The organism is Shinella curvata (genome assembly GCF_022899935.1).
Taxonomy (GTDB): domain Bacteria; phylum Pseudomonadota; class Alphaproteobacteria; order Rhizobiales; family Rhizobiaceae; genus Shinella; species Shinella curvata.
In genome coordinates, this window is the sequence record NZ_JALJCJ010000002.1 from 56929 (window position 1) to 279641 (window position 222713).

A 222713-nucleotide genomic window follows, 5' to 3' on the forward strand; every position below is an offset into this window, starting at 1 on the left:
TTGGGACTGGGACGCCATCCGCGCCCGCTCGATTGGCGAATTCGAGCGCGAAATCCGCAAGGGAGCCTGAGACATGCAGCGCATCGGCATGGTCATCGGCGTCAAGCCGGAAAAGATCGGCGAATACAAGCGCCTGCACGCCGCCGTCTGGCCGGAGGTGCTGGCGCGGATTTCGGCCTGCAATATCCGGAACTATTCGATTTTCCTGAAGGAGCCGGAGAACCTGCTGTTCTCCTTCTTCGAATATCACGGCACCGACTATGCCGCCGACATGGCGAAAATGGCCGCAGACCCGAAGACGCAGGAATGGTGGGCCGTCTGCATGCCTTGCCAGGCGCCGCTGGACACCCGCAAGGAAGGCGAATGGTGGGCGAACATGGAAGAGGTGTTTTTCCATGGCTGATTTCGATCCGACATCACTGGCCCAATCCTGGCCCCTCCCGTCAAATCCCCGACCGATCGTCACCTTCGGCGCCGGTTCGATCGTCGGTGACGCGCATTATCCGGCCTATCGCAAGGGCGGTTTTCCAATTGCCGGGGTCTATGATCCCGATCACGACAAGGCGAAGGCACTGGCCGAAAAATGGGGTGTTGCGGCTTATCGCACGGTCGAGGAAGCGGTGTCCGTCGAAGGTGCTATCTTCGATCTCGCCACGCCGCCGGCAGCCCATGCGAAGGTGCTGGCCGCCCTGCCGGACGGTGCGGCGGCGCTGATCCAGAAGCCGATGGGCTCCGATCTTGCGGCGGCGACCGAGATCCTGCACATCTGCCGTGAAAAGAAACTCAAGGCTGCCGTCAATTTCCAGCTTCGCTTCGCGCCGATGCTGCTGGCGTTGAAGGATGTGATCGCCAAGGGCCTGCTCGGCGAGGTCGTCGATTTCGACGTCTATCTGGCGCTCGATACGCCGTGGGAACTGTGGTCCTTCCTAGAAGGCCTGCCGCGCATCGAGATCGCCATGCACTCGATCCACTATCTCGACGCCATTCGCCAGGTTCTGGGTGATCCGCAGGGCGTGCATGCCAAGTCGATCGGCCATCCGAACCACAAGATGGCGCAGACGCGCACCACCGCGATCCTCGACTACGGCGACCGGGTCCGTTGTGCGCTGTCGATCAACCACGATCACAAGTTCGGCCGCCGGCATCAGGCCTGCGAGTTCCGCGTTTCCGGCACCGAGGGCGCGGCCTATCTCCAGCTCGGCGTCAATCTCGACTATCCGCGGGGCGAGCCGGATATTCTGGAAATCTACCCGAAGGGCGGCAATGGCTGGGTGGCGGTGCCGCTTCAGGGCACATGGTTCCCCGATGCCTTTGTCGGCCGCATGGCCAATCTCCAGCGTTTCGTTTCAGGCGAAGACGCCGAACTCGTCTCCTCGGTTGAGGATGCCTGGATGACCATGGCGCTCGTCGAGGCCGCCTATGCCTCCAGCGCTGCGCCCGCCACACCGCTCGCCGCGCGACCCTGAACAGGAACAGCAGATGGAACAGGTCAAATATTTCGAGGACTACGAGATCGGCGAGGGGCGCAGGACGAGCGGGCGCACGATCACCGAGACGGATTTCGTCGTGCATGCCGGCCATACCGGCGACTTCTTCCCGCATCACATGGATGCCGAGTTCATGAAGACGCAGCCGTTCGGCCAGCGCATCGCCCACGGCACCATGGTCTTCTCAATCGGCGTCGGCCTGACGGCGAGCGTCATCAATCCGGTCGCCTTTTCCTACGGCTATGACAGGATGCGTTTTGTCAGACCCGTCTTCATCGGCGATACGATTCACACCCGCGTGACGATATCGGCCAAGGAAGACGATCCGAAACGCGCCGGCTCCGGCCGCGTCATCGAACGCACCGAGGTCATCAACCAGAAGGGCGAGGTCGTCCTCGTCGCCGACCATATCTATGTCGTCGAGCGCCGCCCGAGCGCCTGACGCCCTACGCAAGGAGCAACCATGAGCCTTTCTCTCGAAAACAAGCGTGTCCTCCTCACCGCAGCCGGCCAGGGGATCGGCCGGGCCAGCGCGCTCGCCTTCGCGCGTGCCGGCGCCAAGGTGATTGCGACGGATATTAACGCCGAAGCGCTGAAGAGCCTTGCGACCGAGGCCAATATCGAGACCTACGTGCTCGACGTGCTCGATGCGGACGCCGTCAATCGCGTCGTCGCCGCGACCGGCCCGTTCGACGTACTCTTCAATTGCGCCGGCTTCGTGCATGCCGGCTCGATCCTCGACATGCCGGACAAGGATCTCGACTTCGCCTTCGATCTCAACGTTCGCGCCATGGTGCGCATGATCCGCGCCGTGCTGCCGGCGATGCTGGAGAAGAAGGACGGCGCGATCATCAACATGGCCTCCGTCGCCTCCAGCATGAGGGGTGTGCCGAACCGCGCCGCCTACACCATCACCAAGGCCGCTGTCGTCGGCCTCACCAAGTCGGTCGCCGCCGACTATGTCGCCCAGGGCATCCGCTGCAACGCGATCTGCCCCGGCACGGTGGAAAGCCCCTCGCTGCAGGATCGCCTGCGCGCACAGGGCGATTTCGAGGCGGCCCGCGCCGCCTTCATCGCCCGCCAGCCGATCGGCCGTATCGGCACGCCGGAAGAAATCGCCGATCTCGCCGTCTACCTTGCCGGCGCCACCTATACGACGGGCCAGGCCTACGCCATCGACGGCGGCTGGACCATCTGACCGATCAACGGCCGTCGGCAGAACGCCGACGGCCAATCCGACCATTTCCAAGGGCCGTATCCATGACCAAGATCACCAGCCTCCGCTCCATCGACCTGCGCTTCCCCACCTCGCAGAGCCTCGACGGCTCGGATGCCATGAACCCCGATCCGGATTATTCGGCCGCCTATGTCGTGCTCGGCACGGATGAAGCGGGGCTGGAAGGCCATGGCCTGACCTTCACCATCGGCCGCGGCAACGAAATCTGCTGCGCGGCGATCGATGCAATGAAACATCTCGTCGTCGGCCTCGATCTCGACTGGGTGCGCGAAAATCCCGGTCGCTTCTGGCGCCATGTCACGAGCGACAGCCAGCTGCGCTGGATCGGCCCGGACAAGGGCGCGATGCACCTGGCGACGGGCGCGGTTGTCAACGCGGTCTGGGACCTGCTCGCCAAGCAGGCCGGCAAGCCGGTCTGGCGCCTCGTCGCCGAGATGAGCGCGGAGGAAATCCTTGATATCATCGACTTCCGCTACCTCACGGACGCGCTGACGCCCGAGGAGGCGCTGGCCATCCTCAAGAAGGCGGAAGCGGGCAAGGCGGCGCGCATCGCGACACTCGAGAAGGAAGGCTACGCCTGCTACACGACCTCGGCCGGCTGGCTTGGCTATGACGACGAGAAGCTGCGCCGTCTCTGCCAGGAGGCTGTCGACCAAGGCTTTACCCATATCAAGATGAAGGTCGGCCGCGATCTCGAGGATGACAAGCGGCGCCTGCGCATCGCCCGCGAGGTGATCGGCGACGACCGCACCATGATGATCGACGCCAACCAGATCTGGGAGGTCGGCCAGGCGATCGACTGGGTGAAGGAATTGCAGCCCTACAAGCCGTTCTTCATCGAGGAGCCGACGAGCCCGGACGATATTGCCGGCCACAAGGCGATCCGCGACGCGATCCATCCCGTGAAGGTGGCGACCGGCGAAATGTGCCAGAACCGCATCGTCTTCAAGCAGATGATCGCCGGCGGCGCGATCGACATCGTGCAGATCGATTCCTGCCGCATGGGCGGGCTGAACGAGGTGCTGGCGGTGCTGCTGATGGCGGCGAAATACGGTCTGCCGGTCTGGCCGCATGCCGGCGGCGTCGGTCTCTGCGAATATGTTCAGCATCTCTCGATGATCGACTACATCGCCGTGTCGGGCACCAAGGACGGGCGCGTGATCGAATATGTCGACCACCTGCACGAGCATTTCCTCGATCCCTGCCGCATCGAGAACGCCGCCTACATGCCGCCGTCGCTGCCGGGCTTTTCCATCGAGATGAAGCCGGAATCGATCGAGACCTATACGTTCCGGGCCTGAAAAGCCGGCGCTGCGCTCAACTCGCGGCGCCGTCCGAACGGCCATCGTCAGTCTTTGGCGCGTACCGCGGTGGGAACGATGCCGAAGCGGCGACGGAAGGCGGTGGCGAAATTGGCGGCGCTCGTATAGCCGGCGATGACGCTCGCCTCCTGCACGCTGGCGTCGCCATGGCTGAGTGCGGCGAAGGCCCGTTCGAGCCTGATATCGCGCACGTAGTGGAAAACGCTGCGGTTCTCCGAAACGCGGAAAAGGCGCTGCAACCCGCTGGCGCTGATGCCTGCAGCACGGGCGATGGTTTCGACGCTGAGCGGCTCGGCGGTGTGGGCCTCGATGAAATCCCTGGCGCGTTGCAGGCAGGTCGCGTCCTGCCGGGTCAGCAGGGTGCCGCCGGCATCGCTGCGATCGGCCTGAAGCACCGCGGCCATGGTTTCGGCCACGAGCTCGACGGCGCGGCCTTCGAGATAGAGATCGCGCAGCTCCGGAATGAGCGGCGAGGGCGTGAAGATCTGGCGGACGAGTTCCACCATGCGCGGCGTCAGCGTCCAGCGGTGTTCCGCAAGATGGTCGCGCAGCAGGCGGGCGCCGCCCTTCGTATCGGCGACGGCCTCCAAAGCGTCCCGGTGCAGCCATTCCGGCGTGGCGGAGACGACGAGATGGCGCAGGTGCTGGCGCCCGCGCGAAGCGCGCGCAAAATGCTCGGGGCAGGCGTTCATGATCGCCACCCCGCGCGCCGCGCCGCGATCGGCCTGGAAGGCGAACCGGCGGTCGCCGATCGACAGGTCCACGCTGCCTTCGAGGAAGAAGATGCAGGAGAGCTCCTCCGGCAGAAGCGATGTGGCGGTGAAGGCGCGTTCCTCTATGGCGTCGCTGATATGAACCACCAGCCCGCGGCGCAGCTCCCGATGCAGAAACGCGCCTTTCATCAGCGTGTCGTCTAGGGAAAGCCGGTCGTCGGGGCTGTCGAGCGCGATGCCGTCATGTCGCAGGAAGTCCCGCACACGCACGCGCCCGTCGTTTCCCTGCCGTCCGGCTTCGCCTGGTGCGACTGCCATTCTCAATCCTTCAATCGTATCGTGCCTGAACCGCGCATCTTGACCCGCGGGTGTTACCGGACCTTCACGCCCGCGTGAGATTTGCTGGATCGCAAAGGCATCTGCGTGTCCCGCAAAGGAACCGTCATTGCGGGTCGTGTACCTGTTGTCCTAAGGAATAACTTAACTTGATTTACAAGGTCAAGTTTAAGTGAAGCGACTGGACGTTGGGGCCGGAATGATGAACTTGCTAGAGACGATGGATATGGGCGCGGTGACGAACAGGGGACGTGGACTTTGGCGCAATCGCCTGTGGCTCGTCTCGTCCGTGGCGCTCGTCGCCGTGGGGGTCGCCGGCCCTGTGCGTGCGCAGGAGGCCGGCGCCACGGCGCTGGAGACCATCACTATCGAGGGTGGCGTGGATACCGGTCGCGGACCGGACCAGGGCATCGTCGCAAAGCGCAGCCGCAGCGCATCCAAGACGAACACCTCTCTGCGCGAGACGCCACAGGCCGTCAGCGTCGTCACGCGTGACCAGATGGAGGCGCAGGGTGCCAACACGGTTGCCGAGGCGCTGCGGTATACGCCAGGCGTTCATCCAGATCCGAACGGCTACGACATCCGCTACGACTGGCTCTATATTCGCGGTTTCAACACCTATGGCACGATGTGGCTGGATGGCCTCGTCCTGCCGGGCGACAGCAGCAACTACGCAACGCCGAGCATCAATCCCTTCGCGCTGGAGCGTGTCGACGTCATCAAGGGACCGGCTTCCGTGCTATACGGCCGCGCCGTGCCGGGCGGTCTGGTCAACCAGGTCAGCAAGCGTCCGCAGGACACGGCGATGAACGAGGTCGGCGTCCAGACCTCCTCGCATGGCGGCATCCAGGGCACGCTCGACATGACCGGTCCGCTGACCGCGGACGGCGAATGGCTCTACCGGATCGTCGCTCTGGGCAAGAACATGGGAAGCCAGGTCGATCGGGAGCGCGAGAAGCAGCTGATGCTTGCCCCGAGCCTCACCTGGGCGCCGACCGACCAGACGTCGCTCACGCTCTACGGCTATTACCAGAAGGACCGTCCGATTTTCTCGCCGCGCTTCTATCCGGCGGTCGGCACGCTGATCGACAATCCGGCCGGCCAGATTCCGCGTGATCTCTATCTCGGCGATCCCAACGCTGAAATCTTCGAGCGGGATTTCTTTACGCTCGGCTACGAATTCGAGCATGAATTCAACGAGACATGGACGGTGCGCCAGAACCTGCGCTACGCCAAGTCCGACCAGTACATGTTCCTGGCGCTCGTCAATCCCGCCTTCAACGCGCTTCAGCCGGATGGACATACGTTGAATCGCGTTTCGGCGGTCTCGGACGAGTGGGTATCGAGCTTCAACGTGGATACGCAGGTCGAGGCGCGCTTCGATACCGGGGCGCTCGACCATACGCTGCTGCTCGGCCTCGACTATCTCCGCGCGAGTTCCTCCACCAATTTCGGCAACGGCTTCGACGTGCCGCCGCTCGATTTCCTCGATCCGCACTATGGCACGGCGCCGATTGCCGTTCCCGCTGTGACGCGCTCGGGCCTGCAGGAACAACAGCAGGTCGGCCTCTATGCGCAGGACCAGATCCGCTACGGCAACTGGGTCGGCACATTCGGCATGCGCTATGATTTTTCCGACATCGACACGACGGACCGAATGAAGGCGCCCGCCGTCGTCACCTCCACCGAAGATCAGAAACTTACCTGGCGCGCCGGTCTCACCTACCTCTTCGACAACGGGCTTGCGCCCTATGCGAGCTATTCCACCGCATTTCTGCCGACCCTCGGCCGCGACAGGCTCGGCAATGCCTTCGAGGCGCAGACGGCCGCACAATATGAAATCGGCATCAAATACGAGCCGGTGGAAGGGCGCGGCATGATCGCCGCCTCGCTCTTCGACATGACGCTCGAAAATGCGCTGACACCGGATGCGGAAAATCCGCTCTTCAACATCCAGACGGGCGAGCAGCGCGTGCGCGGCCTGGAAATCGAGGGCAAATACGAGCTGACGCCGGAATTCAGCCTGCTTGCCGCCTACGCCTATTCCGACTCGGAGATTGTAAAAAGCAACAAGGCGGCGGAACTCGGCCGCGAGATGCTGCGCCTGCCGAAGCATCAGGGCGGCGTCTGGCTAAGCTACCAGCCTTCCGTCATCGAGGGGCTGACGCTGACTGCCGGGGTGCGGGCGATGTCGTCCTACCAGACCGACACTACCTATCTGCCGGAACTGCGCATACCCGCGCGGGCCCTTGTGGATATCGGCGCGGAATATGATTTCTCCGCGATCGACAAGGATTTCGCGGGCACCAAGCTCAGGATCAATGTGACCAATCTGTTCGACAAGGAGTACGTTTCCCATTGCCTCAACACGACGGGCGGAAGTTGCAACTACGGCGCGGGCCGCGCCATCACCGCAAGTCTGAAATATTCGTGGTGACGTGCATGGATGAAACCAAGACGAGGAGAGGGGGCGCCGGTTTGCCGGCGACCCTTTTCCGGCTGCTGGCATCACTCTTCACGCTGGCGGCCGTGTTCGCTACGCCGGTACGAGCGGAAATCGTGCTCTCGGACGCAGCGGGACGCGAAGTCCGACTTGCCGGACCGGCGCAGCGCATTGCGACGAACGAGAGCCTGATCCTGATGTCGCTGGCGCTGGTCGATCCGGACCCGGTCGCGCGCATTGCGGGCTGGGCGGCGCCGCAGCGCATCGACCGCGGCTTCTACGACGCCTATCGGCGGCGGTTTCCCGCTATTGACGCGATTCCGGCCGTCGGCGGCGTCCTGCCGGCAAAAACCTCGGTTGAGGCGATCCTGTCGGTGAAGCCGGATCTTTTTGTCGTCTCGATCTGGGAACCTGGATGGGCGGAGGCGACCGCGACATTGGAGGCGGCGGGTGTGCCCGTGCTGTTCCTCGATGGACCGGTGAACGACGGCAAGGGTCCCGCCGAGACGGCGGCCTTCTCCGTCGAGACGCTGGCGCAAGCCGTCGGGCAGGAGGCGAAGGGCAAGGCCTTTGGCGATTTCCTGCGCGGCCGCTTCAAGCGCATCACGGACCGCACGGCGGCACTTGCGCCGGTTTCGGTCCTTGTCGATGCCCATGCCGGGGCAACCTGCTGTTCGACGCCGGGCAAGGACAACCGCATGACGGACTATCTGCGGCTCGCCGGAGGACGAAGCATCGGCGCCGACGTGCCGGGCTATGACGGCAAGCTCAGTCCGGAGGCCGTGCTCGGCGCGGATCCCGCGGTCTATATTGCGACCGGCGGGCCGCATCTCGCTGCCCAGGGCGGCCTGGTGCTCGGCGGCGGCATCGACGCGCAGGCGGCGAAAAAGTCCCTCGCCGACATTCTCGGCAAGGATATACGCGGCGCGCTGGCCGCGGTGCGCGAGGGACGAGCCCATGCCGTTTCGCACCAGTTGTCGATTTCCGTGCTCAACATCCTCGTTTTCGAGTGCTTTGCAAAATGGATGCATCCCGCAGTTTTCGCGGATGTGGATCCTGCCGAGACGCTTGCCGAGATCAACCGGACTTTCCTGACGGTGCCGCTCGAGGGCACGTTCTGGATCGATTGAGGACATATCATGCAGACCAGGGAATACACGGCAAAGGCCCGGATCGCGCTCCGCAATCCCGGACCGGTCATCGCGGAATTTTGCGACCATATGCTGGAACACAATGCCGAGGTGAACGAAGGGCCTGATGGTCCCGTGCTGCGGCTCGGGCACATCCGCGCCGCTTTCTCCCGCGATGGCGCGGAAACGCTGGTCGCGGTTGCCGCGCCGGATCTGGAAGGCCTCTATCTCGCGCGCATGTCGGTGGCGTCGCATATCCTGGAGTTTGCCGGCGACGATCCGCCGGTCATCGAATGGACGGGCGATGGCGGGGAAATCGCCCGCCCGCCGAACTTCCAGATCCTCGACGTCGTCGGCTGTCGGATGCTGACCCCGCACATGCGCCGCCTGACACTGTCTGGTGAGGATGTCGCGCGCTTCGCCGGCCTCGAGGCATTGCACCTCAATCTCATGATACAGCGCCCCGAGGCCGGCGAGCCGCAATGGCCGCATGTCGGCGCCAACGGCGTCATCGCCTGGGACGACCCTGGCCTCCGGCCTCTCATGCGCAAATATACGGTGCGCTCCGTCGACCTCGCCGCCGGCACGCTCGATATCGATTTCGTGCTTCATGCCGATGCCGGTCCGGGCTCGGGCTTTGCGCAAGCGGCCGCGGTGGGCGACCGTGTCGGCGTCGTCGGTCCCGGTGGCGGCGGTCTGGTCGAAGCCGAGTGGTATCTTTTTGCCGGTGACGAAACGGCGCTTCCCGCCATCGCCCGCATGCTGGAGCACCTGCCGACCGGCGCGCGGGGCAAGGTTTTTCTCGAAGTGGCCGATGCCGCCGAGGTGCAGCCGCTGACGACGACGGCATCGCTCGAAATCGAATGGCTCCTGCGGAACGGCCGTCCCGCCGGTGGGACGACGCTCCTGATGGATGCAATCCGCAACACCGATTTTCCGACGAGCGATCAACGGCGATACCTCTGGGCCGGCTGCGAGTTCGAGGCTTTTCGCGCCATCCGGACTTTCGCCCGCCAGGAAAAACGCCTGGCCAATACCGAGCACCTCGTCGTCTCCTACTGGCGTCGCGGTGCGGCAGAGGCAGAGTAAGGCTACGGACCTCAGTCGCATGAAGAAGCGGCCGTGCGCAGTGAAAGGCGCACGGTTTAGATTTATATATATGAAAATAAATGATTTTTTTGGCGTCTTTCTCGGTTTGGCGTATTGCCTCGCGCTGTCCAGAATTGCCACTTGACAAAACTTCAGACTTCAAACAATTCTTAACTCATAAGTAAAGAAATCGCTGAGGGGCGATCCAAAAATCGGGAGGGTTCAATGCTGCAGGAGCGCATTGAAGGGAAGTGGCTTGCCTGCTTCCGACGGGTTTTCGTGCTCAATGGAATAGGTCCGGGAACGCGGGTGGCGATCGTGGCGGAAACGCAGTCGCGGCCGGTGCTGGTGCAGCTCGCCGATCTCGCTTGTCACGATCTCGGCGCCGACTATTGCATGATCACCATGCCGACCCCGCGCCAGACGGCGCCCGTTCCGGTGAAGTCGACCGGTACCTCGCTTGCCATCCAGGGTAACCGTGCGGCGATCGAAGCCATGAAGCAGTGTGAGATCATCGTCGACTGCACGGTGGAGGGCATGATCCATGCCGCCGAATGGCCTGAGATCGAAGAGGCGGGCGCGCGTATCCTCGTCGTCTGCAACGAGCATCCGGAAATCCTCGAACGCTGCGAGCCGACGGCCGAGCTTGGCCCCAAGGTGGCGCTCGGCATCCAGATGCTGCGCGAGGCGAAGGAGATGCGCGTGACCTCGGCCGCGGGCACCGATCTCGTCATCGATCTCAGGGATGCGCCCTGCGGCGGCACGCCGGGCTTCGGCACGACGCCGGGGGCCGTGGCGCACTGGCCGGGCGGCCTGTGCCTGGCCTTCCCCGGCCCGAACACCGTCAACGGCCGTATCGTCATGGATGTCGGCGATATGAACCTGACCTTCAAGAGCTACCTGACGAGCCGCATCGATTTCACCGTCGAGAACGATTTCGTCAAGGAAATCAAAGGTGACGGTTTGGATGCCGAGCTTTTCCGCGAGTACATGGAAGCCTGGGAAGATCCGTTGGCCTACGGCTTCTCGCATGTCGGCTGGGGCATGAACCCCGCCGCCCGCTGGGTCTCTGGCGCGCTCTATGACAAGCGCGACATGCAGGCCGTCGAGTTCCGCGCCTGGGCTGGCAATTTCCTCTGGTCCACCGGCGCCAACCAATATGCCGGCCGCTTCACCGAGGGGCATTTCGACCTGCCGATGCGCAAATGCACGATCACGCTCGATGGCCGCGTGGTGGTGAAGGAAGGCCGTCTCCAGGGTGACCTCGCCCTCTGACCGGATTTGAGAAGGACTGATCATGAGCGAACCTGCAGACTACTATGACCTCTCCCGCATCCGGCCCGAAGTGCTCGATGTCCTGACCCGCATCAACGAACTCGGCCGCGAGCGTTTTGCCCCACGCGCCAAAAGCGTCGATGACGAGGCGTCCTTCCCGGTCGAGAACTACAAGGATCTCGCCGCCGAGGGTTTTCTGACATTGACGGTGCCAAAGGAATTCGGCGGCCACGGCTTCAGCCTCGGCGAATATGCCATGGTCGGCGCGGAGATCGGCAAATATTGCGGCGCCACCGCGCTCACCTTCAACATGCACAATTCCTCCATGATGTGGTCGCGCTTCATGTACGAGTTGCCGAACCTCACGGATGAGGACCGCGCCGCCTTCGCGCCGCTGCGCGAGCGCCAGTTCCGCCGTGCGGTGAAGGAGCAGGGCATCTATTCGCAGCCGATCTCCGAGGCCGGGCAGAACTGGACCTCGAAGCCGGCGCAGACCTCTTGCTGCAAGGTCGAGGGCGGCTGGAAGATCAACGGCTTCAAGAAGTTCGCCTCGCTCGCCGGCTATTGTGACTATTACTCCATCGTCTGCACCGAGCATTTCGAGGGCATCGAGCCGCGCCACGAGGACACGATGATCTTCGTCGTGCACAAGGATGCGCCGGGGCTTTCCGTGACGGGCAGCTGGGATCCGCTCGGCATGCGCGGCACCAACAGCCGCGACCTGATCCTCAAGGACGTCTTCGTCACCGAGGAAGACCTGATGATGCCACGCGGCATCTTCATCAAGACCCTGCCGCACTGGCCGCATATGATGGCGACACTGTCGCCGACCTATATGGGCGTGGCGCAGGGCGCCTTCGATTTCACGGTCGCCTATCTGCGCGGCGAGGTGCCCGGCCAGCCGGCGGCCGACCGGCGCATGTTCGGCACCAAGCGCATCACCGTGGGCAAGATGTACACCCAGCTCGCCGCCATGCGCGCGCTGTGGTGGCAGGCCTTCATGGAAGCGCAGGGCTTTCCGACCAAGGCGCAGGTCATGCGCATGTATGCCGCGCAGTACAATGTCATGGAGGGTGTGCAGGAGATCGCAGCACTCGCCATCCGCACCTGCGGCGGGCAGTCCATGCTGAAGACCATGCCGCTGGAGCGCATGTATCGCGACAGCCGATGCGGCGCGCTGATGCTGCCCTACACGACTGAGATCATGGAGGATTACCTCTCAGTCCTGACCCTTTACGACATGGACGAACTCGACAAAGCGCCGGGCGATGAGGGCGGTGCGCGCTCTTCGCTGTGGCGTGGTACGGGCGGCACGCTCAAGGGGCTGCGCTGAGCCATGGTGGAGGAGCGGGTTCAGGTCATCGGATATTCCGCGGCAGAACCTGCTGCGGTCTGGGCGATCGTCGGCAATTTCTGCGGCGCCTGGCATCCCGTGATCGCGGAAATCAGGGCCGAACGCGATGAGCACGGCGCGCTGATCCGCGCCTTCACTACGAAGGGCGAGGAGACGCTCTATCGCGAACAGCTGACCTACCGTTCCGACACTGATCGTGTGCTCGCCTATACCCATCTCGAAGGCATTGTCGGTGTCGAGCGCTACGACGCCCGGCTTCAGGTCTTTGCCGGAGAGACCGGCGGCAGCCGGATCGAATGGTCGGCACGGCTTTCCGCCCCCGCCGAACGGGCATCGGCGATTGCCGCCGGCACCCGGGCGATTTTCGAAATGGGTCTTGCGGCACTTGATGGTTTCGTCGGGGATGTGCAGCCGAGCAAATCTGCTGCCTCCGAAGAGGAAGCACCTGTTCTCCGGACACTTTTCATTGACGGCGGTGCGCAACTCGCGCTGACCATCTCGCCGCAAAAGCCGGGGCCGCTGGTGCTGTTCCTGCACGGTATTGGCGGGGGCCGCAGCAATTGGTTGGCGCAGCTTCGCGCGGTTGCCCCAGCCCTGCGGGCTACCGCGCTCGACCTGCGGGGCTATGGCGAAAGCACTCTCGGCGCATCGCAAAGCACGGTCGAAGACTATTGCGATGACATTCTTCGGATTGCCGACGCGTTGGGGGCTCAAAAACTTGTGCTCTGCGGTCTCTCCTACGGATCGTGGATCGCCACCTCTTTCGCCATGCGCCATCCAGAAAGACTGGCCGGCCTCGTTCTCTCCGGAGGTTGCACCGGCATGTCCGAGGCCGGTGTCGCGGAACGCGAGGCCTTTCGCACCGCGCGGGAAGTGCCGCTCGATGCCGGCAAGACCCCGGCCGATTTCGCGCCCGCCGTCGTCGATGTGCTGGCCGGTCCGAATGCGGGGGAGGCCGTGCGACAGGCGCTTTTCGCCTCGATGGCGGCCATTCCGACCGCAACGTATCGCGATGCGCTCACCTGCTTCACCAACCCGCCGGAGCGCTTCGATTTTGCCAGGCTCACCATGCCGGTGCTGATGATGACCGGCGAACACGACCGCCTCGCATCCCCGGCCGAAATCCGCGGCGTGGCGAACCGCATAGTCGAGGCGGCCCCACGCGCCTGCGTCCGCTTCGAAGTCATCGCGGATGCCGGCCATGTCTGCAATGTCGAGCAGCCCGAGACCTACAATCGGGTGCTCACGGAATTCCTCTCGGAGGTCGCATCATGACGGCTCTTCCCAAGCGCCAGCAGAACCGCATCCTGCGCGAGCGCCGCATTCTTGATGCCGCTCTCGTCGTCTTCTCGCAGAAGGGTTTCGTCAGCGCCTCGATGGATGACATTGCCGCCGAGGCGGGCCTGACCAAGCCGACCCTCTATCAGTATTTCCCCTCCAAGGACGAGCTTTTCACGGCCATGATGACCGAGGAGCGGGATCACATGCTCGAATCCTTCGAGTATCCTTCGGCATCCGGCATGGTCGCCGAACTCTACGCCTTCTCCTGGCACTATGCCGATGTCGTGCTGCGCCCTGACATGCTGAACCTCGCCCGGCTGATCATCGGGGAGGCGCAGCGACTGCCGGATGTCGGCCGGGCCTATCAGGCCTCCGGTCCCGACCGGGTGCTTGCCGGTATGATCGCCTATCTCGAGCGCCAGCGCGCAGCCGGCCGGCTCGTCTTCGACGATGCGGAACTGGCGGCGGAAGACCTCTGGGGTCTTATCCTTTCCGCGCCGCGCAACAGGGCACTGCACATTCCCGATGCCGTGCCCGATCGTGGAACCATCGAACGCTACATCCGCAACGGTCTTCGTGTCTTCCTGCGCGCCTATTCCACGGCGCCGGAAAAGGACCTTGCCGCCCTTTCATCCCTGACGCCGCCGCCGGCCACCGCAACGGAGTGACCATGACCCTCGATGCCTATCTCGACGATCCCGCCAGCCGTTTCGCCACCGTCGCCATGACCGATACGAACGGCCTGCTGCGCGGCCAGATGGTGTCCGTGCGCTCGCTCGCCGGCATCGCGCGTGCGGGCATGGGCATGTCGCCGGTCACCTTCGCGCTCGATCCGACCGACGTCGTGCTCACCATTCCCGGCGTCTCGGATGAAACCTCGGATTTCCACGACGACCCGCTGCTGCTGGATCCCTCGACGGTCCGCCGCCTGCCGTGGTCGAAGCCGGGGCACGACCTGCTGGTGCTCTCCAACTATGGCGGCGCGACGTCCGCACTTTGCCCGCGCTCGCTTCTGACGCGGGTGCTTGCGCGGGCCGGGGAGGCGGGTTATGCGCCGCGCTACGGCATGGAGCTGGAATATACGCTGTTCGACGAGACGCCGGAAAGCGCGCGCGAAAAGGGCTATCGCAACCTCAAGACCGCGACCATGCACAAGAGCCACGACCTCGTGCTCTATCAGGTGCAGCAGACGGAATGGTACGAGGCGCTCGCCGAAATCTGCGGGCCGCTGAAGATCGACCTCGCCAAGATGCATGAGGAGATCGGCGGCGGCTTCCTCGAAGCCTGCATCGCCGCCGGCACGGGGCTGGAGCCGGCCGACCAGCTCGTGCTTCTCAAGAATTTCGTGCGCGCGCTGGCGCAGCGGCAGGGCAAATGCGTCACCTTCATGCCGCGCTGGACGGAGGAGGCGGATAGCCAGTCGATCCATCTCCATGTCAGCCTCATGGGCAAGGACGGCGAAAAGGTCTTCCACGACCCCGCGGGTAAAAACGGCATGTCGCAGACCTTCCGCCACTTCATCGGCGGCCTGCAGAAATATATCGGCGACATGACGCTGATCTTCCAGCCGACCGTCAATTCCTACCGCCGCTTCGCGCCGGGCACCTTCGCGCCACCCGGCCTGACCTGGGGCTTCGAGAACCGCACGACCTGCTTCCGCGTCGTCGGCCATGATGCGGGCTCGCTGCGCGTCGAAAACCGTCTGCCGGGCGCCGATACCAATCCCTATCTGACGGTCGCCGCGACGGTTGCGGCCGGTGTCGCCGGCATCGTCGAGGGCATCGAGCCGGAGCCTGAGGTCATCGGCAATGGCTATGTGCAGGCGGGTGCCGGACCGGATTTCGCCCGCTCCATGCCCGAGGCGATCCAGCGCCTGCGCAATTCTGCCTTCACCAAGGACTGGCTCGGCGAGCGCTTCGTCGAGGCTTTCGCCGCGAGCCGCCAGAGCCAGCATGACGAATTCTGCAAGAAAGTACCCGATGTAGAACTGCAACGCTTCTTTGACCTGGGGTAGTGCCATGAAACCGGAACTTCGCCTGCAATTCCTCGAAGGCATGAGCCGCGCCGCAACCTTCGTTGCCGTGGTGACGACGGATGGCGAGGCGGGACGCTTCGGCGTCACGATCAGTTCCCTCACATCGGTCTCGGCCGATGGCGACCATCCTTCGCTTCTCGCCTGCCTCCACCATATGAGCCCGGTTGCCGCGGCGATTCTGAAAAACCGCTCCTTCTGCGCGAACCTCCTCCACGAGGACCAGCATCAGGTCTCCGACCTTTTCGCGGGGCGGCTTTCGGCCGGCGAACATGCCGAGCGTTTCGAGCGCACGCCCTGGTCGGCGGGCGAACTCGCCCAGCCGGCGCTCGACGGGGCGACGGCGAGCTTCCAGTGCCAGGTCGCGAGCTCGGTGCTCTGGGAAACGCATCACATCATCATCGGACGCGTCATGAACGTCCGCTTGTCGGAAAATCCGGCCTCTCTGCTCTACGGCCACCGGGCCTATCACCGGGCGGTTCAACTGTCGTAGCGCACATAAAAACGAAAAGAGGCTGCGGATGCCGGTGGGGTGAGCCGGCGAATGGGGAACAAAACTGGAGAGACCAATGACTGACGTGACGACGGCGGGGGTAAACCAACTCCGCAGAAATTCGCTGGGGCTGATCGCCGTGACCTTCATGGTCATCTCGGCCGCCGCCCCGCTCACGGGCGTGGCCGGCGCGGTGCCCATCGCCTTCCTGCTCGGCAACGGCACGGGCATTCCCGCGACCTTCCTTCTGATGACGCTGATCATGCTGGCCTTCTCGGCCGGCTATGTGGCGATGTCGCGCCATGTCACCAATGCCGGTGCCTTCTATGCCTATGCCGCGCGCGGGCTCGGTGGGCGCATGGCCGGCGCGGTCGCGATCATCGCGGTCGTTGCCTATAACGCCATGCAGTTCGGCCTGATCGGCCTGCTCGGCGGCGTGGCAGCGGGCGTCTTCGCCGGCTTCGGCATCGAATTGCCCTGGTATCTCTGGAGCCTGATTGCCGTCGCCCTCGTCGGCGTCCTCGGCTACCGGCAGGTCGATCTCTCCGCGAAGGTGATGATCGTGCTGGTGCTGCTCGAATATCTCATCGTGCTCATCGTCGATTTCGCCATCCTCGCCAAGGGCGGCGCGGGCACGCTGTCGTTCAATTTCTTCGACACGACGGCCATGTTCTCCGGCTCGCTGACGGCGGCGATCCTGTTCTGCCTCGGCTCCTTCATCGGCTTCGAGGCGACGACGATCTATGCCGAGGAGGCACGCGATCCGGAAAAGACCATTCCACGCGCGACTTATTTGTCCGTGTTGATGATCGGCCTGTTCTTCGTCTTCACCACCTGGCTGATGATCGCCGGCGTTGGCGCCGACAAGCTCCTGCCGACGATCGGCGCGCTTCCGGATCCGACCGCCTTCTTCTTCGATCTCGCCGGCGCCTATGTCGGCGGCCCGGTACCGGCCATTGCCGGCCTGCTTCTGGTGTCGAGCCTGTTTGCGGCGATCAGCGCCTTCCATAACTACATCGCCCGCTACAGCTATGTCGCCGGTCGTGAAGGCCTGCTGCCGGCCGCCTTCGGCCGCACGCATGATGCGCACCAGAGCCCGCATGTCGGCTCGGTGGTGCAGACGGTGATGGCACTGGTGGTGCTTGCGGTCTTTGCCGGTCTCGGGCTCGATCCGGTGCTCAACATGTTCACCTGGATCAGCCAGGTCGGCACGCTCGGCGTGCTCGGCATGATGACGATCACCTCGCTCTCGGTCATCGTCTTCTTCCGCAAGAAAGGCGGCGACGCTCCGGTGCTGACGACGCTCGTCCTGCCGGCCGTCTCGGGCCTCGTGATGGCGGCGCTCTTCGTCTACATCTTCATCAACTTCGGCGATCTCACCCAGACCGCCGGCGGTTCGCTCGGCATCATCCTGCCGGCGCTGATCCCCGTCGCGGGCATTGCCGGTTTCCTGATGGCGAGCCGCCTCAAGGCATCCGACCCGGCGGCCTATGCCCGCATGGGCCAGAATCGCGGTTAAACAATCTGGGCGGCGCCGGCCTGTGCCGGCGCCGCTGATCTCGTCAGATGGACAGAAGCTGGCGCGTCAGCGGATGCTGCGCATCGGCAAGGCCGTCGATGACGTTGAAATGGTGCCTGTCCGGCTCGACGACTTCAGCCGTGGTCGCGCCGAGACCGGTCCAGATATTGGCGAGCAGCGCATTCTGCCGCAGGAATTCCGACCGCTCGTTGCCGCCCACCCAGCAGGTGATGCGGGCATTTTCCATGGGCCGCAGCAAGGCGGGGCTTTCCGCGAGCGCTTCCGCCTCATCGATGGCAAGCCTCGCATTCATGGCGGTCGAGAGCATCGGGCGCAGGTCGTGCACGCCTGAAATCGAGACGACGTTGCGGATGCGCCCCTGGACCTCCGGCGCGAGTGGCGCCGTCGCCGTCACCATGCGGCTGGCGAGATGCCCGCCGGCCGAATGCCCGGTCAGCAGCAGCGGTCCCTCGACATGGCGTGCCGCCTCCGTCACCGCCGCGGCGATCTCCTTGACGATCACGGCGATGCGCACCTCGGGGCAAAGCGTATAGGACGGCATGGCGACGGCATAACCGCTCTCGATGCTGCCGGCGGCCAGATGCGACCAGAAACTCTTGTCGAGTTGCAGCCAGAAGCCGCCATGCACGAAGACGACAAGGCCTTTTGGCGTGCCCTCCGGCAGGAAAAGGTCGAGGCGGTTGCGCGGCCGCTCGCCATAAGCGAGGTCGAGTTTCGCGCGACCTGCGGCGGAAAGCGTGGTGCGGAAGGTTTCGGCGGGCTCCACCCAGGCGGCCGGCCAGCGATCGCCGCGCGCGATATTCGCGCCGTTGGAATAGGCGTCGTCCCAGTCCGATATACGGTGTTCCAGCATTGCCGCACTCCTCCCTCGTGTTGCCAGCGGGGTAGAAATCGCGCGGATGCGCCACAAACGCAATGCCATTACGCGAGAAACTTTAGGCTTGAAATAATTTTTGACAGGTGCCATGCTGCCTCATGTTCAGCGCGGAAGTGGAGGTCTTCGCTGTGCCCATCACACCAGATGATTTTTTCCGCGCGACGACACGGTCCGGCGAGGCTTCGCCCGACTATGCGGCTCCGCGCGGCGCGTTGACCGGCCGGCTTTGACCATGCGGGCCGGCACGAACAGGGGGAATAGCCGTCACATGCTTGGACCGACCGCTCACGTCGATACGTTCACCCGCGACAACCTGCCGCCGCCGGAGGAATGGCCGGATTTCCTGCTCGACGGGTTCGATTATCCCGATCGCATCAACGCTGCCGTCGAGCTGACGGATGCCTTGGTCGCCAAGGGTTTCGGCGATCGCACCGCGCTCATCGGCAACGGCCGCCGCCGCACCTACAAGGAGCTGTCCGATTGGACGAACCGGCTGGCCCATGCGCTGGTCGAGAATTACGGCGTGAAGCCCGGCAACCGCATCCTCATCCGTTCGGCCAACAATCCCGCCATGGTCGCTTGCTGGCTCGCCGCCACCAAGGCGGGCGCGGTCGTCGTCAACACGATGCCGATGCTGCGCGCCGGCGAACTCACCAAGATCGTCGACAAGGCGGAGATCAGCCTCGCGCTCTGCGACACGCGCCTGATGGACGAGATGATCGCCTGCGCCAAGGACAGCCGCTTCCTCAAGCAGGTCATCGGCTTCGACGGCACCGCCAATCACGATGCCGAACTCGACCGGGCCGCGCTCGATAAGTCCGTGATCTTCGAGGCCGTGCACACCGGCCGCGACGACGTGGCGCTGCTCGGCTTCACCTCGGGCACGACGGGCGTGCCCAAGGCGACCATGCATTTCCACCGCGACCTGCTGATGATCGCCGACGGCTATGCCAAGGACGTGCTCGGCGTGACGCCGGAGGACGTGTTCGTCGGCTCGCCGCCGCTTGCCTTCACCTTCGGCCTCGGCGGCCTCGCCATCTTCCCGCTGCGTTTCGGCGCGGCCGCGACCCTGCTCGAACAGGCGACGCCGCCGCAGATGGTCGAGATCATCGAGACCTACAAGGCAACGATCTCGTTCACAGCACCCACTGCCTATCGCGCCATGCTGAAGGCGATGGATGCCGGCGCCGACCTCTCATCGCTGCGCGTCGCCATTTCCGCCGGCGAAACCTTGCCCGGTCCGGTCTTCGAGGAATGGACGCAAAAGACCGGCAAACCGATCCTCGACGGCATCGGTGCGACCGAGATGCTGCATATCTTCATTTCCAACCGCTTCGAGGACCGCAAGCCGGCCTCCACCGGCAAGCCGGTCGGCGGTTACGAGGCGCGCATCGTCGACGAGGACATGCAGGAAGTGCCGCGCGGCACGGTCGGCCGTCTTGCCGTGCGCGGCCCGACCGGCTGCCGCTACATGGCCGATGACCGTCAGCGCGACTATGTCCGCGACGGCTGGAACCTCACCGGCGACGCCTTTCTGCAGGACGAGGACGGCTTCTTCCATTTCGCCGCCCGATCGGACGACATGATCGTCAGCGCCGGCTACAACATTGCAGGCCCGGAAGTGGAGGCGGCCCTGATCGCGCATGCCGATGTGGCCGAATGCGCCGTGGTCGGTGCGCCGGATGGCGACCGCGGCCAGATTGTCGAGGCTCACGTCGTGCTGGTGGCCGGCGTCTCGGCAGACGAGGCGACGATCAAGCGGCTGCAAGATCATGTGAAGGCGCTGATCGCCCCTTACAAATATCCACGCTCGGTGAAGTTCCTGGATACCCTGCCGAAGACGGCGACCGGAAAGATCCAGCGTTTTCGCCTGCGGGAGCATTGAATGAGCAAGCCTTACGACCCCTCGAAGGAAGGCGCGCAGATGTCGTTCGAAGGGCGCATGTCCTACAGCGATTATCTCATGCTGGAAAAGGTGCTGACCGCGCAGGAGCCGCTTTCGACGGCGCATGACGAGATGCTGTTCATCATCCAGCATCAGACCTCCGAGCTCTGGATGAAGCTGGCGCTGCACGAGATCAGCTCAGCCATCCGTGCCGTGCGCGAGGACCGGCTGGAACCGGCCTTCAAGATGCTGACGCGGGTCGCACGTATCTTCGAGCAGCTGAACAGCGCCTGGGACGTGCTGCGCACGATGACGCCGAGCGAATATACCGAATTCCGCGAGAGCCTCGGCCAGTCCTCCGGCTTCCAGTCCTGGCAGTACCGGGCCATCGAATTCCTCGCCGGCAACCGCAACCTCGCCATGCTGCGCCCGCATGCCCATCGCCCCGACCTGATGGAAAAGCTCGAGGCGATCCTGGCGGCGCCTTCGCTCTACGACGAGGCGATCCGGCTTCTCGCCCGCAACGGTTTCGACGTCGGGGAAGAAGCCGAGCGCCGGGACTGGCGTGAGACGCGCGCCGAAAACGACAAGGTTTTTGCCGCCTGGCAGACCGTCTATCGCAATCCGCAGCGCTACTGGATGCTCTACGAACTGGCCGAAAAGCTCGTCGATTTCGAGGACTATTTCCGCCGCTGGCGCTTCAACCATGTCACGACCGTCGAGCGCATCATCGGCTTCAAGCGCGGCACCGGCGGCACGTCCGGGGCATCCTACCTGAAGAAGATGCTGGAAGTGGAACTCTTCCCCGAGCTATGGCATGTTCGCACAGAGCTTTGATAGAAAACGATAAAAACCTGGTTATATGAGGAGAACAGCATGAAGCGCATTCTGGCAGCCAGCCTTTTCGGCCTTTCGCTCGCGACATCCGGCCTTGCCTATGCCGAGCCGGTCAAGATCGGCGTCATCACCACGCTTTCCGGCGGTGGCGCGGGGCTGGGGATCGACGCACGCGACGCCTTCCAGCTTGCCATCAAGCAGTCGGGCAACAAGGATATCGAGCTCGTCGTGGAGGACGACGCGCAGAAGCCGGAACTGGCCGTCCAGATCGCCGAAAAGATGATCCAGGGTGACAAGGTCGACCTGATGACCGGCATCATCTGGTCGAACCTCGCCATGGCCGTCGTGCCGAACACGGTGGCGCAGGACGTCATTTACCTCTCGGTGAATGCCGGCCCTTCGGCGCTGGCCGGCGCAAACTGCAATGCGAACTATTTCAACGTCGCCTACCAGAACGACAATTTCCATGAAGGCATGGGCGAATACGCCAACAAGGACTACAAGAACACCTTCATCCTGGCGCCCAACTATCCCGCCGGCAAAGACGCGCTGACCGGCTTCAAGCGCTACTACAAGGGCGCGCTGTCGGGCGAGGTCTATACCCAGGTCGGTCAGACGGACTACGCCGCCGAAATCGCGCAGATCCGCGCGTCGGGTGCCGATTCCGTCTATTTCTTCCTGCCCGGCGGCATGGGCATCGCCTTCATGAAGCAATATGCGCAGTCAGGCGTCGGCATCCCGGTCATGGGACCGGCCTTCTCCTTCGACCAGGACGTTCTGCCGGCCGTGGGCGACGCAGCCCTTGGCGTGAAGAACTCCGCCAGCTGGTCGCCGGACCTCGACAATGAGGCGAGCAAGGCCTTCGTCCAGGCCTTCAAGGCCGAATACAACCGCCTCCCGTCGGTCTATGCCGCGCAGAGCTGGGATACGGCAAACCTCATCCTCTCGGCTCTGTCAAAGGCGAGCGTCAAGGACAAGGACGCCTTCCGCGCGGCCCTGAAGGCGGCGGATTTCAAGTCCGTGCGTGGTGACTTCACCTTCAACACCAACCAGCACCCGATCCAGAACATCTATGTGCGCGAGGTGGTGAAGGACGGCGACGTGTTGACCAACAAGATCGTCGCGACCGCCTTCGAAAAACACAAGGACGCCTACGCCGAACAGTGCGGCCTCTAAGGTTTTCGCTGCTTGATCTCCGGGCGCTGGCTTCTGTCGGCGTCCGGACCATGCCCCACGCGCTCCCGACCCTGGACCCGACGCTGTGTTCACCGCACTCCTGATCGAACAATTGCTCAACGGGCTTCAGCTCGGCGTGATGCTGTTTCTGATGGCCGCCGGCCTGACGCTGATCTTCGGCGTCATGGGGCTGATCAATCTCGCCCACGGCTCGCTCTACATGATCGGTGCCTTCGCCTGCGCCGTCGTCGCCTCCGCCACCGGTTCCTTCTGGCTCGGCCTCATCGCCAGCCTTGTCGCTGCGGCCGGTGTCGGCGCGCTGATCGAGGTTGCGGTCATCCGGCGGCTCTATGACCGCGACCATCTCGACCAGGTGCTCGCCACCTTCGCGCTGATCCTGATCCTGTCGGAAGGCGCGCGCTGGCTGTTCGGCTCGTTCCCGCTCTATCTCGATATTCCGAAGCTGCTGCAGGGCGCGGTGCCGCTGCCGGGTGGCGGGCAATACCAGCTCTATCGCCTCGCCATCATCGCCGTCGGCATCGTCGTCGCCGTTGGCCTCTATCTGCTGATCGCGAGGACCCGGCTCGGCATGCGCATCCGCGCCGGCGAATCCGACCGAGAGATGATCGCCGCCCTCGGCGTCGATATCAGCACGCTCTATACGGTCGTCTTCGCGCTCGGCGCAGCGCTTGCCGGTCTCGCCGGTGCGCTGGTCGGCGCGCTGCAATCCGTGCAGGTCGGCATGGGCGAACCGGTTCTCATCCTCGCCTTCGTCGTCATCGTCATCGGCGGCATCGGCTCCATCAAGGGCGCATTGGTCGGCGCCGTTATCGTCGGCGTGGTCGATACGATGGGGCGTTTCCTGCTGCCCTCGCTTTTGGCACTCACCATGCCCGCCGCGCAGGCGACCACCATCGGTGCGGCGCTCGCCTCCATGCTGATCTATGTTGTCATGGCCCTCATCCTTGCCTTCAGGCCGAGCGGCCTGTTCGCCGCACAGTCGTGAGGGGCCGATGACCCGCGAAACCGCCATCAACCTGCTGCTCGCAGCCCTGCTTCTCGCCCTGCCGCTGATTGCCGCCGGCATAGGGGAGCCCTTCTATGTAACGCTCGCGACCCGTGTCGTCGTGCTGGCGCTTGCCGCCGTCGGCCTCAATCTGGCGCTCGGCCTCGGTGGGCTCCTGTCCTTCGGCCACGCCGCCTTCTTCGGCCTCGGCGGCTATGCCGCCGGCATCCTGGCAACCCATGCCTTCAATGCCGAGCCTCTGTTCGCCGGCATTCCCGGAACGACATCGATGCCGTTGATCTGGCTCGTTGCCATCGCGGTCGCCGGCCTCGTCGCCTTGCCGATCGGCGCGATCAGCCTGCGCACCACGGGCGTCTACTTCATCATGATCACGCTCGCCTTCGCGCAGATGATCTACTATTTCGCCATCTCCTGGCCGGCCTATGGCGGCGAGGACGGCCTGTCGATCTATGTGCGAAACAGCTTCCCCGGCCTCAACACCGCGCAGCCGTTGCCCTATTTCCTGATTTGCTTTGCCGTGCTCATAGCGGCCCTTCTCCTCTTCCGCCTCATCGAGGGTTCGCGCTTCGGCAGCGCCGTGCAGGCGGCGCGGCAGAATGGTGTTCGCCTCGCCGCGGTCGGCATTCCACCGTTCAGGATCCGGCTCGTCGCCTTCGTGCTGTCGGCCATGATCACCGGGCTTGCCGGCGCGCTTTACGCCGATCTCAACCGCTTCGTCGGCCCGTCCATGCTGTCCTGGCACATGTCGGGCGAACTGATGGTGCTGATCATCCTCGGCGGCAAGGGGCGGCTGTTCGGGCCGGTCGCCGGCGCCATGATTTTCGTCTGCCTCGAATATGTGCTCGGCGGCATAACCGAGCGCTGGCAGTTCTTCCTCGGCCTCATCCTGCTCGGCATCGTGCTGTTCGCGCGCGGCGGGTTTTTGGGCCTCCTTTCGGGAAAGCCGCGCCATGTCTGAGCCGATCCTCGAAATCCGCGACTTGAAAAAATCCTTCAACGCACTGAAGGCGACGGATGGTGTTAGCCTCGATCTCCAACCCGGCCAGATCCATGCGCTGATCGGCCCAAATGGTGCCGGCAAGAGCACGCTGATCCACCAGATCGCCGGTTCGTTGAAGGCCGACAGCGGCACGATCCGCTTCCTCGGCCAGGATATCGGCAGCCTCGACATGGCGGCGCGCGCACGGCTCGGCCTTGCCCGCAGCTTCCAGATCTCCTCGCTCGCCCAGGAGTTTTCCGCGCTGCGCAACGTCATGCTGGCGGTGCAGGCGAAGGCGGGCAGCAGCTTCCGTTTCTTCCGGCAGGTGACGAGCGACAGGAGGCTGATCGATCCTGCGATGGCCATGCTGGAGCGCGTCGGTCTCGCCCACCGCGCCCATGTGCCGGCGGCCGAGCTGTCCCACGGCGAACGCCGCCAGCTCGAAATCGCCATCGCTCTGGCGCTTCAGCCAAAAGCCTTCCTGTTCGACGAGCCGATGGCCGGCATGGGTCCGGAAGGCTCCAAACAGCTGACCACCTTCCTGGACGGCTTGCGCCACGAAGCGCCGATGCTCTTGGTCGAGCACGACATGGACGCCGTCTTCGCGCTGGCGGACCGTATCTCGGTGCTCGTCTATGGCCGCATCATCGCCACCGGCACGGTCGATGAAATCCGCCGCGACCCCGAAGTGCGCCGCGCCTATCTGGGAGAAGCCGCGTGACCCTTCTTTCCCTCAAGGGCCTGGAAACCTTCTACGGCGCCTCGCAGGCGCTGTTCGGCGTCGATCTCGATATCCGCCAGGGCGAGGTCGTCGCGCTGATGGGCCGCAACGGCATGGGCAAGACGACGACGATCAACTCGATCATCGGCCTCGTGCGCCCGCGCGCCGGTGCAATCAGCTTCGGCGGCAAGGCGATCTTCGGCATGCGGCCGCACCGTATCGCGAGGCTCGGCCTTGGCCTCGTGCCCGAAGGACGGCGCTGCTTTCCCAATCTGACGGTGATGGAAAACCTCGTCGCGACCGCCCGCGGCAGCGAATGGACCTTCGGGAAGGTTGTCGATCTCTTCCCCCGCCTTGGCGAGCGGCGTGATCAATATGCCCGCACGCTCTCCGGCGGCGAGCAGCAGATGCTGGCCATCGGCCGCGCGCTGATGACCAATCCGCGCCTCATCATCCTCGACGAGGCCACCGAAGGCCTCGCCCCCGTCATCCGGCAGGATATCTGGGCAGCAATCCGCAAGCTCAAGGCCGCCGGGCAGTCCATCCTCGTCGTCGACAAGACGCTCTCGGAACTGCTGCCGGTGGCCGATCGCTGCTTCGTGCTGGAAAAAGGCAGGACGGTTTTCGAGGGAGCCCCGGCGGCGCTGACGCCGGAGCTTCAGGACCGCTATCTCGGCGTCTGATTTTCAGGCGGCCGGGATGCCGCCCGCGAGCACCGTGGAATAGGCTTCCGCATCGATATTGCCGCCGGAGATGACGCAGACCACGTTGCCGGTGAGATCGGGCCGCGCGATGGCGGCGGCCAGCGAGGCGGCGCCCGCACCCTCGGCGACGATCTTGGCCTTGCGGAACAGCAGGCGCATCGCCTCTGTAACCTCCGCGGGGCTGACGGCGATGGCGCCGTCGATCAGGTCTTTCGCGATGGGCCAGAGCTGCGGCACAAGCGACGGGCCGCCGATGCTCTTGATGAAGGAGGGGCGGGTCTCGATCGTCACGATCTCTTCGGCCGCGAGCGCCGCGGTGACAGGGGTGGCGCTGTCGTCCTCGACGGCAAAGACGCGTGCTCGGGCGGACATGGCCTTGACGGCGCTGGCGACGCCGGTGGTCATGCTGCCGCCGCCGTAGGGCGTCAGCATCACGTCGACCTCGGGCAGGTCCTCGACGATCTCCATGCCGATGGAGCCGTTGCCATCGAGCACCGCCTGATCGGTCACCGGGTTGATCAGCAGTTCCGGCGCATCCGGCCGGTCCGCGCCGATGATGTAGCCCCACCAGGTCTCCGCGCTGATGAAGCGCACTTCGCCGCCGAGTGCGCGCACCCCGTCGATCTTGGTCTGCGGCGCGCCGCGATACATGTAGGCGACCATCGGCACGCCGATCAGCCGCGCCGCCCAGGCCATGCCATAGGCCATGTTGCCGGAACTGGTGACCGCGACGCCGTTGCGAAGGCTTTCCGGATCGCGCGATAAAACCGCGTTGAGGGCAGGACGCAGCTTGAAGGCGCCGATCGGCGAGAGGGTTTCGAGCTTGAGGAAAATCTGCCGGTCCGGCAGGCCGAGATCGAGTTTGACGAGCGGCGTGCGGGCGAGGTGGGGAGCGATGCGTGCCCGCGCCTGCGCGATTTCGTCGAGGCTGGGGCGGTGTGGTGCGGTCATGGCAAAATCCCCGGATGAAAAACCACGGGCGGTGGTGCCGCCCGCAGCCGAAAATTCAGGTCACGGCCGCGCGGACTGCGAAACGCGCATCCTTCCACGCGCCGGTCGTCAGGATATCCTCGAGGATTTCGACGGACTTCCACACATCTTCATAGCTGACATAGAGCGGCGTGAAGCCGAAGCGCATGGTGGATGGCGCGCGGAAATCGCCGATGACGCCGCGGGCGATCAGCGCCTGCATGATCTCATAGGCGTGCGGATGGCTGAACGAGACCTGGCTGCCGCGCTTGGCGCGGTCGCGCGGGCTTTCGAGCTCCAGGCCATGCGCCGCGCATTTTGCCTCGACCAACGCGATGAACAGATCGGTCAGGCCGAGGCTTTTTTCACGCAGCGCCGCCATGTCGACCTCTTCCCAGATGTCGAGCGCACCTTTCAGCGCGCGCATCGAGAGGATCGGCTGGGTGCCGCAGAGGAAGCGCAGCATGCCCTTGCCGGCGGCATAGCTTTTCTCGAAGGCAAAAGGCCGGGCGTGGCCCCACCAGCCGCTGAGCGGTTGGCTGACATCGCCGTGGTGGCGTGTCGCGGCATAGATGAAGGCCGGGGCGCCCGGGCCGCCGTTGAGATATTTGTAGGTGCAGCCAACGGCGAAATCGACATCGGCGCCATCGAGATCGACGGGCAGGGCGCCGGCCGTATGGCAGAGGTCCCAGATGACGAGCACGCCGTGTTCATGCGCCTTCTTCGTCAGCGCCGCCATGTCGCGCAGTTCACCGGACTTGTAGTTGACGTGATTGACGAGCACCACAGCGACGCTGTCATCGATCAGCTCCTCAATGGTGTCGGCATCGACGCCTTCGAGGCGCAACGTTCCGCCCGGCCGGGTCGAGAGGACGCCTTCGGCCATGTAGAGGTCCGTCGGGAAGCTGCCACCCTCGCTGACGATGACCGAGCGGTCGGGCCGAAGCGCCATCGCGGCATGCAGCGCCTTGTAGATGTTGATCGAGGTCGTGTCGCAGACGGCGGTCTGGCCGGCGGCGGCCCCGATGAGCCGGCCGACGCGGTCGCCTAGCGTCAGCGGCATGTCGAACCAGCCGGCCGTGTTCCAGCTGCGGATGAGATCCTGGCCCCATTCCTGGGTGGCGGCCTGCTGCAGTTCGGCAAAGGCGGCCTTGGAGGCGACGCCGAGCGAATTGCCGTCGAGATAGATCAGGCCATCCGGCAGGATGAAGCGGTCGCGGAAGGCGCGTAGTGCATCGGCCGCATCCATGGCCTCGACGGCGGAGAAATCGGGAATGGCAGTCATCGGAAATTCCTATTCACGAACGGTTTCGCGGGCAGGGGCGGGCCCACGGCTGCGCTTGAGGCTCGGCAGGGCCAGCATGGCGAGCACGAAGAGGCCCGTCGCCAGCTTCAGGTCCGGCGGCGGCATGCCGGCAGCAAGGCAGAAGGAGACGAGCTGGTAATAGACGATGGCGCCGACGAAGGGTGCGGCGAGCTGGCGCAGCACGCTCTGCTTGCCGACGATCGCCTCGCCGATCATCAGGGCCGCCAGTCCGTTGATGAGGATGCCGAGACCCATATTGACGTCGGCAAAACCCTGCGACTGCACCATCAGCGCACCGCCGGCGGCGGAGAACGCGCCGGCAAGGCCGACACCGCCGATGGTGGCGAGCCAGACATTGATGCCCTGCGCCTCGGCCATATCAGGGTTGGCACCAACGGCGCGCACAGCCGTGCCCTTTTCCGTGCGGAAGAAATGCAGGAGCAGCGCGAAGACGATGAGGCCGAAGGCGCCAGCCATCACGATCTTGCTGGCCGGGAAGCCCGGTTGCAGGCCCGGCACCCAGTCGAACACCGTCGCGGAGCCGAAGACCGAGAGGTTCGAACGGCCCATGATGCGCAGGTTGATCGAATAGAGCATCGTCATCATCAGAATGCCCGCGAGTAGAGTATGGATGCGGAAGCGCAGGTGGATGAAGGCGGTGCAGCAGCCGGCGACGAAGCCGGCGACAAGCGCGATCAGGATCGCCGGCAGGGGCGACATGCCCGCCGCCATCAGCACGCCGCAGACGCAGCCGCCGAGCGGGAAGGCGCCCTCGCTCGTCAGGTCCGGAAAGCTCAGCATGCGGAAGGGGATCATGATGCCGAGCACGACGAAGGCGAGGATGAGGCTCTGCGCCAGCGTGACGGGAACGAGCGAGATAAAGCTCGCAATTGTGTTTTGCAGGAAATCCATGGGTCTCAGCTCGCCAGAAACATGCGGTCGGTTTTGACGGAGAAATGGCCGATCAGGTCGGGGACCGTGATCGACGTCTTCTCGGCGCCGGCGATTTCGAGACGCACGCGGCCGGCATCGAGCATGATGACCCGGTGGCCGAAATCCACGGCGTGCTGCATGTTGTGCGTTACCATCAGTGTGGTGAGTTTCAGCGCCTCCACGGCGCGGATCGTTGCCTGCATGACGATGTCGGCGGTGCGCGGATCGAGCGCCGCGGTGTGTTCGTCGAGCAGAAGCAGTTCCGGCGACCCACCGACCGCCATGATCAGCGACAGCGATTGCCGCTGGCCGCCGGAGAGCAGTTCCACGCGGGTGTCGAGCCGGTTTTCCAGCCCGAGGCCGAGCAGCGACAGCCGCTCCTTGTAGGCAGCGAGCCGTGCCGGATTGAGGCCCCGGCGCAGCGTGCGCTTGTTGGCGCGTAGCTCCGCGAGCAGCATGTTTTCGGCCACCGTCATCGAGGCGGCGGTGCCCTTCATCGGGTCCTGGAAGACGCGGGCGAGCCGCATGGCGCGCTTGTGCACGGGCATGGCCGTCACATCGTCGCCGTTGATGACGATCTTGCCGCTGTCGAGCACCAGCGCGCCCGAGATGGCATTGAGCATGCTGCTCTTGCCCGCGCCGTTCGAGCCGATGACGACACCGAACTCGCCCGTTTCGAGCCGCAGGTTGAGATCGTTGAGAGCGGTCTTTTCGTCCGCCTGTCCCTTGTAGAACACTTTTCGCGCCGACTGGATTTCCAGCATGAGCTTCCCCTTTTTATAGGGTGACGGCGTGCAAACGCCGTCACCGGATAGAAGCGCGATCGGATCAGTCGACGATGCAGCCGCAATCGGCGAGCGAGGCGGGCACTTCGACGCCGAAGGCGGCGAGCGTCTTCTTGGAGATCAGCGCGCGGTGGTCCTCATAGGCCGGACGCCAGGGGGCGATGGTCTTCGGGTCCTTGCCCTTCAGGATTTCCGCGGCGATCTTGCCGGCGGCCAGGCCGACCTGCTCGTAGTTCACGGCGAAGCTTGCCGGAACGACGCCGTCGCGCACGGCACCGTCGTCGGAATTGACGATCGGGATCTGTGCCTGGCGGGCAGCGGCCGAAACGGCGGCGATGGCCGGCTGGAGCAGGTTGGAGGCGGGCGTGTAGATCACGTCCGCCTTGCCGGCGAAGGAGGCGATGCGCTGCTGGATGTCGTTGACATTGTCGACGCCGACGGCCTCGACCTCGAAGCCGGCCGCGGGTGCCGCTTCCTTGATCTTGTCGAGCACGGCCACGTCATTGGCTTCACCCGGATTGTACGGCACGCCGAAACGCTTGGCGTTCGGCAGCAGCTTGTGGGCGAACTCCATCACGGCGGCGACGTCCTGAAGGTCGGTCGCACCGGTCATGCCGTCGTCGCCGGCTTCCCAGGAGGGCACCAGCTTGGCGGCGACCGGATCCGTAACGGCCGAGAAGACGACCGGAATGCCGGAGCCGGCGAGTGCCTTCTTGGCGATCTGCGAGACGGGCGTGGTGATCGTGTAGATCAGCTTCGGCTGTTCGGCTTGCAGCTTGGCGATCATCTGCGGCACCAGCGAGGCGTCGAAATTGGTGTGGCTCTCGGAATAGACGACGTCCTTGCCTTCGACGAAGCCGTTTTCGGCCATCGCCTTCTTGAAGCCGGCAATCGAGGCGGCAAGCTGCGGATGTTCGCCGAAATTGGCGATGCCGATGCGGATCGGCTCGGCGAGCGCGTTTGCGGCGCCGAGCGCCAGTGCGCCGGCCAGAACCAGTCCCGAAACGAATGACTTTGTAAGCCTGCTCATGAAATCCTCCCAGAGATGACAAGCGGCCGCCGTTCCTCAGCGGCTTGGCGCGGATCATGGCGGCGGTGGAGCGGCTTGTCAAATAATATATATATTTTGATCAACGGGCTAAAAGTATATATATTTGATGCAGAGAGTTGCCGGGTGCCAGGGGACCGCGATGCAAGAGCACGAGCAAGCGACCAAGACCGAATCCGCCTATCGCCTGCTGCGCCGCGATATCCTCGCGACGCGGCTGAAGCCCGGCGCGCCGATGAAGCTGAGTGCGCTGCGCGATCGCTACGACCTCGGCTGGACGCCGTTGCGCGAGGCGCTGTCGCGGCTGGAGGCCGAAGGGCTGGTGACGGCGATCAGCAATCGCGGCTTTGCGGTCGCACCCGTCTCCCTCGATGCGCTGGAGGATCTGACCCGCGCCCGCATGGTGGTGGAAATCCCGCTCCTGCTGGAATCGATCGCCAACGGCGACAGCGCTTGGGAATCGGAGGTGGTCACGGCGCACTACCGGCTGTCACGGTGCAAGCTCGTCGTCGAAACGGCGACGGAGGCCGAGATCGACGAGTGGGATGAACGGCACGCCGCCTTCCACACCGCACTGCTCAGCGCGGCCCGCTCAAACTGGCTCATGCGCTTCCAGGCGACGGTGTCCGACCAGCTGCGCCGCCATCACCGCTTCCTTAGCCTTGCTCCGGCGCTCCGGGCGGCCGAAGGCCGGACGGAAGGTTATGAGGCGGCGGTCGCGGCGCTTCATGATGCCATGTCGATCGAGCATCATACCGAGTTGATGGAAGCCGCGCTCGACCGGGATGCCGCGCGCGCGCAGGCCCTGATGGCGCAGCATATCGGCCTGACGGTGAACGTCTTTGCCCAATCGGAGGACGGCGACCGCGCCGAGCCGCAACCTTCCGCGCTGCACGCCGCCAAATGACGGCGCTGTCCAAGCGCGGCAAACATCTCTAAAAGGCAAGGCGACGGGACAGGAAACGGACCTTTGTTATGACGGGTGACGACGAATTCGCCATCGCGCCGGATTGGGTGGATGGCGAGACCAAGGCTCTGGAAGCGCCGCACGATCACCGTGCCGAGCTTCGCCTCTGGCTGCGCCTGCTCACCTGCTCGACGCTGGTGGAAAGCGAAGTGCGCCGCCGCCTGCGCGAGGAATTCGATTCGACCCTGCCGCGCTTCGACCTGATGGCCCAGCTGGAGCGCGCGCCCGACGGCATGGTGCTCGGCGAAGTCTCCAAGCGCATGATGGTGTCGCCCGGAAACATCACCGTGCTCGTCGAGCGCCTGACGGAGAGCGGCCATCTCAGCCGCACGACGCTTCCGACCGACCGCCGCGTGCAGATCATCGCGCTCACCCCCTTCGGCCGTGCCGAATTCGAGAAGATGGCGGCCCGCCACGCCGACTGGATTTCCGACCTCTTCGCCGGCCTCGAACCGGTGGATGGCGGTGTGCTGATGGATGAGCTTGCCAAGCTCAAGCGCTCGGTCATCGCCTCGCTCGCCAAGGGCGGTTGAGAAACCTTTTCGCCTTTCCAACAGTGTTTTGACCCGTGCGCCGTGCTCGGCGGACTGCGCTTGCGCGTATCGTTACGCCAAAACAATTTTAAGCTTGAAATTTCTCTGAAACGGGTCCAACCTGCTGCCACAGTCCGGATGCCCGTGCGGCGTCTGCGGCGCACGCGGCCGGAGCTCGGGAGGAGAACGACATGCGGATCGTCTGTATCGGTGGTGGGCCTGCCGGTCTCTATTTCGCGCTTCTGATGAAGCGCCAGCATCCCGAACACCAGATCACCGTCGTCGAGCGCAACCGGGCTTTCGATACCTTCGGCTGGGGTGTTGTCTTTTCCGATGCCACCATGCAGTCGATGCGCCAGTGGGATCCGGAAACAGCGGAAGCGATCGAGGTTTCTTTCAACCATTGGGATGATATCGAGCTGGTCTTCAAGGGCCGCAAGATCCGTACCACCGGCCATGGCTTCGTCGGCATCGGCCGCAAGAAGATGCTCAACATCCTGCAGGAGCGCTGCCTGGAACTCGGCGTCGAGCTGCTGTTCGAGCGCGACGTGCAGGGCGACGAGGAATTCCCGGACGCCGACCTCATCATCGCGGCCGATGGCGTGAATTCCCGCATCCGCAACAAATATGCCGACGTCTTCCAGCCCGACATGGTGGTGCGGCCGAACCGCTATATCTGGCTCGGCACCAACAAGCCGTTCGATGCCTTCACCTTCGATTTCCAGCGCACCGAACACGGCTGGTTCCAGGCGCATGTCTACCGCTTCGACGACACGACCTCGACCTTCATCGTCGAGACGACCGACGAGGTCTTCAAGGCGCATGGGCTCGATAAGATGGACCAGGACCAGTCCATCGCCTTCTGCGAAAAGCTCTTTGCCGAAACGCTCGACGGCCACAGTCTAATGACCAATGCGCGCCACATGCGCGGCTCCGCTTGGCTGAATTTCGGCCGGCTGATCTGTGAGAAATGGAGCCATTTCAACGGCAACAGCCATGTTGTGCTGATGGGTGACAGCGCCCACACCGCCCACTTCGCCATCGGCTCCGGCACCAAGCTTGCCATCGACGACGCGATCGAGCTGACCCGCCAGTTCGACATCCTCGGCCACGACAAGGCCAATATCCCGGCCGTGCTCGCGGCTTACGAAGAGGTGCGCCGGGTCGATGTCGCGCGCATCCAGAATGCCGCGCGCAACGCCATGGAATGGTTCGAGGTGGTCGGCACGCGCTATGCCGATACGCTGGAGCCGGAACAGTTCATGTATTCCATGCTGACGCGCTCGCAGCGCATCAGCCACGAGAATCTACGCCTGCGCGACCGGGAGTGGCTGGAAGGTTTCGAGCGCTGGTTCGCCGAACGCGCGGGCGCGGAAAAGGCCGCCAACGGCGCCGTGCCGCCGCCGATGTTCACGCCCTTCAAGCTGCGCGGCCTGACGCTTCGCAACCGCATCGTCGTCTCGCCGATGGCGATGTATTCGGCGACGGATGGAATGCCGGGCGACTTCCATCTCGTGCATCTCGGCGCGCGCGCCATGGGCGGTGCCGCGCTCGTTTTTCCCGAAATGACCTGCGTCTCGCCGGATGCGCGCATCACGCCCGGTTGCCTTGGTCTGTGGAAAGACGAGCAGCAGCAAGCCTTCCAGCGCATCGTCGATTTCGTGCATCACGAAACGCCCGCCAAGATCGGCATCCAGCTCGGTCATGCCGGGCGCAAGGGGGCGACGAAGCTTGCGTGGGAGGGCATCGACCAGCCGCTGTCGGAAGGCGGCTGGCCGCTGATCTCGGCTTCGGCCTTGCCCTATCTCAAGCATTCTGAGACGCCGCGCGAAATGACCCGCGAGGACATGGACCGTGTCATCGCGGATTTCGTGACGGCGACCGAACGGGCGCGTGATATCGGCTTCGACATTCTCGAACTGCATGCCGCGCACGGCTATCTCCTGTCGAGCTTCCTCTCGCCGCTCACCAACCAGCGCACCGACGACTACGGTGGCGACCACGCGGCGCGCGCGCGCTTCCCGCTCGAAGTGTTCCACGCAATCCGCAAGGTCTGGCCTGAGGACAGGCCGATCTCGGTGCGCCTCTCGACCAACGACTGGCACGAAGGCGGCAACACGCCGGAGGATGCGGCGATCTTCGCGAAGATGTTCAAGGAGGCCGGGGCCGACATGATCGACTGCTCGTCCGGTCAGGTGGTGAAGGAGGAGAAGCCGGTCTATGGCCGCCTGTTCCAGACGCCGTTCTCCGACAAGATCCGCAACGAGATCCAGGTGCCGACCATCGCCGTCGGTGCGATTTCCGAGGCCGACCACGCCAATTCGATCATTGCCGCCGGCCGCGCCGATCTCTGCGCCGTCGCCCGCCCGCATCTCGCCGACCCGTCCTTCGTCATGCATGAGGCCGCGAAGATCGGCTATGACGCCCAGCCCTGGCCGAAACAATATCATTCCGCCCGCGCGCAATATGTGAACAATCTCGCCCGCGCGACGACGGCAGGTAAATCATGAGCAAACGGCACGCTTTCGTCACGGGTGCCGGCAGCGGCATCGGCAAGGCCATCGCGCTGGCGCTTGCGGCCGAGGGCCATATCGTCAGCCTCGCCGGCCGGCGGGCCGGGCCTCTCGAGGCCGTGCGTGACGAAATCCGCGCGGCCGGCGGCGAGGCCTTCGTCCACGAGGGTTTCGACGTAACGGATGCTGCTGCGGTCGAACGTGGCATCGCGGCTGCCATCTCCTCGGCCGGCGAGATCGCTGTGCTCGTCAATTGTGCCGGTGAGGCCCCTTCGGCACCCTTCGAAAAGACCGATTTCGCCCTCTGGCAGCGTGTGCTCTCCATCAACCTCACGGGCGTCTATATCGTTATGCAGGCGGCACTTCCCTCCGTGCGCCGCGCCGGCAAGGGCCGCATCATTAATGTCGCGAGCACGGCAGGCCTGACCGGCTATGCCTATGTCTCGGCTTACTGCGCTTCCAAACATGGCGTCATCGGCCTGACGCGGGCGCTGGCGCTGGAACTGGCACGCACCGACGTCACCGTCAACGCCGTCTGCCCCGGCTTCACCGATACGCCGCTGATAGACAACGCGCTCGATACGATCACGGAAAAAACCGGCCGCTCGCGCGAGGAGGCGCGCGCCAGCCTCGCCCGCTCTAATCCGCAGGGCCGGCTGGTGAGCCCGGCCGAGGTGGCGCACACCGTTTCCTGGCTCGCCTCGGAAGGGGCAAGCGCGATCACCGGACAGGCCATTGCGGTCGCCGGCGGCGAAATTCTCTGAGGGATGACGACATGACGAACCCCATGCAGGCCAAGCAGCGTCCCTTCAGGGATCACAAGGCAAAACACTTCCTGTTCGAGACGGATACCGATGGCCGCGTCGCAACGATCACGCTCAACCGCCCGGACAAGAAGAACCCGCTGACCTTCGAAAGCTATGAGGAACTGGGTGACCTCTTCCGGTCGCTGACGCGGGCCAGCGATGTGCGTGTCGTGGTGCTGACGGGTGCCGCCGGCAATTTCTCCTCCGGTGGCGACGTGTTCGATATCATCAAGCCGCTCACCGAAATGGCGATGCCCGATCTTCTCGCCTTCACCCGCATGACGGGCGAACTCGTGCGCCAGATGCGCGCCTGCCCGCAGCCGATCATCGCCGCCGTCGACGGCATCTGCGCCGGTGCCGGCGCGATCCTCGCCATGGCCTCGGATTACCGCGTGGCGACACCGGAAACGAAGACCGCCTTCCTCTTCACCCGTGTGGGGCTTGCCGGAGCGGACATGGGCGCCTGCGGGATCCTTCCCCGCATCATCGGCCAGGGCCGCGCCGCCGAATTGCTGTTCACCGGCCGCGTGATGAGCGCCCCAGAAGGGCACAATTGGGGTTTCTACAACGCCCTGCATGAGCGCGACATCGTGCTCGCCGAAGCCCAAAAGTTTGCCCGCAATCTCGCCGATGGCCCGTGGTTCGCCCATGCCATGACGAAGAAGATGCTCGATCAGGAATGGGCGATGGGCATCGACCAGATGATCGAGGCGGAAGCGCAGGCGCAGGCGATCTGCATGGCGACCGGCGATTTCCGTCGCGCCTTCGAGGCCTTCGCCGCCAAGGCCAAGCCTGCATTCGAGGGGAACTGATATGCAGCCTGCTGCCATGGCGCCGACCCGCGATCATCTCGACTGGCCATTCTTTGACGACAGCCACCGCGCCCTTGCGGCCGATCTCGATGGCTTTGTCGCCCGTGGCGGTCTCGACAACGTCGATCATGGCAATGTCGATGCGGCCTGCCGGCAGCTGGTCGCGGCCCTCGGTGCCGCCGGTATCCTGCGCCATTGCGTCCCAAAAGCCTTCAGCGGGGTGAGCGAGGAGATCGACAGCCGGGCACTCTGCCTGGTGCGCGAGACGCTGGCCTATGTCGACGGCCTCGCCGATTTCGCGTTTGCCATGCAGGGGCTCGGCACCGGTGCGATCAGCTTGGCGGGTTCGCCCGCGCTGAAGGAGCAGGTGCTGCCGAAAGTGGCGCGCGGCGAATGGCTCTCCGCCTTCGCACTCTCCGAGCCCGACGCCGGCTCCGACGTCGCCGCCATGGCCTGCGCCGCCCGGCGCGAGGGCGATCACTTCATTCTCGACGGCGAAAAAACCTGGATTTCCAACGGCGGCATCGCCGATGTCTATACGCTCTTTGCTCGCACCGGTGAGGCGCCCGGCACGCGCGGCATCTCCGCCTTCGTCGTCTTCGCGGATACGCCCGGCTTCACCATCGCCGAGCGCATTGAGACCATCGCGCCGCATCCGCTCGCCCGCATCCGCTTCGATAATTGCCGCATTCCCGCGACGCAGCTCCTCGGCAACCCCGGCGAAGGCTTCAAGATCGCCATGCGCACGCTCGACATTTTCCGCCCGTCCGTGGCGGCGGCCGCCACCGGCTTTGCCCGCCGCGCACTCGATGAAGCGGTAGCCCATGCGAAAAGCCGAAAAATGTTCGGCGCCACCCTCTCCGACCTGCCGACGGCGCAGAGCACGCTCGGCGAAATGGCGACCGCCATCGATGCCGCCGCGCTGCTGACCACTCGCACCGCGTGGAAGCGCGATGTGCAGAAGCAGCCGACGACGCGCGAGGCGGCGATGGCCAAGATGACCGCGACGGAAAACGCGCAATGGGTCATCGATCAGGCGCTGCAGCTGTTCGGGGGCAGGGGCGTGCGCTCGGGTGAGATCACCGAGCGGCTCTACCGAGAGATTCGGGCGCTGCGCATCTATGAGGGCGCGACGGAAGTCCAGAAACTCATCATCGGCCGCGAGCTGATGAAGGCGCCGGTGCGCTAGGGAGGCTTCGTGTTCACCATCACCAAGCCGCTCAGGTTCGGAGACTGCGATCCCTCGGGCATCGCCTATTTCCCGTCCTATCTCAACATCCTCGTCGGCGTACTGGAGGATTTTTTCGCCTCGCTCGGTTTCCCCTGGCGGGCGATGAACGAGGTTCGGCGGATGAGCGTGCCGACGGTGCGCCTTGACCTCACGTTTCAAAACCCCGGCTTCCAGGGCGATGCGCTGGATTTCGCGCTCTCGGTGCGCGCCATCGGCCGGTCGTCGCTCGATCTGGAGCATACGGTCTCGCGTGGCGACACCGTGCTCTGGAGTGCAAGACACCGCATCGTCGCCACCTCGCTCGATACGAACCGTTCGCTTGCCTGGCCGGAGGATATCCGCGCCGCACTGACCCATCATCTGGAGACGCCCCATGCACACGATCCTGCAACCTGAAGGCTGGGCAAAGCCCATCGGCTATGCCAACGGCGTGGCGGCGTCGGGCCGCACGCTCTTCGTCGGCGGCCAGATCGGCTGGAATGCGCAGGCGCAGTTCGAGACCGACGATTTCGTCGAGCAGGTGCGCCAGACGCTGAAGAACGTCGTGGCCGTGCTCGCAGCCGGCGGCGCGGAGCCGCACCACATCACCACCATGACCTGGTATTTCACCGACAAGCAGGAATATCTCGGCAATCTGCGCGGCATCGGCCAGGCCTATCGCGAAACCATCGGCCGGCATTATCCCGCCATGGCGGCCATGCAGGTGGTGGCGCTGGTGGAAGACCGCGCCAAGATCGAAATCCAGGCCACGGCCGTCATTCCCGAATAGGCGTGAAGATGCGGTTTTCCGAGAGCGTTTCGGCTTCCAGCCATGACGGCGTGCTCGTCGTCACCATCGACAATCCGCCGGTCAACGCGCTCTCGGCGCATGTCCGGGCCGGGCTGGTTGCGGCGTTGGACCATGTCGCGGGGACACCCGCCATTCTGGGTGTCGTGATCGCCGGCGCGGGCCGCACCTTCATCGGCGGGGCCGATATCCGCGAATTCGGCAAGCCGCCGGTCGCGCCTATGCTGCCCGAGGTGATCGAGCGGATCGAAGGCTTGGAGAAGCCGGTGGTTTCGGCCGTGAACGGTGCCGCCCTCGGCGGCGGCTGCGAGGTGGCGCTGGCCTGCCATGGACGTATCGCCGGGGAAGGCGCGAGCTTCGGCCTGCCGGAAGTGAAGCTCGGCCTCGTGCCCGGTGCCGGCGGAACGCAGCGCCTGCCGCGTCTAGTCGGTACGGTTGCGGCCATCGACCTCATTGGAACGGGACGAGCGGTGAAGAGCGCGGAGGCTGTCGCACTGGGCCTTGCCGATGCCGTTGCCGCCGATGCTGTCGCTGTCGCCATCGCCACCGTGCGGGAAAAGGCCGGGCAGTCGTTGCGCCGCACGGGCGCGCTTGCCGTACCAGCTGCGGACGAGGTTGCCGTAAACGCGGCGGAGGCGAAGGTCATCGGCAAGAGCCGGGGCCAGACGGCCCCCGTCGAGGCCATCCGCCTCGTCAGGGCCGCCGGCCGGCTCGACCTTGAACAGGGTCTGGCGGAAGAGCGGGCCACCTTCCTGCGCCTGCGCGATTCCAAGGAATCCGCCGCCTTGCGGCATGTCTTCTTCGCCGAGCGCGCCGCCGGCAAGGTTGACGCGCTTGAGGGCATTCAGCCGCGGCGCATCGAAACCATTGGTGTGGTCGGCACGGGGTTGATGGGCTCCGGCATCGCCGTCTCGGCGCTCACCGGCGGCTACCGCGTCGTTGCGCTGGAGCAGAGTGTGGAGGCGGCCGAGAGCGGCCGCGCGCGCATAGCCGGCCTGCTCGACAAGGCCGTCCAGTCAAAGCGCCTCACGCCGGAGACGCGCGATGCCTGCCTCGCCCGGCTGGAAACGACCGCCGAGCCCAAAGACCTTGCGACGGCCAATCTGGTCATCGAAGCGGTTTTCGACGACCTCGCGGTCAAGACCGAGCTGTTCCGCAGGCTCGACGGCATCGTCGCGCCGCAGGCCATCCTGGCCACCAATACGAGTTATCTCGATCCCGACGCGATCGCCGCCACGACCGCTGATCCGTCCCGCGTGGTCGGCCTGCACTTCTTCTCGCCGGCCAATATCATGCGGCTGGTGGAAGTGGTCGACTGCACGAGAACCGCGCCCGATGTGCTGGCAAGCGCGCTCGCCTTTGTCAAACGTCTCGGCAAGCTCCCCATCGTCTGCGGCGTCACCGAAGGTTTTGTCGGCAACCGCATCTTCTCCGCCTATCGCCGCGAGGCGGAATTCATGGTGGAGGATGGCGCGCTGCCGCAGGAGATCGATGCCGCGATGGAGGCCTATGGTTTCCCCATGGGCTTTTTCGCCGTCAGCGACATGGCCGGTCTCGAAATCGCCTGGGCGCGCCGCAAGCGCCAGGCCGCGACGCGCGATCCCGCCGAACGTTATGTCGAGATCGCCGACAGGCTGTGCGAGGCGGGCCGTATCGGCCGCAAGACCGGACTCGGCTGGTATGCCTATCCGGGGGGCGAGAAAACCGTCGATCCCGCCGTTACCGCTGTCATCGACGCGGCGCGGGCCGCGAAGGGCATCGTGCCGCGCGCCTTCACGGCAGAGGAGATCATGGACCGGCTTCTGACCGTGATGGCCGACGAGGGCAGGGCGCTGCTTTCCGAGGGCATTGCCGCGCGCGCCAGCGATATCGATCTGGTGATGATCAACGGTTACGGCTTTCCCGCACACAAGGGCGGGCCGATGTTCGCCGCCGGCCTCATCTCCTAGGTGGATGGCGGCGACGGGCGGAACGCGGCACACAGGAGCGACAACAGCGTTCTGAAAAGGGTGCCGCCCATGACTGCCTATCCGATCGACCTCATCCGCGCTTCCTTCCCGGCCTTGGAGGATTCGCGCACCGCCTATCTCGACAATCCCGCCGGAACGCTGGTTCCCCAAACGGTGATCGATGCCGTGGCCGGGGCGATGGCGACGGCCTCGTCCAATCTCGGCGGGCGCTTTGCTGCGTCCCAGCGCGCGGATGCCACCTGGCGTGCGGCGCATGATGCGGCGGCGGAGTTCGTCAACGCGTCCTCCTGGCAGGAGATGATCATCGGCCCGAACATGACGACGCTCGCCTTCCAGATGGCGCGCGTCATCGGCAGCACGCTGTCGCCTGGCGACGAGATCATCGTCACGCGCATGGATCATGAAGGCAATGTCTCACCCTGGCTTTCCATGGCCGAGACCTATGGGCTGAAGGTGAAGTGGCTGCCCTTCAACAAGGAGACCTGGCGCATCGAGCCGGAAGACCTTGCCGCCCTTCTGACGCCGCGCACGAAATTCCTGGCGCTCAATTACGCCTCGAACATGACCGGCAGCATCAACGACGTCGCTGCGTTGACGGCGCTGGCCAAGGCGGCGGGCGCGCTGGTCTGGATCGATGCGGTGCAGCTTGCGCCGCACCACCTGCCGGATGTACAGGCGATCGGCTGCGATTTCCTCGTCTGCTCGTCCTACAAGTTCTTCGGCCCGCATCTCGGCGTGCTCTGGGGCCGCGGCGATCTCCTGCGCGCGCTGCCGCCGCATCGCGTGCGCTGCCAGAGCGACGACATTCCGGACCGTTTCTGCACCGGCACGCCGCAGACCGAGCTTCTTGCCGGTCTCACTGCGACGATCGATTATCTGGCATCGACAGGCGAAGCCGCCGGCAGCACGGGCACGCGGCGCGAAAAGATGGCCGGTGCCTATCAGGCGTTCGATGCCTATGAGGCGGGCCTGACGCGCCGGCTGATCGGCGGCCTGATCGCGCTGCCGGGTGTCCGGCTGGTCGGCATCGCCAATCCCAACCTCTTCGCCCATCGCGTGCCGACGATCTCGTTTACGCATGCTCGCGTCTCGACGCATCGTTTCGCCGAAGCGCTGGCAGGCGAGGACATCAATATCTGGTCGGGCCACAACTACGCGCTGGAGCCCGCCCGCCATCTCGGCCTTTCCGAGGATGAGGGCGTGGTGCGCATCGGTATCGCGCATTATAATTCCGCCGAGGAGATCGAGCGGACGCTCACCGCGATCGGCAAGCTTGTCGCGTGAGGACGGCTGTCGTAAAGGGGTATAAATAGCCGTTTTTCTTCGGGAATCTTGCAGATGGAACCATGACCGATAGTGCCAGCTGGATAGAGCCTTTCGCCCATGCGCTCGACCGCTACGACCAGCCCGACAGTGTGTCGGCGCTGCTGGCGGCCATCGGCTCGGTGGCGCGGTTCCATCTGGCGCTGTCTGTGGTGCATCGCAAGAACGGCGGGCCGAGTTATGTGTTCGACACGTTTTCCGGGCCCAAGGCCAAGCGGGCGGTGCAGCTGTTCATCGCCGGCACCTATCTGCTCAATCCGTTCTACAACGCCTATCTCGCCGGCCTGCCGGCGGGAATCTACCTGATGCGGGATCTGGCGCCGGACGAGTATCTCGGCTCCGATCTCTATCGCGGCCTCGACATCCGCCGCCATGAGGACGAGGAGCTGGGTTATCGCACCCATGGCTGGCCGGAGGGCATGGAGGAGCTGCTGATTGCCATCGAATTGCCGGGTGGCGAAATGGCGGAGATCAGCCTGTCCCGCATCCGGAGCGAAGGCGGTTTCGACGCGGCGTCCGTCGCACGGCTGCGCGAGGCGCATCCCTTGATCGCGGCGATCTTCCGAAGGCTCTGGGCGCATCTGTCGCGCAACGAGAGTGCGCCGCAGGCGCGCCCCATCGATCATCTCTTCAGCGATTTCGGTCGCGATGTGCTGAGCCCGCGCGAGCGGGAGGTGGCGCTTCTGATCCTGAAGGGGCATTCCAGCGAATCGATCAGCTTCCACCTGGGCATCTCGATCGCCACCGTGAAGACGCACCGGCAGAAGCTCTATGCCAAGCTCAATCTCTCCACGCAGCAGGAGCTGTTCTCGACGTTCCTGCGCAGTCTCAATCTGTGAGGCGAGGGGCGCGCGCTCGTCTCAAGCCGTACCCACAACCCGTGCTCCACCCACCAACGTCATCCTCGGCCTTGAGCCGAGGATCCATGCCACAAATTCAACGCGTGCCGTGATATGTGGATCCTCGGCTCAAGGCCGAGGATGAGGGAGGAGAGGGGTGGAGACTGTGTCGGCGGCTAGGGGCGAACCTGGTTCGCCCCACGCTCATTCTTCAAGCCTTCAGGTTTTCACGGATCGCGGCCGAGATCGCCGCAAGCCCCTTGCGCAACTCGTCCTCGGTCGGCCAGGCATAGCCGATGCGGAAGTGCCGGTCGTCCTGTTCGAACCAGCTGCCGCGGCCGACATAGGCCTGGTGGCGGCTGTAGAGGCTTTCGTGGAAGCCGGCGAGATCGACATTGGCCGAGGGCACGATGCGCGGGAAACAGACGCAGCCGCCTGACGGCTCGATCCACTCGACGAGCGGCTCGGAAGTGATCCAGTCCTTGACGATGGCAAAGGCGCTGGCGATGCGGGTATTGTTGAAGGCGAGCCACGCATCGCGCTGGCTGAGCGCGACATAGGCGATGTATTCATCCACCGTGCTGCCGGAAATGCCGATCTGCTCGCGCGCGGCCAGGAAGGTTTCCATCAGGACCGCATCGCGCGTGATCAGCCAGCCGATGCGGATGCCGGGAATGCCGTAGGTCTTGGAGAGCGAGGACACGCTGATCACCCGGTCCGACAGGCTGGCGGCGACCGGCAGCATCGTGCCCGCGGTCATCTCGCGATAGGTCTCGTCGAAGAGCAGGCGGGTGCCCTTGCGCTCGATGAGGGCGACCAGCGCCTTCAGCTCGCTTTCGGAAATCATCACGCCGGTCGGGTTGTGCGGATAGGTGACCGAGACATATTTCGTCTCCGGCCGGATTGCCGCCTCGATGGCGGCGAGGTCAATCCGGTAGCCGGTCTCGAAGGTGAGATCGACAATGCTCATGTCGGCGCCGATGGTGCGCGGCGTCTCAAGGTTCGTCGCGTAGTTCGGCCGCACGACGACGATGTGGTCGCCGGCCTCCAGCATCGAGGTCGCGATGATGAAGAGCGCGCCCGCCGCACCCGCCGTGACGAGCACGTCGTCGGCCTTCAGGCCGTCACCCGCGCCGGCAATCAGGCCGCGCAGATCCGGCGCGCCGCGGTGGTCGCCGTAGCAGAGCAGGATGTCGTCCAGCCTGAGGTTCAGCTCACCGAGGCGGCGGTCGGCGACTGAGCTTTCCGAGAGATTGTAGCGGATCGTGTCGTATCCGAGCTGCTCGGGGGATTCCAGCTCGATGGGCATGCGGACATATTTCATGGGGCTCTCCTCTGGCCTGCATACCAAAGGGCTAGATCAACCTGATGTCACATTCCATCCACCCCGAGGGTGATGGCGGTCGTCATTTTCGGGCTCATCGGCATCATCCCCTAGGTGGATTTCCTCCCCCCCTCCTGGCGGCGCATCGTTGCCCATCGGCGGAGTGAGGACCGTCGTCAGAGCCAACAAAGAAGGGGAATGCCATGAAACTCATGACCGGTCTGTTGTCCGCCACAGTTGTCAGCCTGATGGCGGTTGCCATGCCCGCCCAAGCCGAAACGCTGCGCGTCGGCATGGAATGCACCTACGCGCCCTTCAATTACCGCACGCCCGAAGGCGAGATGGCCGGCTACGATGTCGACGTCGCCAAGGGCATTGCCGAGCGCATCGGCGTCGAGCTTGATTACGTCTGCCAGGAATGGGACGGCATGATCCCGGCGCTGCTCGCCAGCAAATTCGACCTGATCGTCGCCTCCATGTCGATCACCGAGGAGCGCAAGCAGAAGATCGATTTCTCGGTTCCCTATCGTGTGTCGCTCGGCCGCATCCTCGGCTCAAAGGACGCAGCGCTGAAACTGTTCGACGCGGACGGCAAGCCGATCCCGGACGCCTTCAATGGCCTGCGCTTCGGCGTGGAGCGTGCTTCGACCTATGCGAAATGGGTGGAAGCCAAGCTGCCGGGCGCGGAAATCGCGCTTTACGACGGCGCCCAGCCCATGCTGCTCACCTGCAGAACGGCCGCATCGATATCGCCATCACCAATCCGATGAAGGCCTATCTCGACTTCCTCAGCAAGGAGAACGGTGCCGGCTTCGAATTCGTCTCGCCGCCGATTGACGAGGTCGAATATTTCGGCCCGGGCGTCGGCGTGGGCCTGCGCAAGGGCAATGACGAACTGCTCGCCAAGATCGACAAGGCGCTCGAGGAGATGATCAAGGACGGCTCGCTGGAAAAGTTCAGCCTGAAATATTTCCCCTTCTCCATCCAGCCGGCAAACTGGAAGGGCGTCGGCCAATAACAAGACCTCCGGGCGTCGCGTCAGACGCGGCGCCCGATCCGCATAGAGATTCTGGAGGTACGGCATGTCGATACTCGACGGCTGGTGGGACGACTTCTTCTTCGGCCTGATGACGGTGCTTCAGGTCTTTTCGGTGTCGCTGGTGATCGCGGTCGTGTGCGGTCTCCTCGGCGCCTCGGCGAAACTGTCCAAAAGCCGCATCCTGCGCGGCATCGCCCAAGGCTACACCATCGTGTTTCGCGGTGCGCCGGAACTTCTGGTCCTGCTGCTCTTCTATTTCGGCATGGCGATCGCGCTCACCAAGCTGGTGCAGTTCGTCAATCCATCGGTGAAATTCATCGACCTGCCGCCGTTCTGGGCGGGCTCCATCGCCATCGGCCTGATCGTCGGCGCCTATATGACCGAGACCTTCCGGGGCGCCTTCCTCGGCGTCGATCGCGGGCAGGTCGAGGCGGCGCGGGCGCTCAGCCTCAAGCGTCATCAGATCTTCCGCTATGTGCGCCTGCCGCAGATGTGGCGGCTGGCGCTGCCGAATTTCGGCAATCACATGCTGTCCATCATGAAGGACACCGCACTCGTCTCGATCATCGGGCTGGAGGAAATCCTCTTCGTCGCCAAGATGGCGAACTCGCTCATCCACCGCCCCTTCCTGCTCTACATGACCGTCGCCCTGATCTACCTGGCCATGACCACTGTCATCACGCTCGCCGTCGGCTGGCTGGAGCAGCGCGCCAACCGTCATCTGAGAGGTGCCCGATGAGCTTCGATCTCTCGCTGATCGCCACCAGCCTGCCGAAGATCCTTCAGGGCCTGGGGCTGACCCTCAACCTTCTCGCCGTCTCCACCCTGTTCGGCCTGATCCTAGCCGTCGGCATCCTGCTGATGCGGCTGTCGCACCGGTCCTGGCTCGTCTGGCCGGCCAAGGCCTATATCTACTTCTTCCGCGGCACCCCGCTGCTCGTCCAGCTCTTCGTCATCTATCACGGGCTGCCGCAGTTCGGCTTCATCCGGCAGAGCGTGCTCTGGCCGATCCTGCGCGAACCCTACTGGTGCTCGGTCATTGCGTTGTCGCTCAACACGGCGGCTTACGTCTCGGAAATCCTGCGCGGCGGCGTGCTCGGCGTCGACAAGGGTTTTGTCGAGGCCGGCAAGGCGCTCGGCCTTTCCAAGTTCCAGCGCACCACCCGCATCACCGCCCCGCTCGCCGTCCGGCTGGCGCTGCCCGCCTACAGCAACGAGATCGTCTCCATGCTGAAGTCGACCGCGCTCGCCTCCACCGTCACGCTGATGGAAATGACGGGTGTCGCCCGCACCATCGTGGCCGATACCTTCGCCCCTTATGAGATCTTCATCGCCGCGACGATCATCTATCTCGTGCTCGTCTGGATCATCCAGACCGGCTTCACGCTGATCGAGACCTATGCGAACCGCCATGTGAGAAAGACCTGATGGCCGATATCATTGTCCTGGAAAAGATGAACAAGTTCTACGGCACCTATCACGCGCTGAAGGACGTCAATCTCACGATCGCCAAGGGCGAGAAGGTCGTGGTCTGCGGCCCCTCGGGCTCGGGGAAATCGACCATGATCCGCTGCATCAACCGGCTCGAGGAGCATGACGGCGGCCGCATCGTCGTCGGCGGCCAGGAGCTGACCGATGACGAGAAGAAGATCGATCTGGTGCGCCGCGAAGTCGGCATGGTGTTCCAGAGCTTCAACCTCTTCCCGCATATGACCGTGCTGGAGAACCTGACGCTCGCGCCGCGCCTGGTGCGCAAGATGGCGACGGCGGAGGCGGAAGCCATCGCCATGAAATATCTCAGCCGCGTGCGCATTCCCGACCAGGCGCACAAATATCCATCACAGCTTTCGGGCGGTCAGCAGCAGCGCGTCGCGATCGCCCGTGCGCTCTGCATGAACCCGGAGGTGATGCTGTTCGACGAGCCGACCTCGGCGCTAGACCCGGAAATGATCTCCGAAGTGCTCGACGTGATGACCGACCTGGCCCGCGAAGGCATGACGATGGTCTGCGTGACGCACGAGATGGGCTTTGCCCGCTCCGTCGCCGACCGCATCGTCTTCATGGACCAGGGCGAGATCGTCGAAGTCTCCACCCCCGCCGAATTCTTCGCAGCCCCCAAGTCCGAGCGTGCCCGCACCTTCCTCGGACAGATCCTTGCCCATTGAGTAGAGCAGCCATGACCGACAGCACCGAAACCTTCCTCGCCTTCGCCCAAGAGATCGCCGACAGCTCCCGCGCCCTGCTGCTGGCCGCCGCCGAAGAGGCGCCCCGCGTCGATCTGAAACAGGATGCGAGCTTCGTCACCGCCACCGACCGCGCCGTGGAAGCCCGGCTGCGCGAGCTGATCCGCGCCGCTTTTCCCGAGCACGGCATCATGGGCGAGGAATATGGCAGCGAGCGGCTGGATGCCGAATTCGTCTGGGTTCTCGACCCGATCGACGGCACCGCCGCCTGGGTCGCCGGCATCCCCGTCTATGGCACGCTGATCTCGCTGGCGCATGGCGGCAAGCCGCTGCTCGGCGTCATCGATCTGCCCGCAACGGCCGAGCGCCTGACCGGCATTTCCGGCCGCGGCGCCTGGCACAATGGTAAGCCGATCCGCTGCCGTAAGGGCACGGCGCTGGCCGATGCCTATATGACCTCCTCCAACCCGCGCTTCGTGCCGGAAGCCGACCGCGCGCCCTTCGCGCGTCTCGACAATGCCGTGCAGTTCACGCAATACGGCGGCAGCTGCTACAGCTATGCCTGCCTTGCGCGTGGCCGCACCGACCTCGCCGTCGATGCCGGCTTCGACGCCTACGACCTCTTTGCCCCGACCGCCATCATCGAAGGTGCTGGCGGTGTCGTCACCGACTGGCAGGGCGGTCCGCTCGATCTCGGCTGGAAGGGCTGCGTCGTCGCGGCCGGCGATGCGGCGCTTCATAGGCGTGCACTCGAGGTGCTTTCCTCTGGCTGACACACAACGCGACTGTTCGGCCCGGCTTCGGCTGCCGGGTCGTCTTCGCGTCAGTGCACGGTGATTGCGATATTCGCGTCGTAGGCCGCCGCGAGAAAAGCGTCGCGCACGTCTTCGTCCTCGACGTCCCCGTCCAGCGCGTCGGCACAGATTCGGATGGCGTTGTAGAAGGCGGCGCCATGCTGTTTCGGCCAGAATTCAAGCAGATAGGCCGCCGCTTCGAGGGAGCTGCGTACGATCACGAAGGTTCGCGCTTCGTCGTTGGTGACCACGACGGGCATCGGCCAGTTGTGCGTGCTTTCCATGACGAGCCTCCTTTCGCTGCCCCTCTCCCCTACAATCAGGGATGGCGGAAAAAGTTCCACGCGAAGGGAATGAGGCTGCTGGCTGGAGGCGCTTTGTCGTCTAGCTGCGGATCTGATGGCGCTTGAAGTCCGTCCGTGACACCACACCGGAAAGTCGGCTCTGGCGGTCGAGCACGGCGAGACGGCGCAGATGCAGCGATTGCATGTTGGCGAGCACGTTTTCCGGCGCCTCGTCGTCATAACAATAGGTGATGTTGGTCGTCATTATGTCGGCGACCTTGGTTGTCTCGGCGTCGAGACCGGGAGCGACCGCGCGCAGGATGATGTCGCGATCCGTCAATGTGCCGACGAGTCCGCTAGCATCGGCCACCGGCAGGAAGGCGATGTCCCATTCCGCCATGAGGTTTGCGGCATATTGCAAGGTTTCCTCCGGGCGGACGAGGTGAACGTTGCGGGTCATGATGTCGCCGATGTGCATGGGGGCCTCTCGAAAATGACTTCTGTAGGAACCACCGAGCGCATTTTTGGTTCCAGGACCCGTCGTGTTCGATCGAGAGCGACGCATATCCAGGGGCCGCTGCTCTCGCGGGGCGAAAGCGAGAAGATCGTGTCGCCCGGAACGGAAGGCTGCACGCCGCCTCCCGCCGTCAGGTGCGCGCGAAGCTGGAGCGTTCCTGCGGATGAGCGCCAGTCGATTGCGACAATGCCGTCTCCGGCCGGCGGGATGTGCGGCTCCACCCGGCCGTTTTTCAGCAGCGGTACGATATGTTGCTGCCGCAGGCGGATCAGGTCGCGGATGAAATCCATATGCCGCCGGCCCTCCGGAGAGGCGGCGCGGGTCCAGTCGAGTTTCGAGCGCAGGAAGGTTTCGTCGGCCAGTGGATCGGGCAGGTCGTCTATAGTCTTGCCTTCCGGCAGGCCGCCGAATTTTTCCGCCTCGACCTCGCGTCCTGCCTTCGTCGCCTGGGCGAGCTCGCCTTCGAAATCCACGAAGAACTGGAAGGGCTGTTCTTCGCCGTATTCGTCACCCATGAAGATGAGCGGCACCGGCGGGGACAGCATCAAGAGCGCCGTCATGACCCTGAGCATGTGGGGGTCGGCCAGCGTCGTCAGCCGGTCGCCGAAGGCGCGGTTGCCGATCTGGTCGTGGTTCTGCAGGAAATTGATATTGACGTCGGGCGGCAGCGGATCCTGCGGGGCCGGGCCGATGCGATCCTTCGCGCGGTCGGCGCGGGCAAAGCCTTTGGCGGCGGCGGCCTGGAGCGTGCCGAGCGTATCGTCGAGGAAATCCTTGTAGTAGCCGCCCGTCTCACCGGTTGCGAGGACATGCAGCGCGTGGTGGAACTCGTCGTTCCAGCCGGCGGTATAGTGGCGGGTGACGCCGTCGTCGCGGTTCAGCAGGCTCCTGCGGCTCAGTTGATCCTCCACGACAAGGTGAGTGTGCCGACCGGGCGTTGCCGCCCGCACGGTTTCGGCCAGCTCGATGAGCAGGTGCGGCTCGCTGTCGTCGATGATCTCTTCGGTGGCATCGAACCGAAGGCCGTCGAACCGATAGTCGACGAGCCAGTGCAGCGCGTTCTCGATGAAGTAGCGCCGTACCGCCGCTTCGTCGAAAGCGATGGACGAACCCCACGGTGTGTGGCGTTCGGGATGGAAGAAACGCGGCGCAAGGCGGGGCAGGACATTCCCGACCGGACCGAAGTGATTGTAGACGACGTCGAGCAGCACCATGATGCCATGACCGTGCGCGGCGTCGATCAGCGCCTTCAGATCGTCGGGGGTGCCATAGGCGGTATGCGGCGCATAGGGCAATACACCGTCGTAGCCCCAGCCGCGTGTGCCCGCGAAGTGGGAAACCGGCATGATCTCCATGGCGGTGATGCCGATGTTTCGCAGGTGCGGCAAGCGGTCGATTGCGGCGCGGAACGTGCCTTCGGGCGTGAAGGTGCCGATGTGCAGTTCGTAGAGGATCGCTTCTTCCCAGGGGCGCCCCGTCCAGCCGGTATGTTTCCAGGGGTAGCCACCATGATCGACGACGCGGGAGGGGCCATGGACATCATGCGCCTGCGCATGGGCGGCGGGGTCGGGGAGCGTCATGCCGTCGAAGAGGCGGAAGGCATAGTCGTCGCCGGGCTTCGCGTTTGTGCGCAGGCTATGCCATCCGTCGCCTGTTTGCCGCATGGCACTTTCGCGGCCGGCAACGACGAGCGTGACGGTTTCTTCCTCCGGCGCCCAGAGACGGAACGTGACGCCGCCCTCCTTTTCCAGGATAGGGCCCCAGCTGCGCCGCGTCATCGATGGCTCTGTCATCCGTTTCCTCTTCTGTTTGCCGGATTGGGAACCGTGCGAGCGGCGAAATGTTCCGGAACAATCCTCGTCTTTTCGCGTTGCACCATCGCGTTTTCACACCCTGCCGAAGGTTGCGCAGAGACCTTTCGGGTGTGAATCCGCATTGGCCGCTTCAGCCAGCCGCAGCTGCATCCGGGAGGCCATCCGTTCGCTCGAAGGGGACATATTGCATGAGCTTTACATTTTCCGAACTCGACTTCATGAAGCCCGAGCTCGGTGCTGAGTTCACCGGGGAGGGCACGCATTTCGCGGTCTTTTCCGCCCATGCGGAGCAGATGGAGCTTTGTCTCTTTTCCCCTGACGGCAAGGAGGAGACCGCCCGCCTGGCACTGCCCAAGCGCGAGGGCGACATCTGGTCGGGTTATATCGCGGGATTGAAGCCGGGTACGGTCTACGGCTATCGCGCGCATGGACCCTACGACCCGAAAGCCGGGCATCGTTTCAATCCGAACAAGCTTCTGCTCGACCCCTATGCCAAGCAGGTGCTGGGTGAACTGCAATGGGACGATGCGCTCTACGGTTATCGCATCGGCGACGCGGCGGCGGACCTTTCCTTCGACGCGCGCGACAGCGCGCCTTTCATGGTCAAGGGCATTGTGCAGGATCCGGATTTCGACTGGGCCGGCGATGCCGCCATCCGCCGTCCCTGGACGGAGACGATTATCTACGAAGCGCATGTGCGCGGCATGACGATGATGCATCCCGGCGTACCGGAGGAACTGCGCGGCACCTTCATGGGCATGGCAAGCGATGCGATCATCGAGCATCTCGTAGACATGGGCATTTCGGCCATCGAGCTGCTGCCGATCCAGTATTTCCCCGATGATCGCTACCTGCTCGAGAAGGGCCTCCGCAACTATTGGGGCTACCAGACGCTCGGCTTCTTCGCGCCGCAGTCGCGCTTCCTCTCCGGCAAGGCCATCACCGAATTCAAGACCATGGTGAAGCGCTTCCATGCCGCCGGCATCGAAGTGATCATGGACGTGGTCTATAACCACACGGCGGAAGGTTCGGAGCGCGGCCCGACGCTCAGCTTCCGCGGCCTCGACAATCTGAGCTACTATCGCCTGTCGCCGGAAGATCCGCGCCATTCCTATGACACGACCGGCACCGGCAACACTGTCAACATCGCCCATCCCATGGTGCTGCGCATGGTGCTGGACAGCCTGCGCTACTGGGTCGGCGCGATGCATGTCGACGGTTTCCGCTTCGATCTGGCGAGCACGCTCGGCCGCACGCGGCATATCGAATTCGACCGCGACGGCGCCTTCTTCGATGCCATCCGACAGGATCCGATTCTTTCGGGCGTTAAGCTGATAGCCGAGCCATGGGATGTCGGCGACGGCGGCTATCAGGTCGGCGGTTTCCCCCACCCGTTCCGCGAATGGAACGACAAATACCGCGACGACGTGCGCCGGTTCTGGAAGGGCGATGGCGGGCTGGTTGCCGGCCTTGCGTCGCGTCTCACCGGTTCGGCGCCGCAGTTCAACCATTCCGATCGCGGCGCGACATCCTCGGTCAACCTGATCAGCGCCCATGACGGCTTCACCCTCATGGATACCGTTTCCTACGACGGCAAGCACAACGAAGCCAATGGCGAAGAGAACCGCGACGGTCACTCCGACAACCATTCGCACAATATGGGCGCGGAAGGCGTGACCGACAACATCGACATTATTGCCGCCCGTGACCGCCGCCGTCGCAACATGATCGCGACGCTGATGCTGAGCCAGGGCGTGCCCATGCTGCTCGGCGGCGACGAACTCGGCAACAGCCAGAGCGGCAACAACAACGCGTATTGCCAGGACAACGAGATCGGCTGGACGGACTGGAGCGGGCTCGACGACCCGTTCCTGAATTTCTGCAAGGGCGCCATCGCCTTCCGCAAGGCGCATCCGGCGTTGCGTCAGGAACGCTTTCTCACCGGGGATGCGGCGGAGGACGGTTCGATCGAGATCGCCTGGTACAAGCCGGACGGCAGCTTCATGAGCGATGCCGCCTGGACGGACGGCAATCTGCGCGCCCTTGGCCTCTTCCTTTGGAAGTCGGCGAACGGCGAGGGGCAGGACCAATTGTTTCTCGTCTGCAATGCGGGTGGCGATTGCACTGTCAAGCTGCCGTCCGCAAACGGTATTGCGGCCTGGAAGCGTGTCCTGGATACGGGTGCGCCGGGAGACGATGCCTTCGCCGAACATCCAGTGGAAAATTCTGCCACGGTCTATGGCGCGAGCATCGCCGTCTTCGAACCTGTGGGCTGATCGTCTGCCATGGCGCCGGACACTCTTTCGCAAACCGGTCTCGTCTATGTCTCCGACAGCGAGCCGGGAATCCGGCGCCAGCGCGCCGGCCGCAGTTTCTGCTACCGTTTGCCGGACGGCGCGCTCGTGCGGGATGCGGCGCTGAAGGCGCGCATATCCGCGCTCGGCCTGCCGCCGGCCTATGAGAACGTCTGGATATGTGTTCAGGACAACGGCCATCTGCAGGCGACCGGCTATGATGCGCGCGGTCGAAAACAGTATCGTTATCATGCCGACTGGCAGGCGCTGAAAAGCGGCGACAAGTTCGGCCAGCTCATCGCTTTCGGCCGAGCGCTGCCGAAACTGAGGCGGGTGGTGCGGCGCGATCTCGACGGCACGGCCGGCACCGTCGATACGATGCTGGCGGCCATCACGGTCCTGCTCGATGAGGCGCAGCTGCGTGTCGGGAACCGCACTTATGCGCAGGAGAACAAGACCTATGGCGCGACAACGCTGTTGAAGCGCCATGTCTCGCTGGCCGATGGCCATGTCGAGCTGCGTTTCACGGCAAAGGGCGGCAAACGTGTTCGCCGCACGTTGAAACACCCGCGCCTGCAGCGGATTCTGGAAGAATGCGCCGACTTGCCCGGCCGGCAACTCTTTGTCTGGAGGGACGAGGCCAATCTGGTGCGACCGGTCGATTCCGGCCGGCTCAACGCCTATCTTGCCGACATCTCAGGCATCAGCGTCTCGGCGAAGACGTTCCGTACCTGGGCAGGCAGCCTCGCGGCGTTCTCCCTGGCACGCCATGCCATCGAGGCCGGGGGGCGCGCGACGATCAAGGCTATGGCGATGGCCGCCTCCGAGGTTCTGCACAATACGCCGGCCATTGCACGGTCGAGCTATATTCACCCCGATATCATCGCCCTTGCCGAGACGCCGGAGATGCTTCGCATCGCCATGCGCCGCCCGCCATTGGCACTTGCAGGCCTGCGGGCGGAGGAGGAGCGGCTTCTGCGTTTTCTCGAAAGCCGCCGCAATGCACGTCGCCGCGCAGGCAGGAAAGCGCCGGTGCTATCGTCGCCCAAGGCGTGAGCATCGACACAGCGTGACGCGGCCCTTCGAGAACATTCCAAGCCGGAGCAAGGTCGCTTCGGCATCGGAAAATACTCTAGGGCCGGAGTGGTGTCTCCTTGGGGGTGGCTTTGCGCCGGGGCTGCCGGGTCGAATCAATGGCCCTTCGGGTGGCGGCATCGGCTTCGACCGCGTTGCGTTTTGTTCGCAGATGTTCGGGAAGGGCAATTCTTTCGAGCTCTGCGCGTTCGCGCGCTGCCTGTTCCCAATGCTCTTGGTCCTTGCCGTGCGGTCGGCCTGCCGTCTCCCAGAGACTGTAGGCGCGTTTGCTGATCCATTCCTGGCGTTCGTCTTGCACGATGATGTCCCTTTGAAAGTGTCGGCGGTTATGCCACCGTCCACGCGTTCACGCTGAAGCCGGCCTCTCTGGCGGCTTCGATAAAGGCCCGGCGGGCAAATGCAGGGTCGTCGTCGCTGGTCAGCCCCTGCTCGCCGACGCTTATCGCCGTCCGCATGGCAGGGCCGTTCTCGGTTGGCCAATGGTTCTTGAGGCAGAGCAGGGCGTCGCGCGTGCTCTGCACGCGCAGCACGCGTCCCTTCGCTTCGAGAACCACCGCTTCGTCCCACAGCCTGTCCGTCGCGTAGATGGTCACTTCACGCCCTCCATCGCCGGTTCGGCCGGAATATCGACGAGGCTGACGATGCCGACGACGCGCCTGTCGTCGTTGACGACCACCAGCCGCCGCACCGCGAGGTCGCGCATGCGGGTCGCCACTGCGGCCGTCTCGTCATTCTCGTTACACACTTCAGGTGACACCGTCATGAATTCGGCAACGCCGGTCGAGGTTGAAAGACCCTTCGCCAGCACGGAAACGACAATGTCGCGGTCGGTGATGATGCCGACGATGGCACCGATGCCGGGCACCTCCACGGGTAGCGCACCCACTTCCGTTTCCAGCATCAGCCGGGCGGCCGACTGGGCGGTGTCGTTGGGGGAGGCGGTTACGATCTGGGCGGACATGACGTCCTTTACGCGCATCTTCGCTCGCCTCCTTCAGAGCCGTCCATTGGCAAGGCTGCGGCCGTTCGGCGCCGCGGGAACGACCACCTCGTCGCGATGCCCCGGCCCGAGCGGCAGATCGACCTGATGCGGCACGATGATTTGCGGATCCCAGGCGTTGCGGCGTTTGTTTCTTGGCGGGGTATCGACATCCGTATGCGCGGCGGGTTTGCGGGCGATCGGCTTTTTTTTCTGGCGCACGTAAAACTCCTGCGAATGGTCTTCGTCTTCGAAACAAACGTCGCTGTCCGGCCATGGTTCCGAAAAAACCTCGGAACAGGACTGCTTCGGAGGCATTTCTGTCAGGCTCTTGGAATGGAGGAGACGCGATGCTGTTTGCAGGAAAGGTTGTCCTCGTGACGGGAGCCGGATCCGGGATCGGTCAGTCGACCGCCGAAGCGTTCGCCCGCCATGGCGCCAGTGTCGGCGTGCTGAGCCGGACCGAAGAGGAAGTCGTGGCCGTTGTGCGCGATATCCGGGCGCTGGGCGGAGATGCTATGGCGCTGGTCGCCGATATCGCGGATGAGACGTCGATGCGGGCGGCGGTCGACCGGCTTGTCGAGGGCTTCGGGGCTCTCGATATCGTCATCGCCAATGCGGGCATCAACGGCGTCTGGGCGCCGATCGACGACCTCAAACCCGCCGAGTGGGATGAGACGATCGCGGTCAACCTGCGCGGAACCTACCTGACCCTGCACCTTACCGTGCCGCATCTGAAGGCGGGAAGGGAGGCGAGCATCGTCGTGGTATCCTCCATTAATGGCAACCGCACCTTTACCACGCCGGGCGCGACCGCCTACGCCGCGACCAAGGCCGCGCAGCTCGCGATGGTGCAGCAGCTGGCGCTGGAACTCGGCAAGTCGCAGATCCGCGTCAATGCCATATGCCCCGGGGCAATCGACACGAGCATAGGCGACAACACCCGTCAGCGCGGCGCAGCCGAGGCGGGCATCCCCGTCGTGTGGCCGGAAGGTGAGGTCCCTATCTCATCGGGCGAGCCGGGTACGGCGGCGGATGTCGCGGATGCGATCCTCTTTCTCGCGTCCTCCAAGGCACGCCACATCACGGGTGTTCCACTCTGGATCGATGGCGGTCAGGGATTGCTGCGGTGAAACCAGGGAACCAAATGCGCCCCCGTGAACTTCGGGTCGCGTGCCGCCGTGCATGACAGTGCGTTTGCAAGTCGTGCCTCTGACCATCTGCCCCGACCTCGATATCGGTGACGATTTGGAGAAGACAGGGCGGATTGGGAACTTCTTGGCGAGGATCGAGTTTCCTTCTGTCGTGTGGAGGAGAATGAGATGAACGAACAGTCCCATATCCAGTTGCATTTCGACGTATTGAGTTGCCGGGCAATGCTGTCCTGCGAGGGCAAGGACTATGTGCTGCCGGATACCTATCCCACCAAGGAAGCGGCGGCGGCGGCCGCGAAGACCTTCGCCTGGGAGCGGTTGGGGGTGAGAGGCGGCCGTGTTGCCAAGCCTTCGGACCTTCCCGTGTTCCAGCGCTAGGTAAAACCGGCAGCGGTTCCACGGCGTCATTTGACGTCGCGTATTCCCGCCCTATTTCCGTGGCTGCCGTCAGGCGCTTTCGGCGAGGGCGGGACAAATTCGAATAACGGTATCGATCACGATCTTCCGGTGGGAAAGCAGTCCGGGAAGACCGGCGGGCACAGGGGGCGATGAATGCGGGTGGAAGACGGGCTGGAGGGGGCGGTCAACAGCCGTTACCCGTTTCTCAGCGGTGGTGGCGATGTCGCCCGCCTGATTACCGCCTTCGACTGGAGCCACAGTTCCATAGGCGACCTCGACAAGTGGCCGTCGAGCCTCAAGAACACCGTCAGCCTCATGCTGCGCTCTCCGGTGCCGATCGTCCTCCTCTGGGGGGAAGACGGCATCATGATCTACAACGATGCCTATTCCGTCTTCGCGGGTGGCCGCCATCCGGCGCTGCTCGGAAGCAAGGTTCGTGAAGGCTGGCCCGAGGTCGCCGATTTCAACGACAATGTCATGAAGGTCGGTCTGGCTGGCGGCACGCTTGCCTACAAGGATCAGGAACTGACGCTCCTGCGCCATCGTGGCGAGCCGGAGCAGGTCTGGATGAATCTGGATTATTCGCCCGTGCTCGGAGAGGATGGTCACCCCGCGGGTGTCATTGCCATCGTGGTCGAGACGACCGGCAAGGTGAAGGCCGAGGAGCGATTGAAATCGGAAGGCGAGCGGCTGCGCGAGATGTTCGAGCAGGCGCCCGGATTCGTGGCTACCCTTGTCGGTCCGGATCATGTCTTCAGCGGTGCCAACAATGCCTATCGCCAACTGGTGAATCACCGGGACATCATCGGCAAACCGCTCCGCGCGGCGCTGCCCGAAGTGGTCGAGCAGGGCTTCGTCGATCTGCTGGATCGTGTTCTCGCCACCCGGCGCCCCTATGTCGGCAAGGGTGTGCGCGTGCTCCTTGAACGGCGCCATGACACCGCGCCGGACGAGCGTTTTCTCGATTTCATCTATCAGCCGGTCTTCGGCGAGGACGGCAGGCCGACGGGCATTTTCGTGCAGGGCCACGACGTGACCGAGCAGAAGGCGGCGGAGGATGCGTTGCGCGAAAGCGAGGCGCGGTTTCGTCTTGCGGCCGACAACGCCCCGGTCATGCTCTGGATGGGAGACGAAACCGGCAAGTGCCTCTATCTGAACGCGGCAAAACGCGCTTTCTGGGGTGTCGAGCCGGACGAGGTCGCCAGCTTCGATTGGAATACGACGGTGCATCCCGACGACCGCCAGATGCTGGCCGAGGTCTTCGGGGATGCGATGCGCCGGCGAGCGCCGTTCGTCGTCGAGGCGCGCTATCGCCGCAAGCTGGGTTGCTACCGCCTCCTACGGACCGATGCGCATCCGCGTTTCGATGCCTCGGGCGAATTCCTCGGCATGATCGGCGTGAATGTCGATGTCACCGAAATGCGCGCCGAAGAGATCAGGCGCGATGCGCTGATCGCATTGACAGACCGCCTCGGACAGCTCACGGATCCCGCCGACATCGCCTTCGCGGCGGCAGAAATGCTCGCCAAGGTGCACCATGTTAGCCGCGCCGGTTATGGCACGATCGACCTCGTCGCCGAGACGATCACGATCGAGCGCGACTGGAACGCGCCGGGCGTGAAGACGATTGCCGGCGTGCTGAATTTTCGCGAATACGGCAACTACATCGACGATCTCAAACACGGCGAAACCGTCGTCGTGGCGGACGCGGAAAAGGACCCGCGCACGAAGGCGACGGCCGAAGCGCTGAAGGCGATCAAGGCGCGGGCCTTCATCAACATGCCGGTGACGGAAGCGTCGGGCCTCGTCGCGCTGCTTTATCTCAATCACGAGGACGTGCGCGAATGGTCGGCGAGTGAGCTGGATTTCGTGCGTGATGTCGCCGCGCGCACCCGCATCGCGGTGGAGCGCCGCCGGGCGGAGCAGAAGCTGGAGCAGCTCGCCAACTCGCTGGAGCGGCAGGTCGCCGAGCGTACGGCGGAGGTGAACCGCCTCTGGCGCAACGCGCGCGACCTCCTCGTCGTCACCGGTGAGGATGGCACGATCCGGTCCGTCAATCCCGCCTGGTCGGATGTGCTCGGCTTTGCGGCGCGCGAAAGCATTGGGCGGCGCCTTGGCACGTTCGTCCTGCCGGAGGATTCCGCGCGCTTCCTTACCGGCGACCGGCGGTTCGGTTCAGCTGAACTGGAGGTGCGCTTCCGTCATTTCGACGGCTCTGCGCGATGGATTTCCTGGCGAATTTTCGTGGAGGAAGGACTGAATTTCGCCTATGGCCGGGATGTTACGGCCGAGCGCGAGCAGGCGCGCGCGCTGGCTGAGGCGGAGGAGTTGCTGCGCCAGGCGCAGAAGATGGAAGCCATCGGCCAGCTGACAGGTGGCGTCGCGCATGACTTCAACAACCTGCTTCAGGTGATTTCCGGAAATCTCCAGCTCCTAGGCAAGGACATCGCCGGTAATGCGCGTGCCGAGCAGCGCGTCGTCAATGCCATTGCGGGCGTCAGCCGCGGTTCCAAGCTCGCAAGCCAGTTGCTGGCCTTCGGGCGCCGACAGGCTCTGGAGCCGAAGGTCATCAATATCGGCCGCTTCGTCGCCGGCCTCGAGGACCTCCTGCGCCGTACAATCGGTGAGGCAATCGAGATCGAGACGATCCGCTCCGGCGGCCTCTGGAACACCTTTGTCGATCCGCTGCAGATCGAAAATGCCGTGCTCAATCTCGCGATCAATGCGCGCGATGCCATGAAGGGCGTCGGCAAGCTGACGGTCGAGGTCGGAAATGCCTTCATCGATGACGCCTATGCCCGGCAGCATGGCGATATCAAACCCGGCCAATACGTTCTCGTTGCCGTGACGGATACCGGCGAGGGCATGGCGGTGGATGTGATGGAACGGGCTTTCGAGCCGTTCTTCTCGACAAAGCCCGCCGGAAAGGGCAGCGGCCTCGGTCTGTCCATGGTCTACGGCTTCGTCAAGCAGTCGGGCGGGCATATCAAGATCTACAGCGAGCCGCGCGAAGGCACGACCGTGCGCATCTATCTGCCGCGGTCCCTCGAGGAGGAGGATCGTCTCGCGGAAGCCGATTTCGGGCCCATCATCGGCGGGACGGAAACCATTCTCGTCGCGGAGGACGACGACGAGGTGCGCGCGACCGTCGTCGAGATGCTGGGCGACCTCGGATATTCCGTGCTGAAGGCGCGCGATGCCGCTGGTGCTCTGACGGTCATCGAAAGCGGCGTGCCGATCGACCTCCTGTTCACCGATGTCGTCATGCCGGGGCCGTTGCGCAGCCCGGACCTCGCCCGCAAGGCGCGCGAACGCCTGCCCGGTCTCGTGGTGCTCTTCACCTCCGGCTATACGGAAAACTCCATCGTCCACGAGGGGCGGCTCGATGCCGGGGTCGATCTTCTGCCGAAGCCCTATACGCGCGAGGCGCTGGCGCGAAAGCTGCGTGCCACGCTTGCCGGCCGCAAGCCGACGCCGCCCAAGGCCGACGCCGCGTCTCTGCCGCAGGAAACGCCCGAAAAGCCGCGCCGTCTCAGCATCCTGCTGGTTGAGGACGACTTCCTGATCCGCCTCAACGCCGTCGATCTCGTGCAGGAGCTCGGTCACGAGGTGGTCGAAGCTGCGACGGCGGAGGAGGCGTTGCCGCTTCTCAAAAGCCGTACTTTCGATGTGCTTCTGGCCGATGTCGGCCTGCCCGGCATGTCGGGCGTGGAACTGGCGATCCATGCCCGCGAGGAAAGGCCTGCCATCGGCGTCGTTTTCGCCACGGGGCATAGCGAGCTGCCGGCCGTTCCGGGCGAAGGTCCCGCCATTCTCCTGCAGAAACCGTACGGCCCCCTGGAGATCGCCGAGGCGCTTGCAGCCACGGGCGTGTGACCGCATGGAACCTTGCACGGCTTCGCCTGTTTGACGGTCATATCGTCAAAAGGAGATCGTCCCATGCCTGCAAAATCCAAATCGCAGCAGAAAGCCGCCGGTGCCGCGCTTGCGGCAAAACGTGGCGACATCAAAAAGAGCGCGCTGAAAGGCGCTTCGAAGGACATGGAGAAATCCATGTCCGAAAAAGAGCTCAAGGAGATGGCCTCGACCAGGCGCAAGGGCAAGCCCGAACATGTCTCCAGATCGGCCTGAAGCGGGAGAACGTCATGCGCGTCATGATCGTCGAGGATGAATTCCTTATCGCCAGCCTCCTGGAGGCCGTTGTGCATGACAGCGGCCATGAAACTCTCGGGCCGGTTTCGACCGTCGAGCAGGCGCTCGCCTATGCGCCGCGTGCCGATATCGCCCTGGTGGATCTCGGCCTCTCCGATGGCAACAGCGGTCATCTGCTGGCGCGGCGCCTGATCGACCGCTTCGGCATCGACGTCATTTTCGTCACCGGCGATCCCGGATCTTTACCCTACGGGTTCGACGGGGCGCTGGCGGTCATCGCCAAGCCGTTCCGCGACGAGGACATCACCGACGCGCTGCAAAGGGCGATCGACAAGCGCAGCCGCTCTGTTGCCAGGCAGGGGTGACCGAAAGGTCAGCGTGCCGTCGTGTCCAGGCCCAGCGGGTCGGCGATGCGTGGCCACAGGTCGGAACGCGCCTTGCGATAGGGCGTCGTTGCCGGGTCGGTCGGGTAGGAGGTCGGGGCGGCGATATAGACGATTTCGGATGAAACCGGCTGGAAGCCGGCATGGAAATGGTTGGTGGACTTCACCAGCAGAAAGTCCTTCTTCGCGAAATCCACGCCCTGGTTGGAGAAAATGTCGGGCTCATAGGTTTGCGTGCGGCTGGTGATCAGCACGATATCGATCGTCGTGCCGACCGGGCGCACCACGGCCGTGCTGCCGAGCGTCACGCGGCTGTTGCGGAAACTCTGCCAGCCGGCATCGAAGACACGCTGCACGGTCACGCGCAGGTCCAGCGGCTCGCCGCCCTGCGGGCCGGACTTGCCGCCGAAGCGCAGCGCCAGCTCCGCGCCTTCACCCGCTGCATGGCAGAAGGAGACGGCGATGGGGTCCCAGATGGTTGCGACGGCGACGTTTTCGAAGCCGCGCTCGATCATGCGGCGCAGGATGAAGGTCGCGTCGCCTGCAACGCCACCGCCCGGATTGTCCCAGACGTCGGCGATGACGACAGGTTTTTCCGGCCGGGCTGTCTGGATCGCCCGGGCTTCGTCGAGGCCGGCTTCGGTATCGAGCATCGGCATGGCCGTCCGCTTGCGCAAGCCGTAGAGTTCATGGCCGAGCGACTTTGCCAGCGCGTCGCCCTTCGCCTTGTCGCCATCGGTGACGACGACGATGCGCGTTCCCATCTCCGGCACGTCGCCGGCCATGAAGCCGTGGATGACGGAAATCGAGAGAATGCCGTCCTTGCCCTCCATCGCCTTCAGCCGGTCGACGAAGGAGCGCATCGGCTCGCGGCTCGTCGGATAGATTGTGATCATCCGGCAGTCGAAGGTGGAGACAACGGGGCGGATCTCGCCCTTCAGCGTGCGCAGCGCCAGGTCCACGACATGCTCGCCCCGTTCCTCGAAATCGGTATGCGGAAACTCGAGGAAGGCCGCCATCAGGTCGAGATTGGCGACGCGCTTGGCGGTAAGGTGACTGTGCGGATCGAATTCCACCGCGATCAACACGTCCGCACCGACGAGGTCGCGGATACGGGCAAGGAAATCGCCTTCCGGATCGTCATAGCCCTGCGCGACCATCGCGCCATGCAGGCCGAGCACGACGGCGTCGACGGGCAGTGCTGCGGTGAGTTCGCCGAGGATCTGGTCGCGCAGCGTCTCATAGGTCCCACGCTGGATGAGCCCGGCGGGCTCGGCCCAGCAGGACGTGCCCTCGATGACGGTAAAGCCCTCCGCGCGGCCACGCCGGCGCAGGATCGGCACGACCGAGGAGCAGAGCGTCGGCGTATCCGGATGCTCGCCCGGCCCGGCATAGAACGCGGCCTTGAAGGCGTTCATATCCGTCGGCACGGGAGAAAACGTGTTGGTTTCCGTTGCAAGCGAAGCCGTGAAAATGCGCATCTCTGTACGTTCCCGATGGTCTTTTGGCGCGCCGGACCATCCGCCAAACTGGCGCCGTGCAGGCCCACTTTGCCACGTCTCCGGCATTGCGCAGCTGAAATTAATTTTCTTAACAGAGCAGAATTCTATGAAAAGTCAATGCGTTAGCTGCTGTTGCGATGGCTTGGGCCTTCGCGTTCATGGCGGTCTGGAACGTGAGCGATTTTTCAACGCCGAGAATTGGGCGCGGAGCAGAAAGATGATGGGTTGTCTATAAAATCTCGTTTTATGCCAGTGTATTAGGGCGATCCTTCGATGCCGCAGCCTGTCAAGAGGGGAAGGCGATCGTGAAATTATCGGGCGAAAGTCCCTTGCGAGTTTCACCGGCCGTCATCTCGCGTGCGAACGGATCGCAATTTTTCTTGAAGATTTTTTGAAATGCGGCCGGTGGCCCCGGAATACCAGGCATCCGGAGATGCTCCGCTAAGCTGCGACGGCTTGATGTGCTCTGGTGCTATGGTACGACGGCTTTGTCTGAGAAATTCGTTTTCACGATCTGGCGATCGCGGGATGGGAGAACCGATGGATCTTTTTCACGCATTGGGGGATGAGGGCGGCAAGCTGTCGGCCCTCGACAGGAAGCTGGCGCAGATCGCGCTCGATGATGTCGATTTCGTCGTCAATGCCTCGATCGGCGTCATGGCCGCGCGGGCCGGCGTGTCGCCACCCACCGTCACGCGCTTCTGTCGTCGAGTCGGCTGCAGGGGCTATCCGGATTTCAAGGTTCAGCTCGCCAGGCTGTCCGCCGTGGGGCTGCGCTACGTCAAGCCCGACATGCCGGCCGAAACACCCGCAGAGGTGGCCGGCGACATTGTCGCAAAGGCCCAGAACGCCTTGTTCCAGCTGCATCGCCAGCTCGATTTGGCCGCGCTGGAAACGGCCGCCCGCCTGTTGAGCGGCGCGCAGTTCATCCAGGCCTTCGGTGCTAGCGGCAATTCGGCGATGATCGTCAACGAGTTGCACAACCGGCTTTTCCGTCTCGGCTGCCGCATCAGCGCCTCGAACGACCACAACATGAACGCCATGCTGTCGGCGGCGGCGCAGCCGGGCACCGTGGTGTTCGGCTCCTCCTTCACCGGGCGTGATCCGGCGCTCGTTCACTGCCTGGAGCTTCTGCGCGAGCGACACGTGCCGACCATCGTCGTCACGCAAAGCGGTTCGCCCGTGTCGGCCGCGGCCGATGTCGTCATCTCCATCGACCTGCCGGAAGGTCGCAACATCTTTCGCCCCACTGCGACGCGCTACGCCTATCTCGCCGTCATCGACATGCTCGCCAATCTCGTCGCCCATGCCGATCGCACCAGGGCGCTGAGAACGCTGCGCGGCATCAAGCAGGAACTCGTCAGCCGCCGCGACGGCGATGACAGCCAGCTGCTCGGGGATTGACGCCGCGCTGATTTCGGCTTTTGCCCGCTACGGCAACGGAATCCTGGGCTCGGAAAGGTTCGTGCTGCCGGACGTGCAGGCGCTCTACACGAAAATCTGGACCGCGTGCTGAAATGAGCCGATGATGCGCGTCGCCGCCACGGTCACGCTTGGCCGCGACGGAGATGGGTCTTCTTGCTACAGTCTGCGCCCCAGCCATGAGATACGGAATTTGCCATGAACCTTTCAGACTATTGCAGCCACGATGCTACCGGTCTTGCCGATCTGGTCCGGCGCGGGGAGGTGTCTGCGCGCGAACTGGCCGAGGCTGCCCGCGCGGCGCATGAGAAGGTCGATCCCGAAATCAACGCGGTCGTCGAATTCTATGCCGATGCGGAAACCGTGAAAGGCTCCGGAGAGGGGACCTTCGTCGGCGTGCCTTTCCTGCGCAAGGATATCGGTTCCACTGAGGCCGGCCGCCTGCAGGAATGCGGCAGCCGCCTGATGAAAGGCAATGTCGCGACCGAGGACAGCTATTATACGACACGCGCCAAGGGTGCTGGCCTGCGCTATATCGGCCGCAGCGCCGTGCCGGAATTCGCCTTTGCCGGTTTCACCGAAACCCTGCTCGAAGGGATCACGCGCAATCCCTGGAGCCTCGACCGTTCGGCTGGCGGTTCCTCCGGCGGCGCGGCTGCGGCGGTGGCGGCGGGCGTCGTGCCAATGGCGCATGCCTCCGATGGCGGCGGCTCGATCCGCATCCCTGCCGGTTGGTGCGGCCTCGTCGGGCTTAATCCCTCGCGCGGCCGGGTATCGGGCGGCCCGGACAGTCAGGATTCGCTCTTCGGTCTGGCGCGCGAATTCGTCGTCTGCCGCACGGTGCGCGACATGGCCGCCGCGCTTGACGTGTTTTCCGGTCCCGAGCCGGGCGATCCCTTCATCATCGCCCAGCCGGAACGGCCCTATCTCGAAGAGTTGCAGCGCCCCACCGGCAAGCTGCGCGTCGGCCTGGCACGTACACCCTGGGGCCGGGTGCCGATCGCGGCGGATGTGCTCGCGGTTCTCGACGAGACGGCAGCACTCCTGGCTGCCATGGGCCACGAGATCGAAGAGATTTCTGCGCCGACCGATCCTGAGGACATCATGATCGGGGTCATGGGCGGCTTCAATCTCGGCCTTGCCGATATGCCGGCCCTTGCCCGTTCCCTGAACAAGCCGCTCGACAGCACCACGATGGAGCCGGTGCTGCTGAAACTGACGGAGCAGACGCTCGCCATGTCGCCGGCCGAGATCGTCAACATTTTCGAAGTCATGCGCAAGATCCGCCACGACGTCGCCATGGCCACGCAGCGCTTCGACATCCTGCTGACGCCGACAACACCGGTGACGGCACCCGAACACGGCCGGTTCGCGACGACGCGCGAGGATCTGACGGCCGCGGCGTTTTCCGAGGGCGATACGACGCTCTTTACCTTCCTCGGCACCTTCAACGCCACCGGCCAGCCTTCCGTCAGCCTGCCGCTCGGCCTCGACGCCAACGCCATGCCGATCGGCATTCAGGTCGTCGGCCGCTTTGCCGAAGAGGCGACGCTGGTGCGTGTTGCCCGTGACCTCGAAGTAGCACGCCCCTGGAACGCGTTGCGCGCGCCGGTGCATGCTGCCCAGTGAGACGCATGGACCCCGCTTTCTCGGCGGGGTTCTCTTCCTTTCTAGCTGAACGCCGCCGAAGCGGAGAGGACGTAGCACGCGCTATCGGCCCAATGCCGATGAGGACTTGCACAGAACGGGACCTGCGCCGCATCGTTCTCCTTTGGCGCCGAAGACCTCAATCGATGGGCAGTCGCCCGGAAATCGTCCAGCACCCCGCATCTGGGCGTCTTCGCGCCGCAGCTTGCGGCTTTTGCGGCTGAACGGGCGCTGGTATAGCCGTGCAGGTCATTGGCCGACGTCTATGGCTCCTTGCTGCATGAGCGCGTCGTCGCCGATGGCCGGCTGGTGATGGGGCTGAACGGTTGTGCCATCCCGGCGAGAGCGTTTCGCCCTAGCGAGGCAAGGCGCAGGAACCTGTTGATCGTCCACGGAAAATGCCGCACCATCCCCGTCGTCTCGGAGGATTTGCCATGGACACGACACCGGCCGTTTTCGGCGCCGAACCCGCGCCCTCGCTCGATGATTGCGCCGACCGCGCCTGGGCGCGCCACGCCATCGGCATTCTGGAGGGCGATGCGCGCCGGTCGGCGGATACGCATCTCGTCAACCCGGTGTTCAAGGGGCTGAAAGGCATCTCGATCTACCTCAAGGACGAGAGCACGCATCCGACGGGCAGCCTGAAGCATCGCCTGGCCCGCTCGCTTTTCCTCTATGGCATCTGCAACGGGCGGATCTGCAAGGGAACGACGCTGGTGGAAGCCTCGTCGGGCTCGACGGCCGTCTCGGAGGCCTACTTCGCCAATCTGCTCGAACTGCCCTTCATCGCCGTTATGCCGCGCAGCACCAGCCAGGCGAAGATCGACGTCATCGAGCGTTTTGGCGGGCGCTGTGCGTTCGTGGACAGCCCGCGGGAGGTCTACGACACCGCAGCGCGCATCGCGACGGACACCGGTGGCCATTATCTCGACCAGTTCACCAATGCCGAACGCGCCACCGACTGGCGCGGCAACAACAACATCGCCGAGAGCATTTTCGGTCAGATGGAGCGGGAAGCGCACCCGGTGCCAAGCTGGGTGATCATGGGCGCCGGTACCGGCGGCACCTCGGCCACCATCGGCCGCTACATCCGCTACCGCAACCTCGCGACGCGGCTCTGCGTCACGGATGTCGAGAATTCCGTTTTCTACGATGCCTGGAAGAACCACGACCTGGAGGCGACCTGTACGCAACCGTCGCGCATCGAAGGCGTCGGTCGTCCCCGCGTCGAGCCTTCCTTCATCCCCACCGTCATCGACCACATGATCAAGGTGCCGGACGCGGCGTCCATCGCCGCCGCCCACGTCCTGTCCGACCGCCTCTTCCGCCGCGTCGGCGCATCGACCGGCACAAACTTCTTCGGCCTGCTATCGATTGCCGACGGCATGATGAAGCAAGGGCGAGAAGGCTCGCTCGTCACGCTGATCTGCGACAGCGGCGACCGCTATGCCGGCACCTATTTCAATACCGAGTGGCTCGCCCAGCGCAACATCGATATTGCCCCCTGGCGCCAGGCCATCGAGACTTTTCTTGATACGGGAATGTTTCCAGCGCCGTGAAATCGGTGGGATTTTGTGGTCATGGACAGGCCCGATGAAGCTTCATGGTTTCCGCCCTGCTTTAGGATCCGCATGGCTGATGCGGCGGAGCGACCCGCCAGCAAATGACGTTACGGCTTTCGGCCGACGCGCGGATAACTTGAAGAAAAGATCGTCTCGAGCGGCGGATGGCCGTAGGTGCGGTCCGGGTAGCGAGCAAGCAGGCCGTCGAACTGCCGCTGGGCGCGGTCCTGCTCGGCGGCGGCATCGAAGCCGGAAATCTTGCCATCGACCATGACGAAGCGGCCATCGATTATGACGGTGCGGACGTCGCGGCCGGAGGAATTCATCATCAGGCTCTGGATGGGGTCGATGACATGGCCGATACGGTCATGGCCCATGTCGATCACGATCATGTCGGCCTTTGCACCCGGCTGGAGGCGGCCGAGATCAGGCCGGCGCAGCGCATCCGCGCCGTGGATCGTGGCAGCGTCGAAATAGTGCTCGGAGCGCACGCTTTCGATGGAGGCGTCCATGACGCGCGAGATCATGATGCCGACCTGCATGTTCTGGATGAAATCCGGCGGCCAGGTGTCGGTGCCAAGCCCGATGCGCACGCCCATCGCGCGGAATTTGCTGAAGCTGTCCATGAAGCCGCCATGGCGGGCGGAAACGATGGGGCAATGCACGAGTGTGGCGCCGGCATTGGCGAGGATATCGAGGTCTCGTCCGGCGCGGGCCACGTTGCGCGTGCCGGCGACGAGCTCACCATGCGGCAGCAGCATGCGCTCGGAGAGCGCGCCGAGGCTGTCGAGCCATTCCAGCGGCGTTGCATCATGCATCCGGGTGATGCGGTCGAATTCCAGCTCGGACTGGCAGCAATGCAGACGCACCGGCACGTCGAGGTCGTGGCCGGCCGCGGCTGTGCGGCGCAGGAGTTCGGCCGTGCCGGTCTCTATGCGGTCGGGCGCCAGCATCGCGCGCACCAGCGGCGAGGCCATCGCTTCGATCCGCTCGGCGAAGGAAATGGCACCGGCAAGGTTTGCGAGGCCGCGCTCTTCGTCGAAATAGAAGTCGATCTTGCCGTTGTCGTCGACGAAGCTGTTGCCAGCGCGGTAGGCCGGACCGAGATAGACGCGCAGGCCGAGGTCATGGGCGGCATGGGCGGCCGCAGAAAACTCGCCGTCCGTTTCGCCCCATTCCCGATAGAACAGCGAGGCGATCGGAAGCGCCGTCGTCACCCCGTTGCGGATGAGTTGGGCGAAGGCGTAGCGCTTCTGGAAGGCAAGCTCCTCGGGCGTGTACATCTCGTAGGGGCCGCGGTCCATATAGGTCTTCGGCCAGACGCGACCCGTGCGCCAGGACGGCTGGTTGTCGAAGGCGAGCACCGTCGTGTCGAGGTCGGACAGCGCGTCGAGATCGATGAAGCCGGGCGAGAGAATGGCATTGCCATAGTCGATGCGATGCGCGACCTCGCCGGCATAGTCCTGGCCGACGAAGACGATCGTATCGCCCTCGAAGACGACGACACCGTCGTCATAGAGCACATGGTGGCCGTCCTGGTGGCCGACGACCCAGCGGGCCGTCACGAGCACCGGACCGGCGAGGCGTCCGGATTGAGGAAATGTCGTCATGGTTTCCGCCCAGAATTGTATAATATTTCATTCATTTATTGCATACAATAAGGCAATGTCAATCTAATGGGCCGTCACCGGCAGAGCGGGCGTTAGGCGCGCGGCGACAGGCCGCGCAGGCGCTGGAACTGACGGCCAGCGAAGCATAGCAGATGTCGGCTGCAACATCCTGGATGGGCTGGTTTCTACTCGAAAGTCACGAACAGGCTTCGCCGATGCGGCGGGCCATGAGGTAGCCCACGATTGCCGTGGCCCGGCTCTTCGTATTGGGGTGAAAGCGGCAGTCGAAGTTCACGCTTGCTGTATGGGCAAAGGGCCGCGGCGGCGGATGAGAGCGGTTTTATCCCTGGTGGCGGAGGGGGCACCGGCAAGGCTGGCATGGCGGTTCGCCTTTCGGTCCGCTGGATACCGATGTCGCAGGAAGATTCCGCCAATGCGAAGGTAAAGCCGCCACGTACCGGTGTCTGATCGGTCTAGCCCGCATTTCTCGGGGCGGCCGGGATGACCTCGATCCGCTGTTGCCCGACGCTGCCGTCGGTCTCCACGATCGCCTGCCAGCGCCGGTTGCCGCAGCGCACCGAAAGCCGCCAGCGGCCGGCATCCTCTCCCTCACCGCGCTCGACGCGGGAGGAGACGAGGCCGCGGCGCATCATGCCGCGCAGGGTTTCGGTCGGCCAGCCGAAACGCTCGGCCAGCATCTCCGCCGGCAACAGGAATTCGCCGCTTTCGTCCCGGGCAAGGGTGAGGGGGGCGGCCGTCATGTCAGGGCCTCCCGCGAGATCGGCAGGACCTTCATGGAATCCTCGCCGCGATGGAAGGCGATGGCGAGGCGGAAGGAATGGGCGATACGCAGCGCCCGATCGAGGAAAAGATCGGCCACCTCGGGCGGGCAGAGCCGTTCGACGGTGGCGCGAAACAGCGAAAGCCAACGCTGGAAATGCGCCTCGCCAAGGTCGGGGACGGAGAGATGCGGCGGCAGTGGGCGGCCCTCGTAGCGGCCGGTGCGCAGCAGCGTCGCGGACCAGAAATCGCACATCTTCGCCAGATGCGCCGGCCAGTCCTCCGCCGCGATGATGCCGTTGAAGACGGGACCGAGAAGATCGTCCTTGCGAATCCCGTCATAGAAACCGTGTACGACGGCATGGATCATCGCCTCGTCAAGCACCTCGGGTAGAAGCCTGCCGTCGATGACGATGGTGCGTTCGGGCGCGGGGCGGCCTTTCATGCGGTTGCCTTCCATAGTGTCCGGTTCATCGATCCATCCTTTCTGTCAGGCCGCGACCGTATCCAGACCGAGGAGTGGGCCGAGCGTGGCGCGATTGCGAACGATGTCGGCGAGCGTGTATTTGTCGAGCACGGCCAGAAAGGCGGCGAGCGCCTCGTGCAGCATGCCTTTCAACCGGCAGGCCGGCGAGATGGCGCAGCAGGTGTCGCCTTGCGCCTGCATGCATTCGGCCAGCGAAAACTCCGCCTCCGTCGCCCGCACCAGCGCGCCGACGCCGATCGTCTCGGGCGCTTTGGCCAGCCGGATGCCGCCCGCCCGCCCACGTGTCGTTTCGACGACGCCGATGTCTCGCAAGGTCTGCGCCACCTTGAGGAGATGGTTGCGCGACAGTCCATAGGCTTCCGCCACGTCATTGACGGTACAGACGGGGTTGGATCGCGCCGCCATGTAGATCAGCATGCGGAGCGCATAGTCGGTATGCAACGTCATACGCATGGGGATCTCTCGGGTACGTGCGTCTGCTGATGGCGTGTTGGTAAACAGGTATTTCAGATGCCACTTTTATCGCAGTTCTTATCCGTCCGGAAGTGCCAAGGCGTCGCAGGCGTTGCCACTGGGAAAGCACGGGGATCGGATGCGGCAGCCAACGCACTGGCTCCCTCCCTCAAAGGACACCGATCGTGAGCGCATCCCACGGTTGTTGTTTCTTCGCTAAGACAATTCGTTCCGTCAAATGCTTAATATAATGTTTACCATCCGTTTATATCTCTCTTGCTGAACTCGCTCTGAATGATCCGCTCAGACATCGTTCAGGGTGCATGTCCGAATATGCAACGCAAGAAGCCGCTGTTGGCTTGCGAGAGGAAGAATCATGAAGATTATTGGTGCTATGATCGGCGTTCTCGGCTTTGCTGCCGTTGCCCATGCAGACGATATCGCGCTCGGCGTGCCGGGTTACGGCGGCAGCGGCTGCCCGTCCGACAGCGTCTCGGCGACGCTGAGCCCGGACTCCAAGTCGCTCAGCCTGCTGTTCGATGAATATATCGTCCAGGCCGGCGGTGAGACCGGCAAGTCGCTGGACCGCAAGACCTGCAACGTCGCGATCCCGGTGCACGTACCGCAGGGCCGCAGCGTTTCGGTCCTCGCCATCGACTACCGCGGCTTCAACCAGCTGCCGCGCGGCGCCCGTTCGCAGTTCAGCGTGGAATATTTCTTCGCCGGCTCGCGCGGCCCATCCTTTGCCAAGACCTTTGTCGGCCCGAAGGAAGACGATTACCTGATCACCAACAAGCTCGTTGCCGATGCGCTCGTCTGGTCGCCCTGCGGCCAGGACGTCAACCTGCGCACCAATTCCTCGATCCGCGTCTCGACGACGCGCAACAAGGAAGCCATGGCGACCGTCGATACGCAGGACGTCAAGGCGGCCATCGTGTACCAGCTGCAGTGGCGCAAGTGCAATTAAGCCGTTAAGAACGGTAGTCGCAAATCGGAGCGGCCCAGCGGGCCGCTCCTTTGTAATCACTAAGACCGGGTGAAGTTTTGACGGTTCTGAAAAAAGCAAATCGTGCCCTGATCCTGACGGGTCTCGTGCTCGCGGCGGGTTCCGCCCAAGCTGCCAACGGCTGTGCGCCGGGCACCTTCTCCACGACCCTGTCGCCGGACAGGAATTCCACCAGCTTCCTCTTCGATTCCCTCTTCGCCATCAGCGACCGCACGCAGGGGCCTGGCCGGACGACCTGTTCGCTCTCCGCGCCGGTCACGCAGGCCAAGGGCTATTCGGTGTTCTCCGTCGATTATCGCGGCTTTGCCACCAAGACCGGCGAGCAGACGGTGACGCTCGACGGCGGCAAGAAGGGCGATCGCGTTCGCCTTTACGATCCCGAAGGCGAGGTTTCCGAGGATTATGAAATCAACCGCCGCATGGGCACGGTCGATTCCGAAACGCTCGACCTCTCCATCCTCTTGACGGCCGAGGGGCAGGACGGCGATCTCGACGCTGCGCAAATCTTCCTCGACACGCTCGACGTATCCCGTATCGGCTTCACGACCCGCGAATCCGTCAAGGGCTCGCTCGATGGCCTTGCCGAGCAGCGCCGCTCGCTTCTGGCCGGTGTCGATACCGTGGCCGGCCGTATTCTCGGCCTGACCGATCCCTTTGCCGGCGACGACTACATTTCCGCCTTTGCCGGCACCGAGGGCATGGTGGGCTTCAATGCGCGCTGGAACGCGACGGACGAGATCACCCTGATGGGCGGCCTGGCCGGCTATGATGCGCGCCAGACCGGCACCGATGCCGACAATATGCTGATCGCTGCGGCCTCCGCGCGCTATGCCGTCCCGATCGACGATGGCTGGAAGGCCTTTGGCGAGGTCGGCATTTGGGGCTCGCCGTATGTCGAAGCAAAATACACGCGCGACTACATCAATGCCGGCAGGCTCGTTTCCCGCACGAACGAGGCTTCGGGCTCGCTGATCGGTGGCCATGTGCGTGTCGGCGTCGCCTATGCGCCGGATACGCAGAACGAGTTCACCGCAGCCCTCCGGCTGTCCCGCTCGGCACTTGATGTCGCCTCCTATGCGGAAACGCCCGACGCCGACAATCTGTTTGCCGCGACCCTTTCCGGCAAGAGCACGGTGGCAGACACCGCAGACGTCACCGTCATGTGGACGCATGCGCTCAACCCGACGGTCGATTATTCGCTCTTCGCCACCGCCGGCCAGACATTCGGCAATGGCGATGCCGTCAAGGCGGATGTCGACTGGGTCGGCCAGGCGACGGGCGGCTGGGAAGCGCGCCGCTTCGGCTCGGTCGGCGCCCGCGTCGGCTGGAAGTTCCACGAGAACTGGGCGGTCGATACCCGCGCCAGCCTGACGGTCGCCGAAGAGAGCAAGCCGCGCTGGAATGCCGGCCTGCAGCTTAAGGCGAGCTTCTGATCTGAAACAGGAGGGCGGCCGAAGGGTCGCCCTTTTCGTTTCGAGTAATTCATAAAATCAGTAGAAATTATTTTCTCGTTCTCCGGCCATTCCGGAGAGCGAAAGTTCCCGTTCGCGCTGCCCAATAAATCGCCATTCGTTGTTCACGAAAGCGGCATTTGCGATTTTGCTCACAGAAACCGGGTCGGTTTCGAGCGTCGATCCTCCCAATCGCGAAAGCAGGCTATTATGTTGAACATCACTAAAAATATTCTCTCCCGCCGCGTGGCGCTCGCAGCGATTGCCGTTGCCGCCGTGTCCGTCTCGGTCCTCTCCGTTTCCGGTCCCGCCGTTGCGGAAGACAAGAAGGACCTGAAGGTCGGCATCATTTCCGGTGAGGATGAGGATGTCTGGCGCGTGGTCACCGCCGAGGCTGCCAAGAAGGGCCTGACCATCGAGACCGTCGTCTTCAACGACTACACCCAGCCGAACGAAGCGCTGGAGCGCGGCGAAATCGACGCCAACGCCTTCCAGCACCTGCCGTATCTGGAAAACCAGATCAAGACGAACGGCTACAAGATCGTGCCCGTCGGCTATACCGGCGTCTGGCCGATCGGCCTCTATTCCAACAAGCACAAGACGCTTGCCGATCTGCCGGAAGGCGCCGTCGTCGGCGTGCCGAACGATCCGTCCAACGAAGGCCGCGCGCTGCGCGTCCTGCAGAATGAGGGCCTGATCAAGCTCAAGGACGGCACGGGCATTCTGGCGACGATCGCCGATATCGCCGAAAACCCGAAGAAGCTCGAGATCAAGGAACTCGATGCCGGCATCGTCGGCCGCTCGGTGGAAGATCTCGACGCCGCCGTGGTCAACACCGACTGGGCGCTGAAGAGCGGTCTTACCCCGGAAAACCGCATCGCGCAGGAGCCGGTCGCTGACAATCCATACCGCAACTTCATCGCCGTGCGCGAGGAATCCAAGGATGAGCCCTGGGTCAAGCCGCTGGTCGAGGCCTACCAGAACGACGCCGTGAAGGCCGAATTCGACCGCGTCTACAAAGGCACGGGCATCAGCGCCTACTAAGGTATAGGACGGCCGATCCGGCAGCCCGCGACGCGCTGAAACGCCGTCGCGGGCTGCCTTGGTATTTGCGGAAGGACGCGCAATGAACTCACATGTGACCTGGAAAGCGGCCTCCGCCGCAGCCGAGGAGACGGATGTCATCCGCCTTGCGGACGTGCGCCGGCGCTTCGGCGAGACGGCGGCGCTGGATGGCGTGACGCTTACTGTCCGCCGCGGCGAGATCCTCGGCATCATCGGCCGCAGCGGTGCGGGCAAATCGACGCTGATCCGCTGCCTCAACGGGCTGGAACGGCCGGACAGCGGGACGATCGAGATCGAGGGCCGCGAGATCACCGGGCTTGGCGAGGCCGATCTCCAACCGCTGCGCCGCCGCATCGGCATGATCTTCCAGCACTTCAACCTGCTTTCCGCGAAAACCGTCGAAGAGAATGTCGCGCTGCCGCTGAAGATCGAGGGCTGGCCGAAGGCCAAGCGTCTGGCGCGCGCCGCCGAGCTGCTCGAGCTCGTCGGCCTCTCGGGTAAGGCGAAGGCTTACCCGTCCGAGCTCTCCGGTGGCCAGAAGCAGCGTGTCGGCATTGCCCGGGCGCTCGCCGCCAAGCCTGCGCTGCTGCTCTCCGACGAGGCGACCTCCGCGCTCGACCCGGAAACCACGCGCTCGATCCTGACACTCCTGAAGGACATCAACCGCAAGCTCGGCCTCACCATCCTGCTCATCACCCATGAGATGGAAGTGGTGCGCGGCATCGCCGACCGTGTGACCGTGCTCGATGCCGGCCGCGTCGTGGAGGAGGGGCCGGTCTGGCAGGTCTTCTCCCGCCCGCAGGCTGAGACGACACGCAGCCTGCTCAGCAGCATCCGCCCCCAGCTTCCCGCCCATATCGCCGACAAGTTGACGGCGGATGTCGGCGGCGAGGCGATCCTTGGCATCGACATTGCAGGACCGGCCGCCACCGGCCCGCTGTTTGAGGGGCTGTCGCAGGAATTTCCCGGCGGCTACCGCCTCAACCATGGCGGCGTCGATCATATCCAGGAGCAGGCCGTTGGCCGCTTTTTCCTCGCGGTGCCGGCCGATAAGGCCGCGTCGCTTGCGTCCTATGTAGAGCGCCTCGGCGCCCAGGTGGAGGTCCTCGGCCATGTCGCCGATCATGCTTGAACTTCTCGTCCGCTCGCTCTGGGAAACCGTCGTGATGACGGCCGCCTCCGGCATCATCTCGCTGGTCTTCGGCCTGCCGCTCGGATTGGCGCTGGTGGCGACGGCCCGCGGCGGCATTGCGGAAAACCTCTGGATCAACCGCGTGCTCGGCGCCGTCATCAACGGCTTCCGCTCCGTGCCCTTCATCATCCTGCTCGTCGCGCTCATTCCGGTCACCCGCCTCATCGTCGGCACGTCGATCGGCACCTGGGCGGCCATCGTGCCGCTGTCGATTGCCGCCACACCCTATTATGCGCGTATCGCCGAAGTGTCGCTGCGCGAGGTGGATCGTGGCCTGATCGAGGCCGTGCGCGCCATGGGCGGCAATCGCTGGACGATCGTGCGCGAAGTGCTGATCCCCGAGGCGCTGCCCGGCATCGTGGCAGGCTTCACGGTGACGCTGGTCACACTGATCGGCGCTTCCGCCATGGCCGGCGCCATCGGGGCCGGCGGTCTCGGCGACCTCGCCATCCGCTACGGCTACCAGCGTTTCGAGACCTCCGTGATGGTGGCCGTCGTCGCCGTGCTGATCGTCATGGTCTGCGGTATCCAGTGGATCGGCGACCGCTGGGTGGCCAAGCTCGATCATCGCAGTTGAGTGAAGATACGGCGGCTTGATCAGCCGCCGTATTCGATGATCTCCAGGCCGGCATTGTAGTCGGTCGCATAGATCAGGCCGCGCGCATCGACGAAGACATCGGCCGACTGGATGACCTGCGGCCGGCCGGGCCGCCGGTCAGTCATCGTCCTCGGCGAGGCCGGCACCAGCGCGCCGGTCTCGACCGGCCGGTAGGGATCCGAAATATCGAAGGCGCGGATGCCGGCATTCTGCCAGGTGGCGAAGATCAGCGTATCCGAGACGAAGGATCCCGGCCGGTTCTCATGCAGGTTATGCGGCCCGAAATGGCCGCCTTTCTTCGCATAGTCGATCTCGTCGGGGATCGGGAAGGTCGCAATGCTGATCGGGTTCGACGGTTCGCGGATATCGAAGACCCAGGTGTGTTTGCGGCCGTCTTCTTCATGGTCCGCCACCGCCTCGTCGGCGACGATCAGCAAACCGCGCTCCACCAGCGGCAGCGGCGAATGCGTGCCGCCGCCATAGGGCGGGCACCAGTTGTGGTGTTTGATGAGTTTCGGCGCGGCGTGATCCCGGATATCGAGCAACGTCAGCCCGCCGTCGCGCCAGCAGGCATAGGCGGTGTCGCCGTGCACCAGCGCGTGGTGCAGCGCATGGCGCCGGCCCTCCGGGGCAAGCGAAACCTCGCCTGCCGCCGTGTTCATGCCCGGCAGCCACCAGCGGCCGACGAGCTGCGGCTTCATCGGATCGGCCATGTCGATCGTCACGAAGATATAGTCGGTGAAACCGTCGAGGAGCGCCGAGGCATAGGCGTAGCGCCCGCCGACATACCAGAGCCGGTGAAAGCCGACGCCATCCACATCGAGCTGGCTGATTTTTCGCGGACGGTCGGGTGCCGAAATGTCATAGACCGTCATGCCCGTCGTCCAGGCGCGCGACCGCTTGGCGCGCGAGACCGTCTCACCGACCGATTGTGTGTAATAGGCCTTCTCGTCCGTGAAGGTCTCGACATCGGCGAAGAGGTCGAGCGCGTTGATGACGAGCAGCAGGTCGTCATGGGTCTGGAGATGGATGTTCCAGGTGTTCGGCGGCGCCGGTACATAGGTGACGGCGCCTGGCCGCTTCGGATCGCGCACGTCGACGATCGAGAAACCCTGCGACCAGGGATGGGCGACATAGGCAAAACCCCGGTGCACCATCAACTGCAAGCCATCGCCCCGCCCGTCTATATCAGAATGTCCGATCAGCGTCATGTTGCGGGCGAAATCGGGTGTCGGCAGGCTCATTGCGGATGTCCTCGGTAGGATCGTTGCGCAGGCTCGAAGCGCCGGCAGAGGGGCCACTTTCGCAGGGGGGAGCGGTATGGAACAAGCGCGCCTTTTGCGAAGAGAGATTGGGAAAAGGAAAATAATTCCAGATATTTGTGAGCCTCTTCGAGGCTGCTCGTCTGTATTTTCTTCAGGCCCTTACCTGTGCAATGAAATTCTATGGTTTTTGATGACTATAGCAGCGGCTTTCTTATCAATCGGGCCGTTTGCCCGCATCATCATGGCTGTTCTGTTTGCGAAGAAAGGATGCTGCCATGCCGTCCATCGATATCCCCGTCGATACGCTGATCCTGCCCGGTCTGAACGGTTCGCCGGAGGGGCACTGGCAGCGGCATTGGGCGCGCGACAATCCGGGCAGCCGGGTCGTCGAGCAGTCCGACTGGGCCTGCCCGGACCGGCAGGCCTGGCTTTCCGAACTGGAACAGCAGGTGGCCATGACGACGGGTGATCTCTTTCTCGTCGGCCATAGCCTCGGCTGCGTGCTGGCGGCGCATTTCGCCGAAAGCCGGTTGGCATCGCGCATTCGCGGCGCGCTGCTCGTCGCGCCCTGCGATCTCGACACGACCGAGACGCTGCACCCCTGTATCATCCGGTTCGGCGCCATGCCACGCCGCCGCCTGCCGTTCCCCTCGCTGGTCGTCGGCAGTCTCGATGACCCCTATATGCCCACGGACCAGCTGCGCCGCACGGCGCGCGCCTGGGGCAGCGATCTCGTCGATATCGGCAATGCCGGTCATATCAACATTGCCAGCGGTTTCGGTCGCTGGACGGCGGGCTACGATTTCCTCGAACTTCTGAAGCTTCGCGGCGAGCGCGATCCCTTTGCCGCAAACAGAGACGGCCGCCTGTTCACGGCGGCCGTTGCGGGCATGGGACTGGCGCTCAATTGAGCGCCAGTCGATTGATTTGCGCCTAGCGGTGGGATGCCCAGGGCACCAGACGCCGCTCGATGAGGCGCGCGACATATTCCAGCACGATGGCGATCAGCGCGATGACAATGATGCCGGCAATCACGATGTCGGTGACGAGGAACTGCGCCGCAGACTGGATCATGAAGCCGATGCCGCTGGTCGCCGCCACCAGTTCCGCCGCCACCAATGTCGTCCAGCCCGCGCCGAGCGCGATGCGGATACCGGTCAGGATGGAGGGGACGGCACTCGGCAGCACCACTTCCCGCAACACCTGCGCCTTGCTGGCGCCGAGTGAGCGGGCGGCATTGACGTGATCCTTCGAGACGGCGCGCACGCCGGCCGAGGTCGACAGGATGATCGAGGGCAGCATGGAGAGCGCGATGACCGTGATCTTCGAGGCCTCGCCGATGCCGACCCAGATGATGATAAGCGGCAGGTAGGCGAGCGGCGGCAGCGGGCGCAGGAATTCGACGATGGGATCGAGGATGCCGCGGCCGACGCGGCTCGTGCCGATAGCAAGGCCGGCGGGAATGCCGATGAGTATGGAGGCGATCAGCGCCCCGAAGATGCGATAGAGGCTCGCGCCGACATGTTCGGCCAGCGTCGCATCGACAAACCCCTTCACGACGAGATTGTAGAGCGCGATCACAACCTGGCGCGGCGAGGGCAGGAAAACCGGTGAGACCAGCGCATAGGCCGAGGCGAGCGCCCAGAGGCCGATGATGACGCCGATGGTGAGCGCGGAGATCACGGCAATGGGAAGGGGGCGGGCGGCGCGGGCCGGCGCCGTATCGTTCGTTTCGCCCGCGAGGGCATCGAGTTCACTCAAGAGCGTCATGCGGCAAGCTCCTCTTCGCCGGCGTGGATGAGGCCGGTCAGTCCGGCATGCATACGTTTGAAGATCGGCGAGGCCTTGACGTCGGCCACCGACGCGCCGTTCAGGATCTCGGCATTGAAGCCGGCCTCGATCTCCGCCGTCAGGCGGCCCGGATTGGGTGAGAGCACGACGACGCGCGTGCCAAGCAAAAGCGCCTCCTCGATGCTGTGGGTGATGAGCACGGCGCCCGCGCCGCTCTCGGCCTTGATACGCAGCAGGAAATCCTGCATGCGCGTGCGGGTGAGCGCATCCAGTGCGCCGAGCGGTTCGTCCAGCAAGAGGAAACGCGGCTCGGCGGCCAGCGCCCGTGCGATGCCGACCCGCTGGCGCATGCCGCCGGAGAGCTCCCAGATGTGCCGGTCGCCGGCATCCGCAAGTCCGACGCGGGCCAGAAGCACCTCTGCTTTCGCGCGGCGTTCGGCAAGCGGCACGCCCTTCAGCTTCAGCGGAAAGGCGATGTTGTCGCGCGCATCGAGCCAAGGATAGAGCGCATCGTCCTGGAAGACCACGGCGCGGTCTGCGCCCGGTCCCGTGACGGGCGTGCCGTCGACGGTGATGGTGCCCGCGGTGGGCGTCAGGAAGCCGGCGGCGAGATTCAGCAGGCTGGTCTTGCCGGAGCCGGAGCGGCCGATGATCGCCACCAGTTCGTCGGAGGCGACCTGCAGGTTGATGCCGTCGAGGACGCGCTTTTCGCCCGCGCCGCCCTTGCCGGTCCGCGCCGGATAGGTGAGCGAGACGTTGCGGAAGGTCAGGATGCTCATGGGGCCTCCGGAAGGGTTGCTTGGGATTGGCGATGGCCCGGCGGCGCTTGCGCGCGACCGGGCCACCTCCGCCGCAGGATATTCGCCGCTCAGTAGGCGAGCTTGGTTGCGTCCGTGACCCAGCGGGTGGAGACGTAGGGCTTGTAGTCGGGGAGGGTGGCCGGGATCTTGCCCTGTTCGAGCAGGAAGGCCGCAGTATCGGAAACCGCCTTCACCGTGCCGCCGCCGAGCAACGCTTCGCCGGCCTGCTCTTCGAGCGTCGGGAAGATATAGCCCTTGAGCAGTGCCGGAACCTCGTCCTGCTTGGCGCCGGTCAGGCGGGCGATCTTTTCCGCTTCCGGCGAGGTGGCGTTCCAGGCATCCGGATTGGCGCGGTAGGCGGCCGTCGCATCGCCCGTCACTTTGACGAAGGCGGTCACGACATCGGGATGTTCTTCGGCAAACTTCTTGCTGACAATCCAGGCGTCGAAGGTCGGGCCACCCCACTCGGCGACGTCGGCCGAAGTCGCCAGCACCTTGCCGCTCTTCTTCAGCTCGGACAGGACCGGATCCCAGACATAGGCGCCGTCGAGGTCACCGCGCTCCCAGGCGGCCGCGATTTCCGGCGGGCGCAGGTTGAGAATCTCGACCGACTTCGGATCGACGTTCCAGTGCTTCAGTGCTGTCAGCAGGCTGTAATGGGCGGTCGAGACGAAGGGCGTCGCGATCTTCTTGCCGGCGAGGTCTTCGGGCTTTTCGATACCCTTCACTGCGAGCGCTTCTGCCTCGCTGATCAGGCCGACGACGAAGATCGTCTCGATCGGCAGTTCGCGGCTGGCGGCGGCGGTGAGCGGTGAGGAGCCGACATAGCCGATATCGAGCGAGCCGGAGGCGATGGCCGCGATCACGTCGGCGCCACCGTCGAATTTCTGCCAGTTGATCTTGGCGCCGGTCACCTTCTCATAGGTGCCATCGGCCTGGGGAACGCGCGAGGGCTCGACGATCGGCTGGTAGCCGATGTTGAGCGTTACCTCGTCGGCGAAGGCCGTGCCGAAGGATGCGGCCAGCGTCAGCGCGGCGGTGGCGGCCAGCAGGGTTCTGCGGGTAATGGTCATGGAGCTCTCCTCAAGTTGCCGTTGCCCGAGGTCTCTGGCGGGCCGGTGACTTGAGATTATATAATCGATAAATTTAGTAGAGAAATTTTCACCTCAATTTCGAGGCTGCGCGGCAATTGGTTTTGCGTTCATTGCCGGTTGTCGTGGAATGGGCTGTGCGACCCTACCGAGGGTGGCAGAAGCGCAAAATGCGGGGCTTGCTGCCGAAGACGTCGGAAAATGATGCGGATAGGGCACGTCTTGCAGGAAAACCGCATGAAAACGCGAAAAGCCAGGCTGTTCTTCTTGCGACGCAATGCGCAAATAAATTATACCGTTTTTATATGTTTTTCGCACTTCGGTGCCTAGAATGAGCCGGAATCACCCGTCAAGGGTGAACCGATCGATCTTCCCGAAGACGACGGACCAATCCGGAGAGCGCGACAGACGTCTTTGCGCCGCCGGGTGATCCGGACGAATAAGACATGCGGATGGAAAGCAGGCGGACATGCTGACGAAAAAGGGAAAATACGGACTGAAGGCTCTGGTCGATCTGGCGCGGCTTGCGCCCGGTGAAACAGCTTTCGTCAGCGAGATCGCGCTTCGCAACAACATTCCGAAGAAGTTTCTCGACACGATCCTCCTGGAACTGCGCAATGCCGGCATGCTGCGCTCCAAGAAGGGGCCGGGCGGCGGCTATTCGCTGTCGCATGCCGCATCCGAAATTCGCATCGGCCATGCCATCCGCGTGCTTGATGGTCCGCTCGCGCCCATCCGCTGCGCCAGCCGCACGGCCTTCGAGGCTTGCGAGGACTGTGCCGATCCTGAGACCTGTCAGGTCCGCCGCGCCATGACCGATGTGCGCGACGCCATTGCCTCCATTCTCGATACGATGACGCTCGAACAGTTCGTCGCCGTTCCCGGCGCTTCCGCGATTATCGACGAGGAAGAACTGGAAAAGCGCGCCGGCTGAGCCGTTTTACCGCCCGTCATGCCGCCGGCCAGAGTGCCGTCAGATTTCGGTCTCCGGCGTGTGCCGGTGCATCTCGATCAGCAGATGGCCGCTTTGCTCCAGGGCGGCCAGTGAGGGGGGCGACAATGTCTGTCGTGCCCTGTCCATCTCGGCCGGTCCTGTCTCCCTGATTGTGTTCGTCGCCTCCTGCGCCACCGCCAGCGCGGCCGTTGCGGCCAGGAAGGCGTTTGTCCGGTGCTGTCCGGCCAGACCGATCTGCGCGGCGTCGATGGCGCGCCCGGCCTCCTCGGCCATGGCCTCCGCGGCGGCAAGGCGTGCGGACAGGAGGCCGATCTTTAGCGGCGCCGTTGCCCCGTCCAGAACCTGCCGCAGCGCACGGCGGCCGGCACCGAGATGGCGGCTCGCCTCCAGCAGAAGATCGAGTGCCTGGGGAACGGGAGGCTGCGGCGTATCGCCGGCCGCATGCAACAGGACGTCGCCTTCGATCAGCACATCCTTGAACAGGACCGGTTCGGCGGGTTGCGTGCCGCCCGGCACGGGCTCGCAGCTGTTGGCAGCGTAGCGCAGGCCCTCGATGCGCGTGGGAAGCAGCAGCCCCACCGTCCTGCCGGTGTCACCGCGCACGGGAATCAGCATCCAGTCGGCGTGGCGTGTGCAGGCGGTGGAGAGCGCTTCGCCGTTCAGACGGTGCGTGAGGCCGGTGATGGTGAGCGGCAGGGCGTCCAGCTCCGTGCCATTGCGCCGACCCGTGGCCCTGGCCAGCCGCGCGCCGGAGAGAGCGGCGGCAAAGAGCATGTTGCGCTGCCCCTCCATTCCGAAGCTGCGGATATGTTCTAGCGCGGTGAAATGTGCGGCGAGTATTTCGCCGAGCGCGGCCGAATGCGCCGCCGCCTCGGCACAGATGCCGACGAGCACCGTGTTGGAAACATCGATGCCGCCATGTTCGGTCGGAACGGAAATGCCGAACAGGCCGGAGCGGGACAAGAGATCGAGGCGGGCCTCGGCGGTGCTGCCGGCGGCCGGACCCGACTGGTCGAAGATGCCGGCGAGCGTGCGGGCCACGGTCATCGCTTCGTCTTCGGTGCCGATGACGGCGGCGGTACGGGCCGGCCGGTCGAGCGCTGATGAAATCGTACCCATGGCGTCAGCTCCTTGCGGAAGGTGGTTTCAGGGTGCGCAGGCTAGGTCGGGCAAAAGATCATATTCTATAGACATTGTATAGATCGCTTCGGTGTCGGGCACAAAGCCGCGAACACAGGACACCGTGCGGCGCTGGCGGTATCGGCCTTCAAATGTGGCCGAAGCAATGCCGAAACGGAAACCCCGCCGTTTCATTGCGTGCTCCTGCCTGACCCCACAAGGCCGGCACACAATAACACCCGTCCCGCCCGGTTCAAGCCACCCGCTCGCTCGGCCCGGTCGGCCCGGGAACCGGGCGGGCGGCTTTGCCATTCCTGTACGCAAGCTGCTGGGACAATAGTCTATAGATTTTATAGATATTAGTCGCTAGATTGTCCGCGTCATCCTCCGGGAGGAAATGGAATGCGCAAAGACACGGATGTGGCGGTGATCGGTTCCGGTTTTTCGGCCGTGGCGCTCGCCCTCAATCTCGTCGAGCTGGCACCGCCGACGGCAAGAGTGAGCCTTGTCGGGGCAAGGCAAAGGCAGGGCAGGGGCATAGCCTATGCAACCACGGCGGATTGCCATCGGCTCAACGTGCCCGCCGGCCGCATGAGCCTGTTCGCCGACCGGCCCGAGCATTTTACGCGTTGGCTTGGAGAAAACGGCCATGCCGCAACGGCGGACGATTTCGTGCCGCGCGGCCTCTATGGCGACTATGTCGGCGACTGCCTCGACGCCGCCCTGAAACGCACCGCGAATCGCGCCGCGCTGAGTCTCGTCGATGCCGAAGCGCTGCGTGCGCAGGCGTTGGCGGATGGCGGGCTGCTCTTCCAGCTTTCGGACGGCTCCGAACTTGCCGCAGGCATCTCCGCGCTGTGCACCGGGGCAGGCACGGGCCGCCTGCCGTTGCCGGACGAGGCCATTGCCGACGCTGCCCGTCCGTTCCTCGTGCAGAACCCGTGGGCGGAGGAATGGCGGGACCGCGTGCCCGAGGATGGCGACGTGCTCTTCGTCGGCGCCGGGCTCACCATGGTCGACCAATGCCTGCTTCTGATGCGCACCGGCTTTCGCGGCACCGTCCACGCCGTCTCCCGCCACGGCCTGCTGCCGGAGGCCCATCTTGCCCGTCGTGCCGATCCGCTGCCGCCCGTGCTCGAACCGGGCCGCGGCGCAGTCAGTGAAATGCTCGCGACCCTGCGCGCCGCAGCGGCGGCGACGCCAGACTGGCGCGCGGCGATGGATGGCCTTCGCCCCGTCACGCAGCAACTCTGGAAGGGCTTGACACTCGAGCAGCAGCGCCGGTTCCTGCGTCACGCCGCACCCTTCTGGAACGTCCATCGCCACCGCATGGCACCCGATGTCGCGGCGGAAATCGCCACGCTCCGAAAGACCGGCCGGCTCGTCGTGCATCGAGGCCGGCTGCAGGCCCTGCGGCGGGATGAAGGCGTCGTCGTCGCCGCGGTTCAGGGCAGGGCCTTGCCGGTCGCCCTGGTGATCAACTGCACCGGTTTCGAGCGATGTACGGTGGCGGCCTCGCCGTTGCTTTCGAGCCTTGCCGCCCAGGGGATTGTCGAGCCCGATCCGGTTGGCTTCGGCATCGCAGTCGATGACGGTTCCGTGGTGCCCGCCTCCGAAGGTCGCCTCTTCGCCTTAGGCCCGCTCACGGCCGGCCGGCATTTCGAGATCACCGCCGTTCCCGATATCCGCGTGCAGGCACGGGACATTGCCAGCCGCATCGCCGCCGGAGTTGCGGCATGAGATTGCGCTGCGACCACGGGACTGGTTTTCGGCCATGATCTCGCAAAAATCCAAATATGCCCTACGTGCGCTGCTTGCCCTGGCGCGGATCGCGCCGGGAGAGACGATGCGCATCGCCGCCATCGCCGCAGGGGAAACCATTCCGAAGAAGTTCTTGGAGCAGATCCTGCTCGAGCTGAAACGGGCCGGTTTCGTCGAAAGCCGGCGGGGAAAACATGGCGGCTATCTCCTTCTGCGCAGCCTCAGGAGATTATCTTCGGTGACGTGCTGCGGCTGATGGAGGGGCCGTTCGTGCCGCTCGGCTGCCTGTCGGGCGGCGGGCAGCGCTCCTGCAAGGATTGCCGCGACCGCACGCTCTGCGCGGTGCGGCGCGTCTTTGCGCGGGTCGCCGCCGCCTCCGATGAAATCCTTGACGGGACGACGCTCTCCGACCTGCTTGCCGATCCCAAAGGAGGCTCCGCCGCAGCGACGGATGTCGGCATGGGAATCGCACGTTCAATTAGTCTAGTAAAAATGTAGAAAATATCCGAAACTGCGCTATCATACCGCTCGGCTTCCACGGCGAAAGGAAGGGACAGCACATGTTCTTCGACAGAGGCGCAAGGGAAGACGGGTCGTGGCCGGCGGGGGTGCCGGCGTTGAAGATCGCGATCATCGGGGCTGGTCCGTCCGGCCTCGCCACGGCGATTGCGCTGATGAAGCGCCTGCACCGGCCCTTCGAGGCCTGGCTCGTTGACGCCGAGGATGCGCCGGGCGCCTTCGGCAATGGCGCGGCGGGCCTTGTGCCGACGACCGAGCCGGCACGCGACCTCTCGGTCGTGCCCGAGCGTCCCGATGATTTCGCCGAGTGGCTGAAGACCAATTGGCTGGCCGGCGGCACCGTTGCCACGCTGTGCCGCCCGCAGGACCTCCATGCGCCGCGCGCGCTGTTTCGCGATTATGTTATGGCCCGCTTCGGCGAGGTGATGGCGCTGCGCAAGGATGTGCGCATCCGCACCTTCCGTGGCCATGTTCGCCATGTCGATGCCGGTGGCGCCACGCCACGACTGATCTTCCGAGACGGCGAGTGCGCCGATTTCGATCATGTCTTCGTCGCCACCGGCTTTGGCACCGCGCAGCGCGAAGCCGCCTCGTGGCAGGCGGCGCACAGAGCTGCCGAGCACCTGTCCGGCCTCGAAAACCCACCGCCGCTGACGCTTGTAGGCAATGGTCCGCGTCTCGCCGCCATCCTGCTCCACCTTCGGGCGGACGGTTTTGCGGGGGACATCCATATCGCAGCCGCAAGCGGCCGCCTGCCGCAACCGCATGCCCGTCCGCAGCCTGGCCTCGCCTTCGGCGAACCGCCGGCAAGCCGCTCGCTGCAGGAAGCGTTCCGCTATGTGCGGCGCGAATGTAGAAGCGCGGAGGCGCGTGAGGGCGGCCAATGGCAGGCCGTGGTCGATGCTGCTTCCGCCCGTCTTGCCATCGTCTGGCGCAATCTGCCCCAGGTCGAGCGCAACCGCTACCGCCGCCATCTGCTGCGCCTGCACCGCCACTTCTCCATCCGCCTTGCGCCCGACGTCCACCGCCGCCTCGCCGCCGAAATCGAGACCGGCCGCACCCGCTTCGTCGCCCCACGTGCCCCGAAATCCGCCGATGAGACCGTCATCGACTGCCGCGAGGTACCGTCCGCCCGCGCGCTCGCCGGCTTGCTATCCTGCGATGCGGCGGCGCTGAGCATCGATGACGGTGGTCATCTCGCCCATCATGGCGCGTCGATACCGGCGATTTCCGTGGTTGGCGCCATTGCCTCCAGCCTGCGGCCGGGACCCTTTACCTTCGCCGAAACCGTGCGTCAGGCCTATCGCGCGGTGCTCTCCGCCACCCCGCATGGTCTTGCCCGCACCTCCGAGCGCTGAAAAAAGTTTGGCGCGACGGACAAAAACGGGCATTTTCGGCGGATGCATTTTGCGCGTCGCCCGCCGTTTGCGAGATGAACCGTGCGCGACCTGACGGTGAAAGCAGGTCTTCCATTGCGCCGTTTCGGTCTGTTTGGAACCGGTTTTGCGAACTTTCCGGGCATTGTTGACTAACTCTACTAATTCAATAGGGTTTTGGTCGGGACAAGCATCCAGGAGGTTGAGATGTCGATTTTGGTAAAACGGGTGGGGGCTCTGCTCCTGAGTGTCGGACTTGCGTTCGGCAGTGCAACGGCAACGCTGGCGGAGACGACGCTGCTCAACGTCTCCTACGATCCGACGCGTGAGCTCTACAAGGACTACAACGAGGCCTTCGCCAAGCATTGGAAGGCCGAGACCGGCGAGGACGTCACCGTCCAGCAGTCGCACGGCGGTTCGGGCAAGCAGGCCCGCGCTGTTATCGACGGGCTCGAAGCCGACGTCGTGACGCTCGCTCTGGAAAGCGACATCAACGCCATCGTCGACAAGACCGGCAAGATCAACAAGGACTGGCGCACGCGCCTTCCCAACAATTCGGCACCCTACACCTCGACCATCGTCTTCCTGGTGCGCAAGGGCAATCCGAAGGGCATCCAGAACTGGGGCGACCTGGTGAAGGGCGACGTGCAGATCGTTACCCCGAACCCGAAGACCTCCGGCGGCGCCCGCTGGAACTATCTCGCGGCCTGGGCCTGGGCAAACCAGGAATTCGGCGGCGACCAGGACAAGATCAAGGCTTACATCGCCGAACTCTACAAGCGCGCGCCGGTTCTCGACACGGGTGCCCGCGGTTCGCTGACCACCTTTGCCCAGCGCCAGATCGGCGACGTTCTGCTCGCCTGGGAAAACGAAGCCTATCTCGCCGGTGCTGAATTCGGTGCCGACTCCTTCGATATCGTCGCTCCGCCGATCTCGATCCTCGCCGAGCCGCCGGTCGCCGTTGTCGATGGCAATGTCGACGCCAAGGGCACCCGCAAGCAGGCGGAAGCCTACCTGAACTACCTCTATTCCGAGGAAGGCCAGAACATCGCGGCCAAGCACTTCTACCGTCCGTCGAAACGGGAAGTGGTAAAGCCCGAGTTGCTGCAACAGCTCCCGGACATTAAGCTGGTCACGATCGACGACCCGATCTTCGGCGGCTGGGTGAAGGCACAGCCCGAGCATTTCGGTGACGGCGGCGTCTTCGACCAGATCTACAAGCCGGGGAACTGAGCCTTTGACGACATCTGCTGCTGCCTCCGGGCGGTGGCGACTGAGACAGCCGAGTGTCATTCCGGGTTTCGGATTGACGCTCGGCTTTTCGCTCGCTTACCTGACCCTCATCATCCTGATCCCGCTCGCCGGCCTCGTCTGGCGCTCCGCCTCGCTTTCGGGTGAGGAGTTCCTCGCCATCCTTTCCGACGAGCGCACCATCAAGGCGCTCGAAGTGTCCTTCGGCACGGCCTTCGTCGCCGCGCTGATCAACGTCGTCTTCGGCGTGCTCGTCGCCTGGGTCATCGTGCGCTACGAGTTTCCCGGCCGCCGCATCGTCGATGCGATCGTCGACCTTCCCTTCGCGCTGCCGACGGCCGTCGCCGGCATCGCGCTCGCCGCCCTCTATGCGCCGAACGGCTGGGTCGGCCAGCTGCTGAACCTCGTCGGCATCAAGGCGGCCTTCAACCCGACCGGCATCGTCATCGCGCTCGTCTTCATCGGCCTGCCCTTCGTGGTGCGCACGGTACAGCCGATCATGGAGGAGATCGACCGCGAAGTGGAGGAGGCGGCAGCGACGCTTGGCGCCAACCGGTTCCAGACCATCCGCCGCGTGCTGCTGCCGGGGCTGGCGCCCGCCATCCTCACCGGCTTTGCGCTGGCCTTCGCCCGCGGTGTCGGCGAATACGGCTCGGTCATCTTCATTGCCGGCAACATTCCCTATGTCTCCGAAATCGCGCCACTCCTCATCGTCATCCGGCTCGAGGAGTTCAACTACGGTGCAGCGACGGCCATCGCCACGATCATGCTGTGTCTGTCCTTCGCCATGCTCTTGGTGATCAACCTCATCCAGACGTGGAACCGCAGGAGGTACGGACATGGCGCGTAAGACCCTGCGTTCGCCGACGACGGAGGCCCCGCTGGCGCGTTACGCGCTGATGGCGGCCGCTTTCCTGTTCCTGGCGCTCTTCCTCATCCTGCCGCTGGTCGCCGTCTTCATCGAGGCCTTCCGCAAGGGGCCGGGTGAATTCTTCGCCTCGCTCGGCGATCCCGATACGCTTGCCGCCATCCGGCTGACATTGCTGGTGGCGGTCATCGCGGTGCCGCTCAACCTCGTCTTCGGCGTGGCGGCGGCCTGGGCCATCGCCAAGTTCGAGTTCAAGGGCAAGGCGTTCCTGACCACATTGATCGATCTGCCGTTCTCGGTCTCGCCGGTCATCTCCGGCCTGGTCTACGTGCTGCTCTTCGGTGCGGGCAGCGTGCTCGGCCCCTGGCTGAAAAGCCATGGCATCGAGATCCTCTTCGCCGTGCCGGGCATTGTGCTTGCCACGGTCTTCGTGACCTTCCCCTTCGTCGCGCGCGAACTGATCCCGCTGATGCAGGAGCAGGGCACGGGTGACGAGGAGGCCGCATTGTCGCTCGGCGCGAGCGGCTGGCAGACCTTCTGGTACGTGACGCTGCCCAACATCAAATGGGGCCTGCTCTACGGCGTGCTGCTCTGCAATGCGCGCGCCATGGGCGAGTTCGGCGCTGTCTCGGTGGTCTCGGGCCATATCCGCGGCCTCACCAACACGATGCCGCTGCATGTCGAGATCCTCTACAACGAGTACAATTTCGTCGCCGCCTTCGCGGTTGCGTCCTTGCTCGCGGCGCTCGCGCTCGTCACGCTCGTCGTCAAGACGGCCCTGGAACTTCACTACGGCGCGGAAATCGCGGCCGGTCGCAAGCATTGAAAGGCACGCCCGTATGGACGTCAGTGTAAAAAACATCCGCAAGGAATTCGATCGATACCCGGCCTTGAACGACGTGTCGCTCGATATCCGCTCGGGCGAGCTGATCGCGCTTCTCGGCCCCTCGGGATCCGGCAAGACGACGTTGCTGCGCCTCATCGCCGGCCTGGAGACGCCGACGCTGGGCAAAATCTACTTCGGTGCGGAGGACGCCTCGCACCGCACGGTGCAGGAGCGTCATGTCGGCTTCGTCTTCCAGCATTACGCGCTCTTCCGCCACATGACCGTCGCCGACAACATCGCCTTCGGCCTGACGGTGCGCCCGCGCGGCGAGCGTCCGCCGAAGGCCGAAATCCAGCGCCGCGTCGGCGAACTTCTGGAGATGGTCCAACTCTCAGGTCTCGAAAAGCGCTATCCCAACCAGCTCTCCGGCGGCCAGCGCCAGCGCGTGGCGCTCGCCCGCGCCATGGCGATCGAACCGAAGGTCCTACTGCTCGATGAACCCTTCGGGGCGCTCGATGCCAAGGTGCGCAAGGAGCTGCGTCGCTGGCTGCGCGAGTTCCATGATCGCACGGGCCACACGACGGTTTTCGTCACGCATGACCAGGAAGAAGCGCTGGAGCTCGCCGATCGCGTGGTCGTCATGAGCCAGGGCGCTATCGAGCAGGTCGGCTCGTCCGACGATGTCTATGATAGGCCAAACTCGCCCTTCGTCTTCTCCTTCATCGGCGACAGCGCCAGCCTGCCGGTCACCATCGCCGACAACGGGGTGTATTTCGAGAACGAGGCGATCGGGATTGCCCCGCGCAACGGCGACATCACGTCCGGCAACGGCACGCTGTTCTTCCGCCCACAGGATGTGGTGCTCGTCTCCGACCCGGCAGCGCCTGCGCTGGAGGGCCGTGTCTCGACCTCCCGTCGCCTCGCAGGAACCCGCATAGCCGATATCGACGTCGGAAAGCCCGGTGAGCCGCATCATGTGGAAATCGAGGTGCCGCTCGACGCGCAGGCCGCGACCGGTACGACGCTCCGCTTCCGGCCGACCCGCTGGAAGACGTTTGCGGCGTGAAACGGAAAGGCCGGCGATGACGCCGGCCTTTTGCATTCCAGGGGTATTTCCTAGTGGCGCAGCGCTGCCTCTACGGCCCTTGCATTGGCAAACAGCGCCGCATCGCGGCCGCCGGCGGCGGCCAGCATCAGGCCGACGGGTGCGTCGCCCTCCTGATGCACCGGCAGCGAGATCGCGCAGCCGTCCAGCATGTTGATCAATGAGGGATTGCGCAGCAGCGTCAGGTTGGTCTTCACGAAGAGCGCGTCGTCGGCTGTCAGGGAGGCGATGGTCGGGGCGATCATCGGCACTGTCGGCATGGCGAGAACGTCATAGGGCGAGATCGCCCGGTTCGTCTCCTCGATATAGGTGCTCCGCAGATGCAGCATGTCGATGTAGTCGGCTGCCGTCTGCTCCTTTGCGCGCAGGATGCGGGCGCGGACCCGCTGGTCGTAGTCCTCGCCGTGTTCTTCCAGAAGCGTGCGGTGCCAGGCGAGCGCTTCCGGCGCGGAGAAACCGCCCTTGGCATTGATCTCCCCGACTTTCGCAAATTCCCGGAGCGGAATTTCCGTGATGGTCGCACCGGCATCGGCAAGACGCCGGATCGCAGCCTCGAAGGTTCTCGCCACCTCAGGTTCGATGCCGTCGAAGACGACGGTTTGCGGTACGGCGATGCGCAGGCCGGCGACCGTGCGTTCCCCTTCGCCTGCAAGCGATGTACCGCTCAGGATCTCGTGCAGGCTGGCGCAGCAATCGATGCTGTTGGCGAGCGGGCCGATGGAATCGAGTGTGAAGGAGAGCGGCAGGGCGCCCTTGAGCGGCACGGTGCTGGCGGTCGGCTTGTAGCCGACGATGCCGCAAAGCGCTGCCGGAATGCGGCAGGAACCACCCGTGTCGGAGCCGATCGCCGCCGCCGCCATTCCGTCGGCGACGGAAACGGCGGCACCCGAGGATGAGCCGCCGGGAATGCGGCCGGTTGCGCGGTCATAAGGGTTGGCCGGCGTGCCGTAATGCGGATTGATGCCGACGCCCGAAAAGGCGAATTCGGTCATGTTGTTGCGGCCCAGCACGATGAAGCCCGCCGCCTTCAGGCGCGCGATGGCGGGCGCATCGGCTTTTGCCGGCACGGCCTTGCCCAGCACTTTCGAGCCGGCCGGCGTGGCTTCGCCTTGAAGGTCGAAAAGATCCTTGACCGCAATGGGAATACCGGCGAAGCGCGACGGCGCGAGGCCTGCCTTGCGCAGGTCATCCGCAGCCTTTGCGGCGGTGCGGGCCTTGTCCGCCTGGACCTTGACGAAGGCTCGCGCGCCTTCGCCTGTCTCGTCGGCGATGCGTGCGAGTGACAGCTCGACAAGCTGAGTGGAGCTGACGGTGCCGGATGCCAGATCCGAGGCCAGTTCGTTCAATGTTGTGCGCATTCCATCGTCTCCGTTTTTCGCCGCCCATATCAGAGGCGATCTAAATACCGGATTCGGTGCCGCGTACATCCCTTGAATGAAGACCGGCCGCATCGAAAGATACGGCCGGCAATTTTTGCTTAGAAGCTGACGGCGCGGTCGCCGTCTTCGTCCTGGATGCGGGTGGGAAGCCCCATGCCGTTCAGGAGGTTGATGAAGGGCTTCGGCGGCAGTTCTTCCACGTTGGCCATCTTCTTCACGTCCCACTCGCCGGTTGCGACGAGCATGGCGGCAGCGACCGGGGGAACGCCGGCGGTGTAGGAGATACCTTGCGAGCCGACTTCCTCATAGGCTTCCTTGTGGTCGGCCACGTTGTAGATGAAGACGGTCTTTTCCTTGCCGTCCTTGAAGCCCTTCACGTAGTCGCCGATGCAGGTCTTGCCTTCATAGCCCGGCGCAAGCGATGCCGGATCGGGCAGCACGGCCTTGACCACCTTGAGCGGCACGACTTCCTGGCCTTCGGCCGTCTTGACCGGCTGCTCGGAGAGCAGGCCGAGGTTCTTCAGGACGGTGAAGACGTTGATGTAGTGATCGCCGAAACCCATCCAGAAGCGGACATTGGCGCCGTCCATGTTCTTGGCCAGCGAATGCACTTCGTCATGGCCGCAGAGATAGGCGCGGCGCGTGCCGACGACCGGCAGGTCGTAGTCCTTGCCGATTTCGAACATCTTGTTGGTCTGCCATTCGCCGTTCTGCCAGGAGTAGACGACGCCGGTGAATTCACGGAAGTTGATTTCCGGGTCGAAATTCGTGGCGAAGTACTTGCCATGGCTGCCAGCATTGATGTCGACGATGTCGACGTCCGTGACCTTGTCGAGATATTCGTCCTTGGCGAGCTTTGCATAGGCGTTGACCACACCCGGATCGAAGCCGGCGCCGAGAATGGCGGTGATGCCCTTCTCTTCGCATTCGGCAGCACGCTTCCACTCGTAGTTCCCGTACCACGGCGGTGTCTCGCAGATCTTGCCCGGCTCTTCGTGGATCGCCGTGTCGATATAGGCGACGCCCGTATCCATGCAGGCGCGCAGCACCGACATGTTGAGGAAGGCGGTGCCGACATTGATGACGATCTCGGACTTGGTGGACGTGATCAGCGCCTTGGTGGCTTCGATGTCGAGCGCGTCGAGTGCATGGCCTTCCAATACACCCGGCTGCTTCAGCGCCTTCTTCTCATGGACCGACGCGATGATCTTGTCGCACTTGGCCTTGGTGCGCGAGGCGATATGGATGTCGCCGAGCACATCGTTGTTCTGGGCGCATTTGTGCGCGACGACCTGTGCGACGCCGCCAGCGCCGATGATGAGCACATTCTTCTTCATGTCGGGGGATATCTCCTTCTAACCCGGTACAGCCTCAGGAGAGGCTTTCTTCATAGTTCGCGTAGGTGAATTCGCGGACCGTTCTGATGGTGCCGTCCAGTTCGCGGATGGCGATCGCCGGCATTTTCACGCCGTTGAACCAGTTCTTCTTGACCATGGTGTAGCCGGCCGCATCCTGGATGGAGATGCGGTCGCCGACCTTCAGCTGGTTTTCGAAATTGAACTCGCCGAAGATATCGCCGGCGAGGCAGGACTTGCCGCAGACCATGGTGCGGTACGGTCCCGTGTTCGGGGAAATCTTGGCGTTTTCCCGGTAGATCAGGAGGTCCAGCATATGCGCCTCGATCGATGCATCGACGATGGCGAGGTTCTTGCCGTTATCGAGCAGGTCGAGCACCGTCACCTCGAGCGTGGTGGACTTGGTGATCGAAGCCTCGCCCGGCTCCAGATAGACCTGCACACCGTATTCGCCGGAGAAGCGTTTCAGCCGCTCGGCGAATTTTTCAAGCGGATAGTTTTCGCCGGTGAAGTGGATGCCGCCGCCAAGGCTCACCCATTCAGCCTTCTTGAGCAGCGGCGCGAACTTCTCCTCGATCGTGCCGAGCATGCGGTCGAACAGGTCGAAATCGCCGTTCTCGCAATTGTTGTGGATCATGAAGCCGGAGATGCGGTCCATGGCCGGCTCGACCTGCTTCACATCCCATTCGCCCAGCCGCGAGAACGGGCGGGCAGGGTCGGCGAGGTCGAAGGTCGAGGAGGAGATGCCGGGATTGAGGCGCAGGCCGCGCACGATGCCGGAGGCCTTGTCGGCGAAGCGGTCGAGCTGGCCGATGGAATTGAAGATGATCTTGTCGGCGTGGCTGACGACCTCGTCGATCTCGTAATCCGCATAGGCGACGGAATAGGCGTGCGTCTCCTTGCCGAAACGCTCATGGCCGAGGCGCACCTCGTTGAGCGAGGAGGAGGTCGTACCATCCATGTAGTCCCGCATGAAATCGAAGACCGACCAGGTCGCGAAGCATTTCAGCGCCAGAAGCGCCTTGGCGCCGGAGAGCTCGCGAAGACGCGCGATCTTCTCCATGTTGGCGAGGAGCTTCGACTTGTCGATCAGGTAATAGGGTGTGGTCAGGGGCATCGGGGACCTGTCTGCTGCGGTGGAACGGCCACCGGCGAAAAGGCCGGCAACGCGATTGGAACGCGGGTGAGGGGAGGCGCAAACCGCCCGCTCCGCGTGGCTCAAAAAGGGGAAAAGCCGCTGTTACGGTATCGTCGTGCGGACACGGCGGTGTGACAGCGCTTTGGCGCTGTTACCCCGGTCGCGATAACGCTCAAGGAAGAGATTGGGCAGGCGCGGTGTCTTCACCGGACGGCGCAACGGCGCAGCCAGCCTGACGGCGTAAAAGCCAGAGCGGGCCGCGAGGGCGCGCATCGAGTAGCGTTCTTCCGTTCGGGGGGCATCCGAGCCCATCCCCGATTGGAAGAGGGTTTGCCAAGACATGGCGTCCTCCCCAACCAGCAGATGAAACCTGCATTCAATGGGGCGCTCCCTAGCACAAGGCCGTCGGTAATTTCAATGCGTCCTTTTGTTCGAAAATTTCTTGCATCAGCTCTTGCACCTCTAGTCACTAGAGGTCGTAGAACCATGCCATGAGACTGAAGAGGATTGTGTGATGGCTGATGTGAAAGAGACCCGGTTCCGCGTGGAGGGCATGGATTGCGCCTCCTGCGCCAATAAGATCGATACGGCCGTGCGCCGCATGCCCGGTGTATCCGACGTTTCCGTTTCGGTGACGGCGGGCACGATGCGCGTGCAGCACGATGCGGAAAGCGATCTGGAGGCGATCCGCAGGAAGGTCTCTGGCCTCGGCTACGCGGTGACGCCGGCCGGCGTGGTGGCTGAAAAGCCGGCAGCCAAGCATGAGCATGGTCCGAACTGCAACCATGACCACGGCCATAGCCATGATCACGGGCACGACCATCAAGATCACGCCGGTCATGATCACGATGCACCGAAGTCGGCGGCCATCGAAGGCCTGCATGGCCATGACCATGGCCCGTCCGAGGGGCCATGGTGGAAGGGCAAGAAGGGGCGGTTCACGATTCTCGCCGGTGTCGCACTCGTCGTCGCCTATGCCGTGGGCCATCTCTTTCCGGCTATCGAAACCTATGCCTTCATCATCGCCATGGTCGTCGGCCTTCTGCCGATCGCGCGCCGCGCCATCATGGCGGCGCTGGCCGGCACGCCGTTCTCCATCGAAATGCTGATGACCATCGCCGCCGTCGGTGCCGTCGTCATCAACGCGACCGAGGAGGCGGCGATGGTTGTCTTCCTCTTCCTCGTCGGCGAACTGCTGGAGGGTGTCGCGGCCGGCAAGGCGCGCGACAGCATCCGCTCGCTTTCCACGCTGGTGCCGAAGACGGCGCTGCTCGATGAGGATGGCCGCACCAAGGAGGTACCGGCCGAATCGCTTGCCGTCGGTGCCGTCATCCTCGTGCGCCCCGGCGACCGCATTTCCGCCGACGGCACGATCATCGAGGGCGAAAGCGCCATCGATGAGGCGCCGGTGACCGGCGAGAGCACGCCGGTGCGCAAGGAGGTGGGTGACGCGGTCTTTGCCGGCACGGTCAATGGCGATGCGGCCTTGCGCGTGCGCGTCACGGCCGCGGCCGCTGACAATACGATTGCCCGCGTCATCAAGCTGGTTGAGGAAGCCCAGGAATCCAAGGCGCCGACCGAGCGTTTCATCGACCGCTTCTCGAAATATTATACGCCCGGCGTGGTCGTCGTCGCCGCGCTCGTTGCGATCATCCCGCCGCTGTTCCTCGGCGGCATCTGGAGCGAATGGGTCTACAAGGGCCTCGCCGTGCTCCTGATCGGCTGCCCCTGCGCGCTGGTCATCTCGACGCCGGCCGCCATCGCTGCATCGCTCTCCGCTGGCGCCCGCCGCGGCCTGCTGATGAAGGGCGGCGCTGTACTGGAAGGCCTCGGCAAGCTGACGGCCATCGCCTTCGACAAGACCGGCACGCTGACCGAGGGCAAGCCGAAGGTGACCGACGTCGTCGCCTTCTCCGCCTCGGCCGAAGAGGTGCTGCGCCTCTCCGCAGCACTCGAAGCCGGCTCCAGCCATCCGCTGGCGCTCGCCATCCTCGCCAAGGCCGCCGAAGACGGCATCGTGCCGCCGGTCGCCACCGGTTCGCGCGCTCTGGGCGGCAAGGGCGTGACGGCCACCGTCGAGGGCAAGGAAATCTTCCTCGCCTCGCCGAAGGCCGCCGCCGAGCGGGTCACGCTGTCTGCGGAGGTGCAGGCCGCCACCACTGCCCTCAATGATGACGGCAAGACCGTCTCCATGCTGATCGTCGACGGGGTGCTGGCGGGCGCCATCGCCATGCGCGACGAACCGCGTGCGGATGCTGCCGCAGGCCTTAAGGCCTTGAAGGATCTGGGCATCAAGACGATCATGCTGACCGGCGATAATGCCCGCACGGCCAAGGCCGTCGGCGCCGAACTCGGCATCGAGGTGCGCGCCGAGCTGATGCCGGAGGACAAGCAGCGCATCGTCGGCGAACTCCAGCGCGAAGGTTTCGTGGTCGGCAAGATCGGCGACGGCATCAACGACGCGCCGGCACTCGCGGCCGCCGATGTCGGCATCGCCATGGGTGGCGGCACGGATGTGGCGCTGGAAACGGCGGATGCCGCCATCCTGCACGGCCGCGTCGGCGACGTCGCGCTGATGACGGATCTCTCGAAGCGCACTATGCGCAACATCGTGCAGAACATCGCGCTGTCGCTCGGCCTCAAGGGCGTGTTCCTGGTGACGACGATCATCGGCATCACCGGCCTGTGGCCCGCGATCCTCGCCGATACCGGCGCCACGGTGCTTGTGACGTTGAACGCGCTACGCCTGCTGCGGCCGATCCGATAATGCGGCGCAGGACCCTTCTCGGTTTTGCCGGGCTTGCCGCGATCGTCGGAGCGACGGTCGCGGCAAAACTGCGTCCCGCGGACCGGCCGAAACAGCGCGTCTTCACCTTGCAGACGGTCGACGGCAAACCCTTCGGCTCGGCCGATCTCGCCGGAAAACCCTATCTCGCCTTTTTTGGCTTCACCCATTGCCCGGATGTCTGCCCGACCGCGCTTTTCGAACTGAGCGGCCTGCTCAAGGAGATCGGCCCGGCGGCGGACCGCATCACGCCGCTCTTCATCTCGATCGATCCCGGGCGCGACACGGCAGAGCTTCTGAAGCTTTACATGACGTCCTTCGATCCGCGCATCATCGCGCTGCGCGGCGATGCCGCCCAGACCAAGGTGGCGGCGGATGCCTTTTCGGCCTTTTACAGGAAGGTTGCTACGGCTTCGGACAGCTACACGATGGAGCACACCGCCGGGCTTTTCCTCATCCGGGCGGATGGCCGGTTGCAGGGCATGCTCGACATGCATGAGCCGCGGGAGGCGCAGCTCCAGAAACTGAAGCGGCTTGCCGCGTCCTAATCGTGTTCGTCCTGGCAGAGATCGTGGTTCGCCAGCGCGCGGATGACGTAGCAGTCGCGAATCTGGTCGGAATGGCAATGGCTGGTGATGCGTACCAGCTCGGCCTCCAGCTTCTGCAGGCGCTCGATCTTTCGGCGCACGGTGCTCAGCTGTTCGGCGGCGATGCGGTCGGCGTCGTGGCAGGGGCGCTCGGGGTGCTGGCTGAGCTCGATCAGCTCGCGGATCGCATCTATGGTGAGGCCGAGGTCGCGCGCATGGCGGATGAAGGTCAGCCGGTCACGCTCGCCGCTGGAATAGCGCCGCTGGTTGCCCTCGGATCGTTCGGCATGGGAGAGCAGGCCCATCTGCTCGTAGTAACGGATGGTCGGAACCTTGACGCCCGTGGCCTTGGAAAGATCGCCGATCGTCAGCATGGCTTCGCCTCATGGAATGATCTCGCCTACAGATGTGACGCGAAGCTGGGCAAATCAAGTTTTCTTTGACGGATGGGCGGTTTGGACGGCGCTGCGCAAGTATCTGACGAATTTTTGTTCGCCGCGTGATCTTCGGACGAAAGAAAGCCGCAAAGCTGGTCTTGAAGCTCAAGCAGCTTGAGGGTTTATGCTCCGGGCAAGATCGGTGCCGGATTCTCGGCACTGTCGACGGCATGACGCCGGGCAACGACCCTTCCGGGTCATAAGATTAACGAAGTTCTAAGCAATCGCTTGGACTCTAAGGCTGAGATGCGCCGCGGGGACTGCGGCGCGCCCCGGACCCCGAACAATCGAAACCGACCCATGTTTGCGCTTCGCCATCGCTCTTCACCTGAAACCACCCGCCCGCGCCTTTCGCTTTTCGCGCGCCTCGCCGCTGCGACCGTCGCCGGCAGCCTTCTTGCCGGCTGCATGGCCATGGACGTCGCTTCGCTCGCCGAGGCTCCGCAGCTTTCCAGCAAGGTGAAGGCGGAGATGTCGAAGAAGAAGATGCGGCCGGAGAGCCCGGTGCTGGTGCGCATCTTCAAGCAGGAGAGCGAGCTCGAGGTTTGGAAGGTCAATGCGAGCGGCCAGTACGCGCTGTTCAAGACCTACCCGATGTGCCGCTGGTCCGGAAAGCTCGGCCCGAAGACCAAGAGCGGCGATCGCCAGGCGCCCGAGGGTTTCTACCACGTCTCCGCCGGCATGCTGAACCCGAACTCGCAGTACTACGTCTCTTTCAACCTCGGCTATCCGAACCGGCTGGAATCGGCGCTCGGCTATACGGGTGAGGCGCTGATGGTGCATGGTGCCTGCTCGTCTTCCGGCTGCTATGCCATGACGGACCAGGGTGTGGGCGAAATCTACGCCATCGTGCAGAAGGCGCTGGATGGCGGCCAGGAGCGCTTCCAGGTGCAGGCCTATCCCTTCCGCATGACCACGGAAAACATGGCCAAGCACAAGGGCGACCCCAACATGCCGTTCTGGCGCACGCTGAAGGAAGGCTATGACGCCTTCGCCTTCACGCGCAAGCAGCCGAAGGTGTCCGTCTGTGGCGGTCGCTATGTGTTCAACCGGGATTTCGCGAACGGTGAGCCGGATGATCCGCTCGCCCAGTGCCCGGCCACGGTCGATGGCGCTCAAAATGATGTGATCGCGAAGATCGGTGCGGAACAAAAGAAGCTGGATGCGGCTTTTGCCGGCGCCACACCGGTTTCGAGCTTCGCCTATGTGGACGGCGGCATGCATCAGAGCTTCCGCTCGCTCCTGAAGCAGCAGGGCGCGAAGGGCATGGCTGCCCGCATTTCGCGTACGAAATATCCGGTCAGCCGGCCCGATGCGGCCCTGGCCGATCCCTATGACGATTGAGGCATGAGGAAATCCTATTGACTGGTGAACGCGTAACCCGCCGGTCCTTCCTGCTTGGCAGCGCAGGATTGGCAACCACGGTTCTGGCCGGCTGCACCACGCCGGTTCGCGAGAGGGTCGCGGTCAGGCCCGAACCGGTCGTCGATACCAGCATATACGCTGCCATGTATGGGCCGAAGGATGACGAGCAGTTCCCGCTGCCGGCCATCCCCTATCAGAAGATCGATCCGCGCTTCTATCGCCAGATGGTGCCGAACCCGACGGGCGAGCGCCCCGGCGTCATCGTCGTCGATACGGCAAACCACTTCCTCTATCTCACCTATGAAGACGGGCAGGCGATGCGCTACGGCGTCGGTCTCGGCCGCGCCGGTTTCGAATGGGCCGGCCGCGGCGTCATCCAGTATAAGCGGCAGTGGCCGCGCTGGACCCCGCCGGACGAAATGGTCGCCCGCCAGCCGGAGCTGGAGCCCTACAGCATCCGCAACGGCGGCATGGAGCCGGGCCTGAAAAACCCGCTCGGCGCGCGCGCCATGTATATTTTCAAGGACAACGAGGATACGCTCTACCGCATTCACGGCTCGCCGGAATGGTGGACCATCGGCAAGTCGGTGTCCTCCGGCTGCGTCCGCATGATCAACCAGGACGTGGTCGATCTGTTCAATCGCGTGCAGAACGGCACGCCAATCGTCGTGCTGGGCAGTGCGGACGTTGCCGCCGCCTATTGACTGAATACGATTTTCGCGCGTTATTGCATACAATGTTCGCCTGCCTCGAAGCGGCAGGGTGATTTGTGCGCATATGGAGACGCGACATCATGGCCGGTATCGAAACCCTGTTCACCCAAGCGAAGCTGGCGGATGGTTCGCTGAACGATATCGGCGTGGCCTCCGGGCGCATCGTCTCGATTATGCCGGCCGGCTCGGCGGAGACCGGCACGGAGCGGGTGGATATCGCGGGCGCGTTGCTGGTGCCCGCTTTCGTCGAGGGGCATATCCATCTCGATACCAGCTTCTACGGCGACAAATGGATCCCGCACAAAGCCTGCACCAACGGGTTTGACGTGCACCAGCGCGTGGCCTTCCAGGCTCAGAACATGGCGCAGGCGGCGCCCATGGCGGAACGCGCCCGCAAGCAGCTGGAACTCTGCGTCGGCCACGGCTCCCTCTCCATGCGCAGCCATGTCATGGTCGATGCTTCGGTCGGCCTGAAATCGCTGGAGACGATCCTGGCGATCCGCGAGGAATATCGAGGGATCATCGATATCCAGCTCGTCGCCTTCCCGCAGAGCGGCATCCTCAAGAGCCCCGGCACGGCCGAACTGCTGGATGAGGCGATCGCGATGGGCGCCGATCTCGTCGGTGGCCTCGACCCGGCAAGTTTTGACCGCGACCTGCAGGGCCATCTCGACGTGGTCTTCGGCGTGGCGGAGAAGCGCGGCGTTGGCGTCGATATCCACCTGCACGATTTCGGCTCGCTCGGCGTCTTCACGGTCGAGGAAATCTGCGCCCGCACTGTGGCGCTCGGGTTGCAGGGCAGGGTGGCGATCAGCCACGCCTATGGTCTTGGCAATCTCGATGCCGACGGCGTTCGCCACATCGGCGCGAAAATTGCTGCCGCCGGCGTCTCCATCATGACCAACGCTCCCGGAGACCACGCATTCCCGCCTGTCGCGCTCCTGCGCGCGGAGGGTGTCAACGTCTTCGCCGGAAGCGACAATATCCGCGATTCCTGGTGGCCCTATGGCGACGGCGACATGCTCGGCCGCGCGATGATGATCGGCTACCGCTCCGGCTTCTATACCGACGAGGAACTGAGTGCCGCCTTCGACGTGGTGACGGCAGCGAGCGCGAAGGCGCTCGGCCTTGAAGGCTACGGCATAACCATCGGTGCCAAGGCGGATTTCGTGACGCTCGATGCCGAGCATGTGCCGGAAGCCGTGGTGGCCGTGCCGAAGGGGCGCCGGGTGTTCAAGGGCGGGCGGCTTGTTGCCGAGAACGGTACCGTGATCCGCTGATACAAAACAAAAAAGGGCGCGCCATCGGCACGCCCTTTCTTTTTTGCGCCTTAACGCCGCTTATGTGCGCGGCTTGAGGTTTTCGGGGTCGTAGAGCGGCTTGTAGCCGATACTGACCACTTCGACCGGATAGATCTCGTCGAAATACGAGATGGTGAGCTTGCGGCCTTCCTGGCAATAGGCGTGCGGCAGGTAGGCCAGGGCGATGTTCTTGCCGATGGTCGGGCCGAAGGCGATGGAGGTCGTGTAGGAGCGGCGGCCGAGCTCGTCGATGAGGACTTCGCCGGTTTCCGGATCCATGACCGGCAGGTTGCCGAGCGGGTAGCGCTTCACGCCGTTCCTGTCCGTATTCTCGGTCATGACCAGCGTGCAGAGCATGGCGGGCTGATGGTCGCGCGCCTTGTATTCCAGATGCTTGGCCTTGCCGCGGAAATCGGCTTCCTTGACCTTCGGACGGGCAAGGTCAGCCTCGATGAGGTTGTACTGGGTTAGCAGGTCGGCGTTCTGCAGACGCAGGCTCTTTTCCATGCGGCGTGAATTGGCATAGGTCTCGACGCCGACGGCCATCGCACCGGTGGAGCGCAGCGCATCCCAAACGGCGAGGCCATCCTCGTACTTCATGTGCAGTTCCCAGCCCTGCTCGCCGACATAGGAGATGCGGAAGGCGGTGATGTTCTTGCCGGCGATTTCGATCTGCTTGATCGCGGCGAAGGCGAAGTTTTCCTGGTCGAGACCGGCCGGATCCGCGACGACCTTCTTCAGGTTCTCGCGGGCATTCGGGCCCCAGATGCCGATGGTGATATACTTTTCCGACGTGTCGGTGATGGTGACATCAAGGCCACGGTCCTCGGCGACGCGCTTCATGTAGTGGAAGTCGCGCGGGCCGGCGTCAGCGCCGTTCACGAGGCGGCAGCGGTCGGCCATGCGGAAGACGGTAAAGTCGGCGCGCGCCATGCCCTCGTCATCGAGGAAGTGGGTGTAGATGCCCTTGCCGATATTGCCGTCGCCGCCGATCTTTGCCGCGCAGAGCCATTCCAGCAGCTCGACATGATCGGGGCCTTCGATATCGACCATATGGAAGTGCGAGAGGTTGATGATGCCGACATCTTCGCTCAGCGCCAGGTGTTCGGCATTGGAAACGCGCCAGAAGTGGCGGCTGTCCCATTCGTTCTCGCGCACCGGCACGCGGTCACCGTACTTCTCCAGGAGGTGCTCGTTGGCGGCGTAGCCATGCGCACGCTCCCAGCCGCCGAGTTCCATGAAGTAGCCGCCGAGTTCCTTTTCGCGCTCATGGAAGGGCGAGCGCTTGGCGCCGCGGCCTGAGGCATAGGGTTCGCGGTTATGCACGGCCGGGAAGTAGATCTTCTGGGCGGCCTCGTACGAGCGGCCCTCGATGAATTCTTCCGTCAGCTGGTGCGGGTAGAAGCGCGAATAGTCGATCGAGTTGTGATCGATCTCGGTGCGTCCATCCGTCATCCAGTCGGCGATGAGCTTGCCGTAGCCGGGGCCGTCCTTGACCCAGATGGCAACGCAATACCACAGGCCGCGCACCTTCTGGCTCTCGCCGCAGGACGGGCCGCCGGCGGCGGAGACCTGCAGCAGGCCGTTGAAGGAATGGCCTTCATTATAGCCGAGTTCGCCGAGGATCGGCGTCAGTTCCATGGCCTTTTCGAGCGGCTCGAGGATCTGCTCCATGTCGAGGTCGCGCTGCGACGGCGACAGGCGCGCCTCGTGCTTTTCGAGAATGTCGCGCGGGTGGCAGAGGCGCGGATTGGTCTGCTCGTAATAGCCCCACTCGATCTGGCCGCCCTCGGTGGTCTTCGGGTCGCCGGTGTCGCGCATATAGGCGGAGTTGCCCTGGTCGCGCAAAAGCGGGAAGCCGATCTCCTTGCCGGTGCCTTCGAACTCGTTGTACGGACCGAAGAAGGTCAGCGGGTGGTCGACCGGCATGACCGGCAGGTCTTCACCGACCATTTCGGCAATCAGGCGGCCCCAGATGCCGGCGCAGACGATGACGTGATCCGCCATGATCGTGCCGCGATGGGTGACGACGCCCTTGATGCGGCCGCCTTCGACGATCAGCGACTGGGCCGGCGTGTTGCCATAGACCTGCAGCTTGCCGGACTTTTCGGCGGCATCGACCAGCTTGCCGGCGACGGTCTGCGAGCGCGGGATGACGAGGCCGGCATCCGGGTCGAACATGCCGCCCATCACCTGATCCTGCTCGATCAGCGGGAACATTTCTTTGATCTCGGCCGGCGAGACATAGTGCGCACGGGTGCCGAACGCCTTGGCGGAGGAGAGCTTGCGCTTGATCTCTTCCATCCAGGTATCGTCGCCGGTGCGGGCGACTTCGAGACCGCCGATGCGGGCGTAGTGGCCCATCTTCTCGTAGAAGTCGATCGAGTACTGGGTGGTCCAGACCGAGAGATAGTCATGGCTCGTCGTGTAGCAGAAGTCCGAGGCATGCGCCGTCGAACCGATGTCGGTCGGAATGCCCGACTTGTCGATGCCTACGATATCGTCCCATCCGCGCTCGATGAGATGATGGGCGATGGACGCGCCCACGATGCCACCCAAACCGATGATGACGACCTTCGCCTTTTGCGGAAACTCTGCCATGTGCTGGACCCCGATGAAATATTGCGGCCGATCTTAGGGCCTGTGTTTGCGCCATTAAAGCCTGTCTGCGACGGGGCCGCGACCAGTTCCGACAGTGCCCGAAACGGATCATGGATGCGTGTTGCGACAGGACGGCAAAACGGCAGCCGTGCCTTCCATAGCAAATCCTCACGCTCTGCAAAGGGGGATGGGGCTCTGCCGAGCGCCGCTATTCCGTGGCGTCCGGCACGAAGATCTCTTCGATGGCAAGGCCGAAGACACGGGCTATCTTGAAGGCAAGCGGCAGGCTCGGGTCGTAGCGTCCGCGCTCCAGGGCATTGATCGTCTGGCGCGACACGTCGAGCCGGTTTGCCAGCTCCATTTGCGACCAGTTCCTCTTGGCGCGAAGCTCCTGAATGATGTTGTTCATCGATAGCGCAGACGCCCCATGACGACGCCGACAATCCAGAAGCCGCACATCAGGGGCCATACCGTGAAGGCCGTCAGCTTCGGGAACCCGGCATTTTCCAGAAAGCCATAACTGAACGTCACCAGAGCCGTTCCCGCGAAGGCCAGCGCAAAAGCCTCGAGTTGCAGCCTGCGATGCATTTCGTCGAGACTGCGGATCAGGGACAGAATGGACCACCCGAGAAAGAGCGCAGGGACCATGGGAGCCAGCGAAATGGTGACCCGCATCGCACCGTCCGGAATGCCTTGAGCCAGAACACGCAGTGAAATGATCAGCACGACGATATAGCCCAGCATGCTCAGCACGAAGGGCAGCCAGGGGCGGACGATGGAGAGGCGGGTGGTGTGAGGCATCGAAATGTCCTTCTATGTAAAGTATGCTTTACATCGTCGTTAATTCTGAAGATGTCAAGCTTGCTTTACATTTTCGATCGCCAAGCGATGGTCGGCGGCGCCTGTCAAACAGCGCCGAGTCTCGTTTATTGTCGTATAACCGTTGGAAAAACACGCAAAAATGCCCGATGCTTCGCGTCCGCGGAGGCGGTAGACGCCAGCTTCTGCGGACCACTTACGTCCTCTCTCTATCTGGCTCATTCACCCATGCGTTTACCAGTGTCATCGAACCCCGCCGCCAACCCCAACATGACAGCGCAGGCGGCCGCTGCAATCGATCCTGATGGCGAGGAAACCGGTTCGATGAACGACAAGACCACCATGCCGCCGGAGCACGGCGTCTCCTTCGGCGAGGCGTTCAAGGTCTGGGCGCGGGTGGCGGCGCTGAGCTTCGGTGGGCCAGCGGGGCAGATCGCGGTCATGCACCGCATCGTCGTCGACGAGAAACGCTGGATCGGCGAGGGGCGTTTCCTGCATGCGCTGAACTATTGTATGCTGCTGCCAGGACCGGAGGCGCAGCAGCTTGCCGTCTATATCGGCTGGCTGATGCACAGGACGCTTGGCGGCCTTGTCGCCGGCCTGCTCTTCATCCTGCCCGGCTTCCTGTCGATCCTCGCGCTGAGCTATGTCTATGTCATCTTCGGCGATGCGAGCGTGGTGGAGGGCCTGTTCTTCGGGCTGAAGGCGGCGGTGCTCGCTATCGTCGTGCAGGCGGTGTTCCGCATCGGCAGCCGGGCGCTCATCAATCCGGCGATGCTCGCGATTGCCGCGGCCGCCTTCCTCGCCATCTTCGCCTTCAAGGTGCCGTTCCCGCTCATCGTGCTGATCGCCGCCATCATCGGCTATCTCGGCACGGCGTCCGGCTCACGGCTGTTCCGCACCGCCGCCGGCCATGCCGCGGGCAAGGGCGCGGTGTTGCAGGATCGTGATTCGCTGCTCGGCGAGACGACGCCCGCTCATGCGCGGCCCGGCCTCGGCTGGTCGCTGAAAATCTCGGCGGCGCTGCTCTGTCTCTGGCTGCTGCCGGTCGCACTGATCTGGTTTGTCGCTGGCGGTAACAGCGTGTTTGCGGAAATCGGCGTCTTCTTCAGCAAGATGGCGGTCGTCACCTTCGGCGGCGCCTATGCGGCGCTGGCCTACGTGGCGCAGGAGGCGGTGCAGCACTATGGCTGGCTGAAGCCCGGCGAAATGCTCGACGGGCTCGGCCTGGCCGAGACGACGCCGGGACCGCTGATCATGGTGCTGCAATTCGTCGGTTTCCTCGGCGCCTACCGCGATCCCGGCAGCCTCAACCCCATGACGGCGGCGACGCTGGCGGCGATCCTCACCACCTGGGTCACCTTCGTGCCCTGCTTCCTCTGGATCTTCCTCGGTGCACCTTTCATCGAGCGGCTGCGCGGCAATGCTGCGCTTTCCGGCGCGCTCTCGGCGATCACTGCCGCCGTCGTCGGCGTCATCCTCAATCTGGCCGTCTGGTTTGCCGTGCACACGCTGTTTGGCGAGGTGACGGTTTTCACCGCCGGGCCGCTTCGTCTCGAAATGCCCGTGCCGTCCACGATCATCCTGCCCTCAGCTCTGCTTGCCGTGGCCGCCGCCGTCGCGCTCTTCCGGCTCAGGATGTCCGTGCTGCCGGTCCTCGGCCTCTCGGCCCTTGCCGGTATGCTCTGGACGCTTCTCTAGATCACCACGTTGCGCACGAAGCGCACCACGCTCTCGCCGGCATTGAGATAGGCATAGGGCTGGTCGGTGGCATAGACGGCAAAGGTACCCGCCGGAAAATCCTTCGCGACGCCGGACAGGTCCAGCCGCAGCGTGCCTTCGGTGACGAAGATCATCTCGTGCCAGCCGGTCGGATCCGGCTCCGCGTCGTAGCGTTCGCCCGGACCGAGCGACCAGTACCACATCTGCGTTTCCGCCGTCGCGGGCGCGGAGCCCAGCAGCACGGCGGCGCTCTCTTCGTTTGTGCCGCGCCACGTTACTTCGTTGATCCCTGAGGACGGCGGGCGGGCCGGATCGCGCACCAGATCGACGAAACCGACGCCGATGGCGGCGGCGAGCTTGTCGAGGCTCGACAGGCTGATATTCGCATCGCCCCCCTCGACCGCCACGATCATGCGCCGGCTGATGCCGGAGGCCTCCGCGAGCGCGGCTTGGCTGAGGCCCGCCTTCTGGCGCAGGCGCCGCAAATTGCCGGATACGTGGGCGAGGACGTCACTGCGTTCTTGACTGTGCAATATACTGCTCATATCGTTGGTTTCAGAGGCGGCGTTGCCGCATGACACCTTCTAACCCGAAAGGAGCCCGCCATGAAGATACGCGATTTCGGCGTCGAGATCTGGATGAACCGCTACGAGAACCATTGCGAGCTGAACCTTGCCGAAACCTGCGTGGAATCGCTGACGGTGGAGGAGCTGCTTGACATGGCCGGCAAGAAGGAGGCGATCCTTGCCGAACTGCTGCCGATGAAGCTGACCTATGGTGCCATCGAAGGCAGCGAGCGGCTGCGCAAGCTGATCGCCGGTCTTTATGAAAAGCAGGCGATGGAAAACGTCGTCGTCACCCATGGCGCGATCGGCGCCAATGCGCTGGTGCATGAAACCCTGGTGGAGCCGGGCGACCGCGTCATCTCGGTTCTGCCGACCTACCAGCAGCATTATTCCATTCCGGAAAGTTTCGGCGCCGACGTGCAGATTCTCAAGCTGACGGCCGAGCATGGCTTCCTGCCGGATCTTGAAGAGCTGCGCCGTCTCGCGACGCCGGGCACCAAGCTGATCTGCCTCAACAACCCGAACAATCCTACCGGTTCGCTGATGGACCGCGATTTCCTGCTTCAGGTCGTCGAGATCGCCCGTGCCGCCGGCGCCTGGATCCTCTGCGACGAGGTTTATCGCGGTACGGACCAGGAAGGCGACGGCATGACCGCTTCGATTGCCGATCTCTACGAGAAGGGCATTTCGACCGGCAGCATGTCCAAGACCTATTCGCTGGCCGGCCTGCGCCTGGGCTGGATCGTCGGGCCGCAGACGCTGCTGCATGCCGTCTCCATCCATCGTGACTACAACACGATCAGCGTCGGCATGCTGGACGATCATTTCGCGGCAATCGCGCTGGAAAATCGCGACAAGATTCTCGCGCGCAGCCATGCCATCACCCGCACTAACCTCGCCATCCTCGCCGCATGGGTGGAGAGCGAGCCGCTGATCTCCTGGGTAAAGCCGAAATCCGGCACGACGGCGCTTTTGAAATACGACCTGCCGATGACGTCGGAAGCCTTCTGCACCAAGCTTCTGGAAGCGACCGGCGTGATGCTCACGCCCGGCAGCGCCATGGACATGGAGGGGCATCTGCGCATCGGCTACACCAATGGCGAAGAGGTGCTGCACGAGGGGCTCAAGCGAATCTCCGCCTTCCTGAGGCAGGAACAGGCATCACAGGCCGCCTGAACGCATCCTTAACGAACGCTTACGGCACCCATGCGCCATTCGCATGGGTGTTCTGCCATCTCCGCGCTGTTCCGCATTGCAGCATAGAGCTATAAAGCCGCCATCGAAAGACGCGGCGCCACGGACCGGTGCCGAACAGAGAGCCTCCGGAAAGGGGATCATCATGAACATGGCACGTTCCTTCAACAATTGGCGCAAGTATCGTCAGACCGTCAACGAACTCGACCGCATGACCACGCGTGAACTGCGCGATCTCGGTATCGAACGTTCGGAAATCAAGACCGTCGCCCGCGCTGCCGTCGGTTTCTGATCGGCAGGCTGCAAAGCCAAAGAATTCTGGAACGCCCGCCCTCCGGCGGGCGTTTTTGCATGTGCGAACAGCCTGGTCGCGATTGGGATTGGTTCGGCAGGTTGAGATATTCGATCCGCGCATAGCGCATAGCTGCATTGCAAAACGATGCCTATGAAATGATCAAGAATCGCATATAGTCATATTTATCGAAGCAACGTACCTCCTCCCACGAAGCTTCGATTGTGCAGAAGGCCCACTCCTCCTCCCAGGGCCGACTGCGGGAATGGCGGCACTCCTCCTCCCAGTCGCCATTCGGTTCTATCGGAAAGCCTGCCGCACCTCCTCCCGCGGCAGGCTTTTCCATTTCTGGACCTTGTTTTCTTTCCCAATCTACAAACGCGCGCCTCTTTTCAATGACCGCCATCACAGGCTTTTCATCGAAGTCTGTTTCCCTGTATTTTTGAAAATATAGCGCTGGCCAAGCCGTAAATGCCGATATATTCAATGAGATATCACGCTGCCGGGAAGGCAGGAAAAGGGAGAGCCGGAATGAATCGTCGCCTGATTTTGAAACTCGTCGTCGCCGCCTTCGCGTCGCTGCCGCTTGCCCTGCCGGCCGCAGCCGCCGAAAAGGTCACCGTTTTCGCTGCCGCCAGCCTCAAGAATGCGCTGGATGCCGCCAATGCCGCTTGGTCGAAGGACAGCGGCAACGAGGCGACCGTCTCCTATGCCGCAAGTTCGGCGCTCGCCAAGCAGATCGAGGCGGCGGCCCCCGCGGATCTCTTCATCTCGGCTGACCTTGCCTGGATGGATTATGTCGCTGAAAAGAAGCTGATCAAGGACGGCACCCGCGTCAACCTGCTCGGCAACCGCATCGTGCTCGTCGCACCGAAGGACAAGGCCTCGACGGTCGAGATCAAGGAAGGCTTCGATCTCTCTGGTCTCGTCGGCGACGGCAAGCTCGCCATGGGCGCGGTCGACAGCGTGCCGGCCGGTAAATACGGCAAGGCGGCGCTGGAAAAGCTCGGCGTCTGGTCATCCGTCGAAGGCAAGGTCGCCGGCGCGGAAAGCGTGCGCGCAGCGCTCGCGCTCGTCTCGCGCGGCGAAGCGCCCTATGGCATCGTTTACCAGACGGATGCCGCCGCCGATCCGGGCGTCGCCGTCGTCGGCACCTTCCCGGAAGACAGCCACCCGCCGATCATCTACCCGGTCGCCATCCTCTCGGAATCCAAGAGCGCTGCCGCTGCCGCATACCTGGACTTCCTGAAGTCCGACAAGGCCGCGCCGTTCTTCACCGAGCAGGGCTTTACGATCCTGAAGTGAGGCGAGCCTCGCGATAGGTTTGGCCACTAGCCTGAACCCAGTCGTATTGGCCTTGCATCCTCTCAAACGTCATCCTCGGGCTTGACCCGAGGATCCATGCCGCGGGCGTGGTGTGGATGGTCGGGTCAAGCCCGACCATGACGACGGAGAGGGAAGGGCTCAATCGACAATATCCAGCCCCGGTCCCGGTATCCGGGACCGTTCGCCTTTCAAGGAAGCATGTGTGGACTGGCTAGCGCTCAGCGATGAGGAATGGACGGCGATCCGCTTGAGCCTGCGGGTCTCGTCGGTGGCCGTGCTCGTCAGCCTGCCGCTCGGCATTCTCGTCGCGCTGGCGCTGGCGCGCGGACGCTTCTGGGGCAAGTCGCTCCTGAACGGCATCGTGCATCTGCCGCTCATCCTGCCGCCCGTCGTTACCGGTTTCATCCTGCTCGTGCTGTTCGGCCGGCGCGGTCCCGTCGGCGCCTTCCTCAACGACTGGTTCGGCATCGTGCTCTCCTTCCGCTGGACGGGCGCGGCGCTGGCCTGCGGCGTGATGGGCTTCCCGCTGATGGTGCGCTCCATCCGGCTCTCCATCGAGGCCGTTGACCGCAAGCTGGAGGAGGCGGCCGGCACGCTGGGCGCGAGCCCCGCCTGGGTATTCCTCACCGTCACCCTGCCGCTGATCCTTCCGGGTGTTCTCGCCGGCATGATCCTCGCCTTCGCCAAGGCAATGGGCGAGTTCGGCGCGACCATCACCTTCGTCTCCAACATTCCCGGCGAAACGCAGACGCTGTCGGCGGCCATCTACACCTTCACCCAGGTGCCGGGCGGCGATGCGGGCGCGCTGCGCCTCACGCTCGTCGCTATCGCCATTTCCATGGTCGCGCTGCTCGCCTCCGAAATCCTGGCGCAGCGCCTCGGCCGCAAGGTGAACCTCGAATGAGCCTCGTGGTCGAAGTCCGCCACCGGCTCGGCGATTTTTCGCTGGATGCCGGTTTCACCGCCGAGGGCGGCGTGACCGCCCTGTTCGGCCGCTCCGGCTCGGGCAAGACCTCGCTGATCCGCATCATCGCCGGCCTGACGCGGCCCTCGGAGGGTCGCGTGCAACTCGGTGACGACGTGCTTGTCGATACGAGCCGCCGCCTCTTCGTGCCGCCGCACCGCCGCCGCTTCGGCTATGTGTTTCAGGAGGCCCGCCTTTTCCCGCATCTCACGGTGCGGCAGAACCTGAATTACGGCCGCTGGTTCTCGCCGAAGGGTGCGCGCCCGGAAAATCCCGGCCGCATCATCGCTCTGCTCGGCATCGGCGATCTGCTCGATCGCCAGCCGGCAAACCTCTCGGGTGGCGAGAAGCAGCGTGTCGCCATCGGCCGCGCGCTGCTGGCGTCGCCGCGCCTGCTGCTGATGGACGAACCGCTCGCCGCACTCGACGAGGAGCGCAAGGCCGAAATCCTGCCCTATCTCGAACGCCTGCGCGACGAGGCCGGCATTCCCATCGTCTATGTCAGCCATTCCGTCGCCGAGGTCTCCCGGCTGGCCGACAGGGTGGTGCTGATGGCCGGCGGCCGGGTCGAGGCCGTCGGTCCGGTTTCCGATGTGCTCGGCGGCCCGCGCCTGGCCTCCGCCATCGATCGTCGCGAGGCCGGCAGCGTGCTCTCGGGCCATGTCGAGACGCGTGATGCCGAGCATGGTCTGGCCACCATCCGCCTCGATGGCGGCGCCGCCATCCTCGTGCCGGGCGCCATGGTGTCTCCCGGCGACGCGGTGCGCCTGCGCATCCCCGCCCGCGACGTCATGGTGGCGACGGTGCGCCCGGAGGGTCTGAGCGCGCTCAACATTCTGGAAGGCACGGTGGAGGCCATCGAGCCCGACGGGGAGGGCATGGCAAGCCTGCGCATCGCTTGCGGCGGCGATCACGTGCGCGCCCGCATCACGGCGCTCTCGGTCGAGCGGCTTGGCCTCACGCCGGGCCTGCCGGTTCATGCCGTCATTAAGACGGTCGCGCTCGAATAGATTTTTAATCGGCGAGATTGGCGACGATCCAGCCGATCTCGTCGGCCAGCGCCGCTCGCGCCTTCTCTTCCATGGCCTGGTAATGCGCGATAAGCGCCTCGCCGAAGGGCGTGAGCACCGCGCCACCGCCCTGCTTGCCGCCGCGCTGCGATTCCACCACCGGCTCGCGAAACAGCCGGTTCATCTCGTCGACCAGAAGCCACGCGCGGCGATAGGACATGTCCATCGCCCGGCCGCCAGCGGAAATAGAGCCGGTCTCCTTGATATGCGCGAGAAGCTCGATCTTGCCGCGCCCGATCCGTCCCTCCGGGTCGAATTGCAGGCGGAAGATGAGTTTCGGTTCGCTTTTACCGGATGCTGACATGAAAAGGGCCCGTAGTGACTACGGGCCCAGATATAACAGCGTTTTGCGCCGTGGGAAGTTTAAGCTGCGCGCTTCAGCGCATCGCCGAGGATCGAGACGATATCCTCGAAGTGCTTCTTCTCGGCGATCAGCGGCGGCGAAAACGCGATGATGTCACCGGTCACGCGGATGAGCAGGCCCTTCTCGAAGCAATCGACGAAGACGTCATAGGCGCGTGCGCCGACGGCGCCGTCGCGGGGGGCAAGCTCGATGCCGGCGATGAGGCCGATCGTGCGGATGTCGATGACATGCGGCAGGCCCTTCAGCGAATGCATCGCGGCATGCCAATCGTCCTGCAACTCGACGGCGCGGGTCAGGAGGCCTTCGTCGCGATAGATGTCGAGCGTCGCGATACCGGCGGCGCAGGCCGCCGGATGACCGGAATAGGTGTAGCCGTGGAACAGCTCGATGGCGTTTTCCGGGCCATGCATCAGCGCGTCATGCACCTTGCGGCTGGAGAAGACCGCGCCCATCGGGATCGCGCCGTTGGTCAGGCCCTTGGCGGTGGTGACGAGATCGGGTGTCACGCCGAAATAATCGGTCGCGAAGCCTGCACCCAGGCGGCCGAAGCCGGTGATGACTTCGTCGAAGATCAGCAGGATGCCGTGCTTGTCGCAGATGGCGCGCAGCTTTTCGAGATAGCCCTTCGGCGGGATCAACACGCCCGTCGAGCCGGCAACGGGTTCCACGATGCAGGCGGCGATCGTCTCGGCGCCATGCAGCGCGACCAGCCGTTCGAGATCGTCGGCCAGTTCGGCGCCATGTTCCGGCATGCCCTTCACAAAGGCATTCTTGGAAAGGTCATGCGTGTGGCGCAGATGGTCGGAACCGTTGAGCTGCGGGAAGACGCGGCGGTTGTTGAGAATGCCGCCGACCGAGATGCCGCCGAAGCCGACGCCATGATAGCCGCGCTCGCGACCAATGAGGCGCGTGCGCGTGCCCTGGCCGATGGCACGCTGGTAGGCGATTGCCATCTTCAGCGCCGTGTCGACCGATTCGGAACCGGAACCGGTGTAGAACACGCGGTCGAGCTTCGCGCCCTCGGGGCCGGGGGCGATTTCGGCGAGACGCTCGGCGAAATCGAAGGCGATCGGATGGCCCATCTGGAAGGAGGGCGCAAAATCCAGCTGCGTCAGCTGGCGCTCGACGGCGGACGCGATCTGCCGGCGGCCATGGCCGGCATTGACGCACCAGAGGCCGGCGGTGCCATCGAGTACCTTTCGGCCGTCGGCGCTGGTGTAATACATGCCTTCGGCGCTCGCGAGCAGGCGCGGCGCGGCCTTGAACTGGCGGTTGGCGGTGAAGGGCATCCAGTAGCTGTCGAGCACCGGTGCGTTGGGTTTGTTATGGGCGTTCATGGCAGATCTCCTCTGGCTGGCGCGATAGACGTCATGATTTGCCATGCCGAACAAGTCCTTTTCTGGTTGACGTCAAGCCTTTGAAATTAAAAGGTGCTGGAAGAGCAGTTTTCGCTATTTCGCACATCTAGAACAGGAAATGCCATGTCGGTCGATATCGGGGGCAGGCTGCGCCACCTGCGCATGGCCCACAATCTCTCCCAGCGCGAGCTCGCCAAACGGGCGGGCGTGACCAATTCGACGATCTCGCTGATCGAATCGAACGCTTCCAACCCTTCCGTCGGCGCGCTGAAGCGCATCCTCGACGGCATCCCCATCGGTCTTGCCGAATTCTTCGCCTTCGAGCCCGACCGTCCGAAAAAGGCGTTCTACCGCGCCGACGAACTGGTGGAGATCGGCAAGGGGCCGATCTCCTTCCGCCAGATCGGCGACAACACCTTCGGCCGCAGCCTGCAGATCCTGAAGGAGTGCTACCAGCCCGGTGCCGATACCGGAAAGGTGCTTTTGGTGCATGAGGGCGAGGAGGGCGGCATCGTGCTCTCCGGCCGCCTGGAAGTGACCGTCGATGACGAGCGCCGCATCCTCGGCCCCGGCGATGCCTATTACTTCGAAAGCCGCCGCCCGCACCGCTTCCGCTGCGTCGGACCGGTGCCCTGCGAGGTCATCAGCGCCTGCACCCCGCCGACCTTCTGAATTCGCGATGCGCTTTGCATAAGGCGCGAAGTGTAGAGGCGGCGCATTACATATGTGGCAAATAAATAAACCGGAAAATGAATCTTGCGGATAACGCAATCAATGCGTTAAGTTCGCGGCGCTTGTAAATCAGGGGCGCATTATGGCAACGATCACAGTTTTTGACGGCGATTTCAACATAGTCGATATCGCCAATGCTTGGGACGAATATCCTTGGGTTGCGACGAGATCAACGTCGAAATATACGCTGAAGGACGACAAAAGCCTTGGTGGAATTGAACTTTACGGGACGAATTTCACCTATGATGGTCCGAGCGGTCCGCTGAGCTCAGGTATTGTCAGTACTGTCAAGTTCTTTAACTACGATGGATCTGTCGCGTGGACGATTTCCGGGCTGACGCTGAGTGCGAAGCAGTTCCGAGACGCGGCGAGCGATAGCTACTCCGGCAATATTCAGCCTCTCCTGACGCTTTTTGCCAATGTGAACACCGTCTTCAAAGGCGGGGACGGCGATGATGTGTTCTGGGGCAGTGCACTTACCGACAATATCAGCGGTGGTTATGGGGAGGATTATCTGACGGGTGGCTTTGGCAACGACACCATTTCGGGAGGTGGCGTAGCTGCCGCTGTTCCGGTCGAGTTCGATACGCTCGACTACAGCCGCGAAAGCGGCGGCGGTTCTATCCGTGTCGACCTCACCAAGAACACCGTCATCGATAGTTATGGCACGACGGACAAGATATCCGGTTTTGAGATCATCGTCGGTGGTGACGCCAACGATACCTTCATTGCCTCTTCAGGCAGCGTCTATCAGGGGTTTGTCGGCGGCAGGGGAGACGACATCTTCAGAGGGGGCGCGGGCAAGTATGACGTCGTACATTACGATCTGGAGTATTATTCCGGTGTCAGAGTGTACCTGAATGGTGACGGAGACGGCAAGGGATATGCCTTCGATACGTTCAACGACCGCGATTCCTTGACAGGCATCGACATCGTTCGGGGCACGAGGGGCGGCGATACTCTGGTCGGTAGCGCGGCAGCGGAAACGTTTACCGGAGGTAGTGGCGAAGACAAGATCGACGGCGGATCGGGGTTTGATACCGTTGACTACGGTTACGAAAGCGGCGATCGGGCTGTATCCGTCAATTTGGGCGCTATTCGCGGCATCGATACCTATGGATATATCGATGAGCTGAAGTCGATCGAGAACGTCATCGGCAGTGGCTTCGCAGACCGTATCACAGGTAGCGCTGCTACGAACCGCCTGGACGGAAGGGCCGGACATGATGTGTTGCGCGGCCTTGGCGGGAATGACACGCTGATCGGCGGAAACGGCAATGACCGGCTTACTGGCGGTACCGGCTCGGACAAGCTTTTCGGGGGCGCTGGGTACGATACCTTTATCTTCGAGAGCGCCTTGGGAAGCGCCAATGTGGACACGATCGGCGATTTCAACGTCGTCGCGGACACGATCTGGCTGGAGAACGCGATTTTCACGAAGCTCGTCGGTACCGGCCAGTTGACGGCCGGGCAATTTTACAAGAGTGCGGCAGGCGTTGCGATTGATGCCGATGACCGCATTATCTATGAAACAGATACGGGCAAGCTGTTCTACGACAGCAACGGCAAGGCCGCAGGGGGTGTTTCCCAGATCGCCCTGCTCAGCAAGAATCTCGCTTTGACGGCTGCGGATTTCTTCGTCATTTGACGATGGAGAGCCGTTCGGCATCGCGGCCGCATGCCGAACGGCCAGACGTCAGGCAAAAGAAAGCCCGCTGGAGTCCTGCGGGCTTTTTACATGGCGATCGATCAGGCCTGCGGCATCGTGTTGTCTTCAACAGGCGCGCCAGGGCCGTTCTTCTTGATGGAATCGATGGCGTTCTGTGCGCTTGCCTTCGAGGAATAGCCTTCCGTCGAGAACATCACTTCGCTGTTGTACTTGAAGCGAACACGAAACTCGCCAGCCTTGTCCTTGTAGATCTCGAACTTGTGCGCCATGGGATATTTCCTCCATACCGGCGTGAATCGGACAAAAGCAACGTGCCAGCCGCCGGGAGTGCTGACAAGGGTGTATGGCAGTTCGCAACACCTGTTTATCGTTTGGATTCAATCGCCGTGTCGTCTTGCCTCTCAAGGCCGAACGCCTTGCGGGGCGCCATCATAGGCGACGGGCCGCAATGGAGCTAACGGCACGCCCCCGGTTACGCCGGGCCATAGGGATAATCGGCTTCTCTCGCCTTATCGCTGGCGGAATCCGGCCGGTCGTTTCGCCAGCGTGTTGCAGGTCAATTCGTCTGCCGTGGTGAGCATGGAGTACCAAGCGAACGGGACGCCGCGCGTCATCACGCCGCCTTCTTTTTCCGAAGGCCGAGAAAGGCAAGCGCTCCCGCGCCGATCCCGTAAAGAGCCCATTCGAATGGCAGGAGGTCTGCCGTCTCGCTGCGAATCGGCAACATCGCCACCGTGCCGGGCGCGGTTTCAAACCCGATCTTCCCCTCGGCTTTAGCCGCGGCGATCTGTTCCGGCGAAACCTCCCATTGCGCGCCGTTTGACGTATCATACGCCATTTTCCCGCCACCGACGGCAAGAGCGACGAGGGCGGCGATAACGAGGTTTCTGGCTGTCGGCACGATTGATTTCCCTGCTGATGTTCCAGCCTGAGAAATAAGCGGGGATCGCCGACGAGGCAAGCCTATGACCGATACGACGCCGTGCTGCGCTGCCGGCCAGCCACTGACGCCTCCCCGGCACCCATGTCGCCAGTCGAACATTGTGAGCAAGGCAACGGGGAGATCGCCCCCTCTTCAGTCCAATACGTCTGCACGGGATAGTCGTCGACGATATTCGGTTTTCCTGACGAAAACAGACGACGATTTTTCTGATGCGTTTCCCTCGTCGGTTACCCGCTTGCCGTCTTCATTTCAGGCCCTCGAAAATTGCTCCCTTCTCGAGGAAGGCGCTGTTGTTAGCGGATTGCCACAGATTGGCGTGTCGGATTGCCGATGGCACGCACGCGGCCGTCCAAATGGTCCTTCAGCTTTTGCAGATGGGTGACCCAGGCCTCATCGTCCCGCTGGGCTTTGTCGAAGCCGAAGATGAGAAGATAGGGTTTGGCGTTGATGAGTGGCGGGATATTGCTCTGCGCGATAGAAAGGATCGCGTCATGAAGCTTGGGTGCATCACCGTTACGGACGAGTTTCTTCATCGCATTGAGGCGCACAAGGGCTTTGGCGACCTCGACATAACCGTCCTTCAATGCGTCTGCGTACCGCGTCAACGCGTTTTCGTAGTCGTTGATCTGGCCGATGACGGCGGGCAGGCCATCTCCGGTGGCGCGCAATGCCCCATTGGTGAAGTGCTTGGCCTCGCAGAAAACGACCTCCGGCCCGGTCTTGGTGTTACGGATAACGGCAGCATCGAGCCGGTCGTGTTGCTGCGTGGTCGCTTCGTCCGTTACCGCGCGGGTCAGTGCGATTTCCGCGTCGATAATCGCGGGATCGCCCACAAGCAGCGGATGAAGCCCGGATTTTTCCGGTCCCGCGAAGGAGGTCGCGGCCCGCATCATCTGACGAAGGGTTTCGGGCCCTTCATAGCTCTCCCGCATCGATGACGCTGCCGGATTCTGAAAACGCCCGTCGATCAGGGGAACATAGGTCTGGGCCTGCCGGACCAGGTATTTGATATGCGTGGAAGGGACGACGCATTCTTTGATCCAATCGATCTTGAAGATGGACGCGCCCCGGTAATAAGCATTGAGCGAATTGCGCCGGACCGCGATGAACAGGTCGTCACTTCTCAGAACGTCCTGCCACCAGTTCGGGGCCGGCGCTGCGGCAAGAGCCTCCAAGGCATCCAGAAACGCGGCATCGAGCTTTCGATGTGTGGCAACAACGTCCGTCATGCGGCGATCTCCCACCAGTCGCCGTCTTCCTTCCGGGTGACACGCGACCCGAAATGGTCCGGGAAACGGCCCGGTTCGAATGTGTGAATAGGAACCAGCATCTTCGGGGCGATGGCATCTGCCAAGCGCTTCAAATCTCCGATGCTGGCGTGTCCTGATGTGTGGGCGTGTTCGAGCGGAATGCCGCGCGCGGCAAATTCCGCGACGATCTTGCGGCCCTTGTCCTGTTGCAGATAGCCGTCCCATTGCGACCAGACGGCCACCGCGCCGTTAAGGCAATCGGCCCGGTCGAGGTCGGCAAGCATGGCAGGCCGGAAGAGGAAGGCAGCCTTGCCGGCCAGAGCTTTCAGGTCCTCGGGGAAAATGCGGTTCGCCTTGTGCGGCTCCAGAAGGTCGAACCGCTCATCCTGCTTGATGCGAACCCGCTGATAATGCGGCACGTAGACGGCTACATTCGGCCAGTCCGATTGCGGGATGTTGGCATTGCCCGTAGCCCGCAGGATTTCGGCGGCGTAGAGGTCGATGACGAGCGTTCGCCCGCTGCGTTTGCAGGCGCGATACAGGCTGACCATTCTGTCGATGTTCTGCGCTGACGTCGCGACCAATGCCATGCCTTCGGCACGCTGGAAGATACCCAGCAACTTGCCTTCGATCTCGGTTTCCGTCGGGAACTGCCGGCCGGCATCGAGCCGCCCCAGCGTCGATCCTTCCATCAGCAGCACGTCGATATTGCGGGGTGGGTTGGCGACAAGCCGCTCGAACAGCGCGCCCTTGCGGCCATGCGCCCGGAAATCCCCGGAATAGAAGAGCCGCCTTCCGTCCGCCTCGACCTCCAGCGCGTAGGCGTCATAGGCAGAATGGTCCACCAGATGCGGCGTCACGGTGAACGGCCCGAAGGTCAGGGGTGTCCCGCTGGAAAACTCGACGGCTTGATGGGGAACGTAGGGTTTCGGCAGGAACGGCTGTGCCGCCTTCAGGATCCGGTGTGTCGCTGCGCCGAGTGCGACGGGGAGGGCTGCGCCTGCCAGATGCGCCAATCCCCAATGATCGAGATGACCGTGGGAAAGGACCAAGGCCAACAGGTCTTCGCCGCCTTGAAGGCCGTCGACGGGCGGATGAAGGGTGACATCGTCAGGGTTGCCATCGAGAGGCAATCCGAGGTCGAGCAAAATGCGCGCACCCTGCGATTCCAATTCGATACAGCTTCCGCCGATCTCCTTGGTTCCCCGGTGTATTCTAACGCGCATTGCTCCTCCATGGAGGCCGAGAAATCAACCCTGGCGAGCAGCGTAGACACTTTCATATGGTTTTTGCCAGTGTTTTTTTAAGGCGGCATGCCTGTTGCCCTCGACGTATGAAGGGGCGAGCGCTTGTCGCCTGGAATTTACGTCGGCGAAGAGTGATACGGGGCATCTCGCAACAACCTGCATCGCCGATTCTGGCGTTGACCGTGCTTACCTTGATGCGCGGGAGCGCCAGACGGAAAATCCGACCATAGACCTTCTCGACAAGAGCGCTATGCGTTGTCGTCCAGCGTCATGCCTGATGACACGGCGTAGCTTTGCAGAGTGACTGTGTTTGGAAAGTGATTGGCTGGGGAACCTGGATTCGAACCAAGATTAACGGAGTCAGAGTCCGTCGTTCTACCGTTGAACTATTCCCCAGCATGGCTGGTTCCGGTATGGCCGGGGGCCTGTGAGGCGGGCTTATAAACAAACGGCGGCGAGATGCAAATGGTTTTTTTGAGAAAATTGCATCGGGTCCCGCAAGGCCGCTTGCGTCGCGGTTCCGTCACAAAAAGAATTTGGCGAACGGCCCGGGCGCTGGTAATGTCGCGCCAACGAAGATCGAGAGAGCGCCTGCTTGCAGCCCAAAGGCTTTGCGCGGCGCCATAGGCAGTAACGTGAACGACCCCGACCGCGGCGAAAAGCCGTCCGTTTCCGGGGCGCGAGTCGCGGACGATACGGGACGACCCAAGCGGTCGCGCCGTCGCAAGGGCAAGCAGAAGGGCGCAAGCTCCGCTGCCGTTTCCCCGTCCGCAGGCCAGGCAGCCGGGTTGTCCCCAGCTGCCGAGCGCCCTCAGACCGCACCCAGCGGCACAAATGCGCGCCGGAACAAGCGCCGCAAGCACGCCAAGAGCGTCGGCGCCGAGAATGTGCGTCCGCTTGCGCCCGTCGGCCAGCGCGAAGGCGTCCAGCAGAAGCCGGCCGATGGCCATAAGGGACGGCGCAAACATCGCGGCCGGAAATCCGGTGCGCGCGCCGTGTCGGGTCCAAGCTCCGTGCCGGTCGCCGCAGAGGCCATCGCCGAGCCGCGGCCCGTCGTGCAGGAACCGCGCCGCGAGGCCGCACCGCCGCGGGCTGTCGAGCGCGAGGCCTATGATGCGCCGCTCTATGCCGCGCTCGACCTCGGCACCAACAATTGCCGCCTGCTGATCGCCCAGCCGACACGGCCGGGCCAGTTCCGCGTCGTTGATGCGTTTTCCCGCATCGTGCGACTGGGCGAGGGACTTGCGGCCAGCGGCCGTCTTTCCGACGAAGCGATGGACCGCTCGGTCGAGGCGCTGAAGATCTGCGCCGCGAAACTGAAGACCCGCAACATCCGCCGCGCCCGGCTGATCGCCACGGAGGCCTGCCGTGCGGCGACGAACGGCGAAAGCTTCCTCGAACGGGTGAAGCTGGAGACCGGGCTCGATCTCGAAATCATCAACCGCGAGACGGAAGCACGGCTTGCCGTGTCCGGCTGCTCGTCGCTGGTCGGGCGCGAGGCGAAATCCGTCGTGCTGTTCGATATCGGTGGCGGCTCGTCGGAAATCGCGGTCATTCGCATCGGCGACAACCGCTCCAGCCGGCTTGCCAACCACATCACGCACTGGACCTCGCTGCCGGTCGGCGTCGTCACGCTGTCGGAGCGTCATGGCGGGCGGGATGTCACGCCGGAAAGTTTTCAAGGCATGGTCTCGGAAGTCGAGGGCATGCTGGCGAATTTCGATTGCCCCTCCGAAAGCGCCTATGCGCCGGAGGATTTCCACCTCATCGGCACGTCAGGCACCGTGACGACGCTGGCCGGCGTGCATCTCGATCTGCCGCGCTACGATCGCCGCCGCGTCGATGGCGTGTGGCTGTCGGACGACGAGGTCACGGCCATGCAGGCGCGGCTGCTGTCCTGGGATTTTACGGCCCGTGCGGCCAATCCCTGCATCGGGCCCGACAGGGCCGATCTCGTGCTCGCCGGCTGCGCTATCCTGGAGGCGATCCGCAAGCGCTGGCCATCGCGACGGATGCGCGTCGCCGACCGCGGCTTGCGGGAAGGCCTGCTCACCGACATGATGGCCGACGATGGCGTCTGGCGCCGTGGTCGCCACCGCCGCAACAACCGCAGCGCTCCCCGGTATCCGGCAAAGCCCGAAGGACAGGCGTCATGACCAAGCCCCCCATCGGCCGCAAGCTCGGCCAGAAGGTCAAAAAGGGCAAGCTTAAGGCCTCTTCCCGCCGCTGGCTGGAGCGCCATATCAACGATCCCTATGTGCAGCGCGCCAAGCTGGAAGGCTATCGCGCCCGCGCGGCGTTCAAGCTCCTGGAGATCGACGAGAAGCATCATATTCTCGATGGCGCCCGTCGCATCATCGACCTCGGCGCTGCGCCGGGAAGCTGGTCGCAGATCGCCGCCAAGGTGACGAATTCCACCGATGCCGATCCGCGTGTCGCGGCCATCGACTTCCTGGAAATCGATCCGCTGCCGGGCGTTCGCATCCTGCAGATGGATTTTCTCGAGCCCGACGCGCCGGAAAAGCTGATCGAGGCGGTCGGCGGCACGCCGAACCTCGTCATATCGGACATGGCGGCGCCGACCACCGGCCATCGCCAGACGGACCACATCCGCACTATGCACCTGTGCGAAGTCGCGGCGCATTTCGCAATCGAGGTTCTGGCGGAGGGCGGCCACTTCCTGGCAAAGACCTTCCAGGGCGGCACGGAGCGCGAGCTGCTCAATCTGCTCAAGCAGAATTTCAAGCAGGTCATCCACGTGAAACCGGGCGCCTCGCGCGCCGAATCGGTGGAGATGTTCCTGCTCGCCAAGGGCTTCAAGGGCCGCAAGGCGCGCGACGAGGCGACTGAAGCCGAAGAGGAGGCGTGATGCTTCTCTACACCACGGTCGGCACCAACGATCTCGAACGCGCCGGCCGCTTCTACGATGCCATCCTGCCGTTGATAGGCTATCGCCGCCAAAAACAGGCCTCCGATGAAATCGGCTATGCGGCGGAGGACGACGTGCGTTGCCGCTTTTGGGTGGTGGAGCCGTTCAATCGCGAGCCCGCCACCTTCGGTAACGGCGTGACCATCGCCTTCGACGCGCCGACACGCGCCTCGGTCGATGCGTTCCACGCGGCGGCTCTCGCACAGGGCGGCACGGACGAGGGTGCGCCGGGCATCCGCCCGTTCCATGCCAATTTCTACGCGGCCTTCGTGCGCGACCACGACGGCAACAAACTCGTCGCCGTCTGCGAAAAGCCGGAATAAGCTTCCTACTTCACCGCAATCGTTTCCTCTTCCTCTCCGCCCATGCGATGGCCGGAGACGGAGGCGCCAGCATTTTTCGCCATGGTGAGGAAGGGGAGTGCCGCGAGCAGGGTGATGGCGGAGATCACCATGAAGGCGATCTGGAAGTCGCGCAGTTCGAGCGGCGAGCCGGTCAACGCGGTCTCGATTTCCAGGATCGCGCCTGCGACGGCGACACCCATGGCCAGGCTCATCTGCTGAAGCACGGCGCTCATCGCGGTCGCCTTGCTGGCATCCGCGTCGGGAATGTCGGCGAAGGAGAGCGCGTTCACGCTGGTGAAGAAGAACGAGCGCACGAAGCCGGCGATCAGCAAGACGCCTGCGATGAACCAGAAGGGCGTCGTGGGTGTGAAGAGCCCGTTCGCGAAGGTCAGCGCCGCGCCGAAGATGCTGGCGGCAATCAGCGTGGTGCGGAAACCGGCAACCGTCAGGACCCGCTTGGCGATGACCTTGGTGGTGATCGCGCCGATCGCGCCGGTGAAGGTGACGAGGCCGGACTGGAAGGGCGTGAGGCCGAAGCCGACCTGCAGCATCAGCGGCATGAGGAAGGGCACGGCGCCAATGGAGATGCGAAACAACGTGCCGCCTATGGCGGCGGCGCGGAAGGCGCTGTCGCGGAAGAGCTTGAGGTCGAGCAGCGGCGTCGGGTGGCGTCGGGCGTGACGCACGTAGAGCACCCCGCAGACGAGGCCGATGAGGGTCGCGACGATACCGATAACCGGCGGAAGCGCCGGCAAGCTGATCACGGAAAGGCCGAACATCGTGCCGGATGCCGCCACCGCGCTGAGGAAGAAGCCCGTCCAGTCGAGCGGCGGCGGTGCCGCAGCGCGGATTTCCGGCAGATAGATGCCCGAGAGGATATAGCCGATGATGCCGACCGGCACGTTGATCAGAAAGATCCAGTGCCAGGAGAAATAGGTGGTGATGAAGCCGCCGAGCGGCGGGCCGGCGAGTGGTCCGACGAGGGCGGGAATGGTGAGCAGCGCCATGGCCGAGACGAGTTCGGACCGCGAGGTGGAGCGCACCAGCACGAGGCGGGCGACCGGCGTCATCATCGCCCCGCCCATGCCTTGCAGGAAGCGCGAGACGACGAAGGCGATGAGGCTGTCGGCAACGGCACAGAGAATGGAACCGGCGACGAAGACCAGGATGGCCAGGCGAAAGATGCGCTTGGCGCCGAAGCGGTCCGCCATCCAGCCGGAAAGCGGAATGAAGGTGGCGAGCGACACCATATAGGCGGTCAGCGCGAGCTTCAGCGTGATCGGGCCCACACCGAGATCGGCGGCGATGGCCGGCAGCGAGGTGGCGATGACGGTGGAATCCATCTGCTCCATGAAGAGCGCGACGGCGAGAATGAGGGGGACGATACGGTTCATCGGCAAATCGGGGTAGGAGGCCCTCGTGTAGGCCCATCCGTCTTCTGCGCCCCGCATTGCCGTCTGTCAAATCCTGGGGATCACAAGGCCGTGATTCCACGGGACGGGATCGTGACAGCGCCCTAGATCGTCGCGTGTCATCCTCACGTCGACGCCGGCTCCTATAACGGCGAAACGTTTTTCAGAAGGGAAGATCCATGGCAGACCATTCGACAATCTCGCGCCGGTCCTTGTTTCTCGCCGCAGGCGTGACGACATTGGCCGCACCGCTGCTGATGAACCGCGCGGGCGCCCTTGCACAAACCGAAAGCGATGCCACCGATATGCGTGTAAGCCCTCTCGAAGCCCGCAGCTTCAAACTCGGCAGTTTCCGCGTGCTGGCCATTCGTGATGGTATGCGCGCCTCCGACAAGCCGAACGAGACCTATGGCCTCAACCAGTCTGCCGAGGCCGTCGGCGCACTTCTGACGGAAAATTTCCTGCCGGCGGACAAGTTCGTCAACAGCTTCACCCCGACGCTTGTCGATACGGGTTCGGAAGTCGTGCTGTTCGACACCGGCATGGGCGAGGGCGGGCGCGAGGCCGGCATGGGCCGTCTTCTCGAGGGCCTGAAATATGCCGGTTATACGGCCGACCAGATTTCTGTCGTCGTCATCACCCATATGCATGGCGATCATATCGGCGGGCTGATGGAGGGCGGCAAGCCGGCCTTCCCGAATGCGCGCTACGTCACCGGCCGCACGGAATATGATTTCTGGGTCAACCCGGAGCGTATGGGCACGCCGGCCGAGCAGGGGCATCAGGGCGTGCTGGCCAAGGTACAGCCGCTTGCCGAAAAACTGACCTTCATCGAGGATGAGGGGCAGGTGGTGCCCGGTATCACCGGCCTCAACGCCTTCGGCCATTCGCCAGGCCACATGATCTTCCGCGTCGAATCGGAAGGCCGCGCGCTGATCCTGACGGCTGACACCGCCAATCACTATGTGCTCTCCCTCCAACGCCCGGACTGGGAGGTGCGCTTCGACATGGACAAGGGGCAGGCTGCCGCGACGCGCAAAAAGGTCTTCGACATGATCGCGGCCGACAGGCTCGCCTTCCTCGGCTACCACATGCCCTTCCCGGCGGCGGGGTTCGTCGAGAAGGCCGGCGAGGGCTATCGCTTCGTGCCTGTCAGCTATCAGCTCGATCTCTGAGCACACCACCTGTGTGCAGGATGAGGCCCGGAAGGCATTCCGGGCTTTTTGCTATTTCCAAGCCGTCATGAACGTGTTACCAGCCCTCGCCAACTTCCAAGAATTTCTTGCAAGCGACCGAGGCGGACATCTCCCAATGTTCCCCTTGGTGCGTAAGCTTTACCCTGAAGGAACTTGGCCCCATGGCGCGCATCATTGAAACGGCAACCGGTCTCGAAGCCCTGACCTTCGACGACGTTCTCCTGCAACCCGGTCACTCCGAGGTCATGCCGGGCCAGACGAACATCGCGACCCGCATCGCCCACGATTTCGAGCTCAACCTGCCGATCCTTTCGTCGGCCATGGACACGGTGACGGAAAGCCGTCTTGCCATCGCGATGGCGCAGGCTGGCGGCCTCGGCGTCATCCACCGCAACCTGACGCCCGCCGAGCAGGCCGAGGAAGTCCGTCAGGTCAAGAAGTTCGAAAGCGGCATGGTCGTCAATCCCGTGACGATCGGCCCGGATGCTACGCTCGCCGACGCGCTGTCGCTGATGAAGTCGCATGGCATTTCCGGCATTCCGGTCGTCGAGAATGGCGGCAACGGCAAGGCCGGCCGCCTCGTCGGCATCCTGACGAACCGTGACGTGCGCTTCGCTTCCGACCAGAGCCAGAAGATCTACGAACTGATGACCCGTGAGAACCTCATCACGGTGAAGGAAAGCGTCGACCAGCAGGAAGCCAAGCGCCTCTTGCACATGCACCGCATCGAAAAGCTGCTGGTGGTCGATGGCGACGGCCGTTGCGTCGGCCTCATCACGGTCAAGGACATCGAGAAGTCGCAGCTCAACCCGAATGCCTCGAAGGATGCGCAGGGCCGCCTGCGTGCCGCCGCCGCGATTTCCGTCGGCGATGACGGCTTCGAGCGTGCTGAGCGCCTGATCGACGCCGGCGTCGATCTCATCGTCGTCGATACCGCGCATGGCCATTCGCAGCGCGTTCTCGACGCCGTCGGCCGCGTCAAGAAGCTCTCCAACTCCGTTCGCATCATGGCCGGCAATGTCGCAACGGCTGATGGCACGAAGGCGCTGATCGATGTCGGTGCGGATGCCGTCAAGGTCGGTATCGGTCCGGGCTCGATCTGCACCACGCGCATCGTCGCCGGCGTCGGCGTGCCGCAACTCGCGGCCATCATGTCGTCGGTCGAGGCCGCGCAGGCCCAGGGCATTCCGGTCATCGCCGATGGCGGCATCAAGTTCTCCGGCGACCTTGCCAAGGCGATCGCCGCCGGCGCTTCGGCCGTCATGGTCGGCTCGCTGCTCGCCGGCACGGATGAAAGCCCGGGCGAAGTGTTCCTCTACCAGGGCCGTTCCTTCAAGGCTTATCGCGGCATGGGCTCCGTCGGTGCTATGGCGCGTGGCTCGGCAGACCGCTACTTCCAGGCAGAAGTGCGCGACACGCTGAAGCTGGTGCCCGAGGGCATCGAAGGCCAGGTGCCGTACAAGGGGCCGGTCTCGGGCGTGCTGCATCAGCTGGCCGGTGGCCTCAAGGCCTCCATGGGCTATGTCGGCGGCAAGGACCTCAAGGAATACCAGGAGCGCGCCACCTTCGTGCGTATCTCCGGCGCCGGCCTGCGCGAAAGCCATGCGCATGACGTCACGATCACCCGCGAGAGCCCCAATTATCCGGGCGCTGTCTGATCGCCCTGTCAAAAATGGACACCTTGAATGCCCGGCTTGCCGGGCATTTTTGTTTCAGGGGGCGCTCAGGCCTGTTCCGTTTTTCCAAGCATGCGCTAGGATCAGCCAAGGCAATAATGCCTGTTATCTGGGGGATATCATGAAGACGTTTTTGGCTGGTGCCGTTCTGGCCCTGGGGCTGGTTTCGTCCGCGCATGCGCAGACGGTCAGCGCCGGTACCTACAATGTCGAGGGCACCAATCTCGATGGCTCCGCCTACAAGGGCACGGCGACGATCGAGCTGACGAGCGAGACGACCTGCTCGATCGAATGGCAGACCGGCGGAACCACCTCGAACGGCATCTGCATGCTCTATGGCGATGCTTTTGCAGCCGGCTATGTTCTCGGTGATGCCGTCGGCCTCGTCGTATACCAGGTCAAGGGCAACGGCTTGCTGGAAGGCGCCTGGACGATCAGCGGCAAGGACGGCTCGGGCACAGAGAACCTGACCCTGCAGCAGTAAGCCTCTCCCCTTCGGCTTGTCGCAAAGGTCGTTTCCGGTTGAGCCTTCAGCCGGAAACCCCTATCAAGGGGCCCGAAACGACAAGCCGAAGGATAAACATGTCTCCCACGGAAGCCACGATCTGGCCCGTCATCGCGCATGTCGCGCTGATCTTCGTTCTCTATTTCCTCTTGTCCTCGCGTCGTATGGGCGCGGTGAAATCGGGGCAGGCAAAACCCGAACAGTTCCGGGAGAACCGGGACGAGCCGGCGGAAAGCGTGACCGTCCGCAACGCCATCGCCAACCAGTTCGAACTGCCCGTTCTGTTCTATGTGGTCAGTGTCTTTCTCTATCTCGTCGATGCGGACAATCCCGTGACTGTCGCCGGCGGCTGGCTGTTCGTCGCGCTGCGCTACGCCCATGCCTATGTGCATGTCACGAGCAACCGCCTGCGCTATCGCCGGCCGCTGTTCATCGCAGGGTTCGCGGTCGTCGGCCTCCTGTGGATCTGGCTTGGCGTCTGGCTCGCCTTCACCTGAGTGTTCGTCGGTCCTGAATAAAGCAAAGCACTGATCCGTTTGAGAAAACGGGGCCGGGTTCTGACCGATCCGGCCCCGTTCTTATTAGGGGCAACAGCACCATCGCAATCCGAAGGCCAAGCAAAATATTGCGGCATCCGGCGTGCGATATCATCACTCACAACGGGATCATCTTCGTGACATCTCTCGCGATCAGAACGTTCGCCGCCCTTGCTGCGGCGGCCATGCTCATCTCTGTGCCTGCCGCTTACGCTGCCGGCCAGAAGTTCGATATCAAGAACGACTCCGAATACATCATCGACGGCTTCTATACCGGCGAGGGCGGCGAATGGAGCGCCAACTGGATGAATTTCAAGCTCAATGGCGGCGAAAGCGCCAATATGGAGTTCAACTACGACGGCCCGTGCGACATCGAATTCTATGTCACCTGGGAAGCCGAGGATGGTTCAAGCATCAAGGGCGACGAGACGACGATCAACATCTGCGAAGCCAGCACCATCTATTTCGACGGCAAGCAGGCGACCTACGACTGATCGTATTCATCGCAGGATAGGATAGAACGGACCCCCGGCATGGCAGCATGCCGGGTTTTTTTATGGCGTGGTGATGTCGAGCCGCATGGCGCAGCGCGTGTCGCGCCGCAGACCGTGGGCATCCTCGAGATCGAGCAGATCCCGCAGGCGCGGCGAAAGTGCCTCCTCCTCCAGCATGCGAAACCCGAGCCGCTCGTAGAACGGGCAATTCCAGGGAATGGTGCGGAAGGTGGTGAGCGTGACGGCCTCGAGGCCTTGCCGCGTTGCGCTGTCGATCGCGTATGCGATCAGCTTGCGGCCGATGCCGAAACCCTGATGCAGGTGGTCGACGGAGATTTCGCAGATATGCAGGTCCCGGCCGGAAATCTCCGCGCTCAGGAAGCCGAGCGGATGATCGCCATCATCGACGGCCACCCAGTTCGTTCCGGCCGCAAGGAGCGCGTGATGCACCTCCGCACTCTGCACCTCGCCGACCGCAAGCCAGGAAAAGGCTTCGATCAGCCGAAAAGCCTGCGCGGCCGAGCGCTCGATCTGGCGCAGCGCCTCTACATCGGCGTCGCGTACAGGGCGGATCGTCACGCCGGTCGGGCCGGACTTGACGAGGGGAACGCCGTCCAGCGGCAGCTGCGTTACCATCCCGGCAGGATATTCCCGGTCCGCAGGCGCGCCACGCGCGGGAAGACTTTAACATCCGCCTCCGGCAGCTCATCGGCCGCCGCCAACGGCGTGATGTTGTCGAGGCAGGCGGTGATGTGGCTGGTGATGGCATTTGACAGCGACGGCGAAAGGCCCGGCCGGCGCATGATGCCGATCTGGACGGGGGCAAGCGGCGGAAAACCGTCCGCCTGCGTCAGCACCTTCATGCCGGGTCGCAGCGCTGATTCCGGCAGCACCGAGACGGCCATGCCGGCCATTACCGCCGCCGCGACGACGGTGGAGGACCAGCTGGTGAACAGAACCTGATAGTCGCGCCCGACGGAATCGAGCGCCGCGCAGGCGATCTGCCGCCACTGGCAATCCCGCCGCCCCACGGCAAGCGGCACTGGCGCGTTTTCCGGCAGCGGATGATTGGCCGACATCACCCAGCAGAGCGGCTCGGTGCGCACCACGTCCGAATGGCGCTGGCGCGGATTGTGTGTCACCAGCGCGATGTCAAGTTCGCCCTTGGCCATCTTCTCCGCGAGGTCCACCGAGGGCTCGCAGACGATGTAGAGCTCGACATTCGGATGGGTTTTCGCAAACCGCATGATGATCTCAGGCATGTAGCGGTCGGCATAGTCATCCGGGGTGCCGATACGCAACATGCCTTCCAGGCGGTTGTCGTCGAAGGCGGCGATCGCTTCGTTGTTGAGGCGCAGCATGCGGCGCGCGTAGTTCAACAGGCGCTCGCCCTCGGCGGTCAGGCGGTTGCCGCGCCCGTCTTTCATGAAGAGCTGTTTGCCGATGCGTTCTTCCAGACGGCGCATCTGCATGGAAACGGCTGACTGGGTCTTGAACACCCGCTCGGCCGCGCGCGTGAAACTTCCGGTATCGGCAATCGCGACGAAGGTCTGCAGCTGGTCGATGTCTAGCGGAGCGGACATAAAGTCACCCATAAGATTGTTTGATTGATACTATTAGAAACATTCGTTGGACTGATCAATGAGATTCTGCGAAAAAGCAATTGTTGAACGATAGGTCTCAAGTTGATCCATCGCTCGACGGGATATGCCGTCCAGCTCCGACCTCCGCCGGACGGCTCTTCTTCAACCATTATTTTTTGAACCGCCGCTCAAACCCTGTGAGCGGCGAATGATCACGGGCGTCTGCGAAGCCCCATCGAAGGACGATGGATCGCCGAGCCGGAAAGGAGAAATGCCATGCGCATGATCGACCGCAAGATGGAAATCGATATCCTCGCAACGCGCCGTCCGGCCCCGAACCTCTTTGCCCGCGTCAGCAATGCCGCCGCCAAATTTGTCCGCGCATGGCAGAACCGTCGCGTGATCAACCGCCTGAATGAACTCGACGACCACCAGCTCTACGATATGGGGCTGTGCCGCAGCGACGTTCAGGACGTCCGCGCCGCATCCTTCTTCACGGATGCCGGCCTGCATCTGACGATCGCCTCGCGCGAACGCGCCCGTCGTCACCTGCGCAGCGGCCGTCTGGATTGATTTTCGATGGTGCCAGCCTGGCTCCCGGGGTGGCGCCACAGCATTGATGCAATTCCGGACGCAAAACCGCCTCACGCGTTTGCTGGAATTGTTTGACTTCCCCGCAGGGTGAGAGCCAATAACCCTGCCGCTTGCCCGGCGTGCGACTCCCAAGGTCCGCGTCGGGCATTTTTCATTCATTTCTCGCCAGATCCACTTTACCTAAGGTAAACCCCGCTCGGCTACCGTTCAGCTGGCAGCCGCGAAAACCACGTTCGCGGGCATGATGCTGTCTGCCGATCCGGATGAGCCGGACCAACACCTTGTTGCTGGACGGATCGCCATGCGGATTTCGCGTAAACTGCCCCTTGCTGCTGCCGTGCTCACGCTTCTTTCCATCGGCGCCGCCAGCGCCGTGTCGCTGGTCGTGTCGGGTGAAACCGTCACCGGGCAAGTGATGCAGAAGCTGGAGGCGACGGCCGATGGCCGGCGCAACGAGGCGCGCGCCTATCTCGACGGCATGAAGCTCGATCTGATCAGCCTTGCCTCGGCCATGCCGACGACGCAGGCCTTCTACGGCTTTGCCGGCGCCTGGGGCGCTCTCGGCAAGGACCCGGCAGGCGAACTGCATGACCGTTACATCAAGAACAATCCGAACCCGCCGGGCGAGCGCGCATTGCTCGATACCGCGAAGAAGGACAATTTCGACCGTTCGCACAAGCAGTATCACGTCACCTTCCGCAAGCACCTGGAATCGCAGGGCTATGCCGATCTCTACATGATCGATCCCAAGGGCAACGTGCTCTATTCCGTGTCGAAGGCCGAGGACTTCGGCACGAACGTTCTGACCGGTCCCTACAAGGACAGCGGCCTGACGGCTGCGTTCAACGATGCCATGGCGCTGAAGGAGCCGGGCAAGATCGTCTTCTCGGATTTCTCCGAATATGCCGCACTTGGCGGCGCACCGGCCGCCTTCGCTGCCGCGCCCATCACCATGAACGGCCGTACGCTCGGCATCATGGCGATCCGCGTGCCGAACGCCAAGATCGACGCCATCTTCGGCAACAGCAAGGGCCTTGGCGAGACCGGTGAAACGGTGCTGGTGCGCGGCGACGGCACGGTGCTGACCGATTCCGCCCGCACACCGGAAGCCGATGCCTTGCAGATCCGCCTCGATATCGCCGGCCTGCCGGTCGGCAGCGAAACCTATGGCGTCATCAAGGATGCCTCCGGCGCGGATCTCTATGCCGCAGCCTCGCCGTTGTCCTTCGGCGGCGCCGAATGGTCTGTCATCGCCAAGATGTCGAAGGCTGAAGCCACGGCCGGCCTGATGCGCGGCACGTTTATCGTGCTGGGTCTCACGGCGGCAATCATCGGCCTTGCCATTCTGGCAGCCATTCTGTTCTCCCGCGCTTTGACGCGGCCGATCCACCAGCTGGTGAAGGCGATGACGGAGCTTGCCGCCGGCAACACCGACATTGCCCTGCCGAAGGAAAACCGTGCCGACGAGATCGGCGACATGGTGCGCTCCGTCGCCGTCTTCCGTGCCGCCGTGCTGGAAAAGGAAGCGCTGGAACGTGCGACGGCCGAAAACCGCGATCATGCCGCCCGCGAACAGCAGGCGCAGGAAGCGGCCAAGGCCGAGCAGGAGCGGCAGGTGCAGGATGCCGTCGAAACGCTCGGTGCCGCGCTGGAACGCCTCTCCGCCGGCGACCTCTCCACCGTCATCCAGCATGAATTCGCCGAAGGGCTGGACGAGCTACGCGTCGATTTCAACACCTCGGTGCGCCGCCTTGCCGAAACCATCGCCGCCGTCTCCTACAATGCCCGCTCGATCGACGGCAAGGTCGCCCATGTCGATACCGCCACCCGCGACATCGCCGCGCGTACGGAAAGCCAGGTCGAGGCGCTGGAGCGCACGACCGAAGCCGTCAGCCAGATGATGCAGGCGATCCGCAGCTCCACCGAGCGCGCCGATCAGGCCTCGCGCATGGCGACGGAGGCCAAGGGCAGCACGGACCTGTCCGGCCGCGTCGTCTCGCATGCGGTATCCGCGATGGAGCGCATCGAAGGCGCGTCGCGCGAAATCTCAAGCATCATCAATGTCATCGACGAGATCGCCTTCCAGACGAACCTTCTGGCGCTGAATGCCGGGGTGGAAGCGGCAAGGGCAGGGGAAGCCGGCAAGGGCTTCGCGGTCGTCGCGCAGGAGGTGCGCGAACTGGCGCAGCGTTCGGCCAATGCCGCCAAGGACATCAAGGCGCTGATCACCAAGTCGGGCGTCGAGGTGGCCAAGGGTGTCGATCTCGTGCAGCAGACCGGTGCGGCTTTGTCGGGCATTGCCGAGCAGGTGACGCGCATCAACGACCACATCCATTCGATTGCCGCCGCCGCGAACCAGCAATCGTCCAGCCTCGGCGATATCAGCCGCTCGATGAATGCGATGGAGCAGGTGACGGCGCAGAACCGTCAGGCGGTCTCGCAAACGGCGGCCGGCATGTCCGGCCTTGCGGGCGACACCCGCTCGCTCGCCGCTATTGTTGAACGCTTCAATGTGCCGGCCGAGGCGGGCCGCACGCGGGCTGCGGCGTAAGCCTCAGCCCTTCTGGCCGGTCGTGTCCATGCCGTTGCGCATCGTCTCGAAGATCGATTCGATGTTGCGCTGGTAGTCCTTCTGCATGTCGAGACCGGTGTCGAACATGGTGTTGACGAGAGTCTTCAGCGAAGCCGCCGGTGTTGCCTCTGGGGCCGCAGCCTTTTCGCTTGCCGTCGGCTGGCCGGCCATGCTGCCCATCATGTCCTGAAACGCCTTGGCGAAGGGGTTGTCGGTGAAGGGATTGGCGGGCGCTTCGTCCTTCTTCTTGCCGAAGAATTCCTGTGCGGCCTGCGTGAACGGATTGTCGGTGAAGGGGTTCACCGGCTCCGGCTTCTTGGCAAAACCCGTCGCCTCAGCCCATTGCTGCATCATGTCGGCGAAGGGATTGGCCTGCGCAGCGCCCGCGCCGGGGAAGAACGGCGCAAACGACTGCTTGAAGATGCCGCCCATCAGCGTGCTCGCCATGACCGGAAGCATCTGCTTGTAGATTTCCTGGCCGATGCCGGTCATCTGCGCCGCCTGGTCGGCGATGGCGCGGGACACATCCTTGTTGCCGAAGAGATGGCCGAGAATGCTGTTTCCTTCGGCAAGGCCCTGCGGGGTGAAAGCCTTGGAGACGTCCTCAAAATATTTGGCGTGTTCGCCCGTGGTCAGCGCCGTCATGAAGGCCGCCATGTCATAGGGATTGGCGGCGTTGCGCTTGAAGCCCTCGGAAAAGGCCGGCATCAGCGCGGCAACGGCCTTGGCGGCCTGTTCCTGCGCAAGCCCGAACTGGCGTGCCATGGTCTCCACGGCATTGCCGTTCTGCGCCTGCATCATCATGTCGTAAAGCGAAAGCATTTTGGTGTCCTTCCCCCCGAGCGTTTCCGCGGGCCGTGGAAATGCTCTGATTTTTTGTTATCGCATTGTCCGGGCCGAAGCGGTAACGCTTCAGCTGGAAATGCTCTGCAGGCACATGCATGTGCCTGCACTATAACGGGAATTCTATCCACGCAAACCGCTTTTTGGCGTGATGCTCAGTACTGGTAGTCCGTGAAGACCGGCTCGACGGAACCGTTCCAGCGGCCGTTGTAGAGCGCCAGCATGTCCTCGGCGAGCGTCGCCTTCTTGGCCAGCACTTCATCCAGCGGGGCAAGGAAGATCGTCTCGTCCACGCCGTCGCCATTCAGGCGGGCGCGGGCGGCGAGGCCCTGGCGCGAGATCGAAACCACTTCGCGGGCGACGTCGATCAGCGGCTTGCCGCGGAAGTCGGCCTTGAGGCCTTGTGCGGGGACCGCATCGCGCAATGCGGAGACTTCCTCGACCGTCCAATCGCGCGTCAGGCTTTCGGCGGCATCGAGCGCGCCGTCGTCATAGAGCAGGCCGACCCAGAAGGCCGGCAGGGCACAGATGCGGCGCCACGGGCCGCCATCGGCGCCGCGCATTTCAAGGAAGCGCTTCAAGCGCACATCCGGGAAGAGCGTCGAGAGGTGGTTGGTCCAGTCGCCGATATTGGGTTCGTAGTCCGCGATCTCGCCCTTCAGCGCGCCGTTCATGAACTGGCGGAAGGTGACGTGGGTGCAGTCGTGATACTTGCCGTCGCGCACGACGAAATACATGGGAACGTCGAGCGCCCATTCGACATAGTTCTCGAAGCCGAAATCCGGCTTGAAGGCGAACGGGATGAGGCCGGCGCGGTTGTTGTCGGTGTCGCGCCAGATGTCGCCGCGCCAGGAGAGCAGGCCGTTCGGCTTGCCGTCGGTGAAGGGCGAGGAGGCGAAGAGCGCAGTCGCCATGGACTGCAGCTTCAGCGATACCTGCATCTTGCGGCGCATGTCGACTTCCGAGGAGAAGTCGAGGTTCACCTGGATCGTGCAGGTGCGATACATCATATCGAGACCCTGGCTGCCGACCTTCGGCATGTAGCGGGTCATGATGTCGTAGCGGCTTTTCGGCATGCGGGGCGTTTCGGGGAACGTCCATTTCGGGCTGCCGCCCATGCCGAGGAAACGGATGCCGAGTGGCTCGGCGATCTCGCGCAGCGTTGCGAGGTGCTGGTTGGATTCCTTGCAGGTCTGGTGCAGCGTTTCGAGCGGCGCGCCCGAAAGCTCGAACTGGCCGCCGGGCTCTAGCGAGATCGCGCCCATGCCGGAGGGTTCGGCAAGACCGATGATGTGGCCGGCGTCGATGATCGGCTCCCAGCCGGTCTTTTCCTGCATGCCGTTCAGCAGCGCGGAAATGCTGGCATCGCCAAAATAGGGAACGGGACTGTTATCGGCCGTAAAGAAGACGAATTTCTCGTGCTCGGTGCCGATGCGGAACCTTTCCTTCGGCTTGTTGCCGTCGGCGAGGTATTCCGCCATGTCCGCGACGGTGCGGATCGGCGTCTGGTCGGTGGTATCACGGGCCATGGGCGTCTTCTTCTGAACGGATGGCGCCCGGCGGAACGTCGGGCATGGGAGGGTGCTTGGACCGGAAATAGATGCGGTGCAAGCGAATTCCTTTCAAGGCAGATTCAAAAAATCCCATTCGACTTTTCAGGAAAAATCTTCCTTGTGCATCGGCCCCGACGCAAAATTGCCTAATGCCAATCGCCGATCGCCGCCTGGATGACCGCCATGGCCGCGACCGCCGCCGTATCGGCGCGCAGGATGCGCGGGCCGAGCGGAATGGGCGTGACGAAATCGAGATTGCGCAGCAACGTGCGTTCCTCGTCGGAAAACCCGCCTTCCGGCCCGACGAGCAGGGCCAGCTTGCGCTCCTTGATGCCTTGCAGCACCGGCAGCGGGTTCTGGCTGCCATGGCCCTCGTCGCAGAAGATGATGCGGCGCTCGTGCGGCCAGTCGGCAAGCAGGTCGTCCAGCTTGCGCGGCGCGGCAACGGTGGGGATGGCAAGGATGCCGCACTGTTCCGCAGCCTCGGTCGCATTCGCCTCCAGCCGCTCGATGCTGGTGATCTTGCCTTGCACATGCTGGGTCATGACGGGTTGCAGCACGCCTGCCCCCATCTCGACGGCCTTCTGCACGAGATAATCCAGCCGGCCGACCTTCAGGGGCGCGAAGAGATAGTGCAGGTCCGAGGGCGCCGGCTGTGGCCGGGTCTGTTCGGTCGGCGTCAAAAGCAGGCGCTTGCGGGTCGGCAGCGACAGCGTGGCATGCCACTCGCCGTCGCGCCCGTTGAACAGCAGCACCGCATCGCCGTCGCCCATGCGCAGCACATTGGTGAGGTAGTGGAAATGGTCCTTCGAGGCCTCGAAGGCCTGGCCCGCGGCAAGGGCGCCGCCGACGAAGAGCCGCTGCATCCGGTAATTGGCACGCATGATCTTGATCTCAGGTGAAGAGTGCGTTGAGCGCGAGGAAGACGAGGGCCGAGAGCATCGCGGAGACAGGCAACGTCACGATCCAGGCCGAGATGATCGTCATGAAATGCGAGCGGCGCACGAGGTAGCGCCGACGTGTCTCGTCGAGGTTCGCCGGCGGTTCCTCGGGTGCAATGCCGTTGCCGCGGCTGCGGATGTAATCGATGCGGCGCTGGGAATTGCGTGTGTACCATTCGCGAAAGAGACCGACGCCGAAAACCGCGCCGACGGCGATATGCGTGGAGGAAACCGGAATGGCAAACGCCGAGGCCGTTAGCACGGCGACGGCGGAGGACAGCGCCACGCAGAAGGCGCGCATCGGGTTGAGCTTGGTGATCTCGTTACCGACGATGCGGATGAGGCGCGGGCCGAACAGCAGCAGGCCGAGCGAAATGCCGAAGGCGCCGATGACCATCACCCAGAGGGGAATAACCGCCTCGCCGCCGCTGCCGGAGCGCAGTGCGGAGACGACGCCGTAGAGCGGACCGACGGCGTTCGACACGTCGTTGGCGCCGTGGGCAAAGGAGAGCAGCGCTGCCGAACAGATCAGCGGAATGCGAAAGAGCGTGCGCAGCGACTGGTTGCGATTGTCGAGTCCGTCCGCTGTGCGGCGAACGATCGGGCGGGTGACGACATAGGTGGCGATGCCGAAGCCGAGGCCCATGAGGAGCGCTTTGCCGATCGGAACATCATAAAAGCCGTTCGTGCCGCCATTGACGAGAAAAGCCGCGAAGGAGCCGGCCATGACGGCGACGAGCACGGGAACCCAAGTCTTGGCCGCTTCGATCTTGTCCTCACGGTAGATAATGAATTCCTTGATGAAATAGAGAAAGGCTGCCGCGATCACGCCGCCGAGGATCGGCGAGACGGTCCAGCTGACGACGATCACGGCAATGGCGTCCCACTGAACGCTGTGGAAGCCGCTTGCCGCTGCACCCGCACCGATGACGCCGCCGATGATGGAATGGGTGGTGGAGATCGGCGCATTGGCGAGTGTGGCGATGTTGATCCACAGGGCTGCGGAAATAAGGGCCGCCATCATTGCCCAGGCGAAGACGTCGGGGTTGGGGAACAAGGCCCGATCGATGATGCCCGACGCGACGGTTTGCGCAACGCCCTGGCCGGCCAGAAGCGCGCCTGCGATTTCGAAGACGGCAGCGATAATGAGCGCCACGCCCATGCTCATGGCGCGCGCGCCGACGGCAGCGCCGACATTGTTCGTCACGTCGTTGGCGCCGATATTCATGGCCATGTAAGCGGCCAGCGCCGCGGTGACGGCGACGACGAGGACGCCAGGCGTGCCGGTGGCATAGGTGTTGGCGACGGCCATGGCGATCAAGAGGAAGACCAGGGCAATGCCGACACCCGTCCAGGACCGCAGCACGAAGTGCGTGGCCTGTTCGGTGAAAGTCAGTTTTTCCAGATCCTTGTCCAGCGTCGGCTTGCGTAGCCGGACCTGAGAATTCGCCATTCATGCTGCTCCGTAATTGCCAAAAGGCAGTATCGCCTCAGGGCATCGGCGGCAATATGATGATATGCGCTATTGGGCGCCGGTCGTGCCGTTTTTGGCCGGGGGATTGATGCCAGAGAGGATTTTCTGCTCGAAGGCAAGAAGCAGCGCCTTGAGGCCTGGCTCGTGTACGCGGGAGGCGGCCTCGGTGCAGTCGACCCACTCGGCGCGGCGCTCGCCCTTTTCCGGAAAATTCTTGCTGATGTCGTCCACTTCGAGCGCGAAGACGCGCACGCGGCAATCGACCTTCAATCCTTCCGGCATGCCCTTCATGTAACGATAGCTGCCGATCGATTCATCGGCGACCTTGCCCTTCACGCCGGCCTCTTCCCAGGCTTCACGGGCGGCGGCCGCCGCTGCGCTCTTGCCATCCATGGGCCAGCCCTTGGGGATGACCCAGCGACCGGTGTCGCGGCTGGTGATGAGGAGGACTTCGACCGCCGAATTCTTCTTCTTCAGCCGATAGCACAGCGCGCCATACTGTTCCTTGCACGGTCTGCGGAACATGAGCTGGACGTCACTGGCGAGGCGGTTGAGAATGTTCAAGGTCTTTTTGTTCCTCTTGCGGCACAAAGCTGCCGAGTCGTTTATCGACCATCATGCTTGCGTGAGATTTGCGGCGCAAGTCAGGCTTGTGGGGGGGAACCGCGTTTTTGCATGCGCAGTTGCGAAATTCTCTGCCATTCCCCACTGCGTTCGGCATCGCGGATTGCGACGGCGATATAGTCCATATGCGCCTGGGCGGCTTTTCTGGCCGCATTTCCGTCGCCGGCCATGACGGCCGCATAGATCGCCTCGTGCTGCGCAAGGAGGTGGCCGCGCGCTTCTTCGGAGGAGAAGACGAGATGGCGGTGGAAGAAGATACCCTGCGCCAGCAGCCGGTAACACGCGCGCAGCGTGTGCAGCAGGACGATATTGTGCGCGGCTTCGCCGATTGCGTTGTGCAACTCCACGTCGGCCTCGAGCTCTGCGTCGAATGAGCCGCTTTGATGGGCTGCGCGCATCGCCTGCATGATGCGGGTCAGCATCTGCCGGTCGTATTCTGTGGCGCGGCGGGCGGCGAGCTCGGCGGTGATGCCTTCAAGCTCCCGCCGGTACTCGACATAGTCCTCCGTCGCCCGCTGGTGCCGGGCGATGAGATCGACGACCGGACGGGAAAATACCTGCCCGATGATGTCGGCGACATAGGTGCCGTCGCCGTGCTGGCTGATCAGCAATCCGCGATTTTCCAGCTCCTTCAGCGCATCGCGCAGGATCGGACGCGACACGTCTAATCGCCGGGAAAGCTCGCGTTCGCCGGGCAGCCGGTCGCCGTCGCGCAAGACGCCTTCGAGCAGCAAAAGCTCGATCTGCCGCACGACCTCGTCGGCGGTGCGGCTGTGGCTGATGCGGGCAAAAAGGTCGAACGGCGTTTCGGTCACTCCGCAAGTGTATCAATCGGCGCGGAAACTGGTCAATAATCTTGTCCACTCTATTCCGATGGCCTGCGTCAATGCGCCCTATCTCTCGGTGCCTGACATTTGTTAAGACTATGCTGTTGCACGAAGGGGGGCAGTGCGGAACATGGGTAAGGGAAGCTTCGCCTTTCCGCAGGCGACTGCGCGTGCGCAGGCGCTCGGGGAAATACATTCGCGACCGTATGCGCTCGTGCCGTCGCCGCGCGTGATCTTCCAGCTTGCCTTCCTGACCGAGGGTGGTTCGGCGGTCGATCATGCCGTGATGGGCGAACTGTCACGTTCGCGCGGCATCTCGCCGCCGGGGCGCGACTCCAGCCATCATGCGCTGAGCTGGGGGCAGGGCACGCTGCGCTGGGAGCGGCATACGGAATTCTCGACCTATTTCTGGGACGGCCCGGTGCCGGAGAAGTTCGGCGGTGAAGTGCCTGTCCACCCGTTCGGCGACAGCTTTTCGCCACCCGGTACGCTGATTTCCGGCATTCGGCTGGAAATCCGCCCGGATACGCCTGACACCCGCGAGGCGATTGCCTGCTTCGACCCGACGAGCCTCTGTTACAGCGAGATCAAGAATGGCCAGGGCGTCGTGCTCACCGACTTTCGCCAGGACGGCGACGGGCTGACGCAGATCCTCGTCATCGATCGCGGCATGACGGAGGCCGGGCGCGGCGCGCTCGTCCAGCGCCTGCTCGACATTGAAACCTACCGCACGCTCGCCATGATGGGTCTGCCGCTTGCCCAGTCGCTGTCGCCCGACATCCGGCGCATCGAGGACGGGCTGACCGGCATTACCAATGCCATGAAGCAGCACGCCCGCGACAAGGCTGACGAACTCTTGACCGAGATCACCCGTCTTGCCGCCGAGCTGGAGGCGAATGCCGCGCTCAGCCTCTACCGGTTCGGCGCCAGCCGCGCCTATTACGGCATCGTGCAGGAGCGTATCCGCACGCTCGCCGAGACGGCCGTGCCCGGCTACGAAACGCTCGGTTTCTTCCTCGAGCGTCGCTTGGCGCCGGCCATGCGCACCTGTCAATCGGTCGAGGAACGGCAGGCGAACCTGTCACGCAAACTCGCGCGGGCGACGGCGCTGTTGCGCAGCTGGATCGACGTGGAACTGGAACAGCTCAATACGACGCTGCTGAATTCGATGGACCGACGTGCCAAGCTGCAGCTGCGTCTGCAGCAGACCGTCGAAGGCCTCTCGGTCGCCGCGATCTCCTACTATGTCATCGGCCTCTTCGGCTATGTGGCGAAAGCGGCGCACGGCCTCGGGCTGGAGGTGAAGCCGGAGACGCTGACCGGCATCGCGGTGCCCTTCGTCATCGTCGGCATGTGGTTGCTCGTCCGCGCGATCCGCAACAGGCATGCTGAAGAGGACAAGCATTAGATTTCGCTGGGGCGTTACGTCGAGAGGTCGCACTCGTAGCGCGGCGCGCCGTCGCGGACGGCAAAGCCCGTCTGCCAACCGAATTCGGCTTCGTCTTGGCTGGCGAGCTTTTTCTGTGCTGCCGCGCCGCGTTCCTTGAACGCCGCTTCCGCCTGCTTCAGCGCGTTCGTCGCGAAGACAACGGTATGTGAGCTGAAGCCGCTTTCGAGTTCGGTAATATAGACCTCGATCTCCTTGACCGGCACGTTGCGCCAGGTGCCGTCCAGCACCGGCAATGTGATGTGCAGGTATTCGTCCACCGACTGGACGGCGGGCTTGCCGAACACGGACTCGTAGCCTTCGGGGATGGCGACCGTGCCTTGCTTTCGCGCGAAGGCGTAGGTCGACTGGAGCAGGTCACCAAGCGCGTCGGTGTAATTGCAGGCATCGTCGAAGCCCGCGAGAAGCGGGTCGAGCGGCTGTGCCACCGCTGCCACGGGCAGGGCAAGCCCGACGAGGGCCACGATCACGGCTGTTTTACCACGCATAAGGTCCTCCGTTTGCTCGTCCGCGTCACCCTTCCCAATAGGGCAGGGCGCCGTAGAGGTCGGCGAGATAATCGATGAACAGCCGCACCTTGACCGGCAGGAACTGCCGGCTCGGATAGACGGCCGACAGGACCACGTTGCGCGATCCCTCGTATTGCTGCAACACCTGCACGAGGCCGCCGGTCTTCAGCGCCGGGCCGACATCCCAGGTGGAGCGAAGCGCGATGCCCATGCCGGAGAACACCGCCTCGCGCACCACTTCGCTCGAATTGGTGTAGAGCGGTCCCTGCGGGCGATAGGTGACGCCGCCTTCCGGGCCTTCGAGCCGCCAGACGTCCTGTGTATGCGGCGGCAGGCAGACATGATCCGCCAGGTCCTCCAGCGTGGCCGGCGTGCCGTGGCGGGCAATATAGGCCGGGGACGCGCACAACACGCGCCTAACCGGGGCAAGCCGGCGGGCGACGAGCGAGGAATCCGACAATTCACCGATCCGGATGGCAAGATCGAAGCCCCCGCCGACAATATCGGAAAAGTCATCGGTAAGCAGGAGGTTCACGGTAAGCTCGGGGTGGGCGTCCATGAAGCCCTTGAGATTGGGCGCGATATGCATCCGGCCGAAGGAGGTCGGTGCGGAAATGCGCAAAGTGCCGCGCACGGCGCCCGAGCGGCCGGAAACGAAGGACTCTGCCTCCTCGATGCCCGCAAGGATGCCGACGATGCGCTCGTAAAAACCCTGGCCGGCCTCCGTCAGGGAAATTTGCCGCGTCGTACGCTGGAAAAGCCTTGTGCCGAGGCGTTCCTCCAGTCTTTTTACGCGCTTGGAGATCACCGCCGGGGATAGACCGAGTGCCCGCCCTGCTGCCGACATACTTCCCATGGAGATCACGCGAGAGAAGATTTCGAGATCGCCGAGGTTTGTCATTCAGTCGCGTCCAATTGTTGCCGAAGCGGACAAAATGCTTAGCATTTGCGCCTTGCAATAGGAAGTGGTAAAGAAAACAGACCACTTGAGCGTGGAGGTGAAGGGATGGATCAGATCGGGTTTCTTGAGTCGCGGCAGGCCGTGCTTTCGCGCCGTCGCGAGATCGTTGCCGACCTTCTCGACCTCCTGCCGCGCGGCTGCCTCGTGCATGAGCCGCGCGAGCTCGTGCCGTTCGAGACGGATGCCTTCGTGTCCTATCGCCGCCTGCCGCTCGCCGTCGCCCTGCCGGAGACGACCCAGCAGGTCGCGGCCGTGATGAAATATTGCCACCGCTACGGCGTGCCCGTCGTGCCGCGCGGTGCTGGCACCTCGCTTTCGGGCGGCGCCATCCCGCAGGAGGATGCCGTCGTCATCGGCCTTTCCAAGATGTCGCGCATCCTGGAGGTCGATTTCGCGAACCGCGCCGCGGTCGTGCAGGCCGGTGTCACCAACCTCGCGATTTCCGAAGCGGTTTCGGCCGACGGCTATTTTTACGCGCCCGATCCCAGTTCGCAGCTTGCCTGCACGATCGGCGGCAATATCGGCATGAATTCCGGTGGCGCGCATTGCCTGAAATATGGCGTGACGACCAACAACCTGCTCGGCGTCAAGCTGGTGCTGATCGACGGCACCATCGTGGAACTCGGCGGCAAGGCGCTCGATGCCGGCGGACTGGATTTGCTTGGCGTCGTCTGCGGTGGCGAAGGCCAGCTCGGCATCGTCACGGAGGCGACCGTCCGTCTCGTCGCCAAGCCCGAGGGCGCGCGCCCCGTTCTGTTCGGCTTCGACAGTTCGGAGGAGGCAGGCGCCTGCGTTGCTGACGTCATCGGTGCCGGTATCATCCCCGTCGCCATCGAATTCATGGACAAGCCGGCCATCGAAATCTGCGAGGCTTTTGCGCATGCCGGTTATCCCATGGATGTCGAAGCGCTGCTGATCGTCGAGGTCGAAGGCTCGGAGGCGGAGATGGAGGCGATGCTGGCCAGCATCATCGAGATCGCCGGCCGGCATGGTGTGAAGGTCGTCAAGGAAAGCCAGTCGGCGACGGAGGCGGCCCTCATCTGGAAAGGCCGCAAATCCGCGTTCGGTGCGACCGGCCGCATCGCCGACTATATCTGCATGGACGGCACCGTGCCGCTCGGCCAGTTGCCCGCCGTGCTGCGCGGCACAGCCGAGATCGTCGAAAAATACGGCCTGCGCGTCGCCAATGTCTTTCATGCGGGCGACGGCAACATGCATCCGCTCATCCTGTTCAATGCCAACGACCCGGAGGATGCCGCCAGGGCCGAAGCCGCAGGCAACGAAATCCTGAAACTCTGCGTCGATGTCGGCGGATGCCTGACCGGGGAGCATGGTGTCGGCATCGAGAAGCGCGACCTGATGCGCCATCAATACGGCGATGCCGACCTCGCCCAGCAGATGGCGGTGCGCGCCGCCTTCGATCCGCAATGGCTGCTCAACCCCTCCAAGGTCTTCCCGCTCGAAGGGCGCCCCGCCTAATGACACCGATCCACGAACCGCTTTCCGAGGAGGCCGCCAGCCGTCTCGTCCAGGTGGCTGCCCTTTCGAAATCGCCTTTCGTCATCCGCGGCGGCGGCACGCGCAGCCTGCACGGGTTGCCTGACGGTGCCGACGTGCTCTCGGCGCGCGGGCTCAACGGCATCGTCGCCTACAACCCGGCCGAAATGACCATGACCGCCCGCGCCGGCACGCCGCTGGAGGTGGTGGAAGCCGCCCTTGCCGAGAAGCGCCAGATGCTTGCCTTCGAGCCGAACGACCTGCGCGGTGTGCTTGGCACCTCCGGCATTCCCACCATCGGCGGCGTCTTCGCCACGAATGCCTCCGGTCCACGCCGTCTCGTGGCGGGCGCTGCGCGCGACAGCCTGCTCGGCGTGCGTTTCGTCAACGGCAGGGGCGAAGTGGTGAAGGCCGGCGGACGGGTGATGAAAAACGTCACCGGCCTCGATCTCGTCAAATTGCTCGCCGGCTCGCATGGTTCGCTGGCGTTCCTGACGGAAGTCACCTTCCGCCTGCTGCCCGTGCCGGAAACCGCCGTCACGGTCATCATCTCCGATCTCAACGATGCGGAGGCCGCCGCTGCCATGGCGACGGCCATGTCGATGCCTGTGGAGGTGTCGGGCGCAGCGCATCTGCCCGAGAGCGTCCGAAGCCGGTTTGCCGGCGGGGCACTGCCGCAGGGCGCGGTAACCGCGCTGCGTCTTGAGGGCCTTGCCGCCTCCGTCGCCGTGCGCAGCGAAAAGCTCATCGCCGCCATGACCCGCTTCGGCGCCGTCTCCCACCTCGAAGCCGAGGGGACACGCCGTCTCTGGCGCGAAATCCGCGATGGCGCGCCCTATGCCGACGGCACGCCGCGTCCGCTCTGGCGCGTCTCCGTCGCGCCCGTTGCCGGTCAGCAGCTTGTTGCGGCGCTGCGCCTCGAGACCGGCGTCGATGCCTTCTACGACTGGCAGGGCGGGCTCGTCTGGCTGCGCATGGAGGCCGATCCCGAGGCCGCGTTGCTCCGCCGCTACATCAAAGCCGTCGGTGGCGGGCATGCGACGCTTCTCAGGGCCCGACCGGAGGTGCTGGCCGCAATGCAGGCGTTCCAGCCGCAGGCCGAGACGATCACGGCGCTGCAGGCGCGGGTGAAAGCGAGCTTCGATCCGGCCGGGCTGTTCATATCCCCGATGGTCGGCTGAGAAGGATCATCCGATGCAAACCAACTTCACCGCCGAGCAGCTTGCCGATCCCCATGTCGCGACATCGGAAAAGATCCTGCGCAAATGCGTGCATTGCGGCTTCTGCACCGCGACCTGTCCCACCTATGTCACGCTCGGCAACGAGCTCGACAGTCCGCGTGGACGTATCTACCTCATCAAGGACATGCTGGAGAATGACCGCCCCGCCGACGCCGAGGTGGTGACGCATATCGACCGCTGTCTCTCCTGTCTTGCCTGCACGACCACCTGTCCCTCCGGCGTCGACTACATGCATCTGGTCGATCACGCGCGCATGCATATCGAGGCCACCTACAAGCGCCCGTTCTGGGATCGGCTGACACGCGCCCTGCTTGCCGCTACGCTGCCCTATCCGGGTCGTTTCCGCCTGGCACTGAAGGCTGCAAGCCTTGGCCGGCCCTTTGCGAGCCTTCTGAAACGCTTCAAACCGCTGGAACCGTTTGGCGTAATGCTGGACCTTGCGCCGCGTAACCTTGCGAAGGCATCCGCCACGGCAAGGCCCGGCATGCATCCGGCCGCCGGCGAGCGCCGCGGCCGCGTCGCGATCCTGTCCGGTTGCGCTCAGCCCGTGCTGAAGCCGGAGATCAACGCGGCGACGATCCGGCTTCTGACACGGCTCGGCGTCGAGGTCGTGGCGCCTGCGGGCGAGGTGTGCTGCGGCTCGCTCGTCCACCATATGGGTCGTGAGGCGCAAGCGCTGGAAGCGGCGCGCCGCAATGTCGATATCTGGCTCGGCGAGATCGAGAGGGGCGGGCTCGATGCGATCATCATCACGGCCTCGGGCTGCGGCACCACGATCAAGGACTACGGCTTCATGCTGCGTCTCGATCCGGCCTATGCGGAGAAGGCCGCCCGCGTTTCCGCGCTCGCCAGGGACGTGACGGAGTATCTCGCAACACTCGACCTGCGGGAGCAGGAGGCCAAGGGCCTGACGGTCGCCTATCATTCGGCTTGCTCCATGCAGCATGGCCAGAAGATCACGCTGGCGCCGAAGATACTGCTCAGGAAGGCGGGCTTTGTCGTGCGCGATCCGGCGGAGGGGCATCTCTGCTGTGGTTCGGCCGGCACCTACAATATCCTGCAGCCGGAAATCTCCGGCAAGCTGAAGGCGCGCAAGGTCAAGAACATCGAGGCGACGAAGCCGGACCTCATCGCGACGGGGAATATCGGCTGCATCACGCAGATTGCGACCGGAACAGAGATTCCCATCCTGCATACGGTGGAACTGCTCGACTGGGCCTATGGCGGGAACAAGCCGGCCGTGCTTTCCTGAGCCCTGTCACATCGGGAACAGCCGCAGTCCGCTTGCCCTGCTACAGGAGCGGCATCGACCCGTCAGGAGATCTCCATGCGCCGCATTCTGCTTTCGCTCGCCACCCTCGCCGCCCTCTCGTCGCCCGCTCTGGCCACCGGCGGTTTCAACTGCGCGGTCAAGGACAAGAACGTCTCGTTCGAAGCCGAAGCGGGCTTCAGCTACAGCCTTGGCGGCATCCTGAATTTCCGCGGCACGCTGGCGCTTCCCACCGATCTTGCCCAGAAGGGGCTCGACAAGGTGATACTCGACCAGTCTTCGTTGACGCATCACTGGCTGCACGATGGCGAGCTGCGCCTGCTTGTTCATGCCGAGTCCGGCGAGAACCAGCCGTTTGCGGCCCTCGATTTCGTCATGCTGACGACGGTGGACGAAGAGGGCATGAACTTCGAGGGGACCTACACGCTGAAGGTCGAGGGCGAAAAGTTCGACGAGGCGGTCAGGCGCACCGGCAAGATATCCTGCTCGGCCGGCTGAAACGACGATGCCGGCACTAGGCCGGCATCGAAAACATTGACTGTTGCGGCTGATTCAGCCGCCGAAGCCGAAGAGATTGCCGAAGAAATCGACACCCTTGTCGTTGTAGCTGACCGCACCCTGGCGGTTGCCGGGGCCGACGACCACGACCTTGGTTCCGACATCGGCGCGCGAATAAAGATGCTCCACATCCTTGTTCATCATGCGGATGCAGCCAGACGACATGTTCTGGCCGATCGTCCAGGGCTGGTTCGTGCCATGGATGCGGAAGATCGTGTCGCGTCCGCCCTTGTAAAGGTAGAGCGCGCGGGCGCCGAGCGGGTTGTCCTCCCCGCCTTCCTGGACGACGGGCAGGATACGGCCCTTCTTGGCCTCACGACGGCGCATCTCGGCCGGCGGCGTCCAGCTCGGCCATTCCGCCTTGCGGCCGACCTTCACCACACCCGACCAGCCGAAGCCGTCACGGCCGACGCCGATGCCGTAGCGCGTCGCCTTGTTGTTGCCTTCGACATAATAGAGGAACTTGTTGTTGGTATCGACGATGACGGTGCCGGGCGCCTGGTCGGTGACGAAACGCACCTTGGTGCGCTTGTATTTCTGCGCCACCTGTTTCTTGCTCTGCTGGACGACCAGCGTGACGTCGGATGTCGTTGCAGTCTGGCTTGTCTTGAGCGCGCCGGGGAAGGCGCTTGCCGAGGTCGCCGGCATGACCGCCGTGGCGGCGATCGTCGCTGCCAGCAAGATCGGTGCATATTTCCGCATGGTGAATTCCCTCTCAATCCCTGATGCCGCGAGGCTAGCCGAGTTTTGACCGATTTCAAGTCGGCTTTCCCGCAGGAAGACGAATGGGAGGGCGGTTTTCTTCGTTCTGTTGCCGAAGGGGCGGCCATGAACGCAAACATCTCCGGCTGCGGGACAGCCGGAGATGTTTCGATTTCAGCCGACGTTTGTCTCAGATCACGATGACTTTGGTGCCGACAGCGACGCGGTCGTAGAGATCGACGACGTCCTCGTTGCGCATGCGGATGCAGCCCGACGAGACCGCATAGCCGATGGTCCAGGGCGCGTTCGTGCCGTGGATGCGGTAGAGCGTCGAGCCGAGATACATGGCGCGCGAGCCGAGCGGGTTTTCCGGGCCGCCTTCCATGGATGCCGGCAGGTAATGGCCCTTCGCGGCCTCGCGGGCGACCATTTCCTGCGGCGGTGTCCAGGTCGGCCATTCGGCCTTGCGGGTGATCTTGTGGGCGCCTGCCCATTCGAAGCCCGGCTTGCCGACGCCCACGCCGTAGCGTCGCGCCTGGCCGTCGCCGAGCACGAGATAGAGGAAGCGGTTGTTGGTATCGATCACGATCGTGCCGGCCTTGTGCTCCGTCTCGTAGGACACGGTCTGCGGCAGGTACATCGGGTCGAACTTCGACTTGATGGCGTTGCGCGCCTGGCCGCCGGCCGAGACCTGCTCGACGCGGGCGGCGTTTTCGCGGCGGATGACGCGGCGCTGCTGCACCTGCTGGCGCTGGATGACGCGGCGCGTGCTGACGGCCGGCTGCACGCCTTCGCCGGTCAGCTGCATCACCCAGGGGGCGGTGAGGTCGGGGCTGATGATGATGGGTGGCTTGCTTATATACCGGTCATTGGCATGGGCCACTGTCGTCGTGGCAAGAAGGGTGGTCGCCAAAAACATTCGTATCAACATCGGACGTACTCGCTACTGATCGTCGCCGGTCTGCGCCGCTAGAAAACATTGCGGCGCCGGTTCGGGCAAATGCTTGCACCCTCCGATGAAGCGAATGGTAAACGACCGTTCATGAAACATGCATCGATCCGATAAAGCTTTGAGTAGGGTTATTGCCGGCTTTCCAAATGTGGTTGACGAGTGGTAAAGCGGAACAAAAGGAAAACGGAGGCGATGATGACGGTACGGGGACTGCTGGACGGCGACGATGGGCGCACGCGTTGCGCATGGCACGGCAATCTGGACGACTATCGCCGCTACCATGACGAGGAATGGGGACATCCCGTTACCAGCGATATCAGGCTCTTCGAGAAAATCTGCCTCGAAGGCTTCCAGTCCGGCTTGTCTTGGCTGACGATCCTGCGCAAGCGCGAGTCGTTTCGCTCAGCCTTCGCCGGCTTCGATTTTGACAAGGTCGCCGCTTTCGACGACGCGGACATCGCCCGCTGCCTTGCCGATACCGGCATCGTACGGCACCGCGGCAAGATCGTCTCGACCATCAACAATGCCCGCCGCGCACAGGCGTTGCGTGAGGAATTCGGCACGCTCGCCCGCTATTTCTGGAGCTTCGAGCCGACGCCGCAGGAACGGCCCGAACGCGTGGAGTGGGACGTCATCGTCGCCAATCCCACGACGCCCACCTCCGTACGCCTGTCCAAAGACCTGAAGAAACGCGGCTGGACCTTCGTCGGCCCCACCACCGTCTACGCTTTCATGCAGGCGATGGGTCTCGTCAACGACCATGTCGAGGGTTGTTTCTGCCGTCCGGAAGTCGAAGCGAAGAGAAATAGCCTTTCGCGTCCCTAATTCTAGGGATGCCGACACAAATATATCTTTGATTCTACAACGAATCATGTAGCTTGATCTCAAGCGGCATTATCATACATCGAAAGTTCTGGGGGCGACCTGCGCGTGCGTAGTCGTGATGAGCCGCTTTGTGCTGAATGATTTGGCATGAGGGGACACATGGCGCCAAAAGCATCCGCATTCGACGATTCTCGTCTTGAAAACTGGGCCTGCGACAAGGCTCAGGAAATCATGCTTCGGGAAGGCTTTCGCCTCATCCGGACCGCCCGCAGCGGCAGCAACACCGAACTTCGCGAAACAAGTCTTCTGATGGCCCGCGTCATCGCGGCTTCGCTTGTCGAGGCCTCGGCGGCCCAAAGAGCACTTCCGCCCGGCGAATAGGCTGCCGCGCAGCGTCTGAACGATCCTGCTGAAAGGCCCGCCGGTTTCCCGGCGGGCCTTCCTTTTTAGACTTGGCTTTCGTCAAGCGTTACTTGGCGTTCTTTGCCAGCCATTCCTTCATCATCGCAATCTCGCCCTCCTGGGCGGTGATGACGTCCTGCGCCAGCTTGCGGATCTCGGCATCCTTGCCGTGCTCCAGTTCCACCTTCGCCATGTCGATCGCCCCCTGATGGTGGGCGATCATGCCGCGCACGAAGTCGACGTCGGCATTGCCGGTAAAGTCGATGGCCATGGCTGCATGCATCTTCGCGTTGGCATCGATGAAAGCCTGCGTGGAGGGGCTGCTGCTTTCGGCCGGCGCGTCCATCGTCATGCCCTGATGGGCGGAATGATCGGCCTCCTGGGCGATTGCAGGCAGGGTAAAGGCGAGCGAAAGGGCTGCGCCAAGAAACAGGGTCTTTGCGTTCATTGTCTTTTCCAGTTCTGAACAGAGTGAGGGGAAATGTCTCGGTCTGTTCAGGCCCGGGGAGGGGGATTAAGCGGCCGCAGCGCAAGGCCGGCAAGGGCCGGCGGTAGGGCAGGCGTGTGTTCCGACAGCACAAGCAGGCGCCCGGCGGGTTCGATCCGTTCGGCCTCTATCGCAAAACAGGCGGAACAGGCGACGGGGTGAGCCATCGGCTTGGTCTTGCCATGATCACCACCGCCGTCCTTGCCGTTCATGTCATGCATGGCATGCACGCCGGCAGGCTGGCCGACACTGAGCGTCGCCGCCATCGCCGGCAGCCAGCCGGAGAAGAGCGCGCCCAGAATGGCGAATAGGAACAGAACCTGCCTCATGAAACGAGAGATAGGTGCGCGCCCCATAAAAGGGAAGGGGTCAGTTCAACGCTTCCGGCCTTGAGCCCATGCGCACACAGAGCCGCGCCACCGCGAAAGTGCCGCGGATCATGCCGCTCGTGCCATCGACCGTATCGGACTGGCCGAAACAGAAGACCGGGCGATAGAGGCCAGGCCCTGGACGCAGCGTCGTGGAAAAGGTGAAGACGCTGGGCGACGTTGCCGCGTCCTCGAGCGCTTGCAGCACCTTGGAAAGGTCTGCGGAATCGTACAGGCGAATGAGGTCCATGATACCGCAGGGGCTGCTGCCAATTCCGTGCAGGCTTGCTGTTTCCGGTCCTAGCCGCACGACGCCGGTTGCAAGTTCCGCACTCCATTCTTCACACACGAAGGCGCTCTCCAGCTCGCTTGGATTGATGCCGATGATCTCGGCTACGGAGGCGAGCTGGGCGGAATGGGTCGTCGCTTTTAGTGCCATGCGGTCTGGTCCAGAGAGGGACAACCGATGCTCCAGGCAGTCGGCTGGCGAGGCGCGGGAATAGGCCGTCATGGCCGTCACCTCTGGAAACATCGTAATTGCACGTTTGGCGACTTGCGAAACGGCAGTCACAGACGTTTACCTGGAGTTAACGGTAGCCGACATCATCGGCGGCAGGAAGCGGAGTCTCTGGTAGTTTGCTCCACTTTTTGGCGTATTATTGATGATCGTCACGTCGAAGGGTTGAATTTGCGCGATTTCGTCCTCAGCACGGGCCATGATCTCATCGATCAATTGCGCGCCTATCGCCTGAAGGTCGGTCTGGCGCAGGCCGATATCGCGTGGAAACTCGGCTTCTCGACGGCGACGGTCTCCCGTTGGGAGCGCGGCACGGCCGCGCCCGATCTGCGCGCGACGGGGGCCATCGTCGATTTCCTGCGCCGCGCCGATGCGCAGACCGAACGGCGCCTGCTTGCCTCCATCCTGGCCTCAGGCGAAAGCCGCAATCTCTGGGAGGGGCGCGACATCCGCTATCTCGGCGGCTCGCAGCAGGAATATCGCGAAAGCCCGGAAATGCGCGCCGTCGTCGGCACCAGCATCCGCCGTTTCCTCACGGGTCACTACCGCGCCTGCATCGAGGATCAGGCGCTGGTCGCAAGCCTCTATGCCCGGGAGGTGGCGAGCATCGAGATCTATGGCGGCCCCGCTTTGTCCGTGACCTCCATTCCCGAGGGCTATGTGCAGATGAAGCGGCTGTCCTTCCAGTCGGAAATGCGCGGCGTCATCCGCGGCGACACCCATTCGATCCTCATTCCCGAGACGCAGGCGCAAACCGCCTCCGCCGTGATCGTGCACAGTTGGGATACGCTGTCGCGCCGACCGTAAGGGGGCTTTTGCGCCTTGCCGCTGCCCGTCCAATCCGCTAGGAAACCGGCAACGGAAATACAGGAATTTCGGGTATCCCGATGAGCGAAAAGCAGAAAAAACCGCAGAAGCTGAAAGCCCGCCTGCCGCGCGGCTTCGTCGACCGTGACGCGCTGGACATCCGCGCCGTCAATGAGATGACGGTGAAGATCCGCGAGGTCTATGAACGCTACGGCTTCGATCCCGTCGAAACCCCGCTCATCGAATATACCGACGCGCTGGGAAAATTCCTGCCCGACAGCGACCGCCCGAACGAGGGCGTCTTCTCCGTGCAGGATGACGACGACCAGTGGATGTCGCTGCGCTACGACCTGACGGCGCCGCTCGCCCGCCATGTCGCGGAAAATTTCAACGAGATCCAGCTACCCTACCGCACCTATCGCGCGGGCTATGTCTTCCGCAACGAGAAGCCCGGTCCCGGCCGCTTCCGCCAGTTCATGCAGTTCGACGCCGATACGGTGGGCGCTGCCGGCGTGCAGGCGGATGCCGAGATGTGCATGATGTTCGCCGACACGATGGAAGCGCTCGGCATTGCCCGCGGCGACTATGTCATCCGCGTCAACAACCGCAAGGTTCTCGATGGCGTGATGGAAGCGATCGGCCTTGGGGGCGACGACAAGGCAGGCGCGCGTCTGACCGTGCTGCGCGCCATCGACAAGCTCGACAAGTTCGGTCCCGAAGGCGTCCGGCTTCTACTCGGCGCCGGTCGCAAGGATGAATCAGGCGACTTCACCAAGGGCGCCGGCCTTGCCGACGACCAGATCGAGAAGGTCCTCTTCTTCGTCGGCATCAAGGATTATGCCGAAAGCGCTGCCGACCTCGCCAAGCTGCTGGAAGGCAGCACGCGCGGCGGCGAAGGCGTCGAGGAGCTGAACCAGATCGGCCATCTCGTCACTTCCGCCGGCTACGGCTCCGATCGGATCAAGATCGATCCTTCCGTCGTGCGCGGCCTCGAATATTACACCGGCCCGGTCTTCGAAGCCGAGCTGCAATTCGCCGTCACCAACGAGAAGGGCGAGAAGGTCGTCTTCGGTTCGGTCGGCGGCGGTGGCCGTTATGACGGCCTCGTCTCGCGCTTCATGGGCCAGCCGGTGCCGGCCACCGGCTTCTCCATCGGCGTCTCGCGCCTGATGACCGCGCTGAAGAACCTCGGCAAGCTCGGCGCCGAAGACGTCGTTGCACCCGTCCTCGTCACCGTCATGGACGGCGATATCGAGAGCATGGGCCGCTACCAGCGCTTCACGCAGGAACTGCGCGCCGCCGGCATTCGCGCCGAAATGTACCAGGGCAACTGGAAGAAGTTCGGCAACCAGCTGAAATATGCCGACCGCCGCAACGCCCCCGTCGCCATCATCCAGGGTGGCGATGAGCGTGCCGAAGGCCTCGTGCAGATCAAGGACCTGATCGAGGGCAAGCGCCTCTCCGGCGAGATCGAGGACAACACGACCTGGCGCGAAGCCCGCGTGGCGCAGGTTTCCGTGCCGGAAGCCGACCTCGTCGCCAAGGTGCGTGAAATCCTCGAGGCGCAGGCCGAAGACCGGGCGCGGGCCGGCTGACATGCCTCTCGTCAACCTCCCCGCCTTCGCGCCCGACCTGATCGCCGATCTTGAAAAGCTCGGCACGGAGCGCGTCGATACGCCGGTCATCCAGCCGGCGGAACCCTTCCTCGATATGGCGGGCGAGGACCTGCGCCGACGCATCTTCATGACGGAGAGCGAGACGGGCAAGAGCCTGTGCCTGCGCCCGGAATTCACCATTCCCGTCTGCCTGCGCCACATCGAGACCGCCACCGGCACGCCGAAGCGCTATGCCTATCTTGGCGAGGTCTTCCGCCAGCGCCGCGAAGGCTCGAACGAGTTCTATCAGGCCGGCATCGAGGACCTCGGCGAGCCCGACGTCGCCCGCGCCGATGCGCGTGCCGTGCATGATGCGCTCGCCGTGTTGAAGAACCGCCTGCCGGGCCGCAAGCTCTCCGTCGTGCTCGGTGACCAGTCGGTCTTCGAAGCGGTCGTCGCCGCCTGCGGCCTGCCGGCCGGATGGCAGAAGCGGCTGGTCCATGCCTTCGGCAACCAGGCGCAGCTGCAGAAGCTGATGGCCGCTCTCTCCAATCCCGCGCCCTCGGGCACCTTCGGCCCGGAGGTCGAGCGCCTTGCCATTTTTGGCACGCTCGACGACGAGGCGCGTCTCATCGCCCATATCGACGAGACGATGGAAGCGACCGGCTATTCCACCAATGCCAGCCGCAGCCCGGCCGATATCGCGCGCCGCCTGCGCGAAAAGATGGAACTTGCCAACACCCGCCTCGACGGCCGCACGCTCGCGCTGCTCAAGGAATTCCTGGCGCTGGAACTGAGCCTTGCCGATGCCCCCAGGGCGCTTGCTGCCTTCGCCGACAAGGCCGGCCTGTCGCTTGGCGCGGCACTTGCCCGCTTCGAAAGCCGCGTTGCGGCGCTCAGTGAAACCGGCGTCGATCTTGCCGATATCACCTACCGCGCGGCCTTCGGCCGCCCACTCGATTATTACACCGGCCTCGTCTTCGAGATCGCGCCGGAGGGTGACGCGCTGGTGCTCGCCGGCGGCGGCCGTTTCGACCGGCTGCTGACGCTGCTCGGCGCTAAGGAACGCATCCCGGCCGTCGGCTTCTCGCTCTGGCTCGACCGCATCGCAAGCGTCAAGGGGCAAGCCGCATGACCATCACCATCGGCCTGCCCTCCAAGGGGCGCATGAAGGAAGACAGTTCCGCCGTGCTCGCCCGCGCCGGCTTCACCGTCACAGCCGTCGGCAATGACCGTTCCTATCGCGGCCGTGTCGAAGGTCGCGACGATATCGAAATCGCCTTCCTCTCGGCCTCCGAAATCTCCCGAGAGATCGCCAACGGCACCGTCGATTTCGGCGTGACGGGGGAAGACCTCGTGCGCGAGGGGCTGGCGGAAGCGGATGCCCGCGTCGAATTCTGCGCCCGCCTCGGCTTCGGCCATGCCGATGTCGTCGTCGCCGTGCCGGAAATCTGGCTTGATGTCGATACGATGGCCGATCTCGGCGACGTCGCCGCTGATTTCCGCGCTCGCCACGGCCGTCGTTTGACGATCGCCACCAAATACTGGCGGCTGACCCAGCAGTTCTTCTCCGGCAACCACGGCATCCAGCTCTACCGCATCGTCGAAAGCCTCGGAGCGACCGAGGGGGCTCCGGCCTCCGGCTCGGCCGATATCATCGTCGACATCACCTCGACGGGCTCTACGCTCACCGCCAACCACCTGAAGATCCTGTCCGATGGCGTGATCCTGAAATCGGAAGCCTGCCTCGTGCGTGCCCGCAAGGCCGAGCATGCGGGTGATCCGGTGGTCGCTGAGATCATCCAGGCCGTGCGCGGCGCGCTCTGAGATGGAGGAGGCCGACCGCATCGCCGGCCTCTACGAACGCCACGCGGCAACCTTCGACCGGGTCCGCGGTCGCGAATTTCTCGAAAAACCGTGGATCGACCGTTTTGCCGCGCCGCTTACGGCCGGCGCGGCCGTCCTCGACCTGGGTTGCGGCTCCGGTGAGCCGATGGCGGCGAGCCTCATCGATCGCGGATTTGCCGTGACGGGCGTGGACAGTTCCGAAACCCTGATCGGTCTCTGCCGCGCACGCCATCCGAAAGGTGACTGGCATGTCGGTGACATGCGCGGCTTTAAGTCGGAAAAGACCTTCGCCGGCATTCTCGCCTGGCACAGCTTCTTCCATCTCGCACCCGATGATCAGCGCGCGATGTTTCCGCGTTTCGCCGCCATGGCCGCGCCCGGTGCCATGCTGATGTTCACCTCCGGCCCGGCGCACGGCGTCGTCATCGGGCGTTTCGCAGGCGAGCCGCTCTATCATGCCAGCCTGGATGCGGCGGAATATCGGGCGCTGCTCGCGCAAAGCGGTTTCTCCGTGGTCGAGCACGTTGTCCAGGATCCGGATTGTGGTGGTGCGACGGTGTGGCTCGCGCAAAAAGCCGGCTGACGGTCGGTTGCCGGCCACGGATCCCGTTCCTATATGCTCCATCTACCCCAGAAGGAGCTCGCCCGCCTTGTCCGATCTTTCCGCCTTCCCCATCACCAAGAAATGGCCCGCCAAGAACCCCGACATCCTCCAGCTCTATTCGCTGCCGACGCCGAACGGCGTGAAGTTGGCGATTGCTCTGGAAGAACTCGGTCTAGCCTATGAGCCGCATCGCATCGAGTTCGGGCCTGACGGCGTAAAGTCGCCGGAGTTCATTTCGCTCAATCCGAACGGCCGCATTCCGGCGATCATCGACCCCAATGGTCCCGACGGCAGACCGATCGGCCTCTTCGAATCGGGTGCTATCCTCGTCTATCTCGCGGAAAAGACCGGCAAGCTGATCCCGGCCGATGCCGCCGGGCGCTACGAGACGCTGGCCTGGGTGATGTTCCAGATGAGTGGCGTCGGGCCGATGTTCGGCCAGTTCGGCCATTTCCACAAGTTCGCTGCCGACAAGGTCGCCAACAATCCCTATCCCGCCGAGCGCTACCGCGATGAATCGCGGCGCCTGCTCTCCATTCTCGAAGAGCGGCTGAAAGATCGTCAGTGGATCATGGGCGACGAATACACGATCGCCGACATCACGACCTTCCCGTGGATCCGGGGTGCCGACATCTTCTATGGCGGCCGCGAAGCGCTGGGCTATGCCGATTTCCCTAGTGTCATGGCGTGGCTGGAGCGCTGCGTCGCCCGTCCGGCAAGCCAGAAGGGCCTCGAAATCCCCGCCAAGGCCTGACGCAAACGAAAAATCCGGCGGCGTGGTGGCGTGTTGACGCCGCCCGCCGACGCGGGCTACGTCTGGGAAAACAGGCAAGGGACGGAAATATCGTGACGGGAAGACTGGTTGTTGTGGGCGGCGGTCAGGCCGCATTCGCCCTCGTTGCCAAATTGCGTGCGCTGAAGGACGAGCGGCCGATCACCATCGTCGCCGCCGAAGCAAGCCATCCCTACCAGCGACCGCCACTGTCGAAGAAATACCTGCTCGGCGAGGCCGATCTCTCCCGCCTGATGTTCCGCCCGGAAAACTGGTACCCCGACAACAATGTCGAGATCCACCTCTCCACCGAGGTGACGGCGATCGACCGCGATGCCAAGACCGTGACGCTCAGCGACGGTTCGACGCTGCATTACCAGTTCCTGGCGCTGGCGACCGGTGCGACACCGCGCCGCCTGCCGGCTGAGATCGGCGGCGACCTCGATGGCGTCTTCACCGTGCGTGATTACCGCGATGCCGACCGACTTGGTCTGGAAATGCAGGAGGGCCGCCGGGCGCTGGTCATCGGCGGCGGCTATATCGGGCTGGAAGCAGCCGCCGTTGCACGGGGCAGGGGGCTTCATGTCACGGTCATCGAAATGGCCGACCGCATCCTCGCCCGCGTCGCCTCGCCGGCCACGGCCACCATTCTCAAGGCCATCCACAACGCCCGCGGCGTTGATGTGCGCGAAAAGACCGGCCTCGTGCGCCTGCTCGGCGAAAACGGTCGCGTCACCGGCGCGGAGCTGACGGACGGCTTCGTGCTGCCCGTCGATGTCGTGATCGCCGGCATCGGCGTGACGGCCAACGACCAGCTTGCCCGCGAGGCCGGCCTTGAGGTCACCAACGGCATCGTTGTCGATGTCCATGCCCGAACCTCCGATCCCGCGATCTTCGCCATGGGCGACTGCGCCGTGCTGCCCTTCGAGGGCAATCGCGTGCGGCTCGAATCCGTGCAGAACGCTGTCGATCAGGGCGAGGCCGCTGCCGCCGTCATCGCCGGCGGCGAAGCGCCCTATGAGCCGAAGCCTTGGTTCTGGTCGGATCAGTATGACGTGAAGCTGCAGATCGCCGGTTTCTGCATGGGCTTCGACGACACGTTCGTGCGCCCCGGCCAGCGCGAGGGCAGCGTTTCTGTCTGGTATTTCCGGGAGGGCAAGCTCATCGCGGTCGATGCGGTCAACGACGCCAAGGCGTATGTGGTCGGCAAGAAGCTGATCGAGATGGGGCGCACGCCGGACCGGGCGGCGCTGGAAAATCCGGAGACCGACCTTAAGGCGTTGACGCTGTAAGGGTTTCGCTGATGAGGTGTGGTGCCGACTGTTACATGCCATAACAGTTGCATCATTTTGATATTCGTTAAGTATGATAAAAGGCGGGCCTACCGGATGCCGCCGAATACTTTCTGAATTCACTCATTTTTCAGTCTTCTCCGGCTGAGTGGAGCGACATAGCAGCTCCCACCCGGTGAATTCCCCATGCTCCGTATCCTGACCTGCCTGACCGTCGAGCACGACCTGCGGCTCGTTTTGCTCGCGGCTCTGATCTGCTTCCTCTCCTGCTATGTCGCGGTAACGCTGACGCAGCGGGCGCTGGTCGCCAAGGGCACGGCACGCACTCTGTGGCTGGGCGCGGCGGGCACGTCGAGCGGCTTCGGCATCTGGGCGACGCATTTCATCGCGATGCTGGCCTATGACCCCGGCATGACCATGGGCTTCGATATGGAGCCGACGCTGATTTCACTCGGTGTCGCCATTGGCGTCACGACGCTCGGCCTTGCGGTGGCGACCTATGTCGGTGGTCGCAGCGCGGTGGTCGCCGGCGGCATGCTGCTCGGCGCGGGGGTCACCTCGATGCATTACATCGGCATGTCGGCATTGGAACTGCCGGGTGTGCTCACCTGGGATTGGCCCTATGTCGTCGCCTCGATCATCTGCGCGGGCCTTTTCGGTGCGCTTTCGCTGATTTTCTGCGTGCGCCCGCAGCATCGCGTGGGTGATCGTATCTTGGCGACCGGCCTGATGGCGCTCGCCGTGGTCTCGCTGCATTTCACCGCCATGGCCGCCGTCCGCATCGAGCCGGGCCTGATGCCGGTCGGCGACGATACGCTGATCTCGACGAGCCTCATGGTGCCGTTGATCGCCGTCGTCGCCTTCTCGCTGCTTTTTACCGGATTGACCGCAGCGGTCTTTGCACGTCAGGCGGAGCTGGCGGCCAACGAAAGCACGCGCCAGTTCGCCATGCTCGTGCAGGGCGTCAAGGACTATGCCATCTACATGCTCGACCCGCAGGGCCGCGTCGCCAACTGGAACGAGGGTGCCGAGCGCAACAAGGGCTACAAGGCGCACGAGATCGTCGGCCAGCATTTCTCCCAGTTCTACGGTGAGGATGAGCGCGTCGCCGGCCTGCCGGAGCGGGCGCTGGACATCGCCCGCACGGAGGGCAAGTACGAAAGCGAGGGCTGGCGCTACCGCAAGGACGGTACGCGCTTCTGGGCGCATGTCGTGCTCGACCCCATCTATGATGCCGGCGGCGCACTCGTCGGTTATGCCAAGATCACCAAGGATGTGACGAAGGAAAAGGCAGATGCCGACCGGCTCGCCGAAGTCACCAAGAACCTTGACCTGGCCCTTGAAAACATGACGCAGGGCCTTTGCCTCTTCGACAAGGACGAGCGCCTGCTGATTGCCAACAAGCGCTACAGCGAACTCTTCAATTTCCCGGAAGGCCGCATCCAGCCGGGCATGACGCTGCGCGAGATCGTCGACCAGGGCGTCGCCGACGTCTTCGTCGATCCCGATATCTGGAAGCCGCGGGCGCGCGACATGTATGCGCGCCGCCGTGCCGCCATCCAGGCCAATGATGGTGGAGCGATCGTCGAAAAGCTGTCCAATGGCGTATCCGTGCAATTGCGCTATCGCACGCTGCCGGATGGCGCCTGGGTCGCCACCTATGAGGACATTTCCGAACGCCTTCGTTCCGAGGAACAGATCTCTTTCCTCGCGCGCCACGACGGCTTGACCGGCCTGCCGAACCGCGCAAGCTTCAACACCAGCCTGGAGGCCGATCTTGTCTCGGCGCGCCGCTCCGGCGGTCTGGTCGCGGCCATCGGCATCGACCTCGACAAGTTCAAGGAAATCAACGATACGCGCGGCCATGCCGCCGGCGACGAGGTTCTGACCACGCTCGCCCGGCGCATGCAGGCCTGCCTGGAGGCCGACGAGACCGTCGCGCGCTTCGGTGGCGATGAGTTCGCCGCTTCCAAGCGCTTCGAGGACATGGCCGATCTCACCGATTTCCTCCAGCGCCTCGAAGCCTGCCTCAACGATGAAATCCGCATCGACGGCTATGACATCAAGCCCGGTGCGAGCCTCGGTGTCGCCATCTATCCGCAGGATGCCGACACGGTCGAAGCGCTGCTCAACAATGCCGACCTTGCCATGTACCGTGCCAAGGACGCGTTGACCGAAACGGTCTGCTTCTACGAGGTCTCGATGGATGAGGCCGCCCGCAGCCGCCGCCTCATCGCCAACGATCTGTGGCAGGCCGTGGAGCGTCGGGAGCTGCAACTGCACTATCAGGTGCAGAAGGCGGTCAATAGCGGCGAGACGCTCGGCTACGAGGTGCTGTTGCGCTGGCACCATCCGGTGCGCGGTACGATCCCGCCATCCGAATTCATTCCGATTGCGGAAGCGTGCGGCGCCATCCTGCCGATCGGCGAATGGGTGCTGCGCGAAGCCTGCCGCGAGGCCGCGACCTGGGGCAATGATTACAAGATCGCCGTCAATCTCTCGCCCGTCCAGCTCGGCAATGCCGATGTCGCCGATCTCGTGCATCGTGTGCTGCTGGAGACCGGTCTCAGCCCGCGCCGGCTGGAGCTCGAAATCACGGAATCGACGATCATCGGCGACAAGGAGCGGGCGCTCAACACGCTGCGCCGCATCAAGGCCTTCGGTGTCACGATCGCCATCGACGATTTCGGCACGGGCTACTCGTCGCTCGAAACGCTGCGCGCCTTCCCCTTCGACAAGATCAAGCTCGACCGCAGCTTCATGAGCGAGGTGGAGGCGAGCCCGGAGGCGAAGGCCATCATCCGCGCCATCCTGGCGCTCGGCCAGACGCTGCGCGTTCCGGTGCTTGCGGAAGGCGTGGAGACCCGCAGCCAGCTCGACATACTGCTCGATGAAGGCTGCGACGAGGCACAGGGCTATTTCCTCGGACGTCCGGTGCCCGTGGAGCGCATCCGCGTCGATACGGAGAAGAGCGAGGCGGCGTAACGCCGCCTTCTACTGCCGCTTGAAGCGCCGCCCGACCAGGTCGATCTGGAAGCGGGGGAAGATGAAGACGCCGATGATCGTGCCGGCGTATTTCTCCTCGAGACCCGTCGATTCGCCAACGCAGAACACCGGCTGGCGCGGCGCGCCGTCGAGATGGATCGTCGTGGAGAAGCAGAACGACGACGAGGAGGCCGCCGCCTGCTCGAAGAGTTCCAGCACGCGGGTGCGGTCCAGCGGCTCGTAGCAGCGGATGAGATTGAGCAGCCCGCAGGTGCGCTGCGTCAGGCCATGCGCCAGCGTCGCCTTCTCTCCCAGCGTGAACAGGCCATTGGAAAGATCGCCGGTCCAGCGCTCCGTCACGCAATACTGCGTCAACAGCTCGTTGTCCGTCTCGTCGAACTCCATCGAGCCCGGCAAAAAGGGCGATGAGAGATCAGTCTTGATTATTTTGAACACCTACGACCTCAGGCAGTTGCTCGAATTTGACCATCACGTCGCGTCCGGTGCGGCACGCAACATGCTAAAAAGCAGTGCCGGCTGACCTCCTCGAAGTCTGCCGCCCCCACTTTCTCATGAACTGAACTGCATCCGGCTCCGTCTGTGCATGCGGGTCGGACGTACGCGACAAAACCGCCGCTGCCTCTCCATTCAGGTCGTCGGCGGTTTTCATCAAAATCGTTCGGGATATCTGGCTGCACGATCAGCGGCAAGAATGATGCCGTTCCGCAGCGCCTGAACCCCCTGTGAATCTTTAAAGTTCACTTGGAGCGTCTTTATAGTGGGTTTTTTGATACCATCAACGGCTTTTTGATAATTATTGTACAAATGGTCAAAATCTTTTTTCCGGAAACGATACAGGTCCGGCCGCGCAATAAACAAAAAGGGCGGCCCGAAGACCGCCCTTTCCGTAACTGAACCGGATGGCTCAGATGCGACGGCTTTCGCCTATCACATCATGTCCATGCCGCCCATGCCGCCCATGCCGCCAGGCATGCCGCCCGGTGCATCCTTCTTCGGAAGTTCGGCGATCATGGCTTCCGTCGTGATCAGCAGCGAAGCAACCGAAGCGGCGTTCTGCAGGGCCGTGCGGACAACCTTGACCGGGTCGACGATGCCGAGAGCGATCAGGTCGCCGTATTCGCCGGTCTGGGCGTTGTAGCCGAAGTTGTCTTCGTTCTTGTCGAGGATCTTGCCGACAACGATCGAAGCTTCGTCACCAGCGTTCTCGGCGATCTGGCGAACCAGGGCCTGAAGCGCCTTGCGAACGATGTTGATGCCAGCTTCCTGGTCGTCGTTTTCGCCCTTGGCGGAGATCTTCGTGGAAGAACGGAGCAGAGCTACGCCGCCGCCCGGTACGATGCCTTCCTGAACGGCAGCGCGCGTCGCGTTGAGGGCGTCGTCGATGCGGTCCTTCTTTTCCTTGACTTCGACTTCCGTCGAGCCGCCGACGCGGATGACGGCAACGCCGCCAGCGAGCTTGGCAAGACGTTCCTGCAGCTTCTCGCGGTCGTAGTCGGAGGTGGTTTCTTCGATCTGGGCCTTGATCTGCGCGACGCGGCCCTCAATTTCGGCCTTGGCGCCGGCACCGTCGACGATCGTCGTGTTTTCCTTGGAGATCGAAACCTTCTTCGAACGGCCGAGCATGTCGAGCGTTACGTTTTCGAGCTTGATGCCGAGGTCTTCGGAGATGACCGTGCCGCCCGTCAGGATGGCGATGTCTTCCAGCATGGCCTTGCGGCGGTCGCCGAAGCCCGGAGCCTTGACGGCAGCGATCTTGAGGCCGCCACGCAGCTTGTTGACGACGAGCGTTGCGAGGGCTTCGCCTTCGACGTCTTCAGCGATGATGACGAGCGGCTTGCCGGTCTGGACGACAGCTTCGAGAACCGGGAGCATGGCCTGGAGGTTCGAGAGCTTCTTCTCGTGCAGGAGAATGAAAGCGTCTTCGAGGTCGGCGACCATCTTTTCCGGGTTGGTCACGAAGTAGGGGCTGAGGTAGCCGCGGTCGAACTGCATGCCTTCGACGACTTCGAGTTCGGTTTCGGCGGTCTTGGCTTCTTCAACCGTGATGACGCCTTCGTTGCCGACCTTCTGCATGGCTTCAGCAATATCGAGACCGATCTGCTTTTCGCCGTTTGCGGAGATCGTGCCGACCTGGGCGACTTCTTCCGAGGTGTTGATCTTCTTGGCCTTGGCCTGGAGATCCTTGACGACTTCGGCAACGGCGAGGTCGATGCCGCGCTTCAGGTCCATCGGGTTCATGCCGGCGGCAACAGCCTTGGCGCCTTCGCGAACGATGGCCTGGGCGAGGACCGTTGCGGTCGTCGTGCCGTCACCGGCGATGTCGTTGGTCTTGGAAGCGACTTCGCGAACGAGCTGGGCGCCCATGTTCTCGAACTTGTCTTCCAGTTCGATTTCCTTGGCGACGGAAACGCCGTCCTTGGTGATGCGCGGAGCGCCGAAGGACTTGTCGATGACGACGTTACGACCCTTCGGGCCGAGCGTTACCTTCACTGCGTCTGCGAGAACGTCGACGCCACGCAGCATTTTTTCGCGCGCGGTGCGGCCGAATTTGACTTCTTTGGCTGCCATTGTGTGAACTCCTGAAGAGGTATCAGCTGAATTGGAAAGGGACTACCGGCTAATCAGCCGATGACGCCCATGATGTCGGCTTCCTTCATGATCAGAAGGTCTTCGCCGTCGAGCTTGACTTCGGTGCCCGACCACTTGCCGAACAGGACGCGGTCGCCGACCTTGACGTCGAGAGCGACGATGGCGCCCTTGTCGTCACGGGTGCCGGTGCCGACGGCGACGATTTCGCCTTCCTGCGGCTTTTCCTTGGCGGTGTCCGGAATGATGATCCCGCCCTTGGTCTTTGCTTCGGATTCAACGCGACGAACGACGACGCGGTCGTGAAGCGGGCGGAAGGTGGTGCTTGCCATTGTCTAATCCCTCGATCGAATGACATTGCGGATCCCGGAATGGACCCGATGATTGATGTTAGCACTCGCCGTTTAGGAGTGCTAGCGGCCTTGAAGTAGGCGTCGGCGTTGTACGAGTCAAGAACGCCGCTCTCAAATTATTTTGCCTGCGATGGTTACCGCAGCCCGGCAGATGGGGGCGATGTCGCATGCCATCAAGTCAACTTCGTGAATTTCCGTCTCTTTCCCTGTGGGCAGGGCAAAATTGCGGGAAGAGGCTTGTTTTCTTTGTCCCGCTTTGCAATGTCAGCCGGGCTTCGACTTCGACACGGAACTTCCTGATGGCTGAACGCATCCAATCCTTCCGCGACATCGCCGCGCAGTACGACGTGGTGCTCTGCGACGTCTGGGGCGTGCTGCACAATGGCGTGGAGGTCTTCTCCCATGCCACCGAAGCGCTCGCCGAAGCGCGCAAGGCGGGGCTTACGGTCGTGCTCATCACCAATTCGCCACGCCCGCATCCGGGCGTGAAGGTGCAGATCCGCGGCCTCGGCGTCACCGATGATGCCTATGACCGCATCGTCACCTCGGGCGACGTGACCCGCGCGCTCATCGCCGAAGGGCCGAAGAAGGTCTATTTCATCGGCGCGGAAAAGGACCTGCCGCTGCTCGATGGCTTGAATGTCGAGCCTGTCGGCATCGACGAGGCCGGCATTGTCGTCTGTGCGGGCCTGCGCGAGGACGAGAAGGAGACGGTCGAGGATTATCGCGACGAGCTGACCGCCCTTGCGGCGCGCAAGCTGCCCTTCATCTGCGCCAATCCCGATCTCGTCGTCGAGCGCGGCCACAAGCTTATTCCCTGCGCCGGGGCGCTGGCGAAATTCTACGAGGAGCTGGGCTGCACGACGCAGATCGCCGGCAAGCCGCATCGTCCGATCTATGAGAAGTCGCTCTCCGAGGCGCGCGACGTGCGCGGCGCCTTCGATCTCGGCCGCGTCATCGCCGTCGGCGACGGCATGCCGACGGATGTGCGTGGCGCCGAAGCCTATGGCCTCGATGTGCTCTATATTTCGGGCGGCATTCACGCCCAGCATTATGTGGAAGCCGGCCGCACCGACGAGGCCAAGCTTGCCGCCTTCCTCGTCCAGGAAAACACCCACCCGAAATGGTGGATGCCCCGGCTTCAGTGACGGAGACGGTCGTCATGACGGTATTTCACAGGAACGAAACCCGGCAGCCGCTGCCCGAGCATCTGCGCGGCGGCGTCATCGCCATCGGCAATTTCGACGGCGTGCATCGCGGTCACCAGGCCGTCTTGGAGCGCGCGCTGGAGATCGCTGCGGCGCGCGGCATCCCGGCGCTGGTTCTGACCTTCGAGCCGCATCCGCGCACCGTCTTCCGACCCGACACGCCCGTCTTCCGCCTGACGCCCGCGCCGCTCAAGGCGCGCCTTCTCGAAGGCATGGGCTTTTCGGCGGTCATCGAATATCCCTTCGACCGCTCCTTCTCCGAAATCTCGGCGCATGACTTCATCCGCACCGTGCTGATGGACTGGCTGCATGCCTCCGAGGTCGTCACCGGTTTCGATTTCCATTTCGGCAAGGGCAGGGAAGGCGGCCCGGCCTTCCTGATGGCCGCCGGCCAGGACAACGGTTTTGGTGTGACGCTGGTCGATGCTTTCCGCGACGAGAACGCGTCCGTCATCTCCTCCAGCTTCATTCGTAAGCTACTCGGCGAGGGCGCGGTGGCCGAAGCTGCCGGTCTGCTCGGATATCACTATACGGTCGAGGCCGAGGTCATCGGCGGCCAGCAGCTCGGCCGCACGCTCGGCTATCCCACCGCCAACATGCAGCTTCCGCCGGAAGTGGAACTGCGCAACGGCATTTACGCCGTGCGCTTCCGCCGCCCGGACGGCAGCCTGCATGACGGTGTCGCCAGCTACGGCCGCCGCCCGACGGTGACCTCGAATGGCGCCCCGCTGCTCGAAACCTTCCTGTTCGATTTCTCCGGCGATCTCTACGGCGAAGTCTCCGCCGTCTCCTTCTTCGGCCATCTGCGCGACGAATTGAAATTCGACGGCCTCGACGCGCTCGTGGTGCAGATGAAGCGCGACGAGGAGGAGGCGCGGGCGCTGCTGTCGGGTGTGAAGCCCCTCGGGGTCATCGACCAGCGCCTCTGTTTCTGACCATGATGTCAGACGCGCCTTGCCCGCTCTATATTTTCCGTTCGGCGAATTTCGCGCCCTCTGGCAACACTGTTGTCACCATCGCGCCGATAGACCGGGTCGCCGCAGTCTATGGCGGCGAAGGGGGCGGTGGGTTGAGCGACGCTTTTGGCGGTGTGGCGATTTTCCTGAACGATGCGACCGGCGAGCGTTTTGCCGGCGTTTGGGGCGCGCGCAATGCATCGCGTTTTCGTCGCAAAATGCGTGAGAGCATACCGGTCGTCTTGCGGCGTGAAACGCCAGCGGTGCGGTTGGCCTTGTGGAGCGCATACGGCAAGCGGCCAGCGCGGATACGATGACGCCTGGGCAACATTCGTTTTGTGAGGCGATGAATACGGCGCCGCCGTCTTTTCAAACCCGCAAAAACGCCGTAAGACCGCGCGCATGATGCTCCACCGGCTGACCATCGATCTGCGAATTAGTGGCCCGGCCTTCCGCGCGCTCTGAGCGAGGCCGGAAGGTCCGGGATTTCGGGCGTTTCGAAAACGTCCCCGCCGTCGGTACCAGTACCTGACAATATTCCCCGCATGCGCAAACGCGCGCGAAAAGACGATAACCCTACCCATGACCGATACGCCTGAAAAAGTCGATTATTCCGCCACCCTCTACCTGCCGCAGACGGATTTCCCGATGCGCGCCGGCCTGCCGACGAAGGAGCCGGAAACGGTGGCCCGCTGGCAGCAGATGGGTCTCTACAAGAAGCTGCGCGCGTCCGCCGCCGGGCGGGAAAAGTTCGTGCTGCACGACGGCCCGCCCTATGCCAACGGCAACATCCATATCGGCCACGCGCTGAACAAGATCCTCAAGGACGTCATCAATCGCTCGTTCCAGATGCGCGGCTATGACGCCAACTACGTGCCCGGTTGGGACTGCCACGGCCTTCCGATCGAGTGGAAGATCGAGGAGAAGTATCGCGAGAAGGGCAAGAACAAGGATGAGGTTCCGGTCAACGAATTCCGTCGGGAATGCCGTGACTTCGCCACCGGCTGGATCAAGATCCAGGCCGATGAGTTCAAGCGCCTCGGCATCGAGGGCGACTTCGACAATCCCTATACGACGATGGCCTTCCACGCGGAATCGCGCATCGCCGGCGAACTCCTGAAGATCGCCAAGAGCGGCCAGCTCTATCGCGGCTCGAAGCCCGTCATGTGGTCGGTGGTTGAGCGCACGGCGCTGGCCGAAGCCGAAGTCGAATATGCCGACGTCGAGAGCGACATGATCTGGGTGAAGTTCCCGATCACGGAGGGTGCCGCCGACCTCAAGGGTAACTACGTCGTCATCTGGACGACCACGCCCTGGACGATCCCCGGCAACCGCGCCATCGCGTTTTCCTCGCGCTATCCCTATGGCCTGTTCGAGGTCGAAAGCGCGCAAAACGATTTTGGCCCGCAGCCCGGCGAAAAGCTGATCTTCGCAACGCGTCTTGCCGATGAGGCGGCCGCGAAGGCGAAGCTCACCTTCAAGTTCGTGCGCGACATCGCGCCGGAAGAACTTGGCGGACTTCTTTGCGCCCACCCGCTGAAGGATCTCGGTTACACGTTCCCGGTTCCGCTGCTCGACGGCGACCACGTCACCGACGATGCCGGCACGGGCTTCGTGCACACCGCGCCCAGCCACGGCCGCGAGGACTTTGACGCCTGGACGTCGAAGGCCCGCGAACTGGAAGCGCGCGGCATCTCGTCCAAGATCCCGTTCCCGGTCGACGATGCCGGCTTCTACACGGCGGACGCCCCCGGCTTCGACGGCGCGCGCGTCATGGACGACAACGGCAAGAAGGGTGATGCCAACGAGCGCGTCATCAAGGCGCTGATCGCCTCCAACACGCTGTTCGCCCGCGGTCGCCTGAAGCACTCGTATCCGCATTCCTGGCGTTCCAAGAAGCCGGTGATCTTCCGCAATACGCCGCAGTGGTTCGTCTACATGGACAAGGAACTCGGCGACGGCACCACGCTGCGCTCGCGCTCGCTGTCCGCCATCGACCAGACCCGCTTCGTGCCGGCTTCCGGCCAGAACCGCCTGCGCGCCATGATCGAGGGCCGTCCGGACTGGGTTCTCTCGCGCCAGCGCGCCTGGGGCGTGCCGATCGCCATCTTCGCCGACGAGAACGGCGAGGTGCTGGTCGATGACGCCGTCAACGCCCGCATCCTCGAGGCCTTCGAGAAGGAAGGCGCCGATGCCTGGTTCGCCGAGGGCGCCAAGGAACGCTTCCTCGGCAATGACCACGACGCGGCCAAGTGGACGCAGGTCATGGACATCCTCGACGTCTGGTTCGATTCGGGCTCCACGCACACCTTCACGCTGGAAGACCGCCCGGACCTGAAATGGCCGGCCGACGTCTATCTGGAAGGCTCCGACCAGCATCGTGGCTGGTTCCACTCGTCGCTGCTCGAAAGCTGCGCGACGCGCGGTCGAGCGCCCTACAATGCCGTCGTCACCCATGGCTTCACCATGGACGAGAAGGGCGAGAAGCAGTCGAAGTCCAAGGGCAACGTCGTCTCGCCGCAGGACGTCATGAAGGAATCGGGCGCCGATATCCTGCGTCTCTGGGTCATGACCACCGACTACTGGGAAGACCAGCGCCTCGGCAAGACGATCATCCAGACCAATATCGATGCCTATCGCAAGCTGCGCAACACGGTACGCTGGATGCTCGGTACGCTCGCGCACGACAAGGGCGAGGACATTGCCCATGCCGATATGCCGGAGCTGGAAAAGCTCATGCTGCACAGGCTTGCGGAATTGGATGCCATCGTGCGCGAAGGCTACGATGCCTTCGACTTCAAGAAGATCGCCCGCGCGCTCATCGACTTCTCCAATGTCGAGCTCTCGGCCTTCTACTTCGACGTCCGCAAGGATGCGCTCTACTGCGACGCCCCGTCCTCGCTGAAGCGCCGCGCCTCGCTCTGCGTCATCCGCAAGCTGTTCGAGTGCCTCGTCACCTGGCTCGCGCCGATGCTGCCCTTCACCATGGAAGAGGCCTGGCTGTCGCTGAAGCCCGATGCCGTCTCGGTCCATCTCGAGCAGTTCCCTGTGGTTCCGGCCGAATGGCGCAACGATGCGCTGGAAGCCAAGTGGGACAAGATCCGGCAGGTTCGCTCGGTCGTCACCGGCGCGCTGGAAATCGAGCGTCGTGAAAAGCGCATCGGTGCCTCGCTGGAGGCCGCCCCGGTCGTCTCCATCGCCGATCCGGAGCTTCTGGCCGCGCTCGACGGTCAGGACTTTGCGGAAATCTGCATCACTTCGGCTATCACGCTTGTGGCCGGCGAAGGTTCGGCGGATGCCTTCCGTCTTGGCGATGTCGCCAAGGTTTCGGTCGAGCCGAAGCTGGCCGAGGGTCAGAAATGCGCCCGGTCCTGGCGCATCACGACGGATGTCGGCTCCGACGCGGACTACCCCGACGTCTCGGCGCGCGACGCCGCAGCGCTGCGCGAAATCGGTTTTCGTCGCGCGGCTTAAGAACCTTCACTCTGTTGACGGCCGGTGAATCCGGCCGCCAACACCAGCGTGTGAATTGCGCTTGCGGTTTTCATCCGCTATTGCTGCCTGAAAATGGTCGGATTGTTCCGCCATGGCACGCTAGTCTATTGCCTGCTTGGGTTTCGGCGTACCGGCTCTGCTGGAAGGGTTTGATGGGAATGATGCGACATATTCGGGTGCATGCCGGACTTCTCGGCCTCATTGGCGGAAGCCTTCTCCTCACCGGTTGCATGGGCCCGACCTATGGCACGAGCAAATCGTCCGGCGAGCAGCTGCTGGACGACATCGGCAATGCCGTGATGATCCAGACGCCCGATGCAGAGCAGGCCAAGAAGATCCGCTACCAGCCGCGCGGCGCACTCGTCGTGCCGGGCAACAAGGAAGCGCTGGTCACGCCGCAGCAGTCCGTCGCCAGCAAGGACAATGCGGAGTGGATCGAAAGCCCGGAAGACATGCGCGACCGCCTGCGCGCCGAGGCCGACGAGAACAAGGACAACAGCCACTACCGTTCGCCGCTTGCCTCGCAGTCGACCACGAACCACAATCTGACGACCGCCCAGCAGACCGCCGCCTATCGTGAAGGCCGCCGGCTCCAGCAGGGTGCCTATTCCGACAAGCGCCGCTATCTGAGCGATCCGCCGCTCGACTACCGCCGCCTGCCCGAGGAGGCGCAGGCCGATCTCGGCGAGCCGGAAACGACGAAGGAACGCCGTCGCAAGAAGGAGGCGAAAGCCGCCAAGCAGACGGGGTCGAAGTGGTGGCCCTTCTAAGGTCATGACCTCCTACCGCATTCGTCCTGCTGTCGCGGCCGATGCCGCGATGATCCTGCGCTTCATCCGCGAACTTGCCGATTACGAAAACGCGCTGCACGAAGTTGCGGCGACGGAGGAGAGCGTCGTCGCCTCGCTGTTCGGCGAAGGCTCGGTCAGCCGAGCGGCAATTTGCGAAACCGTCGATGGCGACCCGGCGGGCTCTGCCATCTGGTTCAAGACCTATTCCACCTGGCAGTCGAAGAACGGCCTTTATCTCGAAGACCTCTATGTCACGCCCGCTCACCGCGGCGGCGGGGTCGGCAAGATGCTGCTGCGCCACCTTGCGCGCACCGCGCTTGCCGAGGGCTGCGGCCGTTTCGAGTGGAGCGTGCTCGACTGGAACGAACCGGCAATCCGCGTCTATGACGCGATCGGTGCCGAGCCCCATCCGGAATGGCTGCGCTATCGCCTGTGGGGCGACAAGCTGAAGGCTTTTGCCGAAGGCTGATTAGCGGCGCCCGGCGAAGAATTCCTTGAGAATATCGGCCGCCTCTGTGCCGCTCAGGCCGGAATACACATCCGGCGCATGGTGGCAGGTCGGCTGCGCGAAGAAGCGCACGCCGTTTTCGACCGCACCGCCTTTGGGATCGTCGGCTCCATAATAGAGCCGGCGGATGCGGGCGAAGGAAATCGCGGCGGCGCAGAGCGTGCAGGGCTCCAGCGTCACGTAGAGATCGGCCCCCGTCAGCCGCTCCTGGCCGAGTTTTTTCGCGGCCTCCCGGATCACGGCGATCTCGGCATGTGCGGTGACATCGTTTTCCGCGCGGGTGCGGTTTCCGGCCTGCGCAATGATCTCGCCGTTCAGCACCAGCACCGCGCCGACGGGCACTTCACCGCGCGCGCCTGCCGCGCGTGCCTCGGCCAAAGCGGTCTCCATGAAGCGATTTGTCATTGACGACACGAATTCCTCTTAACCCCGGACGCCTGACCTGATAGGACACGGCAAAACGCAGGCAGCACAAATGACATTCAAAGACAAGCCGAAACGGCCGGGCGACAAGCCCGCGGGCCGCGATTCCAAGCCGCGTGGCGCCGCATCGGCGGCCGCGGGCAAGAAACCTTTTGCGTCAGGCAAGAAGCCGGGAGCAAAGCCGTTTACCGAAAAATCCGGTCCGCGCGATGCGAAGCCGGCTCGTGCGGCCAAGCCGGCACCGCAGGTTTCGGCCAGCGCCGAACTGGCGCCCGAGCGCATTTCCAAGCTGCTCGCCCGCGCCGGCGTGGCCTCGCGCCGCGATATAGAGCGCATGATCATGGAAGGCCGGGTCAGCGTGAACGGTACGGTGCTGGACACGCCGGTCGTCAACGTGACTTTCGCCGACCGTATCGAAGTGGACGGCATGCCGATCCGCGGCATCGAGCGCACGCGCCTCTGGCTCTATCACAAGCCGGCCGGCCTAGTGACGACCAATGCCGATCCCGAGGGCCGCCCGACCGTCTTCGAAAACCTGCCCGAAGACCTGCCGCGCGTCATGTCCATCGGCCGCCTCGACATCAACACCGAAGGCCTGCTGCTGCTGACCAATGACGGCGGCCTTGCCCGCATGCTGGAGCTGCCGACGACCGGCTGGCTGCGCCGCTACCGCGTGCGCGCCCACGGCAAGATCGAACAGGCCGATCTCGACAAGCTGAAGGAAGGCATCGCCGTCGATGGCGTGCTCTACGGCGCCATCGAAGCGACGCTCGACAAGGCTCAAGGGTCCAACGTCTGGATCACCATGGGTCTGCGCGAAGGCAAGAACCGTGAGATCAAGAACGTGCTCGGCGCGCTCGGCCTCGACGTGAACCGCCTGATCCGCATTTCCTACGGCCCGTTCCAGCTCGGCGAATTACCCGAGGGCCATGCGCAGGAAGTGCGTGGCCGCACGCTGCGCGACCAGCTCGGCCCGCGTCTCATCGAGGAAGCCAAGGCCAATTTCGACGCCCCGCTCTTCGACCACAAGGGTGGCGACGAGGACGAGGCACCGGCCAGGAAGACCCGCGAGACGGCCGCACGTCCGGCCCGCGACGAGAAGCCCGGCGACCGCCGCGAGCAGGCCCGCGCACGTCTCGACACCAAGCGCGACGACCGTTTCGGCGATAAGCCGCGCAGCGGTGGCCGCGACCGCGGTTTTGGCGACAAGCCCCGCGGCGAGAGGTCGCGCGATGGCGACCGCGATTTCCGCGATCGCGACGAGGGCAACCGTTTCGACGCCAAGCCGAAGCACGAGCCGGCGGCGCGTGCCCGCAAGTCCAATGTCTGGATGGCGCCCGGCGCGCGTCCGGTAGCCGAGAAGAAGGCGGAGGCTGAGGAGAGCGTGAAGCGCGAGCCGCGCGACCGTCCCGAAGGCGCGCCGAAGACCAAGCGTTATGGCCGCACGGCCGATGGCGCCCAGACCCGGTCGGCCAAGAAATTCGATCCCGATCGCAAGGGTCCGGCCCGTGGCCGTCCCGGCGGCGACAAGGTCGAGAAGCCGCGCATCCTGAAGACGCGCGACGAGGATGGCGAGTGGATCCGCGCCAGCGAGACGGAAGGCCGTGACGAGGGTCGCGGTGGCTTCGGCCGCCAGCGCTCCGGCGCCGGCGACGATCGTGCCCCGCGCGGTTTCGGTGATCGTCCGCCGCGTGGCGACCGTTCCTTCGGCGATCGCAAACCGCGTGGTGATGGCGAGCGTTCCTTTGGGGATCGCAAACCTCGTTCCGAGGGTGAGCGTTCTTTTGGTGACCGCAAGCCGCGTTCCGAGGGCGACCGCTCGTTCGGTGATCGCAAGCCGCGTGCGGAAGGTGAGCGCTCCTATGGCGACCGTCCGGCTCGCGGGGACCGCAAGCCCCGCGCCGAGGGTGAGCGCGCTTTCGGAGATCGTCCGCCCCGTCGCGATGGCGGCAAGTCTTTTGGCGGCAAGCCGGGCGGTGGAAAGTCCTTTGGCGGTAAGCCGGGTGGTCGTCCCACCGGTGGCAAGCCGGCCGGCGGTCGCCCGCGCGGCAAGGGAAAGTAAACGAGCGTGCGGATCGTCGGCGGAGAGTTTCGCGGCCGTTCGCTCGCGACGCCGAAGTCGGATGATATCAGGCCGACGACGGACCGCACGCGCGAAAGCCTGTTCAACATCCTGAACCACGCTTATCCGGAAGCGCTCGACGGCACGCGCGTGCTCGATCTCTTCGCGGGCACTGGCGCCGTCGGCCTCGAGGCGCTGTCGCGCGGCGCGCGCGCCGTGCTCTTCGTCGAGCAGGGCGTCGAGGGCAGGGGTCTCCTGCATTCCAATATCGAAAGCCTCGGCGTGATCGGCCGCGCCAAGATTTTTAGGCGTGATGCCACCGCACTTGGCACCGTCGGCACGATGGAGCCGTTCGATTTCCTCTTCGCCGATCCGCCCTATGCCAAGGGGCTCGGCGAAAAGGCGCTGGATGCGGCGGCGCGCGGCGGCTGGCTCGTCGATGGCGCCCTTGCGATCCTCGAGGAGCGCGCCGATATTCAGCCTGCCGCCGTCGATGGCTTCGACCATCTCGAAGTCAGGACCTTCGGCGACACGCGCATGCATTTCTACCGCTACCGCTCCGGCTGATCTGATTTTGAGGAGACTTGAGCGATGACCGATGCCCTCGTTTCCCATCCTGCCTCGCAAAACAACGGCCCGACGGTCGCCATCGCCCTTGGCGGCGGCGGCGCGCGTGGGCTTGCCCATATCCATGTCATCGAGGTGCTGGACGAGCTCGGCATCCGCCCGGTGCTGATATCAGGTGCCTCCATCGGTGCCATCATGGGGGCGGCGATGGCCGCGGGCATGACGGGTCGCGAGATCCGTGAGCATACGCTGGCGACCATCGGTCGTCCCGGCCAGATCATGAACCGGCTCTGGAGCCTGCGCCCGACAGGTCTGTCCGAAATGGTCGCCGGCGGTTTTCGCATGGGCCAATTCAATCTGGAGCGCGTGCTCAAGGCCTTCCTGCCGGATCGCCTGCCGCAGACATTCGAAGAGCTACCGATCCCGCTGAAGGTGATCGCGGCGGATTATTACGCCCAGTGTGAATGCGTGCTGGAGAGGGGGCCGCTCTTCCCCGCGGTTGCAGCCTCCGCCGCCTTGCCCGCCATCTTCCGTCCCGTCGTCATCGGCGGGCGTGTGATGATCGACGGTGGCCTGTGGAACCCGGTGCCTTTCGATCATCTCGCCGGAAAGGCGGATATCACCATCGGCGTCGATGTCGTCGGCCAGCCGCCGGCCGGCACGGCGGAGGTCCCTGGCAGCATCGACAGCCTCTACGGCGCCACCCAGCTCACCATGCGCTCCATCGTGACGCTGAAGCTGGAAAAAGGCGCGCCCGATATCTTCCTGCGCCCCGATGTCGGCCGCTTCCGCGTAATGGATTTCGCCAAGGCCGAGGAGGTGCTGGCGGCATCGGCGGGTATTCGCGATGAGCTGAAGCGGGCGCTTAGCGAAAGGTTTTTCGCGCGCGGTTAGGCGCTCTCTTCCTCATCTGCTTCGGCCTGCGTCTTCTTCTTCGGCTTCACCAGCGGCTCGGGCTTCACCGGTTTTGAATGCAGCATGTGGCGCCCCGCCGAAATCCCCTCGGCGGCCTGCAATTCCAGCCGGGCCACGTCGCGGCGGCGGATGTCGTCGCTGATGGCGAGTGCGTCGTCCGGCTCCACGCCCAGTTCCTCCAGCGTTTCCCGGCCGAAGACGAGTGCGGATTCAAAGGTTTCGCGCACATCGTGCTGCACGCCGCGGGCGCGCAGCGAGAGCGTGTGGACACGGTCGTAGGAGCGGGTGAAGATCGTCGCGTTGGGATATTCCGATTGCACGAGATCGACGATACGGTCGGTCGACGCCTTGCCCTGCGTGCAGATGGCGACGATCTTGGCGCGCTCGATGCCGGCGGCGCGCAACACGTCCTTGCGCGTGCCGTCGCCGAAATAGATGCGGAAGCCGAAATTCGCCGCCTGGCGCACGCGGTCCGTCGAATGGTCGATGACGGTGACGTCGCGCCCGCCGGCAAGAAGGATCTGTGCGGCGATTTGGCCGAAGCGCGAAAAGCCGATCATCAGCACGTCGGCACCCGCGCCCTCGAAGTCCTCCTCCATCTCCTCCTCGATATCCGCGACGAGCAGGAAGCGGGACAGGGCGGCGGCGATCGGCGTCAGCGCCATGGAGATCGTCACGACGGCGATCAGCAGCGAGGCGAGGCCGGCGGAGAAGATGCCGGCGGCAGAGGCCGCGGTGAACAGCACGAAGCCGAACTCGCCGCCCTGCGGCAGCACGAGCGCGATGCGCACCGCATCATTGTTCGGGGAGCCGGTGAAGCGGCAGAGGCCGTAGATGACGAGGCTCTTCACCAGCATCAGCGCCGGCGTCGCAACGAGGATGAGCAGCCACCGGTCGAAGATGACGTCGAGATGCAGCGACAGGCCGACGGCCATGAAGAACAGGCCGAGCAGAATGCCGCGGAACGGTTCGACATCCGCCTGCAACTCGTGGCGGTAGGACGAATCGGCCAGCAGCACCCCGGCGAGGAACGCGCCCATGGCCATGGAGAGCCCGGCCATCTGGAGCAGCATGGCGGCGGCGAGTACCACGAAGAGGGCGGCCGCGATCATCGCCTCGCGTGCGCCGGTGCGGGCGATGACCTGGAAGAGAGGGTTCAGGAGATAACGCCCTGCGACGAGCAGGGCGGCGATCGCCGACAGCGCGACGAGAAAGTCCTGCAACGCGGTTGTCGTGTCCTCCGGCGCCTGTTCGGCCAGGAGCGGGATCAGCGCCAGAAGTGGCACGATGGCCAGATCCTGGAGCAGCAACATGGAAAAGGCGCGCTGGCCATAGCGTGTGTTGGTGTCGCCGCGCTCGTCGAGGATCTGCATGGTGAAGGCGGTGGAGGACAGCGCGAGGCCGAAGCCGATGATCAGCGCCCCGTCCCATCGCTCGAGACCTGCCATCAGCGTCAGCCCCGCCAGAACGAGGCCGGTGACGACGACCTGTGCGGTGCCGAGCCCGAAAATATCGTGCCGCATCGCCCAGAGGCGGGAGGGCTTCAGCTCAAGGCCGATGAGGAAAAGCAGGAAGACCACGCCGAGTTCGGCGACCCCCAAAAGCTCCTCGCCATCGCGGATCTGGTGCAGGATCGGGCCGATCACCACACCGGCCGCAAGATACCCGAGAATGGTGCCGAGACCCAGCCGTTTGAAGATGGGGGCGGCGAGCAGGGCACCCCCGAGCATCAGGAGAACCTCGTTATAGGGGCTGTGGGTATAGGCCATGCGGCAGGGCTTTCTCAGGAAGGAGCACGCGTCGAGGGCAAAAAAGAACGCTCGCCCTTGATGCCTGTGTCGGCGCACAATAAATGGGGCATCAAAGAAAGGCCAAGTCATGTCACAGACGATCGATTCCGCAAGCCTTCTCGCGCGCGCCGGCGAACTTATCGACCGCGCCATCCAGGCGGGGGCGGATGCGGCCGATGCCGTTGTCGTACGGGGGCGGTCCTCGTCGGTGAGTGTCCGGCTCGGCAAGGTCGAGGGCACGGAGGCCTCCGAGAGCGACGACTTCTCGCTGCGCGTCTTCGTCGGCAAGCGCGTTGCCAGCGTCTCGGCCAATCCCGGCTTCGACCTGAAGGTGCTCGCCGAGCGTGCCGTGGCCATGGCCAAGGCCTCGCCGGAAGACCCCTATGCGACGCTTGCCGCCGAGGCCGATCTTGCAAAGGACTGGCCGGACCTTGAGCTCTACGACCCGACCGAGGTCTCCGCCGAGCAGCTGAGCGACGCGGCGCTTGCCGCCGAAGCCGCGGCACTCGCCGTGTCAGGCGTCACCAATTCCGGAGGGGCCGGGGCCTCGGCCGGCATGGGCGGCCTGGTGCTCGCCACTTCGCATGGTTTCTCCGGCGCCTACAGCGCCAGCCGCTTCGGCCGCTCCGTCAGCGTCATCGCCGGCGAGGGCACGAAGATGGAGCGCGACTACGACTTCGATTCGACCCTTTATTTCGCCGAGTTGCGTGATGCAGGCGAGATCGGCCGCGAGGCCGCTGCGCGTGCCGTGCGCCGCATCAATCCGCGCCAGGTTCCGACGGCGAAGAATGTCACCGTTGTCTATGATCCGCGCGTGGCGCGCGGCATTGCCGGCCATATTGCAGGCGCCATCAACGGCGCCTCCGTCGCCCGCAAGACCAGCTTCCTGCGCGACCGCATGGGCCAGCAGGTCCTGAAGGCGGGCCTCTCCGTCACCGACGATCCGCTGATCGTGCGCGGCTCCTCCTCGCGGCCCTTCGATGGCGAGGGGATCACCGGAAAACGCCTCGCGATGATCGAGGACGGCGTACTGCAGCACTGGTTCCTCTCCACCTCCACCGCCAATGAACTCGGTCTCAAGACGAATGGCCGCGGCGTGCGCGGCGGCACCTCGGTCAGCCCCGCCTCGACCAATCTCGCGCTGGAGCCGGGCGACATTTCTCCCGAGGACCTCATTCGCTCGGTCGGCAACGGTTTCTATGTCACCGAGCTGATCGGCCAGGGCGTCAACATGGTGACGGGTGAATACAGCCGCGGCGCCTCCGGTTACTGGATCGAGAACGGCGAGCTGACCTTCGCCGTCTCGGAGGTCACCATCGCCTCGAACCTCACCGACATGTTCCTGCGCATCACGCCGGCCAACGACATCGACCGCTCGTTCGGTGTCGCCGCGCCGACGCTCGCCATCGAGGGCATGACGCTGGCCGGGACGTGAGACCATGCCCGACGCCGCCACATGGACAGCCGATCTCGACCTTCTCGTCGGCGCCGCGCGCCTTGCGGGCGCCCGTGCGCTCGATTTCTTCCGCAAGGGACCCGAGGTCTGGTGGAAGAACGGCGGGCGCTCACCGGTCAGTGCCGCCGATTTCGCGGCCAATGACATCCTGAAGAAGGAACTGCTTTCGGCCCGGCCGAATTACGGCTGGCTCTCGGAAGAGACCGATGACGATGCCAACAGGCTCGGTCGCGAGACGGTCTTCGTCATCGACCCGATCGACGGCACACGCGCCTTCATCGCGGGCAAGGACATCTGGTGCGTCAGCGCCGCTATCGTGCACAAGGGCCGCCCCGTCGCGGGCGTGCTCTTCGCGCCCTCGCTCGACGAAGTCTTCACGGCGGCCGAGCATGGGCCGGCGCTGAAGAACGGCAAGCCCATCTTCGCAACGGAGCCGGATGCGGCCCGCCCGACGCGCGTTGCCGCTCCCGAGGACATGGCTCATGACATCCAGCGTCATCTGGAAGGCGGCGTGCAGCGCATCGCGCATGTGCCCTCGCTCGCCTACCGTCTTGCCATGGTGGCGGACGGGCGGATCGATGCGACATTGGTGAAACGCAATGCGCATGACTGGGATCTGGCGGCCGCCGATCTCATCCTGGCACGGGCCGGCGGCGGGCTGGTGACGCTCGACGGGGCGCCGCTTTCCTACAACCGGCCGGCCGTCAGCCACGAGACGCTGGCGGCTGCCGGCTTGTCCCGGCTTTCCGGGCTTGTCGCGGCCTCCCGGCACCTTGCCGGCCATTGACCTTTGATGCGGAATACCGCAAACCGTCTGCCGAAATCGGATCAAAAAAAGAGAGAAACATGACCGACTCGAAAGAACCCAAACAGCTTCTTCATCTCGTTTTTGGCGGCGAGCTGACAACCCTTACCGACCTGCAGTTCCGCGATCTCGACAAGCTCGATATCGTCGGCATCTTCCCGGACTATGCCAGTGCGCTCGTCGCCTGGAAGTCCAAGGCGCAGCAGACCGTCGACAATGCGCATATGCGTTATTTCATCGTGCATATGCACCGCCTGCTGGACCCGCAGCAGGGCTGAGACGCGTTTTCGCCACCGTTCCGCGCGATTGAGGTCGCGCCGAACCCAGGAGCCGACCTCCATGATGCCGAACATCCCGAAAGCCGCAGCCAAGCTGGCCTGCCCAGAGGTAACCCGCCGATGAGCAGACGGCTCGCCCGCGCCGCGCTTTCACTGTACCGCTGGGGCGGCGTCGCGCTCTATCCGATCGTCGGGCCATACCTGGCCTACCGCATTGCCAAGGGCAAGGAAGAACGGTCGCGCCGCCGCGAGCGCTATGGTGTCGGCGGCGTGCCGCGTCCGCCCGGTCCGCTCGTCTGGTTCCATGCGGCGAGCGTCGGCGAGACGCTCGCCATCGTGCCGCTGGTCAAGGAAGTGCGCCGTCGCGGCATCGCAGTGCTGCTCACGACGGGCACGATCACCTCGGCGAAGGTCGTGAAGGAGCGGCTCGGCGCCGGCGTCATTCATCAATATGTGCCGCTCGACATGAAGCCGGCGATCAGCCGCTTCCTCGAATATTGGCACCCGGACCTCGCCATCATGGCGGAGTCCGAGATCTGGCCGACGACCATTCTGGAGCTCGGAAAGCGCCATATCCCGCAGGTGCTGGTCAACGGCCGCATTTCGGACCGCTCCTTCCCGCGCTGGAAACGGCGCATGGCGATCGCCGATGCGATCTTCGAGAATTTCGCGCTCGTTATCGCCCAGTCGGAAACCGACGCGGACCGCTTTCGCACGCTCGGGGCGCTTCCGGTCATGGTTTCGGGCAACCTGAAGGTCGACACGGATGCGCCGCCGGTCGATCAAGCCGTGCTGAAATCCTATCTCGACCAGATCAGGGGCCGGCCCACCTGGGCGGCGATCTCGACCTTCGAGGGCGAGGAGGCGGCGGCCGGCAATGTGCATCGTGTCCTCAAGGAGCGCTCGCCCGGCCTGCTCACCATCATCGTGCCGCGCCATCCCGAACGCTGCGACGCCATCGACGACATGCTGACGGCCCGCGGCATCAAGGTCGCACGGCGGACACGCGGTGACGCGCTGACGCCGGACACGGACGTCTTTCTCGGTGATACGATCGGCGAAATGGGGCTTTACCTGCGCATGACCGAGATCGCCTTTGTCGGCCGCTCGCTGACAGCCGAGGGCGGGCAGAACCCGCTGGAGCCGGCCATGCTCGGCTGCGCGGTCCTTTCGGGCGGCAATGTGCAGAATTTTCGCGAGGCCTACCAGCAGCTCGCCCGCAACGGCAGCGCCAAGATGGTGCGCGACGTGGAAATGCTGGCCAAGGGCGTGCATTACCTCCTGATCAACGAGGCGATGCGCAAGCAGATGATCGAGGCGGGACAGGAGACCGTGCAGGAAATGCGCGGGGCGCTGAAGGCCACGATCAAGGGTCTCGAACCCTATATCAATCCCCTCACGGTGAAGGCGCGGCTGCATCCGCGCCAGACGTCCTGAAAGGACTAGGGCAACATGACCAAGGCGGCGACGATATCAGGCATTCTCTTCGACAAGGACGGCACGCTGCTGGACTATGCCAAGAGCTGGATCCCGGTGAATTATGAGCTCGCCCGCATCGCCGCCGCCGGTGACGAGGACCTGTCGCGCAAGCTTCTGATCGCGGGCGGCATGGATCCGGATACGGGCTATGTGAAGCCGGACAGCCTGCTTGCCGCCGGCAATACGGTGGAGATCGCCGAAGGCTTCGTCGGTGCCGGTGCGCCGTTCACGATTGAAGCGCTCACCGAGCTTTTCGACGGTCTCTTCGCCAATTCCGCGCAACTCGCCGTGGCCGTCACGGATCTTGCCCAGTTCTTCGCCACCCTGCATGCCCGCGGCTACTGGCTCGGCGTCGCCTCCTCCGACAACGAGGCTTCGATCCGCGCGACGGCCAAGCGCTTCGGTTTCGATGGCTACCTGCACTATGTCGCCGGCTATGACAGCGGCTACGGCGTCAAGCCGGAGCCCGGCATGGTGCTCGGCTTCTGCGCCGCGACCGGCCTTGAGCCGCACCAGGTCGCCATGGTCGGCGACAACAACCACGATCTCCACATGGGCCGCAGCGCCGGCACCGGCCTTACCATCGCGGTGCTGACGGGCACGGGCTCACGGGAATCGCTCTCGGCCGCGTCGGACTATTGCCTCAACGACATCACCGAGCTCGTACCGCTCTTCCCGGAAGCGGCGCCCGCGCGCCCGGCGGCGTGAGTGGCCCTGTCGCTGTTTTGACGCCGCCAAACGCTCTCCGACAGTTGATTTTCGCCGTCGTCTCGCGTTTTCTGGCGCGACGACCGGGTCGGGATGCCCGCGGGGAACTGCAATGGTAAGTGAAGCGCCGCCGTTCTGGTGGACGAAGCCGGACTGGCGCGCCTATGCGCTGTGGCCTGTCTCCTGCCTCTATGGGCTGATCGCCGGGCGGCGCATGCGCAAGGGCCGCCGTGCCGATGTGCCGGTGCCCGTGATCTGCGTCGGCAATTTCACCGTCGGCGGGGCCGGCAAGACGCCGACGGCCATCGCACTCGCCCGCGCCGCCAAGGCGCGCGGCCTGAAACCTGGATTCCTGTCGCGCGGCTATGGCGGTTCGCTGGATGTGACGACCGTGGTCGATCCGCACCACCATCGCGCCCGCGCCGTCGGCGACGAACCGCTGCTGCTTGCCCGCGAGGCGCTGACGGTCATTTCCCGCAAGCGCGTCAAGGGCGCCATGAAGCTGGTGGAGGAGGGCGCCGATCTCATCATCATGGATGACGGCTTCCAGAGCGCCCGGCTGACTTTCGACTATGCGCTGGTGGTCATCGACACGCGCCGTGGCATCGGCAACGGCCATCTCGTGCCGAGTGGGCCGGTGCGCGCGCCGCTTTCGGAGCAGATGCGCCAGGCGAATGCGTTGCTCGCCATCGGCAATGGTGATGCTGCCGACCGGTTGATCCGTCAGGCCGCCCGCGCCGGCAAGGCGATCCATTCGGCGAGCCTCGTCACCGTCGGTGCGGAGGACCTGAACGAGCAGGTCGTCATGGCGTGGTCGGGCATCGCCGACAATGAGAAATTCTTCCGCACGGTCAACGAGACGGGCGCACATCTCTATGTCTCGCGCGGCTTTCCGGACCATCATCATCTCAGCGATGACGAGGTGGAGGAGATCCTCGACCATGCCGAGGCGCTCGGCTACCGCCTCGTCACCACCGCAAAGGACGCCGTGCGCCTTTCCGGCGGTCACGGTCGCTCGGAGGAGCTGAAGGAAAAAAGCCGGGTGATCGAGGTGGAGATCCGCTTCGACGACCCGAAAGGCCCCGATGCGATCATCGACGCGGCGATCGCCAGCGCCCGAAAGCGCAAGCTGCACCGGCTGGCGGAAAAGGACAGGACGAAGGTCTAGCGCTTCTGGTTCGGAAGCGCGCCGGCGCGCTTTTCCGCATCCAGCGAGGCGGCGCAGGTCGCATAGGCTTCCTGCCGCGCCACGCTCCAGTAGCGCAGTTCATCCACCGGGATGATCTCGCCGGTCATGGCGCAGGTGACATGCGAGCCCGGCATCAGGATCTGGAAATCGCCGTCGAGATAGCGGATCTTCGCTTCCCGGCTGCCGCCGCGGCCTTCAAAACGGTTCATCATCGATTTCAATATCCGTATCATGTGATGCCTATGCCATATCGTGGCGAAGGCCAAAATTCCAGTGCTTTCCGGGCTAGCTCCGGCCGAACAGCCGCTCGATGTCGGAAAGCTTGAGCTCGATATAGGTCGGCCGGCCGTGGTTGCACTGGCCGGAGCCGGGTGTCGCCTCCATCTGGCGCAACAGCGCGTTCATTTCCTCCGGCCGCATGCGCCGGCCGGAGCGCACCGAACCATGGCAGGCCATGGTGGCGGCGAGGTATTCGAGCTTGGCCTTCAGCCCGCTTGCCGTATCCCACTCGGCAAGCTCGTCGGCCAATTGGCGAATGAGGCCGGCCGCATCCATCTCGCCCAGCATGGCCGGCGTCTCGCGCACCGCAATCGCTCCCGGTCCGAAGCGCTCGATGCCGAGGCCGAGCTTGGCGAATTCGTCGGCATGGGCGACAAGCCGGTCGCAATCGTCCTCCGGGAGATCGACGATCTCGGGGATCAGCAGGGCCTGCGCCGGCACGGCGCGCGCATGCAACGCGTTGCGCATCGCCTCGAAGACGAGGCGCTCGTGGGCGGCGTGCTGGTCGACGATGACAAGGCCATTTTCCGTCTGCGCGATGATGTAGTTCTCATGCAGCTGCGCGCGTGCGGCCCCGAGCGGGTGGCTCTGCGGCGGTTCTTCCTCGCGGGCGACGGATGAGGGCGTGAAAGTCGGTTCGCTGCGCGCCGAAGGGCTGGCGAATTCGGCGAAGCCCGCCTGCTGTTCACGGAAGGATGTCGCGGGGGCGGCTGCCGGCGCGTAAGGCCGGTAAGGCGAGGCGGACGGTGTCCAGGGCGTGGCGGGCCGCTGCGCTTCCGGCCGGAAGGCACGCATCAGGCCGGCGGCGCCCGTCGTGGACGCGCGGTCGCCTTCGCGGGCGAGCGCCTCGCGGATCGCGCCGATGATCAGGCCGCGCACCAGGCCGGGATCGCGGAAGCGCACATCGGATTTCGCCGGATGCACATTGACGTCGACCAGCGCCGGATCGATGTCAATGGCAAGCACTGCAACCGGATAGCGCCCGTGCGGAATGGTCTCGGCATAGGCGGCACGCAAAGCGGACCAGATCAGCTTGTCCTGCACCGGCCGTCCGTTGACGAAGGCGAACTGGTTGAGGCTGTTGCCACGGTTGAAGGTCGGTACGCCGGCAAAGCCGGTCAGCCGTACGCCCTCGCGCTCCGCATCGATCTCGATGGCATTGTCGCGGAAGTCGCGGCCGAGCACCTGCGCGATGCGGGCGAGCCGGTCCGTTCCGGTCGCCGGGAATTCCAGCGTCGTGCGGTCGGAGCCAGACAGCACGAAACGCACATGCGGAAATGCGATCGCCATGCGCCGCACCACGTCGGAAATCGCCGAGGCCTCGGCCTTCTCGCTCTTCAGGAATTTCAGGCGCGCGGGCGTGGCGAAGAACAGGTCGCGCACCTCCACCACGGTGCCGCGGTTGGCGGCGGCTGGGCGCACCGGCTCCACCTTGCCACCGTTCACGCTGATCTCGGCCCCTTCGCCGGCCTCGGCCGTGCGGCTCAGGAGCGAAAGCCTTGCCACCGAGCCGATCGAGGGCAGCGCCTCTCCGCGGAACCCGAGCGTGCGGATGTCGGTGAGATCCTTGTCGAGCTTGGAGGTGCAATGCCGGCGGATCGCCAATTCGAGATCGGCAGGCGCCATGCCGCCGCCATTGTCGGTGACACGCAGCAGCGTCTTGCCGCCGCCCGCCGTCGCGATCTCGATGCGTGTCGCCCCGGCATCCAGCGCATTCTCGATCAGCTCCTTGGCGGCGCTCGCCGGGCGTTCGATCACTTCGCCCGCAGCGATCTGGTTGATGAGGGTTTCGGAAAGCTGCCTGATGGTCATGCCGCCATTTTCGCGGATTCGCCGTCGTCCCGCCAGTGGCTTCCGCGGCTTATCCCGGCTCCATCCTGACGGCGGCTTGAAATCGTTTAATCAGGCTTTAATAAAATGCTGCGAACGTGCTCCTGCGCTTGTATGACCGCAAGCCGGCCGGGTTCCCGGTGGACGATTTCAGCGTCGCTGGCCGCTGTCATTCCCAAGTCCCAAGGCGTTTGCGCGCCGATCAGCATGTTTCATGGGAATGCCAGACAGGCGAGGACTGCCACAATGAATGATGTAGCGTCACCAGACGCGAACATCCGGCTGGGAATGTTTGAGGCCGCGTGCGATATCCTCGCCGCCGCCGTGATCGTCTATGACAAGAACGATTGCCTCGTTTTCGCCAGCCGCCAGGTCCTGCGCTATTTCCCCATTCATGCCGATACGCTGAAACCCGGCACGCGCCTGCGCGACGTGCTCGGCGCGATCTTCGATACCGGCGTCCGTTACGGCATTCCCCCGGAACAGCGCCACAAGGCGGTCAACCGCGAGGAGTGGGTCTCCGCGCAGATCTCCGTGCACTGGCGCGAACAGTATGACGCGGTCGAGCGGCTGAGCCGCGACCGCTGGCTGCATTTCCGCAAGCGCCGCCTGCCGAACGGCTACAATGTCACCACTTTGGTCGACGTCTCCGAGCAGAAGAAGCAGGAAGAGCAGTGGCGCTCCGATCTCGACCGGATTGCGCTGACCGAGGAAATCCTTCAGACGGTGCCTTCGCCTGTTATCGTCAAGGACCGCAACCTCACCTATATCGCCGCCAACAAGGCGTTTTGCACCATCTACAATGCGACGCCCGAGGGCATTCTCGGCCGCACGGTCTGGGATCTGGCGGACGCGGAAAACGCCGAGCGCATCGAGCGCAGCGACCGCATGGTTCTGGAAACCGGCGAGCCGTTCGTTCTGCCCGAACATGTCATCCGGGCCGACGGCTCCGACCTTTATGTCATCACCCGCAAGCATCGCATCGGCGCGCCGGGCCACCATGTCGTCGTGACGGTCATGGACGACGTGACGGCACTCGTCGCCGGGGCGGCGTCCGTATCGGACGAGGGGGACACGTTGCTGCGCGTGCCGGGCGGCTTCGTTGAGGGGCAGAACTGTTTCGATCCGGTGCGCGATGCCGAGCGCCGCCTCCTGCTGGAGCAGCTCGGCGCGGAAGACCTGCGTGCCCTTCCCGGCAAGCGCGTGCTGATCGCGACGCCCAACACACGCATCGAGGAGATTTTGGTCGGCGAGTTCAAGGCGCGCGGCGGCGATTGCTGCGCGGTGCGCAGCCGTTACGAGTTCGACGGTTTCCTGACGCTTGCCGCCAAGCACGGGCTCGCAATCGATCTCATCATTCTCGACGACAACATGCCGGATTACCAGGCGATGTTCGACCACGGTCAAGACATTGCCACACGGTTGATCACGCCCGATGGAATCGGTCCGGATTTCATGCGCGCCCTTGTCGAAGAACACGAGTTGCTGTCGGAAAACGGCTCGCCGCTCGGCGATATCCTCACGCCCGTCTCCTTCTCCGACGACTGGTACATCGCGACCGACATCACGGCGATGCTGCCCGCTGCCGTCGGTGATGTCGAGGTGCTGGTTGCCGAAGACAACCAGATCAACCAGTTCGTCTTCTCGCAGATCCTCGAAGGCCTCGGCATTTCGCACCGCATCGCCGAGAATGGCGAGGAGGCGGTGATGCTCTGGCGCAAACACCAACCACGCCTCGTCCTGATGGATATCTCCATGCCTGTGATGAACGGCATCGATGCGGCCAAGGAAATCCGGCAAGCGGAGGAGCTCACCGGAACCCATACGCCCATCGTCGCCGTCACCGCCCAGGCGCTGAATGTCGACATGCAGAACTGCATGGATGCCGGCATGGACGACTACATCACCAAGCCGGTCAGTCCCGACATGATCGAGGCGATATATCGGCGCTATGCCGCCGGGAAGCTGGAGAAGTCCGTCGCATAGAGCATTTCCGGCCCAAGCGAGATCGCTTCGGCGTCGGATGCTCGAGGCAAGGTCCGCGAAAGGGGAAAGCTTTAGGTTGAGGAGGCCGGTCAACTCCCCAGATTTGGGGAGGCCGGTGGGCAGGACTGACGATCGCTTGCTATGTTTTTGTTAACGGACATGGCGCATCGTGAAGCGGTCTTCGGAGGCATAGTGCAAGTACGGGAAATCATTGATGAAGTCTGCTGATCATTCGGCGCTGGATGTTTCCCAGACTGACCTCCATGCCATGGCCTATACCGACCCCTTGACCGGGCTCGGCAATCTTTACCGCCTGCGTGACAAGGTTCGCCAGATCGCCAAGGAGCGTGAGGAGGACCCGGCTCCCTTCGCCATCGGCATTGCCAATCTCGACGGTTTCAAGCCCATCAACGATCTGTTCGGCCCGCGTGCCGGTGACGAAATCCTCTGCCAGGTCGCCCATCGCCTCAAGGCCTGCATTCCCGACGGCGCCACCGTCACGCGGCATGGCGGCGACGAGTTCGCCTTCGTGCTCCCGCTGGTCTTCGAGCGCAAGGGCGCGGAAAAGATCGGCCAGATGCTGCGCGAGGTGCTGTCCGCCCCCTTCGATCTCGGCGACCGCAACGTGCGCCTCTCGGCCTCCTTCGGTTTTGCCATCTATCCCTTCGCGGGCGAGGACTTCACGGAGCTGCTGAAGAGCGCCGATACCGCTCTCTACCGTTCCAAGCGCCGCGGCCGCGGCCAGATTACCGTCTATTCGCAGGAAATCGCCCAGGAGATGAAGCGCGCGACGCAGCTTGAACAGGCGCTGCGCAATGCCATCATCGCCAATGAAGTGGACGTGCATTTCCAGCCGATCGTCAGTCTGCGTGACGACACGGTTGTGGGTTTCGAGGCGCTTGCCCGCTGGTGCGATGCCGACCTCGGCTATGTCTCGCCAGCCACCTTCGTGCCGCTCGCCGAAGAGCGCGGCTTCATCGATGCCTTGTCTGATACGCTGCTGCGCAAGGCCGCCGAAACCGCTCTATCCTGGCCGAAGGAGCTGTTCCTCTCCTTCAACCTCTCCTCCGCCCAGCTGATGGATCCGAAGACGGCGTTCAACACGCTCGCCATCCTCAACCGCGTCGGGCTCGACCCGCGCCGGCTGGAGCTGGAGATCACCGAAACCGCCGTCATGACGGATGCCGATACGGCCCAGAAGATCGTTGGCGAACTGCGTGCGGCTGGTGTTCGTATCTCGCTCGACGATTTCGGCACCGGCCAGTCGAGCCTCGGACGCCTGCGCGACTTCACCTTCGACAAGGTGAAGATCGACCGCGCCTTCGTCTCGCGCATTTCCAACGACAAGGCCTCCGAACACATCATCAAGGCGATCGTCGCCATGTGCGAAGGCCTCGACCTTGCCGTCGTCGCCGAAGGCATCGAGGATTTTTCCGAAGCGCTGAAGCTCAAGGCACTCGGGTGCGGCATGGGGCAGGGCTATTTCTACGGCAAGCCTGCCGATGCCGTCACCACCATGCGGTATCTCGCCGACCGCTACGTGACGGTCGAAGGCCGCGCCGCCTCCGCCTGAGGCGTGCCTAAATATGTCACTTCCTTAAAATTGTATCTTTCGGTTTAGCGCGAACGCAAATACTCGCGGTTTAATCTCCCCATACGAAAAGACAATTGGGGGTAAACAGGGATGGCGACCATCAAGGACATGCCCGTCAGGGGCAACGATCGCTCCAGGGTTCGCATTTTTGCCGAGGTCCGCGTCATGCACCAGACCTCGCGCGCACGCGTCGTCGATCTCTCGCCGACCGGCATGGCCTTCGATCTCGAAAAGCCGCTTCAGGCCATGCCCGGTCAGCTGGTGACGGTCGAAAGCGAGGAGCTTGGCCGCCTCAGCGGCACGGTGCGCTGGTATTCCAACGGCCGGCTCGGCATCCAGTACAAGCTGTCGACCAATGCACTGGCGCAGATCACCTCCTATTTCCGCTTCTTCCACGAAGAGGTGAAGCCGGTCTTGAGACGGTAGACCTTACAAGGAGGCTTCGCGGCTCAACCGCCCTTCCTCCACCAGCCAGTCGCGCACGCGCCGCGCCGGTCCGTTGAGTTCGCGCGAGCGTGGCCAGACGACATAGAAGCCTTCGTCGAGTTCCAGCGAATGGCCGCCGACGGTGACGAGCGCCCCGGAGCGCACTTGCCCCTCGATAAGGTGACGCCAGCCCAGCGCCACACCTTCCCCTGCCAGCACCGCCTGGATCACAAGCACATAATCGTTGATCGCGAGCCGTCGCGCCTGCGCCGGATAACGCACACCGGCACTCGCGAACCAATCCGGCCAGTTCGAGGCCGCCCGCACCGGCTCTTCCAGATGGATGAGCGGCAGTTTCAGCAATTCCTCCGGCGTCTTGGGGTGCCCGCGGCTTTCCACGAAGGCGGGGCTTGCCACCGCCGTGATCACTTCTGGCGCCAGGAGCGCCGCGTGGTAGCGCGGCCATTTCGCCGGATCGCCGCCGCGGATGCCGAGCGGGATCGTCTCTTCGTCGAGATCGAGGTCGCGCACGCTGGTCTGGATCCTGAGGTCGATATCCGGCAGGTCGGCGCGCAGCTTGGCGAGCCGCGGCAGCATCCACATCGAGGCGAAGGCGGTCGAGGCCGAGAGCGTCACATTCGCCTCGCGGCCCTTCGCCCTGATGTCCTCGGCCGATTTCTGGATACGCGACAGGCCGAGGGTCACATCGGCATGGAAGCGCTCGCCGGCATCGGTCAGTTCGACGGCGCGGTGGATGCGGTGGAAGAGCGCGACGCCGAGCTGTTCCTCCAGATTGCGCACCGCATAGGAGACGGCCGCCTGCGTCATGCCGAGCTCATTGGCGGCGCGGGTGAAATTCTGGTGCCGCCCGGCGGCTTCGAAAATGATGAGGCTGGAGGCGGAAGGGAGCAGGCGGCGCAGGGTTTCCATAAATCAAGCTTATCGTGTCGAACAATTTTTTCCAGCGTTACAGCGCTGTTTTTCACGCTTAGCCTCACTTCCAATTATGGAGGTGATCATGGGTGTAGCAGCAACGATCGAAGCGCCGGCACGGCGGGGTAGGGGCACGCGGCGCGACAATGCCGCAAAGCCGCTGGGCGTGCCCTATATCGTGCGCGGGATCCCGACCTATGACGTGCTGTCGGAGGAAAACCTCCAGAAGGTCGAGCGTGCGGCGGACCGCATTCTCGCCGAAGTCGGCATCGAGTTCCGCGATGATCCGGCCGTCATCGAGCACTGGAAACGCGCCGGCGCCAAGGTGGATGGACTGCTGGTACGCTTCGAGCCCGGCATGCTGCGCGAGATCGTCTCCTCCGCGCCCGCCGAGTTCACCCAGCATGCCCGCAACCCCGCCAACAATGTGCAGATCGGCGGCAAGAACGTCGTCTTTTCGCCGGCCTATGGCTCGCCCTTCGTGATGGATCTCGACAAGGGCCGGCGCTACGGCACGCTCGAGGATTTCAGGAACTTCATCAAGCTCGCCCAGTCGAGCCCCTGGCTGCACCATTCCGGCGGCACGATCTGCGAGCCGGTCGATATTCCCGTCAACAAGCGCCACCTCGATATGGTCTACAGCCATATGAAATATTCCGACCGCGCCTTCATGGGCTCGATCACGGCGGAGGATCGCGCCGAGGATTCCATCGACATGGCGCGCATCCTGTTCGGCGCGGACTTCGTTGACAAGAACTGCGTCATTCTCGGCAATGTCAACGTCAACTCGCCGCTCGTCTGGGACGGCACCATGACCAAGTCGCTGCGCGCCTATGCCCGCGCCAATCAGGCGGCCGTCATCGTGCCCTTCATCCTCGGCGGCGCGATGGGACCGGTCACGAACGCCGGCGCGATCGCCCAGTCCTTCGCCGAAACGCTGGCCGGCTGCGCGCTGACCCAGCTGGAGCGCAAGGGCGCGCCGGTCATTTTCGGTAACTTCCTCTCCTCCATGTCGCTGCGCTCGGGCTCGCCGACCTTCGGCACGCCGGAGCCTGCCATCGGCTCCATGGTCATCGGCCAGCTCGCCCGTCGCCTGAACCTGCCGCTGCGCTGCGCCGGCAATTTCTCCAATTCGAAGCTGCCGGATGGGCAGGCCATGCAGGAAGGGTTGATGTCCATGCTGTCGGCCGTGCATTGCGGCGCGAATTTCATCCTGCATTCCGCCGGCTTCCTCGATGGCCTGCTCGCCATGTCCTACGAGAAGTTCGTGATGGATGCCGATCTCTGCGGCGCGCTGCATTCCTACCTCGCCGGCGTTGTCGTCGATGACAACACGCTGGCGATGGATGCCTTCCTCGAAGTCGGCCCCGGCAGCCACTTCCTTGGCTGCGACCACACGATGCGCAACTACCAGACGGCCTTCTGGGATTCGACACTCTCCGACAACGAGCCCTTCGAGAAGTGGAGCGAGGAGGGCGGCTCGACCGACATCGCGACCCGTGCCAACCGGCAATGGAAGAAGACGCTCGCCGAATACGAGGCACCGCCGCTCGACGTGGCGATCGACGATGCGCTGCGTGACTACATGGAGCGCAAGAAGGCCGCGATGGCTGACGCCTGGTATTGATGGCATGAAAAACCCGGTGGCGCAGGGAGCGCCACCGGGCTGGAGGTCAGAAAGCTGAGGCTTATTCAGCCGGCTGGGTCGTGGCCGGAGCCGTGCCCGTATCGGTCGTCGACGCGGTCGTCGAGGTATCGACCGGGGTATTGGCCTGGCGTTCGGCGACCTGCTGCGACTTGGTCTTGAATTCCGGTGCAGCCTGCAGGCTTTCAGCGGTTTCCGTGGTCGTCAGCTTGACGTCATCGGAATCCGGAACCTGCGTGATCGCGATCTTTTCGAACGGAACGGCGACCCACTTTTCACCGATGCCCAGGAAGCCGCCGACACCGATGATGGCTGCGTCAACGCCGCCGGTCTTGGCCATGATCAGGTCGGAGATCTTGCCGATGCTTTCATCGCTGCTGTTGTAGACAGACTGGCCGATATAGGTGTTGGCGCTGATCTGCTCGTCCGACTGCGCCGTCAGATAGTCGCCACCAGCGGCCGGAGCCTGGGCGGTGTCTTCCGTGGGCGTCGCCGGGGTCTGAGCCGTATCCTCGGTTGCCGTGCCGGTGGCCGGCGTCTGGGCCGTGTCTTCGGTCGGCGTCGTGGTCGGGTTTGCGGCGGTGTCGCCCGGTGTCGTGCCCGTGGCGTCGTCACCGGTCATGCCCGGCTGCTGCTCCATGGTCTGGGTCTGGTCGGTCGCGGGCTTGGTGGTGTCCTGCGCATAAGCTGCGGGAGCAAGGGCCGCACCGAGGAAAATCGCACTGGCGGCAACGGAAGTAAGAAGCTTTTTGGTCATTTGGAACCTGCCTTTTCGTCTCTCGTTGGCATCAAGGTGCGGCGGTGTTTGAAAGGCCGTCCGCACCCGCTGATGTCTAGAAAACGACGACACCCCGGTTTGGTTCCGATGAAAATTGCCTTCTTTTTGATCGGGCGATACTTAAGCTATGCATAAAAAATGGCTCCGGATCGGCAAATCCGGAGCCGCAGGCAGATGTTCAAACGATCGGACGATGTGTCAGATCGAGAATTTCGGCTCGAAGCGGCCTTTGACGGCAATGCCGAGTTCGAAGGTCTTGCCGGCATGGGGATCGGCAAGGCGGGCGGCTTCGTTCATGTCCGCCCAGGCGGATGTCACCAGCAGGCGGTCGGCCTTCGCGCCGATGAAGGCCGGGCAGCTGGACTGCGTGGCGGGCACGCTGTAGCGCGCGATCTTCGTGCCGTCGGGCTTGTAGACATCGACGGCGGCCTGGCCCCAGCAGGCGTTCCAGATGAGACCATCGGCATCGCAGACCGAACCGTCCACGTCACCCGGCTCGCCGCTTTGATCAGCGAAGACCTGAGGTTCGCCAACGGGAAGACCGGTTTTCGGATCGAGCGGCACGCGCATGATCTTGTTGACAGCAGAATCGACGAAATAGCCGGTCGCGCCATCCGGCGAGAAGCAGATGCCGTTGGGAATGGTGACGTCGGCAAACAGCTTCGTGATGGTCGTGCCGGCCACGTGATAGATCGCGCCGGAATGCTTTTGCGCAGTGCGGCCCATCGTGCTCGCCCAGAGCGCGCCGGAAGGATGCACGCGGCCGTCGTTCGAGCGGTTCTCGGCCTTATCCTCCAGCTTCGCGAAGGGGGCCAGCGTGCCGTCGGCGACGCTCCTGATGAACAGGCCCTGATCGGAAACGATGAGCTGGCGCCCAGCATCGATGACGGCGAGCACGCTGCCCAGGAAGGGCAGGTCGTGCACGGTCTTCTTCAAGGTGGCGAGATGCAATTCATGCAGCTTCTGCCCTTTGATGTCGAACCAGAACGCCGTGTCGGTCGCCGGATCGTAGGTCGGGCCTTCGCCGAGCTGGCAGTCGACCGCGTCGAGGATGCGGCCGGTGAAGGAATGGCTGTCGGTCATCGGCTGGCTCCATAAATGGCGTCATAGGCTTCGATCGTGATCTTGGCGCGCGCCCGTACCTCGTCGGCGCCTATGCCGATCTTGTAGAGGCTGGAGCCGAGGCCGAAGCTGCGGATGCCGATGGCGGCATAATCGCCGAAATTCTTTTCCGACACGCCGCCGACGGCTGCGATCTCAAGCTCTGCCGGCAGCACGGCGCGGATGGCCTGGATACCGGACGGGCCGAGCACGCTGGCGGGGAAGAATTTCAGGCCGGTCGCGCCGGCGCGCGCGGCGGCCAGCGCCTCGGTCGGCGTGAAGACGCCCGGCATCGTCACCATGCTCTTGGCGGCAGCCGTCGAGATGACGTCGGGCTCGACATTCGGGCTCACCATCAGCCTGCCGCCGACGGCGTCGAGTCTAAGCACGTCTTCCACCGTCAGCACGGTGCCGGCGCCGATCAGGCAACCTTCCGGCGCCATCTTCGCGGCGATCTCGATGGACTTGAACGGCTCGGGCGAGTTGAGCGGAATTTCGATGGCGGTAAAGCCGGTCTCGATCAGCGCGCCGACCACGGCTTCCGTCTCGCTCGGCTTCAGGCCGCGCAGGATGGCGATCAGCGGATATTTCATCGGGGGAAAGGGAATGCGGCTCATCTGTCTGCTTTCGTGGAAAGGAATTAGAGGGACCAGAGCGCTTTCGCGCCCGCGGCAAGGCCGTTTCGCACGGCGGTATCGGCATCGATGACGACGGGTGCAAGGCCCGCGGCGGCAAGCGCTTCACCATAGAGCGTGCCGAGTCCACCGGAAACGACCAGCGCGACGGGCGTACCCTCGGCGACGAGCGACAGCGCGCCAGCGATTTCCAGCCCGATCAGCGTGCCGGAGAGGCGGGCCTTCGCATCGTCGGGCATCAGGCCCGCGATCAGGGCGCCGGCCCGCACGGAAAACAGCTGGCTCGTCGCCAGCGCCGGTTTTTTCACCATGCGGCTGACGGCGGCGCGGAAGGCATCGCTGCCGCCGGAGACCGGGCCGGCCTCGGCAATCGAATGGCTGAGGATGGTGTTTTTCGCGATGGCGTCGAACAGCTCACCGGTCATGAAGGTCGAGAAACCCTCGACCCGGCCGCCCGAGAGACGCACCCATTTGCTGTGCGTGCCGGGCATGCAGACGAGGTGGTCGCCATCGCCGAGTTCAGCGGCGGCGCCGAGCAACTGCGTTTCCTCGCCGCGGATGACATCCGGTGCCGCCGGATCGCGCTGGGCAAGGCCGGGCAGGATGCGGATATCGGCCTCGACGCCAGGAATGCGCACGGCGGCGGCGGGAATATCGAGAAGGGCGGCGGGTGTGTCGAGATAACCGGCCTCGACCCAGCCCTGCTTGGCGCCGGCCATGCCGCAGATCAGGACGGACAGGCCAGCGGGTGCGTCGATGGCGGAGAGGTGGCTGTTCAGGACCTCCGCAAAGCCGGTGCGGGCTGCCGTCGTCATGCCTTCGCCGCTGCGGCGTTCGGCGAGCACGCCGCCATCCTTGCCGATGAGCCAGAGGCGGAAGCTGGAGGTTCCCCAGTCGACCGCGACGTAAGCGGGTTCAGTCATCAGAGCATGCCTCCATCGACAATCAATGTTTGTGCGGTGATGGCGGCGGATGCGTCCGACGCCAGGAAAAGACAGGGGCCGACGAGGTCGTCGGCGATGAGCGAGCGCTTGAGGCACTGCCGCGCGATGCCGCCGGCAATATCGGCCTCGTCGATCCACAGGCGCTTCTGGCGCTCCGTCAGCACCATGCCGGGCAGGATGGCGTTGACGCGAATGTTGTCCGGACCGAGCTTGCCGGCGAGGGATTTCGTCAGCCCCACAATGCCGGCCTTCGCCGCCGCGTAGCCGGGAAGCTCACCCATGTTGAGCAGGTAGGCGATGGAGGAGAAATTGACGATCGCCCCACCGCCGGCCTTCTGCATATGCGGTGCAACGGCTTGCGCGGCGAAGAAATGATGCCGGAGGTTGACCGACTGGTTCTCGTCCCAGTCGTTGGGCTCGACGGTCTCCAGATCATGCCGGTCGTCGCGCGCCGCGTTGTTGACGAGGACGCGCAGGCCGCCAAGCACATCCGCCACTTCGGCGATGGCCGCACGCAAGGCTGCGACGTCGCGCAAATCCACCCTTATATAGTGAGGCCGGTGCGCGACCTTGCCGTCGAGGTCGGTAACGAGCGCCCGGCTGTCCGACTCGGCGATGTCGAGGAAGGCGACGCGGGCGCCCTGCGCGGCAAAGCCGGCCACCAGGGCTGCCCCGATGCCCGAGCCGCCGCCGGTGATGAGCACGCCCTGTCCGACAAGGTCGGGATAACGGCCGGCCATGGTTTCCTCCAAATTGTTCCAATATCTGGAACATAGTTTGATTATTCGGAATTATTTCGCTAGCTTGATCGCAAGTCAAGACAGGCGAGGTGCGTCACGATGGAAAAGGAACGGGACGGCGAGGGCGGCACAGGAACGCTCGGCAAGGCCATGGCGATCCTCGAAACGGTGGCGCTGTCGGATCGACCATTGCGCTTCACCGATGTGCTCGCCGTCAGCGGCCAGCCGCGCGGCACGCTGCATCGCCAGCTTTCCCATCTCGTACAGGAGGGGCTCCTGGAGCTCCGCCCCGACCACGCCTATGTGCCGGGCCTGCGCCTGCTCAAGCTCGCCTCGGCAAGCTGGGCGCGCAACGAGGTCCGCGCCGTCGCCGCGCCCTTTCTGGAGGCGCTGCACCGGCAGACCGGCGAGACCGTGCATTTCGGCGTGCTGCGCGGCCGGGAGATCATCTATCTCGACAAGGTGGAAAGCCGCCAGGCGGTGCGCATGAATTCGCAGATCGGCAATGCCTCGCCCGCCTTCTGCACCGGCGTCGGCAAGGCGGCGCTGTCCACGCTCGATACTGCCGCGCTGGAGGCCGTCCTTGAGGGCATGGAATTCCGCCGCTTCACTCCGCACACCATCGCCGATCGGCCATCGTTCATCGCCGAACTCGACCGTATAAGGCAGAGCGGCATCGCTTTCGACCGGGAAGAGCACGAACCGGGCATCCGCTGCGTCGCCGCGCCGGTATTCGATGACAGCCGGTCGCTCGTCGCGGGCGTTTCAGTAACGGGCCCGGCCTACCGCGTCAGCGAGGAGCAGCTTTTGGAATGGGCGCCGCTGGTCAGGGATGCGGCTGGCGGCATCATGGGTGAACTGTCGGCGCGGCTCGGTCCGCAACGGTAAGTCGCATGGAGTTGGGCGCAAAATATCACATGGTTGTCTTGTGCCCCCATTTTACGGTAAATTAGAAAATCGCGCTGGACGTGAATGGGGGCCGCCATTAGCTTCCCTCTCGACCAGCTTGGAAGTTGCGTCGCCTGCCGCGGACTTGAGCGCGGTTTATCGAACATACTTGCATTGGGATACGGGGGTTCCTGAAGCAAGCAGTGCATTGTGTGGCATGTGTTGCCGCGCGGTCGCGTGCGTGCTGAAGGAAGATAGGACATGGCGGATCGATTCCATACGACATCTGCGCAATCCCAGACACGCTGGGGCCGTGGCCTACCGGCCATGGGCTCGCAGGGTGACATTACCGAGACGCTTGCCGGTCTCGCCAAGCGGTATGGCCTGCGCGGCTACCTGCTGATCAACGTCCCCTCGGAAACCTCGACCGATTTCTCCTCGAACGTGCTTTTGACGTCGTGGCCGGACGAGATGTTGAAGACCTATGACCATGCCGGTCTGATCTTCGGAAGCCCCGTCGTCGAGCGGCTGCGCCAGAGCACCAATCCCTTCGCCTACGATGCCGATGGTACGAACCGCCGCCGCCTCGACGGCAAAGCGGCGATTGCCACTTCCCTTTTCGAAAAGCACGGCATGACGCGCGGGGCGTATTTCCCGGCGCACAATTCCGCAGGCCTGCGCGGCGCACTGGCCTTCGGCGGCACGCGCGAGGCGCTCAATCCGCGGGAAATGGCAGAACTCAACGCCGTGGCCAACCACATCTTCGCCGAAATGGTCGAGATCAGGGCCGGTGCGGGACAGCACGCCCCCCTGTCGCGGCGCGAGATCGAGTGCCTGTCCTGGGCTTCGGCCGGCAAGACGAGCGTCGAGATGTCGGAAATCCTCGGCCTCTCCGAATATACGGTCAATCACTATCTGAACCGGGCGACGCGCAAGCTCGACGCGGTCAACCGGGTACAGGCGGTCGCCAAGGCGATCCGCGCCGGACTTTTGAACTGATGCATAAAAAAAACCTTGAGATTTTCTGGAATGCGTACGGTCCCGCTCCAAATGCCCAAGGCGACAAAAGAAATGCGGGGAACAATGACAACTGATGAAACGAGCGGCGGTGAAAACCAGCTCCAGGATGACGGCAGCGAGATCGCTGCCCTTGAGACCCAGTTCGACATCGTGCGCTACATGCGGCGCAAATGCGAACACTATGGTCTGAAATACTTTATCGTCTTCACGCTGCCGGGCTTCGAGGCGGAGAAGCTGTCGGCCTATTCCATCGTCAGCAACTGGCCACAGGAAATTCTCGCCAAATACGATGCGCTGCGCATGGTGCGCCACAGCGCCGGCATCCGCAAGCTGCGCCTGACGACGGTGCCCTTTTCCTACGACATGCGCGAATGGATCGGTGAATCCTCCGAGGCGACGGATTTTTCGGAATTGCTCGACCTGATGAACAATCACGGGATGCTGGTCGGCCATTTTTTTCCGGTGCACGATGCGCTCGGCAACCGTGGCGCCATTGTCTGGGGCGGCGACGATGCCGGGCTCGGCCGCGACGACCGGCTGATGCTGCAGATGATCTCCGTCCATCTCTTCAACCGTCTGGCCGAAATCGGCGCGGCGTGGAAGTCGGGCCAGGTTGTTCTCACCGAGCGCGAAATCCAGTGCCTCAGCTGGACGGCGGCGGGAAAGACGAGCCTGGAGATCGCCGAAATCCTCGGTCTCTCCGAGCACACCGTCAATCACTATCTCAACCAGGTCACCCGCAAGCTGGAAGCGGTCAACCGCACCCAGGCCGTGGTGAAGGCGATTCGCCGCGGGCTGATCGCCTAGCTTCCGTGACTTCCGGCAAAGATGCCGCTGCCCGCCGACCTTAAATTCGTTTGGCGGCTGCCTTTTCGTGCACTATCTACGAAGGCGGCGGGCTGATCCCGTGGCAGGTTGATGAGGATTTCATGGCGGACGTAAGCAAGGAACAGGTGCTGGAACGGTTGCGCACGGTGCGAGGCCCGGACATGGACGGCAACATCGTCGATCTCGGCATGGTTTCCGACGTCTTCATTTCCGACGGCAAGGCCTATTTTTCGATCACGGTACCGGCCGAGCGCGCCCGCGAACTCGACCCGATGCGTGCCGCCGCCGAGCGCGTCGTCAAGGAAATCCCCGGCATCAAGGCCGCCATGGTGGCGCTGACGGCCGACAAGCGCGCCGCGTCCGGCCCCGCCGCCGCGCGTGCGCCGGCTCCGCCGCCGCCGGGTCGCGGTGCCGCCGAACACAGCCATGCCGGCCACAATCACGCGGGGCACAATCATGCAGGCCACGCCCACGCCGCGCCCGGCCAGCCGCAGCAGCGCGCCAAATCCGGCATTCCCGGCGTCGGCGCGATCATCGCGGTGGCCTCCGGCAAGGGCGGCGTCGGTAAGTCGACGACCTCGGTCAACCTGGCGCTGGCGCTGAAGGCGAACGGCCTGCGCGTCGGCATTCTCGACGCCGATATTTACGGCCCCTCGATGCCGCGCCTCCTGAAGATCTCCGGCCGGCCGCAGCAGATCGAAGGCCGCATCATCAAGCCGATGGAAAATTACGGCATCAAGGTCATGTCGATGGGCTTCCTCGTCGATGAGGAGGTGGCAATGATCTGGCGCGGACCGATGATCCAGTCGGCGCTGATGCAGATGCTGCGCGAAGTCGCCTGGGGCGATCTCGACGTGCTCGTGGTCGATATGCCGCCCGGCACGGGCGATGCGCAGCTGACCATGGCCCAGCAGGTGCCGCTCGCCGGCGCCGTCATCGTCTCGACCCCGCAGGATCTCGCGCTCATCGATGCCCGCAAGGGCCTCAACATGTTCTCGAAGGTTGAGGTGCCCGTGCTCGGCATCGTCGAGAACATGAGTTATTTCATCGCGCCGGATACCGGCAACCGTTACGATATCTTCGGCCACGGCGGTGCGCGCAAGGAGGCCGAGCGGATCGGCGTGCCCTTCCTCGGCGAGGTGCCGCTGACCATGGACATTCGCGAAACCTCGGATGCCGGCACGCCCGTCGTCGTCTCCAATCCGGAGGGGGCTGCGGCCAAGACCTATCGCGCCATCGCCACCCGCGTCTGGCAGGAGCTGGAGGCGGTGCAGGGCAAGGGTACACGCGGCGCGCCCGCCATCGTCTTCGAATAGCGGCCCTTTCGCCCGCCGGCATGCCCGGGGCGGTGGCCTTGATTTTTATGTTGCGCCGCGCAATATGCGCGGCCGACCGCTGATGGACGGCGTCCAGTCCGCGCAGGGCACGCGCAAGGGAGTGTGAGCGATGGTCCGCTTCGGAGCCACTCGCCGGTGATCACGGTTTACCGTTCCAACGGCGAGGCGCAAGTCCTGCCCACAGAGACCGATTCCGCCGCCGCTGCTGCCCTTGCCGGCGCCGTGTGGGTCGATCTGCACGAGCCGACCCGCGAGGAGGAATTGCTGATCGAGCGCGTGCTCGGCCTCGAAGTGCCGACCCGCGACGAACTCAAGGACATCGAGCCGTCCAGTCGCCTCTACACCGAGGGCGGCTCCACCTATATGACCGCGTCGCTGATCGTGAAGGCGGAGGGTGATCTGCCGCACCTCACGGATGTCGGCTTCATCCTGGCCGCCGGCAAGCTGCTGACGGTGCGCTACGCCGAGCCTCGCTCCTTTCCTCTTTTCAAGAGCGCGATGCACCGCATTCCGGGCGGCTGTTCCTCGTCGACGATCATGATCACGCGGCTGCTGGAAACCATTGCCGACAGAACCGCCGAAATTCTCGAAATCGCCGTCGCGCGCGCCGATCAGCTGTCGCTGGAGGTGTTCGGCGAGAACCGGCATCTTTCCCGCCGCCCGCCGCGCTATCTAGAAGACCGCGTCGTGCAGGTCTCCGCGCTGCACCGGCTGCTCGCCAAGGCGCGCGACAGCCTGATGTCGCTCTCGCGCATGCTGACCTTCCTGCACGCGCTGCCGGCGCTGCAATCCGACCGCACCAGCCTCGAACTCTGCCGCACCGTGCAGCGCGACGTGCAGTCGCTGCTGGAGCACGCCAACTTCGTCGCCGGCAACATCACCTTCCTGCTCGATGCGTCGCTCGGCCTTATCAGCCTCGAGCAGAACGCCATCATCAAGATCTTCTCGATCGCCTCCGTGGTGCTTCTGCCGCCGACGCTGATTGCCTCCATCTACGGGATGAACTTCGAGTTCATGCCGGAACTGCATGTTGCCTATGCCTATCCGCTGACGATCGGCGCGATGGTGCTCTCGGCAATCCTTCCGTTCTTCTTTTTCCGCTGGAAAGGCTGGCTCTAGGGCCTGATCGTCCCATGCAACCACATGCCGGTAGCGCACCGCGCGCTCACAGCAAGGCGCGCACGCTGTTTCTTCTGTCTCTCGGTTCCGTCGGCGTCGTTTACGGCGATATCGGCACGAGCCCGCTTTATGCCTTCCGCGAGGCGCTGCGCCCCGTCGCGCATGACGGCGTGGAACGCGTGGAGATCATCGGCCTCATCTCGCTGATGATCTGGACGCTGACGGTCATCGTCACGCTCAAATACGTGCTCTTCCTGCTGCGCGCCGACAACCACGGCGAGGGCGGTACACTCTCGCTGCTGGCGCTTCTGTCGAAGACGGCGGGCAACCATGCCCGTATCCTGTTTTTCCTGGGCGCTATCGGTGCGGCGCTGTTCATCGGCGATGCCATGATCACGCCGGCGCTCTCGGTTCTGTCGGCCGTGGAGGGCCTGGAACTGGTGACGCCTGCCCTCGGCGACTATGTCGTGCCTATTTCCGTGGTTATCCTTGTCCTGCTGTTTGCCGTCCAGTCCTGGGGCACGGCCGCCGTCTCGAAGTTCTTCGGGCCGATCACCGCCGTCTGGTTCATCGTCATGGGTGTCGCCGGTCTCAACCACATCAGCGACGATCTCGGCATTCTTGCGGCGTTCAATCCGTATTACGCTGTCCTGTTCATGCTCAACGAAGGCTATGTCGGTCTCGTCGTGCTCGGCGCCGTCTTCCTCACGGTCACCGGCGCGGAAGCGCTCTATGCCGATCTCGGTCATTTCGGCCGCCGGCCCATCCAGTGGGCCTGGTTCTGTCTGGTGTTTCCCGCGCTGACGCTCAACTATCTCGGCCAGGGCGCGCTGGTGCTCGCCCATCCCGAGACGATCGCCAACCCGTTCTTCCTGATGTTCCCGAAATGGGCGCTGCTGCCGGTCGTCATCCTCGCCACCTTCGCCACCGTCATCGCCAGCCAGGCAGTGATAACGGGCGCCTTCTCGCTGACGCGCCAGGCAATCCATCTCGGCTTCCTGCCGCGCATGGAAATCTACCACACGTCGGAAACCCAGACGGGGCAGATCTACCTGCCGGGCGTCAACACCGTGCTGCTTTTCGGCGTGATGATGCTCGTTTTCATCTTCGGCTCGTCCGAGGCGCTGGCGACGGCCTACGGCATCTCCGTCACCGGTGCCATGGTGGTCACGACGGTGCTTGCCTTCGAATTCCTGCGCAAGCGCTGGCGCTGGAAGCCGCTCGCTGCCGCCGCGGTCCTCACGCCGCTCTTCCTGCTCGAATTGACGTTCCTCGGTGCAAATCTGCTCAAGGTGCATGACGGCGGCTATGTGCCGGTCGCCATCGCCGGCGCGGTCGTGGTTCTGATGTGGACCTGGACGCGCGGCACACGCATCCTGCGCGACAAGACGCGGCGGATCGAAGTGCCGCTGCCGGCCTTCGTCAAGTCCGTTGAAAAACACAGCTCGCACGCCCCCGTGCAGGTCACCGGTACGGCGATCTTCCTGACCAGCGACCCGGATTTCGCGCCCGCTGCGCTTCTGCACAATTTGAAGCACAATCACGTCCTGCACGACCAGAACTTCATTCTGACGGTCAAGACGGCCAACACGCCGCGCGTCGCGCGCACCGAGCGCTTCAAGGTCGAGAAGATTTCTGAACGCTTTTCGCGCATCGAAATGCATTTCGGCTTCATGGAGACACAGAACGTCTCCCATGCGCTCGGCCTGATGCGCAAGTCGGGGCACAAGTTCGACATCATGTCGACGTCGTTCTATCTCGGCCGGCGAAAGCTCGTGCCGGATGCCCAGTCCGGCATGCCGATGTGGCAGGACCGCCTTTTTATCGGCCTCGCCAACCTCGCTACCGACCCCTCCGACTATTTCCGCCTGCCGACCAACCGCGTGGTCGAGCTCGGCTCGCATGTTGTGATCTGAGCCGTTCCAGCAAGGCGCGCAGCGTTCGGAATTGCGCCGGCTACTGACGCAAATGTGAAGGGGAGGTGACCACCTCCCCCAAAGCGGTTTATCAGCATTAACCAACCATCAAGGTTAATGCTTCATTTTACCCTGACAACGAGCCGTCAAGAGGCCCGTGCTTCGGCGCGGATAAGGCTCCCTACGAACATTCCGGGCAGGAAACACACGCCGATCAAAGCCGGCGCGGGAGCCTGCGCGCGTCAAGCAGTTCCAGCAAAAGTGCGCAGCGGTTTTGCGTCCGGAACTGCGAAAAACACAAGGGTAGAGGCTTTCCGCTTTTCTGTGAAAAGCGGAAAGCTCTCAGTGCGGAGTAGTCAGTTGCGTAAGCGTAGCATTCGTCATGCAGGTGCAGGCCGCTTCTTCGCGTATCTGAAGCGGGAATGGAAAATCCCCTTGGCGCTCGGCCTCGGTATCGCCGCCGTCCTGCCGACGCAGTCCGCCCATACGGACCTTGCCACCTATCTCGCCGGCCTCAACCGCAAGGGCGGCAACCAGACTATGGTGCTGACCCGTTCGCCCGCCGGTTCCGTCCACGAAATCGAGATCGAATTCGCCGACGCCATGATCACCGGCGGCATCGAGAGCGGGGCAGGGGTGCAGCTTCCCGACGGCATGCAGGCGGCGCTGCGCAGCGAGCACAAGGGTCAGGGCGGAATTCCCGACGAGGACCGCGTCAATCGCCGCGACAAGAAGGGCCGAATCGTCGCCGTCATGCCGGTGCTGCCGCCGAAGGATTTTACCGCGGGCTCTATCCTCGAGCGCACCAGCTCGTTGCTCTCGCCGGTCTTCGCCACCGGACAGCGCATGGCCTTCGCCAAGGCCGAGATCAAGGGCAAGGAAATCGAGATCGCCACGGCCTTCTACAAGAAGACGCCCGTGCGCAAGGATATCGGCATCTCCTCCGCCGTCGCCGAGCTCGTGACCAGCGACAAGGCCGATGTCCTTGCGACGGCCTATGCCCGTGTCGAGCCCGACTATGCGCGGGAATCACCCTTCGATTCGATTTTGAAGCCGAAGGAGGAGCTTGGCCGCTTCATTCCCGAAATCTCGCCGGAAGATCACGCCTGGGCGGCAACCGCGCTGCCGGCGGACGTTTTTTCCGCCAAAGAGCAGAAGTGTCTTGCGGAAGGCATCTATTTCGAGGCGCGCGGCGAGGAGCTGAAGGGCCAGGCCGCCGTGGCGCAGGTCATTCTGAACCGCGTGCGCAATCCATCCTATCCGAAAACTATCTGCGGTGTCGTTTACCAGAACGAAAACTGGCGCAACCGCTGCCAGTTCTCCTTCGCCTGCGACCGCATTCCCGACCTGATCCTCTCGCCCTGGCACTGGAAGACCGCCAAGGAGATCGCCATGGCCGTGACGGCCGGCAAGATCTGGTTCGACGACGTCGGATCCTCCACGCACTACCACGCCACCTATGTGAACCCGCCCTGGGGCCGCACGATGAAGCGCGTCGCCAAGATCGGCAAGCATATCTTCTACCGCACCTATGGCGGCGGCTGGAGCTGAGGCTTCCGCTTTCAGGGTAGGGTGAGTCCGCGCCAACGTGCGGACGATTCCCGGGATGAGAAGTCGCGGGTCATGCGCGATTCCTCGCAAATCATTGATTTATCTCAAAATATTTGACGTTGCACAAAGCTTCACCATGCCTTGACTATACGGGCACCTAAAACTATGTTGCGGCCGACTTCGAAAGGGGTCGGTATGGCTTGAATCCTAGCCTTCAATATGTCCGCAATGGGGCGAAAGCGCCGCGGAAAGAGAAATGGGAAGCGCCATGGCCGACGATCAAAAGGGAAGTCTGGAAGACCGGCTGAAGCGACTGGACGCGGAACTCGCGGACAAGCGCAAGGACGACGGGGCGGAAGCAGCCGCCGAGGCACGGGCATCGGAGAGCCGTAAGGGCTATGCGGTTGCCATGAAGCTCTCGAGCGAGTTTGTCGCAGCCGTCATCGTCGGGGCGCTTCTGGGCTATCTTTTGGACCATTTTGCGGGTACAGGGCCCTGGGGGATGATCGTGCTTCTTCTCCTTGGTTTTTGTGCCGGCGTTCTGAACGTCATGCGCGCGGCAGGCATGGTGGCATCGCCCCATCCCGTCGACAGGCTGGCGGGGCGCGAGCTCCGCAAGCCGGCGAGCGGACGGGACGAGACCGAAACGAGGGATGACGCCTGACGGCGAAATTCCACATAGGGTGACTTCCGCCGCAAGGCGGGCAAGCGAGAGAGATAAACGGTGTCCAACGATCCGACCCACCAGTTCCTGGTCAACAAGATTGTTCCGATCGAAATCGGCGGTATCGATTTCTCGTTCACCAATGCATCGCTCTTCATGGTCGCCACCGTCGCGGTCGCCACGGGCTTCCTCTATTTCACGACCGGCCAGCGCGGCCTGGTTCCGAGCCGCATGCAGTCGGTCTCGGAGATGTCCTACGAATTCATCGCCTCCATGCTCCGGGAAGGGGCGGGCAGCCACGGGATGAAGTTCTTCCCGTTCGTCTTCTCGCTTTTTATGTTCGTGCTCACCGCGAACCTGCTCGGCATGATGCCGTACTTCTTCACCGTCACCAGCCAGATCATCGTGACCTTCGCGCTTGCGCTGCTCGTCATCGGCACGGTCGTTGTCTACGGTTTCTACAAGCACGGTTTCGGCTTCCTCAAGCTCTTCGTGCCGTCGGGCGTTCCCGGCGCGCTCCTGCCGCTGGTCGTCTCGATCGAGGTCATCTCGTTCCTCTCGCGTCCGATCAGCCTCTCGATCCGTCTCTTCGCCAACATGCTGGCGGGTCACATCACGCTCAAGGTCTTCGCCGGCTTCGTCACCTCGCTCAGCGCGCTTGGCGCCGTCGGTGTCGCCGGTGCGATCCTGCCCCTTTTCATGACCGTCGCTCTGACCGGTCTCGAATTCCTCGTGTCGTTCCTGCAGGCTTACGTCTTCGCAGTTCTGACATGCATGTACCTGAACGATGCCGTGCATCCGGGTGGTCACTAAGGAAAAAGTCGCCGGCGCTCTCGGGCGCCGCTCATAGCCGCAACAACCCATTCAAGGAGTTCAACATGGAAGCGGAAGCAGCAAAGTACATCGGCGCAGGTCTTGCCACGTTCGGTCTCGCCGGTACGGCTCTCGGCCTCGGCAACATCTTCGGCAACTACCTGGCCGGCGCTCTTCGCAATCCGTCTGCTGCTGACAGCCAGTTCGGCCGTCTCGTATTCGGCTTCGCCGTTACGGAAGCTCTGGGCATCTTCTCGCTGCTCATCGCTCTCCTCCTCCTCTTCGCCGTCTAATACCGGCTGAGGACTGGACCATGGCCCCTGCAGGGCCGTGGTCCATCGTACGTTTCGTACATGATCTGAGAGTGCCCCCTGGAGGTCAGCATGTCTGTGACCTTGGCATCGGCCGAGTCCACCCCCTTCGAAATCGCCCAGGCGGAAACTCCTGCGGATACGCATGAGACCCCTGCGGATGCGCATGCGGCTCAGCCGGCAGGCGAAGTGCACACCGAAACGGGTGTTGCCCATGGTGAGGAAGCCGGTTCCGGCGTGTTCCCGCCTTTCGACCAGACCACGTTCGCATCGCAGCTCCTGTGGCTTGCGATCACCTTCGGTCTTTTCTACCTTCTCATGTCGAAGGTCGTCATTCCGCGCATCGGCGGCATCCTCGAGACGCGCCATGATCGCATCGCGCAGGACCTCGACGAAGCTTCCCGCCTGAAGGCGGAAGCCGATGCTGCCATTGCCTCCTACGAGCAGGACCTCGCGTCCGCCCGCACCAAGGGCAATGCGATCGCTTCGGCCGCCCGCGAAGACGCTAAGGCCAAGGCCGACGCTGAACGCGCCAAGATCGAAGCCTCGCTGCAGGACAAGATCGCCGGTGCCGAAACCCGCATCGCCGAAATCAAGGCCAAGGCGCTTGCCGATGTCGGCACGATCGCCGAGGAAACGACCGCCGCTCTCGTCGAGCAGCTCGTCGGCTCCAAGGCCACCAAGGCCGAGATCGCTTCCGCCGTGAAGTCGGTCGCAGGCAAGTAAGGGAGGTTTCGATGCATTTCGACGCAACATTCTACGCCTTTGTCGGCCTGCTGCTGTTCCTCGCCCTCATTGCCTACCTCAAGGTTCCGGCAATGATGGCCAAGGGTCTCGACGCCCGCGCCGAGAAGATCCAGAACGAGCTGGCGGAAGCCAAGCGTCTTCGCGAGGAAGCCCAGCACCTGCTCGCCGAGTACCAGCGCAAGCGCAAGGATGCCGAGGCGGAAGCCGCCAGCATCGTCGCTGCCGCTGAACGCGAGGCAAGCGCGCTGACCGCCGACGCCAAGCAGAAGACCGAAGAATACGTCACCCGCCGCACGGCGTTGTCGGAGCAGAAGATCAAGCAGGCGGAAGCCGACGCGATCAACGCCGTCCGCGCTGCCGCCGTCGACCTCGCTGTCGCCGCCGCCGAAAAGGTGATCGCTTCGAAGTCCGACGCCGCCACCGGCAAGGCTCTCTTCGACAACGCCATCAGCGAAGTGAAGACCCGCCTCAACTAAGCGGTTCTTACGGATTGATTTGAAAAGGCCGGCGGAAACGCCGGCCTTTTTGTTTTTGGTTTGTCGAGCGCACGGCAAAAGACCCAGATGCAGGGGAACATCCGGGTCTTCGGTGAGGTCAGTGGTGAGGTTGCTTAGCGGCAGACCTTGATGCGCTTGATGACGACATTGCCGTAGTAGTCGTAGGACTTGATCTTCTTGATGAAGCAGGTGGGCTGATAGTCGTAGCTGTAGTAGCCGGCCTGGGAGGGAGCCGCGAACGAGACGGCGGCGACGAGGGCAACGGTGGCGGAAACGATGAATTTGCGCATGGGGTCTCTCCTGATCGGTTAAGGATGAGCCTCTCTCATCCGGTGATTGGAAGGTCTCATATCCCCATGCGTGCCGCTGTTCCTGACGGAACAGGGTGTTGACGGGCGGCGTAACCGACCTAGCTAGAAGGCTTTGATTTTAAGGGAGAGCAGGCATGGAAACGCAGGAACTCCATCGCGGCCGTCTCATCGACCATATCCAGCTGGTCGTGCGCGATCTGCCAGCAAGTCGCCGTTTCTACGAGACCATCTTCGACGCGCTGAAAATCCCGATCGGCGGCACCGGACCAGACTATTTCTGGGTGGACGAACTGTTCATCTCGAGCGTCGACAGCGAGGCGGCGACCGGCAAGCTGACCGGGCGGCACCATCTCGCCTTCCAGGCGGCGGATCATGCGATGGTCAAGGCTTTCCACGAGGCTGGGCTTGCCGCGGGCGGCAAGGACAATGGCGGTCCGGGTGAGCGACCCTACCATCCCGGCTATTTCGCCGCGTTCCTGCTCGACCCTGACGGCAACAATATCGAGGCGGTGCATCACGGTGAGGCGAAACGCAGCGCGCCGTCGGTGAAGATCACCTTCTAGCGGCCTCCAGACATGGCTTTAGCCAAAGCGTGACGGTTCAATCGTCTCGCCGCAAAGGGCGAAAACTCATGCGGTGAAGGCGGCAGGGGCCGAGGGTCTGGATGGCCGTGCGGTGCACCTGGGTGGCATAGCCGGCATGGACGGCGAAGCCGTAGCCGGGGAAGGTGTTTTCCGCCCGCGCCATCATACGGTCGCGCGTGACCTTGGCGACGATCGAGGCGGCGGCGATGGAGACGGAGAGCGCATCGCCCTTGACGACGGCGCGGCCCTCGCAGCCGAGGCCGGGCGGTACGTCGCGGCCGTCGGTCAGCACGAGCTTCGGCGCGATCTCCAGTCCGGCGACGGCGCGGCGCATGGCGTCGAGGCTGGCCTTGCGAATGTCCGTCCCGTCGATGCGGCGCGACCCGCTGGAGGCGATGGAGACGAAGGCCGATTGCAGGATGAGGGTGAAGAGCGCCTCGCGTCTTGCCGCCGTCAGCTGCTTGGAATCGTTCAGCCCCTCCGGGATGTTGTCCGGATCGAGGATCACGGCGGCAGCCACGACGGGGCCGGCAAGCGGCCCGCGTCCGGCCTCGTCCGTGCCGGCGACGGGCCAGAGGCCGCGCTTGCGGGCGGCGATCTCCATCGCAAAATCCGGCCCTTCGGGCAGCGCGAAAAGAAGGCGGGAATCGGAGGATATGCTCTTGGCCATGGCGGCGACCATGCACATCCGTCCGATTCCCTGCAAGTCCTCCGACGTTTGCGGCGGGTCGGAGGAACGCCCGGCACGTCCAGGGGCTGACGCTGCCGGAAGAGGTGTTGCAAGATCCGCACCGGCGCGGCGCGGATCCCACATATTCAGTTCAAGTGCACGATGACTGGATCCAGCGACATGGAGACAGCGTTCGGCGTTGCGCTGGCATCATCACAGCAGGGAAAGCTGCACGCCGCTGCCGGAGGGCGGTACGAACTGGTCACTGGCGAGGCTGCGCCGCGTGCGGGTCAGCCCCAGCCGCTTGGACGCCATTTCGAAGCGTCGGGCGATCTGCCAGGCATAGGGACCGGCGCCCTTCATGCGCTTGCCGAATTCGGCATCGTAATCCTTGCCGTCACGCATCGAGCGCACCAGCGACATGACGTGGCGATAGCGGTCCGGGTAGTTGCGCAGTAGCCAGTCGCGGAAGAGGGGGCTCACCTCAAGCGGCAGGCGCAGCAGCACGTAGCTCGCCTCCAGCGCCCCGGCCGCCTTGCCCGAATCGAGCACCCGCTCGATCTCGTGGTCGTTAAGGCCAGGAATGATCGGAGCCATCATGACGGCGGTCGGGATGCCCGCTTGCGAAAGCGCGCGGATCGCCTCAAGCCGGCGCGCCGGGGTTGCGGCGCGCGGTTCCATGGTGCGCGCCAGCTTGCGGTCGAGCGTCGTGACGGACAGGCCGACCCAGGCGAGGCCGCGTGCGGCCATGCGCGAGAGAATGTCGATGTCGCGCATGACAAGCGCCGACTTGGTGACGATGGAGACCGGATGGTTGGCCTTGTCCAGCACCTCGAGGATCTGGCGCATGATCCGCCATTCCTTTTCGATCGGCTGGTAGGGGTCGGTATTGGTACCGATGGCGATGACGCGCGGCTTGTAGCCGGGCTTGGAAAGCTCGCGTTCCAGAAGTTTCGGCGCATCGGGCTTGGCAAACAGCTTCGCCTCGAAGTCGAGACCGGCGGACAGTCCCATGAAGGCATGCGTCGGCCGGGCGAAGCAATAGATGCAGCCATGCTCGCAGCCGCGATAGGGATTGATCGAGCGATCGAAAGGAATGTCGGGCGATTCGTTGCGGGTGATGATCGTGCGCGGCTTTTCGACTTGCACATCCGTGCGGAAGGGCGGCAGCTCTTCCAGCGTCTGCCAGCCGTCGTCGAAGCCTTCCCGCGTTACCGGCTCGAAGCGGCCGGTGAAGTTCAACCCCGCGCCGCGGCCGCGCCGGCGGTCCCCGTCGATGCGCATGCCCGTTTCAGCCAGCAGCGCTTCGGCAACGTCTTTCGTGTGGCCGGGCGCAAGCGCGCCCTGCCTGAGGCTCACAAGATCGTTCATGGCTGTCTCCGGGAGCGCTGGCTCCGATTCAATGACTATATTCCTATCGCCGGAATGAGAACATTGCAAGAACAAAATTCCATTCCACAGCTAACCATGCCCGACATTGGCAAGGGAGGAACGGTGGATATCCATGCTGCAATGCGGTATTGAAGGGGCATGCTGACAATCATCATGGAATGCCGGGACAACGAGGCGGAGCTGGCGCAGACCCTATCGGCGCTGGTGGCCGGTGCTGTCGAGGGTGTGGTGCGGGATGTGATCGTGCTCGACCATGGGTCACGCGACGGCTCCTCCAGGGTGGCGGACGCCGCCGGCTGCCGTTTCCTGACGAGCTGGGACATGAAGGACGTGGTGCGTTCGGCACGGGGCGATTGGCTGCTGCTTCTGGAGCCTGGAGCACGGCCGCTAGCCGGCTGGGTGGATGCGGTCGTCGACCATGTGGCGATCAACGGCCATCCGGCGCGGTTTCTCGGCGCGCGCAGCCACCGCAGGCCGTTTTTCCAGCGGTTCGGCCGGCGCAGGGCGCCGCTGGAACTAGGTTATCTCGTCAGCAAGCGCCATGCCTCCGCTACCGTGCGTTCGGGCATGACGCTTGCGGATATGGCAAAGGGAGCCGGCGTGCGCGCAATGGTCGCCGAGATCGTGCCGGCTTGGGCGGTGAAGGCCTTGCGGGCCGAGATGGCCCGCTAGTTTCAAAGAAGGAAGTCGCCCTTCAGCAGGCTGTCCACGCCGCGCACTTCGATTTCCAGATCGGCACGGCCGTCGCCGTTGATGTCGCCGGAGACGATGCCGTCCTTGAAGCGCAGCTCGCCCGCCTTTTCGGAGAAGGCGTTCGCACCGATGAAGCTGAAGGCCTGATTGCCGGCTTGACCGGAAACGGCGTCGATGCCGCGCAGGTCGATCCTGTCGCGTTCACCGTGGTTGAAGTCGAGGATGACGTCACGGCCGTCGCCCGCCACACTTTCCAGACGGGAGTTGAAGTCGAAACGGTCAGCGCCGGCATCGCCCTGAAGCAGATCCGTGCCGCGCCCGCCGACGAGCACATCATTGCCGGCGCGGCCCGCCAGGGCGTCGTTACCGCCAAGGCCTTTCAGCACATTGGCGACGCGCGAGCCGAAGATGGCGTCGTCGGCATTCGTGCCTTCGGCTCTCTCGATGCTGATCAGCTGTTCGAAGCGGTTGGCGCCGGTCTGGGCGATCCCTTGCTGCAAGTCGATGCCGACGCCGGAACCGCCGACCACATTGTCGTCGTCGCGGGGCAGATAGCTGATGGAATCCACGCCCTTGCCGCCGTTGAATGTGTTCTGCTGGCCGACCGAGAAGAAGCGGTCGTTGCCGCTTTCGCCCAGATAGGTGCTCTTGAAGGTGCTGACGACGATCGTGTCGTTGCCGGCACCGGCCTTGAGGAAATCTGCGCGCTCGCTGGAAAAGGAGGCGAAGCCCGTGCCGACATAGGTGTCGTTGCCGCTGCCGAGCAGGATGACGTTGCCGTCTTCCTTGGCGTTGACAACATTGTCGTTGCCGGCGCCCGCATTGACGAAGTTGCGGCCGCCGAAATCGTCGGAACGATCGAGAATGATCGTGTCATTGCCGCTGAGCGCGCGGATCGTCAGGTCGGTGTTGTTGATATTGCCGCCCTGGACGATGCGGTCTGCGTTGCCGGTTCCGGTGATCGTGCGTGCCATGTGCGCTCTCCCAAGCTCTCTGTGTCGAAGGCTTTATAGGAGAGCCTGGAAACCGGCGCAGTTCCCAATGGAACAGGTCAGCCGGCAGAACGCTTCAGGTGTTCGTCGAGGCGCGGCATGATTTCCACGAAGTTGCAGGGCATGTGACGATAGTCGAGCTGCGCCTTCAGAATCCCGTCCCAGGCATCCTTGCAGGCGCCGGGCGAGCCCGGCAGCACGAAGATGAAGGTGGCGTTGGTGACGCCGCCCGTCGCGCGCGACTGGATCGTCGAGGTGCCGATCTTGTCGTAGGAAATACGATGAAACACTTCGGAAAAGCCGTCCATGCGCTTTTCGAAGATCGGTTCCAATGCTTCCGGCGTCACGTCGCGGCCGGTGAAACCTGTGCCGCCGGTCGTGATCACCACGTCGATGGCGTCGTCGCGGGTCCAGGCTTCCACCTGCGCGCGGATCTCGGCCACATCGTCCCTGACGATGGCGCGGGCGGCAAGCCGATGGCCGGCCTCTGCGATGCGGGCGGCAAGCGTGTCGCCGGAGCGATCATCGGAAAGGCTGCGCGTGTCGGAGACAGTCAGGACGGCGATGCCGACGGGAAGGAAGGGCCGCGTTTCGTCAAGCTTCGCCATCGACGTCTCCAAGTGTGATCGTGGCGGCGAAGAACCAGTGCGGGTGTTTTTGCTTGAGTGCGGCCGCCGCCGCTTCCGCCGCCTCCATGGAAGGATATAGCGCGAAGCAGGTCGCGCCGGAACCGGACATGCGCACCACGCGCGCATCGGTCGCGGCAAGGCCGTCTGCGATGACGGCTATGTCCGGGCAGAGCTGGCGAGCGGGAGGTTCCAGATCGTTGCGCAGGCGCGCAAGGGCACTCAGCCAATCGGCGGGGCGGGCTTCCAGATCCAGCGGCGGATTATCTCGGCAGGCAAGTGCCTTGAAGACGGCGGGCGTCGAGACGCCGACCAGCGGGTTGGCGAGCACGATGGGCATTGCCGGAAGGGCGACGGGCGTGATCTCCTCGCCGATGCCACAGGCGATGAGCGGGCGGCCGGCGAGACACATCGGCACGTCGGCGCCGAGGCCGATAGCGATGGCGTCGAGCACGCTTTGCGGCAGAGTGCCCCGCCAGAGGGTCAGAAGACCGCGCAGCGCCGCCGCCGCATCCGCCGAGCCGCCGCCGATGCCGGATGCGATCGGCAGGTTTTTTTCGAGATGGATGTGAACGGGCGGGGCGTCCTGCCCCTGTTCGGCAAGCGCCCTGCGCAACCGGTCGCGCGCACGGGTCACCAAGTTGTCGTCATCGGCGTCCAGGGCTGCGCCGAAGCGGCCGGAGATGGTGAAACGGTCTTCCGGAGCGGAGGAAAGGCCCAGACGATCACCGAAGGCGGTGAAGGTGACCAGGCTGTCGAGCAGATGATAGCCATCCTCGCGCTGCCCGACGACGCAGAGCGCGAGGTTTATCTTTGCCGGCGCCTGTTCGACGACGGCAAAGCCTGAAAGGCTATCTACGACCTGCATGCGCTCAGGACTTGCGATCGACCGCCGTGCCCTCGGGAGAAGGGTTCTGCACCGGCTTTTCGTCCTTCGCCTCGGCGGAGGCAGGTTCGGTCTTCTTCAGCTCCGGCAGGCCGTTTTCGACCTTCAGCTTGATCTTCGGGATTTCCGCTTCTTCCGGCTTCAGACCGAGCGCGCGGTTCCACTGGAAGGTCGCTTCCAGTTTACGGCCAACGCGCCAATAGGCGTCTCCGAGGTGGTCGTTGATCGTGGGATCGCCGGCCTTGAGTTCGGCGGCGCGCTCGAGTTCCGCCACCGCGTCGTCGAAACGGCCGAGGCGGAAATAGGCCCAGCCGAGCGAATCGACGATGTAGCCGTCATCGGGCTTGAGGCTCACGGCTTTGCGGATCATGTCCAGACCCTCGTCGAGGTTCCGGTTCATGTCGACCCAGGAATAACCGAGATAGTTCAGCACCTGCGGCTGGTCCGGATTGAGCTCCAGCGCCTTGCGGAAGTTCGGCTCGGCCTTGTCCCATTCCTTCAGGCGCTCATGCGCGATGGCGCGCTGGAAGAAGATGCTCCAGTGGTTGCGCTGCGGCACGGCACCAATAACCTCGGCCGCCTTGTCGTAGAGCGTTGCCATCGCCCTGTAGTCCTTGGCGTCGGACAGCACGCTGCCGAGCGCCAGATAGCTGCGCAGATCGGACGGGTCGGCGTCGATCAGTTCCTGCAGATGCTTCTTGGCCTCCGGCACCTTGCCGGTATCGGCGAGGTTCAGGCCAAGCTGCAGCTCGGAAATCCGGCGCATCGGCGATTTTTCCGGCACGGCGCGGTAATATTCGATGGCGCGCTCCGGCTTCTTCTGGTTTTCGGCAAGGCCGCCGAGCAGCACCAGCATGTCGTCGCTGTCGGGATCGAGCGCGCGGGCCGTCTGCAGGTAGAGCGAAACGATGTCCTCCGCGCCGTCGCGGTTGAGCGCGCCGCCGATGGAGAAGAGCACGGCGGCGGCACCCTGGGCTGCGGTGCGGACCTGCTGTTCCTGCTTTTCGCCCGATTCGATGCTCTGGCGCAGCGCCTTGAGCGGCGCATAGCTGGTGATGAAATTGTCGCCGACGGCGACGGCGTCGAGCGCCTTCTGCTTGTTGCCTTCGCGCGCCTCCAGGCGGGCAAGCGCCATCACGGCGCGCAGGAACGTGTCGGGGGCGGCACTGGCGCCATTGCGGTCGAGGATCGCCTCGTTCAGCCGCGCGCGGGCTGTCGATTTGTCACCGGCGGCGGCGGCGAGCGCACCGGCATGATAATTCTTGAAGATGGCGAGCCATTCCGGCCCCTCCATCCCGCTGATCAGCTTGAGCGCATCCTTCGGCTTGCCGTCGCCGAATTTGGCCCAGGCGAGCAGAAGGTCGTTCATCATCTTGTCGAGATCGTTCGGGCCTTTGTAGACGAGGATCTTTTCGGCGGATTTGTATTCGCGCTTGCGGATCGCCTCCATGCCGCGAACGACAGCGGTGATGCGCTCGACGGCCGGGTCGTTCTTGAGGGCGTCGGCGAGCTTCACGCCTTCCTCGAAGTCGCCGTTCATCAGCTGCGTCACCATCAGGCGCTGCTTGACGTCGGCATTGGTGGCATCAAACTGCAAGGCGATCTTGTAGAGCGCCACGGCAGTCTCATAGTCCTTGTCGAAATCCGCCGTGCGGGCGGCGAGGAAGGCGCCGGAGAAGGTGTTGACGCTCAACGGGTCGAACGGCGTTTCTTCGGCGGCGGCGACCGCTGCGGGCTTTTCTTCCGCGAGGGCCGCGAGAGGGCCGGTCAGCGCGATGCTGGCCGCGAGCGCGACGCCGGAGAGGAGCCGGAGGAGGAGGGAATGCCGCATCAAAATGCCTTTCGCCAGCAGGTATGAAAGAAGCCCCGGAAACCACGCATGACAAATCATGCCACGATGGCGCCCAAATCAGGCAAGGACTCATGACGGCAGAGAATGGCTTTTTTGGCGCGGTGCGGCAAGAAAATCCTGCCGCCCGCTTTTGGGTCTATCGGATCAGCTGACGCGCGAGATGCAGAAGTCGATGACTTCGAGCAGCGCATCCTTCCAGGGCGAGGCCGGGAGCGGCGCCAGCGCGTCGCGGGCGATCATGCCGTAATGCTGCGCGCGGGCGATTGTGTCGGAAAGACCATTGTAGCGCGAGATGAGCGCAAAGGCGCGCTCGAGATTGGCATCATCGCTCTGGCCGCCTTCGATGGCCTCGCGCCAGAAGGCGCGGTCCTCCGCCGTGCCGCGCCGCCAGGCGAGGATGACCGGCAGCGTGATCTTGCCTTCGCGGAAATCGTCGCCGGTGTTCTTGCCCAGATCGGCCGCCTTGCCGCCATAGTCCAGCGCGTCGTCGACCAGCTGGAAGGCGAGGCCGAGATTCATGCCGTAGCTCTTCAGCGCGTTGCGCTCGGCTTTGCTGGTGTTGGAGACGATCGGGCCGACTTCGGCGGCGGCGGCGAAGAGCGCTGCCGTCTTGGCGCGGATGACCTGGAGATAGTCGTCCTCAGTCGTTTCCATGTTCTTGGCGACGGAGAGCTGGAGCACCTCGCCCTCGGCGATCACGGTCGCGGCGGTCGAGAGAACATCCAGTGCCTCGAGAGACCCGACCTCGACCATCATCTTGAAAGCCTGGCCGAGCAGGAAATCGCCGACCAGCACGCTTGCCTGGTTGCCCCAGATCATGCGGGCGGTGGATTTTCCGCGGCGCAGGTCGCTTTCATCGACCACGTCGTCATGCAGCAAAGTTGCCGTGTGCATGAACTCGACGCTGGTCGCGAGCTTGATGTGATGGTCGCCATCATAGCCGAACATCGAGGCGGAGGCGAGCGTCAGCATCGGGCGCAGGCGTTTTCCCCCCGAGGAGATCAGGTGGTTGGCGACCTCCGGGATCATCTGCACGTCGGAGCCGGCTTTCGACAGGATCAGCTGGTTCACCCGCTCCATGTCGGCCTTGGTCAGGTCCACCAGCGGCTTCACCGATGCCTGTTTGTTTTTGCCTTCTTCAAGCGGTATCACGACGCCCAAATGCCCGGACTCCTGTTCATTTTTGTTGAAAGACAATAGAAAGCGGGGCTTCCTGCGGCAAGAGGCGAATTGTCCCGCCTCCCTAATTATGGCTGGAAAACGACCGGAATGATCGAACTGATCCGCACCAACGACGCCGTCCTGCTCTCCTTCGCGGAAAGCCTGATGAAAGAAGCGGGCATCCATTGCCTGATCGCCGACGAGGGCATGAGCATATTGGAAGGCTCGCTCGGCATGCTGCCGCGCCGCTTCCTCGTCGAGATCGACCGCGAGACCGAGGCGCGGCGCATCCTCAAGGATGCGGGGTTGGAAGCGGAGCTGCGCGCGTGAGCGAAGCGGCGCAAAAGCCCGTCACCGAGACCGTCGACGCCTTCCACTACGGCCGTTTCCATCTGGTGCAGCCGAAGGGCATCGGCCACCGCTCGGGTATGGATGCCATGCTGCTGGCGGCGCTCGTCGCCGGCAATGGCCAGATGCGCGTCGCTGATCTCGGCGCGGGCGCGGGTGCTGCCGGTCTCGCAGTCGCCGCCCGCATCGAAACGGCCGAGGTGCTGCTCGTCGAGCGCTCGCCGCTGATGGCCGGCTTCGCCCGCAAGACGCTGGCGCTTTCTCTTAACGCCGCCTTCGCGCCGCGTGTTTCCGTGCTGGAAGCCGATGTCGGCCTTTCCGGCAAGGCGCGTCTCGAAGCCGGTCTGACGGATGACGCCTACGACCACGTCATCATGAACCCGCCCTTCAACGACCGCATCGACAGCCGCACGCCCGATGCCCTGAAGGCCGAGGCGCATGCCATGGAGCACGACCTCTTCGAGCGCTGGATCAAGACGGCCGGCGCCATCATGAAACCCGGCGGCCAGCTCTCGCTGATCGCCCGCCCGCAATCCATCGCCGAGATCATCGCCGCCTGCGGCCGCCGCTTCGGCGGCATCGAGATCACCGCGCTGCACGCCCGCGACGGCGAACCGGCGCTGCGCATCCTCGTCACCGCCGTCAAGGGCTCGCGCACCAAACTCGCCCTGCGCATGCCGCTCGTCATGCACGAACCCGGCCGCCACGACTTCATCCCCTTCGTCAACGACCTCAACAACGGGCTTGCGGCGTACAAGCGCCTGCCGCGTTGACAATCAGCGGACAATGGAGGACCCTGTATTACAAATGATGGGGTTTTCTATGGAAAATCAAAGAAGCCTTTCGGATCCGATCACTCTGCGCCTGCCAAATGATGTGCTTGATGCCATCGAAGCCGTTGCACGCATTTCCGGCCGTTCACGCAGTTGGGTCATGGTGCGGGCGATGAAGGCGTATCTCGCCGCCGAGGGGCAGGATATCCTCGATCTCGACGCGGCCCGGCGAGCCGCTGCCGAGGAGGGGGCGACGGGGCTCGACGACCTTCTTGCCGACCTCGATCGGACGCTTCCTGGCGACGCCGCCTGATGCGAAAGGTGCTCCTCGCGCCGCCGGCCAAGATTTTTATCGAACAGGAAATACGCTATCTGCGCGACCGAAACCCGGCGGCCGTTGCGGCTTTTCGCGCGAGTATCTCGCGGCTCGGCAGCCAGCTGGTGCGGTTTCCGCGATCGGGATTTTTGCGCGAAGACATCCCTTTGGCCGGCGTCCATCGCATCGTCTTTGGTGACTACCGGGCCGACTATGAACTGATGGCAGATGCGGTGCTGATCTTGCTTGTGCGCCACGGGCGCCAGGCCGAACCTGGCCTGCCGGTTGACGACGATACGGATTACGAAGTGCCCTGATCTTGTGTTTTCTCCACTCGTGCATACATCAGCCGGGCAATTCAACAGGAGACGACACGCGCGATGGCCGGATTTTTGAAGACGCTGGTGCCGAAGAGATTCCGCAAGCAGGGCGTGGCGATCCCGGTCGTCAGGCTGCACGGCGCGATCATGGCGGGCGGCAGCCAGTTCCGGCCGGCGCTCAATCTCGCGACCGCCTCCGCAGCACTTGAAAAGGCGTTTTCCTACAAGGACGCACCGGCCGTCGCGATCTCCATCAATTCCCCCGGCGGTTCGCCGGTGCAGTCGCGGCTGATTTTTCAGCGCATCCGTGATCTTGCCGAGGAAAAACGCAAGCGCGTCTTCGTCTTCGTCGAGGACGTTGCGGCTTCCGGCGGCTATATGATTGCGCTGGCGGGCGATGAGATCTTTGCCGATCCGACCTCCATTGTCGGCTCGATCGGCGTCGTTTCCGGCGGTTTCGGTTTCCCGGAAATGCTGAAGAAGATCGGCGTCGAGCGCCGCGTCTATACGGCCGGTACCAACAAGGCGATCCTCGATCCGTTCCAGCCGGAAAAGGAGCACGAGATCGACTATCTCAAGACGCTCCAGCTCGAAATCCACCAGGTCTTCATCGACATGGTCAAGACGCGCCGTGCCGGCAAGCTGGCCGACGATCCGGATCTGTTCTCCGGCCTGTTCTGGACAGGCGTTCGCGGCCTGTCGCTCGGCCTGATCGACGGCCTTGCCGACATGCGCTCGGAACTGAAGAAGCGTTATGGCGAAAAGACCCGCCTCGAACTCGTCGCTGCGCCAAAAGGGCTGTTTGGTCGCAAGGCGCCGGGCGTCGGGGGGCTTTCCGAGGACATGGCCGGGCGTATAGGCTCGGCCGGCGTTGCGGCGGTCGCCGATCTCGCGGAAGAAAAAGCGCTGTGGGGCCGTTTCGGGCTTTCCGGCTAAAACAAGATTCTTGGGGGAGGGGCGATGGCCCAGATCATCTTTCTGCTTCTGGTCGTCGGCCTTGCCTGGTTCGGCTATCGCAAATTCGTCGCCGATGCCGAGCGGCTCTCCCGGTTGCGCAAGCGTGCCGAAGAGGAACGCCAGACCGGCGCGACGGGCACGCTCGTCAAGGATCCGAAAACCGGCGAATACCGCCTGCGCCGCGACGACGACTAGTTTCGGCACGATCCGTGCCGTTGCTGGAATGGAAAAAGACCGTCTCCGTGCCGGCCTGGCACATTAACCAAGCCTCGTAAGGTTAATGCCGGATTTACACTGCCGCACCCCAGGGTTTTGCTTGCTCCCGCGCGCAGGAAGGCCGATCTAACGGCAAAGGTCGCATGATGCGGCCCGCCTATGCATGCAGTGATCGGAGTAACATCATGGCCTCGCTCGACCTCGACCGGATCCGCACCATCGTCGTGACCGGTGGCGCTGGCTTCCTTGGCTCGCATATCGTCGACGACCTGCTGCACCACTGCCCGAATGCCCGCATCCGCGTGCTCGACAGCTTCACCTACGCCGCCGACATGGCGCATCTCGACGGTGCCTTCCGCTCCGGCCGCGTGACGCTGCAGGAGGGCGATGTCGGCAATCTCGATCTCGTCACCGAAGTCCTGAAGGATGCCGACCTCGTCGTGCATGCCGCCGGCGAAAGCCATGTCGAGCGTGCCTTTTCCGTGCCGGAACGCTTTACGCTGGCCAATGCGCTCGGCACGCAGGTGCTGGTGGAGGCGATGGGCCGCCGCCGCGTGCCGCTGATGATCCATATCAGCTCGGCGGAAGTCTATGGCGCCGGCGCGGGCGGCAATGGCGCGCCGGTCGGCGAACTCGCGCCGCTCTTGCCCGACAATCCGCACGGCGCCTCCAAGGCTGCTGCGGAAATGTTGATCGCGGGCCTTACCCGCTCCTTCGGCGTCGATATCCGCGTGCTGCGCCCGGTCAATGTTATCGGCACGCGCCAGAACGTGGAAAAGCTGCTGCCGCGCTTCCTGGAACTTGCCGCCGTCGGCCGGCCGCTGCCAGTGCATGGCGACGGCGCCCAGATGCGCGCCTTCGTCACCATGGCGGATTTCTGTGCCGCACTGCGCACGGTCGTGACAAAGGGGGCGGAAAACGCCACCTACAATGTCGCCGGCGATGAGCTCTTCGATATCCTGACGGTCGCCCGCATGGTGCTCGATGCCGTGCAGGAGCCGGTCTCCGGCGTCAACTTCGTGACCGGCCGCCCCGAAAATGTCAGCCGCCCGCCGCTCGATACGCGTGCCCTGAAGGCGCTCGGCTGGGAGGCGAAGGGGTCGCTGCGGCGCGAGCTGCCGGCCCTTGCGGCTTGGTATGGCGCGCGCATTCCGCCTGGCCTGCGCCGGCAGATCCGCAATGTTCCGGATCTCGCGCCGCAGCGCGTGCAGGCGGTGACACAGGCGGCTGGATCCGGCCTGTTCCGTTCGCTTGAGAGGCACTGAGGGGGACGGGCGCCTGCCCGAAACGCTTGACCCCCCGGCCGCATCGTGGCACCAGTCCGCCAGCTTTTCAAAGAATGCCCGGATCGACGCCGATGACCTCTGCCCTGCCTGATCACATGAACCCGACCCGCTCCTTCCAGGGGCTGATCCTGACGCTGCACAACTACTGGGCGGACAAGGGTTGCGCGGTTCTCCAGCCTTACGACATGGAAGTCGGCGCCGGCACGTTCCACCCGGCGACCACGCTGCGCGCGCTTGGCCCGAAGCCTTGGCGCGCGGCCTATGTGCAGCCCTCGCGCCGTCCGTCGGACGGTCGCTATGGTGAAAACCCGAACCGTCTTCAGCACTATTACCAGTATCAGGTCATCCTGAAGCCGAACCCGTCGAACCTGCAAGAGCTTTACCTCGGCTCGCTCGCAGCGATCGGCCTCGATCCGCTGCTGCATGACGTGCGCTTCGTGGAAGACGACTGGGAAAGCCCGACGCTCGGCGCCTGGGGGCTGGGCTGGGAATGCTGGTGCGACGGCATGGAAGTCTCGCAGTTCACCTATTTCCAGCAGGTCTGCGGCATCGAATGCGCGCCGGTCGCCGGCGAGCTGACCTACGGGCTTGAACGTCTTGCCATGTATGTGCAGGGCGTCGACAATGTCTACGACCTGAACTTCAACGGCCGCGAAGGCGACGAGAAGATCACCTATGGCGACGTCTTTCTGCAGGCCGAGCAGGAATATTCCCGCCACAACTTCGAATTCGCCGATACCGCCATGCTGCACCGCCACTTCATCGACGCGGAGAAGGAGTGCATCGCGCTGCTCGCCGCCGGTGCGCCCGGTGATGCCGATAACCAGCGCCTGCACAAATGCGTGCTGCCGGCCTATGACCAGTGCATCAAGGCCAGCCATGTCTTCAACCTGCTCGATGCGCGCGGCGTGATTTCCGTCACCGAGCGCCAGAGCTATATCCTGCGCGTGCGCACGCTGGCCAAGGCCTGCGGCGAGGCCTTCCTGCTCACCGAGGCCGGCGGCGTGAACTGGGCCAAGGACGCGGCCTGAGGGTCAGTCTTTCTGTTGCCGGCGCTGCCGCACCTCTCCTCCGTCATCCTCGGGCTTGACCCGAGGATCCACGCGGCAAACTCAGCGGGTGTGGATGGATCCTCGGGTCAAGCCCGAGGATGACGACAGAGGGGATGCGCCGTCCAGGCGACACTCACATGCGCTACCTAGCAAAAAGCCATCCGGCAAGCCCGGATGGCTTTTTGCTTTGGGAGGAAAACCCTCAAGCCTGCGAAGAGACCTTCACGCCGAGTTCCCAGACGGGCTTCAAGGTGGGGAAGGCGCCGGTGGGAAGCTGGCCAGCATAGGTCTGGAGAGCCCGGCGTACACCCGTCGGACGGTCGACCGAAGCGCCTATCGTATAGGCGAAGAACAGGGCGGTGAAACCGAGGACGTTGAGGGTGAGGGCGAGGGCTTTCATGGCAGTGGCTTCAAGGTTTGTGTTGTTGATGAAGCGACTATCGGCCAAAGCGCGTCCGCGCGCGGTTCCCGCGGTGACAGGGTCAGGGAGCCTCGGTGCGTATTGATGCAGCGG

Annotated in this window: 220 protein-coding genes, 1 tRNA gene and 2 pseudogenes (1 of these 223 running past the window's edge); 144 read left to right on the plus strand and 79 right to left on the minus strand. The window is 63.9% G+C overall.

Annotated elements, in window-relative coordinates; genetic code table 11:
- The 6 genes from MUU55_RS06230 to MUU55_RS06255 all read left to right on the plus strand — a co-directional run.
- Positions 1-70, plus strand: the end of a protein-coding gene (locus MUU55_RS06230; protein WP_244759927.1) for a mandelate racemase/muconate lactonizing enzyme family protein. The gene continues 1049 nt to the left of window position 1, outside the view; only the last 70 of its 1119 coding nucleotides appear in the window; its start codon lies beyond the left edge, outside the window; it ends in the stop codon at positions 68-70.
- Between the two features lie 3 nt (positions 71-73).
- A complete protein-coding gene (locus MUU55_RS06235) occupies positions 74-403 on the plus strand; it encodes an L-rhamnose mutarotase (RefSeq protein ID WP_244759928.1) in 330 nt (109 codons plus the stop codon).
- Entirely contained in the window at positions 396-1466 is a 1071-nt protein-coding gene (locus tag MUU55_RS06240) for a Gfo/Idh/MocA family protein (RefSeq protein WP_244759929.1), read from the plus strand. The genes MUU55_RS06235 and MUU55_RS06240 overlap by 8 nt, the downstream gene beginning before the upstream one ends.
- A 13-nt stretch (positions 1467-1479) precedes the next feature.
- A complete protein-coding gene (locus MUU55_RS06245) occupies positions 1480-1929 on the plus strand; it encodes a MaoC/PaaZ C-terminal domain-containing protein (RefSeq protein WP_244759930.1) in 450 nt (149 codons plus the stop codon).
- A gap of 21 nt (positions 1930-1950) precedes the next feature.
- Positions 1951-2685, plus strand: a complete 735-nt coding sequence (locus MUU55_RS06250; RefSeq protein WP_244759931.1) for an SDR family oxidoreductase — start codon at positions 1951-1953, stop codon at positions 2683-2685.
- 62 nt (positions 2686-2747) lie between these two features.
- Positions 2748-4025, plus strand: coding sequence for an L-fuconate dehydratase (locus MUU55_RS06255; protein WP_244759932.1), 1278 nt, complete (start codon positions 2748-2750; stop codon positions 4023-4025).
- 47 nt (positions 4026-4072) lie between these two features.
- Here MUU55_RS06255 and MUU55_RS06260 read toward each other — a convergent pair whose 3' ends face one another.
- The gene (locus tag MUU55_RS06260) at positions 4073-5077 is read right to left on the minus strand and encodes a helix-turn-helix transcriptional regulator (protein ID WP_244759933.1); all 1005 of its coding nucleotides are present in this window, start codon (positions 5075-5077) and stop codon (positions 4073-4075) included.
- A gap of 217 nt (positions 5078-5294) precedes the next feature.
- On the opposite strand from MUU55_RS06260, the gene MUU55_RS06265 reads away from it, so the two are divergent.
- From MUU55_RS06265 to MUU55_RS06310, 10 genes are all read left to right on the plus strand, one after another.
- Complete coding sequence (locus MUU55_RS06265) at positions 5295-7532, plus strand: TonB-dependent siderophore receptor (RefSeq protein ID WP_244759934.1); 2238 nt, start codon at positions 5295-5297, stop codon at positions 7530-7532.
- A 5-nt stretch (positions 7533-7537) separates the two neighbouring features.
- Complete coding sequence (locus tag MUU55_RS06270) at positions 7538-8668, plus strand: ABC transporter substrate-binding protein (protein ID WP_244759935.1); 1131 nt, start codon at positions 7538-7540, stop codon at positions 8666-8668.
- Positions 8669-8677: 9 nt separating this feature from the next.
- Positions 8678-9757 carry a siderophore-interacting protein gene (locus tag MUU55_RS06275; protein WP_244759936.1) on the plus strand — a complete coding sequence of 360 codons (1080 nt, stop codon included), beginning with the start codon at positions 8678-8680 and terminating at the stop codon, positions 9755-9757.
- Between the two features lie 225 nt (positions 9758-9982).
- Positions 9983-11032 carry a 2,5-dihydroxypyridine 5,6-dioxygenase NicX family protein gene (locus tag MUU55_RS06280; RefSeq protein WP_244759937.1) on the plus strand — a complete coding sequence of 350 codons (1050 nt, stop codon included), beginning with the start codon at positions 9983-9985 and terminating at the stop codon, positions 11030-11032.
- A 22-nt stretch (positions 11033-11054) separates the two neighbouring features.
- Positions 11055-12365 (plus strand): acyl-CoA dehydrogenase family protein, encoded by a 1311-nt coding sequence (locus MUU55_RS06285; RefSeq protein WP_244759938.1) that lies wholly within the window; start codon positions 11055-11057, stop codon positions 12363-12365.
- A gap of 3 nt (positions 12366-12368) precedes the next feature.
- A complete protein-coding gene (locus MUU55_RS06290) occupies positions 12369-13661 on the plus strand; it encodes an alpha/beta fold hydrolase (RefSeq protein WP_244759939.1) in 1293 nt (430 codons plus the stop codon).
- Positions 13658-14335 carry a TetR/AcrR family transcriptional regulator gene (locus MUU55_RS06295; protein ID WP_244759940.1) on the plus strand — a complete coding sequence of 226 codons (678 nt, stop codon included), beginning with the start codon at positions 13658-13660 and terminating at the stop codon, positions 14333-14335. The genes MUU55_RS06290 and MUU55_RS06295 overlap by 4 nt, the downstream gene beginning before the upstream one ends.
- 2 nt (positions 14336-14337) lie before the next feature.
- On the plus strand, positions 14338-15681 hold the full coding sequence (locus tag MUU55_RS06300; RefSeq protein ID WP_244759941.1) for a glutamine synthetase family protein: 1344 nt from the start codon (positions 14338-14340) through the stop codon (positions 15679-15681).
- A 4-nt stretch (positions 15682-15685) separates the two neighbouring features.
- A complete protein-coding gene (locus tag MUU55_RS06305) occupies positions 15686-16192 on the plus strand; it encodes a flavin reductase family protein (RefSeq protein ID WP_244759942.1) in 507 nt (168 codons plus the stop codon).
- Between the two features lie 76 nt (positions 16193-16268).
- Positions 16269-17711 (plus strand): APC family permease, encoded by a 1443-nt coding sequence (locus MUU55_RS06310; RefSeq protein ID WP_244759943.1) that lies wholly within the window; start codon positions 16269-16271, stop codon positions 17709-17711.
- Positions 17712-17754: 43 nt separating this feature from the next.
- On the opposite strand, the gene MUU55_RS06315 is transcribed toward MUU55_RS06310, so the two are convergent.
- Entirely contained in the window at positions 17755-18585 is an 831-nt protein-coding gene (locus tag MUU55_RS06315; protein WP_244759944.1) for an alpha/beta hydrolase, read from the minus strand.
- A 292-nt stretch (positions 18586-18877) separates the two neighbouring features.
- Here MUU55_RS06315 and MUU55_RS06320 point away from each other — a divergent pair, with 292 nt between their 5' ends.
- The 7 genes from MUU55_RS06320 to MUU55_RS06350 all read left to right on the plus strand — a co-directional run bounded on the left by MUU55_RS06320 (position 18878) and on the right by MUU55_RS06350 (position 25917).
- On the plus strand, positions 18878-20494 hold the full coding sequence (locus tag MUU55_RS06320) for an AMP-binding protein (RefSeq protein ID WP_244759945.1): 1617 nt from the start codon (positions 18878-18880) through the stop codon (positions 20492-20494).
- The gene (gene kynA / locus MUU55_RS06325; RefSeq protein ID WP_244759946.1) at positions 20495-21331 is read left to right on the plus strand and encodes a tryptophan 2,3-dioxygenase; all 837 of its coding nucleotides are present in this window, start codon (positions 20495-20497) and stop codon (positions 21329-21331) included.
- A 39-nt stretch (positions 21332-21370) separates the two neighbouring features.
- Positions 21371-22507: an ABC transporter substrate-binding protein gene (locus MUU55_RS06330; protein WP_244759947.1), complete on the plus strand. Its 1137-nt coding sequence runs from the start codon at positions 21371-21373 to the stop codon at positions 22505-22507.
- Between the two features lie 85 nt (positions 22508-22592).
- Positions 22593-23513 carry a branched-chain amino acid ABC transporter permease gene (locus tag MUU55_RS06335; protein WP_244759948.1) on the plus strand — a complete coding sequence of 307 codons (921 nt, stop codon included), beginning with the start codon at positions 22593-22595 and terminating at the stop codon, positions 23511-23513.
- A gap of 7 nt (positions 23514-23520) precedes the next feature.
- On the plus strand, positions 23521-24492 hold the full coding sequence (locus MUU55_RS06340) for a branched-chain amino acid ABC transporter permease (RefSeq protein WP_244759949.1): 972 nt from the start codon (positions 23521-23523) through the stop codon (positions 24490-24492).
- The gene (locus tag MUU55_RS06345) at positions 24485-25234 is read left to right on the plus strand and encodes an ABC transporter ATP-binding protein (protein ID WP_244759950.1); all 750 of its coding nucleotides are present in this window, start codon (positions 24485-24487) and stop codon (positions 25232-25234) included. The genes MUU55_RS06340 and MUU55_RS06345 overlap by 8 nt, the downstream gene beginning before the upstream one ends.
- Complete coding sequence (locus MUU55_RS06350; protein WP_244759951.1) at positions 25231-25917, plus strand: ABC transporter ATP-binding protein; 687 nt, start codon at positions 25231-25233, stop codon at positions 25915-25917. The genes MUU55_RS06345 and MUU55_RS06350 overlap by 4 nt, the downstream gene beginning before the upstream one ends.
- Before the next feature lie 3 nt (positions 25918-25920).
- On the opposite strand, the gene MUU55_RS06355 is transcribed toward MUU55_RS06350, so the two are convergent.
- The 5 genes from MUU55_RS06355 to MUU55_RS06375 all read right to left on the minus strand — a co-directional run bounded on the left by MUU55_RS06355 (position 25921) and on the right by MUU55_RS06375 (position 30961).
- Positions 25921-26889, minus strand: a complete 969-nt coding sequence (locus tag MUU55_RS06355; RefSeq protein ID WP_244759952.1) for a threonine ammonia-lyase — start codon at positions 26887-26889, stop codon at positions 25921-25923.
- 55 nt (positions 26890-26944) lie between these two features.
- Entirely contained in the window at positions 26945-28192 is a 1248-nt protein-coding gene (kynU, locus tag MUU55_RS06360) for a kynureninase (RefSeq protein ID WP_244759953.1), read from the minus strand.
- 9 nt (positions 28193-28201) lie between these two features.
- Positions 28202-29125: an ABC transporter permease gene (locus tag MUU55_RS06365; RefSeq protein WP_244759954.1), complete on the minus strand. Its 924-nt coding sequence runs from the start codon at positions 29123-29125 to the stop codon at positions 28202-28204.
- Between the two features lie 5 nt (positions 29126-29130).
- The gene (locus MUU55_RS06370) at positions 29131-29910 is read right to left on the minus strand and encodes an ABC transporter ATP-binding protein (protein WP_244759955.1); all 780 of its coding nucleotides are present in this window, start codon (positions 29908-29910) and stop codon (positions 29131-29133) included.
- 64 nt (positions 29911-29974) lie between these two features.
- Positions 29975-30961 (minus strand): ABC transporter substrate-binding protein, encoded by a 987-nt coding sequence (locus MUU55_RS06375; protein WP_244759956.1) that lies wholly within the window; start codon positions 30959-30961, stop codon positions 29975-29977.
- A 160-nt stretch (positions 30962-31121) separates the two neighbouring features.
- On the opposite strand from MUU55_RS06375, the gene MUU55_RS06380 reads away from it, so the two are divergent.
- The 11 genes from MUU55_RS06380 (at position 31122) to MUU55_RS06430 (ending at position 42760) form a co-directional block, all read left to right on the plus strand.
- On the plus strand, positions 31122-31886 hold the full coding sequence (locus MUU55_RS06380; RefSeq protein WP_244759957.1) for a GntR family transcriptional regulator: 765 nt from the start codon (positions 31122-31124) through the stop codon (positions 31884-31886).
- Between the two features lie 68 nt (positions 31887-31954).
- Complete coding sequence (locus MUU55_RS06385; protein WP_244759958.1) at positions 31955-32479, plus strand: MarR family winged helix-turn-helix transcriptional regulator; 525 nt, start codon at positions 31955-31957, stop codon at positions 32477-32479.
- 191 nt (positions 32480-32670) lie between these two features.
- Entirely contained in the window at positions 32671-34989 is a 2319-nt protein-coding gene (locus MUU55_RS06390; protein ID WP_244759959.1) for a bifunctional salicylyl-CoA 5-hydroxylase/oxidoreductase, read from the plus strand.
- Positions 34986-35756: an SDR family NAD(P)-dependent oxidoreductase gene (locus MUU55_RS06395; RefSeq protein WP_244759960.1), complete on the plus strand. Its 771-nt coding sequence runs from the start codon at positions 34986-34988 to the stop codon at positions 35754-35756. The genes MUU55_RS06390 and MUU55_RS06395 overlap by 4 nt, the downstream gene beginning before the upstream one ends.
- 11 nt (positions 35757-35767) lie before the next feature.
- Positions 35768-36610, plus strand: coding sequence for an enoyl-CoA hydratase family protein (locus tag MUU55_RS06400; protein WP_244759961.1), 843 nt, complete (start codon positions 35768-35770; stop codon positions 36608-36610).
- A 1-nt stretch (position 36611) separates the two neighbouring features.
- Complete coding sequence (locus MUU55_RS06405; RefSeq protein ID WP_244759962.1) at positions 36612-37799, plus strand: acyl-CoA dehydrogenase family protein; 1188 nt, start codon at positions 36612-36614, stop codon at positions 37797-37799.
- A gap of 9 nt (positions 37800-37808) precedes the next feature.
- Positions 37809-38237, plus strand: a complete 429-nt coding sequence (locus tag MUU55_RS06410; RefSeq protein ID WP_244759963.1) for an acyl-CoA thioesterase — start codon at positions 37809-37811, stop codon at positions 38235-38237.
- On the plus strand, positions 38215-38610 hold the full coding sequence (locus MUU55_RS06415) for a RidA family protein (protein WP_244759964.1): 396 nt from the start codon (positions 38215-38217) through the stop codon (positions 38608-38610). The genes MUU55_RS06410 and MUU55_RS06415 overlap by 23 nt, the downstream gene beginning before the upstream one ends.
- 8 nt (positions 38611-38618) lie before the next feature.
- Complete coding sequence (locus MUU55_RS06420) at positions 38619-40577, plus strand: 3-hydroxyacyl-CoA dehydrogenase NAD-binding domain-containing protein (protein ID WP_244759965.1); 1959 nt, start codon at positions 38619-38621, stop codon at positions 40575-40577.
- A 69-nt stretch (positions 40578-40646) separates the two neighbouring features.
- Positions 40647-41882 (plus strand): cysteine desulfurase-like protein, encoded by a 1236-nt coding sequence (locus MUU55_RS06425; RefSeq protein WP_244759966.1) that lies wholly within the window; start codon positions 40647-40649, stop codon positions 41880-41882.
- A 62-nt stretch (positions 41883-41944) separates the two neighbouring features.
- Positions 41945-42760, plus strand: coding sequence for a helix-turn-helix transcriptional regulator (locus tag MUU55_RS06430; RefSeq protein ID WP_244759967.1), 816 nt, complete (start codon positions 41945-41947; stop codon positions 42758-42760).
- Between the two features lie 211 nt (positions 42761-42971).
- On the opposite strand, the gene MUU55_RS06435 is transcribed toward MUU55_RS06430, so the two are convergent.
- Entirely contained in the window at positions 42972-44084 is a 1113-nt protein-coding gene (locus MUU55_RS06435) for an aminotransferase class I/II-fold pyridoxal phosphate-dependent enzyme (protein ID WP_244759968.1), read from the minus strand.
- Between the two features lie 203 nt (positions 44085-44287).
- On the opposite strand from MUU55_RS06435, the gene MUU55_RS29360 reads away from it, so the two are divergent.
- The 6 genes from MUU55_RS29360 (at position 44288) to MUU55_RS06460 (ending at position 48079) form a co-directional block, all read left to right on the plus strand.
- On the plus strand, positions 44288-44854 hold the full coding sequence (locus MUU55_RS29360) for a transporter substrate-binding domain-containing protein (RefSeq protein WP_425314149.1): 567 nt from the start codon (positions 44288-44290) through the stop codon (positions 44852-44854).
- Positions 44851-45102: a transporter substrate-binding domain-containing protein gene (locus MUU55_RS29365; protein ID WP_425314150.1), complete on the plus strand. Its 252-nt coding sequence runs from the start codon at positions 44851-44853 to the stop codon at positions 45100-45102. Before MUU55_RS29360 ends, MUU55_RS29365 begins: the two co-directional genes overlap by 4 nt.
- 64 nt (positions 45103-45166) lie before the next feature.
- A complete protein-coding gene (locus tag MUU55_RS06445; protein WP_244759969.1) occupies positions 45167-45862 on the plus strand; it encodes an ABC transporter permease in 696 nt (231 codons plus the stop codon).
- Entirely contained in the window at positions 45859-46551 is a 693-nt protein-coding gene (locus MUU55_RS06450) for an ABC transporter permease (RefSeq protein WP_244759970.1), read from the plus strand. The genes MUU55_RS06445 and MUU55_RS06450 overlap by 4 nt, the downstream gene beginning before the upstream one ends.
- Positions 46551-47288, plus strand: coding sequence for an amino acid ABC transporter ATP-binding protein (locus MUU55_RS06455; protein WP_280518881.1), 738 nt, complete (start codon positions 46551-46553; stop codon positions 47286-47288). The genes MUU55_RS06450 and MUU55_RS06455 overlap by 1 nt, the downstream gene beginning before the upstream one ends.
- Before the next feature lie 11 nt (positions 47289-47299).
- On the plus strand, positions 47300-48079 hold the full coding sequence (locus MUU55_RS06460) for an inositol monophosphatase family protein (RefSeq protein WP_244759971.1): 780 nt from the start codon (positions 47300-47302) through the stop codon (positions 48077-48079).
- A 50-nt stretch (positions 48080-48129) separates the two neighbouring features.
- On the opposite strand, the gene MUU55_RS06465 is transcribed toward MUU55_RS06460, so the two are convergent.
- From MUU55_RS06465 to treZ, 3 genes are all read right to left on the minus strand, one after another.
- Entirely contained in the window at positions 48130-48384 is a 255-nt protein-coding gene (locus tag MUU55_RS06465; RefSeq protein ID WP_244759972.1) for a DUF982 domain-containing protein, read from the minus strand.
- Between the two features lie 100 nt (positions 48385-48484).
- Positions 48485-48862, minus strand: a complete 378-nt coding sequence (locus MUU55_RS06470; RefSeq protein ID WP_244759973.1) for a CBS domain-containing protein — start codon at positions 48860-48862, stop codon at positions 48485-48487.
- Complete coding sequence (treZ, locus tag MUU55_RS06475) at positions 48841-50694, minus strand: malto-oligosyltrehalose trehalohydrolase (RefSeq protein ID WP_244759974.1); 1854 nt, start codon at positions 50692-50694, stop codon at positions 48841-48843. Before treZ ends, MUU55_RS06470 begins: the two co-directional genes overlap by 22 nt.
- A 209-nt stretch (positions 50695-50903) precedes the next feature.
- Here treZ and glgX point away from each other — a divergent pair, with 209 nt between their 5' ends.
- Positions 50904-52991 carry a glycogen debranching protein GlgX gene (glgX, locus tag MUU55_RS06480; RefSeq protein ID WP_244759975.1) on the plus strand — a complete coding sequence of 696 codons (2088 nt, stop codon included), beginning with the start codon at positions 50904-50906 and terminating at the stop codon, positions 52989-52991.
- Between the two features lie 9 nt (positions 52992-53000).
- Positions 53001-54065 carry a DNA topoisomerase IB gene (locus MUU55_RS06485; protein WP_244759976.1) on the plus strand — a complete coding sequence of 355 codons (1065 nt, stop codon included), beginning with the start codon at positions 53001-53003 and terminating at the stop codon, positions 54063-54065.
- 76 nt (positions 54066-54141) lie between these two features.
- On the opposite strand, the gene MUU55_RS06490 is transcribed toward MUU55_RS06485, so the two are convergent.
- Genes MUU55_RS06490 through MUU55_RS06505 form a run of 4 tightly spaced genes read right to left on the minus strand, consistent with a single transcriptional unit; the run spans position 54142 to position 55305 of the window.
- The gene (locus MUU55_RS06490) at positions 54142-54402 is read right to left on the minus strand and encodes a DUF2934 domain-containing protein (RefSeq protein ID WP_244759977.1); all 261 of its coding nucleotides are present in this window, start codon (positions 54400-54402) and stop codon (positions 54142-54144) included.
- A 28-nt stretch (positions 54403-54430) separates the two neighbouring features.
- Entirely contained in the window at positions 54431-54697 is a 267-nt protein-coding gene (locus MUU55_RS06495) for a DUF982 domain-containing protein (RefSeq protein WP_244759978.1), read from the minus strand.
- Positions 54694-55083 carry a CBS domain-containing protein gene (locus MUU55_RS06500; protein ID WP_244759979.1) on the minus strand — a complete coding sequence of 130 codons (390 nt, stop codon included), beginning with the start codon at positions 55081-55083 and terminating at the stop codon, positions 54694-54696. Before MUU55_RS06500 ends, MUU55_RS06495 begins: the two co-directional genes overlap by 4 nt.
- 15 nt (positions 55084-55098) lie before the next feature.
- The gene (locus tag MUU55_RS06505) at positions 55099-55305 is read right to left on the minus strand and encodes a hypothetical protein (RefSeq protein WP_244759980.1); all 207 of its coding nucleotides are present in this window, start codon (positions 55303-55305) and stop codon (positions 55099-55101) included.
- A gap of 128 nt (positions 55306-55433) precedes the next feature.
- On the opposite strand from MUU55_RS06505, the gene MUU55_RS06510 reads away from it, so the two are divergent.
- The 6 genes and pseudogenes from MUU55_RS06510 (at position 55434) to MUU55_RS06535 (ending at position 61153) form a co-directional block, all read left to right on the plus strand.
- Positions 55434-56216, plus strand: coding sequence for an SDR family oxidoreductase (locus tag MUU55_RS06510; protein WP_244759981.1), 783 nt, complete (start codon positions 55434-55436; stop codon positions 56214-56216).
- A gap of 189 nt (positions 56217-56405) precedes the next feature.
- Positions 56406-56615 carry a hypothetical protein gene (locus MUU55_RS06515; protein WP_244759982.1) on the plus strand — a complete coding sequence of 70 codons (210 nt, stop codon included), beginning with the start codon at positions 56406-56408 and terminating at the stop codon, positions 56613-56615.
- Between the two features lie 720 nt (positions 56616-57335).
- A pseudogene (locus MUU55_RS29370) lies at positions 57336-58058 on the plus strand (PAS domain-containing protein); the annotation flags it as partial.
- Positions 58059-58154: 96 nt separating this feature from the next.
- Complete coding sequence (locus tag MUU55_RS06525; RefSeq protein WP_425314164.1) at positions 58155-60512, plus strand: response regulator; 2358 nt, start codon at positions 58155-58157, stop codon at positions 60510-60512.
- Positions 60513-60575: 63 nt separating this feature from the next.
- On the plus strand, positions 60576-60767 hold the full coding sequence (locus tag MUU55_RS06530) for a DUF3008 family protein (protein ID WP_244760880.1): 192 nt from the start codon (positions 60576-60578) through the stop codon (positions 60765-60767).
- 14 nt (positions 60768-60781) lie between these two features.
- Positions 60782-61153, plus strand: a complete 372-nt coding sequence (locus tag MUU55_RS06535) for a response regulator (RefSeq protein ID WP_244759983.1) — start codon at positions 60782-60784, stop codon at positions 61151-61153.
- Between the two features lie 8 nt (positions 61154-61161).
- Here MUU55_RS06535 and MUU55_RS06540 read toward each other — a convergent pair whose 3' ends face one another.
- The gene (locus tag MUU55_RS06540; RefSeq protein ID WP_244759984.1) at positions 61162-62652 is read right to left on the minus strand and encodes a M81 family metallopeptidase; all 1491 of its coding nucleotides are present in this window, start codon (positions 62650-62652) and stop codon (positions 61162-61164) included.
- 561 nt (positions 62653-63213) lie between these two features.
- Here MUU55_RS06540 and MUU55_RS06545 point away from each other — a divergent pair.
- The 3 genes from MUU55_RS06545 to MUU55_RS06555 all read left to right on the plus strand — a co-directional run bounded on the left by MUU55_RS06545 (position 63214) and on the right by MUU55_RS06555 (position 67301).
- On the plus strand, positions 63214-64077 hold the full coding sequence (locus MUU55_RS06545) for a MurR/RpiR family transcriptional regulator (protein WP_244759985.1): 864 nt from the start codon (positions 63214-63216) through the stop codon (positions 64075-64077).
- 216 nt (positions 64078-64293) lie between these two features.
- On the plus strand, positions 64294-65724 hold the full coding sequence (locus MUU55_RS06550; RefSeq protein ID WP_244759986.1) for an amidase: 1431 nt from the start codon (positions 64294-64296) through the stop codon (positions 65722-65724).
- 452 nt (positions 65725-66176) lie between these two features.
- Positions 66177-67301, plus strand: a complete 1125-nt coding sequence (locus MUU55_RS06555; protein WP_244759987.1) for a PLP-dependent cysteine synthase family protein — start codon at positions 66177-66179, stop codon at positions 67299-67301.
- Between the two features lie 110 nt (positions 67302-67411).
- Here the strand turns inward: MUU55_RS06555 and MUU55_RS06560 are convergent, their stop codons facing one another.
- From MUU55_RS06560 to MUU55_RS06575, 4 genes are all read right to left on the minus strand, one after another.
- Positions 67412-68914, minus strand: coding sequence for an amidohydrolase family protein (locus MUU55_RS06560; RefSeq protein ID WP_244759988.1), 1503 nt, complete (start codon positions 68912-68914; stop codon positions 67412-67414).
- 473 nt (positions 68915-69387) lie between these two features.
- A complete protein-coding gene (locus tag MUU55_RS06565) occupies positions 69388-69675 on the minus strand; it encodes a DUF6522 family protein (RefSeq protein ID WP_244759989.1) in 288 nt (95 codons plus the stop codon).
- The gene (locus tag MUU55_RS06570; RefSeq protein ID WP_244759990.1) at positions 69672-70139 is read right to left on the minus strand and encodes a group III truncated hemoglobin; all 468 of its coding nucleotides are present in this window, start codon (positions 70137-70139) and stop codon (positions 69672-69674) included. Before MUU55_RS06570 ends, MUU55_RS06565 begins: the two co-directional genes overlap by 4 nt.
- Positions 70140-70184: 45 nt before the next feature.
- Positions 70185-70634: an Rrf2 family transcriptional regulator gene (locus MUU55_RS06575; protein ID WP_244759991.1), complete on the minus strand. Its 450-nt coding sequence runs from the start codon at positions 70632-70634 to the stop codon at positions 70185-70187.
- A 376-nt stretch (positions 70635-71010) separates the two neighbouring features.
- On the opposite strand from MUU55_RS06575, the gene MUU55_RS06580 reads away from it, so the two are divergent.
- From MUU55_RS06580 to MUU55_RS06600, 5 genes are all read left to right on the plus strand, one after another.
- The gene (locus tag MUU55_RS06580) at positions 71011-71601 is read left to right on the plus strand and encodes a DUF4360 domain-containing protein (RefSeq protein ID WP_244759992.1); all 591 of its coding nucleotides are present in this window, start codon (positions 71011-71013) and stop codon (positions 71599-71601) included.
- A 77-nt stretch (positions 71602-71678) separates the two neighbouring features.
- Positions 71679-73073 carry a DUF4360 domain-containing protein gene (locus MUU55_RS06585; RefSeq protein ID WP_244759993.1) on the plus strand — a complete coding sequence of 465 codons (1395 nt, stop codon included), beginning with the start codon at positions 71679-71681 and terminating at the stop codon, positions 73071-73073.
- Between the two features lie 228 nt (positions 73074-73301).
- Entirely contained in the window at positions 73302-74135 is an 834-nt protein-coding gene (locus MUU55_RS06590; RefSeq protein WP_244759994.1) for a MetQ/NlpA family lipoprotein, read from the plus strand.
- An 82-nt stretch (positions 74136-74217) separates the two neighbouring features.
- Entirely contained in the window at positions 74218-75288 is a 1071-nt protein-coding gene (locus MUU55_RS06595) for a methionine ABC transporter ATP-binding protein (RefSeq protein WP_244759995.1), read from the plus strand.
- Entirely contained in the window at positions 75269-75925 is a 657-nt protein-coding gene (locus tag MUU55_RS06600; protein WP_244759996.1) for a methionine ABC transporter permease, read from the plus strand. Before MUU55_RS06595 ends, MUU55_RS06600 begins: the two co-directional genes overlap by 20 nt.
- Positions 75926-75945: 20 nt before the next feature.
- Here the strand turns inward: MUU55_RS06600 and MUU55_RS06605 are convergent, their stop codons facing one another.
- Complete coding sequence (locus MUU55_RS06605; RefSeq protein ID WP_244759997.1) at positions 75946-77190, minus strand: LVIVD repeat-containing protein; 1245 nt, start codon at positions 77188-77190, stop codon at positions 75946-75948.
- Between the two features lie 296 nt (positions 77191-77486).
- On the opposite strand from MUU55_RS06605, the gene MUU55_RS06610 reads away from it, so the two are divergent.
- Positions 77487-78122, plus strand: a complete 636-nt coding sequence (locus tag MUU55_RS06610; protein ID WP_244759998.1) for an RBBP9/YdeN family alpha/beta hydrolase — start codon at positions 77487-77489, stop codon at positions 78120-78122.
- Between the two features lie 22 nt (positions 78123-78144).
- Here the strand turns inward: MUU55_RS06610 and MUU55_RS06615 are convergent, their stop codons facing one another.
- From MUU55_RS06615 to tauA, 3 genes are all read right to left on the minus strand, one after another.
- The gene (locus MUU55_RS06615) at positions 78145-78981 is read right to left on the minus strand and encodes an ABC transporter permease subunit (RefSeq protein WP_244759999.1); all 837 of its coding nucleotides are present in this window, start codon (positions 78979-78981) and stop codon (positions 78145-78147) included.
- The gene (locus MUU55_RS06620) at positions 78978-79781 is read right to left on the minus strand and encodes a taurine ABC transporter ATP-binding protein (protein WP_244760000.1); all 804 of its coding nucleotides are present in this window, start codon (positions 79779-79781) and stop codon (positions 78978-78980) included. Before MUU55_RS06620 ends, MUU55_RS06615 begins: the two co-directional genes overlap by 4 nt.
- 89 nt (positions 79782-79870) lie before the next feature.
- Positions 79871-80875, minus strand: a complete 1005-nt coding sequence (tauA, locus tag MUU55_RS06625) for a taurine ABC transporter substrate-binding protein (protein ID WP_244760001.1) — start codon at positions 80873-80875, stop codon at positions 79871-79873.
- 487 nt (positions 80876-81362) lie between these two features.
- Between tauA and MUU55_RS06630 the strand changes: the two genes are divergently transcribed.
- On the plus strand, positions 81363-81827 hold the full coding sequence (locus MUU55_RS06630; protein ID WP_244760002.1) for an RrF2 family transcriptional regulator: 465 nt from the start codon (positions 81363-81365) through the stop codon (positions 81825-81827).
- A gap of 39 nt (positions 81828-81866) precedes the next feature.
- Here the strand turns inward: MUU55_RS06630 and MUU55_RS06635 are convergent, their stop codons facing one another.
- Complete coding sequence (locus MUU55_RS06635) at positions 81867-82967, minus strand: acyl-CoA dehydrogenase family protein (RefSeq protein ID WP_244760003.1); 1101 nt, start codon at positions 82965-82967, stop codon at positions 81867-81869.
- A 402-nt stretch (positions 82968-83369) separates the two neighbouring features.
- Here MUU55_RS06635 and MUU55_RS06640 point away from each other — a divergent pair, with 402 nt between their 5' ends.
- From MUU55_RS06640 to MUU55_RS06670, 7 genes and pseudogenes are all read left to right on the plus strand, one after another.
- Positions 83370-84707: an FAD/NAD(P)-binding protein gene (locus MUU55_RS06640; RefSeq protein WP_244760004.1), complete on the plus strand. Its 1338-nt coding sequence runs from the start codon at positions 83370-83372 to the stop codon at positions 84705-84707.
- Positions 84708-84741: 34 nt separating this feature from the next.
- Positions 84742-85226, plus strand: a pseudogene (locus MUU55_RS06645) (RrF2 family transcriptional regulator).
- 62 nt (positions 85227-85288) lie between these two features.
- Complete coding sequence (locus MUU55_RS06650) at positions 85289-86605, plus strand: FAD/NAD(P)-binding protein (RefSeq protein WP_244760005.1); 1317 nt, start codon at positions 85289-85291, stop codon at positions 86603-86605.
- A gap of 225 nt (positions 86606-86830) precedes the next feature.
- Complete coding sequence (locus MUU55_RS06655) at positions 86831-87856, plus strand: sulfate ABC transporter substrate-binding protein (RefSeq protein ID WP_244760006.1); 1026 nt, start codon at positions 86831-86833, stop codon at positions 87854-87856.
- Positions 87857-87860: 4 nt separating this feature from the next.
- Positions 87861-88724 carry a sulfate ABC transporter permease subunit CysT gene (gene cysT / locus MUU55_RS06660; protein ID WP_244760007.1) on the plus strand — a complete coding sequence of 288 codons (864 nt, stop codon included), beginning with the start codon at positions 87861-87863 and terminating at the stop codon, positions 88722-88724.
- Positions 88714-89568, plus strand: a complete 855-nt coding sequence (gene cysW, locus MUU55_RS06665; protein ID WP_244760008.1) for a sulfate ABC transporter permease subunit CysW — start codon at positions 88714-88716, stop codon at positions 89566-89568. The genes cysT and cysW overlap by 11 nt, the downstream gene beginning before the upstream one ends.
- Positions 89569-89581: 13 nt before the next feature.
- On the plus strand, positions 89582-90634 hold the full coding sequence (locus MUU55_RS06670; RefSeq protein ID WP_244760009.1) for a sulfate/molybdate ABC transporter ATP-binding protein: 1053 nt from the start codon (positions 89582-89584) through the stop codon (positions 90632-90634).
- A gap of 50 nt (positions 90635-90684) precedes the next feature.
- Here MUU55_RS06670 and MUU55_RS06675 read toward each other — a convergent pair whose 3' ends face one another.
- From MUU55_RS06675 to MUU55_RS06690, 4 genes are all read right to left on the minus strand, one after another.
- The gene (locus MUU55_RS06675; protein ID WP_244760010.1) at positions 90685-92031 is read right to left on the minus strand and encodes an amidase; all 1347 of its coding nucleotides are present in this window, start codon (positions 92029-92031) and stop codon (positions 90685-90687) included.
- A gap of 119 nt (positions 92032-92150) precedes the next feature.
- On the minus strand, positions 92151-93389 hold the full coding sequence (locus MUU55_RS06680; protein ID WP_244760011.1) for a saccharopine dehydrogenase family protein: 1239 nt from the start codon (positions 93387-93389) through the stop codon (positions 92151-92153).
- A gap of 34 nt (positions 93390-93423) precedes the next feature.
- Positions 93424-94524 carry a carboxynorspermidine decarboxylase gene (locus tag MUU55_RS06685; RefSeq protein WP_244760012.1) on the minus strand — a complete coding sequence of 367 codons (1101 nt, stop codon included), beginning with the start codon at positions 94522-94524 and terminating at the stop codon, positions 93424-93426.
- Between the two features lie 123 nt (positions 94525-94647).
- The gene (locus tag MUU55_RS06690) at positions 94648-94887 is read right to left on the minus strand and encodes a hypothetical protein (RefSeq protein WP_147324540.1); all 240 of its coding nucleotides are present in this window, start codon (positions 94885-94887) and stop codon (positions 94648-94650) included.
- 172 nt (positions 94888-95059) lie between these two features.
- On the opposite strand from MUU55_RS06690, the gene MUU55_RS06695 reads away from it, so the two are divergent.
- The gene (locus tag MUU55_RS06695; protein WP_244760013.1) at positions 95060-97312 is read left to right on the plus strand and encodes a heavy metal translocating P-type ATPase; all 2253 of its coding nucleotides are present in this window, start codon (positions 95060-95062) and stop codon (positions 97310-97312) included.
- A complete protein-coding gene (locus MUU55_RS06700; protein ID WP_244760014.1) occupies positions 97312-97878 on the plus strand; it encodes an SCO family protein in 567 nt (188 codons plus the stop codon). Before MUU55_RS06695 ends, MUU55_RS06700 begins: the two co-directional genes overlap by 1 nt.
- Here MUU55_RS06700 and MUU55_RS06705 read toward each other — a convergent pair.
- Positions 97875-98291: a MerR family transcriptional regulator gene (locus MUU55_RS06705; RefSeq protein WP_244760015.1), complete on the minus strand. Its 417-nt coding sequence runs from the start codon at positions 98289-98291 to the stop codon at positions 97875-97877. The genes MUU55_RS06700 and MUU55_RS06705 overlap by 4 nt on opposite strands.
- Positions 98292-98654: 363 nt before the next feature.
- On the opposite strand from MUU55_RS06705, the gene MUU55_RS06710 reads away from it, so the two are divergent.
- The 3 genes from MUU55_RS06710 to MUU55_RS06720 all read left to right on the plus strand — a co-directional run bounded on the left by MUU55_RS06710 (position 98655) and on the right by MUU55_RS06720 (position 101712).
- Positions 98655-99698, plus strand: a complete 1044-nt coding sequence (locus MUU55_RS06710; protein WP_425314151.1) for a L,D-transpeptidase family protein — start codon at positions 98655-98657, stop codon at positions 99696-99698.
- A 17-nt stretch (positions 99699-99715) separates the two neighbouring features.
- Positions 99716-100423 carry a L,D-transpeptidase gene (locus MUU55_RS06715; protein ID WP_244760016.1) on the plus strand — a complete coding sequence of 236 codons (708 nt, stop codon included), beginning with the start codon at positions 99716-99718 and terminating at the stop codon, positions 100421-100423.
- Positions 100424-100512: 89 nt separating this feature from the next.
- Positions 100513-101712, plus strand: coding sequence for an amidohydrolase family protein (locus MUU55_RS06720; RefSeq protein WP_244760017.1), 1200 nt, complete (start codon positions 100513-100515; stop codon positions 101710-101712).
- Positions 101713-101772: 60 nt separating this feature from the next.
- Here the strand turns inward: MUU55_RS06720 and MUU55_RS06725 are convergent, their stop codons facing one another.
- The 3 genes from MUU55_RS06725 to MUU55_RS06735 all read right to left on the minus strand — a co-directional run bounded on the left by MUU55_RS06725 (position 101773) and on the right by MUU55_RS06735 (position 105135).
- Positions 101773-104334 carry a GcvT family protein gene (locus tag MUU55_RS06725; protein WP_244760018.1) on the minus strand — a complete coding sequence of 854 codons (2562 nt, stop codon included), beginning with the start codon at positions 104332-104334 and terminating at the stop codon, positions 101773-101775.
- 208 nt (positions 104335-104542) lie between these two features.
- Positions 104543-104743, minus strand: coding sequence for a helix-turn-helix transcriptional regulator (locus MUU55_RS06730; RefSeq protein WP_244760019.1), 201 nt, complete (start codon positions 104741-104743; stop codon positions 104543-104545).
- On the minus strand, positions 104740-105135 hold the full coding sequence (locus tag MUU55_RS06735; protein ID WP_244760020.1) for a hypothetical protein: 396 nt from the start codon (positions 105133-105135) through the stop codon (positions 104740-104742). Before MUU55_RS06735 ends, MUU55_RS06730 begins: the two co-directional genes overlap by 4 nt.
- Before the next feature lie 342 nt (positions 105136-105477).
- Here MUU55_RS06735 and chrA point away from each other — a divergent pair, with 342 nt between their 5' ends.
- A complete protein-coding gene (gene chrA, locus MUU55_RS06740; RefSeq protein ID WP_244760021.1) occupies positions 105478-106854 on the plus strand; it encodes a chromate efflux transporter in 1377 nt (458 codons plus the stop codon).
- Here chrA and MUU55_RS06745 read toward each other — a convergent pair.
- Positions 106851-107408, minus strand: coding sequence for a helix-turn-helix domain-containing protein (locus MUU55_RS06745; RefSeq protein ID WP_244760022.1), 558 nt, complete (start codon positions 107406-107408; stop codon positions 106851-106853). The genes chrA and MUU55_RS06745 overlap by 4 nt on opposite strands.
- Before the next feature lie 72 nt (positions 107409-107480).
- Between MUU55_RS06745 and MUU55_RS06750 the strand changes: the two genes are divergently transcribed.
- The 5 genes from MUU55_RS06750 to modC all read left to right on the plus strand — a co-directional run bounded on the left by MUU55_RS06750 (position 107481) and on the right by modC (position 112227).
- The gene (locus tag MUU55_RS06750) at positions 107481-108617 is read left to right on the plus strand and encodes an aminotransferase (protein WP_244760023.1); all 1137 of its coding nucleotides are present in this window, start codon (positions 107481-107483) and stop codon (positions 108615-108617) included.
- A 163-nt stretch (positions 108618-108780) separates the two neighbouring features.
- Complete coding sequence (locus tag MUU55_RS06755; RefSeq protein WP_117371435.1) at positions 108781-108927, plus strand: DUF1127 domain-containing protein; 147 nt, start codon at positions 108781-108783, stop codon at positions 108925-108927.
- A 531-nt stretch (positions 108928-109458) separates the two neighbouring features.
- On the plus strand, positions 109459-110232 hold the full coding sequence (gene modA / locus MUU55_RS06760) for a molybdate ABC transporter substrate-binding protein (protein ID WP_244760024.1): 774 nt from the start codon (positions 109459-109461) through the stop codon (positions 110230-110232).
- Positions 110233-110455: 223 nt separating this feature from the next.
- Entirely contained in the window at positions 110456-111157 is a 702-nt protein-coding gene (gene modB, locus MUU55_RS06765; protein WP_244760025.1) for a molybdate ABC transporter permease subunit, read from the plus strand.
- The gene (gene modC, locus MUU55_RS06770; protein ID WP_244760026.1) at positions 111154-112227 is read left to right on the plus strand and encodes a molybdenum ABC transporter ATP-binding protein; all 1074 of its coding nucleotides are present in this window, start codon (positions 111154-111156) and stop codon (positions 112225-112227) included. The genes modB and modC overlap by 4 nt, the downstream gene beginning before the upstream one ends.
- A 4-nt stretch (positions 112228-112231) precedes the next feature.
- Here modC and MUU55_RS06775 read toward each other — a convergent pair whose 3' ends face one another.
- Both MUU55_RS06775 and aptA read right to left on the minus strand, forming a co-directional pair.
- Positions 112232-112591 (minus strand): winged helix-turn-helix domain-containing protein, encoded by a 360-nt coding sequence (locus MUU55_RS06775; protein ID WP_244760027.1) that lies wholly within the window; start codon positions 112589-112591, stop codon positions 112232-112234.
- A gap of 59 nt (positions 112592-112650) precedes the next feature.
- Positions 112651-113988 carry an omega-aminotransferase AptA gene (gene aptA, locus MUU55_RS06780; RefSeq protein WP_244760028.1) on the minus strand — a complete coding sequence of 446 codons (1338 nt, stop codon included), beginning with the start codon at positions 113986-113988 and terminating at the stop codon, positions 112651-112653.
- 144 nt (positions 113989-114132) lie between these two features.
- Here aptA and MUU55_RS06785 point away from each other — a divergent pair, with 144 nt between their 5' ends.
- On the plus strand, positions 114133-114681 hold the full coding sequence (locus MUU55_RS06785) for a cupin domain-containing protein (protein WP_244760029.1): 549 nt from the start codon (positions 114133-114135) through the stop codon (positions 114679-114681).
- A 142-nt stretch (positions 114682-114823) separates the two neighbouring features.
- A complete protein-coding gene (locus tag MUU55_RS06790; RefSeq protein ID WP_244760030.1) occupies positions 114824-116389 on the plus strand; it encodes a calcium-binding protein in 1566 nt (521 codons plus the stop codon).
- 101 nt (positions 116390-116490) lie between these two features.
- Here the strand turns inward: MUU55_RS06790 and MUU55_RS06795 are convergent, their stop codons facing one another.
- The 5 genes from MUU55_RS06795 to MUU55_RS06815 all read right to left on the minus strand — a co-directional run bounded on the left by MUU55_RS06795 (position 116491) and on the right by MUU55_RS06815 (position 120246).
- The gene (locus MUU55_RS06795; RefSeq protein WP_244760031.1) at positions 116491-116679 is read right to left on the minus strand and encodes a YegP family protein; all 189 of its coding nucleotides are present in this window, start codon (positions 116677-116679) and stop codon (positions 116491-116493) included.
- Positions 116680-117023: 344 nt separating this feature from the next.
- Positions 117024-117248 carry a hypothetical protein gene (locus MUU55_RS06800; protein ID WP_244760882.1) on the minus strand — a complete coding sequence of 75 codons (225 nt, stop codon included), beginning with the start codon at positions 117246-117248 and terminating at the stop codon, positions 117024-117026.
- 398 nt (positions 117249-117646) lie between these two features.
- A complete protein-coding gene (locus MUU55_RS06805; RefSeq protein ID WP_244760032.1) occupies positions 117647-118582 on the minus strand; it encodes a hypothetical protein in 936 nt (311 codons plus the stop codon).
- Positions 118579-119829: an MBL fold metallo-hydrolase gene (locus MUU55_RS06810; RefSeq protein WP_244760033.1), complete on the minus strand. Its 1251-nt coding sequence runs from the start codon at positions 119827-119829 to the stop codon at positions 118579-118581. The genes MUU55_RS06805 and MUU55_RS06810 overlap by 4 nt, the downstream gene beginning before the upstream one ends.
- A gap of 343 nt (positions 119830-120172) precedes the next feature.
- A tRNA-Gln gene (locus MUU55_RS06815) sits at positions 120173-120246 on the minus strand.
- Between the two features lie 239 nt (positions 120247-120485).
- Here MUU55_RS06815 and MUU55_RS06820 point away from each other — a divergent pair.
- From MUU55_RS06820 to MUU55_RS06830, 3 genes are read left to right on the plus strand one after another with little or no spacing between them, the layout of a single operon-like run.
- Positions 120486-122006 (plus strand): Ppx/GppA phosphatase family protein, encoded by a 1521-nt coding sequence (locus MUU55_RS06820; protein WP_244760034.1) that lies wholly within the window; start codon positions 120486-120488, stop codon positions 122004-122006.
- A complete protein-coding gene (locus MUU55_RS06825) occupies positions 122003-122719 on the plus strand; it encodes an RlmE family RNA methyltransferase (protein ID WP_244760035.1) in 717 nt (238 codons plus the stop codon). Before MUU55_RS06820 ends, MUU55_RS06825 begins: the two co-directional genes overlap by 4 nt.
- Positions 122719-123102 carry a VOC family protein gene (locus MUU55_RS06830; RefSeq protein ID WP_244760036.1) on the plus strand — a complete coding sequence of 128 codons (384 nt, stop codon included), beginning with the start codon at positions 122719-122721 and terminating at the stop codon, positions 123100-123102. Before MUU55_RS06825 ends, MUU55_RS06830 begins: the two co-directional genes overlap by 1 nt.
- 5 nt (positions 123103-123107) lie before the next feature.
- Here the strand turns inward: MUU55_RS06830 and MUU55_RS06835 are convergent, their stop codons facing one another.
- Entirely contained in the window at positions 123108-124517 is a 1410-nt protein-coding gene (locus tag MUU55_RS06835; RefSeq protein ID WP_244760037.1) for a DHA2 family efflux MFS transporter permease subunit, read from the minus strand.
- Between the two features lie 197 nt (positions 124518-124714).
- On the opposite strand from MUU55_RS06835, the gene MUU55_RS06840 reads away from it, so the two are divergent.
- From MUU55_RS06840 to MUU55_RS06860, 5 genes are all read left to right on the plus strand, one after another.
- Positions 124715-125710 carry an MBL fold metallo-hydrolase gene (locus MUU55_RS06840; protein ID WP_244760038.1) on the plus strand — a complete coding sequence of 332 codons (996 nt, stop codon included), beginning with the start codon at positions 124715-124717 and terminating at the stop codon, positions 125708-125710.
- Between the two features lie 182 nt (positions 125711-125892).
- A complete protein-coding gene (gene guaB, locus MUU55_RS06845) occupies positions 125893-127389 on the plus strand; it encodes an IMP dehydrogenase (RefSeq protein WP_244760039.1) in 1497 nt (498 codons plus the stop codon).
- A gap of 139 nt (positions 127390-127528) precedes the next feature.
- Positions 127529-127891, plus strand: a complete 363-nt coding sequence (locus MUU55_RS06850) for a hypothetical protein (RefSeq protein ID WP_280518883.1) — start codon at positions 127529-127531, stop codon at positions 127889-127891.
- A 98-nt stretch (positions 127892-127989) separates the two neighbouring features.
- Positions 127990-128409 (plus strand): MAPEG family protein, encoded by a 420-nt coding sequence (locus tag MUU55_RS06855; protein ID WP_244760040.1) that lies wholly within the window; start codon positions 127990-127992, stop codon positions 128407-128409.
- A 176-nt stretch (positions 128410-128585) separates the two neighbouring features.
- Positions 128586-128942, plus strand: a complete 357-nt coding sequence (locus MUU55_RS06860) for a hypothetical protein (protein WP_244760041.1) — start codon at positions 128586-128588, stop codon at positions 128940-128942.
- 60 nt (positions 128943-129002) lie between these two features.
- On the opposite strand, the gene MUU55_RS06865 is transcribed toward MUU55_RS06860, so the two are convergent.
- Together MUU55_RS06865 and MUU55_RS06870 are read right to left on the minus strand one after the other, a co-directional pair.
- Complete coding sequence (locus MUU55_RS06865) at positions 129003-129578, minus strand: GNAT family N-acetyltransferase (RefSeq protein ID WP_244760042.1); 576 nt, start codon at positions 129576-129578, stop codon at positions 129003-129005.
- A complete protein-coding gene (locus tag MUU55_RS06870; protein WP_244760043.1) occupies positions 129572-130525 on the minus strand; it encodes a LysR substrate-binding domain-containing protein in 954 nt (317 codons plus the stop codon). The genes MUU55_RS06865 and MUU55_RS06870 overlap by 7 nt, the downstream gene beginning before the upstream one ends.
- A gap of 276 nt (positions 130526-130801) precedes the next feature.
- On the opposite strand from MUU55_RS06870, the gene MUU55_RS06875 reads away from it, so the two are divergent.
- Complete coding sequence (locus tag MUU55_RS06875) at positions 130802-131098, plus strand: DUF1127 domain-containing protein (RefSeq protein ID WP_244760044.1); 297 nt, start codon at positions 130802-130804, stop codon at positions 131096-131098.
- A gap of 322 nt (positions 131099-131420) precedes the next feature.
- On the plus strand, positions 131421-133670 hold the full coding sequence (locus MUU55_RS06880) for a methyl-accepting chemotaxis protein (protein ID WP_244760045.1): 2250 nt from the start codon (positions 131421-131423) through the stop codon (positions 133668-133670).
- Between the two features lie 3 nt (positions 133671-133673).
- Here the strand turns inward: MUU55_RS06880 and MUU55_RS06885 are convergent, their stop codons facing one another.
- From MUU55_RS06885 to MUU55_RS06910, 6 genes are all read right to left on the minus strand, one after another.
- Positions 133674-134513 carry a DUF937 domain-containing protein gene (locus MUU55_RS06885; RefSeq protein ID WP_244760046.1) on the minus strand — a complete coding sequence of 280 codons (840 nt, stop codon included), beginning with the start codon at positions 134511-134513 and terminating at the stop codon, positions 133674-133676.
- Positions 134514-134689: 176 nt separating this feature from the next.
- Entirely contained in the window at positions 134690-136063 is a 1374-nt protein-coding gene (locus tag MUU55_RS06890) for a glutamate--cysteine ligase (RefSeq protein WP_244760047.1), read from the minus strand.
- Between the two features lie 170 nt (positions 136064-136233).
- The gene (locus tag MUU55_RS06895) at positions 136234-136971 is read right to left on the minus strand and encodes a 16S rRNA (uracil(1498)-N(3))-methyltransferase (protein WP_244760048.1); all 738 of its coding nucleotides are present in this window, start codon (positions 136969-136971) and stop codon (positions 136234-136236) included.
- A 10-nt stretch (positions 136972-136981) separates the two neighbouring features.
- The gene (locus MUU55_RS06900; RefSeq protein WP_244760049.1) at positions 136982-138481 is read right to left on the minus strand and encodes an inorganic phosphate transporter; all 1500 of its coding nucleotides are present in this window, start codon (positions 138479-138481) and stop codon (positions 136982-136984) included.
- Between the two features lie 69 nt (positions 138482-138550).
- Complete coding sequence (locus tag MUU55_RS06905; protein WP_244760050.1) at positions 138551-139066, minus strand: NUDIX hydrolase; 516 nt, start codon at positions 139064-139066, stop codon at positions 138551-138553.
- A gap of 80 nt (positions 139067-139146) precedes the next feature.
- Positions 139147-139941, minus strand: coding sequence for a FadR/GntR family transcriptional regulator (locus tag MUU55_RS06910; RefSeq protein WP_244760051.1), 795 nt, complete (start codon positions 139939-139941; stop codon positions 139147-139149).
- Positions 139942-140083: 142 nt separating this feature from the next.
- Between MUU55_RS06910 and MUU55_RS06915 the strand changes: the two genes are divergently transcribed.
- Positions 140084-141361, plus strand: coding sequence for a DUF3422 family protein (locus MUU55_RS06915; protein ID WP_244760052.1), 1278 nt, complete (start codon positions 140084-140086; stop codon positions 141359-141361).
- Between the two features lie 14 nt (positions 141362-141375).
- Here MUU55_RS06915 and MUU55_RS06920 read toward each other — a convergent pair whose 3' ends face one another.
- Both MUU55_RS06920 and MUU55_RS06925 read right to left on the minus strand, forming a co-directional pair.
- A complete protein-coding gene (locus MUU55_RS06920; RefSeq protein WP_244760053.1) occupies positions 141376-141888 on the minus strand; it encodes a hypothetical protein in 513 nt (170 codons plus the stop codon).
- A gap of 25 nt (positions 141889-141913) precedes the next feature.
- The gene (locus tag MUU55_RS06925; protein ID WP_244760054.1) at positions 141914-142810 is read right to left on the minus strand and encodes a LysR family transcriptional regulator; all 897 of its coding nucleotides are present in this window, start codon (positions 142808-142810) and stop codon (positions 141914-141916) included.
- Positions 142811-142915: 105 nt separating this feature from the next.
- On the opposite strand from MUU55_RS06925, the gene MUU55_RS06930 reads away from it, so the two are divergent.
- The 4 genes from MUU55_RS06930 to MUU55_RS06945 all read left to right on the plus strand — a co-directional run bounded on the left by MUU55_RS06930 (position 142916) and on the right by MUU55_RS06945 (position 147376).
- On the plus strand, positions 142916-144349 hold the full coding sequence (locus MUU55_RS06930; protein ID WP_244760055.1) for an FAD-linked oxidase C-terminal domain-containing protein: 1434 nt from the start codon (positions 142916-142918) through the stop codon (positions 144347-144349).
- Positions 144349-145548, plus strand: a complete 1200-nt coding sequence (locus MUU55_RS06935) for an FAD-binding protein (RefSeq protein ID WP_244760056.1) — start codon at positions 144349-144351, stop codon at positions 145546-145548. The genes MUU55_RS06930 and MUU55_RS06935 overlap by 1 nt, the downstream gene beginning before the upstream one ends.
- Positions 145549-145561: 13 nt before the next feature.
- On the plus strand, positions 145562-146860 hold the full coding sequence (gene glcF / locus MUU55_RS06940) for a glycolate oxidase subunit GlcF (RefSeq protein ID WP_244760057.1): 1299 nt from the start codon (positions 145562-145564) through the stop codon (positions 146858-146860).
- 75 nt (positions 146861-146935) lie between these two features.
- Positions 146936-147376, plus strand: a complete 441-nt coding sequence (locus tag MUU55_RS06945; RefSeq protein WP_244760058.1) for a hypothetical protein — start codon at positions 146936-146938, stop codon at positions 147374-147376.
- A gap of 54 nt (positions 147377-147430) precedes the next feature.
- Here the strand turns inward: MUU55_RS06945 and MUU55_RS06950 are convergent, their stop codons facing one another.
- On the minus strand, positions 147431-148138 hold the full coding sequence (locus tag MUU55_RS06950; protein ID WP_244760059.1) for a L,D-transpeptidase: 708 nt from the start codon (positions 148136-148138) through the stop codon (positions 147431-147433).
- 190 nt (positions 148139-148328) lie between these two features.
- Complete coding sequence (locus MUU55_RS06955) at positions 148329-149069, minus strand: L,D-transpeptidase (RefSeq protein WP_244760060.1); 741 nt, start codon at positions 149067-149069, stop codon at positions 148329-148331.
- 216 nt (positions 149070-149285) lie between these two features.
- Between MUU55_RS06955 and MUU55_RS06960 the strand changes: the two genes are divergently transcribed.
- Positions 149286-149915: a DNA-3-methyladenine glycosylase I gene (locus MUU55_RS06960; RefSeq protein ID WP_244760061.1), complete on the plus strand. Its 630-nt coding sequence runs from the start codon at positions 149286-149288 to the stop codon at positions 149913-149915.
- A 159-nt stretch (positions 149916-150074) separates the two neighbouring features.
- On the plus strand, positions 150075-150296 hold the full coding sequence (locus MUU55_RS06965) for a hypothetical protein (protein WP_244760062.1): 222 nt from the start codon (positions 150075-150077) through the stop codon (positions 150294-150296).
- Between the two features lie 88 nt (positions 150297-150384).
- Here the strand turns inward: MUU55_RS06965 and copM are convergent, their stop codons facing one another.
- From copM to MUU55_RS06980, 3 genes are read right to left on the minus strand one after another with little or no spacing between them, the layout of a single operon-like run.
- Entirely contained in the window at positions 150385-150765 is a 381-nt protein-coding gene (gene copM / locus MUU55_RS06970) for a CopM family metallochaperone (RefSeq protein WP_244760063.1), read from the minus strand.
- 47 nt (positions 150766-150812) lie between these two features.
- Positions 150813-151133, minus strand: a complete 321-nt coding sequence (locus MUU55_RS06975) for a hypothetical protein (RefSeq protein ID WP_244760064.1) — start codon at positions 151131-151133, stop codon at positions 150813-150815.
- A 40-nt stretch (positions 151134-151173) separates the two neighbouring features.
- A complete protein-coding gene (locus MUU55_RS06980) occupies positions 151174-151683 on the minus strand; it encodes a hypothetical protein (RefSeq protein ID WP_244760065.1) in 510 nt (169 codons plus the stop codon).
- Positions 151684-151860: 177 nt separating this feature from the next.
- Between MUU55_RS06980 and MUU55_RS06985 the strand changes: the two genes are divergently transcribed.
- The 8 genes from MUU55_RS06985 to MUU55_RS07020 all read left to right on the plus strand — a co-directional run bounded on the left by MUU55_RS06985 (position 151861) and on the right by MUU55_RS07020 (position 161592).
- The gene (locus tag MUU55_RS06985; protein ID WP_244760066.1) at positions 151861-152496 is read left to right on the plus strand and encodes a helix-turn-helix domain-containing protein; all 636 of its coding nucleotides are present in this window, start codon (positions 151861-151863) and stop codon (positions 152494-152496) included.
- A gap of 80 nt (positions 152497-152576) precedes the next feature.
- Positions 152577-154091, plus strand: coding sequence for a histidine--tRNA ligase (gene hisS / locus MUU55_RS06990; RefSeq protein WP_244760067.1), 1515 nt, complete (start codon positions 152577-152579; stop codon positions 154089-154091).
- A 1-nt stretch (position 154092) separates the two neighbouring features.
- Positions 154093-155226 (plus strand): ATP phosphoribosyltransferase regulatory subunit, encoded by a 1134-nt coding sequence (locus MUU55_RS06995; RefSeq protein WP_244760068.1) that lies wholly within the window; start codon positions 154093-154095, stop codon positions 155224-155226.
- Positions 155223-155918, plus strand: coding sequence for an ATP phosphoribosyltransferase (hisG, locus tag MUU55_RS07000; RefSeq protein ID WP_244760069.1), 696 nt, complete (start codon positions 155223-155225; stop codon positions 155916-155918). Before MUU55_RS06995 ends, hisG begins: the two co-directional genes overlap by 4 nt.
- Position 155919: 1 nt before the next feature.
- The gene (locus MUU55_RS07005; protein WP_244760070.1) at positions 155920-156522 is read left to right on the plus strand and encodes a class I SAM-dependent DNA methyltransferase; all 603 of its coding nucleotides are present in this window, start codon (positions 155920-155922) and stop codon (positions 156520-156522) included.
- A 67-nt stretch (positions 156523-156589) separates the two neighbouring features.
- The gene (locus MUU55_RS07010) at positions 156590-157297 is read left to right on the plus strand and encodes a glutathione binding-like protein (protein WP_244760071.1); all 708 of its coding nucleotides are present in this window, start codon (positions 156590-156592) and stop codon (positions 157295-157297) included.
- Between the two features lie 92 nt (positions 157298-157389).
- Positions 157390-158607, plus strand: coding sequence for an NAD(P)/FAD-dependent oxidoreductase (locus tag MUU55_RS07015; RefSeq protein WP_244760072.1), 1218 nt, complete (start codon positions 157390-157392; stop codon positions 158605-158607).
- Between the two features lie 186 nt (positions 158608-158793).
- Positions 158794-161592 carry a bifunctional diguanylate cyclase/phosphodiesterase gene (locus tag MUU55_RS07020; RefSeq protein WP_244760073.1) on the plus strand — a complete coding sequence of 933 codons (2799 nt, stop codon included), beginning with the start codon at positions 158794-158796 and terminating at the stop codon, positions 161590-161592.
- A 9-nt stretch (positions 161593-161601) separates the two neighbouring features.
- On the opposite strand, the gene MUU55_RS07025 is transcribed toward MUU55_RS07020, so the two are convergent.
- The 3 genes from MUU55_RS07025 to groES form a co-directional block, all read right to left on the minus strand.
- Positions 161602-162048 (minus strand): hypothetical protein, encoded by a 447-nt coding sequence (locus tag MUU55_RS07025; RefSeq protein WP_244760074.1) that lies wholly within the window; start codon positions 162046-162048, stop codon positions 161602-161604.
- Between the two features lie 492 nt (positions 162049-162540).
- Positions 162541-164181: a chaperonin GroEL gene (gene groL / locus MUU55_RS07030; protein WP_244760075.1), complete on the minus strand. Its 1641-nt coding sequence runs from the start codon at positions 164179-164181 to the stop codon at positions 162541-162543.
- 53 nt (positions 164182-164234) lie between these two features.
- Complete coding sequence (gene groES / locus MUU55_RS07035) at positions 164235-164531, minus strand: co-chaperone GroES (protein ID WP_117368581.1); 297 nt, start codon at positions 164529-164531, stop codon at positions 164235-164237.
- 320 nt (positions 164532-164851) lie between these two features.
- Here groES and MUU55_RS07040 point away from each other — a divergent pair, with 320 nt between their 5' ends.
- From MUU55_RS07040 to MUU55_RS07065, 6 genes are all read left to right on the plus strand, one after another.
- Complete coding sequence (locus tag MUU55_RS07040; protein WP_244760076.1) at positions 164852-165700, plus strand: TIGR01459 family HAD-type hydrolase; 849 nt, start codon at positions 164852-164854, stop codon at positions 165698-165700.
- Between the two features lie 14 nt (positions 165701-165714).
- Positions 165715-166695: a bifunctional riboflavin kinase/FAD synthetase gene (locus MUU55_RS07045; RefSeq protein WP_244760077.1), complete on the plus strand. Its 981-nt coding sequence runs from the start codon at positions 165715-165717 to the stop codon at positions 166693-166695.
- A gap of 2 nt (positions 166696-166697) precedes the next feature.
- The gene (locus tag MUU55_RS07050; RefSeq protein ID WP_244760078.1) at positions 166698-167033 is read left to right on the plus strand and encodes a hypothetical protein; all 336 of its coding nucleotides are present in this window, start codon (positions 166698-166700) and stop codon (positions 167031-167033) included.
- Positions 167034-167298: 265 nt separating this feature from the next.
- Positions 167299-170190, plus strand: a complete 2892-nt coding sequence (gene ileS / locus MUU55_RS07055; protein ID WP_244760079.1) for an isoleucine--tRNA ligase — start codon at positions 167299-167301, stop codon at positions 170188-170190.
- A gap of 173 nt (positions 170191-170363) precedes the next feature.
- Positions 170364-170981: a hypothetical protein gene (locus MUU55_RS07060; RefSeq protein ID WP_244760080.1), complete on the plus strand. Its 618-nt coding sequence runs from the start codon at positions 170364-170366 to the stop codon at positions 170979-170981.
- A 4-nt stretch (positions 170982-170985) separates the two neighbouring features.
- A complete protein-coding gene (locus tag MUU55_RS07065) occupies positions 170986-171471 on the plus strand; it encodes a GNAT family N-acetyltransferase (RefSeq protein WP_244760081.1) in 486 nt (161 codons plus the stop codon).
- Here the strand turns inward: MUU55_RS07065 and MUU55_RS07070 are convergent, their stop codons facing one another.
- Positions 171472-171915, minus strand: a complete 444-nt coding sequence (locus MUU55_RS07070) for a nucleoside deaminase (protein WP_244760884.1) — start codon at positions 171913-171915, stop codon at positions 171472-171474. It lies immediately after the preceding gene.
- A 70-nt stretch (positions 171916-171985) separates the two neighbouring features.
- On the opposite strand from MUU55_RS07070, the gene MUU55_RS07075 reads away from it, so the two are divergent.
- From MUU55_RS07075 to MUU55_RS07085, 3 genes are read left to right on the plus strand one after another with little or no spacing between them, the layout of a single operon-like run.
- Positions 171986-173995, plus strand: coding sequence for a pseudouridine synthase (locus MUU55_RS07075; RefSeq protein WP_244760082.1), 2010 nt, complete (start codon positions 171986-171988; stop codon positions 173993-173995).
- A gap of 6 nt (positions 173996-174001) precedes the next feature.
- A complete protein-coding gene (gene rsmD / locus MUU55_RS07080) occupies positions 174002-174562 on the plus strand; it encodes a 16S rRNA (guanine(966)-N(2))-methyltransferase RsmD (RefSeq protein ID WP_244760083.1) in 561 nt (186 codons plus the stop codon).
- A 24-nt stretch (positions 174563-174586) separates the two neighbouring features.
- Positions 174587-175456: a patatin-like phospholipase family protein gene (locus tag MUU55_RS07085; RefSeq protein WP_244760084.1), complete on the plus strand. Its 870-nt coding sequence runs from the start codon at positions 174587-174589 to the stop codon at positions 175454-175456.
- Here MUU55_RS07085 and MUU55_RS07090 read toward each other — a convergent pair.
- Positions 175453-177246, minus strand: a complete 1794-nt coding sequence (locus MUU55_RS07090) for a monovalent cation:proton antiporter-2 (CPA2) family protein (RefSeq protein WP_244760085.1) — start codon at positions 177244-177246, stop codon at positions 175453-175455. The genes MUU55_RS07085 and MUU55_RS07090 overlap by 4 nt on opposite strands.
- Positions 177247-177355: 109 nt before the next feature.
- Between MUU55_RS07090 and MUU55_RS07095 the strand changes: the two genes are divergently transcribed.
- The 6 genes from MUU55_RS07095 to lpxK all read left to right on the plus strand — a co-directional run bounded on the left by MUU55_RS07095 (position 177356) and on the right by lpxK (position 183161).
- A complete protein-coding gene (locus MUU55_RS07095; RefSeq protein ID WP_244760086.1) occupies positions 177356-178702 on the plus strand; it encodes a TldD/PmbA family protein in 1347 nt (448 codons plus the stop codon).
- A 4-nt stretch (positions 178703-178706) separates the two neighbouring features.
- On the plus strand, positions 178707-179510 hold the full coding sequence (locus tag MUU55_RS07100) for a 3'(2'),5'-bisphosphate nucleotidase CysQ (protein WP_244760087.1): 804 nt from the start codon (positions 178707-178709) through the stop codon (positions 179508-179510).
- A 59-nt stretch (positions 179511-179569) separates the two neighbouring features.
- Positions 179570-179806, plus strand: coding sequence for a DUF4170 domain-containing protein (locus tag MUU55_RS07105; RefSeq protein WP_244760088.1), 237 nt, complete (start codon positions 179570-179572; stop codon positions 179804-179806).
- A 120-nt stretch (positions 179807-179926) separates the two neighbouring features.
- Positions 179927-181243, plus strand: a complete 1317-nt coding sequence (gene waaA / locus MUU55_RS07110; protein WP_244760089.1) for a lipid IV(A) 3-deoxy-D-manno-octulosonic acid transferase — start codon at positions 179927-179929, stop codon at positions 181241-181243.
- 15 nt (positions 181244-181258) lie between these two features.
- Entirely contained in the window at positions 181259-181993 is a 735-nt protein-coding gene (locus MUU55_RS07115) for an HAD family hydrolase (protein ID WP_244760090.1), read from the plus strand.
- Between the two features lie 112 nt (positions 181994-182105).
- Positions 182106-183161 carry a tetraacyldisaccharide 4'-kinase gene (lpxK, locus tag MUU55_RS07120; RefSeq protein ID WP_244760091.1) on the plus strand — a complete coding sequence of 352 codons (1056 nt, stop codon included), beginning with the start codon at positions 182106-182108 and terminating at the stop codon, positions 183159-183161.
- Here lpxK and MUU55_RS07125 read toward each other — a convergent pair.
- Positions 183158-183391 (minus strand): DUF2093 domain-containing protein, encoded by a 234-nt coding sequence (locus MUU55_RS07125; RefSeq protein ID WP_244760885.1) that lies wholly within the window; start codon positions 183389-183391, stop codon positions 183158-183160. The two genes, lpxK and MUU55_RS07125, sit on opposite strands and share 4 nt — an antisense overlap.
- Before the next feature lie 76 nt (positions 183392-183467).
- On the minus strand, positions 183468-185273 hold the full coding sequence (gene mutL, locus MUU55_RS07130) for a DNA mismatch repair endonuclease MutL (RefSeq protein ID WP_244760092.1): 1806 nt from the start codon (positions 185271-185273) through the stop codon (positions 183468-183470).
- A 264-nt stretch (positions 185274-185537) separates the two neighbouring features.
- On the opposite strand from mutL, the gene MUU55_RS07135 reads away from it, so the two are divergent.
- The 3 genes from MUU55_RS07135 (at position 185538) to MUU55_RS07145 (ending at position 189297) form a co-directional block, all read left to right on the plus strand.
- On the plus strand, positions 185538-187277 hold the full coding sequence (locus MUU55_RS07135) for a response regulator (protein ID WP_244760093.1): 1740 nt from the start codon (positions 185538-185540) through the stop codon (positions 187275-187277).
- Between the two features lie 214 nt (positions 187278-187491).
- Positions 187492-188850, plus strand: a complete 1359-nt coding sequence (locus MUU55_RS07140) for a putative bifunctional diguanylate cyclase/phosphodiesterase (RefSeq protein ID WP_244760094.1) — start codon at positions 187492-187494, stop codon at positions 188848-188850.
- Positions 188851-188961: 111 nt separating this feature from the next.
- On the plus strand, positions 188962-189297 hold the full coding sequence (locus MUU55_RS07145; RefSeq protein WP_244760095.1) for a PilZ domain-containing protein: 336 nt from the start codon (positions 188962-188964) through the stop codon (positions 189295-189297).
- Between the two features lie 3 nt (positions 189298-189300).
- On the opposite strand, the gene MUU55_RS07150 is transcribed toward MUU55_RS07145, so the two are convergent.
- Positions 189301-190227, minus strand: coding sequence for a LysR substrate-binding domain-containing protein (locus tag MUU55_RS07150; RefSeq protein WP_244760096.1), 927 nt, complete (start codon positions 190225-190227; stop codon positions 189301-189303).
- 88 nt (positions 190228-190315) lie between these two features.
- Between MUU55_RS07150 and MUU55_RS07155 the strand changes: the two genes are divergently transcribed.
- Positions 190316-191857, plus strand: coding sequence for a trimethylamine methyltransferase family protein (locus MUU55_RS07155; RefSeq protein ID WP_425314152.1), 1542 nt, complete (start codon positions 190316-190318; stop codon positions 191855-191857).
- A gap of 61 nt (positions 191858-191918) precedes the next feature.
- Here the strand turns inward: MUU55_RS07155 and MUU55_RS07160 are convergent, their stop codons facing one another.
- The 5 genes from MUU55_RS07160 to MUU55_RS07180 form a co-directional block, all read right to left on the minus strand.
- Complete coding sequence (locus MUU55_RS07160; protein ID WP_244760098.1) at positions 191919-192632, minus strand: PRC-barrel domain-containing protein; 714 nt, start codon at positions 192630-192632, stop codon at positions 191919-191921.
- 219 nt (positions 192633-192851) lie between these two features.
- Positions 192852-193736, minus strand: coding sequence for an SMP-30/gluconolactonase/LRE family protein (locus tag MUU55_RS07165; protein ID WP_244760099.1), 885 nt, complete (start codon positions 193734-193736; stop codon positions 192852-192854).
- Positions 193733-194371, minus strand: coding sequence for a 2-dehydro-3-deoxy-6-phosphogalactonate aldolase (locus MUU55_RS07170; protein WP_244760100.1), 639 nt, complete (start codon positions 194369-194371; stop codon positions 193733-193735). Before MUU55_RS07170 ends, MUU55_RS07165 begins: the two co-directional genes overlap by 4 nt.
- Positions 194372-194394: 23 nt before the next feature.
- The gene (locus MUU55_RS07175; RefSeq protein ID WP_244760101.1) at positions 194395-195312 is read right to left on the minus strand and encodes a 2-dehydro-3-deoxygalactonokinase; all 918 of its coding nucleotides are present in this window, start codon (positions 195310-195312) and stop codon (positions 194395-194397) included.
- Positions 195312-196073, minus strand: coding sequence for an SDR family NAD(P)-dependent oxidoreductase (locus MUU55_RS07180; protein WP_244760102.1), 762 nt, complete (start codon positions 196071-196073; stop codon positions 195312-195314). The genes MUU55_RS07175 and MUU55_RS07180 overlap by 1 nt, the downstream gene beginning before the upstream one ends.
- A gap of 99 nt (positions 196074-196172) precedes the next feature.
- On the opposite strand from MUU55_RS07180, the gene MUU55_RS07185 reads away from it, so the two are divergent.
- The 12 genes from MUU55_RS07185 to MUU55_RS07240 all read left to right on the plus strand — a co-directional run bounded on the left by MUU55_RS07185 (position 196173) and on the right by MUU55_RS07240 (position 207743).
- The gene (locus MUU55_RS07185) at positions 196173-196961 is read left to right on the plus strand and encodes an IclR family transcriptional regulator (protein WP_244760103.1); all 789 of its coding nucleotides are present in this window, start codon (positions 196173-196175) and stop codon (positions 196959-196961) included.
- Between the two features lie 261 nt (positions 196962-197222).
- Positions 197223-197960: a helix-turn-helix transcriptional regulator gene (locus MUU55_RS07190; protein ID WP_244760104.1), complete on the plus strand. Its 738-nt coding sequence runs from the start codon at positions 197223-197225 to the stop codon at positions 197958-197960.
- A gap of 84 nt (positions 197961-198044) precedes the next feature.
- On the plus strand, positions 198045-198788 hold the full coding sequence (locus tag MUU55_RS07195) for a helix-turn-helix transcriptional regulator (protein WP_244760105.1): 744 nt from the start codon (positions 198045-198047) through the stop codon (positions 198786-198788).
- Positions 198789-198910: 122 nt separating this feature from the next.
- Positions 198911-200125, plus strand: coding sequence for an iron-sulfur cluster carrier protein ApbC (gene apbC / locus MUU55_RS07200; protein WP_244760106.1), 1215 nt, complete (start codon positions 198911-198913; stop codon positions 200123-200125).
- Positions 200126-200281: 156 nt separating this feature from the next.
- Entirely contained in the window at positions 200282-201265 is a 984-nt protein-coding gene (locus tag MUU55_RS07205; protein ID WP_425314153.1) for a magnesium transporter CorA family protein, read from the plus strand.
- Positions 201266-201279: 14 nt separating this feature from the next.
- Positions 201280-203181, plus strand: a complete 1902-nt coding sequence (locus MUU55_RS07210) for a potassium transporter Kup (RefSeq protein ID WP_244760107.1) — start codon at positions 201280-201282, stop codon at positions 203179-203181.
- A gap of 375 nt (positions 203182-203556) precedes the next feature.
- Positions 203557-204732: a cell wall hydrolase gene (locus MUU55_RS07215; protein ID WP_425314165.1), complete on the plus strand. Its 1176-nt coding sequence runs from the start codon at positions 203557-203559 to the stop codon at positions 204730-204732.
- Between the two features lie 268 nt (positions 204733-205000).
- Positions 205001-205396: an AtpZ/AtpI family protein gene (locus tag MUU55_RS07220; protein ID WP_244760108.1), complete on the plus strand. Its 396-nt coding sequence runs from the start codon at positions 205001-205003 to the stop codon at positions 205394-205396.
- Positions 205397-205456: 60 nt separating this feature from the next.
- Entirely contained in the window at positions 205457-206209 is a 753-nt protein-coding gene (locus MUU55_RS07225; protein ID WP_117368643.1) for a F0F1 ATP synthase subunit A, read from the plus strand.
- A 65-nt stretch (positions 206210-206274) separates the two neighbouring features.
- The gene (locus tag MUU55_RS07230; protein WP_117368645.1) at positions 206275-206502 is read left to right on the plus strand and encodes a F0F1 ATP synthase subunit C; all 228 of its coding nucleotides are present in this window, start codon (positions 206275-206277) and stop codon (positions 206500-206502) included.
- Between the two features lie 90 nt (positions 206503-206592).
- Positions 206593-207246: a F0F1 ATP synthase subunit B gene (locus MUU55_RS07235; RefSeq protein ID WP_244760109.1), complete on the plus strand. Its 654-nt coding sequence runs from the start codon at positions 206593-206595 to the stop codon at positions 207244-207246.
- A gap of 11 nt (positions 207247-207257) precedes the next feature.
- Positions 207258-207743, plus strand: coding sequence for a F0F1 ATP synthase subunit B (locus tag MUU55_RS07240; RefSeq protein WP_244760110.1), 486 nt, complete (start codon positions 207258-207260; stop codon positions 207741-207743).
- A 134-nt stretch (positions 207744-207877) separates the two neighbouring features.
- On the opposite strand, the gene MUU55_RS07245 is transcribed toward MUU55_RS07240, so the two are convergent.
- Complete coding sequence (locus MUU55_RS07245; protein WP_244760111.1) at positions 207878-208054, minus strand: hypothetical protein; 177 nt, start codon at positions 208052-208054, stop codon at positions 207878-207880.
- A 155-nt stretch (positions 208055-208209) separates the two neighbouring features.
- Between MUU55_RS07245 and MUU55_RS07250 the strand changes: the two genes are divergently transcribed.
- The gene (locus MUU55_RS07250) at positions 208210-208638 is read left to right on the plus strand and encodes a VOC family protein (protein ID WP_244760112.1); all 429 of its coding nucleotides are present in this window, start codon (positions 208210-208212) and stop codon (positions 208636-208638) included.
- 37 nt (positions 208639-208675) lie between these two features.
- Here MUU55_RS07250 and MUU55_RS07255 read toward each other — a convergent pair whose 3' ends face one another.
- Together MUU55_RS07255 and MUU55_RS07260 are read right to left on the minus strand one after the other, a co-directional pair.
- Positions 208676-209329 (minus strand): ribonuclease HII, encoded by a 654-nt coding sequence (locus MUU55_RS07255; RefSeq protein WP_244760888.1) that lies wholly within the window; start codon positions 209327-209329, stop codon positions 208676-208678.
- Positions 209330-209542: 213 nt separating this feature from the next.
- Positions 209543-210700: a PA0069 family radical SAM protein gene (locus MUU55_RS07260; RefSeq protein WP_244760113.1), complete on the minus strand. Its 1158-nt coding sequence runs from the start codon at positions 210698-210700 to the stop codon at positions 209543-209545.
- Positions 210701-210859: 159 nt separating this feature from the next.
- Here MUU55_RS07260 and MUU55_RS07265 point away from each other — a divergent pair, with 159 nt between their 5' ends.
- Positions 210860-211393, plus strand: a complete 534-nt coding sequence (locus tag MUU55_RS07265) for a glycosyltransferase family protein (protein WP_244760114.1) — start codon at positions 210860-210862, stop codon at positions 211391-211393.
- 2 nt (positions 211394-211395) lie between these two features.
- Here the strand turns inward: MUU55_RS07265 and MUU55_RS29070 are convergent, their stop codons facing one another.
- From MUU55_RS29070 to MUU55_RS07290, 5 genes are all read right to left on the minus strand, one after another.
- Positions 211396-212388: a calcium-binding protein gene (locus MUU55_RS29070; RefSeq protein ID WP_280518884.1), complete on the minus strand. Its 993-nt coding sequence runs from the start codon at positions 212386-212388 to the stop codon at positions 211396-211398.
- Between the two features lie 77 nt (positions 212389-212465).
- Positions 212466-213014: a molybdenum cofactor biosynthesis protein B gene (gene moaB, locus MUU55_RS07275; protein WP_244760115.1), complete on the minus strand. Its 549-nt coding sequence runs from the start codon at positions 213012-213014 to the stop codon at positions 212466-212468.
- The gene (locus MUU55_RS07280; protein ID WP_244760116.1) at positions 213001-213900 is read right to left on the minus strand and encodes a 4-(cytidine 5'-diphospho)-2-C-methyl-D-erythritol kinase; all 900 of its coding nucleotides are present in this window, start codon (positions 213898-213900) and stop codon (positions 213001-213003) included. The genes moaB and MUU55_RS07280 overlap by 14 nt, the downstream gene beginning before the upstream one ends.
- A gap of 4 nt (positions 213901-213904) precedes the next feature.
- Entirely contained in the window at positions 213905-215749 is a 1845-nt protein-coding gene (locus MUU55_RS07285) for a tetratricopeptide repeat protein (protein WP_244760117.1), read from the minus strand.
- A 165-nt stretch (positions 215750-215914) separates the two neighbouring features.
- Positions 215915-216931 (minus strand): polyprenyl synthetase family protein, encoded by a 1017-nt coding sequence (locus MUU55_RS07290; protein WP_244760118.1) that lies wholly within the window; start codon positions 216929-216931, stop codon positions 215915-215917.
- Between the two features lie 108 nt (positions 216932-217039).
- On the opposite strand from MUU55_RS07290, the gene MUU55_RS07295 reads away from it, so the two are divergent.
- From MUU55_RS07295 to MUU55_RS07330, 8 genes are all read left to right on the plus strand, one after another.
- Positions 217040-217261: a putative signal transducing protein gene (locus MUU55_RS07295; protein WP_117368670.1), complete on the plus strand. Its 222-nt coding sequence runs from the start codon at positions 217040-217042 to the stop codon at positions 217259-217261.
- On the plus strand, positions 217258-218052 hold the full coding sequence (locus tag MUU55_RS07300) for a tRNA1(Val) (adenine(37)-N6)-methyltransferase (RefSeq protein WP_244760119.1): 795 nt from the start codon (positions 217258-217260) through the stop codon (positions 218050-218052). Before MUU55_RS07295 ends, MUU55_RS07300 begins: the two co-directional genes overlap by 4 nt.
- A 49-nt stretch (positions 218053-218101) precedes the next feature.
- Positions 218102-218365 carry a CopG family ribbon-helix-helix protein gene (locus MUU55_RS07305; protein ID WP_244760120.1) on the plus strand — a complete coding sequence of 88 codons (264 nt, stop codon included), beginning with the start codon at positions 218102-218104 and terminating at the stop codon, positions 218363-218365.
- On the plus strand, positions 218365-218685 hold the full coding sequence (locus MUU55_RS07310) for a type II toxin-antitoxin system RelE/ParE family toxin (RefSeq protein ID WP_244760121.1): 321 nt from the start codon (positions 218365-218367) through the stop codon (positions 218683-218685). Before MUU55_RS07305 ends, MUU55_RS07310 begins: the two co-directional genes overlap by 1 nt.
- A gap of 63 nt (positions 218686-218748) precedes the next feature.
- Positions 218749-219624 carry a S49 family peptidase gene (locus MUU55_RS07315; RefSeq protein ID WP_244760122.1) on the plus strand — a complete coding sequence of 292 codons (876 nt, stop codon included), beginning with the start codon at positions 218749-218751 and terminating at the stop codon, positions 219622-219624.
- Positions 219625-219648: 24 nt separating this feature from the next.
- Positions 219649-219840, plus strand: a complete 192-nt coding sequence (locus tag MUU55_RS07320; protein ID WP_244760123.1) for a hypothetical protein — start codon at positions 219649-219651, stop codon at positions 219838-219840.
- 206 nt (positions 219841-220046) lie between these two features.
- Positions 220047-221126: a dTDP-glucose 4,6-dehydratase gene (locus tag MUU55_RS07325; RefSeq protein WP_244760124.1), complete on the plus strand. Its 1080-nt coding sequence runs from the start codon at positions 220047-220049 to the stop codon at positions 221124-221126.
- A gap of 92 nt (positions 221127-221218) precedes the next feature.
- Positions 221219-222178 (plus strand): glycine--tRNA ligase subunit alpha, encoded by a 960-nt coding sequence (locus MUU55_RS07330; RefSeq protein WP_244760125.1) that lies wholly within the window; start codon positions 221219-221221, stop codon positions 222176-222178.
- Positions 222179-222401: 223 nt separating this feature from the next.
- Here the strand turns inward: MUU55_RS07330 and MUU55_RS07335 are convergent, their stop codons facing one another.
- Positions 222402-222599, minus strand: a complete 198-nt coding sequence (locus MUU55_RS07335; protein WP_244760126.1) for a hypothetical protein — start codon at positions 222597-222599, stop codon at positions 222402-222404.
- Positions 222600-222713 lie beyond the last annotated feature (114 nt).

Excerpts from the sequence above, each read along its gene's own strand:
- MUU55_RS06470 (WP_244759973.1), bottom strand. The coding sequence starts at position 48,862 with ATGCACATCGGCGACATCATGACCCGCAACGTTCACCTCGTCCGCCCG.
- MUU55_RS06365 (WP_244759954.1), bottom strand. The coding sequence starts at position 29,125 with ATGGATTTCCTGCAAAACACAATTGCGAGCTTTATCTCGCTCGTTCCC.
- MUU55_RS06385 (WP_244759958.1), top strand. The coding sequence starts at position 31,955 with ATGACGGGTGACGACGAATTCGCCATCGCGCCGGATTGGGTGGATGGC.
- MUU55_RS07335 (WP_244760126.1), bottom strand. The coding sequence starts at position 222,599 with ATGAAAGCCCTCGCCCTCACCCTCAACGTCCTCGGTTTCACCGCCCTG.
- MUU55_RS06680 (WP_244760011.1), bottom strand. The coding sequence starts at position 93,389 with ATGAAGAAGAATGTGCTCATCATCGGCGCTGGCGGCGTCGCACAGGTC.
- MUU55_RS06790 (WP_244760030.1), top strand. The coding sequence starts at position 114,824 with ATGGCAACGATCACAGTTTTTGACGGCGATTTCAACATAGTCGATATC.
- MUU55_RS06405 (WP_244759962.1), top strand. The coding sequence starts at position 36,612 with ATGCAGCCTGCTGCCATGGCGCCGACCCGCGATCATCTCGACTGGCCA.
- MUU55_RS06675 (WP_244760010.1), bottom strand. The coding sequence starts at position 92,031 with ATGCGCACAACATTGAACGAACTGGCCTCGGATCTGGCATCCGGCACC.
- MUU55_RS06725 (WP_244760018.1), bottom strand. The coding sequence starts at position 104,334 with ATGGCAGAGTTTCCGCAAAAGGCGAAGGTCGTCATCATCGGTTTGGGT.
- kynU (WP_244759953.1), bottom strand. The coding sequence starts at position 28,192 with ATGACTGCCATTCCCGATTTCTCCGCCGTCGAGGCCATGGATGCGGCC.
- MUU55_RS06500 (WP_244759979.1), bottom strand. The coding sequence starts at position 55,083 with ATGCGCGTAAAGGACGTCATGTCCGCCCAGATCGTAACCGCCTCCCCC.
- MUU55_RS06980 (WP_244760065.1), bottom strand. The coding sequence starts at position 151,683 with ATGACGGCCTATTCCCGCGCCTCGCCAGCCGACTGCCTGGAGCATCGG.
- MUU55_RS06870 (WP_244760043.1), bottom strand. The coding sequence starts at position 130,525 with ATGTCCGCTCCGCTAGACATCGACCAGCTGCAGACCTTCGTCGCGATT.
- groES (WP_117368581.1), bottom strand. The coding sequence starts at position 164,531 with ATGGCAAGCACCACCTTCCGCCCGCTTCACGACCGCGTCGTCGTTCGT.
- MUU55_RS06430 (WP_244759967.1), top strand. The coding sequence starts at position 41,945 with ATGACCGATAGTGCCAGCTGGATAGAGCCTTTCGCCCATGCGCTCGAC.
- MUU55_RS07240 (WP_244760110.1), top strand. The coding sequence starts at position 207,258 with ATGCATTTCGACGCAACATTCTACGCCTTTGTCGGCCTGCTGCTGTTC.
- moaB (WP_244760115.1), bottom strand. The coding sequence starts at position 213,014 with ATGGCGAAGCTTGACGAAACGCGGCCCTTCCTTCCCGTCGGCATCGCC.
- MUU55_RS06320 (WP_244759945.1), top strand. The coding sequence starts at position 18,878 with ATGCTTGGACCGACCGCTCACGTCGATACGTTCACCCGCGACAACCTG.
- mutL (WP_244760092.1), bottom strand. The coding sequence starts at position 185,273 with ATGACCATCAGGCAGCTTTCCGAAACCCTCATCAACCAGATCGCTGCG.
- aptA (WP_244760028.1), bottom strand. The coding sequence starts at position 113,988 with ATGAACGCCCATAACAAACCCAACGCACCGGTGCTCGACAGCTACTGG.
- MUU55_RS06685 (WP_244760012.1), bottom strand. The coding sequence starts at position 94,524 with ATGCCCCTGACCACACCCTATTACCTGATCGACAAGTCGAAGCTCCTC.
- MUU55_RS06610 (WP_244759998.1), top strand. The coding sequence starts at position 77,487 with ATGCCGTCCATCGATATCCCCGTCGATACGCTGATCCTGCCCGGTCTG.
- MUU55_RS06455 (WP_280518881.1), top strand. The coding sequence starts at position 46,551 with ATGGCCGATATCATTGTCCTGGAAAAGATGAACAAGTTCTACGGCACC.
- MUU55_RS06620 (WP_244760000.1), bottom strand. The coding sequence starts at position 79,781 with ATGAGCATCCTGACCTTCCGCAACGTCTCGCTCACCTATCCGGCGCGG.
- MUU55_RS06390 (WP_244759959.1), top strand. The coding sequence starts at position 32,671 with ATGCGGATCGTCTGTATCGGTGGTGGGCCTGCCGGTCTCTATTTCGCG.
- MUU55_RS06415 (WP_244759964.1), top strand. The coding sequence starts at position 38,215 with ATGCACACGATCCTGCAACCTGAAGGCTGGGCAAAGCCCATCGGCTAT.
- MUU55_RS06800 (WP_244760882.1), bottom strand. The coding sequence starts at position 117,248 with ATGGCGTATGATACGTCAAACGGCGCGCAATGGGAGGTTTCGCCGGAA.
- MUU55_RS06590 (WP_244759994.1), top strand. The coding sequence starts at position 73,302 with ATGTTGAACATCACTAAAAATATTCTCTCCCGCCGCGTGGCGCTCGCA.
- MUU55_RS06555 (WP_244759987.1), top strand. The coding sequence starts at position 66,177 with ATGGACACGACACCGGCCGTTTTCGGCGCCGAACCCGCGCCCTCGCTC.
- MUU55_RS06720 (WP_244760017.1), top strand. The coding sequence starts at position 100,513 with ATGGCCGGTATCGAAACCCTGTTCACCCAAGCGAAGCTGGCGGATGGT.
- waaA (WP_244760089.1), top strand. The coding sequence starts at position 179,927 with ATGAGCAGACGGCTCGCCCGCGCCGCGCTTTCACTGTACCGCTGGGGC.
- MUU55_RS06400 (WP_244759961.1), top strand. The coding sequence starts at position 35,768 with ATGACGAACCCCATGCAGGCCAAGCAGCGTCCCTTCAGGGATCACAAG.
- MUU55_RS06630 (WP_244760002.1), top strand. The coding sequence starts at position 81,363 with ATGCTGACGAAAAAGGGAAAATACGGACTGAAGGCTCTGGTCGATCTG.
- MUU55_RS07075 (WP_244760082.1), top strand. The coding sequence starts at position 171,986 with ATGACATTCAAAGACAAGCCGAAACGGCCGGGCGACAAGCCCGCGGGC.
- treZ (WP_244759974.1), bottom strand. The coding sequence starts at position 50,694 with ATGACAGAGCCATCGATGACGCGGCGCAGCTGGGGCCCTATCCTGGAA.
- MUU55_RS06510 (WP_244759981.1), top strand. The coding sequence starts at position 55,434 with ATGCTGTTTGCAGGAAAGGTTGTCCTCGTGACGGGAGCCGGATCCGGG.
- MUU55_RS06805 (WP_244760032.1), bottom strand. The coding sequence starts at position 118,582 with ATGACGGACGTTGTTGCCACACATCGAAAGCTCGATGCCGCGTTTCTG.
- MUU55_RS06830 (WP_244760036.1), top strand. The coding sequence starts at position 122,719 with ATGCTTCTCTACACCACGGTCGGCACCAACGATCTCGAACGCGCCGGC.
- MUU55_RS06605 (WP_244759997.1), bottom strand. The coding sequence starts at position 77,190 with ATGAGCCTGCCGACACCCGATTTCGCCCGCAACATGACGCTGATCGGA.
- hisG (WP_244760069.1), top strand. The coding sequence starts at position 155,223 with ATGACCATCACCATCGGCCTGCCCTCCAAGGGGCGCATGAAGGAAGAC.
- MUU55_RS06695 (WP_244760013.1), top strand. The coding sequence starts at position 95,060 with ATGGCTGATGTGAAAGAGACCCGGTTCCGCGTGGAGGGCATGGATTGC.
- MUU55_RS06885 (WP_244760046.1), bottom strand. The coding sequence starts at position 134,513 with ATGCTTTCGCTTTACGACATGATGATGCAGGCGCAGAACGGCAATGCC.
- MUU55_RS06270 (WP_244759935.1), top strand. The coding sequence starts at position 7,538 with ATGGATGAAACCAAGACGAGGAGAGGGGGCGCCGGTTTGCCGGCGACC.
- modC (WP_244760026.1), top strand. The coding sequence starts at position 111,154 with ATGAGCCTCGTGGTCGAAGTCCGCCACCGGCTCGGCGATTTTTCGCTG.
- MUU55_RS06915 (WP_244760052.1), top strand. The coding sequence starts at position 140,084 with ATGGGTAAGGGAAGCTTCGCCTTTCCGCAGGCGACTGCGCGTGCGCAG.
- MUU55_RS07230 (WP_117368645.1), top strand. The coding sequence starts at position 206,275 with ATGGAAGCGGAAGCAGCAAAGTACATCGGCGCAGGTCTTGCCACGTTC.
- MUU55_RS07305 (WP_244760120.1), top strand. The coding sequence starts at position 218,102 with ATGGAAAATCAAAGAAGCCTTTCGGATCCGATCACTCTGCGCCTGCCA.
- MUU55_RS07020 (WP_244760073.1), top strand. The coding sequence starts at position 158,794 with ATGCTCCGTATCCTGACCTGCCTGACCGTCGAGCACGACCTGCGGCTC.
- MUU55_RS06260 (WP_244759933.1), bottom strand. The coding sequence starts at position 5,077 with ATGGCAGTCGCACCAGGCGAAGCCGGACGGCAGGGAAACGACGGGCGC.
- MUU55_RS06545 (WP_244759985.1), top strand. The coding sequence starts at position 63,214 with ATGGATCTTTTTCACGCATTGGGGGATGAGGGCGGCAAGCTGTCGGCC.
- MUU55_RS06515 (WP_244759982.1), top strand. The coding sequence starts at position 56,406 with ATGAACGAACAGTCCCATATCCAGTTGCATTTCGACGTATTGAGTTGC.
- MUU55_RS07235 (WP_244760109.1), top strand. The coding sequence starts at position 206,593 with ATGTCTGTGACCTTGGCATCGGCCGAGTCCACCCCCTTCGAAATCGCC.
- MUU55_RS06570 (WP_244759990.1), bottom strand. The coding sequence starts at position 70,139 with ATGAAAGGCCGCCCCGCGCCCGAACGCACCATCGTCATCGACGGCAGG.
- MUU55_RS06930 (WP_244760055.1), top strand. The coding sequence starts at position 142,916 with ATGGATCAGATCGGGTTTCTTGAGTCGCGGCAGGCCGTGCTTTCGCGC.
- MUU55_RS07325 (WP_244760124.1), top strand. The coding sequence starts at position 220,047 with ATGGCCTCGCTCGACCTCGACCGGATCCGCACCATCGTCGTGACCGGT.
- modA (WP_244760024.1), top strand. The coding sequence starts at position 109,459 with ATGAATCGTCGCCTGATTTTGAAACTCGTCGTCGCCGCCTTCGCGTCG.
- MUU55_RS06370 (WP_244759955.1), bottom strand. The coding sequence starts at position 29,910 with ATGCTGGAAATCCAGTCGGCGCGAAAAGTGTTCTACAAGGGACAGGCG.
- MUU55_RS06735 (WP_244760020.1), bottom strand. The coding sequence starts at position 105,135 with ATGCCTCACACCACCCGCCTCTCCATCGTCCGCCCCTGGCTGCCCTTC.
- MUU55_RS07005 (WP_244760070.1), top strand. The coding sequence starts at position 155,920 with ATGGAGGAGGCCGACCGCATCGCCGGCCTCTACGAACGCCACGCGGCA.
- MUU55_RS06380 (WP_244759957.1), top strand. The coding sequence starts at position 31,122 with ATGCAAGAGCACGAGCAAGCGACCAAGACCGAATCCGCCTATCGCCTG.
- MUU55_RS06785 (WP_244760029.1), top strand. The coding sequence starts at position 114,133 with ATGTCGGTCGATATCGGGGGCAGGCTGCGCCACCTGCGCATGGCCCAC.
- MUU55_RS06300 (WP_244759941.1), top strand. The coding sequence starts at position 14,338 with ATGACCCTCGATGCCTATCTCGACGATCCCGCCAGCCGTTTCGCCACC.
- cysW (WP_244760008.1), top strand. The coding sequence starts at position 88,714 with ATGGCGCGTAAGACCCTGCGTTCGCCGACGACGGAGGCCCCGCTGGCG.
- MUU55_RS07155 (WP_425314152.1), top strand. The coding sequence starts at position 190,316 with ATGGGTGTAGCAGCAACGATCGAAGCGCCGGCACGGCGGGGTAGGGGC.
- MUU55_RS06855 (WP_244760040.1), top strand. The coding sequence starts at position 127,990 with ATGTCTCCCACGGAAGCCACGATCTGGCCCGTCATCGCGCATGTCGCG.
- MUU55_RS07160 (WP_244760098.1), bottom strand. The coding sequence starts at position 192,632 with ATGACCAAAAAGCTTCTTACTTCCGTTGCCGCCAGTGCGATTTTCCTC.
- MUU55_RS06445 (WP_244759969.1), top strand. The coding sequence starts at position 45,167 with ATGTCGATACTCGACGGCTGGTGGGACGACTTCTTCTTCGGCCTGATG.
- MUU55_RS06530 (WP_244760880.1), top strand. The coding sequence starts at position 60,576 with ATGCCTGCAAAATCCAAATCGCAGCAGAAAGCCGCCGGTGCCGCGCTT.
- MUU55_RS06315 (WP_244759944.1), bottom strand. The coding sequence starts at position 18,585 with ATGCTGGAACACCGTATATCGGACTGGGACGACGCCTATTCCAACGGC.
- MUU55_RS06310 (WP_244759943.1), top strand. The coding sequence starts at position 16,269 with ATGACTGACGTGACGACGGCGGGGGTAAACCAACTCCGCAGAAATTCG.
- MUU55_RS06840 (WP_244760038.1), top strand. The coding sequence starts at position 124,715 with ATGGCAGACCATTCGACAATCTCGCGCCGGTCCTTGTTTCTCGCCGCA.
- MUU55_RS07090 (WP_244760085.1), bottom strand. The coding sequence starts at position 177,246 with ATGGCCTATACCCACAGCCCCTATAACGAGGTTCTCCTGATGCTCGGG.
- MUU55_RS06755 (WP_117371435.1), top strand. The coding sequence starts at position 108,781 with ATGAACATGGCACGTTCCTTCAACAATTGGCGCAAGTATCGTCAGACC.
- MUU55_RS06305 (WP_244759942.1), top strand. The coding sequence starts at position 15,686 with ATGAAACCGGAACTTCGCCTGCAATTCCTCGAAGGCATGAGCCGCGCC.
- MUU55_RS06435 (WP_244759968.1), bottom strand. The coding sequence starts at position 44,084 with ATGAAATATGTCCGCATGCCCATCGAGCTGGAATCCCCCGAGCAGCTC.
- MUU55_RS07060 (WP_244760080.1), top strand. The coding sequence starts at position 170,364 with ATGGGAATGATGCGACATATTCGGGTGCATGCCGGACTTCTCGGCCTC.
- MUU55_RS07170 (WP_244760100.1), bottom strand. The coding sequence starts at position 194,371 with ATGAGCCGCATTCCCTTTCCCCCGATGAAATATCCGCTGATCGCCATC.
- MUU55_RS07210 (WP_244760107.1), top strand. The coding sequence starts at position 201,280 with ATGCAACCACATGCCGGTAGCGCACCGCGCGCTCACAGCAAGGCGCGC.
- MUU55_RS06920 (WP_244760053.1), bottom strand. The coding sequence starts at position 141,888 with ATGCGTGGTAAAACAGCCGTGATCGTGGCCCTCGTCGGGCTTGCCCTG.
- MUU55_RS07175 (WP_244760101.1), bottom strand. The coding sequence starts at position 195,312 with ATGACTGAACCCGCTTACGTCGCGGTCGACTGGGGAACCTCCAGCTTC.
- MUU55_RS06535 (WP_244759983.1), top strand. The coding sequence starts at position 60,782 with ATGCGCGTCATGATCGTCGAGGATGAATTCCTTATCGCCAGCCTCCTG.
- MUU55_RS06950 (WP_244760059.1), bottom strand. The coding sequence starts at position 148,138 with ATGCGGAAATATGCACCGATCTTGCTGGCAGCGACGATCGCCGCCACG.
- MUU55_RS07140 (WP_244760094.1), top strand. The coding sequence starts at position 187,492 with ATGAAGTCTGCTGATCATTCGGCGCTGGATGTTTCCCAGACTGACCTC.
- MUU55_RS06890 (WP_244760047.1), bottom strand. The coding sequence starts at position 136,063 with ATGGCCCGTGATACCACCGACCAGACGCCGATCCGCACCGTCGCGGAC.
- MUU55_RS06420 (WP_244759965.1), top strand. The coding sequence starts at position 38,619 with ATGCGGTTTTCCGAGAGCGTTTCGGCTTCCAGCCATGACGGCGTGCTC.
- MUU55_RS06265 (WP_244759934.1), top strand. The coding sequence starts at position 5,295 with ATGATGAACTTGCTAGAGACGATGGATATGGGCGCGGTGACGAACAGG.
- MUU55_RS06550 (WP_244759986.1), top strand. The coding sequence starts at position 64,294 with ATGAACCTTTCAGACTATTGCAGCCACGATGCTACCGGTCTTGCCGAT.
- MUU55_RS06810 (WP_244760033.1), bottom strand. The coding sequence starts at position 119,829 with ATGCGCGTTAGAATACACCGGGGAACCAAGGAGATCGGCGGAAGCTGT.
- MUU55_RS06945 (WP_244760058.1), top strand. The coding sequence starts at position 146,936 with ATGCGCCGCATTCTGCTTTCGCTCGCCACCCTCGCCGCCCTCTCGTCG.
- MUU55_RS07280 (WP_244760116.1), bottom strand. The coding sequence starts at position 213,900 with ATGCAGGTCGTAGATAGCCTTTCAGGCTTTGCCGTCGTCGAACAGGCG.
- MUU55_RS06865 (WP_244760042.1), bottom strand. The coding sequence starts at position 129,578 with ATGGTAACGCAGCTGCCGCTGGACGGCGTTCCCCTCGTCAAGTCCGGC.
- MUU55_RS06635 (WP_244760003.1), bottom strand. The coding sequence starts at position 82,967 with ATGGGTACGATTTCATCAGCGCTCGACCGGCCGGCCCGTACCGCCGCC.
- guaB (WP_244760039.1), top strand. The coding sequence starts at position 125,893 with ATGGCGCGCATCATTGAAACGGCAACCGGTCTCGAAGCCCTGACCTTC.
- hisS (WP_244760067.1), top strand. The coding sequence starts at position 152,577 with ATGAGCGAAAAGCAGAAAAAACCGCAGAAGCTGAAAGCCCGCCTGCCG.
- tauA (WP_244760001.1), bottom strand. The coding sequence starts at position 80,875 with ATGACCATTACCCGCAGAACCCTGCTGGCCGCCACCGCCGCGCTGACG.
- MUU55_RS07320 (WP_244760123.1), top strand. The coding sequence starts at position 219,649 with ATGGCCCAGATCATCTTTCTGCTTCTGGTCGTCGGCCTTGCCTGGTTC.
- MUU55_RS06525 (WP_425314164.1), top strand. The coding sequence starts at position 58,155 with ATGCTCGCCAAGGTGCACCATGTTAGCCGCGCCGGTTATGGCACGATC.
- ileS (WP_244760079.1), top strand. The coding sequence starts at position 167,299 with ATGACCGATACGCCTGAAAAAGTCGATTATTCCGCCACCCTCTACCTG.
- MUU55_RS07040 (WP_244760076.1), top strand. The coding sequence starts at position 164,852 with ATGGCTGAACGCATCCAATCCTTCCGCGACATCGCCGCGCAGTACGAC.
- MUU55_RS06700 (WP_244760014.1), top strand. The coding sequence starts at position 97,312 with ATGCGGCGCAGGACCCTTCTCGGTTTTGCCGGGCTTGCCGCGATCGTC.
- MUU55_RS07100 (WP_244760087.1), top strand. The coding sequence starts at position 178,707 with ATGCCCGACGCCGCCACATGGACAGCCGATCTCGACCTTCTCGTCGGC.
- MUU55_RS06240 (WP_244759929.1), top strand. The coding sequence starts at position 396 with ATGGCTGATTTCGATCCGACATCACTGGCCCAATCCTGGCCCCTCCCG.
- MUU55_RS06775 (WP_244760027.1), bottom strand. The coding sequence starts at position 112,591 with ATGTCAGCATCCGGTAAAAGCGAACCGAAACTCATCTTCCGCCTGCAA.
- MUU55_RS07180 (WP_244760102.1), bottom strand. The coding sequence starts at position 196,073 with ATGGCCGGCCGTTATCCCGACCTTGTCGGACAGGGCGTGCTCATCACC.
- MUU55_RS06895 (WP_244760048.1), bottom strand. The coding sequence starts at position 136,971 with ATGCGTGCCAATTACCGGATGCAGCGGCTCTTCGTCGGCGGCGCCCTT.
- MUU55_RS06595 (WP_244759995.1), top strand. The coding sequence starts at position 74,218 with ATGAACTCACATGTGACCTGGAAAGCGGCCTCCGCCGCAGCCGAGGAG.
- MUU55_RS06710 (WP_425314151.1), top strand. The coding sequence starts at position 98,655 with ATGTTTGCGCTTCGCCATCGCTCTTCACCTGAAACCACCCGCCCGCGC.
- MUU55_RS06935 (WP_244760056.1), top strand. The coding sequence starts at position 144,349 with ATGACACCGATCCACGAACCGCTTTCCGAGGAGGCCGCCAGCCGTCTC.
- MUU55_RS07260 (WP_244760113.1), bottom strand. The coding sequence starts at position 210,700 with ATGAACGATCTTGTGAGCCTCAGGCAGGGCGCGCTTGCGCCCGGCCAC.
- MUU55_RS06655 (WP_244760006.1), top strand. The coding sequence starts at position 86,831 with ATGTCGATTTTGGTAAAACGGGTGGGGGCTCTGCTCCTGAGTGTCGGA.
- MUU55_RS06345 (WP_244759950.1), top strand. The coding sequence starts at position 24,485 with ATGTCTGAGCCGATCCTCGAAATCCGCGACTTGAAAAAATCCTTCAAC.
- MUU55_RS06795 (WP_244760031.1), bottom strand. The coding sequence starts at position 116,679 with ATGGCGCACAAGTTCGAGATCTACAAGGACAAGGCTGGCGAGTTTCGT.
- MUU55_RS06540 (WP_244759984.1), bottom strand. The coding sequence starts at position 62,652 with ATGCGCATTTTCACGGCTTCGCTTGCAACGGAAACCAACACGTTTTCT.
- MUU55_RS29360 (WP_425314149.1), top strand. The coding sequence starts at position 44,288 with ATGAAACTCATGACCGGTCTGTTGTCCGCCACAGTTGTCAGCCTGATG.
- MUU55_RS06965 (WP_244760062.1), top strand. The coding sequence starts at position 150,075 with ATGGCGCCAAAAGCATCCGCATTCGACGATTCTCGTCTTGAAAACTGG.
- MUU55_RS06600 (WP_244759996.1), top strand. The coding sequence starts at position 75,269 with ATGTCGCCGATCATGCTTGAACTTCTCGTCCGCTCGCTCTGGGAAACC.
- kynA (WP_244759946.1), top strand. The coding sequence starts at position 20,495 with ATGAGCAAGCCTTACGACCCCTCGAAGGAAGGCGCGCAGATGTCGTTC.
- MUU55_RS06705 (WP_244760015.1), bottom strand. The coding sequence starts at position 98,291 with ATGCTGACGATCGGCGATCTTTCCAAGGCCACGGGCGTCAAGGTTCCG.
- MUU55_RS06580 (WP_244759992.1), top strand. The coding sequence starts at position 71,011 with ATGAAGATTATTGGTGCTATGATCGGCGTTCTCGGCTTTGCTGCCGTT.
- MUU55_RS07150 (WP_244760096.1), bottom strand. The coding sequence starts at position 190,227 with ATGGAAACCCTGCGCCGCCTGCTCCCTTCCGCCTCCAGCCTCATCATT.
- MUU55_RS07095 (WP_244760086.1), top strand. The coding sequence starts at position 177,356 with ATGTCACAGACGATCGATTCCGCAAGCCTTCTCGCGCGCGCCGGCGAA.
- MUU55_RS06835 (WP_244760037.1), bottom strand. The coding sequence starts at position 124,517 with ATGAACCGTATCGTCCCCCTCATTCTCGCCGTCGCGCTCTTCATGGAG.
- MUU55_RS29365 (WP_425314150.1), top strand. The coding sequence starts at position 44,851 with ATGAAGGCCTATCTCGACTTCCTCAGCAAGGAGAACGGTGCCGGCTTC.
- MUU55_RS06255 (WP_244759932.1), top strand. The coding sequence starts at position 2,748 with ATGACCAAGATCACCAGCCTCCGCTCCATCGACCTGCGCTTCCCCACC.
- MUU55_RS07185 (WP_244760103.1), top strand. The coding sequence starts at position 196,173 with ATGGAAAAGGAACGGGACGGCGAGGGCGGCACAGGAACGCTCGGCAAG.
- MUU55_RS07065 (WP_244760081.1), top strand. The coding sequence starts at position 170,986 with ATGACCTCCTACCGCATTCGTCCTGCTGTCGCGGCCGATGCCGCGATG.
- MUU55_RS07255 (WP_244760888.1), bottom strand. The coding sequence starts at position 209,329 with ATGGCCAAGAGCATATCCTCCGATTCCCGCCTTCTTTTCGCGCTGCCC.
- MUU55_RS06975 (WP_244760064.1), bottom strand. The coding sequence starts at position 151,133 with ATGAGGCAGGTTCTGTTCCTATTCGCCATTCTGGGCGCGCTCTTCTCC.
- MUU55_RS06850 (WP_280518883.1), top strand. The coding sequence starts at position 127,529 with ATGAAGACGTTTTTGGCTGGTGCCGTTCTGGCCCTGGGGCTGGTTTCG.
- MUU55_RS07220 (WP_244760108.1), top strand. The coding sequence starts at position 205,001 with ATGGCCGACGATCAAAAGGGAAGTCTGGAAGACCGGCTGAAGCGACTG.
- MUU55_RS07295 (WP_117368670.1), top strand. The coding sequence starts at position 217,040 with ATGATCGAACTGATCCGCACCAACGACGCCGTCCTGCTCTCCTTCGCG.
- MUU55_RS07045 (WP_244760077.1), top strand. The coding sequence starts at position 165,715 with ATGACGGTATTTCACAGGAACGAAACCCGGCAGCCGCTGCCCGAGCAT.
- MUU55_RS06355 (WP_244759952.1), bottom strand. The coding sequence starts at position 26,889 with ATGACCGCACCACACCGCCCCAGCCTCGACGAAATCGCGCAGGCGCGG.
- MUU55_RS06880 (WP_244760045.1), top strand. The coding sequence starts at position 131,421 with ATGCGGATTTCGCGTAAACTGCCCCTTGCTGCTGCCGTGCTCACGCTT.
- MUU55_RS06465 (WP_244759972.1), bottom strand. The coding sequence starts at position 48,384 with ATGGAAAGCACGCACAACTGGCCGATGCCCGTCGTGGTCACCAACGAC.
- MUU55_RS07105 (WP_244760088.1), top strand. The coding sequence starts at position 179,570 with ATGACCGACTCGAAAGAACCCAAACAGCTTCTTCATCTCGTTTTTGGC.
- MUU55_RS06460 (WP_244759971.1), top strand. The coding sequence starts at position 47,300 with ATGACCGACAGCACCGAAACCTTCCTCGCCTTCGCCCAAGAGATCGCC.
- MUU55_RS06565 (WP_244759989.1), bottom strand. The coding sequence starts at position 69,675 with ATGACGGCCGCCCCCCTCACCCTTGCCCGGGACGAAAGCGGCGAATTC.
- MUU55_RS07245 (WP_244760111.1), bottom strand. The coding sequence starts at position 208,054 with ATGCGCAAATTCATCGTTTCCGCCACCGTTGCCCTCGTCGCCGCCGTC.
- MUU55_RS07265 (WP_244760114.1), top strand. The coding sequence starts at position 210,860 with ATGCTGACAATCATCATGGAATGCCGGGACAACGAGGCGGAGCTGGCG.
- MUU55_RS07190 (WP_244760104.1), top strand. The coding sequence starts at position 197,223 with ATGGCGGATCGATTCCATACGACATCTGCGCAATCCCAGACACGCTGG.
- MUU55_RS06615 (WP_244759999.1), bottom strand. The coding sequence starts at position 78,981 with ATGACGCTCTTGAGTGAACTCGATGCCCTCGCGGGCGAAACGAACGAT.
- MUU55_RS06275 (WP_244759936.1), top strand. The coding sequence starts at position 8,678 with ATGCAGACCAGGGAATACACGGCAAAGGCCCGGATCGCGCTCCGCAAT.
- MUU55_RS06900 (WP_244760049.1), bottom strand. The coding sequence starts at position 138,481 with ATGGCGAATTCTCAGGTCCGGCTACGCAAGCCGACGCTGGACAAGGAT.
- MUU55_RS29070 (WP_280518884.1), bottom strand. The coding sequence starts at position 212,388 with ATGGCACGCACGATCACCGGAACCGGCAACGCAGACCGCATCGTCCAG.
- MUU55_RS07165 (WP_244760099.1), bottom strand. The coding sequence starts at position 193,736 with ATGACCGACAGCCATTCCTTCACCGGCCGCATCCTCGACGCGGTCGAC.
- MUU55_RS06280 (WP_244759937.1), top strand. The coding sequence starts at position 9,983 with ATGCTGCAGGAGCGCATTGAAGGGAAGTGGCTTGCCTGCTTCCGACGG.
- MUU55_RS07250 (WP_244760112.1), top strand. The coding sequence starts at position 208,210 with ATGGAAACGCAGGAACTCCATCGCGGCCGTCTCATCGACCATATCCAG.
- MUU55_RS06290 (WP_244759939.1), top strand. The coding sequence starts at position 12,369 with ATGGTGGAGGAGCGGGTTCAGGTCATCGGATATTCCGCGGCAGAACCT.
- MUU55_RS06295 (WP_244759940.1), top strand. The coding sequence starts at position 13,658 with ATGACGGCTCTTCCCAAGCGCCAGCAGAACCGCATCCTGCGCGAGCGC.
- MUU55_RS07145 (WP_244760095.1), top strand. The coding sequence starts at position 188,962 with ATGGCGACCATCAAGGACATGCCCGTCAGGGGCAACGATCGCTCCAGG.
- MUU55_RS06330 (WP_244759947.1), top strand. The coding sequence starts at position 21,371 with ATGAAGCGCATTCTGGCAGCCAGCCTTTTCGGCCTTTCGCTCGCGACA.
- MUU55_RS06955 (WP_244760060.1), bottom strand. The coding sequence starts at position 149,069 with ATGTTGATACGAATGTTTTTGGCGACCACCCTTCTTGCCACGACGACA.
- MUU55_RS06640 (WP_244760004.1), top strand. The coding sequence starts at position 83,370 with ATGCGCAAAGACACGGATGTGGCGGTGATCGGTTCCGGTTTTTCGGCC.
- MUU55_RS07115 (WP_244760090.1), top strand. The coding sequence starts at position 181,259 with ATGACCAAGGCGGCGACGATATCAGGCATTCTCTTCGACAAGGACGGC.
- MUU55_RS07285 (WP_244760117.1), bottom strand. The coding sequence starts at position 215,749 with ATGCGGCATTCCCTCCTCCTCCGGCTCCTCTCCGGCGTCGCGCTCGCG.
- MUU55_RS07315 (WP_244760122.1), top strand. The coding sequence starts at position 218,749 with ATGGCCGGATTTTTGAAGACGCTGGTGCCGAAGAGATTCCGCAAGCAG.
- MUU55_RS06425 (WP_244759966.1), top strand. The coding sequence starts at position 40,647 with ATGACTGCCTATCCGATCGACCTCATCCGCGCTTCCTTCCCGGCCTTG.
- chrA (WP_244760021.1), top strand. The coding sequence starts at position 105,478 with ATGAACGACAAGACCACCATGCCGCCGGAGCACGGCGTCTCCTTCGGC.
- MUU55_RS06450 (WP_244759970.1), top strand. The coding sequence starts at position 45,859 with ATGAGCTTCGATCTCTCGCTGATCGCCACCAGCCTGCCGAAGATCCTT.
- MUU55_RS07195 (WP_244760105.1), top strand. The coding sequence starts at position 198,045 with ATGACAACTGATGAAACGAGCGGCGGTGAAAACCAGCTCCAGGATGAC.
- MUU55_RS06485 (WP_244759976.1), top strand. The coding sequence starts at position 53,001 with ATGGCGCCGGACACTCTTTCGCAAACCGGTCTCGTCTATGTCTCCGAC.
- MUU55_RS07070 (WP_244760884.1), bottom strand. The coding sequence starts at position 171,915 with ATGACAAATCGCTTCATGGAGACCGCTTTGGCCGAGGCACGCGCGGCA.
- MUU55_RS06235 (WP_244759928.1), top strand. The coding sequence starts at position 74 with ATGCAGCGCATCGGCATGGTCATCGGCGTCAAGCCGGAAAAGATCGGC.
- MUU55_RS07135 (WP_244760093.1), top strand. The coding sequence starts at position 185,538 with ATGAATGATGTAGCGTCACCAGACGCGAACATCCGGCTGGGAATGTTT.
- MUU55_RS07310 (WP_244760121.1), top strand. The coding sequence starts at position 218,365 with ATGCGAAAGGTGCTCCTCGCGCCGCCGGCCAAGATTTTTATCGAACAG.
- MUU55_RS06560 (WP_244759988.1), bottom strand. The coding sequence starts at position 68,914 with ATGACGACATTTCCTCAATCCGGACGCCTCGCCGGTCCGGTGCTCGTG.
- groL (WP_244760075.1), bottom strand. The coding sequence starts at position 164,181 with ATGGCAGCCAAAGAAGTCAAATTCGGCCGCACCGCGCGCGAAAAAATG.
- MUU55_RS06340 (WP_244759949.1), top strand. The coding sequence starts at position 23,521 with ATGACCCGCGAAACCGCCATCAACCTGCTGCTCGCAGCCCTGCTTCTC.
- MUU55_RS06875 (WP_244760044.1), top strand. The coding sequence starts at position 130,802 with ATGCGCATGATCGACCGCAAGATGGAAATCGATATCCTCGCAACGCGC.
- MUU55_RS06250 (WP_244759931.1), top strand. The coding sequence starts at position 1,951 with ATGAGCCTTTCTCTCGAAAACAAGCGTGTCCTCCTCACCGCAGCCGGC.
- MUU55_RS06375 (WP_244759956.1), bottom strand. The coding sequence starts at position 30,961 with ATGAGCAGGCTTACAAAGTCATTCGTTTCGGGACTGGTTCTGGCCGGC.
- MUU55_RS06995 (WP_244760068.1), top strand. The coding sequence starts at position 154,093 with ATGCCTCTCGTCAACCTCCCCGCCTTCGCGCCCGACCTGATCGCCGAT.
- glcF (WP_244760057.1), top strand. The coding sequence starts at position 145,562 with ATGCAAACCAACTTCACCGCCGAGCAGCTTGCCGATCCCCATGTCGCG.
- MUU55_RS06825 (WP_244760035.1), top strand. The coding sequence starts at position 122,003 with ATGACCAAGCCCCCCATCGGCCGCAAGCTCGGCCAGAAGGTCAAAAAG.
- MUU55_RS06285 (WP_244759938.1), top strand. The coding sequence starts at position 11,055 with ATGAGCGAACCTGCAGACTACTATGACCTCTCCCGCATCCGGCCCGAA.
- MUU55_RS06960 (WP_244760061.1), top strand. The coding sequence starts at position 149,286 with ATGACGGTACGGGGACTGCTGGACGGCGACGATGGGCGCACGCGTTGC.
- MUU55_RS06245 (WP_244759930.1), top strand. The coding sequence starts at position 1,480 with ATGGAACAGGTCAAATATTTCGAGGACTACGAGATCGGCGAGGGGCGC.
- MUU55_RS06730 (WP_244760019.1), bottom strand. The coding sequence starts at position 104,743 with ATGAACAACATCATTCAGGAGCTTCGCGCCAAGAGGAACTGGTCGCAA.
- lpxK (WP_244760091.1), top strand. The coding sequence starts at position 182,106 with ATGGTAAGTGAAGCGCCGCCGTTCTGGTGGACGAAGCCGGACTGGCGC.
- MUU55_RS06650 (WP_244760005.1), top strand. The coding sequence starts at position 85,289 with ATGTTCTTCGACAGAGGCGCAAGGGAAGACGGGTCGTGGCCGGCGGGG.
- glgX (WP_244759975.1), top strand. The coding sequence starts at position 50,904 with ATGAGCTTTACATTTTCCGAACTCGACTTCATGAAGCCCGAGCTCGGT.
- MUU55_RS07085 (WP_244760084.1), top strand. The coding sequence starts at position 174,587 with ATGACCGATGCCCTCGTTTCCCATCCTGCCTCGCAAAACAACGGCCCG.
- MUU55_RS06395 (WP_244759960.1), top strand. The coding sequence starts at position 34,986 with ATGAGCAAACGGCACGCTTTCGTCACGGGTGCCGGCAGCGGCATCGGC.
- MUU55_RS07050 (WP_244760078.1), top strand. The coding sequence starts at position 166,698 with ATGATGTCAGACGCGCCTTGCCCGCTCTATATTTTCCGTTCGGCGAAT.
- MUU55_RS06690 (WP_147324540.1), bottom strand. The coding sequence starts at position 94,887 with ATGTCTTGGCAAACCCTCTTCCAATCGGGGATGGGCTCGGATGCCCCC.
- MUU55_RS06750 (WP_244760023.1), top strand. The coding sequence starts at position 107,481 with ATGAAGATACGCGATTTCGGCGTCGAGATCTGGATGAACCGCTACGAG.
- MUU55_RS07125 (WP_244760885.1), bottom strand. The coding sequence starts at position 183,391 with ATGAACCGTTTTGAAGGCCGCGGCGGCAGCCGGGAAGCGAAGATCCGC.
- MUU55_RS06925 (WP_244760054.1), bottom strand. The coding sequence starts at position 142,810 with ATGACAAACCTCGGCGATCTCGAAATCTTCTCTCGCGTGATCTCCATG.
- MUU55_RS06670 (WP_244760009.1), top strand. The coding sequence starts at position 89,582 with ATGGACGTCAGTGTAAAAAACATCCGCAAGGAATTCGATCGATACCCG.
- MUU55_RS06575 (WP_244759991.1), bottom strand. The coding sequence starts at position 70,634 with ATGCGTATGACGTTGCATACCGACTATGCGCTCCGCATGCTGATCTAC.
- copM (WP_244760063.1), bottom strand. The coding sequence starts at position 150,765 with ATGAACGCAAAGACCCTGTTTCTTGGCGCAGCCCTTTCGCTCGCCTTT.
- MUU55_RS07330 (WP_244760125.1), top strand. The coding sequence starts at position 221,219 with ATGACCTCTGCCCTGCCTGATCACATGAACCCGACCCGCTCCTTCCAG.
- apbC (WP_244760106.1), top strand. The coding sequence starts at position 198,911 with ATGGCGGACGTAAGCAAGGAACAGGTGCTGGAACGGTTGCGCACGGTG.